This is a genomic window from Lacticaseibacillus kribbianus (assembly GCF_020180945.1).
Taxonomy (GTDB): Bacteria; Bacillota; Bacilli; order Lactobacillales; family Lactobacillaceae; genus Lacticaseibacillus; species Lacticaseibacillus kribbianus.
Genome location: NZ_JAIPUL010000002.1, coordinates 115,344 through 346,029 on the forward strand (window position 1 = coordinate 115,344; position 230,686 = coordinate 346,029).

Below are 230,686 nucleotides of genomic sequence, written 5' to 3' on the forward strand. Positions count from 1 at the left end.
TCGGCCCGATCATTTTCTTCGTGGCTTGGAACGTGATCCGCATCGCCTTCCTGTGGTACACGCAGGAATTCGGCTACCGTGCGGGCTCCAAGATTGCGGATGACCTCTCCGGGACCTTGCTTCAGGACGTGACCAAGGGTGCTTCCATCCTCGGGATGTTCATCCTGGGCGCCTTGGTTAACCGCTGGGTATCCGTCAAGTTCACGCCGAACGTCTCCGACGTCAAGCTGGACAAGGGTGCCTACATCGAATGGGACAAGCTGCCGGCCGGTGCCAAGGGCATCAAGGCTGCCCTCGAGCAGCAGGCGGGCGGTCTGTCCTTGAGCGACCACAAGATCACCACGCTGCAGAACAACTTGGACAGCCTGATTCCGGGCCTTGCCGCGGTTCTTCTGACGTTCCTGTGCATGTGGCTGCTGAAGAAGAAGGTTTCCCCAATCATCGTCATCCTGGGCCTCTTCGTCTTCGGGATTCTGATGCACCTGGCACACCTGATGTAATCTAATCACGCTGTGCGGCGGCCGTCCTTCGTGCGAAGGGCGGCCGCTTTGTATACCGGGGCGAAGCGGGGCGTACTTAGCCGGACGGGTAGCCTAGTCAGGAGGCTTGGGCCGTACTTTGGCCCGAGCTTCCTGACGTAGCTAGCCGCTCCGGCGATGCCCCGCGTAGCCCGACGATACCAGGGCGAAGCCGGGCTCCGGCCCGGCCGGCGTGGCGCTTCCGGCTCCGGGCCAAGGCGGCGGAACGCGTGCGGCTCCCGCAAGCCCAAAGACCGGTCTTGCGACCCGCCGTTGCTGTAAGCCGGCAAAATCGGCCGGCTAACAGCAATTTCACGCTGGCTCGCCTTGGCCCTCCGCCTCCAGTGCCACGCCGGCCGGGCCTCCGCCCTACACGGTGGACGGCAGGACACGAAGCACTGGAGGCAACCGAACGCGGTTTCTTCGTGCGACCCGGTCGTCCGGGGGCACAAGCTGCTTCCAGTCGGGGTCGCTGGTTGAATCCCCCACTCGATCGGAAGTGCGCGTGCCGATTCCGGACATCGCCGCCTGTACTGCGCGGTCCGACAGCTATGAGGTATCAACCGTCAAACTGCGGCCACTCAGTCCGTCGCCGTCCCGGAAATAACCCGGGAAATACGTCGGCGGTCCGTTGCCTTTTGCCTGGCGCTTAGCTAAAGTAAAGGGGAGGACTGGAGGCGGTTGCAGTGGGGCAAGACGACGGGATTCATGTGCCGGAGAACTGGGAGCGCACGCCGCTGCCGCCGGCGCGGCTGGCCAAGCCGGTGCGCTGGCGGCGGGTGTGGCTGATCACCGCCGCGGTCGTTGCGGTGCTGCTTGCGCTGTTGTGGCGCGGGCTGCGCCACGACCCGGCCGAAGAGCTGACCGCCCCGGACACGCACTGGTTCGTGTTCGATCAGGCCGCCCTGATTCAGCCGAGCACCGCCTTTGAAAAAAGCATCACGGATCGCCTGTTCGACCCGGACAACCCGGCCAAGAGCGCCGCGGCGCGGGCGGCGATCCACTTTGCCGGCGACCACACCGGGCGGATGGTGGACGCCAAGGCGACGACTCGCTTCACCTGGCGCAAGGTCAAGACCCACCTGGTGATCACGCTGCTGGATCCCGACGGCGGGCACCACAAGGAGACCTGGTACCTCGCGTGGGTCGACAACAAGCTGGCGGGTCAGAAGTACGCCGGCTACAGCGTGCGGCTGCACCCGGACGGCGCGAACCTGTTTTACCTGCTGCACCAGAAAACCGGATTTTTGAGTAAAGGATGAGCGCAATGGTCGAATCACTGAATACGAAAGTTGAGATCGTCGTGCCCGGCACGTCGTTCATGGGGATGCCGGCGTACGGCAAAGTCATGGTCGGCGACCGCGGGTTCGAGTTCTACGACGACCGCAACCCGAAGAACTACATGCAGTTTCCCTGGAAGGAGATCGACCACCTGGCCGTGTCGGTGATGTTCGGCGGCAAGTGGCTGCCGCGCTACGCCATCGTGACGCGCAAAAGCGGCACCTACACGTTCTCGTCGCACGACCCCAAGGCGGTGCTGCGGGCGGTCCGCGACCACATTCCGGCCGACCGCATCCGCAAGTCGCTGACGTTCTGGCAGGTGCTGAAAAGCGGCGGCAAGAACCTCTTTCACAAGGAATCCTGGATCAACATGTTTAACAGCCTGAAGCCGCGGTCGCGGCGCAGGTGAAGGGTGGGCGCGCGGGTTACACCGCGCGCCTTTTTTGGGCTCTGCGTCAACTGGTGTTGAAGAATAATTTGATATTTTCTGGGAGTTCCTCTTTGGAGGGGCTCTTTTGTTATTTATGCGATAATCTGGTAGATCCGCTCGAAGAAGTGAGCTTGGTCTCTGAATCCATAGCACGATCGCTTGAGCGCTTTGATCTTGCGATTAATCCCTTCAAGTGGACCGTTGGAACGCCAACTGTCCGCTGCCGCCAGAATTCCAGCCTGGTTCGATTTGAGCGTGCGGATTGCGGTGTCCATTTCGGTTCCGGTTGACTCGTAGTGTTCAAGTAACTGCCACAACCGCCGCGGATTGTGGCCCATCAAGGCATCGTGAAGCGCTTGGTAGGTTTCGCATACTGTGGCCAACCGAGGGTTGGCGGTGAACGCCACATCTAGGGCGCCCTGTTCCGTGATATGCTCGTTCAGCCCACGCATGTATTTGGTGTGTATCGCGTCCGGTGCGGCCTTGTGGAAGAGCCGCCACTGATGTTTAAGAATACGGTAGACTCGGCTCGTTTTGTCGTCGAGCTGCTTAAGCGTTGCGACGCGCACAGTGTCCACCGCGTGACCGAGCAACTGAACGATATGGAAGCGATCGATGATGAGCTGGGCATTGGGGAAAACTTGGTGGATAAAAGCTTGGTAGGAGGCGTTCATGTCCATTGTGATGGTCTGAACGGCGGCGCGTTCTGCCGTGGAGTAGTTGGCAAGAAAGAAGTCCTTGATAGTCTTATTCAGACGGTCGCCAAGAAGCTTCACCAATCGATGGGTATCGCCATCAATACAGATGAAGGACATCATATTCTGAGTTGATCGAAACTCGTCAAAACATAGGTTGGTCGGCAACTCCGGGCGACTGCGATGGTGGAGATGGGACTTGAGTTCTCGTCGAACTGTCGCTGCAGAGATACCCGTATTTTTGGCAATCACTGCTTCGGGGAGGGACTGCCTGGCAAGCTGTAGGACTGTTTGCTTGATTGAGTGGGCAATCGTGTCATTGTAGGCCACAAGCGGTGTCTCTGCGGAACAGGTACGATGGCAGGCCGAGCAGAGCCAGCGCTGTTTGGAAAGCTCAAGAAGCGTTGGAAGTTGACTGAGTGATTGAATGCGGATGTGTGTCGCCTTATGACCGTTAGGTCGCAACGCGTCTTCACCACAGTGAGGACAAGTATCGCGGTGGTAAGTGAGATCACACGCAATGACGTGGTACTGAAGGCGCCGCTTGCCCCGGCCTCGGTAGCCGTCGTAAACTGCGGTTACATGAATGTTCTCGTATGGCAATCCCAGGACAGAGAGCGTAGAATCAAGGTTGGACATCACTAATACCTCGCTTTGTTTTAGGTTTGGTCGCTTGGAGCGAAGAACGGGTGCTAGATGGTGCCCTTTTATTTTGCGCTGTTATTGAAAAAAGGTCTACACTCTCGGCGTTGGAATTCTCCAACACCAGAAAGTGTAGACCCCTTTTTTGCGCAATAACTGAGGGCAACAGCACCGCAATCTGGCGCGTGGCGATGGTCACGCGCCTTTTTTCTGCAACCGCTGCCCGCCTTGCGCCGCCTCGGCCCGCGCCCGCCGCGTCCGCTCGGGTGACGAAACTGTTATGACCGTCGGCCGCGGGCCTGTGGTAGGCTGAAAGCAGAATGGGCAAGGACTGGAGAGAGACGATGACACAGACAATCATGCTAGTGGAAGACGAGGAGAGCCTGAGCACGTACCTGTGCTCGGAGCTCAAGTTCGAGGGGTACCGGGTGCTGCTCGCTGAGGACGGGCAGGCGGCCTGGGACGATTTTCAGCAAAAAGGGGCCGGCATCGACCTGATCTTGCTGGACTGGATGCTGCCGAAGCTGGACGGCCTCGAGGTGATGCGGCGCATCCGCAAGACGTCGCAGGTGCCGATCATGATGATGACGGCGCGCGATTACGTCGGCGACAAGGTGGCGGGGCTGGATAATGGCGCCGACGACTACCTGACCAAGCCTTTCGAGATCGAGGAGCTGCTCGCGCGGCTGCGGGTGCTGCTCAGGCGCCACGGCAACACGGTGGCCAACTACCGGGTGGCCGACCTCGAGCTCGACACCAAGGCGCGCCAGGTCCACCGCGGCGGCCAGCTCGCCCAGCTGACGCAGCGCGAGTACGACCTGCTTTTGGTCCTGATGCAGCACGTCGGCACGACGATGAGCCGCGACGAGCTGCTGGACGCGGTCTGGGGCACGGAGTTCGACGGCCAGGTCAACATCGTGGACGTCTACATCCGCTACCTGAGGCAAAAACTCGGCGGTCCGAACCTGATCCACACGGTGCGCGGCGTGGGCTACGCGCTGCAGGCGGCCAATGACTGAGCGGGCGGGACGGCCCGGCGCGGCGGACCCGAATCGCGGCCAGGGTGCCACCGCGCGCGGCGCAACCACCTCGGCTGACACGGCAGCGACCGCGGTCGCCGGCACCGCGGCGAGCCGGCCGACGCTTGCGGCCCGGCTGCGCGCGCGGCAGCCGCGGCGCCCGGCGACCTACGCGCACCGCATCACGCGCACCTACGTGGTTTTGTTGACCATCGTGGTGTTCGTCATCGGCATCGTCAGCGTCGGCGTGGTCGCCGAGTACCTGATCCGCAGCAAGCAGGACGACTCCGCGCAGCTGATGGGCGACCTGCAGGACTCCTTCAAGAACAACCGACCGGACTGGGACGCGTGGTTCTCCTCGAGCTACCGCACGCACCACGCCTTCGTGCGCGTCAACGTGTCCGGGCAGGGGGTCAACGAGACCTACTACGCCAAGAACACCAAGCGGTTTCTCAAGGACACGCTGATGACGTACCCCCTGATCTCCCACGTGCAGTACCAGGAGGACCAGGGCATCTACTACTACCGCGAGGCGGTGGTCAAAAAGGACGGCATGACGGTCGACTACGAGATCTGGATGAGCCTCAACCGCATGGTCAATCTGGTCAAGCTGCTGTTGGCGATCATCGTGGGCATCACCCTGATCGGCCTGCTCGCCGGCGCCTGGGCGACCTCGATTCTGGCGCGGCGGCTGAACCGGCCGCTGGCGGCTTTGACCGAGGCGGCCAAGGGCATCGCGGCCAAGGAGAACGCGACGCACCAGGAGGCGCTGCCGGTGGCGGCCGGGCCCGCCGAGGTCCAGCAGCTGTCCATCGAGTTCAACCGCCTTTTGGCCGTGCTCAACGCGCAGGTGCGCCGGGACAACCAGTTCGTCTCCGACGCCTCGCACGAACTGCGCACGCCGCTGACGGCGATCCGTGGCCACGCGAGCCTGATTCGCCGCCACGGGTCGGCGCACCCCGAGATTGTGCCGGAGTCTTTGGCGGTGATTGAGGACGAGTCGCTGAAGATGCAGCGGCTGATCGAGAGCCTGCTGACGCTGTCGCGCATGGACCACGTCCAGGTCGCACGCCAGCCGCTGGACTTAAGCGTCCTGGTGCAGGACACCGTGGACCGCTACGCCGCCGCCCAGGAGCCCGAAGTGGCGCTTGAGGGCGGCCTGTGGATCCTGGCCGACGCGGATTCGGTCACGCACATCCTGCTGTGCCTGTTGAACAACGCGGCCAAGTACGCGCCGGACGCGCCGGTGACCATCACGGCGCAGCGCGCCGCGGGTCGCATCGTGCTGCGCGTGGCCGACCTTGGTCCCGGCATCCCCGACGCCGCCAAGGACCAGGTCTTCGATCGCTTCTACCGCGTCGACTCGTCGCGCTCGAAGAAAATCGCGGGCACCGGCCTCGGCCTGGCCATCGCGGCGCGGCTGGCGGCCCTGTCCGGCGCGACCATCCAGGTGACCGACAACGTGCCACACGGCAGCGTCTTCGCCGTCTCCTTCGAGGCGGCCGACAGCCGGCGCGACTGAGCACGGGTGGCCGCGCGGCGCGCCTTGACGCCCGCGGGAAACCGCGCGCCCTTGGCGGCCTGCCCGCCACCGCGGCGCGCACCGAGACAGACACACAGATAGGGGAGGCGATGCCAGCCGGCATCGCCTCTTTTTCGTGCGCCCGCACCCGCGTTTCTGAAAGCCCGCCTGGACGCACCGTGTCCAGACGAACGCCGAAAGGCCGCGTGGCGGCAGCGCTTTCTTAGAATCCTTAATCTTGTGCTTAGAAAACCTTGAATGCAGACCGGGCGCCGCGTCGGTACACTGGGTTTATGTTTTCAAAACTTGTGGCAAGGGAGGCGGCACAGTGGCGCGTTTCATCAACTTCTGGCACCGACCGCTGGTGTCATTCATCGCCCGCACGGTTTTGTACACCGCAATCCTGATTGTCCTGGTGTACCTGTACAGCTACCGCGGCGTGGCAGGCGGTCATTTCATCTACAACGAATTCTAAGGGGTGCACGATGCAATCTACGATTATTGAGGCGATCGATGCGGTCGCAATGCAGGAACCGAACCGCCCGGCCATCGACGTGCTGGGTCAGGTCAACACATACGGCGAGCTGAAGGCGGCCTCCGACGCGATCGCGGCGGACCTCGCCGTGCGGCCAATCGCGGCCAAGACGCCGATCCTGGTCTACTGCGACCAGAGCTTCGCAGCCATCGCGGCCTTTCTCGGCTGTGTGAAGGCGGGGCACGCCTACATTCCGGTGGACACCCACTCGCCCAAGGACCGGCTGACGATGATCGAAGACATCGCCAAGCCCGCCCTGGTGATCGCCACGGTGCCGCTGCCGCTCACGCTGCACACGCCGACGGTGACGCCGGAACAGCTCCAAGCGACGATGCAGGACGGCGCGGCCGCCCCGGCCCCGAGCCTGCAGGGCGGCGACAACTTCTACATCATTTTCACCTCCGGCACCACCGGCCAGCCCAAGGGCGTGCAGATCAGCCTGGACAACCTGGCGAGCTTCGTGGCCTGGATGGCCGACTTCAACCTGCCGACCCAGGCCAAAATGCTCGCGCAGGCGCCGTTCTCCTTCGACCTGTCCGTCATGTCGCTGTACCCGGCGCTGACCGCCGGCGGCTGCCTGAAGGTGCTGCCCAAGGAGACGACCGCGGACCTGCGCCAGCTCGTCACCGCACTGCCGGACCTGGACGTCGACGTCTGGGTGTCCACGCCGAGCTTCATCGAGATGTGCCTGCTGGATCCGACCTTTGACGCGGCGCACCACCCGAACCTTCGCCAGCTGTTCTTCTGCGGCGAGGAGCTGACCCACAAAACCGCGGCACGGCTCCTGGATCGCTTCCCCGCTGCCGAGCTGTTCAACACCTACGGGCCGACCGAGGCCACGGTGGCGGTCACGGCGGTGCGCATCACCCAGGACATCCTAGCCCGCTACCCGCGGCTGCCGATCGGGTACGCCAAGCCGGACACGACGCTGCGGCTGATCGCCGAGACGGCCCAGCAGGAGGGCGACCGCGTGATCGGCGAGCTCGCGATCGCCGGCCCGAGCGTCTCCAAGGGCTACCTGAACCGGCCGAACAAGACGGCCGCCGTTTTCACCACCGACCGCGGCGTTCAGGCCTACCGCACCGGCGACCTCGGCTACATCGAAGACGACGGGCTGATCTTCTACTGCGGGCGGACCGATTTTCAGATCAAGCTCAACGGCTACCGCATCGAGCTGGAAGAGGTGAACCACTACCTCAACCTCGCGCCGATGATCCGCCAGGGCGTCGCGGTGCCGCGCTACAACCGCGAGCACAAGGTCGCCGCGCTGCTCGCCTACGTGGTGCCGGCCGACCCGACCGTCGACCCCGCGACCCTGACCACCGCGATCCACGAACACCTGCAGGGCGTGATGATGGCCTACATGATCCCGTCGCGCTTCGAGTTCAAGGACAGCCTGCCCCTGACGCAAAACGGTAAGGTCGCGATCAAGGCGCTGATTCAAGAGGTCAACGCATGAGCCCGCTGTCTCCGTACGCCGACCCCAAGTACTTCCTGATCCTGCTGGTGGCGCTGATTCCCGTGATTGTCGGCCTGTGGCACGGCCACCGGCTGCGCTACTGGGAAAGCGGCGTCGCACTGGTGTTCATCGCCTGGATGTTTGCCGGGCCGCACAAGTGGCACGAAGGCGTCGCCCTGATCGCCTACGTGATTTTCCAGCTCGCCCTGGTCGAGGGCTACGCGCACTATCGCAAGGCCCACAACCAGACGCCGACCTTCGTGCTGGCGGTTCTTGCCAGCATCGCCCCGTTGGCGGTGGTCAAGCTGACGCCGGTGTTTTCGGTTCAGCCGTCGCTGCTCGGGTTTCTCGGCATCTCGTATCTGACCTTCAAGTCGGTGCAGGTAATCATGGAGCTGCGCGACGGCGCGCTCAAGGCCGTGCCGCCGGTCGCGTTCCTGCGCTTCCTGCTTTTCCTGCCGACCATCTCCAGCGGCCCGATCGACCGCTTCCGGCGCTTCCAGAAGGACTACGACGCGGTGCCGACCCAGGACGCCTACCTGGAAATGCTGGGGCGGGCGCTGAAATCGGTGATGCTCGGGTTCGGCTACAAGTTCGTGCTGGGCTACCTGTTCGGCACGGTGATGCTGCCGCAGGTCACGCAGGCCGCCATGGCCGCGCGTGGCACCTGGGCCTTGACCTGGCCTTTGATCGGCTACATGTACACGTACTCGATGTACCTGTTCTTTGATTTTGCCGGCTACAGCCTGTTTGCGGTGGGGATGAGCCTCGTGATGGGCATCGACACGCCGGTCAACTTCAACAAGCCGTTCGCCGCGGGCAACATCAAGGAGTTCTGGAACCGGTGGCACATGACGCTGTCGTTTTGGTTCCGCGACTTCATCTTCATGCGCGTCACGTTCTTCATCATGAAGCACAAGCTGATCAAAAACCGCATCCGCGTCTCGCAGGTCGCCTACCTGATCAACTTCCTGATCATGGGCTTCTGGCACGGCGTCACGTGGTACTACATCGTCTACGGGCTGTTCCACGCCGGCGCCATCATCATCAACGACTACTGGCTCCGCTACAAGAAAAAGCACCGGGCGACGATGCCGCACAACCAGTGGACCCAGGCCCTGGCCGTGGTCATCACGTTCAACGTGGTCTGCTTCAGCTTCCTGATCTTCTCCGGATTCCTGGGGCAGGTGTTCTAAAACCAGGGCGATGCGCGGCGCACTTAGCCGGACGGGTAGCCTAGCCGGGGCACTTGGACCGCACTATGGCGCAAGCGACCAGGCGTAGCTAGCCGCTCCGGCGTTGCCGCGCGTAGCCCGACGAACCAGGGCGAAGCGCGGCGCAGGCCGCGGCCTCCGGGGCCCGGGCGGGTCGGCCTGTGCGGCCGGCTTCCGCCCGAAACGGGCTCCAGCCTAAAATTCCCGCCGAGCCGTTGCCTACGGCCCCGCGCTCCGGCGCGAATTTTGCCGGGATGAGGATTGCGGCTGCCCGCAAAACCCGCGGTCACCCGGAATCCTCATCCTTTCACGGGCCGACCCGCCCGGGCCCCTGCGGCCGCTACATGGTGGTTCTGGCAACCGAAGTCCTGAAGACTTATGGCTTAACAGTTCTGTCCGCAAACGCTCACGCGGGGCTCCTGCCAAGTCGCCTGTCAGCTACTGTGTAGGGCGGAGGCGCGAACGCGCCACTGCCGCAGGCGCAGGGCCGGGGCGAGCCAGCGTGAAATTGCACTTAGCCGGCGTACTTTGCCGGCTTAGTGCAAGGGCGGGTCTTGAGACCGGTCTTTGGGCTCAAGGGAGCCCCACGCGTTCCGCCGCCCCGGCCCGGAGCCGGAGGCAGGGGCCCGTTCCCGCCGGAGCCCGGCCTTCATCACCATAACCAAGCACCAACACAAACTTGTCACTAATGCACGGCGCCTCGCGCCACCAAGGAGTACAACATGGATAACATCAAGCAAACCGTATTCGACTTACTGAAGGATCTGACCGGCACCGACTTCAGCGCCAATCCCGACGAGAACCTTTTTGCGACCGGGACCCTGGACTCGATGGACACCGTGCAGCTGCTGCTGGGGCTGCAGGACGAGCTGGGCATCACCGTGCCGGTGTCCGAGTTCGACCGCAGCGAGTGGGAGACGCCGAACAAGATCGCGGCCAAGGCGGCCAGCCTGCAATGAAGCGGCGCGTCTGGCAGCTCTTCGGCCCCGTGGCGATCGCCGCGGGCCTCACGCTGGCGCTTTTTCTGGCGCCGCTGTCGTTCAAGCGGATGAGCCCGGCCGCGGTGCGCTCCGCGTCCGTTGCGATGTCGCCGACCGTGCTGGCCGGCGCCCGGGCGAAAAACCAGGCGCTGGCGCAGGGCGCCGTGCCGTTCTTCGGCTCAAGCGAGCTGTCGCGGCTGGACCCTTTTCACCCGTCGGCCCTGGCGACCCGCTACCACCGCAACTACCGGCCGTTCCTGATCGGCGCGCCCGGCACGCAGTCGTTGACGCAGTTCATCAACGCGCAGACGATGCTGCCGAAGCTGCGGCACAAGAAGGCCGTGTTCATCGTCTCGATGCAGTGGTTCACGCGCCGCGGCGTGATGCGCCCGGCGTTCGATTACTTCTACTCGCCGCTTGAGACCGTCACCTGGGTGCTCGGCGCCAAGAACACGGTCGCCGACCGCTACGCCGCGCGCCGCCTGCTGTGCATGCAGGCCGTGAAGAAGGATCAGACGGTCAAAAGCGCGCTGCTGCAGGTCGCGGCCGGCCAGAAAATCAGCCGCCCGCTGCGCCTGCTCCTCGAGGCCAGACTCCAGATCCTGCACAACGAGGACGGCCTGTTCTCCCACTTCACCGTCAACCCGCACGAGCGCGAGCTGGCCAAAAGCGTCCGGCAGCTGCCGGCGACGGCGACCAACGACCAGCTCGACGCGCTGGCGGCCAAGGTCGGCGCCGCCCACACCCGCAACAACAGCTTCGGCATCGACGATCACTTCTTCAGCTCCAGGCTCGGCGAGGGCCGGCTGGCGAAGATGCGCGGCAAGCAGCGGGGCTTTGACTACCGCTTCGGGCCGGAGTACAGCGATTTTCAGCTGCTGCTCACCGCCTTTGCCAGGTACGACGTCGACGTCCAGTTTGTGATTCCGCCGATCAACGCGAAGTGGGCCGCCTACACCGGCCTGTCCGAGGCCAAGCTCCACCAGGCCGTGGAAAAGCTGCGCGTGCAGCTGCAGGGTCAGGGCTTCAACCGCGTGCTCGACTTGAGCCGCGACGGCAGCCGCCCGTACTTCATGCAGGACACGATCCACATCGGCTGGCGCGGCTGGGTCCGCGTCGACCGCACCGTGGCGCCGTTCCTCGCCGCCCCTCGCCGCCCGGTCAGCTACCACCTCAATCCGCAGTTCTACACCAAGAGCTGGCGCGACGCGGTGGTCAGCGGCAACTAGGCGCGGCCGCGGGATCCGGGCCCTCCGCCCGCTACATTGTGGTGCGGTGGCGGGCGTGACGGATGATACAAGGCCGTCGCGCTTTGAACGCGAAATGGTTAATCGTGATTTAGGGCATAGGCGTGGCCTGTCCTCACCGGCGCCCGGCCCGATAACTCAGATGCTGTTGCACCCTCTGGAGGTTTATTCCATGCACCGACGTGTTGTTCACTTTTCACCTTGGCACCGCGGGCTGATGCTCGCCGCGATCATTATCGGCGTGTTCGCCTGGGGCTTTTGGCTCGGGCGCGTGTCCACGCCGCAGCAGGCCAGCGTGCGCACCCTGCAGCAGGACGTGACCAAGAAGCAGGCGACGGTCAAAAAGGCCGCGCCGGCCCTGGCCGCGAGCGTGGACGAGGCGGCGCAGGCCGACTTGGACAACACGCTGTCGAAGCTGGACTTCTCCGGCACGGCGCTGATCATCCGGGGCGGGCGCATCATCGCCTCGCGCGCCAGCGGCCTCGCCGACGCCGCGACGAACCGGCCGAACACGCTGGACACCATGTACCAGATCGACTCGATGCAAAAAAACCTGACTGCCGGCCTGGTGATGAACCAGATCGTCGCGGGCAAGCTGAGCTTCGACACGCGGCTGGGGCAGTTTTTCCCGCGCCTTGCCCAGGAGCCGCTGACGGTGGCCGACGCGCTGCACATGGCGTCCGGCCTGGCCATCAAGGGCGTGCTGACCGTGCCGTACACAGGGGACGCGAACCTGGTGGCCGCCAACGTGGATCAGATGGCATACCGCCCGAACCTGCGCGGCACGTTCGTCTACACGCCGGTCAACTACCTGCTTTTGGCCGGCATCACCGAGCAGCTCAGCGGCCAGAGCTACGAGGCACAGTTCAAGGCCCAGTACATCGACCGCCTGCACCTGCAGCACACGGCGATGGCCTACGCGCTGGACGGGGCCAAGACGGCCGCGACGGGTTACCGGGACGGCAAGTACAAGACGCCGCAGTCGCCGACCAAGGACCGGATGCACGCGGAGCTCGGCACCGGGCAGGTCTTCATGTCTGCCGCCGATCTCTACCGCACCGAGCGCGCGCTGGTCACCGGCAAGCTGTTCGGCGGCGACCGCACCCGCCTGTACCAGCAGGGCGTCAGGTACAGCGGTGGCTTCTACATCCATCCGGATTACTACCGCACCAACGGGGTCGGCTACGGCTTCTACAGCACGTTCCGCATCACGCCGGACGGGCAAAATGCGGTGGTGCTGATGAGCAACGTTCAAAACGATTCGATGACGGCCCTGGGCCAGGCCGTCACCGGACTGATGGCGCGCTACGGTCTGGCCGGGACCACCGGCGCGCAGGCGCAGTCCGGGCAGTCGCAGGCGGCGAGCGGCCGGAATCAGCCAACAGGCGGGCGGTCACAGGCGAAGTCGTCGCGGGTGGGGGCATCCGCAACGCCGGTCCAGCGCCAGGCCGCCCGGTAACCAAGTCACGGGTGTGGAAACCCCTGGGTGGTCCGCGCACGGCCGGGTGGTCGCGCGCAGACGTCGACGAGACGGAGGATGGATCATGGTGAAAACGAACTCGGAAGGATCAACCGCGGTGCCTTGGCGGGTGGCCAACGGCATCGTTGCGGTGTTGTGCGGCGTGGTGCTCGCGCTGGCCCTGGTGCTCGGCACCGGGCCCAGCATTGGGCTGCGCCTGGACGACGGTCAGCTGCCGTTTTACCTTGAGGCGCTGGCCCTGGTGATCGGCGGCGCCCTCGCCGTGGTGCTGGCGCGCGGCCGTGCGTGGCTGCTGCAGGCGCTCCTGACGCTTGCGGTGGTCACGCTGCCGGCCTGCCTGTTCATCGGCGACCCCGGCACCAACGAGGCGTTCTTCTACTTCATCGTGCCGCTGAACCTCCTGCTGCCGCTGGCGGCCCTGATCGTCGGCATCGGTCTGCTGAGCAGGCTGAAGAACTGATTGCAGCCCCCGTGCCACCGCCTTGGTGACGCGGGGGTTTTTGCGTGGCGTGAGAATTCGTCTTTGCGGGACTTCAGTGTATAATTGAGGGCAAAGCAGGCGCCGCGGGTGGGCTAGTCGATCCGCTAAGCACGCGCTTTTCCACGCTCTCAAACGCGTTCCCCCGAGCAACGCGGGAGCGGCTAGCTACGCCACGTCACTCGGGGCAAGGACCGCCCCAAGCGCCGTGGCTAGGCTACCCGTCCCGCTAAGTGCGCTCGGGCTCACGCTCTAAACGCGTTCCCCGCGGCAATGCAAACGCGTCTAGCTACGCGTGACCACTCGAGGACAAGTGCAGGCCTCAAGCGGTCACGCTAGGCTAGCCGGTTTGCTAAGCCCGCCGCGGCTCACGCTCTCACATAAGGAGGCACACATGAAGCAGATTCAGGAAGTTCCCGGGCAGGTCACGATTGGCCGCGCCTACGCAGATTTTTTCAAGGGACTCATCGAGTTCCGCGGCCGCTCCACCCGCGCCGGGTACTGGTGGGTGCAGCTGCTCGCCTACATCGTCAACTTCGTGGTGATGATGGTCATGTCGGTCAGCCTGGTGACCCAGGCGCTGACGAAGTACGGCGACAATGTGGACAAGGCCACGCAGGTCGCGACCAGCCAGCTGACGCCGGTGGTCCTGATTCTCTCTTTAATCACGATGGTGGTCGAGCTGTCCCTGGTGACGCGGCGCAACCGCGACGTCGGCATCACCGGGCGCGGTACCGCGGTGCTGCTCGCCATTCAGTACGTGATGGTGCTGCCGAGCTGGATTGCGATGGCCCAGAAGCTGCTCGGCGGCACGCCGCTGGCGGTGACCAGCAACGGCGTGACGGCGTTCCTGACGCTGGCCCTGGCGATTTTTCAGTTCGTGCTGAAGCTTTTGCCGACCGACAGCCTGACCACCCGCAGCAACGCCCCGGTCGCGCGCTTCTTCATGCGCTACAAGGCCGACGCGCCGGACTAGGCGCGCCCGGCGCCCAACGACATAATAAAACGAGTCCCACTCCGCCAGACTGTGGCAGGGTGGGACTCGTTTTTGCGTTACTTGCGGGCGTCCAGGATGGCCTGGGCGCGGGCCGCCTCTTGCTTGACGTTGGCGACGGCGGTGCCGCCGAGGCTGGTGCGGCGGTTGACCGCGGCCTCAGACGACAGCTCGGCGTAGACGTCTTCTTGAATCTCCGGCGCGGCCTTTTGCAGCGTCTCGAGCGGCATGTCCTGCAGGCTGGTGCCGGACTGGATGCCGGCCAGCACCAGCTCGCCGACGATGCCGTGGGCCTTTCGGAACGGCACGCCCTTGGTGGCCAGGTAGTCGGCCAGCTCGGTGGCGTTGCTGAAGTCGGCGACGGTCGCGTCGTGCATCCGCTTCTCGTGGACGGTCAGCGACTCGATCATGCCGGAGAAAATGTGCACCGAACCGAGGATCGTCGTGTAGGCGTCGAACACCGGCTCCTTGTCCTCCTGCATGTCCTTGTTGTAGGCGAGCGGCAGGCCCTTCATGGTGGTCAAAAGCCCCATCAAGGCGCCGTACACGCGGCCCGTTTTGCCCCGGGTCAGCTCGGCGAAGTCCGCGTTTTTCTTTTGCGGCATGATCGACGAGCCGGTCGCAAAGGCGTCGGACATCTCGATGTAGTTGAACTCGTAGGTGCACCAGAGGATCAGCTCCTCGGCCAGGCGCGACAGGTGCTGCATCAGGATCGCGGCGTTGCTCAGGAACTCGAGGGCAAAATCACGGTCGGACACGGCGTCCAGCGAGTTGTGGTAGACGGCATCGAACCCAAGCGTCGCGGCGACCTGTTCGCGGTCGATCGGGAAGGTGGTGCCGGCCAGCGCGGCGGCGCCCAGCGGCAGGATGTCCGTGTGCTTCTGGTTGAATTCGAAGCGCTCGTAGTCGCGCTGGAACATCTCGAAGTAGGCCAGCAGGTAGTGGCCGTACGTGATCGGCTGGGCGTGCTGCAGGTGGGTGTAGCCGGGCATGATGGTGCCGGCGTGCTGCGTGGCCTTTTCGACCAGCACCTCCTGCAGGCCGGACAGGGCGGACAAAAGCTCCGGCAGGCGGTGTTTGAGCCAGAGGTGAAAATCGGTGGCGACCTGATCGTTGCGCGAGCGGGCGGTGTGGAGCTTGCCGGCGACGGGGCCGATCAGGTCGGTCAACAGGCGCTCCATGTTCAGGTGGATGTCCTCGTTGGCCACGGTGAAGGTCAGCTCACCGGCCGCAAGCTTTTGCTGCAGCTGGTGCAGGCCGGCCGTGATTGCATCGGCGTCCGCTTGGGGGATGATGCCCTGCTTGCCCAGCATCGCGACGTGCGCCAAAGACCCCTCGAGGTCCTCGGCGGCCATTTGCTGGTCGAAGCCGATCGACGCGCCGAACTGGTCGACCCACTGCGCCGCCTTTTGGGTGAAGCGGCCGCCCCAGAGCTTGTCGGTCATTACTTTTCCTCCGAGTGGACGTGGTTGACCTGCTCGAAAACGGTGCCGGGCAGGGTCCACAGCTTGATGAAGCCGGCCGCGGCCTCCTGGTCAAAGGAGTCGGCGGAGGTGTAGGTCGCCAGGCTCTCCGAGTACAGCGAGTTGGTGTCCGACTTGCGGGCCACGGCCGTCGCGTTGCCCTTGTAGAGCTTCATCTTGACGACGCCGTTGACCACCTGCTGGGTGTGGTCGACGAAGGCCATCAGCGCATCGAACAGCGGGGTGATCCACTTGGCCTCGTAGATCATGGTGGCGAGCTGCTGCTCGATCAGCGGCTTGTAGTGGGCGACGTCGCGCTCGAGCGTCAGGTTTTCCAGCTCGTGGTGCGCGGCCATGATCACCGCGGCGCCCGGGGCCTCGTAGACCTCGCGGGACTTGATGCCGACCATGCGGTTTTCGATCTTGTCGATGCGGCCGATGCCGTTAGCGCCGGCGATTTCGTTGAGTTTCTTGATCAAGTCGGCCAGGCCGAGCTTCTCGCCGTCGATGGCGACCGGCAGGCCCTTTTCGAACGTCAGGTCCAGGAAGGTCGCCTTGTCCGGTGCTTCCTCGGGGGAGACCGTCATGCCCCAGGCGTCGTCCGGCGCCTGGTTCCACGGGTTCTCGAGGATGCCGGCCTCGTTGGCGCGGCCCCAGAGGTTGGCGTCAATCGAGTAGGGCGACTTCTTGCCGATCGGCACCGGCACGTTGTGGTCCTTGGCGTAGTCGATCTCCTCTTCGCGCGACCAGTGAAAATCGCGGATCGGGTCCTCGATCGCCAGGTCCGGATCCAGCGCGTGGATCGCGGCCTCGAAGCGGACCTGGTCGTTGCCCTTGCCGGTGGAGCCGTGGGCGATGGCGACCGCGCCGTTGTCGTGCGCAATCTTGACCAGGTGCTCAATGATCAGCGGCCGTGACAGGGCGGACACCAGCGGGTAGTCGCCCTCGTACAGCGCGTTGGCCTTGATCACCGGCGCGACGTAGGTGTCGGCGAACTCCTCCTGCGCGTCGATCGCGTAGCTCTCGATGGCGCCGACCTGCAGCGCCTTTTTCTGGATGAAGTCCATGTCGGCGTTGGGTTGGCCGACGTTCAGGCAGACGGCGATGACGTCGTAGCCGCGCTCCTGCAGCCAAGGAATGGCCACGGAGGTGTCGAGGCCGCCGGAGTAAGCGAGTACCAGTTTCTTAGTCATGAGTGAGTTCTCCTTTGAGTTAGACGTATTCTTGCAATATTCAGGTTAATTATACAATTTTTATTTACTCAGCGCCACCCCGGCCCCAGCCGGTGCCACTCGCCCTGAGAAATCACGGACGCGACGCCGTCCTTCACCTGAATGGCGGTCTGCTCGTCGATCACGTATCCCGGCAGCTGGATGTCGTCGGCCCAGGCGCGGGCGTTGGCCATGTTGTTCTCCTCAAACAGGTTGAGGTGGGGAAAAATGGCGAAGTTCAGCCACCCGAGTGCCGCGTCGGTCGGGCCGCTCGGCGGCGCCCACGTGGTGAAGAACTGCCCGATGCGCGGCGCGACCACCATGCTGCCGGCGGAGATGCCGACCCAGACCTTGTGCGCAAGCGTCGGCAGCAGGTCCGCCAGCCCGGCGCGGCGCAGGCAGTAGGCGAGGTACACCGCGTCGCCGCCATCGACCAAAAGCGCGTCGGCCTCATCCAGCCAGCGCCGCCAGCGCGCCGCCGGCAGGTCCGGCAGGGCGGTCAGCTCGAGCACCCCGAGACTGTGCCAGCCAAGCGCTACCAAAGGGGCGCTGCTTTGCCCGGCGACGAAGCGCCAGACGCCCTGCGGCGAGCTCTCCGTGGTCGCGTAAGCCGCGGTGGGGATGCACAGCGCGTTGGCGGCCGCGATCGGTTTGCCGAGCAGGTCGACCAGGGCCGCGCGCTCGGCGTCATTTTGAATGCCGCCGGATGTCAGTAAGTAATCCATGGTGGTTGTCCTCCGAAGGCGCCGAAGCGCGTGTGGGTAAGTGGGTGGTAGGCCGCCGCGGCCTCCGGGCACCGGGCCGGGCGGGCTGTGCGGCCGCTACACGGTGGGTGACATACCGCGTCGTGGCGAAGTAGCCGAGAATGTATCCTCGATGTGGGCTAGTGCTGGGTGTTGCGTCAGCTCGCTCAGACTTGGCTAGCGCATCGAAGTAGCAGGCGGAGGGTCACGGGCGGGTCGGGCCGCGAAAGAATCAGCCAACCGGAAGACTCGCGGGTTGGGCGAGGCTTTCGCTTGGCTGATTCCGGCAAAATTGAAGACCGCTGAGGGAGCCGTAGGCGACGGCGGGCTTCAATTTTAGGTTGGAGCCTCAAGAGGGCGGAGCGGCGCGCACTTAGCGGGTCGGGTAGGCTAGCGCTGGCGTTGAGGCGGTCTTTGCCTCGGCGCTAGTGCGTAGCTAGCCGCACCCGCGTTGCGCCGCGGAGCCCGTTTCGGGCGGAAACCGGCCGCGCAGTCCGACCCGCCCGTGACCCAGAGCTTGCGGCAGTGAAATGAGATGTAAGACTAGTTGAAGCGACGCTCAACAACCCCCAGCAGGCGGGTCAGGGCGAAGGTCATGACGAAGTAGATCAGGGCCACGATCATCATCGGGAAGAACGGCTGGAAGGAGGCACCTTGGACGGTGGACCCTTCGAACATCAGCTCCGTGGCGCCGATAACGGAGAGCACGGAGGATTCCTTGATGTCGGTGACGAACTCGTTACCAAGCGCCGGCCAGATGTTTTTGACCGCTTGCGGCAGGATGACCGACTTCAGCGTCTGGCTGTTGGACAGGCCCAGGCTGCGGGCGGCCTCGGTCTGGCCGATCGGCACGGAGTTCAGGCCGGAACGGATAATCTCGGCGACGTACGCGCCGGAGTTGATGCCCATGGCGATCGCGCCGGCGGCGAAGGCGGAGAGGCTGATGCCGAGCACCTGAGTCCCGAAGAACACGATGAAGGCTTGAACCATCAGCGGCGTGCCGCGGATGAACTCGACGTACACGACGGCGATGGCCTTGAGGATCCAGAGCTTGGAGCGGCGCATCAGCGCCAGGAACGTGCCGAGGATCGTGCCGGCGATGACGGTCAGGAGCGCGAAGATTAACGTGTTAATCGCACCCTTGATGAAAAAGCTCCCGTACTTGGTCCAGAAACTGTCGCTTTGGTTCTGCAGGGTGTAGGCCTCATCGAGCCACTTGGCCCAGAGCTTCTGGGACTTGACCTTCTTGATGGTCTTGTTGACCTGCGCCGTCAGCGCGGTGTCGCCCTTGGGCAGGGCCACGACGGTCGGGGAGGCGGAGGTGGCGAAGTGCGGATCCACCATCATCAGGCTCTTGTTCTTTTGAACGTAGGCGCCGGCGATGATGCTGGACATCACGCCGCCGTCCAGCTTGTTGTAGGAGACCTGGGCGATGACGTCGTTGGCCTTTTGCAGGCTTTGAATCTTGGCGTCCGGCAGCTGCGCCTTGGCGATGGCCTCCTGCGTGCTCTGCTTCTGGGCACCGACCTTGGCTCCGGCGAAGTCCGCGACGTTCTTGTACTTGTCCTTGTCGGCCTTGCGGATCACGACAATCTGCTTTTCGTACATGTACGGCTCGGAAAAATCGACCTGCTTGGCACGCTCCGGCGTCTTGCTCATGCCGGAGATGACCATGTCGACCTTGCCCGTCTTCAGCGCGCCGATCAGCGCGTCGAAGCCCATTTCCTTGATCTGCAGCTTGACGCCGGCGTCTTTGGCGATCTGCTTGGCCAGGGAAATGTCGGCACCGACGATGGTGTCTTCGCCCTTGACCGTGGCGTGGAACTCCAGCGGCGCGTAGTCGGCGGACAGGCCGACTACGATGTAGCCGCGGGACTTGATGGCGGACAGGCGGCTGGTGGCGGCCTGAACTTGGTGCGTATTGGATTGGGTAAAGCCGAGCGCGAACATCGCGATCAGCGGTAACAGCCACTTCAGCAGCTTCTTCATAGCGGGCAACTCCCTAAGATTGAATTTTAATTGAATATAAACCCAATCCAAGGATTATGCAATCTTTTTGGAAAAAATGCAAAAATTATTCAGATGGCCAGCGGCTGAAGAAACGGCTGAAGCAGTCCGTACAGCGCGGCACCGTCCTTGATGTAGCTGCTGTGGGAGGCGCCGGGAACCGTGATGCCGCGGGCCTGCGGGATCTCTTTGACGATGCGCGCCGTGTCGCTCGGCCGCACCACGTCGTGCTGGCCGGCCAGCACCAGCGTCGGCGCCTGAATATTATTCAGCATCGCGCGGGTGATGTGGGGCTGCTCGAGCATCAGCGCCAGAAGCGGGCTCGGCGCCTTCCAGTTCTGCACCCGCGTCGCCCAGTACACCGGCCAGCGCAGCCCGAGCGGCGTCAGGTTGGCCCCGGCGACCACCAGCCGCCGCACCGCCGCCGACTGCGTGCTGGCCGCGATCAGCCCGGTGATGCCGCCGTCGGAGAAGCCGACTAGGATCACCGGCTCCAGCCCGAGCGCGGCGATGAAGCCCAGCACGTCCTGCGCGAACAGCCGGTAGTCGAGCAGGCCGGACGAGCTGGCCCCGTGCCCGCGCGTGTCCAGCGCGTAGACCGTGAAGTGCGTCGCCAGCCGCGGCACCAGCCCGTCAAACAGCGTGTGGTCCTCGCCGTTGCCGTGCAAAAGCAGCAGGGGATGTCCCTGCCCGGCCTTGGTGTAATGAATCGAGATGGTGCCGACTGTGATGTCCATCGCAAATCCTCCGTTCGCCCCCATTGTACGCGTCCGGCCCCCGCGGGGGAAAGGGGAGAAAGGGCCGGGCTCCGGCGCGGATGGGCTAGGACCTACGGCTACGGGCCAAGGCGGCGGAACGCGTGGGGCGGGTCCTGAGCCCAAAGACCGGTCTCAGGACCCGCCCTTGCAGTAAGCGGGCAAAGTTCGCCCGCTAACTGCAACGTCACGCTGGCTCGCCTTGGCCCTCCGCCTTCAGTCCTGGCCCATCCGCGCCTCCGCCCTACATGGCAGCACGTCGGTTATATGACCTAACTGTAATGACTGAACCGCTATGGATTGTCATGAATCTTAGCGGGTGTATCCGTAGCGCGGATTTTAGGCTTTGTGATGGTGTTTCCTTTTAGGCCGGAGCCGTGCGGAGGCCGGCTGTGCAGCTCACCCGGCCCGAGTCCCGGAGTCCGCGGCAGCCAAGCCGCGATCCACCAAGCCCGCCTTGGCTCGCGCTAAACGGGCGCCGCAGAGCATCGCCGGTGCGGCCAGCTAAGGCCAGACACCGAGCCCAAGGGCGGCTAGCCTTACGCTGGCCGACCGCGCTGCTCTGCCCTAAACGCGTTCCCCAAGGCAACGCGGATGCGCCCAGCTAGGCCCGGCACTCGAAGCAAAGTGCGCTTCAAGCACCAAGCCTACGCTGGGCGATCCGCTAAGCCCGCCTTGGCTCGCGCTAAACGGGCGCCGCAGAGCATCGCCGGTGCGGCCAGCTAAGGCCAGACACTGAGCCAAAGTGCGGCTCAATGCCTAACCTTACGCTGGCCGACCGGCTAAGCGCGCTGCTCTGCCCTCTGGCCCACTTTGCCCTGCACCGCCGAAACCGTTATAATAGAGGCAACTATGGATAACGGAGGCCGACAATGGCAAAAAAGATCCTTGTGGTTGACGATGAAAAGCCAATTTCGGACATCGTCAAGTTCAATCTGAATAAAGAAGGCTACGACGTGGTCACCGCGTACGACGGTGAAGAGGCGCTGGCCAAGGTGGAGGAGGAGGAACCCGACCTGATCCTGCTCGACCTGATGCTGCCCAAGATCGACGGGCTCGAGGTCGCGCGCCAGGTGCGCAAGGACCGCGACACGCCGATCATCATGCTGACGGCCAAAGACTCGGAGATCGACAAGGTCCTCGGGCTGGAGCTCGGCGCCGACGATTACGTCACCAAGCCGTTTTCCAACCGCGAGCTGGTCGCGCGCGTGAAGGCCAACCTGCGCCGCAGCGGCGCCGGCACCCAGGCCGCGCCCGAGGCCGACGACGAGACGCGCGAGCTGACCGTCGGCGACCTGACGATTCACCCGGATTCCTACACGGTGACCAAGCGCGGCGACAAAATCGAGCTGACGCACCGTGAGTTCGAGCTGCTCCACTACCTGGCGCGCCACCTGGGCCAGGTGATGACCCGTGAGCACCTGCTCCAGACCGTCTGGGGCTACGACTACTTCGGCGATGTGCGCACTGTGGACGTCACCGTCCGCCGCCTGCGCGAAAAAATCGAGGACAACCCGTCGCACCCCGAGTGGCTGGTCACGCGCCGCGGGGTGGGTTACTACCTGAAGAACCCGGAGCAGGACTAACAACAGAATCGGCGCACAACTAGGCGTGGCCGACCGGCGAACGTCACAGCGGCCGACGATGACCGCGGTAACCGCGCGATTCGCCACCAAGAACGGTGAGTGACGCGCCTCCCCAACATAGCGGGTTGTGACTCGCGCCCCATGATGTAGGGCGGAGGCGCGGACCGGCCACGACTGGAGGCGGAGGGCCAAGGCGAGCCAGCGTGAAATTGCACTTAGCCGGTGGTTTTTACCGGCTTAGTGCAAGGGCGGGTCGCAAGACCGGCCTTTGGGCTTGCGAGAGCCCCACGCGTTCCGCCGCCTTGGCCCGCAGCCGGAAGCCGTGGCCAGTCCGCGCCGGAGCCCGGCCGCACGCGTTCCGCTGCCTCGGCCCGCAGCCGGAAGTACCACCTCGTCCCCGCCGGATCCCGGCCCCGGCAATACCGCTTCGGAGAGCATAATGAATAAGAAGATCCGCTTTTTCCAATCGATTCACTTCAAGATCGCGCTGGTGTTCATCCTGTTACTGCTGGTAACCGTGGAGATCATTGGCGCGTATTTCGTACGGTCCCTGGAGCAGCAGAACGTCGAGACGTTCAAGACTTCGATCAACCTCGACCCGTACCTGCAGGAGAAGCTCGCGACGGACCTGATGAGTGACAACGAGTCGAGCGCCGATGACAACATGAAGATCACCATCAGCCAGGCCGACGTGGCGAACACCGCCACCGTGGTCGTGGTCGACGACAAAGGCACCGTGCGCGCGACGTCGAACCTCAACGACCAGAGCAACGTCGGGCAAAAATCGGCGTCCAGCAACATCAAGTCGGTGATCTACAACGGCCAAAGCTACGAGGACTACGGCTACTCGGACAACACCGGCTCGACCTACACGCGCATCATCCCAATCAAAAACCCCAACGCGACCGGCGACGGGAACGCGATCGTCGGGGCCGTGTCAATCACGGCACCGATGGAGTCGGTGTACGCGAACCTGAACAAGATTGTCAAAATCTTCCTGATCGCCAGCCTCGTCGCCGGCCTGCTCGGCATTTTCATCTCCATCGTGATCTCGCGGGCGATCACCCGGCCGATCGACGAGATGAAGAAGCAGGCGATCCGCATGGCGCGCGGCGACTACTCCGGGCAGGTGCGCATCTACGGGCAAGACGAGCTGGGCCAGCTGGCCGTCGCCGTCAACAACCTGTCCGTGCGCGTCGAGGAGGCCCAGGAGGCCAGCGAGGCCGAGCGGCGGCGCCTGGATTCCGTCCTGGCGCACATGACCGACGGCGTCATCGCCACTGACCGGCGCGGCAATGTGATCATCATCAACGAGACCGCGCTGGACTTCCTCAGTACCAAGAACGAGGACGTGATCGGCGTCTCGATCCTCAAGCTCTTGAACATCGCGCAGGACTACACGCTGCGCGACCTGTTGGAGAACCAAAAGGAGCTTCTGCTCGACTTTTCCCAGCAGCTGGACCACGAGCTGGTGCTGCGCGTCGACTTCAGCCTGATCCAGCGCGAAACCGGGTTCATCTCGGGGCTGGTCGCGGTGCTCCACGACGTCACCGAGCAGCAGAAAAGCGAGCGGGAGCGCCGCGAGTTCGTCTCCAACGTGTCCCACGAGCTGCGCACGCCGCTCACCTCGATGCGCTCTTACATCGAGGCCCTGAGCGACGGCGCCTGGCAGGACCCGGAGATCGCCCCGCAGTTCTTGAAGGTGACCCAGGAGGAAACCGACCGCATGATCCGCATGATCAACGACCTGCTCAGCCTCTCGCGGCTTGACTCGGGTACGTCCAAGATCGAGCTGGAGTACGTCAACCTCAACGAGTTCTTCAACTACATCCTCGACCGCTTCGACATGATGCTCAAAACCGACAACGCGCGCGCCAGTGCCGACAACAACCAGCACGTGCAGCCGGCCGCGGCCAAGAAGCAGTACGTGCTGCGCCGCGAGATCACCAAGCGCGACTTGTGGGTCGAGATCGACCAGGACAAGTTCATGCAGGTGATCGACAACATCATGAACAACGCGATCAAGTACTCCCCGGACGGCGGCGTGATCACCGCGCGCCTTTTGGAGACCCACAACCACGTGATCCTGTCCGTGTCCGACCAGGGCCTGGGCATTCCGCGCTCGGACATCAACAAGGTGTTCGACCGCTTCTACCGCGTCGACAAGGCGCGCTCGCGCAAGCAGGGCGGCACCGGGCTTGGCCTGGCGATCTCCAAGGAGGTCGTCGCTGCGCTCGGCGGGCGCATCTGGGTCGACTCGCAGGAGGGCAAGGGCAGCACGTTCTACATCTCGCTGCCGTACTCGCCGATTAACGACGCAGGAGGTGATTGGGATGAAGCTTAGTGGCTGGATTCTGCGCGTCAGCCTGATCGCCATGGTGGCCCTGAGCCTCGTGTTCTCCTTTTTGATCTGGCAGAACCCGTCGCGGCTGGGCCGCACGGACACCCCGGTGGCCATCAAGGCGACCAAGGACCCGAACGTGGCCAAGCAGGCCCGGCGCGTTTTCGCCCCAACCAGCGCCTACTACGCAAGCAAAACGGGCAAGGTGGCGCTGTTCACCCCCAACGCGGCCGTGGGCGACGACCTGCACAACGCGGTGCGCGCCTGGCGCCTCGGCAAGGTCAAGGCACCGGTGAAGCTCAGCACCGACGACTACCAGGCGGTGCTCGACACGGCCGACTCGCTGCAGCTGCTGTACGCGGGGCCGATGAGCTACCGCCAGTTCGACCGCTACTTCTTCAGTGAGGCGGCCAGCGTCAAGAACCCGAACTTCACCTTCAACCGGCTGGTGATCGACCTGTCCGGCGGCTCCAACAAGCTGCTGTTCGTCAACGACGCCACCAGAAGCGTCGCCACGGGCAAGCTGACCGAAGCCAGCCTGACCCGCGTCGTCGCCGTGGTGAAAAAGGCCGCCAAGACCGGCTTTGCCATCACCGAGGGGCGGCTGGGGACGCGGCAGGTGGCCCAGTACGTTAAGCCCATCAAGGTCACGCCGTACACCTTCCTGCTGGACCAGCAAAGCGCCAACCACTTCGTCTCGCTTCTGATGCCAAGCTCCCAGTCAAGCGCCGTGGACACCCAGGAGATCAGTAACGAGACCGTGTACAAGCTCGGCACCAACCAGCGCCTGACGCTGAACAACGAGACCGAGGCCATGCAGTTCGACGACACCGGCACCCGCACCACGGCCACTGGCCTGACCGGGGCCTTGAGCCGCGGCTACACCGCGCTTGGCAAGCTGTCACTGCAGGGGCTTTCGACCATCAAGTACTTCGGCTACGACAAGAGCAGCCAAGGCGTCACTTTCCGGCCGTACGCCCAGGGCCTGCCGATTTTCAACACCGACGCGTACGGCGTGGTCACCGTCGCCAACACCCGTCAGCAGCTGCAGATGAACTTCTCCATGTACAACCTGATTGTCGCCATTCCCACCAGCCAAAAGGCGGTGACGCTGCCTGCGACCAGCACCGTGTACTCGGAGCTGTCGGGGGCCGGCTACGACGTGAAGGGCATCGAGGACATCTGCTTGGGCTACTACTGGAAGCCCGAGGACACCGCCAGCCAGGTGGTGGAGCTTGAGCCGACCTACTACGTCAAGATCCACGGCGTGTACAAGCGCTACACCCAGTGGGTGGTGCCGACCGACGAAGCCTACACCCAGACGACCCGCAACCCGCTTCTGCCGCAGGCGCAGCAGTAAAGGAGGACGCACATGGATTTTCGCCGCATCGAAATGATTTTCCTCATCGTCTTCATCGGGATCAACATCTTCTTGGGCGTGAGCTTCTTTCAAAGCCAGCAGGTCGACCTCGCGACCTCAAGCTCCGGCACCAGCGAGATCATCGCCGACATCCGCCGCGACCAGATCAAGCTGCCGCACCTGACCACCAGCACCCCAACCGGCGGCTACCTGTCGAGCGAAAACGCCGACACCAAGCCGTGGCCGATCGACAAACTGACCGGTCAGTACGCCCACTTCACCGAAAAGAACGGCTACACCCTGGTCAGCACGCTGGACACGCCGGTCACCGCCAAGGGCGACAAGGCCGCCGTCACCTTGCAAAAATGGGTCCAGGGCACCCGCCACGTCGCGCACGGCGACCAGTACGTCTACGTGCCCGGCCTGTCGACCAAGGACCGCTACGTCTTCGCCCAGCGCATCGACGGCCACACGCTCTACGACGCCCTGGCGCGCCTGACGTTGACCGTCAGCGACGGCAAGCTGACCGGCTACACCCAGACCTACCTGCGCGGCATCACCCAGCTGCGCACGAACATGGCGCTGTGCTCCGCCCAGGACGCGGTGGTCACGCTGTACCGCGAAAACGAGATTCCAAACTCCGCGACGGTGCGCTGGACCAAGCTCGCCTACACCTACCTGCTGGACGTCAAGGGTGCGACCGTCTACGTCCCGGCCTGGTTCGTCGGCGTCGAAAGCTCCGGCTCCAAGAACGTCACGGTCAAGAAGCTCAACGCGATCAACAAGACCGTCCTCAAGGCAGGCTCAGAGGACTAGCTGGGCCGCTTGCGGCCGCGGCCTCCGGGTACCGGGGTGGGGCGGGCTGTGCGGCCGGTTTCCGCCCGAAACGGGCTCCGCAAGGCAACGCCGGTCCGTCCAGCTCAGGCCGTGCGTTGGGCCAAAGTGCGGCCCAACGCCCAGCCTCACGCTGGCCGACCGGCTAAGAGCGCCTTGCTCCGCCCTCTATCGGGCTCCAACCTAAAAGTTGAGCCAAGCGTCGCCTTCGGCTCCTTCGCTTGTCTCAACTTTTGCCGGGAATAGCCGCGCGAATGCCCCGCATAAACCGCGGGTCATCCGAGCGGCTATTCCTTTCACGGCCCGCCCCGCCCCGGAACCCTCCGGCCGCGACACAGTGGTGGGCCAAGTGGATCACGGGGTGAGTCCGCAAAGCGTTCTTGATACCGTTTCTTTCTTGCCCATCAGCTACGGCCGGCACCGTGGCTACACAGTAGGCGGCTAACGCGGCGCAGTCTCGGCGAGTCCGAAGTTATTAGTCGGTGGCTGTTTCCAGTGACTTGGTGGCTAGTGTTTGCCAATGCAGCGCCTGCAGACTATCAATGAGGGTTATCCTAGCTGTTGTGCTTAATTCGCCAACTGGTTGCTTACTCACCGCACGATAAGCGAGCAGGCACAATGTAGGGCGCAGGCGCGGACGCAGTGGTGCTGGAGGCGTAGGCCCGGGGCGAGCCAGCGTGAAATTGCTGTAAGCCGGCGGGTTTTGCCGGCTTACAGCAAGGGCGGGTCGCAAGACCGGGCTTTGGGCTTGCGGGAGCCCCACGCGTTCCGCCGCCCCGGGCCGGAGCCGGAAGGACCGCCGTGTCCGCGCCGGAGCCCGGGCCAACCCCGCCCTGCAAGCTCGCGGTGAGTCTGCTACAATGAGGGGATAGACAGGCGGCGGCCGGGAGTCCGGCGGCCGCCTTTTTGAAAGGAAGCAGGGTTCATGACGGAAGATTTTGGCATGCGGGTGTCGGTGCTCGCCTCGAGCAGCTCGGGCAACGCGACCTACATTGAGACGCCGCGGCACAAGGTGCTGGTGGACGCCGGGCTGTCGGGCAAAAAGCTCCGGGAGCTGATGGCGAGCATCGGGCGCGACCTCAAGGACGTGGACAGCCTGTTCATCACGCACGAGCACACCGACCACTGCCGCGGCGTCGGCGTTTTGGCTAGGCGCTACCCGAACCTCACCGTCTACGCCAACGAAGGCACGTTCTCGGCGCTGCCGACCAGCCTCGGCAAGCTGCCCAAAGACCAGCTGCAGCTGATGACGCCGGGCACGGTGATGTCTTTGGACGACCTGGACGTCGAGAGCTTCGCCGTGTCGCACGACGCCGCGCAGCCGCAGTTCTACCAGTTCCAGCACGACGGCAAGCGCTTCGCCATTTTGACCGACACGGGCTACGTGTCCGACCGCATCGAGGGCACCATTCGCGACGCCGACGCGTACGTGATGGAGTGCAACCACGACCTCGAGATGCTTAGGATGGGCCCGTACCCGTGGGCGCTCAAGCAGCGCATCCTGAGCGACGTCGGGCACCTGAGCAACACGGACGGCGCCAACGCGATCATGGACATTCTCGGCACGCACACCAAGCGCGTCTACCTCGGGCACCTGTCGCCGCACAACAACGTCAAGGCGCTGGCGCACATCACCGTCGCCAACATGCTCAAGGAAGAGGGGCTGGGTGTCGGTCACGACTTTGACATCTTCGACACCGACCCGGAGATCGCCGACCCGCTGTTCACGGTCGGCGCGTGACCGCAGCGGCGGACGGCAAAAAGGGGCCGCAATCCAAAATTCTGGATTGCGGCCCCTTTGGCGTGCGAGGCTAGTGCGGCGTGACCGCCGCCAGCTGGTAGCCCCGGGCGATGTTGTCGGCACCGAGGAACGCGACCTCGGTGTCGGCCACCAGCTTGTCGTAGCCGTGGTCGTTGATGGCCCGAATCAGCTCGGGCTCGGTGTCGCCGAGCGCAAGCGCCTTGATGCCCAGCACGTCGTGAACCGGCAGCTTTTGGGGATGGTCGACCAGGTACTTGCCCGCGCGTCCGCCGGACACGCGGACGTAGAAGTCAAACTTCTCACCGGTCAGGTGCACGAAGGTGAGGTAGATTGGCTCGGTCTGCGAGAAGCTGTACTCCTGCGCCTTGATCTGGGCCAAAAAAACGTCCACCGCAGTCGGCGTCAGGGTCGCCCAGGTCCGGCCGTGGCTGGTCAGCGTCACTTGGTTCCCGGCCACGGTCACCGTGATGCCGGTCGACAGCGCGCCGATCACGCGGGTGAAGCTCCCGCGCGCCGGCAGCGCGGCGTCGCCGTTGATCAGCTGCGTGGCAAACAGTGTCCGCCCGGTCAGCGCGGCCACGCCATCCGGTTGCGCGGTCCGAATGGCCGGGGCCGTCAGTGCTTCCTTCAACTGTTTCATTTTACTTCCTCCTTGGTCTGAGCGGTTGAAACCGCTCACCAACGCCTCCAGTATGTATTCGGCCGCGTCTATCTTCAATGAGACCTATGGCCGATTTTACCCGTTCGGACAGATTCCTTGCGCAATCCCGCGGTGTCTGCCACACTGAAGACGTGGTGGTCACAGCTGATTCAACCCCGAATCACCGTAAAATCCGGAGTTATTCATAGTTTCGTCATAACCTCTCGGTACCATAGATAATGTATTAAGACATCGCTATCAAAAAGGAGCGGTTAAAATGGATAACAATAATCAAAACTTCGAGCAGCCAACGCAGGCACCCCAGACCACACGGCGGGCGCCCAAGGGTGGGCTGATGCGCGTCGCGGTTGTTGCCGCGGTGGCCGCCTTGGTCGGTGGCGGGGTCGGCGGCGGCGTGGCCTACTGGTACGCCAGCAACAACACCTCGTCCGCGAACCTCGGCGTGGTGAACACGACGGCCAAGTCCGGCACGACCCAGGTCTCCAACGTCTCGGTCAACCAGAGCTCGGCCTCGCAGACGGCTTTTGCCAAGGTTGAAAAGGCCGTGGTCTCGGTCATCAACCTGCAAAAGGCGCAGCAGACAAGCTCGGGTCTGGATGCCTTCGGTGGCCTGTTCGGCTACGGCTCGGACTCAAGCGACGGCACGGACGCCAACTCCGGGGCCAGCCAGTCCACGGACGGCTCGGATTCCAGCTCGGACTCAAGCTCCGATTCCGGCAGCCTTGAGGAGTACAGCGAAGGCTCCGGTGTGATCTACCAGAAGAAGGACGGCAAGGCCTACATCGTGACCAACAACCACGTGGTCGCCGACTCCGACGCCCTTGAAGTGCTTTTGAGCGATGGCACCAAGCTGACGGCCAAGCTGGTCGGCACGGATTCCGAGACCGACCTCGCCGTTTTGTCCATCAACGCCGATAAGGTCACCACGGTGGCAAGCTTCGGCGACTCCAGCAAGATCGCCGCGGGGCAGACGGTGCTCGCCATCGGCTCCCCGCTGGGCTCCCAGTACGCGACCAGTGTGACCCAGGGCATCATCTCCGCCACCAGCCGCACGGTCGACGTGACCGATGAGGACACCGGCACGACCACCGGCCAGGCGACGGTCATTCAGACCGATGCCGCCATCAACTCCGGTAACTCCGGCGGCCCGCTGATCAACCTGTCCGGTCAGGTCATCGGCATCAACTCCATGAAGCTGTCCAGCTCGTCCAGCGACTCGTCCACCGCGACGATTGAGGGCATGGGCTTCGCCATTCCAAGCGACGAGGTCGTGTCGATCATCAACCAGCTGGTCGCCAACGGCAAGGTCGTGCGCCCGGCCCTGGGCGTCACGGTCCGCGACCTGTCCAGCGTCTCCTCTGAGCAGCAGTCCTCGATCCTGAAGATTCCAAGCTCTGTCACCGGCGGCGTCGTCGTGGCGGGCTTCACCAACACCTCCATCGCCAAAAAGGCCGGCATCAAACAGTACGACGTGATCACCGGCATCGGCGACACCAAGGTGACCAGCATTGCCGAGCTGCACACGGCCCTGTACAAGTATTCAATCGGTGACACGGTGAAGATCACCTTCTACCACCAGAGCGAAAAGAAGACCGTCAGCCTCAAGCTGTCCCAGACCACCGAGCAGCTGACCGACTCCTCAAGCGCCAGCAGCTCCAACCAGTAACCCGTAACGTCAGCAAGGCCGGCACGCGAATCCGCGTGCCGGCCTTGTTTTTGTCTGGTGTTCTGGGGCCGCGGGCCGCGGCGCGGGCTCCGGGACCGGGCAGTGCGGCGGTGCGGCCGGTTTCCGCCCGTTGGGCTCCAACCTAGATTTGGCGCCGGAGCCGCGTTGCGGCCACCCCGTCGCCAAATCTGCCGGGATCAGCCACGCGAATGCCCCGCCAATCCCGCGGGTCATCCGGGTGGCTAATCCTTTCACTGCCGCACCGCCCGGCCCCTCCGCCCGCACCGCAGCCCGCTACACAGCGGAGGGGCGGCAGGGAAACAATCGCGTTGCATCGGTCGGTGGCAAACTGGCAACTTGGTTGGCTACGACCTGCGGATAGATGTCCATCTGTGGACACGCTGCTGGATTTGCCCCCGTGCCGTACAGTGGTGCATCTTATCTCCCCTCTGGCGTTTGACTGCAGTGTAGCCGGCGGAGACCGGCCGCACAGCTCGCCCCGCTCGCGGCCCGGAGCCTTTTTGCTAAGCTACGCCCGGCTCGCTTGCCACGCGGCGAAGGCCGCCGGGACGGTGGCCATCACGCGGTCGGCCTCGTCGCCGATCCAGCCGCCGGTGGGGTCACTGGGCTCGCCGAAGCGGCGCATTGCGGCGCGCTGGCGCTCGAGGGCGGCCCAGGTCGCGTCCGCCCGGTCCGGGGCGACGTAGAGGGCGACCAGCGTCTCGGCCAGGGTGGTCGTCGCCGCGTAGCTGATCCAGACCGGGTGGTGGAGTAGGTTGCCCGCCGCGTGCTGCAGCTGGCGGATGTGGGCGACGTCCGCCTCGTTCGCCAGGGTGATCACCATGTCGGTGAACAGGTCGGCGATCTGCTGGCTTTGGGTCAGGTCGAAGGTCGCGTGGGCGAAAAGCCACCGCCAGATGTCGAGCATCTCCTCCGGGCTGAAGCGCAGCACGTCGGCCACGGTCAGAATGGAGTTGAGGTCGGAGAACTCGACGCGCTCCAGCTGGTGCAGCCCGGCCAGCGCGCGCTCGCGCACCGCGGCCCGGTTGATGTGCTGATCGATGACGTCATCGGCGATGCCCTCACCCTCCAGCAGCTGAATCGCGCGGACCTCCAGATCGGCGGCCAGAAGCGCGGCCCCCCGCGGCGCGGTGGGCACGGTCGCCAGCGCGTCGGCCAAAGCCGCGGTGACGCCGGCGACGCGGTCGGGGCCGGGGTGGGCGGCCAGCGCGGTGGCCAGCGTGGCACTGGGCATCGGGTACAGGTCGAGGTAGAAAATCACGGGGTTGAGCAAAAGCGCCTCTGCCAGCGTGCGCGCGGCGTTGAAGCCCAGCTGGGTCAGCCCGTTTTCAAAGCGCGATTGCGTCGCGACGCTCCACGTGACCGCGGTCTGCTCCAAGGACAGGTGGTAGTACTGGCGGATAGCTTTGATGGTCGGGCCGTTGAACTGCCAGTCCTCGGGCAAAAGCGCCGGCGCCTTCGCCGCGGCGAGCGTCGGGTCGTGCCAGGGCGTGACGCCGGTCTGTGCGACGGCCCACATGCGGCGCATGTACGCGACCAGCGTTTTGGCGCCGAGCGTCTGCACCTGCGCAATCAGCTGCGCCACGGCGGCATCCGGCGCGGCGCCGGGGTTGCGCAGGGCGTCGGCTTCGAGCTGCGCGAGCTGGATCAGGGGTGCCGCATTGACCTCGTACACGACCACCGGGTTGACCGGCCGGTGGTCGAGGCGCAGCTGGTGGTAGCGCAGGGTGGCCGGCAAAAGCGCGTCGACCAGGGCAAACTCGCGGTGGCTGATCAGGTGGAGCAGCAGGTGGGCGTAGTCGGTGCCGGTGATGACCGAATCGCCGGCGTTGCCTTCATCGAAGCCGTCGGCGTAGGCGATGAACTGCGCCGTCAGGTTGGCCATCAGCTCGTGGCTGGCGAACTGCAGCCCGGCGGCCAGAGCGAGGCTTTGGACCTCGTATCCCCAGCCGGGGAAAGGAATCAGCACCTGCTGCAGCCGCGCCTCCTGGGCGTGGCTCAGCCGGCGGTTGGCGTCCAGCGGCCACTGGCCGACCGTCAGCAGCAGCACCACCAGGTCGTTGAGCGGCCAGGCGTCCTTGTGCGTGCGGCTGTACGCGGCGGCCTTGGCCCGAAGCTTGGCGGTGTCGCCGGCCAAAAAAGCGTAGTAATCGGTGATGTCCAGCAGGTCGGTGCGCGTCGTGTCGAACCACATCAGGTCCTGGACGGCCAGCCGCAGGTTCGTCAAGAGGCGCCCGACGGTGGCGACGTTCAGGTCGTTTTGGCCGCGCTCAAAGCGCGACAGGGCGGCCGGCGAGCAGCCGGTGTTCGCGCTTGCCGCCTCGAGCGACAGGCCGCGCGACTGACGAAACTGGCGGAAGTAGGCACCGATGGTCTGAGTTTGCATGGTTAACATCCTTTCATGACCCCTGTAATATCGCGCACCGCGGCGTCGGACTCAAGCCCCCCTTTTACAGATTCGCAAAACTGGACCAAAAACCGGTCGCGGGCGGCCCGCTGGCGTTGCGGCGAGCCGCGATTGCCGCTAAGATAGCGTTCGTAAAAGGGGGCGACGCCGCACGCGCCGCCGGAGAAGGGGACAATCATGACAGACATTGCGTTACCAGCAAAATTCAATCCGTACGCGCTCACCGGTGTGCCGGTGTTCGAGCAGTGGGACCAGGGCGTGGCGGCCATTAATACTTATAATGACAAGAAGGCCGACATCGAGGCCCGCCGCACGCGCTACAAGTGGCTGCGCATCGGCAGCATCATCCTCTTCGTCGCGACGGTCCTCGAGATCGTCGGCCTGCTGTTCATCATTCCCTGGGTGATTTTCAGCAAGAAGCTCCGGGGGCTGGACGACGAGACCAATGAGGCGGTCCGCGCGTACAACCACGTCTGGTACGCCCACCTCGACATGGTGGGGCGCGCCGTGGCCAACAAGCTGATGCCGTCGGGCTGGACGTCCTACCGCACCGAGCAGCAGACCATCATCTACAACAGCGACCAGTTCACCTACATCGACTTCGCCAACAATGTGGTGGTCGCCTACAACAACTCGGACATCAAGGAGGTCACGCTTGAGCGCGTCCACACCGGCGCCCACACCAGCGGCACGGCCAACACATACGGCGGTGCGACGGCGCTCGGCGACTCCGGCGTCCTGGTCGGCGGCGGGTCGACCCAAAGCTCGTCCAACACCACGGACTTCTACGAGTGGCACCTCGACGTGATGACCGGCTACTACGAGTACCCGAAGGTCTCCCTGGTGGTCGACGACTCGGCCGGCGCCGAGGATTCGCTGCGCAAGGCCTACGCGATCCTGAAGCCCGCCCGCTAACCGCAGCCAAAAGGCCCGCGCTCCCCAACCGGAGCGCGGGCCTTTTTGCGTGGTGGCCAACGCCGGGGCCGCGCACGCGGCGGCAGCACGTGGCCACCGCTGGGCCCGAACATTCTCCTGATGTTGGCCGCAGTTTGGCCATGATTGTTCGGGTCGGCTTGTCAACTGTGGATAGTAAAAGGGGACAAGTCACTGCCAGCCTGTGGATAAGTCTGTGGATTGTGTTTATAACTAGGCTCGCGGGGTGGGGGTAAGTTTATCCCCAAGTTGTGCACAAGCTGGGGATAAGTTTTTTTGAGCGGCCACCGAACGCCTGTACGGGCCGGCGCGACAAGCTTTCAATCGCTTGCAGGCGGGATCCGGGTCCGGCGTCCAGTGTGGATAACTCCCGCGGCAAAATAAAGTCCTTGATTTTCCCCGTCACGAAATCTGGTGTCAAACTGAAAGCTGGTCACAAGTTATTGGGGGTCGCCGCGCCGCCATGTGGATAAATATTGGGGATAGCCTGTGCAGGGATTGTGGAAAGTGCGATCGCCGGCGTCGCTTAGGTTGACATTTCGGCCGCAAAACCATACGATAGAGATGTAAGTTTTGCACAACCTAAATTGGAGGGACCTGCGATGAAGATCACGATTAAACCGGATGCAAAGACGTACCTTGACGATCGGCTGGTCGAAGGCGAGCGGCTGTTCCTAGCGCTTGACGACGGCAGCAGTAAGTTTTCCAAGCTCGGTGGCTCATGCACCATCGGCACCAAGTACCAGCTGGTGATCGCGACCGCGGCGGATCCCGAGTACAACATTGAGGTGGCTAACGACGCGGGCTACGCGCTGTACACCGCCGATCCGGAGCTGATGTACCTCGGCGACGGCCTGACGCTGGACTACCAGCTGGGGACCCTGGCGCTGCGCGACAACAGCGGCATCCTCGACGGCGCCGTGACCATCGGCCGTGCCGCCCCGCTGAGCACGGAGGAGGTCGCCCGCCGCGCCGAGATGGTGACGCTCTCGGGCAAAATCTGCTAGTCAATGAACGCCGCGGTGAGCGCGGCGTTTTTATTTCAGAAATTTTTAGCACTCGCTTGACACGAGTGCTAAATGGAACTACCATTACTTATGTAAACAAAAGGACGGCGGTGATGAGTCCCGCCGGCCCCACTAACGAAAGGATGATTGACGATGGCAAATGACGTATTACTGCAAAATGACTGGTTGGCGGATCCGTTCTTCGATGCGCTCGGGCGGCGCTTCTTCGGTGGGCGTCTGCCATCCGACGCGGACGCGGGGCTGCCGACGGACATCAGCGAGTCGGCAGACGCCTACGTGTTGAAGATCAACGTCCCGGGCCGCGCGAAAAAGGATATCTGGCTGAACTACCAGGATAACGTGCTGACCGTCGGCGCCAAGGCGACCGAAGACAGCAAGGAAGACGTCGTGCTGCGCGAGCGCAAGACCGACCGCGTCAGCCGCGGCTTCCGCATCCCAACGTGGCGGCGCAAGACATCTCCGCGGCGCTTGACGAGGGTGTGCTGACCGTGACGCTGCCGAAGCTGACGGGCAAGGTCGCCGGCGACCACCACATCGAGATTCAGTAATCAATTCAGTGGCGGAGCGCTAGGCATCGCCTAAGCGCGCCCGCTCCGCCCTGGTATCGTCGGGCTGCGCAAGGCAATGCGGGCGCGTCTAGCTTGCACCGGCACTCGAAGCAAAGTACGCTTCAAGCGCCGGCGCTGCGCTAGCCGTCCCGCTAAGCCCGCCTTGCTCCGCCCTGGTACGAGACCGCAAACTTGCAGCCGCTTTGGCCATGTTGTTAGCATGGGTTTGTATCATGGCGATACGGTAAAGCTGCTGTCGGAAGGGTTTTTGGGCGGCCGGTGGCTGTCCATTTTTGAAAGGAAGGAAATCACTATGGCTAATGATCTGATGAACCGCAATGACTGGATGGCGGATCCGTTCTTCGACATGGGGCGCCGCTTCTTTGACAACTTCATGCCGACGGAGACCAGCAAGGTGCTCAAGACCGACATCAAGGAGACCGACAAGTCTTACGTGGCCGAGGTCGACGTGCCTGGCATCGAGAAGGACAACATCAAGCTGAACTACCAGGACAACATTCTCTCGATCAGCGTGAAAAAGGATGACTTCAACGACCACTCGGACAGCAAGGGCAACGTCTTGATGAGCGAGCGCAGCTACGGCGCGATGAGCCGCAGCTACCGTCTGCCGAACGTCGACGAGGCCAACATCGCAGCCAAGTACGCGGACGGTGTGCTGACGATCACGCTGCCGAAGCTGACGGAGACCCCGCAGAACCCGCACACGATTGAGATCAACTAACCCCGTCTGCCAATAATCGTAATGGGGCTTGAGTCGAGTCACGCGTTTATCTAATGATGGGTGCGTGACGCAATCACAACCGCGGGGCGCCCAGCACCCCCGCAGCCGGGCAACCGGCGGTCCCCATTGATATCTCTACCTCCGAGCAAGGCCAGGCGGCCACCACTGCCTGGCCTTTTTGCTGTCTGGGGCGAAGAAAGGCGGGTTTTACCGTTCGGTTGCGTGGTGACGCCTGTGAAAAATTTCGCAAAAGCGGGTGCAGGAAGCCGCCGGACAGTGTACGATAGGGCAAGACCGACACAGCAAAGGAGAACGACATGAGCACACTGGCAACCACCATTGCAGGACGACACTTCAGCACTTGTTTGATGAACGCGGCGGGCATCCGCTGCCAATCCGCGCGCGACCTCGACGCGCTGGTGGCCTCGGCCGCCGGGACGTACGTGACCAAAAGCGCGACGCCGCAAAAGCGCCTGGGCAATCCGGAACCGCGGATGACCACCTTGCCGCACGGCAGCTTCAACTCGATGGGCCTGCCGAACAACGGGCTGGCCTACTACCTGGATTACGTGCTGGCGGACCAGCGCAAGCGCCCGACCGCCTCGCCGTTCCTCTCCATCGCCGGCACCAGCCTCGAGGACAACCTGGCGATGCTGCACGAGATTCAGGCCTCCGAGTACCGCGGCTTCGTCGAGCTGAACCTGTCCTGCCCGAACGTCCCGGGGCACCCGCAGACCGGCTACGACTTCGAGCAGACGCAAAAAACGCTCGAGGCGGTGTTCGCCTTTTACGACAAGCCGCTCGGGGTGAAGCTGCCGCCGTACTTCGACCTGGCGCACTTCGACCAGATTGCGGTGGTGCTCAACCAGTTCCCACTGGCCTTCGTCACCACCATCAACAGCGTCGGCAACGGCCTGGTGATTAACGCCGACACCGAAACCGTCGCAATCAAGCCCAAGGGCGGGTTCGGCGGCATCGGCGGTGCCAGCGTGAAGCCGACGGCGCTGGCCAACGTGCGCGCGCTGTCGCAGCGCTTGAAGCCGGAGATCGCGGTGGTCGGCGTCGGTGGCATCGCGTCCGGTCGCGACGCCTTCGAGCACATTCTGTGCGGCGCCTCGATGCTTCAGATCGGCACCCAGTTCGGCTACGAGGGTACCGCGGTGTTCAAGCGCGTCGCCCAGGAACTCGACTCGATCATGGCGCTGAAGGGCTACACGTCGCTTGACGACTTCCGCGGCAAGCTCAAGACGCTGGACTAACGTATTCGAAAGGGTACCGGCCTGAACGTCGCAGGACCACGCTGACCGGTTACCGGTGTGAACCACTCGGCACCGCCACGTCAGGTTGTGGTCGTGAACCGTTCGCCATCGTCGCGACCAGTTACCACCGTGAACCGTTCGGGGTCGTCGCGTCAGGTGGCCGGCGTGAACCAGTCGCGTCCGCGCTGACCGGTTGCCACCCTGAACCGTTCGGCGGCGCCACCGCGCGGCCACTGGGCACTCAGCCGCATTCGGCCGGGTGCCTTTTTTGCGCGCGGCTGGGTGCGGGTCGGCGGCGAGTTCGTGAATAAGTTATAATGAAGAGAGCAATGGGGGCTGAACCTCGAAAGGGTGACTGGGAGTGAATCAAGAACAAGTCGAGCGGCAGACGGTGCACCTGCCGGCGGTGGTGTGCGAGCAGCTGGGCGTCGCCGCCGACGCGGAGATGCAGCTGGTGGTGGAAGGTGACCGGGTGGTGATCCGGCCGGTCGCCGCGACGCGAATGCGCAGCCGCGGGCTGTTTCTGCTGTGGCCGCTGATCGTGTCGGCCGCGGTGACGCTCGGGGTCTACCTGTACTGGGTGACGCAGGGCTACCACATCCTGTTTCTGACCGGCGGCGACTACTCGATTGCGAGCTTCGCCATCGCCCTGGGGCTGATCTCGGGAACGCTTTTGTTCGCCGGTTTTTTCATTAAAAACCGCAACCAGGCGGAGGACCACCTCGCCCCCAAGCTATACTGGCGCAACCTGCCGGCGGTGCTGGTGGCCTTCGCGGTGATTCTGGCCGCGGCCTTGGTCGGGCTGTTCTGGGTGTTCGGGCAGATGTTTCCCGGCGTGTCCTTCGACCGGCTGACGGCGGCGCTGGTGTTCATGGTGTTCATGACGCTGGCCAACGCGTTCATGGTCGGCGCGGCGCTGACGCTCAACGCGCGGTCGTTGACGATGCTGTTCACGGTCGTCATCATCGCCGGGGTGGTGGTGTCGATGGCGGCCAACGGGCAGCGGCAGTGGTGGCAGTACAATCTGAGCTTCCTGGGGACCACGATGGCCAGCAACGCCTGGCAGTTCAACGCGACGCTTCTGATGTCCGCGCTGCTCATGATCGCGCTGATCGACTACCTGTTCGTGCTGCTGCACGCCAGCTACCCGAAAAATTGGCGGCTGACGGCGCTGCGCACCATCCTGACGCTGATCGCGGTGGACCTGGGGCTGGTCGGGGTGTTTCCGAACGACGCGGCCTGGCACCTGCTGCACGACGAGGTCGCGGGGATGCTGGTGACGATGATCACCATCCTGATCATCGGCCTGCGCTGGCTGTTGCCCGGCGTGACCCGCGAATTTTTGTGGGGGTCGTACGCGGCCGGCGCGATCCTGATGGCGCTGAACCTGGGCTTTCGGATCTTCCGCTGGCCGTCTCTGACCGCCTTTGAGATCCAGGGCTTCGCGATCGGCTTCGGGTGGCTTTTGCTGTTGTTCAACCGCATCCGGGCGCTTGCGGCGGCGGGGACCGTCGCGTGGCCGGTGACAATCAAGGTGGACAAGCTAGATTAGAACGGTTATAATTAAGGAAAAGGAAATTGGGGAGGCATTTTGATGCGGAATTATCGGCGGTTGTGGGCGGTCTTGGCGGTCAGCGTGGTGGCGGTGATCTGCGAGTTTGCGCTGCACGAGGCGCTGTGGGCGCAGGGCATCATCACGATTCTGGGGTCGTTCATCGCGCTGTTGATGTTCATCGACATGGTGAAGACGCTGCGCTCGGGTTCCTTCGGCGTCGACCTGCTGGCGATCACCGCGGTGGTCGCGACGCTGGCCGTCGGGGAGTACTGGGCGTCCATGATCGTGCTTCTGATGCTGACCGGCGGGGATGCGCTGGAGGATTTTGCCGCCACGAAGGCCAACGCCGACCTGAAGTCGCTCTTGGACAACACGCCGACGACGGCGCACCGCCAGCGCGGTGACCAACTGGAGGACATCGATGTCGATGACGTCGTGGTCGGCGACGTGATCGTCGTGCGGCCCGGCGAGCTGGTGCCGGTCGACGGCATCGTGGCCGCCGGCGACTCGATGGTGTCCGAGGCCAGCCTGACCGGTGAGGCCAAGCCCGTCAGCAAAACGGTCGGAGACACACTGCTGTCCGGGACCGTCAACGGCGACGCGGCTTTGACCGTGACCGTGACGCACACCGCCGCGGACAGCCAGTACCAAAGCATCATCAAGCTGGTCAAGGAGTCCGAGGCCCGGCCGGCGCATTTTGTCCGCATGGCCGACCGCTACGCCGTGCCGTTCACGCTGCTGGCCTACGTCATTGCCGGCATCGCCTGGGCGGTCTCCGGTGACCCGGTGCGCCTGGCCGAGGTGCTGGTCGTCGCCTCGCCGTGCCCGCTGATCCTCGCGGCGCCGGTCGCCCTGGTGTCGGGGATGAGCCGCACCAGCCGTGCCGGCATCATCGTGAAGTCCGGTACGGCCATCGAGAAGTTGGCCCAGGCCAAGACCGTCGCCTTCGACAAAACGGGCACGATCACCCAGGGCGTCCTGGCCGTCGACCGGGTGACCCCGGCCAACGGCTACGCTGCCGCAGAGGTGCTGAACCTCGCGGCCTCCGCCGAGCAGCAGTCCGGCCACATCCTGGCGCGCTCCTTGGTGGAGAAGGTTGAGGCCAAAAACCTGCAGCCGGCCACGGACGTCTCCGAGGAGACGGCGGCCGGCGTGCGCGCGACGGTGGCCGGCAAGCTGGTGCTGGCGGGCAAGGCGTCCTTCGCCAACGCTCCGGCGACGGTCGATGACACCGCCGTCTACGTCAATGTCGACGGTCAGTACGCCGGCGTGATCACCTTCACCGACCGCACCCGGCCCGAGGCCCGGCGCACCATCACCGCGCTGCACGACCTCGGCGTCGAGGACACGATGATGATCTCCGGCGACAGCCAGGCCGTCGCCGACGAGGTCGCGGCAGAGGTCGGCATCGACCGCGTCTACGCCGAACAGCTGCCGGCCGGCAAAATCGCCGTGCTGGACGGCCTGGGCAAGACCGAGCGACCGGTGATCATGGTCGGCGACGGCGTCAACGACGCGCCGTCCCTGGCCGTCGCCGACGTCGGCATCGCGATGGGCGCGCACGGCGCCACCGCGGCGTCGGAAAGCGCCGACGCCGTGGTCCTGCGCGACGATCTGACCAAGGTCGCAAGCGCCGTTTTGATCAGCCAAGACACCATGCGCATCGCGCGCGAGGCGGTCTGGATTGGCATCGGCATCTGTACCGGCCTGATGCTGATCGCGTCGTTCGGCGTGATCCCGGCGATCATCGGCGCGATGTTCCAGGAGGTCGTCGACACCGTCACCATCCTCTACGCCCTGCGCGCCCGCACCGGGCGGCGCAGCGAGGCGGTGGCGTAAGTCGGTACGCGTGTCCGGGGGCGCTACCACGTAACGCCGCGAAGGCAAACGTAAAATCGGTCCGCCCGCATGTTCTCTTGCGGGCGGACCGTTTTGTTTGTCAGTGGTGACCGGACTTGTCCGCCGGCGCCGGAACCGGTAAAGTTGAGGGAAAACGGGGGAATTCACGAATGACAACGACCGTATACAGCGCCGACCTCGCGTCGTACAAGCTGTTTCAACCGCGCCGGCTGCGGACGGACGTGCTGATCCTGCACGGCAGCTTCGACCAGGTGGCCGACAGCGCCGAGATTGCGGCGGACCGCCAGTACGCAAGAGTGAAGCGGATCAACGCCGACGACGTGGTCGCCTCGACGCCGGGCGTGCCGGCGAGTGTGCTGACGCTGGACGCGGCGCGAGACATCGACGCGTTCATCCAGCAGGCGATCGCGGACGGCCACGACCTGGTGGTGCACTGCCACGCCGGTCAGTCGCGCACCGGCGCCGTCTTGGAGCTGGCGTTTTTCCACTACGCGCTGCCGTGCGTCCACGTGCGGCGCTGGCAGTCCGGACGCAAAATCCAAGAGGAGCTGGTGCCGGTGACGCGGGAGAACTTCTACACGTTCTACACGCCCAACAGCCTGTGGCGGCAGCTCTTCCGGACATTGTATCCCGGCGACGGCGAGCAGAAATGAAGGTAGCACAAAAAGAAGCATTAGCAGCCGATTTCAAATCGGGGCGCTAATGCTTCTTTCTGTTGTCTAGCCGGGTTCCACGAGGCTACCCGCCTCGCTAAACCCGCCTCGGCTCCACCGTCTAAACGGGTTCCACGAGGCAACGCGGGAGCGGCTAGCTACGCTGCGTCACTTGGGACCAAGTTCGGGTCCCAAGCGCCACAGCTAGGCTATCCGTCCCACTAAACCCGCCTCGGCTCCGCCCTCTAAACGGGTTCCACGAGGCAACGCGGGAGCGGCTACCTACGCTGCGTCACTCGGGACCAAGTTCGGGTCCCAAGTGCCACAGCTAGGCTATCCGTCCCACTAAACCCGCCTCGTTCCACCCGCTAAACGGGTTCCACCGAGCATCGCCGACACGCCTAGCTAGGACTGGCACTCGAAGCAAAGCCCGCTTCAAGCGCCAGCCCTACGCTAGCCGGCCGGCTAAGCGCTCGGCTCCACCCTCTAGCTCAGGTTTGCACCGTTGCTTTCGAAGACCTGCTTGAACCAGCCGAAGGACTTCTTCGGGATGCGGGCGAGGTCGCGGAGGTCGGTGTTGGTGCGGTTGACGTAGACGGCGCCGTAGCGCTTGTCCATGTTGCCGCTGGAGGCAGGGATGTCGATCAGACCCCAGCCGAGGTAGCCGAGGACCTCGACGCCGTCCTCTAAGATGGCGTCCTTCATGGCCTGGATGTGGGCGCGGTGGTAGTCGATGCGGTAGTCGTCCTGGATTTCCTTGCCCGTGTAGGTCTCGCGGATGCCGATCCCGTTTTCAATCGGGAACATCGGCAGGTCGTACTGGTTGTAGACCTTGGTCAGGATGTCGCGGAAGCCGAGCGGATCGATGTTCCAGCCCCACTCGTTGCTGCGGGTGTACGGGTTTTTGACCATGCCGTAGTCCAGGTAGTGCAGCGGGTTGGTGTTGACCGGCACCTTGCTGGAGTCGATCAGGTCGGAGCGGTAGTAGGAAAAGGCGATGAAGTCGGTCTTCAGCTGGGCAAAAGCGGCGCGGTCCTCATCGGTGAAGTCCCAGTCGATGTCATGGTTCTTGATGAAGGTCAGCACCTGCTTGGAGTAGTGGCCCTTGGTGTAGACGTCGAGCAGGTTGCGGTTGAAGAACTCGTCGATCTCGCGGGCGAACTGGGCGTCCTGCGGGTTGGACGTTGCCGCGTAGCACTCCTCGTAGGCCAGCATGCCGCCAATCTGCGCGGTGTCGGACTTTTCGTGGAGGTAGTTGGCAATCTGCGCGTGCGAGGACATCACGTGGTTGGTGATGGTCAGAATCGACTGGTCGTCTTCGCCGCCCTCAAGGCAGCCGGCGTAGACGCGTGCGTAAGGCGTGGTGTAAAGGTTTTGCTCGTTGAAAACAATCCAGTACGGCACGAGGTCGGCGAACTCGTCGATCATGCGCTTGCCGAAGCGGACGAAGGCGTCGACCACGTGGCGGCTCAAGAAGCCGTTGTACTTCTGGGCCAGGGCCAGCGGCATGTCGAAGTGGTAGAGGCAGATCATCGGCGTGATGCCGCGGGCGATCAAGGCCTTGATCTGGCCGCGGTAAAAGTCGATGCCTTCCTGGTTGAACTCACCGTCGCCGGTGGGGCACACGCGGCTCCAGCCGATCTGGAAGCGGTAGCAGTTCATGCCCATCTGCTGCATGAGGTCGTAGTCTTCCTCGTAGCGGTGGTACTCGTCGATGGCGACCTTCCAGTCGCCGTGCTCTTCCGTCTGCTCGCGCGGGTCGTAGACGGAAGGGCCGCGGCCACCTTCGTTGTAGCCGCCTTCCGTCTGCATGCTGGAAGTGGAGTTGCCCCACAAGAAACCTTTAGGTAAAGCCTGACTCATTTGACTGTCTCCTCTCGAATCTGAAATAATGAAAGTACGGCGCAAACCGGCGCCGTGCTCGGGGGTCATTACGGTGGTACATTTGATTGCAGTGCTGGCGGCCGCGGCCGGTGGGCCCCGGGCGGCTGCGGCTGTGCGGCCGGTTTCCGCCCGTTGGGCTCCAACCTAAACTTGAAGCCGGCCGGCGCCTTGCGGCCCCTGCGGCCGTCTCCAAGTTTGCCGGGCGTCGCCGCCGCGAATGCCCGCCAAACCCGCGGTCATCCGAGGCGCGACGCCTTTCACGGCCTCCGCCGCCCGGGGCCCACCGGCCGCTACCGAGTGGTTCGCCACGGCACCGCTTTCAATTTGACGGTTTCGACGCGCCGAAGCAAGCGCCTGTCTCCAGTTTACACGCTTGGACAGGGGAATTGCTCCAGCATTGTGCACGAAACGTGCAAAAATGCCGGGCAAGGCGCCGGCGGGGGATGCCGTGCGAGTGACGCTGCCGAGACTTGAGAATCTCGGCAACGATAATCGTCCGGCGTCAATGAAGTGTCGCCTGTTCGTCGAACGCGGTCGTCGCGGGTACCGCTGGGCAGCCATCGTGCCACTATGTAGGGCGGAGGCCCGAACGCGCGATTGCTGGAGGCGTAGGGCCGGGGCGAGCCAGCGTGAAATTGCAGTTAGCCGGCGGTCTGTTCCGGCTTACTGCAAGGGCGGGTCCTGAGACCGTACTTTGGGCTCAGGAGAGCCCCACGCGTTCCGCCGCCCCGGCCCGGAGCCGGAAGCAGTTGCGCGTTCGGGCCGGAGCCCGCCCCACCCGCTAAACGCGTTCCAAAGCGCAACGCGGGCGCGGCCCGCGCTTTTCCACCCTCTGCTAGTTGCTGCTCAGGTGCGCGGAGTGGAAGTAGAAGTTCATGCCCGGGTAGGCGTAGACGGAGCGCGAGAAGTTGAAGATCACGTTGTTTCGCATGTAGTTGATCTGCGCCAGCGAGATCAGGCTGGTGCCCGGCTTCAGCTCCATCAGGTCGGCCCGGTCCGGCCCCAGCGTCATCACCGACATGAAGTCGTCACTGGAGTAGGGCACGATGTCGTAGGTGTCCTTGAGAAAATCGAAAATGGAAGAATTCAGCGCCTCGGTCGAGACGAACGGCACGACGTCGCGCATGTAGTACGCCTCTTCCAGGGCGTACAGGGTGTCGCCGGTGTAGCGCAGGCGGATGATGCGCCAGAGGTCCTCGGCGCCCGAGATCTTCATGGTTTTGGCCAACGGAATCTCGGCGGCGTTGACCTTGTCGAACGTGACGACCTTGGACGTCAGCGGCCCGTGCTTGACCAGCGACTTACCGGCGCCGATCGACAGGTTGACGGTCATCTTGCCCTCCAGCTGCAGTTCGTTGATGTAGTAGCCGCTGCCCTGGACCCGGCGCAAAAGCCCGTGCTGGTAGACCACGTCGATCGCACGCCGGATGGTGTTGCGACTGACCTGGTACTCGCTCATGAGCTCCTGCTCGGTTGGCAGCTTGGTGGTGTATTTTCCGGCCTGAATCGCCTTGATCAGTTCTTCCGCGATTTCGTGATACATACGCAGCCCTCCAGACAAATCTTAGTTGCAAGCACTTGTTTTATTTGTACCCATGTATTATTATAGCATTGTGATGAAAGCGGTTAAACCTAGCCGCCCAAAAATTTTAATCTCAAGGGAGAGATTTACCATGGCAGAAAAGACGATTATGCTTGTGTGCTCCGCTGGTATGTCCACGAGCCTGTTAGTTTCCAAGATGCAAAAGGCCGCTGCTGCGGACGGCATTGACGCCGACATTTTTGCAACCGCTGCCTCCGACGCCGATCACCTGATCAAGGACAAGAACCCTGACATCTTAATGCTCGGCCCTCAGGTTCGTTACATGCTCGGCCAGTTCCAGAAGAAGGTTACCATTCCCGTCGAAGTCATCAACATGCAGGACTACGGCATGATGAACGGCGAAAAGGTGCTTCGCGAAGCCCTCTCCTCCATCGAAAAGGCTGCTAACTAATTGAAAAGTAAGCGCCGTCAAGTAAGCGCTTGACGGGACGCGAGGCCGGCGCTTGAGCCGCAGTTGACTCAGGAGGCGGCCTTGCGTGGTTACAAGGCCAAGGCCGAGTAGCCCATAATCACAAACCGGCGGCCGGGCCGAGCCCGCGCCGCGAACATAAAGGAGATACGCTAATCATGGCTGAAGAAGAAGAACAGAACATGGAGACCATCATGGGCCTCATCATCAACGGCGGCAACGCCAAGAGCTCCGCTTTCGAAGCGATCGCCGCTGCCAAGGAAGGCGACTTCGACAAGGCCGACGCCAAGTTGAAGGAAGCGGACGGTTTCCTGGTTGAGGCGCACAACGCGCAGACCAAGATGCTGACGGCCGAAGCCAACGGCGACCACGCCAAGGTAACGCTGTTGATGGTTCACTCACAAGACCACCTGATGACCAGCATCACCTTCCGCGACCTCGCCGGCGAGATCGTTGACCTTTACAAGCGTCTGGGCAACAAGTAATCGCGAGCCGAGACAGTGATGTCTCGGCTTTGTCTGTATTCAGGCTTTCGGTCCCAACCAGTTTCGCTCGAGTCGGGGGGCAGAGAGCGAAGCAAGCAACAGGGTGGCGCGTGCTTGGCCGCCTGATCAAACGGGTTCCACGAGGCAACGCCGGTTCGTCCAGCTAGGTCCGGCACTTGAAGCCAAGTGCGCTTCAAGTACCAGCCCTACGCTAGCCGACCGGCTAAGCCCGCCTCGTTCCACCCTCTCAAACGGGTTCCGTGGTGCAACGCGGGTGCGCCCAGCTAGCACCGGCACTCGGGGCAAAGAGCGCCCCAAGCGCCAGTGCTACGCTGGGCGACCCGCTAAGTGCGCACCGCGTCACCCTCTCAAACGGGTTCCAAAGCGCAACGCGGATGCGTCTAGCTACGCACTGGCACTCGGGCCAAAGAGCGGCCCAAGCGCCAGCGCTAGGCTAGCCGATCCGCTAAGCCCGCGCTTTGTCACCCTCTCAAACGGGTTCCACGAGGCAACGCGGGAGCGGACTGCCTAGCACTAGCACTCGAAGCAAAGAGCGCTTCAAGCGCTAGTGCTAGGCAGTCCGTCCCGCTAAGCCCGCCTCGTTCCACCCTCTCTCAAAGGAGTGTTCATACAATGACAAAAGGTTACAAGATGCCCGAAGGCTTTCTCTGGGGCGGCGCGAGCGCCGCGCACCAGATGGAAGGCGGCTGGCAAGAAGGCGGTAAGGGGCTGTCCATCGCCGATGTGATGCGCGCCGGCTCCAAGGACGTGCCGCGGATTGAAGACCCTGAGGTGCTCGACGGCAAGGTCTACCCGAACCACTGGGGCGTTCAGTTCTACTCCCACTACAAGGAAGACATCAAACTGTTCGCCGAGATGGGCTTCAAGTGCTTCCGTCTGTCCATCGCCTGGACCCGCATTTTCCCGAACGGCGACGAGGCCGTGCCGAACGAGGAAGGGCTGGCCTTCTACGATGACGTGTTTGCCACCTGCAAAAAGTACGGCATCGAGCCGATCGTGACCCTGGCCCACTTCGAGATGCCGTTGAAGTTGGTTCAGGAGTACGGCGGCTTCCGCAACCGTCAAGTGGTCGACTTCTTCGTGAAGTTCGCCGAAACCTGCTTCCGCCGCTACCACAACCAGGTCAAGTACTGGATGACCTTCAACGAGATCAACAACCAGACCAGCTGGCACAACGACCACCTGATTCTCCAAAACTCCGGTCTGATTTTCAAGGACGGGGAGAACAAGGAAGAGGCCATGTTCCAGGCCGCCCACCTCGAGTTCGTGGCCTCCGCGCAGGCCGTGCAGATTGCCCACGCCATCGACCCGACCCTCCAAGTCGGCGACATGATTGCGATGAGCCCGATTTACCCGCTGACCGCCAAGCCGAAGGACGTCATGATGGCCGAGCGCGCGATGCGCTACCGCTACTACTTCGGCGACGTCCAGGCCCTGGGTGCGTACCCGCAATGGGTGCTCAACTACTGGGACCAGAAGGGTTACAAGATCGACGTCACGGAAGAGGACAAGGCCATTTTGAAGGCCGGTGCCGTGGATTACGTCGGCTTCTCCTACTACAATTCCGGTGCCGTCGAGTACAGCGACGACAACCCGGACATGGTCTACGACGAGCAGAACGGCCAGGTGCCGAACCCTTACGTGCCGCGCTCCGACTGGGGCTGGCAGATTGACCCGGTCGGCCTGCGCTACGCCATGAACTGGATGCAGGCCCGCTGGAACAAGCCGATGTTCATCGTCGAAAACGGTTTTGGCGCCTACGACAAGCTCGAAGACGACGGCAGCATCCACGACGACTACCGCATCGAGTACCTGAGCAACCACATCGCCGAGATGGAAAAGGCGGTCGTGATCGACGGCTGCAACCTGCTGGGCTACACCCCGTGGAGCGCCATCGACATCGTCTCCGCCTCGACCGGTGAGATGAAGAAGCGCTACGGGTTCATCTTCGTCGACGCCAACGACGAAGGGGAAGGCACCTTCGAGCGTCGCCGCAAGGACTCGTTCTACTGGTACCAAAAGGTGATCAAGAGCAACGGCGAAGAGCTGTAAGCCGGCGCTAGGAGGCCGGCCAGAAGGCGGTCGGTTCGCACCACACAGAAATTGACCTTGCAGCTGCGGGCACTCCGCGTTTTCTGAGTTTGGGAAACGCGCGGTGCCCGTTTTGTGCTCTGGGCTGAGCCGCGACCAGCGGCTCGGCTTTTTTTGCGCAAAAAAAAATTTATTTCTAGTCATATACGAGTTGATCTGGTCACTATTCGTCCAGATCGCCTGTCATACTGGTCGCGTGGGGGAAATACTAACGGAGGAGAGACACATGGTAGATTCAAGAAATACCAGGCTCCTGTACATCTACGATGAGTTGATCAGGGGCAAGACCCTGACCAAGCAGGGGCTGATCGATGCCACCGGGGCGCAAGGGCGGGCCATCCAGCGCGACATCCAGGAGATCCGAGCCTTTTTGGCGGACCGGCGAGCCGACGTGAGCCTGCCGCAGACGGCCACGGGGCGGTACCGCATCGAGGACCGGCAGCCGCAGGGGGACCTCACCGATCCGGAGCGCCTGGCGATCGGCAAGGTGATGCTGGCGTCGCGCAGCCTGGCCAATCAGGAGATGACCGTGCTGCTGGCGCACCTGGTGAGCGGGGCGGACCAGCCCAAGGTCATGGCGCGGCACCTGAACGATGCGGGCTACATCGGGGCGCCGTCGCAACCGCAGCTGGCGTTCATCGCCGCCATTGCCGAGGGCATCAGGCAGCGCAAGCGGCTGGCCTTTGACTTCACGCGCGGCGGCGAGGTCCACCACTACGAGCGGGTGCCGCGGGCACTGTTTTTCAGTGACCTGTACTTCTTCATGCTGACGTCGCACGCAGGCGCACACGACGAGGCGGCCCTGGACGAGGCAATGCAAAAATTCGAGCTCGCGCGCATCACGAACCCGCGCTGGCTGGGCCACGACAATTCCGGCCAGCACATCCCGGACGAATCGGCGGCGGTGATCAAGCAAAGCACCCTGTCGTTTCTCGGCGCGAAGATCGACCTTGAGATCGAGTTTTACGCCGACCCGCGGTACGTCACGGACCGCTTCCCGGGGACGCGGGTGCTGGAGGACGTGCCGATTCCGTACGTGCCGGGTGGGCCGCCGGCGGTGGGCAAGCGGATGATCGTGCCCACCGTGGACAGCTACGGGACGCGGATGTGGCTGCTTCAGCAGGCGCACATGGTCAAGGTGTTGCGCCCACTGGCAATCAGACAATATGTGACCGAGCGCATGAGGATGGCGCTGGCGAATTACGAGGAGAAGTGACAATGACCAAAAAACGTGGGATTCTTGCAGGGCTTGTGGTCCTGATGTTTCTGTTGACCCTGACCGGCTGCGGCAGCAAGCTTAGCGGCACCTTCAACGCATACGGCGAGAGCATTTTGGGGGATGGCTCGAGCCTGTCCGACAGTGCGCTGATGACCTTAACCATCGACGGCAAAACGGCGACGCTTCAGACGACGGCGCACACGCTGGGCGGGTCGGGAATCGATGAAAGCGCGGCGAGCGTGACGGGGACGGTTGATACCGGCGCCAAAACCATCGCCTTCACCAAAAACGGCAAAAGTGGCAAGATCCACTACGCGCTGAAGGATAAGACGCTGACCCTGAGTCTTGGCGATTCGACCATGGCGTTCGCCGCTGAAGGCAGCAGTGCGTTCACCCGCAACAAGCGCGACTTCAAGGCCGAGGCTTCGTCGCTGAAAGACGAGGTCGAATCGCAGCAGAGCCAGGAAGACGACTCGACGGATGATTGGGACGCCGACTCGGACACCGAATACGACGACTCGACCACAGGGGATGAGGCGTCTTCAACCGCCGACACCGACGCGGCGCAAAACACAATGACGATGGCGGAGTCCGAGCGCACCACCTTTGCCGAGACGCTGACGCAGACGATTCTGCCGGAGCTGAAGGACAAGCTGGCCGGCACGTGGAAGTTCAGCGACCACGAAAGCTCCTGGACGACGGATGCCGCCGTCACCCTGACGGTAGACGGCAAGCTGACCAGCACGCTGAAGTCGCCGCTGCCGGATTACCTCAAGACGGTGGTTCAGACCAGTGGCACCTACACGGTTGATGAGGCGAAGCTGACCGCAGACATCGCCAGCTCGGCGGCGCTCAAGGACCTCTCGGCGGTGCAGGACCTGTCAGGCCTGATCGACGCCGACAGCAGTCTGAATTTTGCCCTGAACTTCACCGCCACTGAAACCGGGACCCGGGAAGGCAAAAAGGAGGGGGCAACCCCGCGCGAGGGCGTGTTCGGCTTTAGCCTGAGCGCTAACCAGATGGTCTACACGGACACGTTCGACCTGTTCGCCAGCAACAACGTCGGGTCGATGGCGGCCTTTACCAAGCAGTAGCCCAAGCGCGAAGCATCGGGTGGTAGGTGGCGAACAGACAATAGGCGACCGAGCGCGCAAGGGCGCGCCGGTACTGACAGGAGGAGTCGTTATGAGCCAAGAGTTAAAGCAAGCAATTGAGCAGTTGACCGCGCTGTGGCAGGGGTACATGCCGGACGGCTACGCGGCGTTTTTGACCGCGTTCAAGGCGAAGTGGCAGGACTTTGCGGCCAAGCGCAAGGCCGATCCCGCGCGCTATGCGCTGGCGCCCTTCAAGCTGGGCGCTGAGGGGATCGCGCGCGAACCCGAAGACCCGCGCTGGCTGGGGTTTTGCGGTGAGGATCTGGCGGCGATCGATGATTACTTCGGCACGCAAAAGGCCAACAAGCTGAAGACCCCAAAGGACGTGGCGGAGCTGCTGAAGTGGATCAACTTCGTGCGCCAGGTCAACGGCATCGCGGCGCCGGTGGACGCTGACACCGCGGCGGTCACCACGGAAGCGGCGCTGCGGGCCTGCAACGCGGCGGATTCGGCCGAACCGGAGCCGACCGTGCCGCAGCACTTCCAGGGCAACCTGTTCTCGGCCCCGGTGATCACGGTGAACATCAACCCCGGCCTGGACAGGCAGCTGGCCGCCTACCCGGAGGCGCTGCGGGCCGGGGCGCGCGCGACCCGCGAAGGCGTCCTCGCCGGCCTGCGCACCGCGAGCGGGCCCTTCGCGTCGATTGTTGAGGAGAAGAAGCTCACCGGGCCGCTGGCGACGGCGAAGAACCGGGATTACCTCTCGAACGCCAAGCAAGCCCAAGGGCTGCTTGGCCGAACGGACACGCCGGTCGAAGACCTCGTCGCGGACTGCGAGCTGGTGGCGTATCAGACCAAGAAGGCCGGGGCGCTGCCGCGCGGCATTGAGGACTGGCCCTCAAGCCGAGCCGGCCTGGCGGTGATCGCGGCCCTGATCAAGGAAGGCGACCGCCTGCTGGTGCTTCGCCAGTACGAACCAGTGGTCGCGAAACTTGGCCTGGCGGCGGACGAGACGTTCCTTCGGCGCAGTTTCGAAGGCATCAACGGCGGCCGCAGCCTGAGTGCCGAGAACCTGGTCTCGGGTCGCGAAAAGCGCGAGATCAACGCGCTTCGCCGCACAGGCGACAAGGCCACAATCGCCAGTAACAGGGCCGAGCAAACGGCGCTGAAGGGCGACCTCGGTGCCGCGCTGGACAGCCTGAACCAGAACCGCGGCCGTTAGTCGCGCCGTCGCGGCCATCACGGGGCCCAACGCGTAGCCGCCACAGATTGTGCCGGCACGCCAAAAAACCGCCAAGCACCCGCAACTCGGGTCTTGGCGGTTTTTTTTGGCGTGCCGCGGTCACCCGCGCGCGTGGTGCTTGAACGCCATGGTGGCGGCGACGGCCTGCTGCCAGCCGGCGTAAAGGTCCTCGCGGCGCGCCGCGGGCATGCTTGGCGTGAAGCGACGGCCGACGCGCGCAACCTGGCGCAGGTCTTCCGGGCTCTGCCAGAAGCCGACGCCCAGGCCGGCGAGGAAGGCGGCGCCCATCGCGGTGGTCTCGAGGTTGGCGGCGCGCTCGATCGGCGTGTTGAGCAGGTCGGCCTGGAACTGCATCAGGTAGTTGTTGTTGGCCGCGCCGCCGTCCACGCGCAGCGCCGGGATTGCGATGCCGGTGTCCTGCACCATGGTGTCGACCACGTCGCGGGTCTGATAGGCCAGGGCCTGAAGGGTCGCCTTGATGAAGTCGTCGCGGGTGGTGCCGCGCGTCAGCCCAAACACCGCGCCGCGCGCGTCCTGGGCCCAGTACGGCGCGCCGAGGCCGGTGAAGGCCGGCACGACGTAGACCTCGTCAAGCGACTGGGAGCGTTCCGCGCACTCCTCGGAGTCGCCGGCGTGGGTCAAAAGCTGCATGGCGTCGCGCAGCCACTGCATCGCCGAGCCCGAGACGAACACGGAGCCCTCGAGCGCGTAGGTGATCTCGCCGTTCAGGCCGTAGCCGATGGTCGTCAGCAGGTTGTTGGCCGACATGGTCGGGGTGTGGCCAGTGTTCATCACGATGAACGAGCCGGTGCCGTACGTGTTTTTGACCATGCCGGCCTCGAGCGCGAGCTGGCCGAACAGCGCCGCCTGCTGGTCCCCGGCCATGCCGGCGATCGGGGTCTGGCTGCCGTAGAAGACCGGCGCCGCGGTCGTGCCGTAAACTTCCGCGTTGCCTTTGACCGAAGGCAAAATGGCGCGGGGGATGTTCAGGGCGGCGAGGATGTCGTCGTCCCACTGCAGCGTGTGGATGTTGAACAGCATGGTGCGGCTCGCATTGGTGTAGTCGGTGACGTGGATCGCGCCGCCGGACAGCTTCCAGGCCAGCCAGGTGTCGATGGTGCCGAACAGCAGCTCGCCGGCCTCGGCGCGCGCCTGGGCGCCGGGCACCGCGTCCAGCAACCAGCGGATCTTGGTGGCGGAGAAGTAGGGGTCGATCAGCAGGCCCGTTTTGGCGTGAATCATCTCGCCGAGCCCCGCGGCGCGGAGCTTGGCGGCGATGGCGCTGGTCTGGCGCGACTGCCACACCACGGCGCGGTGGATCGGCAGGCCGGTGGTGCGGTCCCAGATCACCGTGGTCTCGCGCTGGTTGGTGATGCCGATGCCGGCGACCTGCTTGGGCTGGATGCCGCTTTGGGTGAAGGCCTCGGAGATGGTGGCGACAACGGCGTGCCAGATCTCGTTGGGGTCGTGCTCGACCCAGCCGGGTTGGTCGAAGTACTGGGTGAACTCGCGCTGGGCGTCGGCGACCGTGCGGCCGGTGTGGTCGAGCAAAAGCGCGCGGGTGGAGGTGGTGCCCTCGTCGATGGCGAGGATGTAGTGATCGGTCATGGTAAAACTCCTTGTGAGCCGTGCCCGGCCCCGCTGCGGCGCGGTTGGGTACGGATTGATGGCGCCGAATGCGGCGCAGCCTTTCCTATGTTACAGCAGGCCTGCGCGGCAGACAACCGCCGCCGCGTTTTCGCGGCGGGTGAGCGGGGGAATGGACCGACTCGGCTGCGCCGGCGTCTCGGGGTGACGGGCATTGCTTGGGCGGCGGGCCGCAAGTCCGAACCAAAGTCGGCCCCAGGACCCATGCCCGGTCGCCGTCGGCTTGGTACACTGACAGACGTGGAGGTGGGAGACATGAGGCGGTGGGTGATCAACAGTGTCGGGCTGTTCGTGATTCTGGGCGCGCTGTGCTGCGCGGCGCCCCTGGTGACGCGCGACCGGACGACGGCGGGGGCGGCGGTGCTCGACAGCATCAACCCGCTGGTCACCACGCGCGACTACTACACCAGTACCGCCGCGACGCCGACCCGTTCGGCCAACGCCCACGGCGGCCACGACTACCACTACCGGCTGACCGCGTACGACCAGGCCGGCCGGCCGCGGCGCCTCTTGATCACGGTGTCCGATCACCCGCTGCAATCCCACACCTACCTGCGCGTGCAGGCCAAGGGCCAGACGGTCCAGGGCTGGCACGCGGTGGCCCGTCCTGCACTTCCCAAAAGCGTGCAGGCCAAACTCAGATAACCTCCCGTGAACGGGGGCCAAGTCGCAGGGCGGCTTGGCCTTTTTTGATCCAGGCGCATATTTTCTAGGTAGTGTCTGAAAATCCGGGCTCCGGCCCGGACGGACCACTGCTTCCGGCTCCGGGCCGGGGCGGCGGAACGCGTGGGGCTCCCCCGAGCCCAAAGTGCGGTCTCGGGACCCGCCCTTGCACTAAGCCAGCCCAAACCGCTGGCTAAGTGCAATTTCACGCTGGCTCGCCCCGGCCCTCCGCCGTTGCAGTGGTCCGTCCGAGCCTACGCCCTACCAAGTGGTTAATTCACCAGGTTGTGGCTTTCAAACCTAAGTACAGACAGGTCTTTTTCAGCTGCAATCTAGCCGGCGGCGTGGGGGGTGCAGCTGATTCCGCGCGGCGGCGTGGGCACATGCACTCGCGTGATATGGCACAGCCCGACGAAAACCAGGGCGGCGCCGAGCGCACTTTGGTCTGTCGTCAGACGCAAAAGGCGTCCCCTTTTCGGCTGCTCAAGCGAGCGGTCGGGAAGGGGACGCCTTTTGAAATTCGGTTAGTTGGTGTCGTCGGTGCTGGACAGGTAGACGTCCAGCGCGCTCTTGAGGTCGGCGTCCGTCACCTTGACGTTGGCCTTCTTCAGCGCCTTGGAGAAGACGTTGCGCATCACCGTGGTACTCTTGAGCCAGGAGTTGTAGATGGTGTCCTCAAGCTCCTTTTGGTGGTCGGCCAGCTTGCCCTTGCCCGGGTTCTTCACCAGCTTGATCACCTCGTAGCCGTCCGTGGTCTTGACCGGCGTCTTGGTGTAGGCGTTGGCCTTGAGCGCGTAGGCCGCGTCCTTGAAGGTCGAGTCGAGCGTCTTGTCGGTGCTCGTGACCGTCAGCGTGCCACCCTTGTCCTTGGTCGCGGTGTCGACGGAGTACTGGCTGGCCAGCTGGGCGAAGTCCTTGCCGGCGTCGAGTTCCGAGATTACCTTTTCGGCCGTGGCCTTGTCGGTGACCTGGATGCGCCGGACGGTCAAGGTCGGCTTGTAGGCGGCCCACTGCTTGTTCAGCTTGGCCTTCGTGATCGGGCGGGTCGCTTTCAGCGCGGCGGCCCCCAGCAGGTTCAGGCGCAGCGTGCGGCGGAACAGCTTGGGCGTCATGTTGTTTTGGCTCAAAAAGGCGGCGAACTGCGAGCCGTACTGCGACTTGTATGAGTTGTACTCCGAAGTCACGGTTGCCTTGGAGACCTTCTTTCCATAGTTCTGGTCGAGCGCCCGGTACAGCAGGAGGTTGGCCAGCGCCGTCTTGGTGTTCGGCATGGTCTTCAGCTCCGCGTAAAACGTGGACTCCTTGACCTTGTGGCCCTGGTAGGTCGCAATCACGGGGTCGGCCGCCTTCTGCTGGCTGCACCCCGCAGCCGTGGCCAGCCCCAGGGTCAGGCCGACCAGGAGCAGTGTTTTGGTGAACCCTTTTCTCATCATCCAAGCCTCCATCTTCGTGCGATTAAAATACTGGTTCAATTCTAATTTATTCGTAATGATATTTCAACGCCATTTGTAAATTTTGCGTGGAAGCGCGTCGTGACGCCGCCGAACGGGCACCTTTGCATTTTTTATGAATACTTCGTTAAAATTTGGTGACAAAGCATGGGTCGTTGATTATAATAGCGATATTGCTACCGAGGCAATTTCAAATTTAGTGAAAAGCATGGAGGGGTCATTGTGAAGCTTAAGAATCGCAAATTAACGATTTTTCTGGCGAGCACCGCGGCTTTAGGGGCATTAGCGGTCTCACCATTCCTTGAAACGCAAGTCAAAGCTGACATCAACGCACAACTGGCAAGCATTGCGCAGACGGGCACGAGCGCCAAGGCTGCGGCCAACGTCACCACTGAGGTGAGCCCGATTCGGCAGGCCATCATCGATCAGCTGGCGGCCAAGGGCGTTCAGTACCAAGAGCTGAGCTCCCAGTAGCAGCAAAACGCCTACATCGACGTCATCGTGCAGCTGGACGCCAAGCCGGCGGCCGAGAACGGCTCGATCACGGTGAACTACTCCAGCACCGCCGAAATTCAGGCGGCGTCTAAGAAGGTCATCGCCGCTCAGACCGGCGTCAAGGCTGCCGTCAAGGCAATCACCGGCCAAAGCGCGACCAAGAGCTACGGCTACGTGGTCAACGGCTTTGCCACCAAGATCAAGGTTGAGGACCTCGCCGCCGTGCAGAAGCTGTCCGGCGTCAAGTCCGTCACGGTCAACCGTCAGTTCTACTCCGTTGAGCAAAGCTCCACGTCCAACGACATGGCCAACGTCTCGACCGTCTGGAACAACTACAAGTACAAGGGCGAAGGCACCGTCGTTTCCGTCATCGACACCGGGATTGACGCGTCCCACAAGGACATGCGCCTGACCGACCCGACGAAGGCCAAGATTTCCCGCGAAGATGCCGACGCGTTTGCCGACTCCGTGGGCCACGGGCGTTTTCTGACCGATAAGGTGCCGTACGGCTACAACTACGCCGACGACTCCAACACCTACATCGCCGATGACACCGTCGAGGAACAGCACGGCATGCACGTTGCCGGCATCATTGGCGCCAACGGCACCAGCGGCGACCCGACGACCTCTGTTGTCGGCGTTGCCCCTGAGGCTCAGCTGCTGGGCATGAAGGTCTTCTCGAACTCCGATGCCGAGGCGACGACCGGTTCCGACACCGTCATCGCCGCAATCGAAGACTCCGCCAAGATCGGTGCCGATGTCCTGAACATGTCCCTGGGTTCCGGCAGCGGCAAGCAGGGCCTGGACGATCCCGAGCAGGCCGCGGTTCAAAACGCGATCGATGCCGGGACCGCCGCGGTCATTTCCGCCGGTAACGACGGCTCCAGCGGTTCTGCAACGGACGGCTCCAACGCCAACTACTTCGACGACGAAGACACCGAAATGGTCGGCGCACCGGGCGTTGCCCGCAACGCGACGACTGTCGCTTCCGCCGAAAACACCAAGGCGATCGGCTACGCGGTCACCATCAAAGACGGCGACACCGAAGTCGTTGCGCCTGAGCTCACCCAGCTGTCGGTTGGTGCGACCCAAGACAACTTCGACAAGAAGCAGTTCTTCGTTGCCCGCGACGCCGACGGCAAGCTCGGCATCGGCTCGCCTGATCAGCTGACGGCGGACGCGGCCGGCAAGGTCGTCATCGTCGCCCGCGGTGAACTCGACTTCACTCAAAAGCAGATCAACGCGGCCGCGGCCGGCGCCACCGGCCTGATCATCGTCAACAACACCGATGGCAGCATGCAATTGACCACCATGTCCATCGGCCAGGCGATCCCGACCATCTCGCTGTCCCAGACCACCGGTAACGAGCTGGCGGAATTCGTGGCCAACGGTCACGACACCGACACCTTCAGCGTTTCCCTGGGCATCCAGCAGACCGACAACGCGTCCTACGCCAAGGACAAGATGTCCTACTTCACCTCCTACGGCCCGGCCACCGACCTGTCCTTCAAGCCGGACATCACGGCCCCTGGTGGTAACATCTGGTCGACCCAAAACAACAACACCTACACGAACATGTCCGGGACCTCGATGGCCTCACCGTTCATCGCCGGGACCCAGGCCCTGCTCAAGCAGGCGACCAACAACCAGGCCAACCCGTTCTACGCCCAGTACCAGGCGATGAGCAACGCCGACCTGATCGCGCTGTTCAAGACCATCGAGATGAACACCGCCAACCCGGAGCTTGACACCAACTACGACAACGCCATTCAGTCGCCGCGTCGCCAGGGTGCCGGTATGGTTGACGCCGAGGCCGCCATCGAGCGCCTCGAGGTCAACCCGTCCACCGTCACTGCCGAAAACGGCTACCCGGCCGTCGAGCTGAAGAGCATCAGCGGCGACACCCGCACCTTCAACGTCACCTTCACCAACCGCACGGCCAGCGATCTGACCTACACGCTGGACGACTCGACCGGGCTCCACGCCGTTTACACCGACGCGATCGATCCGGCCAACGGCACGATGTACGACGTGCCGGTTGATGGCGCGACCGTCACGGCCGACGGCGACATCACAGTGCCGGCCAACGGCACCAAGACCGTCACCCTGACCCTGAGCCTGCCTTCCGACCTGCGTCAAAACAGCTTCGTCGAGGGCTACATCGGCTTCACCGCCTCCGACGGCACCGACTTGAACCTGCCTTACATGGGCTTCCGCGGCAACTGGGATGCGCAACCGATCTTCGACCCGATCAACGGCCAGGCCACCCAGATGCTCGGCATTGGCTCCGGCACGCTGCTGTACGCCAAGACGGCCACCAGCACGCCAATCCTCGGGGTTCAAGACAGCACCACCATCGATCCGGACGCCATGGCGTTCTCCGGCACCGGCAACGGGACTTACCAGAACGTTCAGGGCCAGATCTACCTGCTCCGCAACGCGTCTGACATCAACTTCGAAATCCTCGACGCCGACGGCAACGTGGTCACCACGCTTGAGAAGTCGACCGGCAACCGCAAGTCCTACTACTACCAAACCGGCGGGTACTACACCTCGCTGAGCCTGCCGCAGTGGGACGGCACCATCTACAACAAGGCCACCGGCAAGTACGACCAGGCACCGGATGGTCAGTACACCTACCGCGTGACGGCTAAGAGCGACGGCGCATCCGAAGCCGATCGCCAGACCTACGACATGAACTTCAAGATCGACTCCGTGGCGCCAGAAATCCGCAACATCGGGCTGCGCACCGCCATCAAGAACGGCCAGACGACCTACTACGCGTACGCCGAAGTCAAGGATGACTTCTCCGGCCTGGACGTTTCCAAGTCCGCCGGCGTCGGCATCAACGGCACGATTGACTACGGGACCTTCGAGGACCTGGGTGCGACCGCCGATGGCTACACCCGCATCCGGGTTGCGCTTTCCGACGACCAGGTCAAGGCGCTGGGCAACGGCACCAACAACGTCGAGGTCTACGTGACCGATAACGCGTCCAACTATGTCGACGAGGCTGCGGACGCGGAGCTGCCAGGGATCGTGGACAGCGAGCTGGTTTTGACCTCCGGCGCGCCGACGGTCATCAACTACGATTCGCTCCGTAAGCTGAACGGGATTCCGGTTTACGTCCTGCAGGGGACCTACGACGGCGACGTCTACGGCACCTTCGTCGATCAAAACGGGAACACCCAAGATCTGATTATCCAGCGGGATGGTGACGACTTTGCCGCCATCATGCCGGTCACCGCCGCGGCCGACTACGACACCTCGTTCAAGTTCTACGCGGATGCGGCACACACGCAGCTGATCGGCTCGTACGACGCCAAGGTGGACCTGGCACAAGCCGAGCTCAACAACGATGTGACCATCAACGGCGGGTCCAGTCAGACCTCCGAAGACCACGTTTCGATCTCCGGCACCGTGACGGCCGACACCGTGGCGGCGACGGCCACCGTCAACGGCGGGGACCCAATCGACCTGACGCTTGATGAGAACCACAACATCAGCGGCGACCTGCCTGTAAGCTTCGGGGATAACAAGATTGTGATCACCCTGACGGATGCCGGTGGCAACTCGACCGAGTACCAGCCGGTTGTGATTAACTCCTCATACGATGCTGAGCCTCTGACCAACGCGGTTACCTTCGACAACGGCATCAAGTTCGGCACCAACTACATGGAAACCAACGACTCGGCCTACGACGCCGCCACCGGGATTTACCACCTGACCGGCCACGTCAAGCACCCGACGACCAGCCTGATGATTGAGGGCCAGCCGGTTGACGTCAAGTCCGACCTGTCCTTCAGCGTTGACCTTCAAGTTGGCGCGCTGGGCAAGCACGACTTCAGCATCGTCTTCGGCAACACCCTGACCGGCCAAAGCGTTCAGGAGCGTGTCTCCATCGTGCTGGACGCCATCGCCCCTGAGCTGAACCTGGATCAGGACACGACCGCAGCCATCCACACCGACAAGGACACCTTCACCATCAGCGGGAGCGCGACGGAAAACTCCGATTACCTGAGCATCTACATCAACGGTAACCAGATTGCCCAGACCTACGAGGACCCGAACTTCAACGCCACCAACCCTGGTGTGACCGTTCCGTTCTCCGAAGAGCAGAAGCTTGAGGAAGGCCAAAACATCTTCACCATCGAAGCGGCCGACGAGTTCGGCAACGTGACGACGAAGACCGTCACCGTCTTCTACGACAAGCCAGCGGCAACCGATCCTGACGAAGGCACCGGCACCGGGACGGAAACCGGGACCGGCACCGAAACCGGGACCGAGACCGGCACCGAAACCGGCACGGACACGACCACCCAAGCGGACGTCGTGGCAGCCATTGCGGCAGCCAAGTCCAAGTACTCGAGCATCGGCTCTAAGACCAACCCGGACACCGGCCGCACGTTCTACGGCGACTTTGACTACCTGTCCGCACAGGCCAAGTCCGGTGCACTGACGCCTGACCAGGCGGCGGCTAAGTTGGCCGAAGTGATTGCCTCCGCCGAGGCCTTCATCAAGGCGCAAGACGACGCAGCCACCACGGACCCGGCAACGGATCCGAGCGAAGGCGACACCACGGACCCGGCAACGGATCCGACCGAGGGTGACACCACCGATCCCGACACCGACACGACCGACGCGGCGACCCAGGAAGTCCTGGACGCCATCGCTAAGGCGAAGGCGGCTTTGGGCACCACGGTTGGCGAAACCAAGGACCCGGCAACCGGCAAGACGTTCTACGGTGACCTGGATGCGCTGGCAGCAGACCTCAAGGCCGGCAAGATCAGTGCGGATGACGCACAGACCGAGCTGAGCCAGATCATCAGCGCCGCTTACGCAAACCCGGACATTGCCGCGGTCAAGGCGACCTTCACCAAGGCTAACCTGATCAACGCTAAGGACGTGATGACCGACCAGACCTTCGGGGCCGACCTCGAAGATCTTGCGAAGCAGGCGGCCGATGGCACGCTGACGACGGCCGCAATCGAGGCCAAGCTGACCGAAACGGTTAACCACGCGCTCAGTGCCTACGCGCTGATCATCAGCCGCGCAATGCCGATTTCGGTAGGGGCTCAGACCAACCCGGCGACGGGCAACACCTTCGCCAAGGACATCTCGTCCGCACGTGACGCCGGCCGCAAGGCTTCCGCGCTTGCCGACAAGCTTGCCCAGGTTGAGGCGCTGACCGACATCCAAGCCGCAATCACCGCGTTCCAAAACGGCACGACGGCACCAGCAGCAGCTGCAACGACAACGACCAAGACCACGGTAGCGGCCAAGGTTGGGGCAAAGTTCGCCGCCTTCAACAAGGCAGTGGGCCTGACCTTCCAGAAGCTGTTCAAGTAGCACAGAACCGTGAGTTACAGGCGCTTCGCTGAGAGGCGCCAAACAGGAGCATCCGGATCACACACGTGGTCTGGGTGCTCTTTTGTGTTCGTCCCCGAAAGCGCGCCTGGTCCATAGTGTCAAACCTTACCAGCGTTTTTTAATTACGGGTAAAACCGCGCTACAACGGTGATAACGAAACTTTTTTTGCCGGCCAAGGCCTAATATTTGACGGGAAAAGTTACCGGCGTTATGATGCCTTCAGATGATCATCTTAGCGCGGGACGACAGCTCAGAGCCACGGCTGTTGCAGTAGTCACCACGCAGGGGAACGGTCAACGGGTCGCCCCGTTAGTACCCCACCCTTACCAAGCCGGACGTGTATCGCCACCCGGCTTTCAAGTGAAATCGCTTTAGTGTAACTCCCGGTATCAGTTGAGGGAGACACCAGGGACAAAGACTGCCACCCCATGGCCGCACCGCCGACTCGCCAACCCGCACCGCGGGGCAGCCGCGACGAGCCGGAGACCGTGGGCTTGTTCCACCGTGTCATCGCAAGACCTAGCGCGATGGCTCACCTCAGGATTCACCAACACAGCAGCAAAGGGCCAGAGCCACCGCGAATCACACGCGCGGTGGCTTCGGCGCGGCCACCAGACACACGACTGGCCCGCCTTGTCGGATTGATGACGAGGCGGGCCAGTTTGCGTGTTCGGGGTCATGCGGTGCGCGGGAGGCGGCGTAACGTTGGGCGGCCTTACGCTAGTCGACCGGCTAAGTGCGCCGCGCGTCGTCCTAGATCGTCGGGCTCCGCGCGGCAACGCCGGTTCGTCTAGCTAAGGCTGGCACTTGAGGCAAAGTGCGCCTCAAGCGCCAAGCCGCCCGGCTCAATGCGCCGCGCTTCGCCCTGGATCGTCGGGCTCCGCGGCGCGACGCGGATGTGACCAGCTACGCACTGGCGCTCGGGCCAAAGCCCAGCCCAAGCACCAGCGCTAGGCTGGTCAATCCGCTAAGTGCGCGCTGCTCCGCCCTGGTCAAAAAAGCCCCCGCTGTGGCTTAGCGGGGGCAGGAGTTTGGATATGAGAAAGTGGGTTGGGGTAGAGGTAAGGGGCAAGCTTACTTCTATGGTTACAGAATAACCGGCGAGCGTGAAGAATCTGTGCCCGAAGCGCGAAGTTACCGTGTCACAGGGCCAGCAGCTTGAGGAAGGTCAGGGCGGCGACCGTCTGCAAGGCACCGACGCCCAGGCCGTACGCGAGGAAGCGGCGACCCTGGCGCATGAAGGCGCGGAAGTTCAGGCGCAGGCCGATGGCGGCCAGCGCGGTGGTCTCAAACCAGGTGGAGACGAAGTGGGCGCCGTCGGCCAGCACCGTCGGCAGTGGCAGTGCGGAGTTGAGCATGCAGAGGATCAGGAAACCGAGCACGTACCACGGCACGGGCAGGCGGCGGTGGGTCTTGGTCGGGAGAGCGGCGCCGGGTGCGGCCGCCGCATCGGAATCCGTTACGCCGGCTGGAGCAGTCTCAGCCGCGGCGACCGGCGGCACGTCCGCCGCCACGGCCCGGGAGCGCCGCACCTTTTGGGTGAAAAGCGTCACGACCACCACCAGCATGATGATGCGCGTGATCTTGAACAGCATGGCGTACGCGACCACTTGCGGGCTTAGCAGGCTGGCGCCGGCCACGACCTGGCCGACCGACTGCAGGGTGCCGCCGAGCAGGGCGCTGGTCGCCAGCAGGCTTTTCCCGAAAATCGCCTGGCCGAGAAACGGCAGCGACAGCATCATCACGGTGCCGAGCAGGTTGACCAGGGTGATCGCCTCGCCTTTTTCGCGGTCGTCGGCGCCGATGGCCGGGGCAATCGCGCCGATCGCGCTGGAGCCGCACACGGCGTTGCCGCCGGCGAACATCAGGCTCATCTGCTCGCCGAAGCCCAGGCGTCGGCCGAGCAGGTAGGCGCCGCAGATCACGGTGGTCATCATCAGGAGGACGTAGACCAGGCCGCGCCAGCCCATGTGCGCGATGGTCTGGAAGGTGACGGTCAGCCCCAGCAAGACGACGGAGTACTCGAGCAGCCGGCTTTCGGCGAGCTTGGTGCCGGCGCCCAGGCGCGGGTCGCGGCAGAGCGTGTTGCCGAGTACGATGCCCAGCAGGATGGCGATGGTCGCGCCGCCGAGCTGCGGCAGCCAGTGGGCGAGGCCGACCGCGACGAGGGCGACGGCGAAGGAGAGGGCGAAGCCGGGGAGGAACTTGGTGAGGCGTGACATGAATGGGAGATCCTTTCGGGTGCGTTTTGCCTCATTATACAAAAGACTTAATATCGGCGTTTTTAATTGTTATAATATCAGCAATCACAAAAACCGATAGCAAGGAGCCCCAATGAAAAACCTCGCAACCTTCAAGGCGGTGTACGAGACCCGCAGCTTCAGCCGCGCCGCCGCGCTGCTGTTCATCTCCCAGCCCACAGTGTCGGCGCAGATCAAGCAGCTGGAAACCGAGTTCGGTTGCCGGCTGTTCGAGCGCAACGGCCGCGGCCGGCTCGGCGTGACGCCGGCGGCCACCCAGCTCTACCAGGCAGCCAGCGACCTGCTGGCCAGCTGGGACCAGCTGCACACCGCGCTTGCCGCCGGGCCCGCCGAGCAGCGCGTGCGCCTGGCCGCCTCCCACACCTTCGCCACCGCGCTGTTACCGCAGCTTTTGCCGCGGCTGTACGCCCAGTTTCCGCGGGTACGCTTTGAGGTGACCATGGCCAACTCCTACGCGGTGCAGACCGCCGTGGCCCAGCACGATGCGGACCTCGGCTTCATCGAAAAACCGCTGGTGGCAAGCGGCCTGGACAGGACGACGCTGATGGCCGATTCGCTGGTGCTCGCGGGAGCGGGCGAGCCGTTCCTAGTGCGGGAGTCGGACTCCGGGGTCGGCTACTACACGGCGCGCTACCTGGCCGAGCACAACGCCAAGGGGCCGCGGCTGACCGTCGCCAGCAACGCGGTCATCGTCGCGCTCCTGCACCAGGGCTTCGGGCGCTCGCTGCTGTCGGCGCGCGCGGCGCAGGGGCTGGCCACCCAGCCGCTGGGCCCCGACTTTGTGCGCCATTTCTACCTGCTGACCCGAAGCGGCGACCAGGCGGTGGCGGCGCAGGTTGCGGCCGTCGCCGCCTGGGCCGCCGCGTACAGGGACTGACGACCGACTGCCAGGGCGGGCGCCGAGCTGACCGGAACGCGGCCGGTGCGGGCCGCTGAGCAAGCCGGAACACGGGCGGCTCGGCGTCCGCGGCGGCCCGAACCGCACGCGACGGACTGGCCCCAACCGGCGGCCCAGTCCGCAGGCGGCAGCCCGGATCCAACCGAGGGCCCAATCCGCAGGCTGCGACCAGCCCCCCCAGCGGCCCAATCCGCACCCGGCAGCCCGGCCCGAACCAGATAGCCCGACGCGCACTCGGCAGTCTGGTCCGCACGCGGCAGACATGTCCGCACACCAAAACACGGCCCCTCGCATCTGCGCGAAGGGCCGTGTTTTAAGGATTTTGTTTAGTATACGAAGTCCAGAATCAGCCAGCCCAGCCCGGTCAGGATGATCAGGCCGATGACGTTGAGGCCGAAGAAGTCTAGGAAGAACTTGCCATTCTTGTGGTTGCCGAAGTTCATGTACTCCTTGTAGACCAGCAGGTTGTTCATCGAGCCGATCACGGTGCCGAGGCCGCCGATGTTGGAGCCGAGGAACAGCGCCGGCGCCATCGTCGTGAACTTGCCGATCAGGACGGTCGACGGCACGTTGCTGATGAACTGGCTGGAGATGATCGAAGTCAGGAACACCGAGTGCTCGGAGGTCATCAGGCCGGAGACGAGGTTGACGACCCACGGAATCTGCTGGAGCACCGACACGATGACGAAGAAGCCGGCGAAGGTCAGGACAATCGCGTAATCGACGTCACCCATGATTTTCGGTGCCAGGGCGAAGGCCAAGATGATGGCGGCAATCGCGCCGACCCAGGACGGCAGGACGTGGAACACGCCGGCAAAAATGATCAGCGCCACGATGCAGGTGACGATGGTCGGCCGCGCCTGGATGCGGATGTCGCGGAACGGCACGGCGGGAATCGGCTGCTTTTTGACGAACAGGCTGAAGCCGAACAGCAACAGCAGGCTGGCCAGCAGCAGCGGAATCGACCAGCTGAAGAAGCGCAGGCCGGCGATCTGGTAGTGGTTCATGAGGAAAATGTTGTGCGTGTTGCCGAACGGCGTGAACGCGCTGCCGAAGTTGGCGGCCATGCCAATCAACGTGACCGGCAGGACCTCGGGCAGCTCGTACTTCTTGGCGATGCGCAGGTACAACGGCACCAGCGTGATCACCGTCACGTCGTTGGTCAGAAACATCCCGGCCACAACGGCGAGACCGAGGAACAGCCAGGTCAGCTGGCGGGTGTTCTCGGCCTTGGTGGTCAGGCGGTAGGCGAAGTAGTCGAGGATATGTAGGTGCTCGAAGATCTGGATGATCGTCATCATGGCCAGAATCGACCACAACGTTGAAAAGTTTATGTCTGCGAGTTTCGGTTTGGCAAAGAACAGGCTGATCACGGCAAGCGCCGCGGTGATCTGCAGCACCCGGTCTCTTGCGATGTTTCTGATTACGGTCATATTCACACTCTCCAAAATGACTCAACAGTACCATTTTGCGCTTATTCTGTTCCGCTGACAACGGGTTTCGTGTAAAACCTATGTAAATCTCATGCCGCCTAACAATCGCAAAAACGTTAAAAAACGGGGTAAGAAACGGCGAATAAACCGCGTAAAACCGGCATTCGTTCCTAAAAACAAAATTATGAAATCGCATTCTCAAAGATCACGTGGTGTGTAAAAAACACGTAATAACCTGTTACAATGTCGTTTATTCGTAAACAGCAACAGGCGCGCAGCCGGTTACAGACCGCTGCGCCAGCCGATCAGTCTCGGCCCTGCGGATGGACACGGAACGTCCAGGTGATGGTCAGCATAATCTGGGGCCAATCGCGAGACGTGTCGGCAAGTTGAATTCGAAGCGCAATTTAGAAGCGGCCGGCCACTACTGTCGTGACACCGGCGGTTGATCCACGCGCCGCTCACCTGAGAAATGCGGCGGGAGCACGCATGGTGTCGCTTGCAGGCCGGCCGCGGAGCTGTCACAAAAACTCAATATTTTTCAGTATTTATCTTGTATATTGAGCAAAATCGTTTAGACTAGTGGTGTAAAGTTCATTAACTGGGGGAACAGTTAGTCGGGAGTGTGACCAAGAGGAGTGGGTCACATGCAACGAAATGGACAACGCGTCAAGCTGGCTCAGGCAGCCTACCAGGAGAAGCGTCACTACAAGATGTTCAAATCCGGTAAAACCTGGGCCATCATGGGGATTTCCCTGTTCTTTGCGGGGAGTCTGAGCTTCGTGCGGCCGGCCAGCCCGGTCCACGCGGCCGAGACGGTTGAGGTGCAAAAGGCAGCACCTCAGGCGATCATCAAGAACCAGACAGACACCAGTGCAACCGGACACGTCTTTGACGTCACCCTGAGCACTGGCTTGACGGCCCCAGACTGGACAGCCGAAGATTTTCAGACCACAGCGGTTGCAGGCCTTGAGGGCCAGTACACCGCCACTTTGAGTCCCCAGGGTCTCGCCGCGCTGCAGGCGGCCAACCCGGGCCAGGCGATTGCGGCCAGCGACATCAAGACCGGGACGCTGACGGTGACCGCGGCTGCCGACAAGCAGACGTCGGCTGAAGACGGCGTGAAGGCTGCGGCCGCCAGTGCAACCGCGGGCTCTGATGCCACGCAAACCGGTGCGACGGCGACCGAAGCACCTGCCGCGGCCGAGGGCGAGATCGCCGGCACAAGTGAAGAAACAGGGTCAACCGAGGTGACGGCCAACGTCGCGTCGGGCGTTTCGCGTGAAGCGGCAAATACGCCGGATGCGAGCGGTGAAGCGGCCACGGGCACGACCACCAGTGACGCGAGCGCTGCGGATGCGAGCGCGGAGGTGTCGGATGCAACCGAACTGGTGGCGGTCCCAAGTGCGACCGAGACAGCCACCAAGCAGTCAGCGCAAAGTGTCGCTTCGGAGCCGGCACAGCCGGCGGCCACCCCAACGGAGACGACGCCAGTGAGCGCCTCGACGGCCACGCTGACGACTTCCGCCACTGAAGTGGGCTACCAGTCCGGGCAGACGGAGCTCCTGCTCACGGTTTCTATGAGCGTCAAGAAGGGCGACGTGGTCACCGTGACGCTGCCGGCCAACTCGGGCGTCTTCAAGTTCAGCCGATTCGACGATTTCCAGTCGCCCGATGTCGGCAGCGCGACGGTTGATTCGAACACAGATGGCAGAACCATCACCATGACGTTCAATCAGGTCGGACATTTCCAGCAGACCATTCATTACGAACTAAGGGATAACTACGACGAACAGTCGAAGCCGGCTGATTTCGTCGGGGTGCGTCACTACACCGCTACCGTCGCCGTCAACGGGGTGCAGACCGGATCAGCCAGCTGGACGGCAACGGCTAAGCCGACGGCCAACGTGAAATCGCCGACCCGCACTCATCCAGATACTAAGATTGGCGCAATCCTTCCGAATGTGGACTATGTCTGGGAGCTTGCGATTAACGAGGCCGATGGGGTTCGTGACGACTCGAGGACTACGAGCCGAGTTCACTCAGCGGTTAACCATGGGACTGTCATCACGGTTCCAACTCCCGCTGGGTTTGTCTTGAATGCCGAGTTAACGGCGGCGGTCAATGCCTTTCGTGACGCGACGACCATCACTCAGCTGGGCGGCGCCGGTAGCGATGTGATCATCACGGTGCCCAAAGGGTCTGGCTCGGAGAACGCCGCTGGCATGGCGCCTTACCGTATTGCCGGGCATTTTGACCTGACGCAGACGACCGAAGATCAGACGCTGACGGCGGCCGGCCCTGCGGTGATGGTGCAGCAGGTTGATTCGACGGGCACCGAGATGACCTTCACCGGCGCTACATGGACAGACACTCTGCTGGGCACCGCCAATGCGCCTCAAGTTGATGCACCTGAGTACACGACAAAAGGCAATTCCAGCAGCAACGAGGCGCAGCTGGTTTTGGACACCGACCCCGCCAACGACCCGGCATTCTTGTTCAGGCTCGGCGCGAGCTTCGACGCCGCGGCCCCGATGACAGACGCCAGCATCACCATCACCGTTCCAGACGGCCTGAATGTCAACCAAATCCAAACCCCGGCAGCCACTGCCGACTACGACTGGTACATGCCGGGGACCAAGAGCTACGGGTACGTCCTGACGTTGGCCGATGGCACGACCGAAACCGGCACGGTGGCGGCGGGCGAGACAATCACCAGCATCGGTGCGATTCGCACCGCGGTGCTGACCCCCGACTCCTTGGTCCCAGGGGTCAAGACCGACTTTTTCACGGCCTTTGGGCACCTCTCGGCCACCTACGATAACGGTGACGCGGTGAAGGTTGGCGACCAGCTGACCGCGACGATTGAACTGACTTCTCCCGAGCTGACCGAGGTTAATAACAAGCCCGGTACAGTCACCCAGACGGTGGTTGAGCCGGTGGGAACAATCAAGGTGATTGGGTATGGTTCAAGCGGCGTCAATACACCGGGCTCGACCAAAATGAGGCGTATGGCGGTCAGTTTAGCGGGTCATGCAGACCAGACGACGGATTTGATTTACGAGCCAATCTTTTACTTCGTCGTGCCGAGCGCCTTCGTTGTGGATCAGGTGGAAAGCGCCCAAGATGCCAAAATCACAACAACCGTGATTGAGGGAGGGAGCACCGTTGTGAAGGTCGACTACACCGGGACGGGTGAATCGGTTGACACCAAGGTCCAAACGGAACACAATCTGCGGGTTAACTTCCACAACGCGCCAGATGCCATGGCTGGCAGCTACCAAATGCGGGCCTACGTCACATCGCCAAACACAGCAATCCTGCAGCACACCAAGGTGACCAACTTGGCCGAAACTTTGGGCGATGCGGATGCAATCAAGGTGACCGCCGACAACTTTACCTTTCAGATTGAAACCATCGAAGGCACCTACGCGTCTAGCCTGGCGCAGGGGGATGATCTGTCGCCAACCGAGGCCGCGACCATCGATAAGAACAGCGCCAATCCGATGACCTTTTACACCGCCGTGTTGAACACGGCCGGCCAGGGGGTCACGGATGCTGCGGTCGCCGTCAACCTGCCAGAGGTCGGCGACGACCAGGGCTCGACCTACACGTTCGAGCTCACCGCGCCTGTTCAGCTGCCGGATGCCCTGACGCAGCAGGACGGCACCGTCGTTCCGCTCGAGGGGGCCAAGGTGCTCTACTCGACCAGTCGCGCTACGCTGAGCGGCACGACGCCGGACCTGACCGGCTACGTCGAGGCGGCGGCGGTCACCGACTGGTCTGCGATTCGCTCGCTGGTCATCGTGCTCGGCAACCTGCCACAAGCTTCGACCACCGGCCGCATCGCAATCGTCGGCACGGCTAAGGACATGAAGAACCAGGCGCTCAAGACCGGCTACATCGCGACGGCGCTTTACACGGCGGGCAACACGGTTTCCGTTTTCGATAAGGCCGCAAGCCTCGCCATCACCGGCACCTCGACCATCTACGCCCGGGCGCACTACGTCGACGCCGAGGGCAAGGACCAGTACATCGCGCTGCCGGATTTGGATAAAACGCTCCAGGATAACGACAAAACGCTGGAGAATGACTACCCGACCACGCTGCCGGATGACGACCTCGCGCTTTTGCCAGAGGGTTTTTCGGTGCGGCCAGACTCGCTTCACCTGGTCGACGGTGAAGGGGACGGCGTCGCCGAATTCGGCAAGGTCGTCACGGACAGCTTCGACGGCGACTTCGCCCAGTACGAGCTGGATCAGCCGGCTTCTTTGAATGTGCGCTACGTGGATGACATCACCGGGGAAGAGGTTGCAAGCACACCCGATGCCGTCCTTGGCATCACCGGTGACACCGGCACCTACACGGCTGCTGCGCCGACCGGCTACATTTTGGCGGCGGGGCAGGCCAGCACGGTCGCCTACACGCTCACCGCGGATGACTCGGACGACCTGACGATTCGTGTGATTCCCGCCACCACGACCACGACGCTGACGACCACCCGCACCATCCAGTTCAAGGGCGTCAAGACTTGGGACACCCCACCTGCGGATGTGGTCCAGGAGGCGACCTGGAACGTGGTGACCAACCTCGCCACGAACACCGCCACCTACACGCTGAAGATCCCGTACGCCGCGATCACCGTACCGGAGGTGGAAGGGTACCTGCTGGCCGCCGACAATCCGGATCTGACCCCAGACGCGGCCGGCACCGTCACGACGACCGCCCCGACCGACTCGACGCTGACCATCAATTACGTGGTGAACTACCAGGTGGTCGGCGTGACCTTCTGGGACGACGTGCAGGATTTGGCAGTCGACAATCGCCAATCAATTAAGGGCACCATCGGGACTCCCTTCGAATGGCGCGCCGACGGTAAGGGGATGCCGGGATCCTGGATGCCTTGGGCAACGCTCGACTACGTGTTGTCACCGGGCCAGCCCGCAACCGGCACCTACACCTTCACGGACGTCAACGCTCACGACACGATCGTGATTCACCTGACGCACAAAATCACGTACGGGACGGCGACCACGAAGCGGACCATCAATTTCGTTGGCGCGGGCGCTAAGACGCCGGCGGCCGTGACTCAGGCCATTGACTGGGCAACCACCAAGGACATCTATAACAGCAAGTGGGAGCCGCTCGACGTCACCTATGCGACGCCTCACGGGGCCTATGCGCCGGTGACGGTGCCCACAATCGCCGGTTACACGGCCAACTTTGTGACCGTCGACATGCTGGCGCCGGGCGCAACCACCCTCGAGCAGCTGACGAACCCGATCGTGACCGTGACCTACACCGCAGATTCGCAGACCGTCAACCTCAAGTACGTTGACGATGCGGATGGCGGCAAGCAGGTCGGCGAGCTGACGCCGCTGACCGGGGTCACCGATCAGACGGTCAGCTGGACGGCGGCAGTGCCCGACGGATACGCCTTGGCTGACGGCCAGGCCGCAAACGGCAGCGTGACGCTGGCCCCGGACGGCGCGGAGGTAGTGGTCCACTTAGTGCACACCACCACGACCACGACGGTTGAGACCACGCGGACCATCACCTTCACCGGCACCGGCGACACGACGCTGGCTCCGGTGGTTCAGCGCGAGACCTGGACCGCGGAGACGAATCAGGCGACCGACGTGACCACCTACACGCTGACGGAACCGTACGCGGCTTACACCGCGCCAGAGGTGCCGGGCTACCGGGTCGTCGGCGATTCGACGCTTGCGGCCGGCGAGCCGGTTGTGGCCACGACCACCGCGCCGGGCAACACCGGGTTTGAGTTCACCTACGAGCCGATTGAACAACATGTCGCCATTCACTTCATCGACGACATCACCGGCGAGGCCGTCAAGCTGGCAGGTTCCACCCTGCCGATGCTCGATCCACTGCTTTTTGGCAAAACGGGTGAGACCATCACCTGGACGGCATACGGCATCGGGCACGAGGACCAGTGGCCGGACCTCAAGGCGATGGGCTATGAGCTGGCGGACGGCCAGAAGCCCGACGGCAGCTACACCTTCACGGCCGACGACTTCCAGCAGATTGACGTGCACCTGACCCACTACGCCAAATACGAGGAGCTGACGGCCACGCGCACCATTCAGTACCGCGGCGCCGGCGCGCAGACGCCGAAGACCGTGGTGCAAAACGTCACCTGGAAGATGACCGGTGACGCGGTCACCGGCTACTGGGTGGGGACGCCGCAGGGCAACTACGCCCGCGTCGAGAGCCCGACCATCGCCGGTTACGACGTCAGTCAGGACGCCATCGAGGCGACCAACTTCGGCCCTGTGACCGTCCGGCTTGCGCTGCTGAGCGCCAAGGCCGACGCCATGCCGGGGGACATCACCCTTTACCTGGCCGCCGTGAACCCGGGGATGCTGAATCTGACGGAAATGGTGACCTACACGCCGCAGCCGCAAAGCGTCGCCGTCAACTTCATCGACGACGTGACCGGACAGACCATCGCCACCGACGTTCCGGTGACACTCAACCGTGTCACCGACGGTAGTGTGGACTGGACCGCCGACGGTACGGGGATGGCGGACAAGGCGACCGGCTGGCTCGACTGGCAGCTTCTGGGCTACCAGCTGGCGGAAGGCCAGGCGGCCAGCGACACTTACACCTTCGCCGATTCCGGCAACCAGCCGCTTGAAATCCACCTGACCCACGCCACGACCGTCGTGCCGGCCGCCGTGACGACGACCTACACCGTCAACTTCGCGGCGGACAACGGCCAGGACCTCGGTCTCGCGCCGAAGACCCAGACCGTGACCTGGACCGCCACCACCGACAACGTGACCAAGGTCGTCACCTACACGCCGGAGCGCCCGGCGCTTGACCTGGTGACCAGCCCAACCGTCACCGGCTACACGCCGAGGGTCGCCACGAGCTTCGGCACGCCGCTGGCGGCGACGACCACCAAGCCGACGGACGTCACCACGACGGTGACGTACTCCGGCACCCAGCAGAGCGTGCAGTTCTACTACATCGATGACACGGACACCGTGGACGGGCGCCTGGCGCTGGTCGGCACCGATTCGCGCAGCGACACCACCGCGGCGACCGGCACCTACCACGTGACCGTCCCGACCGGCTACGTTTTGGCCACCGGTCAGGCCGACACCGTGGCCTACACCATTCCGGCCGACGGCGTCACCATCTACCAGATTCACCTCGTGCACAAGCTGACGCAGAGCACAACGACGACGACGCGCACTATCACCTACACGGGCGCGGGCACCGCGACTCCGGCGCCGGTGGTTCAGACCATCGACTGGGACGTGACCACGGATGAGGCGACGCACACCACCACGCAGACCGCGAAAAACGGCTACGCGGCGGCAACGACGCCGGCCATCACCGGCTACACCCCGGATCAGGCGACGGTGGCCGCAGTTGCGGCCGACGCTGCCGAGTTCAGGGACGTGACCACGACCGTGACCTACGCGGCGGACAATCAGACCGTGGCGCTGCGCTACGTCGACGACGCCGAGGGCGAAAAGCAGGTTGGCGAGACCAAGACCCTGACCGGCGTGACCGACGCCACGGCGGACTGGACGGCAGAAGTGCCGGAAGGCTACGTTTTGACGGGCGGCCAGGCCGCGAACGGCACCGTGACCTTCGCACCGGGTGAACACGAGGTTGTCATTCACCTGACCCACGGGGTGACCCACGGAACGGCGACGACGACTCGCACCATCACGTACGCGGGCGCCGGCACCAAGACGCCGGCACCGGTGGTTCAGACCATCGACTGGCTGACCACCACCGACCTGGTGACGGGCGCGACGATGGCGACGGCGCATGGCGCCTACGCTGCGGCGGACAGCCCGGTTGTGGCCGGCTACGGTGCCGACCGGGCGACGGTTGCCCAGCTGGCACCTGCACCGACGGCAACGCCGGCGAACTCGGCGGAGTTTGTGACGTACACCGCGGGCAATCAGTCCGTGGCGCTGCGCTACGTCGACGACGCCGAAAACGGCGCGCAAGTCGGCGACACCAAGACCCTGACCGGCGTCACCGACGCCACGGCGGACTGGACGGCAGAGGTGCCGGAAGGCTACGTTTTGGCGGACCGCCAGGCCGCGAGTGGCACCGTGACCTTCGCGCCGGGTGAACACGAGGTCGTGATTCACCTGACCCACGGGACGGCGACGACGACTCGCACCATCACCTACACGGGCGCCGGCACCAAGACGCCGGCACCGGTGGTTCAGACCATCGACTGGAGCACCTCGACCGATAACGTGACGGGCCAAACCGTTGCGACGGCCCAGGACGGCTACGCGGCGGTCGGCACTTCGACCATCGCCGGCTACACGGCGGACTTGGCCAACGTTGACGCGGCCACGCTTGCGCCGACGACGCTTGATGGCCTGACCGACACCGCGGTGACGGTGACCTACAAGGCCGACGCCCAGACGGTCACCATCAAGTACGTCGACGACGCCAAAAACGGCGCCCAGGTCGGGGACACCACGTCGCTGACCGGTGTCACCGACGCCACGGCGGACTGGACGGCAGAAGTGCCAACCGGCTACGTTTTAGCTGACGGCCAGGCCGAGAGTGGCACCGTGACCTTCGCGCCGGGTGAACACGAGGTTGTGATTCACCTGACCCACGCGGTGACCCACGGGACGGCGACGACGACCCGGACCATCACCTACGTGGTGAATGGCGCGGCGACCGCCCCGGCACCGGTGACTCAGACGGTTGACTGGCTGACCACGACCGATGTTGTGACGGGCCAAACCGTTGCGACGGCGCAAGGCGCCTACACCGGTGTCACCAGCCCGACGATTGAGGGTTACACCCCGGATCAGACGGTTGTGGCCCAGCTGGCCCCGGCGCCGACCGCAACGCCGGGCGACACCGCGGTCACGGTGACCTACACCGGTGATCAGCAGACGGCCAAAATCATTTTCACCACGCCAAGCGTTGTGATGCTCGCGGAGACCACGGCGACGGGGGCTTCCGACACCGCGGTGCCGGCGTCCAGCTACGAAACGCTGCTTGCGGCGTTCATCGCCGATGGCTACCAGGTTCAAAAGAACGAGGCGGCCGGCGCGGTCTTCGACCACGACGACGCGGTCGAGCAGCGCTTCGAGATCGTCCTAATCCGGCCGGACATCACCAACCCGGGCGGTGGCGAAACGAACCCAGGTGGCGAGACGAACCCAGGCGGCGAAACGAAGCCAGGCGGTGAGACGAACCCAGGCGGCGAAACGAACCCAGGTGGTGAGACGAACCCAGGCGGCGAAACGAACCCAGGTGGTGAGACGAACCCAGGCGGCGAAACGAACCCAGGCGGTGAGACGAACCCAGGTGGCGAGACGAACCCAGGCGGTGAAACGAACCCAGGCGGCGAGACGAACCCAGGCGGCGAAACGAACCCAGGCGGTGAGACGAACCCAGGTGGCGAGACGAACCCAGGCGGTGAGACGAACCCAGGCGGTGAGACGAACCCAGGCGGTGAGACGAACCCAGGTGGCGAGACGAACCCAGGTGGTGAGACGAACCCAGGCGGTGAGACGAACCCAGGCGGCGAGACGAACCCAGGTGGCGAGACGAACCTAGGCGGTGAGACGAACCCAGGCGGCGAGACGAACCCAGATGGTGAGACGAACCCAGGCGGTGAGACGAACCCAGGCGGTGGCGATACGACGAACCCGAATGAAGGAACGCCGACAACGCCAACAACCGATGTCACGGCGCCGCACCTGCCGATCACTGGCGGAAGCGGCGACGACACGCCGACCGCGCCGCTGACCACCGCGGCGACGAGCAAGACCGACACGGCGACTGCAACACCGGCGACTGCGACGGGCAAAAACCTGCCGCAAACCGGCGAGCAGCGTAACACCGGGCTGGTCGCACTCGGCCTGACCATGATCGGCGCCCTGATGGCACTGGCCGGCAAGCGTCGCAAGGAGGACTAGCCCACCCGAAGCAGGGCTGGCCCACGCCTTAGCAACCCGACGCTTCGTCCTTCCGCCGCCAAGGGTGGGGGATGAAGCGAGCACGCAGCACAAAGAACCGGTTGCAGATTATCTGCAATCGGTTTTTTTGGTGTGCGCGGCAATTGAGGGCAAACAAAAAGCCGGTCGCAATTGCGATCGGCTTTTTGAGGCAGAGGTCTGATTAGATCTCGGCCGGAACCAGCTTAACGGACTTGGTGCCCATCCAGCCGCAGATTTCCTCGAAGGTATCCGTGATGGCCTGGGTGCCAGGTGCCAGCAGCTTGCGAGGGTCGTAGCCCTTGCCCTGCTTGTCCTTGCCGGCTTCGATGTATTCGCGGGTAGCCTTGGCGAAGGCAAGCTGGCATTCGGTGTTGATGTTCAGCTTAGCGATCCCCATGGAGATGGCCTTTTCAACCTGGTCCTGAGGAATGCCGGAGCCACCGTGCAGAACCAGAGGCTGCTTAACGGCGTCCGCAATTTCCTGCAGACGGTCGAAGTGCAGACCCTTCCAGTTGTCAGGGTATGGGCCGTGGATGTTGCCGATGCCGGCAGCCAGGAAGTCGATGCCGGTTGCGGCAAGCTGCTTAGCTTCTTCAACGGAAGCCAGTTCGCCTTCACCGACAACGCCGTCTTCTTCACCACCGATGGAGCCAACTTCGGCTTCGACGGAGATGCCCTTGCTGTGAGCCAAGGCAACGATTTCCTTGGTCTTTTCAAGGTTTTCATCGAAAGGCAGGTCGTGGCCGTCGAACATTACGGAGTTGTAGCCAGCCGCGATGGCTTCCTTAGCAGCTTCGTAGTTACCGTGGTCCAGGTGGATAACAACGGGAACGGTGATGTCCATGGACTTGACCGTTGCTTCGATCAGGCCCTTGCACAGTTCGTAGCCGCCCATGTACTTGGCAGCGCCCATGGAAGTCTGGATCAGAACTGGAACGTTCAGTTCTTGCGCACCCTTAAGGATGGCGCGGGTCCATTCCAGGTTGTTGGTGTTGAACGCACCAATGGCGTAGTGACCTGCACGAGCAGCTTTGAACAATTCGGTGCCGTTAACTAAAGGCATAAGTGTTTTTCCTCCTAAAAGATGAAAACAAATTTTTTTACTCCTTCATTCTAGCATACATTTTCAGAATTTGCCGCCTAAATTTACCGGCGCCAAACGCCGCCGCGCTGGGCCTTGATGCGCCGGCGTTGGTAGCGGTTACGCCGGAATGCCAGCCGCGTTTGCACAAAAATCCACGGCCGCGCCGCACGGTTTGCGCGCGACACTTCGGCGCCGGTGCGACGCGGCTGGCCGGCCCGAAAATTATAACCTTGATTACCAATCATGCTTAGATTTGTGGCGGCAAAACGTGTCTTGATACGATGAAATCATGGAGGTGAGTTCGCAATGACACCGAACCACAAGAGGCGATGGGGAATCGTCGCACTGCTTTTGCTGCTGCTGGTGCCGGTCGGAATCTGGCTGGCGCGTGAACCCCCGGCCCAAAAAGAGGAGGCCAAGGTGGAGGACGTCGACGTCGGCGCCGACCCGGTGATGAAGCAGGAGCCGGGCATGATGCGCCTGGAGCAGTCCCGGCGGCTGATCATCGACACGACCACGAAGAAGGCGACTGCGCTGCGCAACCTGGCCAGCAACAAGTACCACCTGCGCTATGAGCTGTGGCGCAACGAGAAGCGGCTCTACCACAGCAAGGCGGTGCGCCCGGGGGGTGCGATCACCGACTACAAGGTGGCGCTGAAGAAGGGCAGCCACGAGGTGGACGTGCGCGCCGTGGTGGTCAACCCCGAGACCAAAGAAGACATGAACACGATGACGATTCCCGTGACGCTGATCATTCAGTAAAAGGAGCACACCATGAAAAGCAAGTTACTCGCGACAGTTTTGGCGACCGCCGGCCTAGCGCTGGCCGCGGCCCCGGCTGGCGGCGCGCTGGCCGGCAGAAAGGAAGTGCAGGGTACCCTGCAGGCCGAACAGGCCGAAATGCTGACCGTTGTTTTTGCGGCCGGTGATACGGTTGAGGCGGAGTTGACGACCCGACAATCGTCAACGGACCCGAATCGGTACGAGGCGACCTTTCGCGCCGACCAGACGCTTCGGGTGCTGTCCAATTTCGTCACTCCGCTGTTTCACGTAACCGCCACGCCCAGCGAGCTTGCCACGCCATGGGGCTTGGGGGTGATGATGCGGACGGGCGAGAAGAACGGCGGCACGCTGTATCCCAATGGGTTGACGCTGATGAAGCTCGGGGTCAGCAACCAGTTTTCGGACTTTGGCTTCACGTTCGAAAGCGCTTCGATGACGTACACCGGCAAGGATGCGACGGCCCCGATTGCCGGGAAGTACCGGGCGACGGTTGACTACCAGGTGATCTCACAGCCAAGAGATCCTGCCTGATTGGTGAGTAACGGCGCCAATCCCGCATGCTAACGATGCGCCGGTCACACGCGTTGGCTGGCGAGAAGGAGACTTATGCGACTCACGACACGACTCACCACCATTCTGGCCGCCGCAACGCTTGCGACGGCAGCCGCCCCGGTTGCGGGCGCGCTTGCGGGCGAGCAGGCCGCCACCGGGCATCTGAAGGCCACTGTGCCTGAGACCCTGACGATTCTGCTGCCGGTTAATCCGGGCGAGCTGTTTGCGGATCCCTACTTTGACGGCAACATTGATGCAACGCTTTTTAGCGGGAGTCAAAGCCTTAAGGTGGCGACGAACGCAGCGGGGCAAAAGATGACCCTGACGGCGACCACTACCACCCTGAACCGACCTGAAGGCGCCGGTGGGCCGGTGCCGATGTACGTCTACAACCCCGCCACCGGGATCAAGTGGAACGACCAGGAGGCGGAGGCCACATGGGAACCGGCGCCTGGGGAGCTTCTCGATGCGACCTTCAGGTTCTTGAGTCAACACATTCCGTGGCCCGGCAGTGGCCCCGGCACCATCGCCGGTGACTACAGCACCACCATCGACTACAAGCTGACCACCAAGCCACTGTGACTGACTGCGCCGCCGCCCACGCGGCGGCGCGAAAGGAGACCATGATGAAAACCAAACTTTTCACCGCACTACTGGCCGCGAGTACCCTGGGGCTGGCCCCGCTGAACGCGGTTGCCGCCGGTGAAACTAGTGCGCAAGGCACGCTGAAGACCACCGTTGGCGAAAAGCTTGACATTAATTTTCCTGCGGGTAATACGAGCGGTGGGGTACTGGTCACAGGCCGTGACAACGCCGGCACGTTCGCAAAATTTTATGCCATCCAGCGGTTGCAGGCCAAGTCCAACTACGCCGCCTCGCGCCTTGAGGTGACAGCCTCAACCAATCCATTGATGACGCCTGACAAGCAAAGTTATAAACTCTTCGTGAGGAATTTGGATGAGGACACCACCTTGTCCATGACGACGTGGACGATGCATCACAATGGCACACCCAACAACTGGTCAACCTTCGCCTTCTACTTCCTGAGCGACAGAATACCTCTGCCGAATGGTGACCAAGATAGTCCAATCGCCGGCGAGTACAGCGCCACCGTCGACTACAAAATCACCTCCACCAACCGAAGCTGACCGCCCGAGACCTCGCCGCCCGCGGGGTCTTTTTGTGTTGACGCTGAATATTGGGAAAATTAAAATAAGGGCATGCTAATGAGCGTTGGAGGAAGAGAACGTGGCGATTTCAAGTGAGCATAACGTCAAGGTGCTGCCGGTGCTGCAGGCGGTGGCCGAGCTGGGCAGCCTGACCGCCGCGGCCAAGCGCCTGCTGGTGTCGCAGCCGTACGTCAGCCACCTGATCGGCGACACCGAGAGGCAGCTTGGGGTACAGCTGGTCGAGCGCAGCAAGAAGCCCGCGACGCTGACCGCCGCCGGCCGCTACTACTGCGACGGCCTGGCCCGACTGGCGCAGGATGCCGACAAGCTGTCGTGGCAGATGGCCGCCCTGGCCGCGCACCGCGCCGGCAGCCTGACCGTGGGGTTTGGGGAGACCTCGACCGTGCGCGCGATGGTCGCCCTGATCACCGCGTTCAGTCAGCGCTGCGCGGGCTACCACCTCGACGTGCACGAGCAGGCCTCCTGGACCGTTTTCCACGAGATGCTGGCGGGCAACGCCGACGCATACCTGGGCGTGGAGCCGGCGCTGCACTTGCCGGTGTACAGGCACTGCTTCAGCCGCAAAAAGGTGGCGCTGGTCGGCCCTCGCACGGCGGACCTGCCGCCGCGCATCAGCGAGCTGTCGCAGCTGCGCTTTTTGACCGATCAGCCGGTGATCACCTACGACCCGTCGTCCGTGCTCGACCAGTACATGCGCCGGCTGTTCGAGCAGGCCGAGGTCCCGGTGCGCGCCCAGGTGCAGCTGTTGAACGTGAACACCGTCCAGCAGCTGGCGGCGCGCGGCGCGGCCTGGGCGCTGGTGCCGGTCGACCGGCCGCTGGCGCTATCGCCGCAGGCTGCCATCATTCCGGTGGCGCCCGAGCTGCTGAGCCTGCCGGTGGTGATTGCCTGCAAAAAGGGCCAGGAGACGCGCCCGGAGCTCGACTGCCTGATCTCGACGGTCGAGGATGTCCACGTCGGCCTGGCGGATCAGTCGGAGGTGCCGAGCTACTAGCGGCCGACCGCAACGCGACAAGGAGGTGGCGCCATGACGCTGACACTGAAGGCCATGAACCGTGCGGATCGTCGCGCGGAGTACGATTTTTTCCAGCAGATGCCGGAACAAAACGGCTTCGAGGTCCCGTACCGCGGCCTGCCCTACGCCGAATTCGTGGCCACCGCGCTGCCTGCGCGGCTGGCCGCCGCGGCCGGGCGTGACCTTTTGGCCGGGCACGTGCCCGACACCTACTTCTTCCTGTGGGATGACGCGCAGCTGGTCGGCCTGTTCAAGGTGCGCCACCACCTCAACGCCCACCTGCGCGCGGGCGGCGGCCACATCGGCTACGGCATTTTGCCGCAGTACCGCGGCCACGGCTACGCGACGCGCGGCCTCGCGCTAGCGCTGACCGAGTGCCGCCGCCTGATGCCGGCAGACGAGTCGGAGATCTACCTGTCCTGCCTGCGGACCAACGCCGCGTCGCTTGCGGCGATGCTGGCCAACGGCGGGCGCGTGGTGGCCACGGACGACCAAGAGCATTATGTGCGCATCGCGCGGTGAGCGTGTAGCTCAGACTCGACAAACGAGGCCCGGCACCCGAAGCAGTGAGCTGCTTTCGGGGCCGGGCCTTTGCCTTGCACCTGCCGACCGGCTAAGTGCGCCTTGCTCCGCTCTGGATCGTCGGGCTACGCAGCGCGACGCGGGAGCGGCTAGCTACGCGCGGCAACTCGAAGCAAAGTGCGCTTCAAGCTGCCGCGCTAGGCTACCCGTCCCGCTAAGTGCGCCTTGCTCCGCCCTGGTCATCGTCGGGCTCCGCAAGGCAACGCCGGTTCGTCTAGCTAAGGCCAGCACACGAAGCAAAGTGCGCTTCATGCGCCAGCCTTACGCTAGCCGACCGGCTAAGTGCGCCTTGCTCCGCCCTGGTCATCGTCGGGCTCCGCAAGGCAACGCCGGTTCGTCTAGCTAAGGCCAGCACACGAAGCAAAGTGCGCCTTGCTCCGCCCTGGTCATCGTCGGGCTCCGCAAGGCAACGCCGGTTCGTCTAGCTAAGGCCAGCACACGAAGCAAAGTGCGCTTCATGCGCCAGCCTTATGCTAGCCGACCGGCTAAGTGCGCCTTGCTCCGCCCTAGTCATCGTCGGGCTCCGCAGCGCGACGCGGGAGCGGCTAGCTACGCTCGGCAGCTCGAAGCAAAGTGCGCTTCAAGCTGTCGAGCTAGGCTACCCGTCCCGCTAAGTGCGCGCTGCTCCGCCCTGGTCATCGTCGGGCTCCGCAAGGCAACGCCGGTTCGTCTAGCTAAGGCCGGTCACTGGGCCAAAGTGCGGCCCAATGCCCAGCCTTACGCTACCCGACCGGCTAAGTGCGCCTTGCTCCGCCCTGGTCAAAAAAACCCAGTCCGGTGGGGCGACCGGGCGGGGTTCAAGGGGGTTGTTTGGATAAGGTTTGGTTCGGGGGTTTTCACTCAGATGGATACTTGGAACGGGTTAGGCCTTGGCCTGTTCAGCGTTCATGGCGTCTTCGGCTTCCTTGGTCACGATCGCGTTGGTCGTTTCCTTGTCGAAGAAGTGCGCCTTGTTGATGTCAAAGCCCATGTCGATCTTGTCGCCAGGGTTGTGGAAGTCACGGGCATCAACGGTTGCGACGAATTCGGTGCCGTCCACGCGGGCGTACAGCTGGGAGGTCGCACCCATCAGCTCGGAAACAACAACTTCGCAGTGAACCGTGGCACCAGGCCAGGTTTCGATGAAGGCTTCCTCGGCGTGGATGTCTTCAGGACGAATCCCGAAGGTAATCTCCTTGCCGTTGTAGCCGCGTTCGTTCAGAACCTTGGCACGGCCTTCAGGAATGGCGAGCTCGAGGCCTTGGCCATCGGAAATCTTGCCGTCCTTGTAGGTGACGTTGAAGAAGTTCATCGCAGGGGAGCCCATGAACCCGGCAACGAACATGTTGCGAGGGTTGTCGTAAACTTCGGCAGGGGTCCCGATCTGCTGAACCTTGCCGACGGACATAACGACAACACGGTCCGCCATGGTCATCGCTTCGGTCTGGTCGTGGGTAACGTAGATCGTGGTGGTGTTCAGACGCTGGTGCAGCTTGGCGATTTCGGCACGCATGGAAACACGCAGCTTGGCATCCAAGTTGGACAGCGGTTCGTCCATCAGGAAGATTGGGGCATCACGCACGATGGCACGGCCCAGCGCAACACGCTGACGCTGACCACCGGACAGGTCGGCAGGCTTTCTTTCAAGGAATTCCTTCAGACCCAGGATGTCGGCGGCTTCGTCGACACGCTTCTTGATGTCAGCCTTGGCGTACTTGCGCAGCTTCAACCCGAAGGCCATGTTATCAAAAACGGTCATGTGTGGGTACAGCGCGTAGTTCTGGAAAACCATCGCGATGTCGCGGTCCTTCGGGGCAACGTCGTTCATGACCTTGCCGTCAATCTTCAGGTCGCCTTGGGTAATGTCTTCAAGGCCGGCGATCATGCGCAGCGTCGTGGACTTACCACAGCCGGAAGGACCAACGAACACGATGAATTCCTTGTCGCGGACGTGAAGGTTGAAGTCCATAACGGCGTCCTTCTCGCCTTCCTTAGCATCAGGGTAACGCTTGTAAATGTGGTCCAGTGCGATTTCTACCATATTGACACACTCCTATCTTGATTACTTCTTTAGTATAAATGTAAGCGGTTCACGCGCCTTGGCCAAAGTGACCAAAGTTGCCGGGTGATTTTTGGCGGATTGACCAAAGTCGTCAATCTGGTAAGCTGAACGTGAGGTGAGGACAATGGTTCAAAAGTTGACGGTCGTGCTGGTGGCAACGCCCACCGGCATCGTGATGATCAATCGGCTGCGCCCGCCGTACCGCGGCCTGTGGAACGGCCTCGGCGGCAAGGTCGAGCCCGGCGAGACGCCGCTCGACGGCGCGCTGCGCGAGGTGCAAGAGGAAAGTGGCATTGCCCTAGACCCGGCCGAAGCGGTGCCGGCCGGGCTGGTGCACTGGCACGTCGACGGTGAGCTGCGCGGTGATCTCTACCTATATTATGCGCTCACGGCGACGACCATCGCCGCCCGCGACACGCGCGAGGGCCTGCTGGCGCCGCGGCCGCTGGCCTGGCTGCAGGCCCCGGACAACCTGGGTCTGGTCGCCGACCTCAAGGCCCTTTTGCCCCACATCCTGGCCGGCGAGGACCTGGCCTACAACGCCTGGTTCGAGGGCAACGACTTCAAGTGGCTGGAGCTCCTGGGGCCGCGCGCATGAGCGGGGCGGACACGCCGCGGCGTGATTCAAACGGGGTCACGGCGCCGCAGCCGGCCATTCCCGCCGCCGCGTCGGATCGCGGCGACACCGCGGCACAGCCGCCACGCCCCGAGATTCTTGTCGGCCTGACCGCCGTCGCCGACCACCCGAGCCTGGCCAGCGGCCGCGCGTCCACGCTGGCGGACCTGGCCGGCCACTTTCCCGTCGTTGAGATTGACTCGGGGTTTTACGCCGTGCCAAGCGAGGCGGTGGTGCGCGGCTGGCAGGCGCAGGTGCCGGCGGGTTTTTCCTTCATCGTCAAGGCGACGCAGTACATGACGCGGCACAGAGACGACCCGGCCCACGAGCTGGTCGCCGAGTTCACCGCGCTGCGCCGGGCGCTCGCGCCGCTGGTTGAAAAGGGCCAGCTGACCGCCGTGCTGTTTCAGCTGCCGCCGTACTTCGGGGTGACGCTGGAAAACGTGCGCTACCTGCGCCGCATCCGCCAGCTGTACCCGGACCTGCCGGTGGCGCTGGAGTTTCGCAACAACGGCTGGTACGCCGCCGACTACCGCGCCCAGACCCTGGACCTGATGCGCGAGCTTGGCTTCGTTCACGTGGTGGTGGACGAGCCGCAGACGGCAACGGGCAGCGTGCCGCTGGTGCCGGTCGCCACCAGCGACGACCTGACCATCATGCGCCTGCACGGGCGCAACACCGCCGGCTGGCTGGAGCGGCGGCCCGAGTGGCGCCACCTGCGCACCGACTACGACTATTCGGCAGAGGAGCTGGCGGCGCTCGGCCGCGTCGCTTGGGGGCTTTGCTCCCGGCGCGTGGTGGTGATCTTCAACAACAACGGCGGCCACGCCGCGGCCGGCAACGCGCAGGCCTTTTGCACGCAGCTGGGCTGGACTTCACCGGCCTGGCGCCCAGCCAGCTGAGCCTTTTTGACTGACGGAGGACACAACGATGAGCAAGGACTTTCACGAGCTGGACGCCGCGCACCACGGGGCCAAGCTGCACCTGGACGAAGATTCGGCGCCGGCCATCCGCGAGACGGTGGCGGCGCTGGTCGCCGACCGCGATGAGCGCGGCTGGACCCACCACCTGAAGAACCTGGCGACGGCCCTGAACGTCGAGGCCGCCGAGGTGCTGGAGATTTTCACCTGGAAGGACGTCGGCGAGCCGCTGAGCGAGGCCGAGACCGCCCACGTCGCCGAGGAGCTGGCCGACGTGCTGATCTACGTTTTCGACATGTGCGCGAAGCTCGACTTGGACCCGCTGAAGTTGATTGCGGCCAAGCAGGTGATCAACGCGCCGCGCCACCGCGGCCAGCGAAGCTGAGGCAGGAGGCACGAAAACGGTCGCCGCAAGCGCAACGCGGGCGCGGCTAGCTACGCCCAACCGCTCGGGCCAAAGTGCGGCCCAAGTGGTTGCGCTAGGCTATCCGGACCGAGGGGTTGTATCTGATACGCTCAGATTTCCAATGCGGACGCCGCCAACGACATTAACAGCGTGTCAGTGAGTACCCGCTGTGTAGGGCGGAGGCGCGGACGCGCCACTGCCGGAGGTGGAGGGCCGGGGCGAGCCAGCGTGAAATTGCTGTTAGCAGGCGCTTTTTGCCTGCTTACAGCAAGGGCGGGTCGCAAGACCGGGCTTTGGGCTTGCGAGAGCCCCACGCGTTCCGCCGCCCCGGCCCGGAACCGGAGGTAGTCGCGCGTCCGCGCCGGAGCCCGGCTCTTCAACATCAATTCGCCGCGCTCCGCCCTCTGTATGGTATACTGATACCAGTTTAGGCACTTTTTTCGCTCGCGCAGGGCTGCGGGCGTCTTAAAATAAGCAAAGTCGCTGCAGGAGGCACATTAACCATGTCAAAACCAACGTTCTACGTGACGACGCCGATCTATTACCCGAGTGGTAAGCTTCACATCGGCAACGCGTACTCCACCATTGCCGCAGACGTCATCGCGCGCTACAAGCGCCTGATGGGCTACGACGTTTTCTTTCTGACCGGGACCGACGAGCACGGGCTGAAGATCGAGCAGAAGGCCGACAAGCTCGGCATCACCCCGCAGGCCTACGTCGACGGCATGGTGGCGCAGATCAAGTCGCTGTGGAAAATGCTTGAGATTACCAACGACAAGTTCATCCGCACCACCGACGCGGAGCACGTGAAGGCCGTCCAGAAGATCGTGGAGCGCCTGATCAAGCAGGGCGATGTGTACCTGGGTGAATACACCGGCTGGTACTCGGTCGAAGACGAGGAGTACTTCACCGAGCCGCAGCTGGCCGAGGTTTACCGCGACCAAGACGGCAAGGTGATTGGCGGCAAGGCGCCGTCCGGCCACGAGGTGCAGCTGGTCAAGGAGGAGTCCTACTTCTTCCGCATGAGCAAGTACACCGATCGGCTCGTGCAGTTTTACGCCGACCACCCCGACTTCATCCAGCCGGCCTCGCGCAAAAACGAGATGCTGAACAACTTCATCAAGCCGGGCCTGGAAGACCTCGCGATGAGCCGCACCAGCTTCAACTGGGGCGTGCCGGTGCCGGAGAACCCGAAGCACGTGGTCTACGTGTGGGTCGACGCGCTGCTCAACTACATCACGGCGCTGGGCTACGGCTCCGACAACCACGACCTGTTCGACAAGTACTGGCCGGCGGACCTGCAGCTGATCGGTAAGGAAATCGTGCGCTTCCACACCATCTACTGGCCGATCATCCTGATGGCGCTCGGCCTGCCGATCCCGAAGAAAATCTACGGCCACGGCTGGCTGGTGATGAAGGACGGCAAGATGAGCAAGTCCAAGGGCAACGCGATCTACCCGGAGATGCTGGTCGAGCGCTACGGCCTGGACGCGCTGCGCTACTACCTGATGCGCGCCATTCCGTTCGGCAACGACGGCATTTTCACCCCTGAGGACTTCATCGACAAGATCAACTTCGATCTGGCCAACGACCTGGGAAACCTGCTGAACCGGACCATCGCGATGATCAACAAGTACGTCGGCGGCGTGCTGCCGGACCTCACGCAGGTGACCGCCACGCCGTTTGACGCCGACCTCGAGGCCACGGCAACCGCAAGCATCGCCGCGTACCACGAGAAGATGGCGGCGCTTCAGTTCTCCGACGCGATGGACGCGACTTGGAAGCTGATCGCCCGCGCCAACAAGTACATCGACGAGACCGAGCCGTGGAACCTGGCCAAGGACCCGGCCAAGGCGGGCGAGCTGGCCAGCGTCATGGGCCACCTGGCCGAGAGCCTGCGCCTGATCGCGCTGTTGATTCAGCCGGTCATGACCCACGCGCCGAAGCAGATCTTCGGCCAGCTCGGCCTGGATTCCGCCATCGCCGCGCAGGAAACCCTCGAGTGGGGCCACCTGCCGGCCGGCACCAAGATTGTCGAGAAGGGCACGCCGATTTTCCCACGCCTGGATGCGGCGGAGGAAGTCGCCTACATCAAGTCCCAGATGCAGCCGCCGAAGAAGCAGGCCACCGTTGACCCGAAGACCCGCAAGGACGAGATCGACTTTGCCGCCTTCGACAAGTCGGAGATCCGCGTCGCCGAGATCCTGGACGTGGAAAAAGTGAAGGGTGCGGACAAGCTCCTGAAGTTCACGCTGGACGCCGGCGACGAGGGCACGCGCCAGATTCTCTCCGGCATCGCCAAGTACTACCCGCACTTCGAAGAGCTGAAGGGCAAGAAGGTCATGGCCGTCGTCAACCTCACCCCGCGCAAGCTGCGCGGCGAGATGAGCGAGGGGATGCTCCTGTCGGCCGAGGACAGCAAGGGCAACATCACCCTGCTGACCGTCTCGGCAGACCTGGAGAACGGCAGCCTCATCGGTTAGACTAAAACAGCCACCGCAGATTGCGGTGGCTTTTTTTGCATTGTAGTGTCAATATATTGACCGGAATGAATCAAAAATACCGCGAATAAACAGAGCATCGAATAAATTAGATCAGATACCGAAACTAAACTTTACGAAATACGACTCTTGACGGTGGCGGCCGCGTGCTAAACTCTTTCCCGTATAGGTCATGACATTAATCGTTCAGACGGGCAACGATGACGACTTGGGAGGAAGACGAATGGCAAAATACGAGCAGGACAGGGCACGGATGATGGCGGCGACGGCGCAGCGGCGGCTGCGCTTCAAGCTGTACAAGGCGGGCGGCCAGTGGGTGATCGCCGGCATCGCGGCGGTCACGCTGGGGCTTGCAGTCGGCGGCCAGCCGGTCTCGGCCGCGACCACGGCCGATACCGCCGGAACCGTGGCTGCACCGGCGGCGGCCGGTGGCACGACTGCGCCAGCCAAGACGACCGCAGCCACCGCGGTCAGCATGGTGACGACCACCGACGAGGGCAACAGTGGGGAGGCACAGGACGCTGAGGCCGCGACCGGCGCTGCAGCGACCGAAACCGCAGATGTGGTCGCACCGAGTGCAGTCGGCGCCGCGACCGGCGCTGCAGCTACCGCGACCGGCACGACCCCGACCAGTGAGGCGGCCGAGACGCCGACCACCGATACCGATTCCTACCACGTCGAGTACGTGAACGTGACCGAGTATACCGGCAACAACCGCGTCGAGGCGACCGTCGAGGGCAATGCAGCGGACGGCCCCTACCAGGTCGACCTCGCGGCGGCCGGGCTGGACCCGGCGAAGTACGAGCTGGCCGATCCGCAGCAGACCAGCCTGCAAGTCGAGGCCGATGGCACGTACCAGATTGAGGTGAAGGACAAGACCAAGGTGCTCGACGAACCCCTGGTGGTCAAAACCACGATTCACTACGTTGCGGCCGAGGCGGACGATCCCGATTGGACGACTTATCCGGCAGGGGACAAGACCAATCGCCTGGCCGACAACCAGGTTTTGGCCGCTCCGGTGACCGTGGAACAGCGCTTCACGGTCACCTGGGATCTGGCGCGCGACGAAGGGGTGTGGTACGAGCCGACGGCGCTCTTTTCGGCCGTCACCTCGCCGACGGTTGACGGCATGGTGCCGACGATGGCAACCTTCCCGAACGGCGATCTGCGAATGGGCGGAACCAACATCGCGTCCAACGACACGGACGTCTACGTCACCTATCACCCGGCCGGGGTGGAACCGGCGGCGACCTATGCCGCACCGACCTTCGATGAGGACGACGCGGCGGCCGGTGTCGTGACGTACCGCTTCGTTGACCTGGACAACGGTGGCAATATGGTTGCCACCTACACGACCCATGCGACGGCCTTTAACAGTCGGCCGGAAATGTTGACCTTTGGCGCCGATGGGGTTGGGACGCACGGTGTAGTTGCGGAGCTGGCGGCGCTTTACGACTACGATCCGGCCGGCTTTGCGGCGGAAGGCGGCCGGGCCGACGGGCGAAGCGACGAGACGAGCGCGCAGGGGGAGGTGATCGATTCGGTGGCCGCCGGCAGCCATATCACCATCGAGCTGCGGCACCGGCACAAAATCGTCCCGGTCTTATTTACGCAGTTGGTCCATTTTCAAAATGCGGACGGGGAAACAGTCGCGGACGACCAGAAATGGAACCTGGGCTGGGAAGTGGACACCGACTTGGTGCGTGACTTCGGGTTCCAGCGCCACGGCGGGGATTACGCGCCGACCTACACGCCGATTGACGGGACGGGTCAGCCGGAACGCCCCATCCAACAGATCGACGGCACAATCTCGACCATCGACGGCGTTGCGACGACCAAGCTGGCGGCCGTTTCGTACCTCGGAGCGGACGGCACCCCGCACGATGCGCCGGAGGTCACGGTGGTGTACGACAACCACCCCTACACGATTGAATTCTTCACCACCACCGACCGCGGCCACCAGGTGACCGTGGGCAAGCCGTATTTGGGTCAGGCCAAGGACGGCAGCTACCAGATCGACCTGGCGGATGCCGGCCTGGACCCGGCGAAGTACGAGCTGAGCGACCCGACCACCACCAGCCTCACGGTGGCGCCGGACCAGACCTACCGGATCGAGGTCAAGCACCGGACGCAGATTCTGACGGATGAGCCGGTGGTGATCCACCGACCGGTTCGCTATGTCTGGGCCGACGACGAAACCGTTGAGGTCGCGGCCGGCATCGTAATCGACCAGACCTACCTCAAGGAGGTCGACCTGGTGACCGGCAACCCGGTGATGTACCACCTGCAAAACCTCATCCCGGACCTGCCGAATCCGGAGGTCGCCGGCATGGTGGCGGAGCGGCCGACGCTTTTGGCAAGTCCCATTCAGGAGACGGACTCGAGCTGGGAGTATTCCGTGAATCAAACGCCGATTGTCATCCGCTACGACGCGCAGCCCTACACCGTCAACTTTTTCTACACGGATGCGGCGGGGCAGACCACCACGGTGGGGACGCACCTCGGCTCCGCCACCTTCGACCAGGGGACCTACAAGATTGACCTGGCCGCCGCCGGCCTGGACACCAGCGTCTACCAGCTGGCCGACCCGGAGACCACCAGCATTGCCGTTGCCCCGGGTCAGACCTATCAGATCGAGGTCAAGCACCCCACCGCGCTTCAGCCGGGCAAGGCGATCATCACGCACCGGGTGATTCACTACCAGCGCGCAAGCGACCACGCGACGCTTCACGACGACTGGGTGATGACCCTCGCCTACACCCCGGAAGTCGATCTGATCACCGGGCGGATTCTGCGGTGGCACCGGCAGTCTGAAATGCCGGACGTGACCTCGCCGACGATTCCGGGCTATGTGCCGGATCAGCCGGTGCTCAACCTGACGGAGCTGCACATCGACCACTCCAACGGAACGCCCGTGGATCAGCTCCCGCTGACGGTTTACTACACCCCCGACGTGCAAAAAGCGTCCGTCTACTTCGTCGGCGAGGGCGGGTTGCCGCTGGTGCCGGCCATGCAGATTGAGGGGCCAAGCGGCAGTGCAATTGCGCACACCAGGTTCGTCGATACCATTCAAAAGCTGATCAGTGGCGGCTACAACTTGGTCGCCGACGGCACGGTCGGCGCGACCTTCGATCAGGACGCCGGCGTCGACCAGTACTTCGTCATCAAGTTCGAGGCCGTGGCGCCGATGGCCGGCATTCCGGGCGGTGGCGTTCACGTCTACCAGAAGGCGCAGGTGCCAGACGTTGCCCCGAGCGTGACGGATGAAGGCTACTACAACAACCTGACACCGGGTACGCCGGGTGAGGGCATCCACGTCTACCAGAAGACCCAAGTGCCGGACACAGCCCCGAGCGTGACTGAGACAGACTACTACAACAACCTGACGCCGGGCACGCCGGGTGAGGGCATCCACGTCTACCAGAAGACCCAGGTGCCAGACGTTGCCCCGAGCGTGACGGATGAAGGCTACTACAACAACCTGACACCGGGCACGCCGGGTGATGGCATTCACGTCTACCAGAAGACGCAGGTGCCAGACGTTGCCCCGAGCGTGACGGATGAAGGCTACTACAACAACCTGATTCCGGGCGAGCTGGACGACGGCGTGCGGGTTCGCAGCCAGGTGCCGGACGACGCGCCGACGGTGACCGAGGACGATTACTACAACAACCTGATTCCGGGCGAACTCGATGCCGGCGTGCGGGTTCGCAGCCAGGTGCCGGATGTCGCACCGAGCGTGACGGATGAAGGCTACTACAACAACCTGATTCCGGGTGAGCTGGACGACGGCGTGCGGGTTCGCAGCCAGGTGCCGGATGTGGCGCCGACGGTGACCGAGGACGTTTACTATAACAACCAGCTCCCGGGTGAGCTGGACGACGGCGTGCGGGTTCGCAGCCAGGTGCCAGACGTTGCGCCGAGCGTGACGAAGGCCGCCTACTACGATCACCGCACCGCTACGCCGACGGTGACCCCGCTGGCCGACACCAAGCGGCCGACCACGGGCACCCCGAAGAGCCTGCCGGTAACCGGGCCGCAGCGGCCGGCGGCCACCGCAACCGCGGCCACCGCAACCGCGCCGGCCACCAAGGCGGGGACGCTGCCGCAAACCGGCGAAGCCACCCGCGGCGCGCTGGCGCTGGCCGGCGTCGGGCTTTTGAGCCTGCTTGGCCTGGCCGCACTGGCCGAACGCAAGCGGCTGGCCGGCAAGCGGTAGACGCGCCTGACCACCGCAGTTTTGGGCGCCCGGCGTGCGCATCGCCGCACCGTGGCAACCCGACCCTGCAATGAAAAAAGCGATGCGCAGCGTGCGCATCGCTTTTTTGTATCGGGTCAGGCAATAAGCCGCTGCTGGCCGCTATTGCGCGTGGCTCAGGGCATGTCGCCGGGTGCCGCCTCGAACATCGGGTAGGTGGCAAGCGTCGTCAGGTCGGTGTTCAGCGGCACGGTGTAGGCCGCGTAGTGAATGCGCGGCGCGGCCTCGGCCCGAAGCGCCTGGAGCTTGGTCTGCGCCTGCGCGTGGTCGGCGGTCGCGTAGATCACCTCGATGACGCTGCGCCGGTCGAGATCGGTGTACGCCCGGACAATCAGATCAACAGTTGGCATCAATATTCCTCAGCATCGATATCTTCAGGCCCATTATAGCAGACGGTGCAAGAGGCGGCGAAAAAAATGTGCGGTGGCCGCGCGGCCCGTTGCCGCGTATACTGGATAGGAACAATCAGAAAGCGGGGCCGCATGAGATGGAGATTTTTGATTCGCACACGCACTTGAATGACACGCCTTACGCCGGCGAAGAGGCCGCGTATGTGGCCAACGCCGCGGCGCTGGGCGTCACCGAGATGGCGATCGTCGGCTCGGACACCGAGCTGAACGCCGGCGCGATGGCGCTGGCCGCGCGGTTCTCGAACCTCTACGCCATCGTCGGCTGGCACCCAGAGTCGAGCAAGGACTACACTAAGGCGGCCGAGGACCTGCTGATCACGCAGCTGGCGGACGCCAAAACGGTCGCGCTGGGCGAGATCGGTCTGGACTACCACTGGGACACCAGCCCGCGCGAGATTCAGCGTCGCGTGTTTCGCCGGCAGCTCGCGATCGCCCGCGACCTGCACATTCCGGTGTCGATCCACTCGCGCGACGCCTTCGAGGACACCTACGACATCCTGAAGGCCGCGCACCTGGAGGACTTCGGCGGCATCATGCACAGCTTCACCGGCGACGGCGAGTGGGCGCAAAAGTTCCTGGACCTGGGGATGTACGTGTCGTTCTCCGGCATCGTCAGCTTCAAGAACGCGCCGGAGGAACACGAAAGCGTGCGGCTGATCCCCGAAGACCGGCTGCTGGTCGAAACCGATGCGCCGTACCTGACGCCGGTGCCGTACCGCGGCAAGCCCAACCAGCCGGCCTACACCCGCTACGTGGTTGAGGCGGTCGCCAAGTGGCGCGAGGACACGCCCGAGCACATCGCGGCCATCACGCGGGCCAACGCGCACCGGATTTTCAACCTGTTGTGACACGCGCGGCTGACCGCGCCGGAAAGGACAAGCAGTGACAGCATTCAAGCAAGTAATCGTGGTCGAGGGCCGCGACGACACCAAGCGCCTGTTCGAGGCGTTCGGCCCGATCGACACCATCGAGACCCGCGGCAGCGCGATCTCTGAGGAGACCCTGGCCCTGATCGCCAAGGCGCAGGCCACCCGCGGGGTGATCGTGCTGACCGACCCCGATTTTCCCGGGGAGAAAATTCGCAAGACCATCAGCCGCGCGGTGCCGGGCGTGACGCACGCCTTCCTGCCGCGCGGCGAGGCCGTGCCGGACGGCCAGGGCTCCCTGGGCGTCGAGCACGCGACGCCGGCTTCCCTGAAAAAGGCGCTGGCCCACCTGGTCACCGAGCAGACCGACGCGCCGGAGCTGATTCCCCAGGCCGACCTGATAACGGCCGGCCTGATCGGCGGCGCCGGCTCCCGTCACCGCCGCGAGCGGCTCGGCGAGCTCTTGCACATCGGCTACACCAACGGCAAGCAGCTGCAAAAGCGCCTGGCGCAGTTTCAAATCACACCGGCCGCGTTCGCCGCGGCCCTGACCCAGCTTCACGCGGAGGATAATCATGCCTGAACACATTGCCACACCAGCCCGCACCAACGAGATTCTGCGCCGCCACGGCTTTCGCCTCAAGAAGAGCCTCGGCCAGAACTTCCTGACCAACCCGAAGATCCTCGCCAACATCGTGGCCGCCGGTGAGGTCAGCCAAGACGACGATGTGATCGAGATCGGCCCCGGCATCGGCGCCTTGACCGAGTTTTTGGCCGAGTCCGCCCACCAGGTGCTGGCGCTTGAGATCGACGCGCGCCTGCTGCCGGTCCTGGCCGAGACCCTCGCGCCGTACGACAACGTCGCCGTGGTCGAGGCCGACGTCCTGAAGGCGGACCTGGCGACCTTGATCGCCGACCATTTTGACGGCCAGCACCGCATCAAGGTGGTCGCCAACCTGCCGTACTACATCACGACACCGATCCTGATGCACCTGATCGACACGCCGATCGACTTCGCCAGCATCACCGTCATGATGCAAAAGGAGGTCGCCGCGCGCCTCACCGCGCAGCTGAACAGCAAGGACTACGGCAGCCTGTCGATCGGCGTCCAGCAGAACATGGACGTCGCCGTCGCCTTCACGGTCAGCCGCACCGCCTTCGTGCCGGCGCCGAACGTCGACTCCGCCATCGTGACCCTGCGCCGGCGTGAAAAGCCGCTCGTGACCGTGTCCGACCAGGCCGCGTTCGACCGCCTGGTGCGCGGCAGCTTCGTCGCGCGGCGCAAGACGCTGTGGAACAACCTGACCAACCTGTTCGGCAAGGACGAGGCGACCAAGGCCAAGCTGACCGCGGCACTTGCCGCCGTTTCGGTGCTGCCGAGCGCCCGTGCGGAGCAGCTGAGCATCGCCCAGTTCGCCGCCTTAACCGACGCGCTGGCGGAAGCTGGGTTTTAGTTCGGATTTTGATGAGAAATCGGTTAAAAGTGCATAACGGCGCGCTTTTAAGAGTTGCGATGAAGAAGTTGTAATGGTATAATTGCAAATTTCTTGCCCGTGTGCTATAATCTTTTGTAAGAGGTGAAGTGCATGCCCATTACATTAGCGAGCATCAAGCAGCAACTCGATTCCAAAATCGGGGAGAATTTGACCGTCGTTGCCCAGGCAGGCCGCAAGAAAGTGACCCGCCGCAAGGGAACCCTCAAAGAAACTTACCCAGCTATTTTCGTGGTCGACCTTGATCAAGACGAGAATGCTTTCGAGCGGGTATCCTACAGTTATGCAGACCTCCTCACCAAATCGATTCAGATCAAGTTTGATGACGAAGAAAAGGCTTCTTAGAAAGACGAACTGGGTGTCGTCTTTTTTTGTGCCCAGGGCGAAGAAGCGCGCACTTAGCGGGACGGGTTGCCTAGCTAGGGTGCTTGGGCCGCTCTTTGGCCCGAACAGTCTAGCGTAGCAAGCCGCTCCCGCGCTGCGCTTCGTAGCCCGACGATAATCCAGGGCGAAGCAAGGCGCACTTAGGCCGCCTGCCAACCCGGCGGCCATTGCCCAAGCCCGCACCAGCACGCGCAGTCGCGACGACTGCGCGTCTTTTTTTACCCAGCCCCTTGCACAATCGAGTGTACTAGGTATAATAGTACACGTAGTACAAAACAAGTCAGGGAGGGACCGCTCATGGACGATGCGCGCTTCACCCACCTCGCGTATTATCAGCGCCTGGTGTTGCAGATCAAGCAGCAGGTCACCGCGGGTATTCTGGCGCCCGGCGAGAAGCTGCCGTCGGTGCGGGACATGGCCAAGCGCAGCCAGCTCAACCCGAATACGGTGGCCAAGGCCTACAAGCAGCTGGAGGCCGACCGCGTGATCGAGGTGCGGCCGGGGCTCGGCTCGTTCATCGCGACGAGCCAGCCGGCGCCGCAGCAGGCGGAGCTGGCTGCGCTGCGCCAGCGCTTTGCGGCCTTGACCGTCGCCATCAAGGCGGCGGGGGTCGACCCCGCCACGGTGCGGCAATGGCTGGATGAGGAAATGGGGGACGGACAATGAAACTAACGGTATCGGGTTTGGACAAACGCATCGCGGGGCGCGCGGTGCTGCAGGACGTTGCGCTTGACTGGCAGCCGGGCGAGATTATCGGTCTGGTGGGCGAGAACGGCGCGGGCAAAACCACGCTGATGCGCACCCTGGTCAACCAGTACCTGCCGGACGGCGGCCACGTCGCCGTTGACGGCCACGACTTGGCCACGGCACCGGACTGGCGGGTCAACCTCTGCTACGTCGATCCCAGCCAGGTGTTTTTCACCGGCAACACGCTGCGCGCGATTGTCGATGACTACGCGGTGGCTTACCCGGGCTTTGACCGGCAGCGCTTCTTCGCCGCGGCGGCGGATTACGACCTGGCGCCGAACCGCCGCTTCCGCGAGCTGTCCAAGGGCTACCAGGCGGTGGTCGTGGTGCTGTTGAGCCTGTGCAGCAACGCGCCGTTCGTCATGCTGGACGAGCCGTTCGACGGGCTGGACCTCTTCATCCGCGAGGCCATCGTTTCCCTGACGGTCGACGCCGTGGCGGATGGTAAGCGCGGCCTGTTGATCGCGTCGCACAACCTGCTGGAGCTCGACGGCATCGCCGACCGCATCCTTTTTCTCAAGCGCCACACCATCAGCCACGACTATCGGCTGGAGGACCTGCGGGAAAAGGCGGTCAAGCTGCAGCTGGTGTTCAAAACGGCCAAGCTGCCGGACCTGGTCCGCGAGGCCGGCCGCATCCTGAACGTTCAGGGCCGCGTGGTGACGGTGCTGTTCAAGGACTACACCGACGAGCTGGATGCAAAGCTGCGGGCGCTGGAGCCGGTGCTGATCGAGCAACTGCCGCTTGACCTGACCGACCTGTTCCGAAGCGAGTACGACCACACCGAAGGAGGCGTGCATCATGCGTGACATCTTGAAGCTTTACTGGCGCCGCTACCGGGTGGCGATTCTGGCGCTTTTGGCCGTTGTGGCGCTGAACGCCGGGTACGTCGCCACGCAGCAGGTGGCCGAGTTCCACGGGGCACAGGCCGGCGCGATTTCGCGCAAGGCCTACGACAAGGAAGCCGCCAAGGCCAAGGCCAAGGCCAAGCACGACAAGTACGTCTCGTACGACCGGTTCATGACCGACACCCTGAGCGTGTACCAAGACGAGCTGGCGCCGAGCGCGCACACGCCGATGCTGCCGTCGGTTGGCGACGGTAGTCTCGGGGTCAACGTGATATACGCCATGACCGCCTTTGTGTTCGGGCTGATCATCGCCGGCTGGGATCACTTCGGCCGTTTTGACCGCTTCGTGCTCGGCACCCGCTTCGCGCGTCGGCGCGTGTACTGGACCCGGCTTGGGCTCGGTGGCGCCGCGGTGGTCGCAAGCATTTTGCTGAGCCAGGTGGTCTTGGTCGGCGGCCTGTACCTCGGCATTCCGGCCAAGTACATCAACGTCAGCGGCCTGCAAACCTTCGGCATTATTCTGTACACCTCGGCGCTGGCGCTGGCCGCCTTCGTCATCGCCTTCACCCTGGCGATGTTCGCCGGGCGGCTCTGGCAGGTCGGCCTGGTGAGCGTCGCGCTGCTGTGGACCTTCGACGGCGTGATCTGCAACTACCAGGGGCTGTACGCCCAGGTGATGCACCACGTCAGCTACAACAGCTTTGCCGGGGCGCTCGCCACGCCGGGGCCGACGTACTGGCCGACGCTGGTCGTGATGCTGGGGCTTGCGGCGCTGATCGCCTGCGCCGGGGCCTGGGGCTTCGCCCGCCTGTCGCTTGAGTACGACGCGGCGGTGCTGGTGCGGCCGCTTCAGGCGGTGTTCATCGCCCTGGTGCTGCTGTACGCGTTCGGGATAGACATCTCCTGGTCGCACTACGGGTACTTCGAGTTCGCCAACAGCCTGCACCTGTCGCTGATTACGGCGGTCCTGTGTCTGCTGTGGTGGTTCTGGCCGCGGCTCGTGGCGCACTTCCGCCGGCTGCGGTTGGCCCGCGGCTAGCGCGAAAAACTAAAAGCCAAATTTACAAATCTTGAATCCTTTTATTAAGATATTCAAGTTACAATGTAAACATATTAAGGCAATGGTAATCGGCCTTATGCTTACACATTAACTTACACTCCCAAAAAAGTTCCCCCAAACTTTTCCGCCAGAGATGGCGGTTTTTTTTTTGCCCAGGGCGAAGCAAGGCGTACTTAGCCGGACGGGCAGCGTAGGTTGGGCATTGGGCCGGGCTTGGGCCCAGTGACCGACCTACGCTGCACGCTCCGGCGTTGCCTTGCGTAGCCCGACGATAGGACCAGGGCGGAGAAGCGCGCACTTAGGCGACCGGCCAGCGTAAGCACGGCGCTTGGGCTGCACTTTGGCCCGAGTGCTGTGCTTAACTGGACGAGTTGCCGTTGCGCTTCGTAGCCCGACGATTAAAGCCAGGGGCGAAGCGCGGCGCACTTAGCCGGACGCCCCTCCAAGCCTGTCCGCTTGCGTCGCCACCCCGGGGCCAGTAGACTGAGGGGGAGGGGGCGTGCCGTGCCCCGCGAAAGGAGTTCATCCACTATGTCTAAGCTGCTGAAGGGCCTTTACATCCTGAACGTCGTCGGGGCGCTTGGGTACCTCGCCGTCTGCGTGCCGGCGTACCTGGCCGGCCACCCGATCTACCCCGGCCAGGCGATGCTGTTCGGCCAGGTGGTCGCCGGCATCGTGCTTGCGCTTTTGCCGCTGGGGCTTGAGCGCCTGTTTCACTTCGGCTTCCCCAGCCTGCTCAAGGTGATCTACGAGTGCTTCATCCTCGCGTCCGTGCTGCTGGGCACCGGCATGCAGTTTTACAGCATCCCGTACTGGGACAAGTTCCTGCACCTGTTCTCCGCGGCGCTGCTCGGTGGCCTGGGCCTGGCCATCTTCATGGCGCTGACCCCTAAGGACCAGCGGACAAAAATAGACCCGCGCCTGCTGGCCATTTTTGCGGTCAGCTTCGGGGTCCTGCTCGGGGTCTTCTGGGAGTTCTACGAGTTCACCGGCGACGGGCTGTTCGGCCTGAACATGCAGCGCTACGCAAGCGGCCACACGCTGCTCGCCGGCCGTGCGGCGCTGATGGACACGATGGGCGACCTGTTCGCCGACGTGTTCGGCGCGGCGCTGCTCGGGCTCGCCACGTACTTCGGTGTGCGGCGCGACCCGAAGTGGCTTGAGACGTTCATGTTCACCAAGCGCTGAGGCGGATGCGCTGCGCCGGCGTCAGCGGCAGGAAGTCCAGCGCAAAGGCCGCCTCGGTCCGCGCGGCGGGGCCGCCGAGCACCGGCAGCCAGTCGAGGTAGGGCAGGTCGTGCTCGCGGGCAAAATCGCACAGCGCAGGCAGGGTCTCATCGGTCGCCGTCATCAGCGCGTGGGCGAAGGCCTGATTCGAGATCGGGGTGACCGGCGCGTTTTTTTCCCCCGTCAGGCCGGCGACGAAGGCCTCAAAGCTCGGCGCGACGGTCAGCCACTGGTCGACGTCGGTATCGACGAAGCGGATGCCGCCGGCGGCGAAGTCGAAGCAAAACGACTGCGTGCCGTCCTGTGCAAACGGGACGAGGTCGGCGGTCAGCGGTGCCAGCGGCCGCGACCCCGGCGCCAGGAAGGCGTGGACGGACACGCCGGTCAGGCTTTCCGACGTCGGCTCGGCGGTGGGCACGAAGTAGCGCGCTGGCCACTGACCCTGCGCAATCAAGTCGAAGTAGGCCTGCGGAATGCGCGGGTCGGCCGGCAGGTTCGGCAGCGGTAGTGCTGGAATTGTGGTGGGCCAAGTGAGCATGGGATTCCTCCAGTGAATGAGCTTCAGCGCCATGATAGCGAAGTGGCGGCGGGGATGCAAGCTGGGCAATGGCTGTGTTGGCAAGGCTGGGATCATGCGCGAGCGTGCCACTGCTTCGGGGCCTCTGCCCTACGTTGTGGTTGAGGCGAGTGGCGCCATGCGCATAGCTCGGGCCAGAGTGCACATGATTGCGGGTAATTCCGGGGCTACCCGTCCCGCTAGACCCGCGCGGCGCCGCCCTCTAAACGGGCTCCCCAAGGCAACGCCGGTTCGTCCAGCTAGGGTCGGCGCTTGAAGCCAAGTGCGCTTCAAGCACCAACCCTACGCTGGCCGACCGGCTAAGCCCGCCTTGGGTCGCCCTCTAATTCTCAGCACGCCCCTTCTTTTTGCGATATAATCACGATAGAACGGATAAGGAGTCTAAGCGTTGCGCAATACAGTGATCTACGTGCACTACGAACCTTTGGCGCACCTTTTTTTAACCGCGGGAATCTCCGCCAGCGATATTCTGGAGGCGACGCCGACGCCTTTTCGCCATCTGCTGCTGCTGCCGCCGGTCGACCCCGACGAGTTCATCGACCCGCACACCGGGTTCAACGAGGTCAGCGGGGCCGAGGCCGTGACGGCATTTTTGCGCAGTAAAAAGGCGCGGGATCGCTGCTGGTTGGATTACAAGCACGGCAGCTACCTGCGCGAGCTGTTGCCGACCGAGATTGCGGAGCTCCTGTACCTGGGCCACGCGAAGACGCACATCCAGCCGCCGTACTACTACAAGCTGCAAAATCAGCTGGTGTACCTGCCGCTGAACAACGAGATGGTCACCATGTACTTCCGCCGGCGCGACCAGTTCTCGGCGACGCTGTCGGCCGCCCTGGTGCGGCACCTGCGCCTGGCCGCCAATGACCAGCCGTTCTGGCTGCGGCTGGGGGCCCAGCACTTCGCGGCGGCGCCCAAGGCGGTCATCGACCTGCTTTACGGCGCCTTCGAGGAGGGCGTTTTGATGGACTTTTCGCGGGGCATTTTCTCGCGCGACCAGGTCATCATTCCGCTGGCGCGCCCCAAAACGCGCTTCCTGCCGGATCAGGCGATGACGCCCGACCAGGTGGTGCGGCTGGGCGACCTGATCCTGGCCCGCTCCACGGACCAGTGGCACGTCGAGTGGCGAAGGTGACAGAGCGCGGAGAAGCGCGTACTTAGCGGGACGGATAGCCTAGCTCGGACACTTGGGCCGGGCTTTGGCCCGAGTGACCGGGCGTAGCTAGCCGCGCCCGCGGTGCGCTTCGGAGCGCGTTTAGACAGAGCGCGACGCCACGCGTACTTAGCGGGACGGCTAGCGTAGCGCTGGTGCTCTGGCCGCACTTCGGCCAGGGCGCCGGTGCAAGCTGGACGCTCCCGCGTTGCGTGGCGGAGCGCATTTAGACAGAGCGCGGAGAAGCGCGGGGTTAGCGGGACGGGTAGCGTAGCTCGGACACTTGGGCCGGGCTTTGGCCCGAGTGACCGAGCGTAGCTAGCCGCGCCCGCGGTGCGCTTCGGAGCGCGTTTAGACAGAGCGCGGAGAAGCGCGTACTTAGCGGGACGGATAGCGTAGCGCATGCGTTGAGATGTTTTGAACAACCGGGGCAAGCGGGGCACGCCGGGCGACCGGCGATGGATAGATAAACGAGGGGTGTTAGAGCAATGAAGATGAAGCTAGACGAGATCGCGCGGGTGGTGGGGGCCACCTGTCCACTGCCTGCAGTGAGCTGCCCGACCATCACGGGGGTGGCGTTCGACACGCGCGACCTGGTGCCGGGGGATATGTTCGTCCCGCTGGTGGACGTCCGCGACGGGCATGATTTCATCGCCGACGCGGTGAAAAAAGGCGCGGCCGCGACCTTCGTGGCGGCGGACCACGCGCCGCTTGCGACCGGGGTGCCGCAGCTGGTGGTTCAAGACCCGCTGACCGCGCTTCAGGACCTGGCGCGCTACTACCTGATGATGAAGGTCAACCCGAAGGTGGTCGCGATCACCGGCAGCAACGGCAAGACCACGACCAAGGACATGACCGCCGCCGTTTTGGCCACCCAGTACCACGTCTGGAAGACCAAGGACAACTTCAACAACGAGATCGGCGTGCCGATGACCATCCTTGCGATGGACACGAACACCGAGGTCCTCGTGGTCGAGATGGGCATGGACCGGCCCGGCCAGCTGCATGACAAAAGCGTGCTGGTCGAGCCCGACGTGTCCGTGATCACGATGATCGGCGAGGCGCACATCGAGTTCTTCAAGACCCGCGACAAGATCGCCGACGCGAAGATGGAGGTGGTCGACGGCCTCAAGGAGGACGGCCTTTTCATCTACAACGGCGACGAGCCGCTGCTGCGCGAGCGCGCAACCAGCGTGCCGCAGGAGCAAAAGACGTTCGGCCTCGACCCCGACAACCAGCTGTTCGCCCGCGACATCGAAACCTTCGAGACGCACACCGATTTTTCCCTGTCGCGCTGGCCTGACCTGCGCTTCACGATTCCGGTGATGGGCGAGTACAACGTGACCAACGCGCTGGCCGCGATCCTGGTCGGCCGCCGCTTCCACGTCAAGCCCGAGGCGATCCAGCAGGCGCTCGCCAGCTTCAAGATCACCAAGAACCGCACGCAATGGGTGACCGGCGACGACGGCGAGCAGATTCTGAGCGACGTCTACAACGCCAACCCGACGGCGATGAAGGCCGTGCTGCGCGACTTCGGCGAGTTCCCAGTCACCGGCCGGCGCATCGCCGTGCTCGGCGACATGCTGGAGCTCGGCGCCGCCAGCCCCGAGCTGCACGCCAGCGTCGCCGAGGCGCTGGACCCGGCCAAGATTCAGGACGTGTACCTCTACGGCGACGAGATTCGCCCGCTGGCCGACGCGCTGGCGGCCAAGTACCCGGCGGGCCAGCTGCACTACTACCCCAAGGACCAGCAGCCCCGCCTGATCACCGGCTTGATGGACGACGTCGGCCACGACGACATGGTGCTCCTCAAGGCCAGCCACGGCCTGCACCTGGAGAAGGTGCTCGACGCGCTGATCGAAGGGGACCGCGGGTAACAACTAGACAACTAGCAGGCATTGCACGCGGTGCGATGCCTGTTTTGGTGTGGGCGGGACCAGGCCGAATAAGGTGGACTTGGCGGCTCGACCCGCTAAAACCGCCGGCTTCTGCCCTGGTAAACGAGTTCCAAAGCGCAACGCGGGTGCGGCCTGCTACGGCCAGCCACTCGGGCCAAAGAGCGGCCCAAGCGGCTGACCTAGGCAGTCCGACCCGCTAAGCCCGCGCTTTTCCACCCTCTGTCGTCGGGCGCCAGCCGGCAACGCGGGTGCGCACAGCTACGGCCGGACACCGGGCAAAGAGCGCCCGATGCCCAACCGTACGCTGTGCGACCCGCTAAAACCGCCGGCTTCTGCCCTGGTAAACGGGTTCCAAAGCGCAACGCGGGTGCGGCCTGCTACGGCCAGCCACTCGGGCCAAAGAGCGGCCCAAGCGGCTGACCTAGGCAGTCCGACCCGCTAAGCCCGCGCTTTTCCACCCTCTAAACGAGTTCCGCAAGGCAACGCGGGTGCGAGCTGCTACGCACTAGCGCTCGAAGCAAGGACCGCTTCAAGCGCTAGCGCTAGGCATCTCGACCCGCTAAGTTCGCCTTGCTCCACCCTCTGTTTGTGTTCCCCTGCAAACAATGGTAAGATAATCAGGACACTTTTTCTGAAAATTGCCGTCATTGACCCGGGGAGGCCTTGGTTGAACGCGGCTTTTCGCACAATCAAGGAGGAACCTATTTGAAGTTTAATGAACTCGGTTTAGCACCGGAACTGCTGTCGACGATCGAACGCGCGGGCTTCGAGGAAGCCACGCCGATCCAGGCAGAGACCATCCCGTTGATGCTGCAAGGCAAGGACGTTATCGGCCAAGCGCAGACCGGTACCGGTAAAACCGCCGCGTTCGGGCTGCCGATCCTGCAAGCGATCGACACCACGGACCGCAGTGTTCAGGCGCTGGTCATTTCGCCGACGCGTGAGCTCGCCGTCCAGACGCAAGAAGAGCTGTACAAGCTCGGTGTCGATAAGCACGTCAAGGTTCAGGCCGTTTACGGCGGCGCGGACATCCGCCGCCAGATTCGCGGCCTGGCCGATCACCCGCAGATCGTTGTCGGCACGCCCGGCCGTCTGCTCGACCACCTGAACCGCCACACCCTGAAGCTCGGCAACCTGCGCACCCTCGTCCTGGACGAGGCCGACGAGATGCTCGACATGGGCTTCATCGAAGACATCGAAAGCATCGTCAAAACGGCACCGGAGACGCGCCAGACGCTGCTTTTCTCCGCCACCATGCCGGCGCCGATCATGCGCCTGACCGACACCTTCATGCACGAGCCGGTCACCGTCAAGATCAAGTCCAAGGAGCTGACGGCCGACACCGTCGACCAGTACTATGTCCGCGCCAAGGATTTTGAAAAGTTCGACATCATGACCCGCCTGTTCGACGTTCAGTCGCCGGAGCTGACCCTGATTTTCGGCCGCACCAAGCGCCGCGTCGACGAGCTGACCCGCGGCTTGAAGGCCCGCGGCTACCGCGCCGAGGGCATTCACGGCGACCTCACGCAGCAAAAGCGCATGAGCGTCCTGAAGCAGTTCAAGGGCGGCGAGCTTGACTTCCTGGTCGCCACCGACGTTGCGGCCCGCGGCCTCGACATCACCGGCGTCACCCACGTCTACAACTACGACGTGCCGCAGGATCCGGATTCCTACGTTCACCGCATCGGCCGGACCGGCCGTGCCGGCAAGTCCGGGATGTCCGTGACCTTCGTGACCCCCAACGAGGTCGGCTACCTGCGCACCATCGAGGACCTGACCAAGAAGCGGATGATGCCGCTTCAGCCGCCGACAGCCAAGGAAGCCTTCCTCGGCCAAGTCTCCACCGGGATTGAGACCATCAAGGCCCAGGTGGCAGCCGACGACTACGACAAGTACGAGCCGATGGCCGAGGGCCTGCTCGAGGAGTACACGCCGCTTCAGCTGGCGGCGGCCTACCTCAAGGCGGTCAGCCCGGACGACGCCTCGAGCGTGCCGGTCAAAATCACGCCGGAGCGCCCGCTGCCTCACCGCGGCGGCTACTCCCGCAGCAACGGCAACTACAAGGGTCGCGGCAACGGTAACTCCCGCGGCGGTAACGGCTACAAGGGCCGCAGCAACGGCGATCACCGCGAGGGTGACCACCGCGGCGGCCACAGCAACCGCGACAGCCAGCGCCCGTACGACAAGAGTCGGCGCTACTCCGAGAAGCGCTCCGAGCGCCAAAGCGCCAAGGGCGGCTTCAAGAAGCACTAAGATCATTGCAAACCTCGTTCGCCATTCGGCGGACGAGGTTTTTTTGTGCAATGGCGCGTGGCGCCGTGCGCCGGTGAAAATTAAGGGTGACGCAAAGGCCTCGGCCGTCAATTGACGACCGAGGCCTTTTGGGGATTTACTGAATCTTGCCCCCGCGCGCCGCGATGATGTGGCGGCCGAACGGGCTGTCGTAGACGTTGGCCAGCGCTTCCTTGAAGGCGGGCACCGGCTCGGCGAGGCCGAACAGCGGGCTGCCCGGCTCCAGCAGCAGGCCGAAGCGCAGCGGGCCGAGGTCCAGCGGGGCGAAGCCGAGCGCCGTGATCAGTTCGGTGACGGCGGGGCGAATCGCGTCGTGGTCGGTGGCGAAGGCCATCGCGCTGCGGGCGCTGGGGTGGCGCGTGACCTCGATCTCCAGGTCGTGGTAGCCCATGTGGTTGAAGGCCTTGGCGACCAGGCTCTGGCTTAACAGCCGCTGGGTGACTTCGGACGACCCCTCGGTGAGGCTGGAGAAGGTGTTGGTGCTGCCGTCGACGTCGGCCCAGTAGTTGGCGGCGTCCAGGACGATTTTGCCGGCAAAATCAGTCGGGTCGAGCGCCGGGATCTGGCTGAGGGGAATGGCGAGGATGACGATGTCGGCGCGGTCGGTTAGCTCCGCGGCGGTCACGGTCTCGGCGCCCGGCGCCAGCACGTCGACGACCCACTTGAGGTCGGCCACCGGCTTGCGGCTGCCGATCAGGGTGGGGTAACCGGCGTGCACCGAAAGCCGCGCCAGCGTGGTCCCGAGCTTGCCGGCGCCCAGGATGCCGATCACCGGCCTAGTCATTGGCGTCACCCGCCGGGGCCTGGTCGTCGGTCGCCGCTGCGCCGGTGGCCGGGGTGCCGGCGTCGGTTACGGCGTGGGCGCGCGGCGCCACGTCCTGCGGCTCCGCGCCGGCGAGAATCTCGCGGACGCGCGGGATCACCTTGGTGCCGTAGTTGTCGATGGTGGCCATGCGGTCGGACACCAGCTGGCCGCCGGTGCCGTAGACCAGGTCGAAGCGCTGCATGTCCAGCGCCTGCATGTTGCGCGCGATTTTGGCCGCGACGTCCGCCGGCGTGCCGACGTAGTACGCGCCCTGGTCGATCTCGAACTCGAAGCGCTCGCGGGTCATCGGAGCCCAGCCGCGGTCGATGCCGATGCGGTCCATCTCGGCCTTGATGTACTTCCAGCCGACCTCCGTGGCGCGCGCGGCGTCCTCCAGCACGATGCCGTGGGCGTGCATGCCCAGCGGCAGGCGCGGCCGCTTGAACTCGGTGGTCGCCTTGTTGTACAGGTCGACGTACGGCCGGAAGCGCTTCGGGTCGCCGCCGATGATGGCGATGACGACCGGGTAGTTGTAGGTGACGGCGCGCAGGATGGAGTCCGGCGACCCGCCGACGGCCAACGTCGTCGGGATGCTTTCGCCCTTGGGCAGCATCGGGTAGACCTGGACGTTGTCGAGCGCGGTGGTGAAGTCGCCCTTGTTGGTGACCTTCGCGCCGTGGCGCAGCTTGTCCCACAGCTTGTTTTTCTCCACAAAAAGCGCATCGTAGTCGGCCAGGTCGTAGCCGAACAGCGGGAAGGACTCGGTGAACGAGCCGCGGCCCAGCATGATCTCCTCGCGCCCGTTGGCCAGGGCGTGGAGAGTGGCGAAGCGCTCGTACACGCGCACCGGGTCGTCGGAGCTCAGCACGGTGACGGCGGTGCCGAGGCGGATGCGGCTGGTGGCCTGCGCGATGGCACCCAGCACGATCTCCGGACTTGAGATGGCGAACTCGCTTCGGTGGTGCTCGCCCAGCGCGAACATGTCAATCTTCAGCATGTCGGCGACCTTGGCCTCCTTGACCACCTGCCGCAGCGTCTCCGCGCCGTTCAGCGGCGTGCCGTCGTCCTGGAAGGCCAAATCCCCGAACGTGTTCAACCCGAATGCGTACTCTGTCATGATTAACTCCTCCTTTTTACTTACCAAAAGTAAGTATACGAAGCCCACCAGGAAAATGCAACCCCAAAAGTCGCCTTTCTTGCGTTGCGGCGGGTCGCTGTGGCATCTTGGGGGGTGACGGGAGGGATGACGATGAGCAAAAAGTTGGCAGGAGTGGGGTTGGGCCGCGAGCTGACCCGCGGCCGGGCGCTGTGCCTGGGCTTTGCGGACGGCACGCGGCAGCGGGCGGTGGCGGCGCTGGGCGGCGGCGCCTGGGTCGGGCAGCAGGCCCCCGGCGGCTACGGGCGGGTGCGGCTGCGCCTGGCCGCGACGCCGGCGCTGCGAACGCGGCTGGCGCGTGGCGACCTGGTCGGCTTCGGCTGCGGCGGGAGCTGGTACCCGCTGGCCTGGTCGCCGCTCGATCCGGCGGTCAACGCGGCGCAGACCCTGCAGATGGCGGCCGGCACGCTGACGGTCGCGTTCAGCCTGCCCGCGGCCTACCCGGTGGCCACGGTGGCCGCGGCCGCCCCCAAGTGGCGGGCCAGGCAGGTGGCGGCGCTGGCCGCCGCGTTTCCCGACTGGCCGCAGGGGCTGATTGCGGCGCTGGTGTTGGACACCGCGGCGCAGGTGGTGGCGGCAGGCGGGGCGGAAAACGCAGACGAGCCGCTGATCGCCGCCGACCGGCCCGACCGCGAGCCCGCGGTGCGCACCGCCTCAGGAGCCGCCGTTGCGGCGCGCGGCACCCTGCTGGTGCGGCCGGCGCGGCCGTGGTGGGAGGTGGCGACGCCCAACCAGTTGGCGCTGGCCTGGCTGCCGTACGCGGCCCTGGCCCGGCTGACCGTGACGGTGGCCGCCGCGGATTTTTGGGCCGGCATCGCCTGGCTGTGGTGGCGGGCGACGCTTTTCGGCGTGGCACCGGAGCAGCGGCGGCGGCCGCGCTGATTGGCGCCGAGCGAGGGGTCGTACGAGGGGCCGCGAGAGAGGCCGAGCACCGCCCGGGCCGCTCGGGCGCCGACCCGCATCCGGGCACCGAATCGAACCGCCGCGCGTTCACCCGCGGCGGTTTTGGCGCGCCTGCGTTGTAAAGTGGCGCAACAACCGGTAGAGTTAGTGGCAGTAACTCCGGGAGGTGCGACATGACGATTACGAAGACGCGGGCCAATGCGATGCTGGGGGTGGCCGCCATCATCTGGGGGTCCGGCTACCTGTTCACGAAGCTTGCGACCAACGCGGGGATGCCGGCGGGGCTGATCAACGGCATCCGCGAGCTGATTTTTGCGGCGCTGGCCGGGCTGTTTTTCCACAGGGCGGTGGCGCGCATGACGCGCCAGGACTTCCTGGTCGGGCTGATCGCCGGGGCGATCAACTTCCTGGGCTTTCAGCTGCAGACCATCGGCCTGGCGTACACGACGCCGGCCAACAACGCCTTTTTGACCGCCATCTACGTGATCTTCGTGCCGTTCATCTGCTGGCTGCTGTTCCGCGAGCGGCCCGATCGCAAAAGCTACGTCGCCATCGCCATCTGCGTGCTCGGCATGGCGATTCTGACCGACGTCTTCGGCCACGGGCTGAGCCTGCACCTGGGCGACCTGCTGACGCTGGCGTCCGCGGTGTTCTACGCGCTGCAGATTGTCTACTTCGGCACGGCCCCGGCGGAGTCGAGCCCCTGGGCGCTCGCGTTCATGCTCGGCGTCACCCAGGCGGTTTTCGGTCTGGTGTGGTCGGGGTTGTTCGAGCGCGGCGCCTACTTGGCCATCGACTGGCGGGCCGGGCTGTGGCCGGTGGTGGTGCTGGGCATCCTGTCGTCGTTCGGCGCCCAGACGCTCCAGGTGGTCGGCCAGCGCTTCACCGACCCGACACCGGCGGGGCTGATCCTGATGACCGAGTCGCTGTTCGGCAGCCTGTTCTCCGTGGCGCTGGGCTTTGAGCCCTTCACCCTCAACCTGCTGGTCGGCGGCGCCCTAATCCTGCTGGCGCTCCTGGTGATGCAGCTGGGCTTCAGGCGGCCGCTGCGCCTTTATAATAGAAGCAAGTGAAGCGCTAACAAAATCGCAAAGCTCACGCCGAGCCAGCTGAGCAGCGGCAGCGTGGCCGGGTGGGCGAGCCGGTGGTGCAGCCCGGTCGCGGTGCAGGCGAGTAGCACCCACCACAGGCCCCACTCGGGCGGGTGCAGCGCGGCGATCGCCGCAATCGCCAGCACGTCGGCGGATCCAAGCCCGCGCGTGGCCAGCGCAAGGGCGGCCAGGCCCGCCAGCCACGCCGCACCGAGCCTCCAGCAAGGCGGCCGACCGGTCAAGGCGGCGAGCACCCAGAGGCCGACCAGCCACAGGTCGAAGGGCCAAGCGGGGACGCTGCGGCGGCGCCAGTCGCTGACCCCGAAGGCTGCGAGGCCGAGCAGGATCCAGGCGGTTGTCGGGGTCATCACATCACCTCCAGTCTTCTGGCGCGCCATCTGTAAGAGATTACGCCAGATGGTGCCGCCTTGTCCTCCCGGGCGCAGCGGGGAGGCCGGCAACGTTCGCCGCGAATTTCTCCGCGCTTTTTGCAACCGGTCCTTGACACCCTGCGCCGAAAGATAGTACACTATCAAAGGTGCTTTTTTCCAGTGTGTTCGGGTTTGCCCCGGGTGCGGTCTGGTGAATTGCCACTCCGCGCCCGGGTCGGCCATTTTTTTATGAAGAAAAATGAACCGCCTGGATGTGTGGACTTGAAAAGATACCTATAATCAGGAAGGAGGAACTTTGAATGCCTACCATTAACCAATTGGTGCGTCAAGGTCGTAAATCTCAGGTAACGAAGTCGGACTCTCCAGCCCTGAACTTCGGTTACAACAGCAAAAAGAAGTCTCTTACCAATAACCCTGCTCCTCAAAAGCGTGGGGTCGCTACTCGTGTGGGGACGATGACGCCGAAGAAGCCTAACTCCGCTCTGCGGAAGTACGCGCGTGTTCGTCTGTCCAACTTGATCGAAGTCACCGCCTACATCCCAGGTGTTGGCCACAACCTGCAGGAACACAGTGTTGTCTTGATCCGTGGCGGCCGTGTTAAGGACTTGCCAGGGGTTCGTTACCACATCATCCGTGGTGCGCTCGATACCGCTGGTGTTGACGGCCGGATGCAGAGCCGTTCCAAGTACGGTGCTAAGCGCCCTAAGGCTGCTAAGAAGTAAACGATCAGCCGCTTTGGCGGTTAAACTACCCATAAGGAGGCTATCAGCATGCCACGTAAAGGCAATGTTTCAAAACGCGACGTTTTACCCGATCCAGTGTACAATTCCAAGCTGGTCACTCGTCTGATCAACCACTTGATGATCGACGGCAAGCGCGGTAAGGCGCAAACCATTCTGTACGACGCATTCGATATCATCAAGAAGGAAACCGGCAACGAACCTTTGGATGTCTTCGAACAGGCCATGAAGAACGTTATGCCTGTCCTTGAAGTCAAGGCTCGTCGTATCGGGGGTTCCAACTACCAGGTCCCGATCGAAGTTCGGCCGGACCGGCGCACGACCCTGGGTCTGCGCTGGATCGTACAATACTCACGTGCCCGCGGCGAGCACACCATGGACGACCGTCTTGCACGGGAAATCATGGACGCCGCGAACAACACCGGTGCCGCAGTCAAGAAGCGTGAAGACACGCACAAGATGGCTGACGCTAACCGCGCGTTCGCACACTATCGTTGGTAAGACTGACTTGGCTATTATATCCGAATGCTGGCATATAATAGCCAATTCTTTTAACCGAAAATACAACAAAATTGAGAGGAGCAACACATTCACATGGCCAACAAGCGTGAATTTCCGTTAGACCGGACCCGTAACATCGGGATCATGGCCCACATCGATGCTGGTAAGACCACGACGACTGAACGGATTCTGTACTACACCGGTAAGATCCACAAGATCGGCGAAACCCACGAAGGGGCTTCCCAGATGGACTGGATGGCTCAGGAACAAGAGCGTGGGATCACGATCACGTCCGCTGCCACCACCGCGTTCTGGAAGAACAACCGAATCAACATCATCGACACCCCAGGGCACGTGGACTTCACCATCGAAGTTGAGCGTTCCCTGCGTGTCCTTGACGGTGCGGTAACGGTTCTGGACGCCCAGGCCGGCGTTGAGCCGCAGACCGAAAACGTGTGGCGTCAGGCCACCACGTACTCCGTTCCTCGCCTGGTTTTCGTCAACAAGATGGACAAGATCGGCGCGGACTTCCAGTTCTCCGTGAACAGCCTGCACGACCGTCTGGGCGCTAACGCTCACGCCGTTCAGCTGCCAATCGGTGCCGAGGACAACTTCGAAGGCGTCATCGACCTGCTCGAGATGAAGGCCGACCTGTACGACGAAGACGAACTGGGTTCCGAATGGGACGTTGTCGACATCCCGGACGACTACAAGGACGCCGCTGAAAAGGCGCACAACGAGCTGATCGAAGCCGTTGCCGACGTCGATGACGGCATCATGGACAAGTACCTCGAAGGGGAAGAAATCTCCATCGACGAATTGAAGGCTGCCATCCGTAAGGCCACCCTGGCCCTTGAATTCTACCCGGTTTTCGCCGGCTCTGCCTTCAAGAACAAGGGTGTTCAGATGATGCTCGACGGCGTGGTGGACTACCTGCCATCCCCGCTGGACGTCAAGCCTTACAACGCGACGGATCCGGAAACCGGTGAGTCCGTTGAACTGACCGCCGGCGACGACAAGCCGTTCGCCGCCTTGGCCTTCAAGATCGCCACCGACCCGTTCGTTGGCCGTCTGACCTTCATCCGTGTCTACAGCGGCACGCTGCAGGCCGGGTCTTACGTGCTGAACGCAACCAAGGACAACCGCGAACGTGTCGGTCGTCTGCTGCAGATGCACAGTAACACCCGGATGGAAATCCCAGAAGTCTTCTCCGGTGACATCGCTGCGGCGATCGGCCTGAAGAACACGACGACCGGGGACTCCCTGACCGACGTTGACCACCCGCTGATCCTCGAATCACTTGAAGTGCCGGAACCGGTTATCCAGGTTTCCATCGAGCCTAACTCCAAGGAAGACCGTGACAAGCTGGACGTTGCGCTTCAAAAGCTTTCCGAAGAGGACCCGACCTTCCGCGCCGAGACCAACCCGGAAACCGGTGAAACGCTGATCGCCGGCATGGGCGAGCTGCACCTGGACATCATGGTTGACCGCATGAAGCGCGAATTCAAGGTTGAAGCCAAGGTCGGCGAGCCTCAGGTTGCCTACCGTGAAACCTTCACCAAGACCGCGAGCGCCCAAGGTAAGTTCGTTCGTCAGTCCGGTGGTAAGGGTCAATACGGTGATGTTTGGGTTGAATTCACCCCGAACGAAGAAGGCAAGGGCTTCGAATTCGAAGACGCCATTGTCGGTGGTGTGGTTCCGCGTGAATACATCCCAGCCGTTGAAGCAGGGCTGAAGGACGCGATGGCCAACGGTGTGCTTGCCGGCTACCCGCTGATCGACGTCAAGGCCAAGCTTTACGATGGTTCCTACCACGAAGTCGATTCTAACGAAACGGCGTTCAAGGTTGCGGCCTCCATGTCCCTGAAGGCTGCCGCCGCCAAGGCCGGTGCCGTCATCCTCGAGCCGATCATGCACGTCGAAGTTGTTGCCCCAGAGGCCTACCTCGGCGACATCATGGGTCAGGTGACCGCTCGTCGCGGCCGCGTTGAAGCCATGGAAGCCCGCGGTAACGCCCAAGTTGTCAACGCGATGGTACCGCTGGCCGAGATGTTCGGTTACGCGACCACCCTGCGTTCCGCGACCCAGGGCCGTGGGACCTTCACGATGACCTTCGACCACTACGAAGCAACGCCGAAGTCCATCCAAGAAGAAATCATCAAGAAGAACGGCGGCCAGTAAGCCACCGCTCCTCACAAGCTCAGCCCCCGCGAGTTTCGGCTCGCGGGGGCTGTTTTGTGGGTCTACACTTTCTGGTGTTGGAGAATTCCAACGCCGAGAGTGTAGACCTTTTTTCAATAACAGCGCAAAATAAAAGGGCACCATCTAGCACCCGTTCTTCGCTCCAAGCGACCAAACCTAAAACAAAGCGAGGTATTAGTGATGTCCAACCTTGATTCTACGCTCTCTGTCCTGGGATTGCCATACGAGAACATTCATGTAACCGCAGTTTACGACGGCTACCGAGGCCGGGGCAAGCGGCGCCTTCAGTACCACGTCATTGCGTGTGATCTCACTTACCACCGCGATACTTGTCCTCACTGTGGTGAAGACGCGTTGCGACCTAACGGTCATAAGGCGACACACATCCGCATTCAATCACTCAGTCAACTTCCAACGCTTCTTGAGCTTTCCAAACAGCGCTGGCTCTGCTCGGCCTGCCATCGTACCTGTTCCGCAGAGACACCGCTTGTGGCCTACAATGACACGATTGCCCACTCAATCAAGCAAACAGTCCTACAGCTTGCCAGGCAGTCCCTCCCCGAAGCAGTGATTGCCAAAAATACGGGTATCTCTGCAGCGACAGTTCGACGAGAACTCAAGTCCCATCTCCACCATCGCAGTCGCCCGGAGTTGCCGACCAACCTATGTTTTGACGAGTTTCGATCAACTCAGAATATGATGTCCTTCATCTGTATTGATGGCGATACCCATCGATTGGTGAAGCTTCTTGGCGACCGTCTGAATAAGACTATCAAGGACTTCTTTCTTGCCAACTACTCCACGGCAGAACGCGCCGCCGTTCAGACCATCACAATGGACATGAACGCCTCCTACCAAGCTTTTATCCACCAAGTTTTCCCCAATGCCCAGCTCATCATCGATCGCTTCCATATCGTTCAGTTGCTCGGTCACGCGGTGGACACTGTGCGCGTCGCAACGCTTAAGCAGCTCGACGACAAAACGAGCCGAGTCTACCGTATTCTTAAACATCAGTGGCGGCTCTTCCACAAGGCCGCACCGGACGCGATACACACCAAATACATGCGTGGGCTGAACGAGCATATCACGGAACAGGGCGCCCTAGATGTGGCGTTCACCGCCAACCCTCGGTTGGCCACAGTATGCGAAACCTACCAAGCGCTTCACGATGCCTTGATGGGCCACAATCCGCGGCGGTTGTGGCAGTTACTTGAACACTACGAGTCAACCGGAACCGAAATGGACACCGCAATCCGCACGCTCAAATCGAACCAGGCTGGAATTCTGGCGGCAGCGGACAGTTGGCGTTCCAACGGTCCACTTGAAGGGATTAATCGCAAGATCAAAGCGCTCAAGCGATCGTGCTATGGATTCAGAGACCAAGCTCACTTCTTCGAGCGGATCTACCAGATTATCGCATAAATAACAAAAGAGCCCCTCCAAAGAGGAACTCCCAGAAAATATCAAATTATTCTTCAACACCAGTTGACGCAGAGCCTGTTTTGTGTGGTCGGCTTCAGACCGCGGTGGCATTGGGGCGCCGGGCTATTCGACCGGTGGCGGACAAGTGCCGCGGCAGGCGCACCCGAATTTTGCTACAATAGGGGCAACAGGCGCCGCTAGTGTGGCGCCGGAGGGATGGGACAATGGGCTGGATCTGGGTGATGCTCGGGGCGGGGACGCTGGCCGGGCTGGTGCAGGGGGTCACGGGGTTTGGCGCCGGCATCATGATGATGATTTTCCTGCCGGCGCTGCTGCCGATCGGGGAAAGCGCCGGGGTGTCGGCGCTGACCATGGCGGTCGCCAACCTGATGATGGTGTGGCGCTACCGCCACGCGCTGGACTGGCGCCGGCTGCCGGTGCCGTTTCTCGTCTACGCGGCGGTGGCGACGTGGTCGGTGCACCTCGGCACCAGGCTGCCGGTGCCGACGCTACGGCGATGCTCGGGGCGCTGCTGATCGCGATTGCGATTTACTTCACGCTGCGCCAGGACGTCGGCAGCCACCGCTTCGCGACCTGGGTGACCGTCGTGTTCATGGTGGTGTCCGGTTTTTTCAACGGGCTGTTCGGCATCGGCGGGCCGCTGATGGCGCTGTACTTCCTGACCCTGGCGGACACCAAGGAGGGCTACCTCGCGTCGATTCAGACCTTCTTCATGCTCGACACGCTCTACGTGACGTCGCTGCGCGTCGCAACCGGCGTGCTGCACCTGGGCGACCTGCGCCTCGTCTTGTTGGGGCTGGTCTACGTGTTCATCGGCCTGAGCGGGGCCTACTACCTGATCTCGTCACTGCTGCAACTCGTGTAACCGCAAGGAGGACGCTATGCACTCACCACAGCTGCTCGACCTCGAGCAGGCCTTTTCGAGCTGGATCCTGTACTTTTTCGCCTACGCCTTCGTCGGCTGGGTCTGGGAAAGCGGGTTCGTCAGCGTGCAAAAACGCCGCTGGGTGAACTCGGGCTTCCTGAACGGCCCGTGGATTCCGGTGTATGGCTTCGCGATGACCGCGGTGCTGGCCGCCATCGCGCCGTTCCAAAACAACATCGTCGCGCTGTACCTGCTGTCGGCCGTCGTAATCACCGTCATCGAGTACGTGACCAGCTGGCTGATGGAGGCCCTGTTTCACGCGCGGTGGTGGGATTACAGCAACATCCCGCTGAACCTCAACGGCCGCGTCGCCTTGCCAATCTCGGCCTTCTGGGGGCTTGGGATGGTCGTGATCGTGAAGTACGTCCACCCGCTGGTCTCGCGGGTGGTCGGGCGCGTCGACACGACGTACGGCATGTTCGCCAGCTTTCTTTTGATCGCGCTGTTCATGTTCGACCTCGGCTTCACGCTGGCCAACATGCTCGCGTTCGGCGCGGCGACCAAGCGCATCGGCGACGCCATCGAGACGCAGAAAAAGGCCCTGGCTACGGCCGCGGCGGCGGCCGGCGACCGGCTGGAGCAGGAGTACCCGTGGCTTGAGCAGTACCGAAAGGACGCGGCGGCGCGCGCCAAGCTGCCGCGCCTGAGCTACGTTCAGCGCCGCGTCCTCAAGAGCTTCCCGAACCTGCGCCTGAACGACACGGCCACCTCGGCCAAGGAAATCTCGGCTTTGGCGGAGCTGCTGAAGAAACGAATTAAGAAGTAGCCAAGCGGGCCGCGGCCTCCGGGACCCGGGGCAAGGCGGGCTGTGCGGCCGGTTTCCGCCCGAAACGGGCTCCAACCTAAAAGATGAGCCAACCGTCGCCTTCGGCTCCATTGGTTGTCTCATCTTTTGCCGGAAGCAGTGGCGCGAATGCCCCGCAAGGACCGCGGGTCATCCGGGCCACTGCTTCTTTCACGGCCCGCCTTGCCCCGGGACCCTCCGGCCGCTACACAGTGGGTGGTGGCAGCGATAATAACGCTGCCCTTGCCAAGCCAGCGCTTGCTTGTTGGTCGGCGGAATTCGTTTACACGCGGCATTAAGCGTCAGCAATCAGGGGTTGGCGCAAGCACCGGTCACGCAAGGGGGAACATCATGACAACAATAGATGACAGCATCGACGCCGCGTCGCGGTTCACCCTGGTCGGCGACCCGGCCAAGGCGCCGCAGATGGCGGCCTACATGAAAAACCAGTTTCCGTTCCTCGGGGTGCAAAGCGTGCCGCGGCGGGCGCAGAGCCGGCCGTGGCTGGCGGCGGCCAAGACACGGCCGGTGCCGACCGTTTTGACCCGGGTGCGGAGCTGTACGCCCGGCCGGCGCGCGAGTACCAGTACGTCGCCATCGACCTCGCGCTGGCCGTCGCGCCGCGGCTGAGCCTAGACGACCTGCTGGCGCTGCGGCCGCTGGTCACCGAGAAGCCGTGGTGGGACACGGTCGACGCGTGGCGCGGGGTCTACGGCGCGGCGCTGGCCCACCATCAGGACTGGCGCGGCGCGCTGTACGGGATGTTCGCTGAGCGCCCGGCGATGTGGGAGCGGCGCATCGCCATCACGCTGCAGCTGATGGAGAAGGCCAACACCGACCGCGGCCTGCTGACGGCGGCGATTCGGTACGATCGGTTGACCGACGAGTTCTTCATCCAAAAGGCGATTGGTTGGGCCCTGCGGCAGTACAGCAAGACCGACCCGCAGTGGGTGCGCGACTTCCTCGCTGAACAGCCGCTGAGCCGCCTGGCGACGCGAGAGGCTAGCAAATTTCTGTGATGAAAGTGGGGCCCAGATTCGGTCGCAAAAAACGCGAGTCAGTTGCTTGACGTAAAATTGGTCTAGTGTTAAGATGCCATCAGATGATTATCTTAGCACGGGAAGACAGCCACGGCCACGGCTGCGCACCCTTCACCGCGCGGGCCTGAGGTTGCGGTTAGCACCGCGCCGTCAAGCTGCCCTTGCCAAGCCGCAGTGTTGTGCCACACGGCTTTTAAGCGCAAACGCTTTAGTTGCAACCCCGGAAACTTGCGAGGGGACACCAGGGAGACCCGCTCCACCCCACCGGCTGCAGGCCGGCAACCGCCACTCCTAAGCGAGCCAGCAGCGCGGTTGCCGGGACCGGTGGGTGCTCCACAGGTACCACCACGGTAAGACGAAGACAGAAGCCTAGCCGAATCAGACCAGAGCCACCGCACAGTGTGAGCGCGGTGGCTTCGGCGCGCCCGGCACAACCAATCGTGGTTGCGCCGGGCTTTTTTACTGTCCCGCCTTGCGCCTGGGGGCTTTGGGGTGTTGAATGGATAGGTACGTCAAATTTCACGCAGAGAGAAGCGAGCATCTTGTCCAGACGCAACATCCTGATTGTCACCATCGCGCTTTTGCTGTCCAACGCCATGAGCGGGCTGGACGGCACCATCGTCACCACCGCGCTGCCGGCCATCATCGCCGACCTGCACGGGCTCAAGTGGATGGCGTGGATCGTCGCCATCTTCCTGCTCGGCACCGCGGTGTCCACGCTCGTGTGGAGCAAGCTGGGCGAGCGCGTCGGCAACAAAAAGGCCTACCAGCTGGCGGCCGCGTTCTTCGTGGTCGGCAGCTTCCTGCAGGGGCTGGCGCCGAACATGCTCTTTTTGATCCTCGCCCGCGCAATCGCCGGCATCGGCAACGGCGGCATGATCAGCCTGCCTTACATCATCTACGCCAAACTCTACGAGAACCCGCGCAAGCGCATGCAGGTGCTGGGGCTGGTCAGCGCGTTCTACTCGACGGCCACCATCATCGGCCCGCTGGTCGGCGGCGCCATCGTCGACCTGTTCACCTGGCACTGGGTGTTTTACATCAACGTGCCGATTGGGCTGCTGTCGGCGGTGCTGGTCCAGGTCTTCTACACTCACGAAACCGTGACGCCGAGCCGGGCCAAAACGGACTACCTGGGCGCCGGCCTGATGGTGATCGGCCTGGTCAGCCTGCTGGGCGCGCTCGAGCTGGTCGGGCTGACCAGCCCGTGGCTGATCCTGCTGCCGCTGGCCGTGGCGGCCATCAGCTTCGCCGCCCTGGTGCGCGTCGAGCGCGCGGCGGCCGACCCGATCGTGCCGGGGCGCCTGTTCAAAAACGGCCCGCTGGTGATCGACTTCGTGCTGTTCACCATCATCTGGGGCGCGTTCATGGGTTTTCTGACCTACAGTCCGATGTGGGCGCAGGTGCTGCTCGGCACCACGGCGCTGATCGGGGGCGCGACGCAGATCCCCAGCTCGATCACCGACATCATCGGCTCCGAGGCCGTGCCGGCGCTGCGCCGGCGCTTCACGCCGCACCAGGTGCTGACGCTGAACATCGTGCCGCTGACATTGGCCTTTGTGGTGCTGGTCGCGGCCGGCGTCAAGGCGCCGTACTGGCTGCTGTTGGTCGCCGGGGCGCTTGAGGGTTTTGGCAACGGCGGCTGCTTCAACGAGCTGCAGGTCAAGGTGCAGCAGGACGTTGCCCCGGCCGACATGCCGGTGGCCACCTCGTTTTCATTTTTGATCCGCATGCTCAGCCAGACCTTCACCACCGCGATCTTCGGCCTGCTGATGAACCAGGCGCTGTTTGCCGGCGTGCGGCGGTCGCACGGCACCATCACGATGGCGATGCTCAACAAGCTGTCCGACGCCGCAAGCGTCAAGAGCCTGCCGGCGCGGCTTTTGCCGCAGATGCGCACAATTCTGCACAGCGGCCTGCACCGCATCATGTGGCTGGCGCTGGCCCTGATGCTGGTCGCCCTGGTGATCAACCTCTGGGCACAGCGGCGCGAGGCGCGCGTGGCGGCCTGACTAGGCGACGAAAAAATCGGCTCCTCCCAAAAAGTGGGGGAGCCGATTTTTTTTTGTGTGGTTGCGCGCTGGTCGCGGCGGGTGGCTGCGACCGCTGGTGCCAGGTTCGGCGGCGGGGGTGCGCCGTGCCAGGCGGCCAGACGCGAACCTGGCGGCCGGGGCCGTGCGGGTCACGCCAGCGTTGGGCTCAGCGTCGCGACGTTGACCAGCACCTCCGCGAGCTTGGCAATCGCCTCGAGCGACACGCACTCGTAGGGGCCGTGGAAGTTCAGGCCGCCGTTGAACAGGTTGGGCGTCGGCAGGCCGCGCGCCGTGAGCTTGCTGCCGTCGGTGCCGCCGCGGAACGGTTCGTAGGTCGGGGTCAGCCCGGCCCGGCGGATCGCCGCCTCGGCCAGGCGCAGCGGCGTGGGGTCGTGGTCCAGCACCGGCTTGGGGTTGTGGTACTGGTCGTGCATGGTCAGGGTCAGCCGCGGCTCGTCCAGCTGCGCGTTGAGCGCCGCGACCGCCGTTGCCAGCTGTTTTTTCCTGCCGGCGAACCCGGCGGTGGCAAAGTCGCGGATCAGGTAGGTCAGCGTGGCGGAGGCGGCGCTGCCGGTGAAACCGTCGAGCATGAAAAAGCCGGAGTGGCCGCGGCTGTGCTCCGGTCGGTCATCGGCCGGCAGCGCGGCGTCCAGCCGCTCGCCCAGCGTGATTGCGTTGACCAAAAGCCCGTACGCCTCGCCCGGGTGCACGGCGCGGCCGCGGATGGTGACCACAGCCTCCGCGGCGTTGAAGGTCTCGTCCTCAATCTGGCCCAGCGCCCCGTTGTCCAGGGTGTAGGCGAAATCGGCGCCAATGCCCGCGACGTCGAAGCGGTCGGCGCCGACGCCGATCTCCTCGTCGGGACCAAAGGCCAGGCGAATCGGGCCGCGCGGCAGGTCTGGGTTGGCCAAAAGCACCCGCACGGCGGCCATCGCCCCGGCGATGCCGGCCTTGTCGTCGGCCCCGAGCAGCGTGGTGCCGTCGGTGGTGACCAGCGTCTGGCCGAAGAAGCGCGAGAGCGCCGGGAACTCGGCGGTGGTCAGGCTCAGCCCGTTGGCCCAGCGAATCGGCGCGCCCCGGTAGTCGGGGTGAAACTGCGGGTGAACGTCGGCCGCGGCGAAGTCGGCGGTGTCCAGGTGCGCGATCCAGCCGATGACGGGGCCCAGCGCGGTGCCGGGCAGCGTGGCGGTGACGAACCCGTCGGCTGGGTTCAACCGCGCGTCGGCGAGGCCCATTTCGTGCAGCTGGTCGACCAGCAGCTCGGCCAGCGCCGTCTGGCCCGGGGTGCTCGGCACCTGCGCCGTTTTGCTGGCGTCCGAGCGGGTGTTGACTGCGACGTAGCGGGTGAAGTCGCGCTGAATGGCGGACAGGTCGTAGGTCATGTCACGCCTCCCCCTGCTGGATCAGCGACAGCCGCGTCAGGCCGGCCGCGATGTCGGCGCGTGCGTAGTCGGCGGCCGCAAGCGTGGCGTCGTCCAGCGCGTTGAGTCGGGAGAAAAACCAGGTGCCCAGCGCGACGAACTGCGCCTCGGGCACGGCGTAGCGGCGGGCGAACAGGTCGCGGGTGGCGCCGTGCAGGTCGCCGGCGGCAATCGCAGCCTCAAGCTCGGCCTGGTAGGGCAGCCGCCGCGCGTCCTCCTGGGGAAAAATCACCTCGTGGCCGGGCTCGCCGCCGCTGGCCCCGAGCAGCGCGCCGAGGCCGCGGGCCAGCGCCTTGATCTGGCGCAGAATCGGATCGGTTTCTTCTTGCATGGTCAACATCTCCTGAGGGTGACGCCGCGCGGGACGCACAGCGCGGCACCGGGGATCGCCGTGCGGCCACCCATTTCCTTTTGGCTCACAGCGTAAGCCTTTTCACCGCGAATTTCAACCGTGAGACGCCAACGCGGCCGGCCGCCGCTCCCGTAATGGGAGGACAGCCGGCCGCGTTGCGGTCGTGGGCTCAGCGCGCCGCGGCCCGCGCCGGGCGCTCGGCCTGCGCCAGGGCGGCGCAAAGGCGCGCGCAGCCGCGGTCGATCTCGTCGAGGCTGGCACCGGTGAAGCTCAGGCGCGCCGCGTTGTGGAAGTGGCCGAAGGGGCTCAGGCCGCTGCCAGGAATCACGGTGACATTGGCCGCGCGCAGCGGGCCCTGGGCGAAGGCCATCGCGTCAAAGTCCGCGGGCCCCGTCAGCCAGAGGAAGAAGCCACCGTCCGGCCGGGTGACGGCAAACCCTTCCGGCAGCGCCCGGGTCAGCGCGGTGTGCATGCGTGCGAGCTTGGCGCTGTAAACGGCGCGCAGCCGCGCGATGTGGCGGTCCAGGTCGTGGTTTTGGAGGTAGGCGGCGACCGCGGCGGTGGTCAGGCCGCTGGTCTCCAGGTCGCAGCCGCCCTTGAGCGCCCGTAGCGGGGCCATCAGGCGGGGACCGGCGACCAGCCAGCCCAGGCGCAGGCTCGGCGCCAGGATTTTGGAGAAGCTCGAGACGAACACCACGCGGTCCTGGGTGTCGAAGGCCTTGATCGGCGGCAGCTGGACGCCCTGGTAGCGCAGCTCGCGGTAGGGGGCGTCCTCGACGATCACGACGTCGTAGCGGTTGGCCAGGGCCACGAGGGCGCGGCGCTTGGCCAGAGACATCACGGTGCCGGTCGGGTTCTGGAAGTCGGGCACGGTGTAGATCAGCTTGACCTTGTGGCTGGCCAGCACCTGCTGCAGCGCGGTCAGGTCCAGGCCGTCAGCCTGCACGGGCACCTCGTAGTAGGTCGGCTGGTAGGCGTCAAAGGCCGACAGCGCGCCGATGTAGGTCGGACCCTCGACCACCAGGCCGTCGCCGGGATCCAGCAGCAGCTTGGCGGTGAGGTCCAGCGCCTGCTGGGCCCCCTGGGTGAGCATCACGTCGGCCGGCGTGCAGGGGATGCTGTCTTGGCTCATGCGCTGCGCCAGCTGGGCGCGCAGGGGCCGGTCGCCGCTTGGCCCGGCGTACTGCAGCGTTGTGGCGCTGGCACTTTGGCTCCACGCGCGGGCCAGGTCGGCCTGGGGGAAAAGCGCGGGGTCGGGGTACCCGCCGGCAAAAGCGATGGTCTGCGCATCCCGGGCGGCCAAAACGCCGTCCAAGCTGTTGGTCTGGTACGCTGCAAGTCGTGATGCCAATTTCATGCCGCTCACTCCGTTTCTATTGGTTGACTTTATCGTAACGCGCTCCTAAGATGAAGTAAAACTCAACTTATTCAGCGGCAGGTGAATGTGATTCACCCCAAATGGTGGCCGGGCCACCGCCGCGAAAGGAGCAGCATGAGCAATTTCAGTTACGAGGTCTTTCGCGCCGTGGTCGAGCAGGGGACCTTCATCCAGGCGGCCAACAAGCTCAACGTCACGCCGAGCGCCGTCAGCCACAGCGTCAGCCAGCTCGAGGCCGCGCTGGGCTTCCCGCTGTTCATCAGAAACCGCACCGGCGTCGAGCTGACGCCGGACGGGGCGCAGATCCTGCCGACGGTGCAGTCGATCCTGAACCTGGAGGACCAGCTGACCCAGATCGCCGACAACATCAACGGGCTCAACACCGGCCGGGTGCGGCTCGGCGCCTTTTCCTCCGTGTCCACCAACTGGCTGGCGCCGATCATCCTGGACTTCAAGCGCCGCTACCCGGACGTCGACGTCTCGGTGATGCAGGGCAGCTTCAACGACATCGTCGCGCAGGTGCGCACCGGCGCCATCGACATCGGCTTTTCCCTGCTGCCGGCCGATTCGACGCTGGTGGTGACGCCCCTGATCAAGGACCCGATCTACTGCCTGACGCCGACGACGTTCACGCCGGCCAACGGGCACGACATGACCGGCGCGGACATGGACGGGCACACGTTTATCCTGCAGCGCGGCGATTACGACCGCGACACGAAGGCGGCGCTGGACCGCTACCACGTCGACACCAACTCGCTGAACTACTCCATCGACGACCAGTCGATCCTGTCGATGGTCGAGTCCGGCCTGGGCTGGGGCATTCTGCCGCGGCTGGCCCTGACCAAGCTGACCGGTTCGGTCAACGTCTACCCGCTGGCGGAGCCCTTCGCGCGGACGCTGTGCCTGGTGATGAACCCGACCACGCAAAAATCGCCGTCCGTGGCGCACATGCTGACGGTGATCAAGGACTTCCTGCGCCGCGAGTACGGGGATGCGTGCCTGTTTGACGCCAAGTAGGGCGCAAGCGCCGGTGCGGCCGCCGTGCCGAAGACGGCGTGGCCCGGCGCACCCGGGTCAGCGCCGAGACACGGGTCGGCGCACCGGGTCATCGGTGAGACGCGGGTCTGCGCACCGGGTCAGCGGCCGAGACACGGATCGACACCACCGCAGCCGGTGGCGGCGGGCTGCACACCCGGGTTTGGGCAAAACCGTTTTTTCTGCTAGAATTGATTTCAGCAGCCACTAATGAAGGGAAGTCTCGCCATGACGCGCAAACTGATTGCCTTGGACCTCGACGGCACCACGCTCGACAACGCCGGTCGCCTGGCCCCATCGACCATCAACACCCTGCAGGCCGCGACCACCGCCGGCCACCTGGTGGTGATTGCCACCGGCCGCCCCGACTCGATCTCGGAGGACCTTTACGACGAGCTCGGCCTGACCGGGCCGATGATCAACTTCAACGGCGCGCTGATTCACGTGCCGCACCAAGCGTGGCCGGCCGAGCGGGCGGTGACGATGCCGATCGCCACGGCGCTGGCTTTGCGCGAGCTCAAGGCGGATTTTCACATCCGCGTGATGGTCGCCGAGGGCAAGCGGCTGCTGCGGGCGGATCACGGCTACGTCAACGTGCCGTTTTTGCCCGACATGCCGCACCCGACGGCCCTTCTCGACGAGGCGGGGCTGACTCAGCCGCCGATCTCGGTGACGATGTTCATCGACGAAGGCGCGCTGGCACCCCTGACCGCCGCCATCGCCGCGCGCTTCCCGGAGCTGACGGGCAAAACGTGGGGCGTGTGGAGCGGCGACCACACCGCGCTTGAGGTGACGGCGGGCAACGCGTCCAAGTCCCGCGCTCTGGCCTACGTCGCCGGCGCGTACGGCATCGATCAAAAGGACATCATCGCGTTCGGCGACGACCTCAACGACTTGGACATGATCGAGTACGCGGGCCTGGGCGTGGCGATGCAAAACGCCCGCCCGCAGATCCTGGCGGCGGCCGACTCGGTGACGCCGACGGACAACGAGCACCTCGGCGTCGCCAACTTCCTGGTGAAGTATTTGCACCTGTAGCCCGCGCGGCTCCACCCTATAAACGGGTTCCACCACGCAACGCCGGGACGTCCAGCTAGGACTGCCGCTCGAAGCAGAGTACGCTTCAAGCGTCAGCCCTACGCTAGCCGATCCGCTAAGCCCGCGCGGCGCCACCCTATACACGGGTTCCACCGCGCAACGCGGATGCGTCTAGCTACGCCAAGGCACCCGGGCCAAAGACCGGCCCACGCGCCTTGGCTAGGCTAGCCGATCCGCTAAGCCCGCGCGGCTCCACCCTATGAACTGGAGGCAACACATGACAGAAATCTGGCTGGTCAGGCATGGCCAAACTGAGTACAACGTGCAGGACCGCGTGCAGGGGATGGCCAACTCGGCCCTGACCGCCCGCGGGGTGGCCGACGCCGGGGCGCTCGGGCGCGGGCTTTCGAAGGCTGCGGTTCACTTCGACGCCGCCTTTGCCAGCGACCTGACGCGCGCCGCCGACACCGCGCGCCACGCGCTGGACGCGGCGGGGCAGGCGGGGCTTGCCCTGACGCTCGACGCCGGGCTGCGCGAGGAGAACTACGGCAAGTTCGAGGGTCAGCTGACCGACGATTTTGCCCAGGCCGTGTTCGGCCTGCCGGACTTCACGCAGGCGCTCTTGGACCACCGGCTGAGCCTGGCGCAGATCGCCGACGGCACGTACGCCGCCAACCACGGCGGTCACGGCGCGGAGGACAACACGATGGTGCAGCAACGCTTCGATAACGCGATGCGCGGCATCGTCGCAGCTGCGCCGGAGCAAAACGTGCTGGTGGTCGCCCACGGCACGGTGGTCCTGATGTGGCTGGCGCTGCTGGGCTTTGACACCCACGGCCAGGAAATGCTGCACAACTGCAGCGTGACGCGCGTGTCCTGGGACGGCGCGCGCTTTGCCGTCGGCGCCTTCGACGACCTCGGCTACGTGGTTGCCGGGCGGGCGAGCGCAGACGCGCGCGACGCAGGAGCGACCCAGTCGCGCGGTGGTGCGGCGGTGTCGAGCGGCGAATCCGCTGCGGCCCACACCGCCGCGGCCCACACCGCCAAGCCGGCCGCCGCGGCGGCGCACCCCGCGCATGGGTGAGGCGCGACCGACCCGGCGGCAGCTGTGGGTGATCGGGGCGATGCTGTTCGGGCTGTTCTTTGGCGCGGGCAACCTGATTTTCCCCGTGTTCGTCGGTCAGGAGGCGGGCCAAAGCCTGCCGTGGGCGATGGGCGGCTTCCTGCTGTCTGGGGTCGGGCTGCCGCTGCTCGGCGTGGCGGCGATCGGCCTGACGGGCAGCGCGGGCGTGTTCGACCTCGCGCGGCGCGTGGGGCGGCCTTACGCGTACTTTTTCACCATCGCGCTGTACCTGTGCATCGGCCCGGCGTTTGCGCTCCCGCGGCTTGCGACCATCTCCTATGAGGTCGGGCTCGCGCGGTTCGTGGCGCCGGTCCAGTCGCCCTGGGCGCTTGCGGGCTACTCGGTGCTGTTCTTCGGCGCGGCGTGGTGGGCTGCGCGCCGGCCGACGCGCATCATGGATTATGTCGGGCGCATTCTGACGCCGGCCTTCCTGATCCTGCTCGGGGTGCTGCTGGCGGCCGCGGTGCTGCGCCCGCTGGGGCCGGCCGCGGCGGCCAGCGGGGCCTACCGCGCCCAGCCGGTGCTTGCGGGCTTCACCGACGGCTACGCGACCATGGACGCGCTGGCGGCCCTGGCCTTTGGCATCATCGTGGTCGACGCGATTCGCGGCCTGGGCGTCACGGCGCCGCGGGCCGTGGCGGGCGCCACGATGCGTGCCGGGGTGCTGGCGGCGGCCTTGATGGGCGTCGTGTACGTGCTGCTGGCCATCACCGGGCAGACCGCGGTCGGAGCGTTCGGCCGCGCAGCCACCGGCGGGCCGATTCTGGCCAACGTCGCCCACGCGTACTTCGGCGACTTCGGCAACGCGCTTTTGGCGGTGATCGTGGTGCTGGCCTGCCTCAAGACGGCGATCGGACTGATCACGGCGTTCGGCGACACGTTCAAAACGCTTTTCCCCAGGCTCCCATATCCGCTGCTGATCGGGGTGGCGACCGTCGTGCCGCTGGTGGCCGCCAACGTCGGGCTCGGCCGGCTTCTGGCGGTGTCGACGCCGGCGCTGATGACGCTGTACCCGCTGGCCATCGTGCTAATCGGCCTGGCGCTGGCCACGCCTTGGCTTGGCGAGTCGCGCTGGCTGTTCGGGACGGTCACGCTGGCCACGGCGGTGCCCGCACTTTTGGACGGGCTCAACGCGCTGCCCGCCGCCCTGCACACCGGCGTCGTGGCCGACCTGCTGGCGCTTGGTGCCTGGCTGCCCGGGTTCGCCTACGGGCTGGGCTGGTGCGTGCCGGCGGCGGTGGGGCTGGTCGTCGGCCTCGTGCTCTCGCAGGTGACGCAGCGAAAAGCGCGGTGATCGGCCGCTGCGGCAGTCTGCGGCCCACGGTGGCAGACGGGCGCGGTGATGAGAAGCGCCAAGAAGACACGAACGGCCCGAGGGTGCACGCCCCCGGGCCGTTTTTTGTCTAGTCTTCCTTGGTTTCGTCTGTCTCTTCCGGCTCCGGGTTCGGCTTGCCACCGCCGAGGTTCTTCACGATCGCCTTGAAGTTGATCACAATCTTGAAGTTCAGCTCCGCGGCGTTTTGACGGTCGGCGGATTCGTAATTGGTGATCGCAAGCAGCGCCGAGTTCTCGTAGACCTTCTGCACGGTGCCGGTGAATGGTTGCTCCATGTCCTCTTTCACCTTCACGGTTAAGGTGTCGCCGAGGTGGATATCTTCCTTCTTCAACAGAATCATTTCCTTTCACGACTCTATGGGTCATCGATTGATAGGGAGCATAGTATAACAAGCGATAGGATAAATCAAGTATTTCGTCAACTTTCTTAACGTTTCGTTATGATTTGCCATCGGGCCGCCACTGGCCTATGCTTAAGGTGAACTTAATGACGAAAGGGTGGCTGTCGACAATGGCAGATGGAACGTTGACCATCAGCGAATTGACCCCCGACGCACAGCACGCTGCGGTGGAGTCGTTCGCTAAGTTTTACTTGGACAAGTACGAGCACAAGGGCCTCGATGTCTTCGCACAGATTGACACAACCGGGCACATCGCGGACATCAACCAGTGGCTGGTTGATAACGTGAACTTCCTGCACGAGGAAAAATTGCAGGGGCTGGTTCAGGCACGCAGCGATAATTTTATCGCGCTGCTGCGGGTGTTGAAGTCAACCTTCAACGCCAACGGAATCCCAGACATTCCTTGGCAGACCTGGTTCGACCGCGAGATTGCCGCGGTTGCGCAGGGCCGCTAATCCCAAGCACCTCGCCGACGCGGGGTGCTTTTTTTTGATACCAGAGCGGAGATGCCCGGGTTCCGGCGCGAGCGGGTCGCGACTTCCGGCTCCGGGCCAGGGCGGCGGAACGCGTGGGGCTCTCCTGAGCCCAAAGTGCGGTCTCAGGACCCGCCCTTGCTGTAAGCCAGCAAAAATCGCTGGCTAACAGCAATTTCACGCTGGCTCGCCCTAGCCCTCCGCCTCCAGTCGCGACCCGCTCGAGCCTCCGCCCTACATCTCAGCATTGCTGGTACCGCGGGTGCTTACGATACTTTCTACACATGAGGCGTAATTAGCAGCGCGCTGAGTTTTGAAGGTTTTATCCATGCAATGATCTCGCTCAGGCATGTCGTTGTGGTCACTGCTGCCGTTTTGCGGAGAGCCTAGCGCAAGGCGCACTTGGTTGGACGGATCGCTTGATTGTCACGCTTATGTCTACAGATGGCGTAAGGATTGCCAAGGGCGTACCCGCAAACACATCAATATTGTGCTCAAACGTGATTAGGTGGTGGACGTCAACCACTTTGTAGGGTGGAGGTTCGGACCGATCACTGCTGGAGCTGGAAGCAGTGGTCGGTCCGGTCTGGAGCCCGAGCTCCCAGACGCCACTCAGTCGTTTTCGTCGCCCAGGCGGGTTACGCAAGGCGGGGCGCAAGTGGTAGGCTAGAGGGAGCACACGAAGGAGGCGCACCATGGATCGATACCTAATTGTCAGCGACGTCGACGGCACCCTGGCCTACGACGCCGCCACCATCTCCGCGGGCACCAGCCAGGCGGTCAACCGACTGCTGGCGGCCGGCCACCTGTTCTACCTGGCGACGGGCCGGATGTACAACCTCGCCAACCTGATGGCGACGCAGATCGGGCCCGGCGCCGAGATTATCGCGGCCAACGGCGCCGTGTACGACTTCGGCGCGTCCAAGGTGCGGCACCTGCTCGGTCAAAAAGGCATCGCGGCCATCGAAAACGCCAGCGCCGCCGCCGGGCTTGCGGCGCTGTACTTCACCGACGACACGGTTTACTACACCACGCCGCCGGCCCAGGCGATTCAGGACATGCTGACGCACTTTGCGCCGGACGCCGCCGAGGTGCGCGTGCAGCAGCTGACCGCGTCGGCGCTTGCGGCGCAGGCCGGTACCATCGCCAACGGCATCGTGTTTTCCCTCGACGATCCGGCCGCGCTGCGGCGGGTGGCCAAGGCGCTTGCGCCGGTCGACGCGCTTGCGGTGTCCGCCAGCGACCCGACCAACCTGGAGCTGATTCCAAGCGGGGTGGACAAGGCCAACGCAATCGCGGAGCTGCAGGCCAAAACGGGCATCCCGGCGGCGCGCACGATCGCGTTCGGCGACGGGCTCAACGACCTGGGGATGCTTCAGGCGGCCGGCATCAGCGTCGCGATGGGCAACGCGGTGCCGGAGGTCAAGGCGGCGGCCAAGTACGTCACCAAGACGAACAAGGAGGACGGCGTCGCCCAGTTCCTCAATCATTTTTTCGCGTGATGGGTTAAAAGTTGCGCGGGCGGCCGGATGGTGCGACGCTTAGAGGGGACCTCGAGTCTCGGAAAGGATGAGTTCAATGTACAAAGCGAATGACACGCGTTACCAAGGGGCGACGCCGCGGCCGGTCGGCGCTAGCGGCCTGGTGCTGCCGCCGATCGCGCTGGGGCTGTGGCAGCACTTCGGGTCGGCGGACCCGTACGCGGACCGGCGCCAGGTGATTCTCGATGCGTTCGACCGCGGGGTGTTTCACTTCGATGTCGCCAACCACTACGGCGACGGGGACTTCGGCTCAAGCGAAAGCCTGCTCGGGCGAGTTTTGGCGACCGACCTGCGCCCGTACCGCGACGAGCTGGTGATCGCAACCAAAATCGGCTACGAGATTCACCCGGGCCCGTTTGGCACCGGCACCAGTCGCAAGGCCGTTTTGCAGGGCATCGACGACTCACTGACGCGGCTGAACCTCGATTACGTCGACCTGTTTTACGCTCACCGCTTCGATGAGACGGTGCCGGTGGCCGAAACGGTGCGGGCGCTGGACGACGTGGTGCGCGCCGGCAAGGCCCTGTACATCGGCGTGTCCAACTTCGACACCCCGCAGGCGAGCGAGGCGATCGCGCTGTTCGCCAAGCTCGGCACGCCGTTCGTGGTCGACCAGATGAGCTACAACATGTTCAACCGCGACGTTGAAGCGACCGGGCTTTTGGACTGCCTGCGCCGCCACGGCGCCGGGCTGGTCGCGTACGGGCCGCTGTCCGAGGGGCTGTTGTCCGACCGCTACCTGAACGGCATCCCGGACACGTTCAAGATTCACCCGACCAACGAGACGACCTTCGCGAAGGGCAAGGACCTCGTGGTGGCGCGGCTCAACCAGCTCAACGAGATGGCGGTCGGCCGCGGCCAGACGCTGGCGCAGATGGCGCTCGCGTGGCTGTTGCGCGACCCGGTCGTCGCCTCGGTCCTGATCGGCACCACCAGCACCGCCCACCTGCAGGACAACCTGAAGGCGCTGGACAACCTGAGCTTCACTCAAGACGAGCTGGCGGAGATCGACAAGCTGACGACAATCTAACCAGGGCGGAGCAAGGCGCACTTAGCCGGTCGGCTAGCGTAAGGTTGGCGCTTGGGGCGCACTTGGCCCCAAGTGACGGCCTTAGCTGGACGAACCGGCGTTGCCTTGAGGAGCTCGACGAAAACCAGGGCGGCGCAAGGCGCACTTAGCCGGTCGGCTAGCGTAAGGTTGGCGCTTGGGGCGTACTTGGCCCCAAGTGACGGCCTTAGCTGGGCGAACCGGCGTTGCCTTGAGGAGCCCGACGATAACCAGGGCGGAGCAAGGCGCACTTAGCGGGACACATAGCGTAGCGCTGGCACTTGGACCCGCACTTAGGTCCAAGTGCCGGTGCAAGCTATGGGCTCCCGCGTTGCCTTGAGGAGCCCGACGATAACCAGGGCGGAGCAAGGCGTACTTGGCGTGACACATAAATTAGGTGCCCCGGCCCGCTTTCCAACAAAAGATGACAAAAACGTGCCCCCTTCGGTCGAAGGGGGCACGTTTTGCGTCTGCAAGGAAAATTTATTTTCAGTCAAATGAGGCACGGTGCAGGCGCGCAATCTATTGCCCGCGGCGGACGAAAGGATAGGGGGCGCCGGCGCCGTAACATTATTTAACTTCTTTGCCGCCGGTTGGACCGACGAAGTGGGCGAGGTGCGCGCGCAAAAACTGGCCGGTGTGGCCGCTGGACTGCGCGACCTGTTCCGGGGTGCCGGCAGCGACGACGCGGCCGCCGCGGCTGCCGCCTTCCGGGCCGAGGTCCAGGATGTAGTCGGCGTTGGCGATGACGTCCAGGTCGTGCTCGATGGCCAGGACCGTGCCGCCCTGGTCGATCAGGCGCTGGAAGACGCCGAGCAGCGTCTGGATGTCCAGCGGGTGCAGGCCGACGCTGGGCTCGTCGAAGACGAACAGCGTGCCTTTTTGCGTCCGGCCCATGTGCGCGGAGAGCTTCAGGCGCTGGGCCTCGCCGCCGGACAGGCTCGGCGTGCTTTCGCCCAGGTGCAGGTAGCCCAGCCCCATGTCGTGCAGGGTGGCCAGCGCCTGCGCGATGGCGGGCTCATCGGCGAGCACCGCCTGGGCCGCGTCGACGTCGAGGTCCAGCAGGTCGGCAATCGAGTAGCCGTGCCACTTGATCGCCAGGACCGCCGGGTTGTAGCGCTTGCCGCCGCACGTCGGGCAGGTCTGCTGCATGTCCGGCAGGTACTGGATGTCCAAGTTGATGGTGCCGGTGCCGCCACAGGTGGGGCAGGCGCCGGCGGCAACGTTGTAGGAAAAATTGCTGGCGGTGTAGCCGGCGGCCTGGCTTTCGGGCAGCGCGGCGAACAGCGTGCGCAGGTGGTCGAGAATCGGGGTGTACGTCGCCACGGTGCTCCGCACGTTTTTGCCCACCGGCGCCGCGTCGATCGCCACCACGCGCCGCAGCCCGCCGCGGTGCAGGTCGCGCACGAAGGCGGGCGCCGGCTGGCTGCGGGTCGCAGACAAGGCGGGCACCAGCGCATCGAAGACCAGCGTCGACTTGCCGGCGCCGGAGAAGCCGGACACCACCGACAGCCGGTTGAGCGGAAAGGCCGCGGTGAGGTCGTGCAGGTTGAAGCGGTCGGTCACCGTCAGCCCGAACGTCTTGGTCGCGGGCGTCGGCTGCGGCCGCACGCGCAGCGTGGCCGCCCCGGTCAGGAAGGGCCCGATCAGAGAGGTCTTGGCCGCGGCAATCTCGGCCGGGGTGCCCTGGTTGATCAGGCGGCCGCCGCCGGCCCCGGCGACGGGCCCGATCTCCAGCACGTGGTCGGCGGCGTCGATGATGGCGGTGTCGTGGTCGACCACCACCACCGAGTTGCCCTGCGCGACCAGGCCGCGCATCACGCCGATCAGCCCGGCGACGTTAGCCGGGTGCAGGCCGATCGACGGCTCGTCGAGGACGTACAGCACGCCGGTGGTCTGGGTGCGCAGCGTGCGCGCCAGCTGGATGCGCTGCAGCTCGCCGGTGGACAGGCTCGCGCCGGCGCGGTCGAGGCTCAGGTAGTTCAGCCCCAGGTCAATCAGGGGCTTCAGGATGCCGGTCAGCTCGCGCAGGATGTCGTGGGCCAGGGGCTGCATGTCCACCGGCAGCGCGGCGTAGACCTCGGGCACGAAGGCGGCAAGCTCCTGGAGCGTCATCGCCGAGACCTCGGCGATGGTTTTACCGGCCAAAAGCTGGCCCAAAAGCGTCGGGTTGAAGCGCGTGCCGTGGCAGGTCGGGCACAGGCCGAACACGTAGAAGCGGTTGAGCCGCGCAATCGCGCGCTCGTTGGTCGTGGTGGCCATCGAATCCAGCACCGCGTTGTACGCGTTCTCGTACACGGCGTTGTCCATGTGGAAAATTTTCCCCGTCTTGGAGGGGATGTTGATCGCGTAGTGGTTGCGCGGGCCGTGGCGCACGAAGTCCTGCTGCGCGGCCGGCAGGTCCTGGAATGGCGTGTCGATGTCGATGCCGGCGTACTGGGCGACGATCTGCATGAAGTTGCGCCCCGGCAGCCGCCAGGAGGCGACGGCGCCGTCGCGAATCGTTTTGGTCGGGTCCGGAATCAGCCTTTCTTCGGCCAGCCGCTTGGCCTGGCCGGTGCCGTCGCAGGTGGGGCAGGCGCCCACGGAGTTGAAGGCGAAGGATTCGGCGCCGAGCAGGGGAAAAACGGCGCCGCACACCGGGCAGGTCGCCGTCGCGTCCTTGCCAGCGACGTCCATGGCGTGGGCGATCTCAAGCGTCGCGGGCAGCTGGTGACCGTTGGGGCAGCGCGGCGACCCCAGCCTGGAAAACGCCAGGCGGATCACGTTCAGCGCCTCGGTGGTCGTGCCGACCGTCGAGCGGATGCCCGGCACCACTGGTCGCTGCCGCAGGGCGATGGCGCTTGGAATGTGGTGGATCGCGTCGACCTGGGCGTGGCCGACCTGGCCCAGCCGGCGCCTGGTGTAGGTGGACAAAGCGGAGACGTAGCGGCGCATGCCCTCGGCGTACAGGACGCCCATGGCCAGCGACGACTTGCCGGCGCCGCTTGGGCCGGTGATGGCGACCAGCTGGTGCAGGGGGATGGTGACGTCCAGGTGCTTGAGGTTGTTGACGTGCGCGCCTTGGACGATGATTGCGGATGGTTCCATGTGTTGACCTTCTTCGTGGTGGGGCCGCTGGGGCAGCCCGGGATTACCTTTATCCTACCACAACGCAAACAGGACACGCGGTGGCGTGTCCTGGAGGTGAGGCAGCGGGTGGCAAGCGGCGGCCCGCATGTTGGCTCGGGGCCGGCCGGGTTGTGGGCGGTCGCGGCGCTCAGTCCATGAAGAACCCGCGGGTGCGATCGGCGAACTTGGGCAGGAACTCGTGGCCGTACTCCGGTAGCGTGATCAGCTTTTTCTCGCCGGTCAGCTGGTTGTAGCCGGCGAACTGGGTGGCCAGGGGCACCACCTGGTCGGCAAGCCCCATGCCCCAGATCAAAGGCGTCTGGATGCGCCGCGCGAAGTGGCTGACGTCGATGTACTCGAGCGCGTCGAAGAACTCGGCTTCGTGCTCGTGCAGCGGGTCGCGGTAGCGGAACCAGTAAGCCAGCTGGTCGTAGCCGTTGGTCTCGGCGCCCAGCGCGTAGGCCTTGCGGTAGTCGCTCAAAAACGGGTAGTAGACAACGGCGCGGTGGATGGTCGGCACCAGGCCCAGGAGCGCCAGCGTCAGGCCGCCGCCCTGGGAGCCGCCCATCGCGTACAGCCTTTTTGCATCGACCCCCGGCAGCTCACCCAGCAGCCGTGCGGCCAGCGCGACGTCGAGGAAAACGCGCCGGTAGTAGAGGTTCTCGGGCCCCTCTTCGATGCCGCGCACGATCAGCCCCTTCAGCGTCCCGCCGCGCGTGGCCGTGACGTCCTCGCTCAGGCCGCCCTGACCGGGGCAGTCCAGCGCCAGCACGACGAAGCCCTCCGCCGCCCAGCCGAACTTGTCGGTGAAGTCGCCGGCGTCGCAGTGGTAGCCGTGAAACAAAAGCAGTCCCTTGTGCGGAACGGCAGGATCGAAGTGCTTGGGCCGAATCAGCTGCGCGTGCAGCCGGGCGCCGTCGATGCCCGTGAACCAAAGGTCGTAGGGCGCCGCGACGTTGCTGGGAATCGCCACCGGCGTTTCCTTGGGTGCCGGGTCCAGCGCGGCCACCTGCTGCAGCCCGCGGGCCCAGAAGTCATCGAAGTCGGCCGGACGCACGCCCGAGCCGCGGTAATCCGCAAACTGGCTCAGGTCGCTCATGCCGACGCCTTCTCAATCAGGGCGAGGGCGGCGGTCAGCACTTTTTCTCCGTTCATCGTGCCGTAGTCGCGCATCTCGATCATCGCGACGGGCACGGCGACCTTCTTGCTCAGCGGCGCGAACATGTAGCGAATCTGCGGGCCGAGCATCACGACGTCGGGGTGGAATTTCTCGACGTCGGCCGGCACCGCCGACGCGCCGACGGCAAAAATCTCCGCGTCAAGGCCGCGGTCCTTGGCCGCCGCCTGCATCTTCGTCACCAGTAAGCTGCTGGACATGCCCCCGGCGCACGCCAGCATAATCGTCAATTTTGTCATCGCAAAGCCTCCAGAAGAAATTGGCCCGCCCGGCGGCGAACCTGACTTCAATTATGACTCTTTGGCGCGAAATGTAAACGGTTACCCGAAAGCGTGTCATCGACAGGGTTTGATCCGCTAGAATGGTCTCTGCCGTCCAGTCGGCGCTTTTCCGCCCTCTAAACGGGTTCCAAAGCACAACGCGGCGTCGGTTGGCTACGCACTGACGCCGAGGCAAAGACCGCCTCAACGTCAGCGCTAGGCCAGCCGCACCGCTAAGCCCGCGCTTTTCCACCCTCCAAACGGGCTCCAAAGCGCAACGCGGATACGGCTAGCTACGCTGGGGCGCTCGGGCCAAAGACCGGCCCAAGCACCCCAGCTAGGCTACCCGATCCGCTAAGTGCGCGCTTTTCCGCCCTCTCCAAACAAAAATCCCGTCGCTCGCGGCGACGGGATTCACGTGCATATTATGACTTCTGCCGTCTACTGGATTCGAACCAGCGACCTCATCCTTACCATGGATGCGCTCTACCTACTGAGCTAAGACGGCATGTTGTTGGTAAAACAACTGCCTGATTAATATACAATATTTCCGGGTGTGGTGCAAGCCTTTCGGGTAAAAAGTTTGTCCCTGCTTAACTTTCCCCGTTCCACTCCGAATGGAACTCATCGAGGAAGGCGAGCATCACGGCCTGCCGGTGAACGGCTAGGCGGCGGGGCCGCCGGGGTGTTCATCAGGTCGGCCAGCTTCAGGAGCTTTTCGTCGAAGTGCTTCAGAATCGTGCTTTCGGTACTCCGATAACCGGCCGCGTCGAGCTGGGTGCGCGGGCGAATCGCCGGGTCGTACAGCTTGCTGCCGTGAGCGCCGCCGTACATCATGGTGCGGGCGATGCCGATGGCGCCGATCGCGTCCAGCCGGTCGGCGTCCTGCACCAGCTGGCCCTCGAGGCTCAGCGCCTGCTTGCCGCCCAGGCTGGCCTTGAAGCTCATGTGGTCGATGATGGCGATCACTGCCTCAGTTTCGGCGGGCGTGGCGCCGGCTTCGGTCAAAACGGTCAGGGTCGCGGCCTTGGCTTCGGCGACGTCCGCCACCAGCTTGTCGTCGTAGGTGTCGTGCAAAAGCGCCGCCGCCACGGCGATGTCGGCGTCGGCCGCCGGCGTCTGCGCGAGCAGGGTGCTGGTCGTGGCGACCACCCGCGTGATGTGATCCATGGCGTGGCCGCTGGCGTCTTGGGCCAGGACGGCACGGGCGTGGGCCCAAAGTGGTTTTTCCTTCATGGGAGCCTCCTAATTCGTTGAGTTCCGTTACTTCACCCCGTTACAATTGAGTTAAGGAGGGTGCCGATATGAAACTTAAATACTTGCAGATGAACCAGACGCTCAACCAGTTCAATCGCCTCAGCCCCGCCATCGATGACACGATGCGGCCACTGTCCCAGCAGAACCTGCTGTTTTGGGTCGCGGCCGAGGATGCGCCGCCGACCCCGACGGCCCTGGCCGAGGCGATGGGCCTGACCAAGGCCGCCATCACCAAAATGCTTAACCCGCTGATCGACGATGGTCTGTTGACCAAGACGACCGACGTGCGGGACAACCGCAGCTTCACCCTGTCTCTGACCGACGCCGGCCACCGCGAGGTCGCGGCGCTGAGCCCGACGTACTTCGAGCCGATGAACCGCCTGCGCGAGGGCATGGGCAAGCGCCAGTTCGACCAGCTGATCGAGCTGTTGGAAGTGGCGAACGAAGTGCTGATTGACTAGAGGGCGGAGCGAGGCGAACTTAGCGGATCGGGTAGCCTAGCTGGGGTGTTTGGGCCGGTCTTTGGCCCGAGCGCCCCAGCGTAGCTAGCCGTATCCGCGTTGCCTCGCGGAGCCCGTTTAAAGAGAGGGCGGAGCGAGGCGAACTTAGCCGGTCGATTAGCGTAAGCCCGGCGCTTGGGTCGCACTTTGGCCCGAGTGCCGGGCTTAGCTAAGCGAACCGGCGTTGCCTCGCGGAGCCCGTTTAGAGAGAGGGCCGAAAAGTGCGCACTTAGCGGGTCGGATTGCCTAGCCAAGGCACTTGGGCCGGTCTTTGGCCCGAGTGACTTGGCGTAGCAAGCCGCACCCGCGTTGCGCTTTGGAGCCCGTATAGAGAGAGGGCGGAAAAGCGCGCACTTAGCGGGTCGGGTAGCCTAGCACTAGCGTTGAGGCGTTCTTTGCCTCGGCGATAGTGCGTAGCTAGCCGCACCCGCGTTGCCTCACCAAGCCAGTTTCGCCGCCTGCCCCGTGCAGGCGGCTTTTTGCTGCGCCCAGCGCTTCGACCATCGTATCACAGATTGCCCGCGTTGGCCGGGTTTGGTGTATAGTTACTGGTAACCAGAAGGGAGTGAGGCGCATGCGCCGCCAGGTAGGCCTTACCATCGGCCGGCTGTTCATCGTGGCCGGTCTGTTCATCCTGTACCAGCTGGTGTCCGCGTTCGTGCTGGCGCCCAACCTGATCCGCCCGCAGACCGTGACGGCCAGCGCGCTGTGGTTCACGGTGCTCTATGGCGGGCTGCTGCTTGCGCTGTGGCGCGTGTACCAGTTTTTCTTGAGGGATGATAAACCACAGCTTTACGGCCTGCGCCGGTTCGACGCGCCGGTCGCGCGGTTCATGGCGCTGATGGTGGCGGCGCTGGTGCTTGTTCAGGTCGCGTCCAGCCTGCTGATCAGCTGGCAGGTGACGCCGGAAGCGCAGAACCAGGCCGACCTGATTGAGATGATGCAGCAGGCGCCACTGCCGATGGTGCTGATCACCGTGGTCGGGGCGCCGCCGGTCGAGGAGCTGCTGTTTCGTGGGCTGTTGATGCACAGTTTTCCCCACCAGGACCGTGTCGGCTGGCGCGTCGCCAGCGGCGTGACCTCGTCCGTGCTGTTCGGCCTGGCGCACACCGGCTTCACCGATCCGCTCAACCTCGTCATCTACGTGGCCATGGGCGGGGTGTTCGCCGCGACCTACGCCTACACCCGCGACCTGCGCTACGACATCGGGCTGCATTTTCTGAATAACTTCGCCGCCCTGTTCCTGTGACCAAAGGAGGAATCGCCGTGCTGTACGCGCCGCTGTTTGAAAACGATGTGCCGACCGCAACCGTTGCCTGACCCTCAGTCAACCGTTGAAAGGATGCATCATGCAAGTTAATCTCAGTTCCGAAGTTGCTGCCGCGGGCCTCGCCCCGCTGGCGTTCACGTTCACCGGCACCAACGCCGAAGACAGCACCGCGCTTTGGCAGTCGGCCATCGCGCCGCTGATCGCCGCCTGCCCGTACCAGGCCCCGGCGGACGTGGCCAAGGACCCGGCCATCGCCGCGATGCGCGCGGTGTACAAAAGCCTGGGCAAGGACCCGAGCCGCTACCGGCCGTCGCAGGAGGCGCTGTGGCGCCGCATCGCGCAGGGCAAGGGCCTGTACCAGGTCAACCGCGCCGTCGACCTCAACAACTACCTGTCTTTGGCCTTTCGCGTCAGCTGCGGCCTGTACGACCGCGCCGCGCTGGTTGGCCCCGTCACCCTGACCGTCGGGGCGCCGGGTGAAAGCTACCAGGGCATCGGCAAGGGTGCACTCGCCCTCGACCACCTGATTGTGGCGGCGGATGACGCCGGCCCGTTCGGTAGCCCGACCAGCGACTCACGCCGCAGCCTGGTGACGCCCGCGACCACCGATTTTCTGCTGATCGCGTACGCGCCGCGGGGACAGGTTGACCCGTCAGCCTTCACCGCCGCGCTGACGCGGCTCGCCGGGCAGGCGCTCGGCAGCCGCGACGTGGCGGCCCTCGCCGTCGAGCGGTAGCCGCCCGCCGTCTGCGTGATTTTAATGTTTCGAACCGAACCGCTGTCGGCGTCATGTGTGCCTGCAGCGGTTTTTGGTTGGCGCCAAGATTCTTAGCCCGTATTTCCCGGGCAATACGCTGGTCTTCTCGCACCGCCGGTTGCATACTGAAGGCAGTGGAGGTGGGCGAGATGTTTGGAGAGCGATTGGCGGCGGCGCGGCGCGCGAAGGGGTGGACGCAGGCACAGCTGGCGGAAAAATGCTGCGTGTCGCGGCAGACCATTAGCAGCTGGGAGAACGGGCGCAGCTACCCCGATCTGGCGTCGTTAGTCACGCTTGGCGACACCCTCGCGGTCAGCCTCGATGCGCTGCTGAAAGGGGATGCCCCGATTCGCGCGGCCCTGGCGAAGCGCCAGCGGCTGGCGGCCAGCGCGCGGCGGGTGCTTTGGGCCTGCTACGGCGTGGCAATCGCGTTGATGCCGCTGCTGATCTGGGAGCTGCCGGCGCCCTTTGCCATGGGCTGGGCGGCCAAGTGCGTGGCTTGGGTGGCGCTGTTTGCCAGCATGTTTGCCCTGGAACGCACGCAGACCCTTCTGACCGCGCTGACGGGCCGACCGCGGTTTACGAGGCGGCCGGGCCAGGCCGTCAGCTACGCGCGCCCGCGCTGGCGTCGGCCACCGCAATAGACACAATGAGGCCACCCTGCGGCTGCGGGGTGGCCTCTTCATGATTAGTCAGATGGTGGCGACGCCGGCGATGGTCGGCACCCGGTCGTACAGCGCATCCGGCAGCGCGGCAATCAGCGGGCTGACCGCGTCCAGCGCGACCAGCACCAGCGTGCGCAGCGCGCGGGTGGCGAGGGTGTAGAGCACGTCGCGGTCGCTTGCCTCGTGGTAGGTGGCGGCGGAGACGTCAAACCCCACCACCGCGTCGAACTCCAGCCCCTTGGCCAGGTACACCGGCAGGATCACGCAGCCGGTGTGCATCTGGTGGTCGGCGGGGGTCAACAGCGTGACGGGCACGTCCAGCTGCAGGCTGGCGTACAGCTTCGCGGCGGTGTCGGCGTCGCGGGTCAACACGGCGACGGTGTGGTTGACCGCCAACAGCTGCGTCAGCGTGGCGATCAGCGCGTCGCGGTAGCCGGTGCGCGGCAGCACCGCCACCTGGGGTCGAGCGCCGTCGCGGTTGAACGCCTGGATGCGCGAGCCGTCGACCAGCAGCGCCTTGGCGAACTCGGTGATCGGCCGCGTCGAGCGGTAGCTGCGCATCAGGTTGACCTGGTGCACGCGCAGGCCGGAGAAAACGTCGCGGATGCTGTCCAGGCTCGCCGGCTGGTAGCCGCTTGAGAACACGTCCTGCAGCGCATCGCCGAGCAGCGTCATTTTGGCCTTGGGGAAGGCGTGGTGCAGGTAGCGCAGCTGGGCCTGGCTGTAATCCTGCATCTCGTCGATGAACACGTTTTGCATCCGGTGGTTGACCCCGCCGCCGGTGATGGCGTCGCGCAGCCACAGAACCGGCGCCGCGTCCGCCAGGCGCAACGTGTGGGCCTCCAGGTCGGCGCGGTAGGCCGAAGTCGCCGCGGCCCAGACCGGGGCGGGCACCGGTGCGGCGACGGCTTCAAGGAAGCGGCCGTACTCCTGGTAGACGTCGAGGAAGTAGTCGTTGTAGATTGCGTCGTACACCGGCGCGTAGGCCTCCTCAACCAGCTCGCGGGCCAAAAAGCGCGCCTCGTCGTCGCTTGCAAAGCTTCGCCCGTCCAGGCGGGCGCGGGCCTCGCGGGAGGACATGCTGCCCAGTTTCTCTTGCACCCAGTCGTCGTCTTGCGCCATGCCGACGCGCAGGCGCAGGCGGCTAATCAGGGTGTTCTTGGTGTCCAGGAACTTGTTGGCGGCCGTCGCGCCCGCCGGCTGGCTCGCATAGATTTTCGCGATGGTTTTGGCGGCGAAGAACACCTCGCCGTTCAGCGTGATGTCGACGAAAAACGGCACGCGCGCGGGTTCGGCCAGGTAGGCGTCGATGGCGTCCAGGTAGGCCGCGCGCTCCTTGAAGCGGCGGATGCGCTGCGCCGCCTCGGGCAGGCCGGCCAGGTCGCGCTCGTAGCGCTCGAACAGCGTCTCGACGTGCAGGCCGGAGAAGCGCTTGGCGAAGAACTCGTAAAGCGTCGCCTGGCGCGTGTTTTTCTCCCCGAGGCTCGGCAGCACCGCCGAGACGTAGTTGGCGAACAGCTGGTTGGGCGAAAACAGCACCATCTGGTCGGCGTCCAGCGTCTTGCGACTGTGGTACAGCAGGTAGGCGACGCGCTGCAGCGCCGCCGACGTCTTGCCCGAGCCCGCGACGCCCTGCACGACCAGCACGTCGGCGTCGGTGTCTCGGATGATGTCGTTTTGCTCCTTTTGGATGGTCGCGACGATGTTTTGCATCAAGGCATCGCTCTGCGACCCGAGCACCGCCTGCAGCACGGCGTCGCCGACGGTTTCGTCCGTGTCGAACAGGTTGGTGATGCGCCCGTCCTCGATCATGAACTGGCGCTTGTTGTTAAGCGTTACGGTGACCGGCCCGACCGGCGCCTGGTAGGTGACCGGTCCGAGCGTCCCGTTGTAGTAGACGCTGGCGACCGGCGCGCGCCAGTCGTAGACGAGAAAACGGTCCGCCTCATCGATGAACGTGCCGGTGCCGATGTACAAGGTGTCTTGCTCGCCGTCCTGTTCGATGTCGATGCGGCCAAAGTAGGGCTGCGGCAGCAGGCGGCGGAGGCGGTCCTCCTCGTGGCCCAGGATGGTCTCCGTTTCCACGGCGCGGGCGACCATCATCTTCTGCTGCTGCACGGCCGCGTTGGTCTCCATGCGGTCGTCGATCTCGGTGATGTTGACACGGGTGGCCTCGCCGTACGCCTGCTCGACGCGGGTGGTCTCACGGTGTGCCGCCTCCTGCTGTGCGGTGACCGCGGCCAGCCGCGCCGTCATCTTCTCGCGCACCGCGTCCACGCGCGCCTGCTCCTGCTGCCTGATCGATTCCTGCATGTGCCCCTCCTGACCGGCGGCCGCGGCCGCCTAATTGAGTCCATCCAGTCTAGGCGTTTTGGCCGGATTTGTAAAGCCCTGCGCCGGTGCGGGGCCGCCGACTTGCCCGGCGCGTGGCCCCGCGCCGCCACCGACCGCCGCCACCGACCGCCGCCACCGACCGCCGTCGCGCGACCACCGCGACCGACCGCCACCGACTGTTGCGCGGCCGCGGCAATCCAGCCCCGCGCCGCCGCGCACGGCAAAAAACCGCCTGCGGTTGGCAGGCGGCTGGGCTCAGCGCTCGATGTGCTCCCAGGCCGAGGTCTGATTGGTGTTCAGCACGATTTCGCGCGACTTGCCGATGCACTTGATCAGGGACACGAAGTCGGCAACGTTCACCACGTACATCAGGCCAAAGGCGAGCGGTGCCCGCACCAGCAGCTGCCACCGCTCGCGGCGCGGCAGGTGGGCGTCGCCAATCACGGTGGACACCGAGACGAAGGCGTAGACGATGGCGGTGCCGACCAGGGTGGTGAAGTCGGTGTAGCGGTAGAGCAGAAAGCCCATCAGGCAGAGGAAGAACGGCTCGAGCAGCATCATCAGCTCCTCGAAGAAGATAATTTTCGGCAGCTTCCACCACGTCAACGTCGGGCTGTACTTGGCGAGGTCGCGGGAGAAAAACAGGTCGCGGTTCTTGATCAGCGCCTTGAAGCGCCCGTACTTCCAGCGCAGCCGCTGGGTCTTGAGGTCACCGAAGTTGTGCGCGGCCGGCGTGTAGCAGGGGACGTCGTCGGTGTAGTCGATGTGGTAGCGCCGGTTGCCGAAGTGGTGGATCAGCTTCATCGACAGGTCGATGTCCTCGGTGATGGAGTCGGTGCTGTAGCCGCCCACCGCCAGCAGCGCCGTTTTGCGAAAGGTCGACCCGACGCCGCCGACGATGTACTCGAGGTTCAGCGTCGGCTCGGCCTCCTTGTACTTGTTGCCGATCAGGTACTCGAGCTTCTGCGCGTACTCAACCGCGCTGTGGGCGGATTCGATGACGACGTGGGTGGCGGCCGCAATCAGCTTCGGGTCGGCCTCGAAGTGCGCGACCATCGCGGCCAGCGCGGTGGGTCCCAGGGCGGAGTCGCCGTCGAGCGCCATGACGATCTCGTGGACCGCGTGATTGGCAATCGCGTTGTTCAGCGCGTGGGCCTTGCCGGCGTTGGCCTGGTGAACGACGGTCAGGCCGGGCAAGTCGGCCGCGAGCCCATCCAGAATCGCGGCGGTGTTGTCGGTTGAGCCGTCGTCGACCACGATGACCTGCTTGTTGGGGTAGGCGTTGGCGAAAACCGAGCGCACGCACTTGGCGATGTCCTTCTCCTCGTTGTACGCGGGGATGATGACGGTGATGCCGGCCGTGGGCGCCGCCCACTCACGCGCGGCGCGCACCTTGCGCACCTTGGTGAAGTTGGCGATGGTCAGCGAGATGAAAATGCGGGCGTAGTTGAATATCGCGAGTAGCACGATCAGACGGATACAGAAGTAAAACATGGCACATCTCCTTAGTGAGCGGGGTGAATAATCCACGAGGTATGAGGGACGAGTGCACGCGGCTGGTCGGACTGTATTGGCGGCGACTTGTGACTGATAAAGTTGAATTAATTGATTGTCTCTATAAGACATTATATAGTATCGGCAAGACATGATGGAAGCGATAAGGCGCGGCGCGCGCCGTGCCGGCTAAGTGCGGCCCAAGCGCCAGTGCTAGGCTACCCGATCCGCTAAGTGCGCTTTGCTCCGCCCTCTAAACGGGCTCCGCCGCGCAACGCCGGTTCGTCTAGCTAAGGCCGGTCATTGGGCCAAAGTGCGGCCCCAACGTCCAGCCTTACGCTAGCCGACCGGCTGAGTGCGCGCGGCTCCGCCCTCTATTTAAACGGGCTCCGCCGCGCAACGCCGGTTCGTCTAGCTAAGGCCGGTCATTGGGCCAAAGTGCGGCCCCAACGTCCAGCCTTACGCTAGCCGACCGGCTGAGTGCGCGCGGCTCCGCCCTCTATTTAAACGGGCTCCGCCGCGCAACGCCGGTTCGTCCAGCTAAGGCCGGTCATTGGGCCAAAGTGCGGCCCCAACGTCCAGCCTTACGCTAGCCGACCGGCTGAGTGCGCGCGGCTCCGCCCTCTACTTAAACGGGCTCCCCAAGGCGACGCCGGCGCGGCTAGCTACGCCGAGTCACTTGGGCCTAAGCGCGGGCCCAAGCGCCTCGGCTAGGCTACCCGGCCGGCTAAGCTCGCCTTGCTCCGCCCTCTATTGACACCGCCTCCATTCCCCCTTATGATTAAGCCAGACGTCAATGCACGCGATGAGTAGCGCAAGTGGTTGGTCAGGAAGCCGCCGGGAACTGGGAAGGCGACGCAACGCTTGCGTGAATTGGCTCGCGTGGGACTACGGTGGGTGCGCCTTAAGCCTCGAGTGGCCGCAATGCGGCAAGATAGGTGGTACCGCGCACAGCCGCCCTATCCAGTGGGATAGGGCGGCCTTTTTTTGGAATTAGGAGGAAAAAACATGACCAAGCACACCATTTTGACCGGCGATCGTCCGACCGGTCGCCTGCACATCGGACACTACATTGGCAGCCTGCAAAACCGCGTGGCGCTGCAGAACTCCGGCGAGTACAACAACTTCATCATGATCGCCGACACCCAGGCGCTGACCGACAATGCCCGCAACCCGGAGAAGATTCGCAACTCTCTGATGGAAGTCGCGCTGGACTACCTCGCCGTCGGCATCGATCCGGCCAAGTCCACGATCCTGGTCCAAAGCGGCGTGCCGGCTTTGACCGAGCTGACCATGTACTACCTGGACCTCGTCTCCGTGTCGCGCCTGAACCGCAACCCGACGGTCAAGACCGAGATCAAGCAAAAAGCGTTCGGCGAGTCCGTGCCGGCCGGTTTTCTCATCTACCCGGTCTCCCAGGCCGCGGACATCACCGCGTTCAAGGCCGACACCGTGCCGGTCGGCGACGACCAGGAGCCGATGCTCGAGCAGACGCGCGAAATCGTGCGCACCTTCAACCGCACCTACAACAAGGAGGTGCTGGTCGAGCCCGAGGGTTACTTCCCGCCTAAGGGCCAGGGCCGCCTGCCGGGCATCGACGGCAACGCCAAGATGAGCAAGTCGCTGAACAACGGCATCTACCTGGCCGACACCGCCGACGTGGTGCGCAAGAAAATCATGTCGATGTACACCGACCCCAACCATATCTACGTCGAGGACCCGGGCCAGATCGAGGGCAACATGGTCTTCACCTACCTCGACATTTTCGACCAGGACAAGGCCAAGGTGGCCGAGCTCAAGGCCCAGTACCAGCACGGCGGCCTCGGCGACGTCAAGATCAAGCGCTACCTCAACGAGGTGATGGACGGCATCCTGACGCCGATCCGCGAGCGCCGCGAAACCTACGCCAAGGACATGGACCAGGTCGCCCAGATCCTGATCGACGGCACGGCCAAGGCCAACGAGATCGCCAACCAGACCCTGGAAGAGGTAAGAGACGCCATCGGGTTCAACTACTTTAAGTAGAGGGCGGAGCCGAGCGCACTTAGCCGGTCGGCCAGCGTATGACTGGACGTTGGGCCGCTCTTTGGCCCAATGACCGGTCATAGCTGGACGAACCGGCGTTGCTCGGCGTAGCCCGTTTAAGTAGAGGGCGGAGCCGAGCGAGCTTAGCGACAACGACAACAAAGCAAGGCCGGTCCCCGGCGCTGATTCACTCAGCACCGAGGACCGGCCTTGCTGTAGCCTTGATTCAACTCGCGCCCGTCACGCCACCCGCGTGATGAGGTGCTCGACCACCCACAGCCCGCCGTAGACGAGCACCGGGAACCAGAAGTTGACCAGGCCCAGGCGCCACGCACGCTGCTCTTCCGGCCGCGGGCGCCTGAGGTACGTCACCAGCCGCCAGATGGCCGCGACGAACACCACCCAGTACGCCCAGTTGCCCAGGCGAAACGCCGTCAGCGGCACGAACTGCTCGCGGGCCACCACGTAGCCCACGAGGATGAACGCGGCCAGGTACGCATCGAACGTGAACGACCGCCACCACCCCACCTTTTTCATTCGAATCCCCCCAATTCTAGTATTCGTGCAAGCGATTACACACTGACTATACCGCGCGCTGCCGGGGAATCAAGGGGGGGTGATGAGAATACGGTGAGCGTTCAAAAAGACCGCGGCTTCGCAAATCATGCTAGAGACTGATGGCGAGATCATGCGGCATGTTACAATATGGGTATCTAAGACCATGAAGGAGAAACTTATGCAATCGAGAAAACTTAGCCCGGTCGCCGTGACCGGGATCGTGATCGGGGTCATCGCGCTGTTCGTCGCGATTTTCGGCGTCAGCACCTACAACGGCCTGGCCAAGCAGAATCAGGCCGTCGAGGCGCAGTGGAGCCAGGTCGAAAACGTGATGCAGCGCCGCGCCGACCTAGTGCCGAACCTCGTGTCCGCGGTCAAGGGCCAGATGAAGCACGAGACCCAAATTTTTGACGACATCGCCAAGGCCCGCAGCGCGTACGGTAGCGCCACCTCCACCAAGGATAAGGCCGACGCGGACGCCAAGCTGAACCAGTCCGTTGGCACGCTGTTGAACGTGATTCAGGAGAGCTACCCGGACCTCAAGAGCTCCGGCAACGTCTCGACCTTGATGACGCAGCTTGAGGGCAGCGAGAACCGCATCGCCGTGGAGCGCAAGCGCTACATCGACGCGGTGCGCGACTACAACTCAAGCGTCGTCACCTTCCCGAAGAACCTGTTCGCCAACATGATGGGGCTGGGGCAAAAGGCGACGTTCAAGGCCGACCCGAGCGCCTACAAGGTGCCGACCGTCGACCTGGATGACTGAGGCCCGCGATGACAAAACGCGCGTGGTGGCTCGGCCTTTTGCTGCTGCCGCTGGCGCTTGGCCTCGCCAAGCCTGAGGCCACCCAGGCGGCGACTTTGCCGGAGCGGCCGGCGGCGCACTACTACTACGACGGGCTCGACCTTCTGACGGGCACGACGCAGGAGCTGATCGATCAGAAGAACCAGTACTACCAGACCACAAGCCTTCAGCCGCAGATCGGCGTGGCGGTGGTGAAGTCGACCGGCGGCGACGCCATCGGCCAGTACGCCCCCGACCTGTTCGCCAAGTGGGGCATCGGCAAAAAGGGCGAAGACAACGGCGTCCTGATCGTTTTTGCCGATAACGACGGGGCGCACAACATGCGCATCGAGGTCGGCTACGGCCTGGAGGGGGAGCTGACCGACGCTTTGGCCGGCCGCATCCTGAATCAAAACCTCAAGGACATCAAGGCCAAGTCCGACGCCCGCGTGAACAAGGCGATCACCAACGTCTTCAACGCCGTGGCGACGGTGGTCGACAAGAAGTACAAGTTCCCCAAGGACGACAACACGGTGTCGGACGCGCGCATGGCGAGCTACCGGCAGGCGTCCGGTCAAGGCGGCGACCGCGGGTCCAACCTGCTGGTGCGCATCGTCGGCCTGTTCTTCGTCGTGGTGATCGTCGTGATCATCCTCGGCATGGGCGGCGGCGGGCGCGGTGGCCGAGGCGGCCGCGGAGGCGGCGGCTGGTGGCTCTGGTGGCTGCTCGACATCCTGCTGTCCGGCTCGCGCCGCGGCGGTGGCCCGTTCGGCGGCGGCGGCTTTGGCGGTGGCGGCTTCGGCGGCGGCGGCGGCTCCAGCTGGGGCGGCGGCAGCTCCGGCGGCGGTGGCGCCGACGTCTAGGCAACTCACACATCAGGAGGGTAGGGACTCCGCTTCGGCGGGGTCCCTTTCCTGTGCCCGAGGCGGTGCGGCACACGTGGCCTTGTCTGGCCGCTCGGCAGCTGCGGGGCCGGCGCTCACCGCAGCCCGGCCGGCGGGTAGACCACCGAGCGAGGGTGTGGCCTGCCGAATCGCCGGCCGGGTGCCTTCGGCCGGTTCCTGTCAGCGCCGCCAATTCCGGTGCGGCGGCGACGACGCGAAACTTTTTGGCGGTGGGGGGTCCCGTGGTTCGGCCAAGTGTGATAAGGTGTACCGAGATTGGTAATCATGCGGGGCGACCCGCCACGTCACACACAGGAGGCAAGCGTTGCGCACTTTGACCAAGGGCAATCCCCTTAAGCTGGTATTCTTCTTCACGATTCCGCTGTTGATCGGGAACGTCTTTCAGCAGCTCTACAGTTTCATGGACGCCCTGATCGTCGGCCGCACCATCGGCAAGGCCGCGCTTGCCGCGGTCGGCGCGACCGGCAGCGTCAACTTCCTGATCATCGGCTTCGCCCAGGGCACCACGGCCGGGCTGTCGGTGCTGACGGCGCAGGCCTACGGGGCCCGCGACGCCAAGGGGGTGCGCAAGAGCTTCGGCACCAGCGTCTGGATCACGCTCGGCATCTCGCTGATCCTGACCGTGCTGGCCGCCGGGCTGACCCGGCCGATCCTGACCTTGATGCAGACGCCGCCGGAAATCCTGAACGACTCGGTGTCCTTCATCCGGGTGATTTTTTACGGCATCATCGCGGCCATGGCGTTCAACCTGCTGTCCAACATGATGCGGGCGCTCGGCGACTCGCGGACGCCACTGTTTTTCCTGATCATCGCGACCATCATCAACATCGCGCTGGAGTTCCTGTTCATCCTCGGCTTCCACTGGGGCGTGGCCGGCGCCGGCTGGGCGACGGTGACGGCGCAGGTGGTTTCGGCCATCCTGTGCTGGGTCTACATTAAAAAGAAGATCCCGATGCTGAACCTGCGGCGCGAGGACCTCGCCATCGACTGGCACGAGATCAAGCACCACCTGGTGGTCGGGCTGCCGATGGGCTTTTCCATGTCGATCATCGCGATCGGCTCCGTCATCCTGCAGGTGATGCTGAACACCTTGGGCACCAACGCCGTGGCGGCCTACACCGCGGCGGGGCGGATCGACCAGCTCGCGACGCTGCCGGCGTCCTCCTTCGGCGTGGCGATGGCGACCTACGCGGCCCAAAACCTCGGGGCGCGCGAGTACGGCCGCATCCGCCAGGGCGTCCACCAGACGCTGGCGCTCAACGTCGGCATCTCCGCCGCGCTCGGCGCCTTGATCATCGTGTTCGGCAAGCCGCTGGTCAACCTGTTCCTCGGCCCGAACCAGCCGGCGGTCACCGCGCTTGCGCAGACCTACTTCCACTACAACGCCAGCATGTACTGGCTGCTCGCGATCCTGTTCACGATGCGAAACCTGCTGCAGGGGCTGGGCCACACGCTGGTGCCGACCGTCGCCGGGTTCTTCGAGCTTGCGATGCGCGCTTTCGCCGGCATCGTGCTGGTCAGCCAGTTCGGCTTCGCCGGCGCCTCGATGGCCAACCCACTGGCCTGGGTCGGCTCCGTCTGCGTGCTGATCACGATGTACTTCCGCACGATGCGCAAGATTAGGCAAAAAGAGGACGCACAGCGCGGCGCCTTGGCGGATGGCCTGGACGACCACCCCGAGGCCAGACCGTGACGGACAAGAAGGCCTGGCGGCAGCTGCTCGCCCTCCTGCGCCTGATGAGCGCGCTGATCCTGGTCACTCTGGTGATCCTCGGCGGCCAGGCGCTGCTGGGCCATTTTCTCACCAACAACGTGATCGAGGGCACCTCGATGGAGCCGACGCTGCGCCCGGGCGACCGCGTGGTGGCGGTGCGCAAGGTCACGGTCAAGCAGAACGACATCGTGATCCTGCACGGCCCGGATAACCCGGCGCGCACCTACATCAAGCGGGTGATCGGCATGCCCGGCGACTTCGTCTGGGTCAAAAACGAGCGGCTGTACATCAACGGCCAGCAGGTCGCCCAGCCGTACCTCGAGGCCAAGTTCATGGCGGCCTCCGTCAGGCTGTGGGCCAAGCAGCAGCACGTGACCACCAGCGGCCACTTCACCGACGACTTCACACTGGCCACGCTGAAGGCGACCCACCGCGCCACCGTGCCGGCGGGATCCTACTTCGTGATGGGCGACAACCGCCGCGTGTCCTACGACAGCCGCAACTTCGGCTTCGTGAAGCGGGCCGGCATCATCGGCGTGGTCAAGTGGCGCTACTGGCCGCTGAGCAAGGCGCAGACGTGGTAGCGCGACACAAAAAAGCCTCAGCTGATGCTGAGGCTTTTTTGATGCACGGAATCACGGCAGGTCGTTGCCGGCCGCGAAGTACAGGTCGTACCACTCCTGCGCCTTGAGCCGGATGTTGCCGGCCTCGGCGATTTCCTGGATGCGGTGCGCGTTGGTGGTGCCCGCGATCACCTGGGTGCCCGGGACCCGGATCAGCCAGGCGGAGGCAATCGCGTTCTTGTTGGTGTGGTAGGCGTCGGCGAGCTCCTGCAGCTTGGCGTTGAGCTTCGGGAACTTCGGGGAGTCGATGAAGACGCCCTCGAAGAACCCGTACTGGTAAGGGCTCCAGGCCTGAATCGTCATGTGGTGCAGGCGGCTGTACTCGAGGATGCCGCCGTCGTGGTCGACGGAGCGGTCGTCGGTCATGTTGACGTGGATGCCCGAGTCGATCATGCCGGTGTGCATCAGGGAGAACTGGAGCTGGTTGGCCACCAGAGGCTGGCTGACGGCCGACTTCAGCAGCTCGATCTGCGTCGGGTTGCAGTTGGACACGCCGAAACTGCGGACCTTGCCGCTGTTGTGCAGCTCGTCGAAGGCGGACGCAACCTCTTCGGGTTCGAACAGGGCGTCTGGCCGGTGCAGCAGCAGCACGTCGAGGTAGTCGACGCCCAGGCGCTTCAGGCTGCCGTCGACCGCCTCGATGATGTGGTCGTGGGACCAGTCGTAACGCTTTCCGGACACGATGCCGGCCTTGCTTTGGACGATGATGTCCTCGCGGCTGAAGTTGGCGTTCTTCAGCGCCTGGCCGAACAGGGTCTCGGCCTTGCCGCCGTCGTAGATGTCGGCGTTGTCAAAAAAGTTGACGCCGGCATCGTGCGCCGCTTCCAGCAGGTTGGTGGCGCCGGCCAAGTCGAGGCCGGTGATGCGCATCACGCCAAGGGCGATGGCGGATGCCTTCAGGCCGCTTTGGCCCAGGTCGATCATTTTCATAAGTTATCACCTCGCGGCTAGTGTAGCACATCGTGAAAGCGGGTGCAAGCCCGCCGGCACCCGGGTTGCGTGGGGTCGGCCAGGCGGTTTTTTTCACTCACACTTGCGGGGGCGGTTGTGATACAGTGAGCGTCAGAAAGGGGGCGACCGACATGCCAGAACCGACCATTATGGAGATGTTTCGCTTCGTGTTCGGCACGGTCTTGAAGCAAAAGGGGCTCTTGGTCTTGAACGTGGCGGCCCTGAGCCTGACCACGGTGCTGGGGTTCGTCGTGCCTCAGATCACCCAGTACATCATCGACACGGTGATCCCGCAGCGAAGCGACACGCTGTTAATCGCCGCGATTGCCGCGCTGCTGGCGACGGCGGCGGTGCTTGCGGTGCTGAACTTCCTGTCGACCTACTACATGAGCGTGATGAGCCAAGACGCCATCACCGGGCTGCGCAACGACTTGTACGCGCGGATTTTGCGCCAGGACACCGCTTTTTTCGAGGCCAGCAAAACCGGGGATCTGATGACGCGCCTGACGTCCGACGTCAATAACCTGCAGAGCCTGATCTCCGCGAACATGCTCAACGTGGTGGGCTCGGTGTTCACCTTCTGCGGGGTGCTGGCGCTGCTGTTTTGGATCAACTGGCAGATGGCCCTGGCCGTTTCCCTGACGTTTCCCCTGATCTACGCGATCCAGCGGGTGTTTCGCCGCCGCATCCACCGCGCGTTCCGCCGCGCCCGGGCGAGTCAGGCACAGATGTCCAACCGCATGCAGCAGACGCTGACCCAGATCGATCTGATCAAAAGCTACACCGCGGAGCCTTGGGAGACCGCGCGCTTCAACGCAATCGCCGCGACCAACCGGGACAACATGGTCGACGCCGGGCGCAACCAGGCGCTGTTCAACCCGCTTGTCGACACGGTCAACTACCTCGGCACGGCGATCGTGCTGTTCTTGGGCGCCCACTTCATCATCCAAGGCACGCTTTCTGTCGGCCAGCTGGTCGCCTACCTGTCGTACGTCGGCATGGTCCAAAATCCGATTCGCACCCTGGCGCGCCTGCTCAACCAGCTGCAACAGGCGCTGGTGTCTTACGGGCGCATCAGGGCGGTGTCGGCACTCGCCCCAAGCGTCGTCGATCAGCCCGGCGCCGGGGCGTTCCCCAAGCTGCAAGAGGGGATCCACCTCGACCAGGCCAGCTTCAAATACGGCCACGCCCAGATCCTGCGCGGGGTGAGCTTCGACATCCCCGCCGGCAAGACCACGGCGCTGGTCGGGCGCTCCGGGGCGGGCAAAACCACCATTACGCGGGTCCTGACGCGCCTGTACGACCTGAACGGCGGCAGCATCCGCTTCGACGCCACCGACCAGCGCGCGATTCGCCTGCGCGACTTGCGCCAGCACATCGCCGTGGTCAGCCAAGACATTGCCATCCTGGACGGGACCGTGCGCGACAACATCGTGTACGGGCGCCCCGGCGCGACCGATGAAGACGTCTGGCGGGTGCTTGAGCTCGCGGATCTGGCCGCGTATATCCGCACGCTTTCGGCGCAGCTCGACACGCCGGTCGGCGAGCGCGGGGTGCGCCTGTCGGGCGGGCAAAAACAGCGGCTGGCGATCGCCCGCGCCCTTTTGAAGGACGCCCCGATCATCATCCTGGACGAGGCGACGGCCAACCTGGACAACGAATCGGAAAAGGCCATCCAGCAGGCCCTGGCCCACCTTTTGGCGGACCGCACGGCGCTGGTGATCGCCCATCGCCTCTCCACGGTGCACAACGCCGATCAGATCGTGGTGCTAGACGCCGGCGCGGTGGTGGAGGTCGGCACCCACGCCGCGCTTTTGGCCCGCGGTGGGGCGTACGCTGCCCTGTACCAGGCGCAATTCGCCTGATCGGGCCGGCTGGTGAAACACGTGGTAAAATGGGGGTAACAGACAGGAGGGGCATTATGGCAGCGACTGAGCAGGGCTTTGTGGTGATTGGCGCCCAAAGCGTACTTTTTAGCATCACCAACCTTCGCACGATGGCCACCATCGAGCGCGGGCAGTACCCGGTGGCGATCGGGGAGGACATCTTCGCGACGCACCAGATCGAACCGGACACGGTCGACGCCCTGGTGGCGGCGCTGGCGGCCATCGCGCGGGTGTTTGCCGACTACGGCATCACCAAGCTTTCCGTGGTGGGCTCACACAGCTTCTACGAGGCGCACAACGCGCAGTTCGTGCGCGACCAGATCCTGAGCCGCACCGGCTGGCAGCTGCAGCCGTTGACGCTGTCGCAGGAGTCCTTCTACCGCACCCAGGCGGTGCTCGCGAAGTTCCCGAACTTCGAGGCGGTGACGGAGCAGGGGACCCTGCTCATCGACATCTCCAGCGGCTCGGTTGAGCTGACCGCCTTCAACCACGGCGAGTTCGGCTTCTCGCGCAACCTGTCGATCGGACCGCTGCGCGTGTTCGAGGTGATGAGCGACCTGCAGCGCAGCGTGCCCAATTACGTGGCGGTGATGCGCGACTACATCGATTCTCGCCTGGTCGACTTCATGCGCCTGTTGCCCAAGGACATCCACTACCCGAACCTGGTGCTGATGGGCAGCTCGCTGTCGTTGTTCGAGACCCTGATTCCCACCGGCGACATGACGGTGGAGACGGACTCAGACGGGCTGGCCTTGATCTACCACGAGGTCACGCATGCCTCCGACCAGTACTTGAGCGACCAGTACGACCTGACGCCGACGCAGACGGCGCAGGTGCTGCCGACGGTGCTTTTGGTCTACCGGCTGGTGCAGGTGCTCAAGTCGTCTCGGCTTTGGATCTCCAACCTCAAGCTGATCGACGGGCTGGAGATCAACACCGCCGTGGCCGTGAACAGCCCGGCGGTGACCATCGACCCGACCAAGGAGATCCTGATCTCGGCCCAAAACCTCGCGGACCGCTACCAGGTCGACGCCAAGCACCGCGACGCGACCGTGACCTTTGCGCTGCAGCTGTTCGACCGCCTGCGCCGGCTGCACGGGCTGGGGCGGCGCGAGCGGCTGCTGCTTGAGATCGCCGCGACGGTCAACGACATCGGCAGCTACGTCGACACCCACAAGCACTACGAGCACTCCGATTACATCATTCAGGCCTCCGAGCTGATGGGGCTGACCGCCGCCGAGCAGCGGATGGTCGCGACCATCGCCCGCTACCACTCCAGCGACACGCCGCAGACCGACCTGTCGGACCTGCGCGAGCTCAACTCCAGGCGCCGGCTGGTGATCGCCAAGCTCTCGGCGCTGTTGCGGGTGGCGGATTCTTTGGACGCCTCGCGCCAGCAGAAAATCGAGAAGATCCGTGTCTCGGTGCAGCCAACGCGCGTGCTGCTGTCCGCGACGGCCAAGGACGACGTGGCGCTTGAGAAGTGGACGCTGCGGCGCAAGGGCCAGTTTTTCGCCGCGGTGTTCGGGCTGCCGATTGAACTCAAAGGAAGGACGCGTGTCTGATGGCAAAACAAGACAATTACACCGACCCTAAGTACTACACCAACCGGGAACTGTCCTGGCTGGCCTTCAACGACCGGGTGCTCGAGGAGGCGCGCGACCACAACAACCCGCTGCTCGAGCGCGTCCGCTTCCTCGGCATCACCCAAAGCAATCTGGACGAGTTCTTCAACGTCCGCGTCGCCTCGCTGCGCAAGATGGTCGCCGTCGCCTACAACACGCCGGACGCCGCGGGGATGACCCCGGCGACGCAGCTGCAGCACATCGCCAAGGCCGCCCACGCGATGGTGGAAAAGCAGTACACCACCTGGTCGCGCTCGCTGGTGCCAAAGCTTGCGGAGCTGGACATCCGGCTCAAGGACTTCTCCGACCTCAGCGCCAAGCAGCACGAGTTCGTCTCCGAGTACTTCCACCAGGAGCTCTACCCGGTGCTGACCCCGATGGGCGTGGACCCGACGCGGCCGTTTCCCTTCCTGGCCAACAACTCGCTGAACCTGGCGATTCGCCTGCAGCGCCCGGACGCCGAGGCCGACAAGGCGCGCGGCTTTGCCACCGTGCAGGTCCCGGACGTCTTCCCACGGGTGCTGCGCCTGCCGGACGCGCCCAACGACTTCATTTTGCTTGAAAACGTGGTGCAGGCGTACGTCGGCGAGCTGTTCGTCGGCGCGACCGTGCAGGAAACCGCGGTCTTTCGCGTCACCCGCGACATGGACCTCGACGTCGCCGAGGAGGACGCGTCGGACCTGATGAAGGAGATCCAGTCGCAGCTCAAGAAGCGCCAGCGCGGCAAGGTGATGCGTCTGGAAATCGACGCGGGGATGAGCAAGTACCTGCGCAAGCACCTGGAAAAGGGCCTGGACGTCCGCAACGCCGCCGACGTCTACGAGATCAAGGGCCCGATCGACCTGAACGTGATGAGCAAGCTGGTCAAGGGCGTCCACGGCCACGCCGACCTGCTGTACGCGCCGTTCACGCCCTACGTGGACTCGCGGCTGATCGAGGGCAACATTTTCGAGGCGATCGCCCAGCACGACATCTTGGTCCAGCACCCGTACGACGCCTTCACGCCGGTGGTCGAGTTCATCCACCAGGCGGCGACGGACGCGCAGGTGCTGGCGGTCAAGATGACGCTCTACCGCGTGTCGTCCAAGTCGCCGATCATCCGCTACCTCAAGCAGGCGGCGGAAAACGGCAAGCAGGTCACCGTCCTGGTCGAGCTCAAGGCGCGCTTCGATGAGGAGAACAACGTGCACTGGGCCCAGGAGCTCGAGCGCGCCGGCTGCCACGTGATCTACGGGCTGGTCGGCCTCAAGACCCACAGCAAGCTGGCGCTGGTGGTGCGCCGCGAGGAAACCGGCATCCGCCGCTACATGCACATGGCGACCGGCAACTACAACGACGTGACGGCCAACGTCTACACCGACCTCGGCCTGTTCACGGCCAACGCCGAGATGGGCGCCGACGCCTCGAACATTTTCAACATGCTGTCGGGCTTCTCCGAGCCCGCCTACTTCAACAAGCTGGTGATCGCGCCGCTGGGCATCCGCGACTTCCTCTACGAGCGCATCGAAGAGGAGATCCAAAACGCCAAGGCCGGCCGCCGCGCGCTGATCCGCATGAAGATGAACTCGCTGTCGGACGCCGGCATGATCGCGGCCCTGTACCGCGCCGCGGCCGCCGGGGTCAAGATCGAGCTGATCGTGCGCGGCATCACCAACCTCAAAGTCGGCATTCCCGGGGTGTCTGAGAACATCGAGGTCCACTCGATCGTCGGGCGCTACCTCGAGCACTCGCGCATCTACTACTTCTACGCGGGCGGCGAGGAGCACCTCTACCTGAGCTCCGCCGACCTGATGAAGCGCAACCTGTCGCGGCGCGTCGAGCTGCTGTTCCCGATCCTGCAGCCGGACATCCACGCGCGCGTCTGCGGCATTTTCGACACGCTGTGGGGCGACAACGTCAAGACCCGCGTGCTGATGCCGGACGACTCGTGGGAGCGCATCGACCTGCGCGGCCAGACCAAGCAGAACGCCCAGGCGACCTTCATGGCGGAAGCGGCGGCCAAGACCGTGCGCGACGCCAAGCAGGAAGACGCTGTGGTCGCGGAGGGCGACGTGCAAAACACGCGGCGCTTCACCCCGATGCAGGCGCCGGAATCTGAGGAGGAAGACGAATGAGCCATTACGGTGTGATCGACCTGGGGTCCAACTCGGCGCGGCTGAGCGTCTGGGCCCTGGACGCGGACGGCGCCCCGCGCCAGGTCCTGAAGCTTAAGGAGATGGTGCGCCTCTCCGAGGACATGGGGTCGACCAAGACGCTGCAGCCGGCGGCGATTGCCCGCACGCTGGTCGCCCTCAAGAAGTTCGTCGCGGCCGCCGCGGCGTATTCCGACCTGACGCTTGAGGCCTTTGCCACCGCGGCGACGCGCCAGGCGGTGAACCAAAAGGACTTTCTGCGCCAGGTCAAGCAGGCGTGCGGCCTGACCATCACGGTGATCCCCGGCACCCGCGAGGCGGAGCTGGACTACCTCGGCGTGATCAACACGCTGCCGATCCAAAACGCGCTGATCATGGACACCGGCGGCGCCTCCACGGAGCTGATTCTGGTCCAAAACCGCAAGCTGCAGCACCGCATCTCGCTGCCGGTCGGCTCCGTGAACCTGACGGAGCGCTACCTGAACCACAACCTGATCTCGGCCGCCGAGCTGTTCGCGTTGATCTCCGAGTTCAACCGCGTGCTCAACTCGATCTGGTGGCTGCGAAAGGCCCTGAACCTGCCGATCGTCGCGCTGGGCGGCTCCAACCGCACCCTGGCCAAGATCCAGCGGCGCAAGGAGCAGGCGGTGAACTTCGAGGACATCCACGGCTACCGCATGGCGACCACCGCCGCCAACACCATTTTCGAGGACGTCTTGACCAAGGACCTCGAGGGGCGCAAGGCGATTCCGGGCCTGGCCAAGGAGCGCGCCGACATCATCGTCGGCGGCCTGATCCCGGTGATCACCATGATCCGCTACCTGGACTCCGACCGCCTGACCTTTTCCCAAAACGGGCTGCGCGAAGGCGCCTTGTACGCCTACCTCAACGCCCACGAGCAGGGCTAGAATCGAGAAGTTTTGGTTAAGTCAGGCTGTAACGGCGGCCGGACGGCGCGCGGTCTGCTACACTGGGCTAAACACCTACGAATGGAGCGTTCAGCATGAAAAAATGGCTTATGACCCTGACGGCGGCAGCCGCCCTCGCCACCGCGGCGGTGGCAGTTGCCAAGCCGGTCCGCGCGGCCGAGACCTTTGAGCCGGTGGCCACCCTCGGCACCAGCCTGACAACCGACCAGAAGAACGGGACGCTCAGCACCTTGAAGGGCGCCGCCGGCCTCGACACGGTCGGTGAGCTGACCGTGACCGGCGACACCCTGGTCAAGTACCTGAACCCGTCCGGCGCAAGCTTCACCAGCGCAAGCGGCGTCTGGTCCAGTGCGCTGGTCCAAAAGACCAGCGACGGCGGCATCAACGTGAAAATCGTGCCGTACAACAACGTCAACAACATCACGACGATCACCGCCGACCAGTACCGCAACGCCGCCTTGACCGCTGGCGTGACCAACGCGAACCTGTACATCACAAGCGCCGTCAAGATCGACGGCTCCGGCGCCCTGGCCGGTGTGTACGCGGCCTTCGCGCAAAACGGCCAGAGCCTGTCTGCCAGCCAGATCGACGCGGCCCAAAGCGAGGTCAACACGCTGTCCGGCATCACCGCCGAGAACAAGGACAAGTCGGGCTACTCCGACAAGCAGCTCAACAACGCCGTCGCCGGCATGAAGAAGACCATGGCGACCCAAAGCAACAGCGGCGAGCAGACCCTGTCCCAAAACCAGATCGGCAACATCGTGGACTCGCAGCTCAAGCAGAACAACCTGACCACCATCATCAACAACAACCAGCGCACCCAGATCATCAACCTGCTGGTGAAGATTCAGGACTCCGGCGCCCTGAAGTCCAGCGACTTCAAGGCCCAGGCCCAAAAGCTCGCGACCAGCATCCAAGACAGCGCCAAGAGCCTGTTCTCCAAGCTCTCCAGCCTGAACACCGAGGAGAACCGCAACTTCCTCCAGAAGGTCTGGGACTCCATCGTCTCGTTCTTCAAGGCCATCGTCGACTGGGTCGGCGGGCTGTTCAACTAAACCAGTAAACCAGAATCGCCCCGGTACCGCAGATGCGGTACCGGGGCGATTCTTTTTTTGGTTGACTTGTTGCGCCGCCGCGCAGCGCCGGGACAGCCAGCTAAGGCCGAGAATCGGGGCAAAGTGCGCCCCAATCCTCGGCCTTACGCTAGCCGCCCGGCTAAGTTCGCGCGGCTCTGCCCTCTAGTCTAACTTGTACGTCAGGGTCACGAACTGGTCGTGCTGCACGGCGTTGGTCAGGCGCAGCGGAACGTCCGCCAGGTTCGTGGAGACCAGGCTGATGCCGGAGCCCAAAAGCACCGGCGCGATGGTGATGATCAATTCATCGATCAGCTTCTCCTTCAGCAGGTCGGTGAAGATGTCGGCCCCGCCGACCAGCCAGATGTCCTTGCCCTTCTTGGCCTTGAGCTGCCGCACGAACTGCGGGATGTTGCCCGCAACCACAGAGGTCGGATCGTCGGTGTCGTGCAGCGTGGTGGAGAAGACGTAACTTTCCTTGTCTTGGTACGGGTAGACCCCGGCCAGGCGAAGCGCGCGCTGGTAGGTTTTGCGCCCCATCAGAACGGTGTCGATCGTCTGGTAGAAGTCTTGGTAGGCTTGGTCGGCCGCGCTGGAGTTCAGCTTGCTCAGGAAGCTGGTGGAGCCGTCCTCCTCGGCGATGAAGCCGTCTAAGCTTTCAGATAAATACAGGATCACTTTGCGTTCTGTCATTCTGCCACCCTCTTTTCGTTGATACGTTCATTATATCACAAAAACGGGTGGAGAAAGCGCTTCATTTCGGCGCGGATGCGGTGGTGGACTGCGACCTAGTCACAGGTTGTCATCTTCAGGCAGGTGACTGTGGTCAATCAGCAGCCGACCGATCAGCATGCAAGCGGTGACGATAACAAAGGAGCCCAAGGCGTATTTGCCTTCGGTAATCCCGGTCTTGTACATCACCCTGAGGTAGATTGGCGGGCTGAGGCTGATAAAGCCACCTAGCCAGACGACAAATGCCATGATTTTGCGTGCCTTCTTCTTCGTCATGCTTATCCCTCCCTAGTTGATTATTCGCTAACTCTGAGGACGCACTGACCAGAAGTAATAGGTGTAAGCAGATCCGTAGACGGTTTTCCCGTACACTTTCACGAAGGGCTTACGCTGCTCCTTCACCGCACCGTAGACGGTCTTGTGGTAGGCCTGGTACTGCTTATAGTAGGCGGTCGTCGTGAAGGACTGCTTGACACTCTCGATCAAGCCACCTGCAACGGCTGCTTTCAGGGCGTTTTTGATTAATACTTTCGCGACGCCGACCCCACCACCAAGGAAGACACCAACCGCGCCTTCCGCCGCGGAGGAAAGAATCATCTTCATATCGTATTTTTTGTGAGTTTTGATGTAGATGAGGCTGCTATAGCCTGTGGTTGGCAGGGCCGTTCGCCGACTTAATGTCAGATTTGTGACCTGCTGATTCTGATTGATCATCGGCGTGAGGTGTTTAAGCGAATCTGTGAGGGTTCCGTCGCTCTTTGCTAAAACGTCGTAGTACTGTCCAAGCTGATAGTACGTGCCATTCACTGAAACCGTGTCATAGGCCGGGTAAAACTCCTGGTCGTAAGTTTTTCCATCTTCGGTGATTTCAAAATGATTGAAGCCCAACTCTTTCAGAGAACTGTGATCGACAGTTTCCTCTGGTGTTACTGCGTATTGAGTGGCGGGTTGGTTTATGTCTGTTGATATGGTGTCACTGCTTGCACGAACGGTCTGGGTATGAAGACTTAATGCCATTGCACCAGTGCTCATGGCAATTAATATGAGAAACAGGGCTCTTTTTTTCATCGCAGTATCCCCCCCTTGATGTTTGCTTGAAAATCCTGAGACACGCTGCAGATAATGTGTTCTACCGGTTGAACGACTCAATTATACTTCTAAAACCGCTTTTATCAAGACGTGTAAGTGCTTTATTTTTATTATCGAAAGTCGAGAATTCTATTTCCAAATAATGTGATACCCGCAATGAAGGTTGATACAAAGGGGTTAATCTAATCCGGGTGTCTGCTGACAATTCATTGCGCAGGGACCCTCGCGGCCGCTAGAATAGAGGCAAAGGGAGGCGAGGTCAGGATGGACATGACCGCATTGGATGAGGCGATTGGCCACCAGCTACCAATCTTTGAGCGGGAGCTGGCGGCGTTGATTGCCGTGCCGAGCGTCGCGGGGGAGCCCGTGCCCGGGGCACCGTTCGGGCGTGAGCCACGGCGGGTGCTCGACGTGGCCTGCGCGCTTGCGACGGCTGCGGTGTTTTCCGCCCGCGTGGTCGCGGCCGCGGCGGCGGAGGTGACGTGGGGGCCCGCCGACGCGGCCGAGCCGTACATCGGCGTGTTCGGCCACCTGGACGTCGTGGCGGCGGGGCCGGACTGGCACAGCGATCCGTTCTCGCTGACCCGACGCGGCGACCACTACTACGGCCGCGGCGTGCTGGACAACAAGGGGCCGGCCTGGGCCTGCGTGTTTGCGGCGCGGCTTTTGCGGGACGCCGGCTTCACACCGCGTCGCCCGCTGCGCATCGTGCTGGGATCGGACGAGGAAACCGGCAGCCGCGACATGCCGCGCTACCTGGCGGCGGCCGGGGCCCCGTCGTTCGGCTGGACGCCGGACTGCAAGTTCCCGGTGGTGTACGGCGAGCGCGGCATCGTCAACTACCGCATCGCCACGCCAATCACCGACGGCAGCCTGGCCGCCCTGACCGCGCTCGCCGGTGACGAGGACCGCGGCCACGTGCCGGCGCGGATGCAGGCCAAAGTGGCCGGGCAGTCGCTTAAGGTCACCGGCACGCGCGCCCCGAGCAACGCGCCGACGCTGGGCGACAACGCGCTGACCAAGCTTGCGGCGCTTGCGGCGCCGCTGGCCGGCGGGCAGCTGGCCGCCTACCTGAGCTGGCTGGGCAGCCTGCACGGCAAGCACCACGGCGAGGGGCTCGGCATCGTCTTTGAAGACGCCGCAAGCGGCAGTCTGATCCAGACGCCGTACCGCCTGGCGAAAACGGCCGCCGGGCTTGTGCTTGAACTGGCGGTGCGCTACCCGGTCAGCGTCAGCGAGGCCCAGGTGACCGCGGGCTTGACCGCCGCGGTGCCGGCGGGCAGCCAGGTCACCGTGACCCGCGCCTTGCCCGGCACCCGCCACGACCCGCACGACCCGCGCATCAGGGCGCTGTCCGACGCCTACGCGGCCGTGACCGGGCTGGACGCGACGCCGGTCACCACGACCGGCGCCACATAAGCCCGCGCGGTGCCCAACCTCGTGGCGTTCGGCCCGTCCTTCCCGGGGCAAAAAGGTATCGCGCACAAGGAGGACGAGTGGCTGGCCGTGTCCGACCTCGTGGCCTGCGTGCGCATCTACGCCCGGGCCCTGGCCGCAGTGTGCGGGTAGCGGGCGCCGCTGCCCGCATACCAGGCCGCCCGTGCCGCGACCGACTGGTTCACGCACTAATCCGGTCGCTTGGTCTACGCACTGAATTCGCTGACTGGTTCACGCGCCGAGTCTGTTGACTGGTTCAGGGGCCGACCTGCCTGCGCGGCGCACGACCGGTTCACGCCGTGCCGCTTTCGCTCGGTCAGCGCAAAGGGCACACGGCAAGCTTCTGTCGTCGGGGTTCCGGCGCCGAATGGGACACCCTGTGAGCGATTCGCCGCACCGGCGGTTGGCTCACGGGGTGTCCTTTTTGCGCGGCGCCCGGTTGCGGCTTGGCGCGCGGCGCGGCGACGGTGCATAATAGAGGGAAGAGGTAAACAGAAAGGATGACGCACATGACTTGGGGAACGATTGCAACGTGGCGGATGGCGCACGAGGGCGTGGTCAAGGCAAGCGACTTGCTGGCGCAGGGCGCAAGCGCCGGCGACGCGGTGGAGGCGCTGATCAACCTGGTGGAGGCCTACCCGTACTACAAGAGCGTCGGCTTCGGCGGGCTGCCCAACGAGGAGGGCGTCGTCGAGATGGACGCGGCCTTCATGGACGGCGACACGCTGGCCCAGGGCGCGGTTGCGGGCATCCACAACGTGATGCACGCGGTGTCCGTGGCCCGGGCGCTGAGTGCCGAGCACTACAACAGCTTCCGCGTCGGCGACGGGGCGACCAAGTTCGCGCAGCTGCACGGCTTTGAGATGACCAACATGCTGACGCCACGCGCCAAGCAGGTGTGGCTCAACCGGCTGGCCGAGATGACCGACCACGACCTGAACCCCTACGACGGCCACGACACGGTCGGCGCCATTGCGCTGAACCGTCAGGGTGGAATGGCCGCGGCCACCTCCACCTCCGGCCTTTTCATGAAAAAGGCCGGCCGGGTGGGCGACTCGCCGCTGTCGGGTTCGGGGTACTACGTGGACTCCACCATCGGCGGCGTGGCGGCCACGGGCTTGGGCGAGGACATCATGAAGGGCTGCCTGTCCTACGAGATCGTCCGGCGCATGGGCGAGGGCCAGACCCCGCAGCAGGCCTGCGACGGCGCGGTGTACCCGTTCATTGAGAAGCTGCGGGCGCGCTACGGCAAGGCCGGCGAGTTCTCGCTGATTGCGATGAACAACCAGGGCGAGTGGGGCGTGGCGACCAACGTCGAGTTCACGTTCAGCGTCGCCACGGAAGGAAACCCGGCGCGCGTCCTGATCGCCAACCCGGGTCCGGACGGCACCACGACGATTGCGCCGATCACGCAGGCGTGGCTTGACGCCTACGAGGCGCGCATCAAGGCGCCGGTGCCGCACCAAAACTGAGGCAGCACGGGGGAGAAGCGGATGATGGACAAACTTGAGAAGCGGCTGGCCCCGCTCGGCGGGCTCGCCGAGTGCCTGGTCCTGCGCAGCTTGCGCGATGGGCTGGCGCTGGTCGTGCCCTGGGTCGCGGCCCTGTCGCTGGTGGTGCTGGTCGTGAACTTCCCGCTGCCAGGGTGGGGGGCTTTTTGGCAGGGGCTGCTCGGGGCGGGCTGGCACGACTGGGCCGCCGTGGCGACGCACGGCGCGCTGGCGGTGATGGGGCTGGCGACGGCCGCGGCGATTGGCGCGAGCCACGGGCAAAACCGCGGGCTGCGGCCGGCGGTCGGGGCGATTGCCGGGGCGCTGGCCCTGGCCCTTTTGACCGTGCCGCGCCAGGTGCCGCAGTGGGATGCCGCCGCGCGGGTGCAGGGGCTGGGCGCGTCCGGCCTGTTCTTCGGCATCCTGGTCGGGTTCGCCGCCAGCGAGCTGGTCGCCTGGCTCACGCGGCACCCGTGGCCGCGCCGGCTGCCGGCCGGGGTGCCGCCGGCCGTCGCGCGGTCCTTGGCCGAGCTGGTGCCCGGCACGGTGCTGGTGGCGGGGTTTGGCCTGGTGCGGCTGGCCGCCGACGCCTGGCTGCCGGCGCTGGCCCGGCTGGTGTACACCTGGCTTCAGGCGCCGCTTTTGGCCATCGCCGACACGATGCCGGCGCAGCTGGTGTACAGCGGGATGTCCAGCCTGCTGTGGAGCCTGGGCATCAACGGCCCGGCGGTGGTCAACGCCGTGTGGTCGCCGCTGGGGCTGGGGCTGAACCTCGACAACCTGCAGGCCTTTGCGACCGGCGCGGCGCTGCCGCACATCTACACCCAGTCGTTCATCGACTTCTTCACCACGTACGGGGGCGGCGGCTCCACGCTGTCGCTTGCGCTGGTGCTGTTGGCGGTGCCCCACGCCGGGCTGCGCCGCACCGGCCGGCTGGCGCTTGCGCCCGGGATCTTTGGCATCAACGAGCCGCTGTTGTTCGGGCTGCCGATCGTGATGACGCCGCTGCTGGCGGTGCCGTTCGTGCTGGCGCCCCTGGTCAACGTCGTCGTGTCCGGTCTGGCCTTTTCCAATGGCTGGGTGCCGCGGCCCAACGGCGTGATGTTGCCGTGGACCACACCGCCGCTGGTGTCCGGCTGGCTGGCCACCGGCGCCTGGCAGGGCGCGGCGCTGCAGCTGGTGGAGATCCTGATCGGGGTCATCATCTACTACCCGTTCGTGCGCCGGCTGGCCCGGCGGCGGGCCGCGACGGAAGGGTGACGCGGCAATCGGCCGCCTCGAACCGGGTCGTTCCCGCGGCCGCACGCCGGGGTGAGGACTAGGCGCGCCTGCGCGCCGCAACTCTGGCATTTTCGCCCCCTTCCATGGGGGATTGTGGTACACTAGCAATGCATTGTTAAAACAAATGGAGGCGTCATGCATTGACAGATCGACCAATTCGGGTGCGGTATGCACCAAGTCCAACCGGGCACTTACACATCGGCAACGCGCGCACTGCGCTGTTCAACTACCTGTTCGCGCGTCACAACAACGGGACCATGGTGCTGCGCATCGAAGACACCGACACCAAGCGCAACATCGCGGATGGTGAAAAGAGTCAGATCGAAAACCTGCACTGGCTGGGCATCGATTGGGATGAAGGTCCCGACAAGGGCGGCGACTTCGGCCCTTACCGCCAGTCCGAGCGCAAGGACATCTACCTCAAGTACATCGACCAGCTGGTTAAGGAAGGCAAGGCCTACGAGTCCTACAAGACCGAAGAGGAGCTGCAGGCCGACCGCGAGGCCCAGCAGGCCAACCACGAGATGCCGCACTACGTCTACGAGTACGAGGGGCTGACCGAAGAAGAGAAGCAGGCCAAGATTGAAGAGGCCAAGGCCAAGGGCTTGACCCCGGTCATTCGCTTCCACATTCCGGCCGACAAGACCTACGAGTGGCAAGACATCGTCAAGGGTGACATCTCCATCGACGGCAACACCATCGGCGGCGACTTCGTCATCCTCAAGCGCGACGGCATGCCGACGTACAACTTCGCCGTGGTCATCGACGACCACCTGATGGAGATCACCCACGTGCTGCGCGGCGACGACCACATCGCCAACACCCCCAAGCAGATGGCGGTTTACGACGCCTTTGGCTGGGAGGCCCCGGTCTTCGGCCACATGACGCTGATCATCAACGGCGCGACGGGCAAAAAGCTGTCCAAGCGCGACGAGAACGTGCTGCAGTTCATCGAGCAGTACCGCGAGCTCGGCTACCTGCCGAACGCGATGTTCAACTTCATCACGCTGCTCGGCTGGTCGCCGAAGGGTGAAGACGAGATTTTCACCAAGAAGGAATTCATCAAGCTCTTCGACGAGCACCGCCTGAGCAAGTCGCCGGCGCGCTTCGACCAAAAGAAGCTCGAGTGGGTCAACAACCAGTACGTGAAGAAGACGGATCCGTCCGAGCTCTCCGCGCTGGCTTTGGCCAACCTGATCGACGACGGCCGCATTCAAAAGGACCCGGCGCCGCAGACCATCGAGTGGGCCCGCCAGATGACCAGCCTGTACATCCCGCAGATGAGCTACACGGCTCAGATCACCGAGATGTCGAGCATCTTCTTCGACGACCGCGAGAGCCTGACCGAAGACGAGCTCAAGGAGCTGGCCGACGACAACGCGCTGCCGGTGATTAAGGCCGTGGCCGACAAGCTGCACCACCTGGACACCTTCGCCGCGTACTTCGTCAACCAGCTGGTTAACGAGGTGCGGCTTGAAAGTGGCGTGAAGGGCCGCAAGCTCTACATGCCGATCCGCATCGCCACCACCCGTCACATGCACGGGCCGCAACTCGCCGAGACCATCGAGCTGATGGGCCGCGACAAGGTCCTGGCCAACATCGACAAGACCATCGCCGAGATGACCAAGTAATCCGTGAACCGCCGCCTTTCCGCTGGGAAGGCGGCGGTTTTGGCGTTCGGGCGGGCCAGCGTGCTTGGCACGAGTGTCCAACCGCTTGACAGCTATTGATGGCGGCGTGTTATCCTGGCTTCGAGTCAAATGATGATACGCTCGATACCGAGGCCGCTATTGATTGTGGGATAGCGGTCTTTTTGTACGAAAAAACCTTTGCAGATTGTGGACTGCAAAGGCCGGTTCAGCCGAACTCGTGTCGCGACGAGTGATCATCGTGGTGGTTCAGCCAGTGCTCAAACACTGCGACGAGTACACCCACGATGAGGGGTGCAGTGACTGCGGTATCAAAAACAGACAACCTCGATACCCCCTTTCCGACGCAGCATCACGCGGTGCCGGGCGTAGCGACTTTCACAGTGTAACAGATGCGGAATTTCTCGGCACTTTTGCGCCGGAAATGGCCGGCAAACGCCGCCACTATCGATTTTGCGGCCGTGGAAAAGTGGCCGGGGGTCACCGTGACTTTACACGCCGGCGCGGGGCATGGTATACTCGTGGCGAATCGAAATTCGACAAGAGATGCCCGAGCCGCTACCTGTTGTGGGGATAGCGGTTTTTTGTTGCACTCAAAAACCACCGCGGGTTGTGGGACCGCAGTGGCCGGTGTGGAGCCGGGTGGCTGAGCGCGTCGCTACAAGCGCTAGTCGTGGTGCTGCAGCCAGTGCTCAAAAAGTGCAATGAGCACACCCACGATCAGCGGTGCGGTAACCGCGACATCGAAATCCGACAAGTGATGTCACCCTTTCCGGCGCGGTATCACGCGGCAGGGCGTAGCGACAGACCCAGTATACCAAGGCCGCGCCTTCCCGTCATTTTTCCCCGGAGCGGCGGCCGCAAACCCGCGCGGTGGCGGCATTCCTGCACCGAATTTTGGGTTGGCCGCGGCGGCACGGGGTTTTGGCGTAATTTACTTAGACCGGCCGAACGCGTAGAATGGATGGATACGAAACGGGGGAGACGCGAGATGGACACGCAGCACGCTTTATTGAAGGAAAAATTCGGCTACGACGAGTTTCGGCCGGGGCAGGACCAGGCGATCAGCCGCGTTTTGGCCGGCGACAACACGCTGGTCATCATGCCGACCGGCGGCGGGAAGTCGCTGTGCTACCAGATTCCGGCCCTGATGCTGGACGGGCTGACGGTCGTGGTGTCGCCCTTAATCGCCCTGATGAAGGACCAGGTCGACGCGCTGAACGAGAACGGCATTCCCGCCACCTTCATCAACAGCACCATCGCCCGCGGCGAGGCCGACCACCGGCTCGACATGGCGGCGCAGGGTGCGGTCAAGTTGCTGTACGTCGCGCCGGAGCGGCTGGAGATGCCCGACTTTCAGGCCGAGCTCGGCCAGCTTCGCATCGACCTGTTGGCCGTCGACGAGGCGCACTGCATCTCGCAGTGGGGGCACGATTTTCGCCCCAGCTACCTGGCCATCGCCGACGTCGCCGCCAGCCTGCCGTCGCACCCGACCGTCATCGCGCTGACCGCCACGGCCACCACCCGCGTCGCAACGGACATCAGCGCGCGGCTGGCGATTCCCGCGGCCGGGCGCATCAACACCGGCTTCGCGCGGCCCAACCTCAGCTTCAAGGTGATCAAGGACCAGGCCAAGGACGCCTACCTGCTGGACTACCTGCGCCTGAACCCGGATTCCGCCGGCATCGTCTACTGCGCCACGCGCAAGGAGGTCGAGCGCCTGCACGACCTGCTGGCCAAAAACGGCATCCAGGTGGCCAAGTACCACGCGGGGATGCCCGAGGCCGAGCGCTCGGCGGCCCAGGAGGATTTTCTCTACGACCGCAAGCCGGTGATGGTCGCGACCAACGCCTTTGGCATGGGCATTGACAAGAGCAACGTGCGCTTTGTCATCCACGCGCAGGTGCCCGGCGACCTCGAGTCCTACTACCAGGAGGCGGGGCGTGCCGGCCGTGACGGGCTGGACTCCGAGGCCATCCTGCTGTTCGCTCCGGCCGACCTGCAGATCCGCCGCTTTTTCATCGACCAAAGCGAGGGCGACGACGCGTACCGCGCCAGCGAGTACCAGAAGCTTCAGGTGATGAACCAGTACGCGAACACCGGCGACTGCCTCCAGCAGTTCATCCTGCGCTACTTCGGCCAGGCGTCGGAACCCTGCGGCCGCTGCTCCAACTGCCTGGACGACCGCGAGAGCTTCGACGTCACCGTCGACGCGCAGAAGGTGCTGTCCTGCGTCTACCGCATGCACGAGCGCTTCGGCAAGGCACTGATCGCAGACGTCCTGGCCGGCGCCAAGACCCAGCGCGTCTTGGACCTGCACCTCGACCAGCTCTCGACGTACGGCCTGATGAGCAGTCAGCGGAAAAAGGACATCAGCGGCTTCATCGACTTTCTGACCGCCGGCGGCTACCTGGCCGCAATCGGCGGCCAGTACCCGACGCTGCACGTGACCGAGGCCGGCGCCGCGGTCCTGCGCGGCCAGCAGACCGTCGCGCGCAAGCAGGCGGTTCGCGCCACCCGCACCCGGCCGGTCGACGACGCGCTGTTCCAGAAGCTGCGCGACCTGCGCCGCGAGCTCGCGGAAAAGGGCGGCGTCCCGCCCTACGTCATTTTCTCCGACCAGACCCTGCGTGACCTCTGCGCGGCCAAGCCGCAAAGCGAAGTCGAGATGCTGGCGGTCAAGGGCATCGGCCAGGCGAAGTTCGCCAAGTACGGCGAGGTGTTCCTTGAAGCGTTAGCAGAAGACCAGGGCGAAGGCGCGCGGGCTTAGCGGGTCGCATAGCGCGTGTCCGAGTCGCAAACCGGCCGCGGGTTCCGGTCCGGCAGGCGGCTGCGGCTGTGCGGCCGGTTTCCGCCCGAGACGGGCTCCGCAAGGCAACGCCGGTGCGCTCAGCTAGGGCCAGCACTCGAAGCAAAAGGCGCTTCAAGCGCTGGCCCTACGCTGACCGACCGGCTAAGTGCGCCTTGCTCCGCCCTCTATTCGGGCTCCAACCTAAAAGATGAGCCAACCGTCGCCTGCGGCTCCTTTGGTTGTCTCATCTTTTGCCGGGAGCAGCCACGCGAAAGCCTCGCCAAGTGCGCGAGTCTTCCGGGTGGCTGCTCCTTTCACGGCCTCCGCCGCCTGCCGGACCTCCACCCGCGGCCGGTTTGCTACGGAGTGGGGGGGACCGACAAACATTGAAGCGACACCGTCTTTGGTCGCTCAAAAATTGAAACTGCCGTTAATTCTGAGAATCGCGGTGGTTGCGCTTCTTGTCGGTTGACCACCGAGCTGTCGGCGATTTTTTCTGCCGTGCGACCTACCAATTTTGTGTCACCGTTGCGCGATGTAGCGGCCGGAGGGACCGGGGCTGGTCGGGCCGCGAAAGAAGCGGTGGCCCGGTTTTGGGGCGGAGGCCGGCCGCGCAGTCCGACCAGCCGCGGTCCCGCAGACCTCGGCCCCGTACCGCGGCAAGCCGGAAACATTGCGGCCGCCCGCTTTCACCCGGGGCGCTTTTCGAGTACACTGGTAGGGAGACACTTGCGAAAGGATAACGCTTATGCTAGAAATTTATAACACCCTCACGCGCAAGAAAGAGGTGTTCCACCCGATCACGCCGGGGAAGGTCACCATGTACGTCTGCGGTCCGACCGTGTACAACTACATCCACATCGGCAACGCCCGAAGCGCCATCGCGTTCGACACCATTCGCCGCTACATCGAGTACGTCGGCTACCAGGTCGATTACGTGTCCAACTTCACCGACGTGGACGACAAGATCATCAACCGCGCCAACGAGGAAGGCGTCGCGCCGCTTGACCTGGCGCAGCGCTACATCGACGCGTTCATGGCCGACACCGCGGCGGTGAACATCGAGCCGGCCACGGCACACCCGCGCGCAAGCGAGATGATCCCGGAGATCATCGCCTTTGTGAAGCGGCTGATCGACAACGGCTACGCGTACGCGGTGGCCGGCGACGTCTACTTCCGTGCGCGCAAGTTCGCCCACTACGGCGAGCTGGCCAACAAGAACCTCGACGAGCTCGAGCAGGGCGCCAGCCAGCACACGGCCGACGCCGAGACGGCCCGCAAGGAGGACCCGATCGATTTTGCCCTGTGGAAAGGGGCAAAGCCGGGCGAGATCAGCTGGGACTCGCCGTGGGGTGCCGGTCGCCCGGGCTGGCACATCGAGTGCTCGGTGATGTCGACCACGATGCTGGGCGACACCATCGACATCCACGGCGGCGGCCAGGACCTCGAGTTCCCGCACCACGAAAACGAGATCGCACAAAGCGAGGCCGCGACGGGCAACCCGTTCGTCCACTACTGGATGCACAACGGCTTCGTGACCGTCGGCGACAAGGACGAGAAGATGAGCAAGTCGCTGGGCAACTTCGTGACGGTGCACGACATCGTCAAGACCGTCGACCCGCAGGTGCTGCGCTTTTTGATGGCGTCCACTCAGTACCGCAAGCCGATCCGCTACTCGCAGGCCGGCCTGGACGAGGCCGCGCGCAACCTGGAGAAGCTGCGCATCGCCAAAGACGCCGTGGCCTACCGCCAGGCGAACGCGTTGGCCGGTGCGGACGCGGCGATCACGGCCCAGGTCGCGACGCTGCGTGAGGCCTTCACCGCGGCGATGGACGACGACTTCAACGTGCAAAACGGCCTGGCCGCTTTGTACGAGCTGACCAAGCTGATGAACAGCTACGCGGCCGCCGAGACGGTGCAGGCGGACAGCCTGAGCCTGTTGCTTGAGACGCAGGCGGCGTGGCTGGCGATTTTTGGCGTCGAGTTCAAGGCGCAGCTGCTGGACGCGGACGTCGAGGACCTGATCGCCAAGCGCAACGCGGCGCGGGCGGCACGGGATTTTGCCACCAGCGACGCGATCCGCGACCAACTGACGGAAGCCGGGATTGTCCTGGAAGACACCCCGCAAGGCACAAGATGGAGAAAAATTTGACTGACGCAAAACAACTGAACGGGGTGACGCTGGCCTACCTCGGCGACGCGGTGTACGAGGTGTACGTCCGCGAGCACCTCTTGAACCGCGGCATCGTGCGGCCGAACATGCTGCAGAAAACGGCGAAGTCCTTCGTCTCGGCCAAGGCCCAGGCGGCCCTGATCGCCGGCATGGAGGCCCAAAGCCTGCTGTCCGATGACGAGTGGGAGATGTTCAAGCGCGGGCGCAACGCGAAGTCGTACACCCACGCCAAGAACACGGACGTGGTGACCTACCGCACGTCGACGGGCTTTGAGGCGCTGTTCGGCTACCTGAAGCTCGACGGCCAGCTGGCGCGCGTCGACGAGCTGGCGCAGTGGTGCATTGATTACGTGGAGAACGGAGGAACCGGTCATGGCAAAGCCTAGTGAGCATTCAGATTCCCGCGCGGGGCGCGGCCAGGGCGGCCGCCCGAGCACTAACCGCGCAGGGCGGCGGCCCGGCAACAGCGGCCCGCGTGCCGAGCGCAAGCCGCGCGCGGCCGCGCCGGTGCCGGAGAAGTACCGCGACCGGCCGCGCGATGAGGCGCACGAAGACGAGTTCGTCTTCGGTCGCCACGCGGTCGAGGAGGCGCTCAAGGTCGGCAGCAACAAGACCATCAACAAGCTGTTCGTCCAAAGCGGCCTGAACGCCGATCAGATCCACACCATCGTTCAAAAGGCGACCAAGGCCAAGATCCTGGTCTCAAGCGTTCCAAAGGCCAAGCTCGACCTGCTGTCCGACGGCGGCAACCACCAGGGTGTCCTGGTCGCGATGACGCCGTACGCTTACGCGACGTTGGACGAGCTGTTCGAGCACGCCCAAAACGCCGGGCACGCGCCGTTTTTCCTGGTGCTCGACAACCTCGAGGACCCGCACAACCTGGGCTCCATCATGCGCACCGCCGACGCGGTTGGGGTGGACGGCATCATCATTCCCAAGCACCGCGCAGTCGGCCTGACCAGCACGGTGGCCAAGATTTCGACGGGCGCCATTGAGCACGTGCCGGTGGCCAAGGTGACCAACCTCGCCGCGACCATCAAGACGCTCAAGGACCGCGGCATGTGGGTCTTTGGCACCGCGATGGACGGCCAGGACTTCCGCGAGTGGGACGCGCAGGGCGCAGTCGCCCTGGTGATCGGCAACGAGGGCAAGGGCATCTCGCCGGGCGTCGCCAAGCTGATGGACGCGACGTTGACCATTCCGATGGTCGGCCACGTCCAGAGCCTGAACGCTAGCGTCGCGGCCGGCATCCTGATGTATCAGGCGTTCACCGCCCGCACGAAGGCCTGACATGCGCAAGCACATTTTGATCGTGGATGGCTACAACGTGATCGGCAACTGGCCCGAGCTGTCCAAGCTCAAGGCCGACGGTCACTTCGACGCCGCACGGGACCGCCTGCTCGATCAGCTGGCCGAGTACCGCAGCCACGAGAACGCCAATATGATCGTGGTTTTCGACGCGATGTACGTGCCGGGAATCGGGGAGCGCTACGACAAGTGGGACCTGCAGGTGGTGTTCACCCAGCAGGACCTGACCGCCGACTCCTACATCGAAAAACTCGCCAACGACCTGAACACGCCCTTGGTGCAGCTGACCGTGGTCACCTCCGACCAGGCCGAGCAGTGGACCGTGTTCTCGCGCGGCGCCTTGCGCATCTCCTCGCGCGACTTCCTGCGCGAGGTCAAGCGCTCGCACAACGAGTTCACCAAGTCCACGGATCCGTTCATCATGCGGGAGAACCCGCGCAACGTGCCGTGGCGCACCGACCAGCTCCTGAAGCTGGACCAGGCGCGGCGCAAGCTGGAGCAAAAACCGAAACCAAAGCCCAAGCGCTGACGCGCTGGGCCGGCAGAAACGCGAATAAGACCCATCGGCGCACCGAGCCTCGCTCGGTGCGTTTTTTTGGCGCCAGGCGCCTTGTGCGGCCGTTTTTTTCGGCAATTGGTCACACTTTCTTCACACGCGCGGTGGCAGGGGGCAATCGTTCGGGACTGCGGGGACCGCCACGCCGGGGCCAGGCGGGACCGCGAGCACGTGTTCACAATTTGTTCACAACATCCCAACAGTTTTACCGAATTCCGTGCGCAGTTTGTGGATATTCACAGACTACACTAACGGTAATCAAATGTTCGGAGGACAAAGACATGACAAAATTCCACGGCTGGCGCTGGTTACTGCTTCCCCTCATCGCGGCGATGATGCTGATCGTCACCGCGTGCGGCAAGTCGACGAGCGGCACCGCAAGCCTCACCACCATCAAGATCGGCTACATGGAAAACGCCAACTCGGTCGGCCTCGCCGCCATCGCCGATCAGGCCGGCTACTTCAAGAAGCAGGGCTTCAAGGTCAAGCTGGTCGCCTTCGCCGACGGCCCGTCGATCCTCGCGGCGATGAAGGCCGGCAGCATCGACGTCGGCAACATCGGCTCCGGCGCCCACACCGCCCTGGCGCAGGGCGCCGCCCAGGTCATCCTGACCGACGGCGTCAGCACCGCTGACGAGCTGATCGGCAACAAGGCCAAGGGCGTCTCCAGCATGGCGGACCTGAAGGGCAAAAAGGTCGCGGTGGTCGCCGGCACCACGTCCGAGATGATTTTTGAGGCGGCGCTGAAGAAGGCCGGCATGAGCAAGTCCGACGTCACCGTGGTCAACATGTCGGCCAACAACATCGCCGGCGCGATGGCGGCGGGCAAGGTCGACGCGGCCGCGACCTGGTCGCCGAGCACCACCACCATCAAGGACAAGCTCGGCGATGACGCCGTGACCCTGGCGTCCGACAGCGATTTTGCCAGCACGATGCCGTTCATCAGCTCCTGGGTCGTGACCGCCAAGTACGAGAAGGCCCACCCGGCGCAGGTGGTCAAGATCACCAAGGCGCTGATGGCGGCCAACGACGCGCGCAAGGCCAGCCTGAGCAAGGTCGCGCCGTACATCGCCAAGCAGCTGGCGATCACGACCAAGCAGGCGCTCGCGCAGATGAAGGGCATGGAGACGCTCTACTCGTCCAAGCAGCTGAGCCAGATGGCGTCAAGCGGCGCCCTGGCCAAGCTCTACAACGCCCAGCAGACCAACTTCATCAACGTCGGCACGCTCAAGGACACCGGCGACCTGGAAACAGCCGCCGACTACCTGCTGACCGACGTGATTGAAAAAGCCGCGGCTTAGGAGGCCCACATGCAGGACTACTATCGCTACAGTGTTTCCGAACTGACGCAGCACGCGCGGCTGCCGCTGACGGTGGTGCCCGCCGCCCAGGACGTGTACGACCGCTTGGCCGACGAAATGGTGGCGGTGATTGCGGCCAACAACGCCGCCGGTGCAATCAGCGTGATCATCATCCCGGTCGGGCCGATGGGGCAGTACCCGGCGTTCGTCCAGGCGGTCAATGCAAAGCACCTCGACCTGCGCCGCACCTGGTTTGTGAACATGGACGAGTACGTCACCGACGGCCGGTGGATTGATCCGGCCTCCGACTGGAGCTTCCACCGCTTCGTTCAGGCCAACCTGTACGACCGCCTGGACCCGGCGCTGGCGCCGCCGACCGACCAGCGCGTGTTCCCGGATCCCCAGGATCCGGCCGCCATCGACCGGTTGCTCGCCCAGCTCGGCAAGGTGGACCTGGTGATCGGCGGCATCGGCCTGAGCGGCCACATCGCCTTCAACGAGCCGCAGCCGGCGCTCAGCGTTGACGAATTCGCCGCCCTGCCGACCCGCGTGGTGACGCTGACGGCGGCCACGCGCATCGCCAGCGCGATCGGCGACACCCACGGGGCGCTGGAGCTGGTGCCGACGCAGGCCGTGACCATCGGCATGGCGGAGCTTCTGTCCGCCCGGCGCATCGTCCTCGGGTGCTTTCGCGACTGGCACCGCGGCGTCGTGCGCCAGGCGGTCGGGCAAAAGCCCTCGGCGGCTTTTCCGGTGACGCTGCTGCAGCGCCACCCCAACGCCGAGCTGGTGGTGCCAACGGCCGTGGCCGCTTTCGAGGCACCGGCATGACGGCGCGGGTGTTCACCCACGCGCACCTGGTGACCGGTTGCGCCGAGTGGCCGGACGGCTTCATCCGCTTCACCGACACGGTGCAGGCGGTGGGGCCGATGACGGCCTTTGTCCAGCAGCCGGGCGACGCGGTGCAGGACGTCGGCGGCGACCTGATCGTGCCCGGCTTCATCGACGTGCATGTTCACGGCGGCTACGGCGTGGACGCGATGGACGGCGATCCAACGGCAATTGCCGCCATGGCCACGCGCATCGCCGCGGCGGAAGGGGTCACGACCATTTTTCCCACCACCATGACCCAGGCGCCTGAAGCCATCGACCGCGCGGTGGCCGGCATCGCGGCGGCCGCCGAGCGGACCCCGCTGATTGCGGGCATCCACCTGGAGGGGCCGTTCATCGCGCCGGCCTACAAGGGGGCCCAGCCGGCCGCCTTCATCCAGCCCGCCACGGCCGCCGCCGTCGCCCGCTGGCAAAGCCTGGCGCGGGGGATGATCCGCCTGATCACCTACGCGCCGGAGGTCGGCGACCCCGCCGACTTCGAGGCGTACTGCCAAGCGCACGGCATCGCGCTGGCCATCGGGCACAGCGACGCCACGCGCGCAAGGCTTGTGACCTGCCCCGCCCGGCACGTCACCCACCTGTACAACGCGCAGCGCCTCGCGGTTCACCGCGAGCCCGGCGTGATGGGTCACGCGCTGTTGGAGGACGGCATCACCGCCGAGATCATCGCCGACGGCTTCCACAACGCCCCGGACATGGTCAAGCTGGCCTACCGGGTGAAGGGCGCCGCGCGCCTGGAGCTGGTCACCGACGCGATGCGCGCCAAGGGCCTCGGCGACGGCGTCAGCGAGCTGGGCGGCCAGACCGTCACGGTGCAAGGCGTCGAGGCGCGGCTGGCCGACGGCACAATCGCCGGCTCGGTGCTGCCGTTCATCACCGCGTTCGTGAACATTCAGCGCTTCACCGGCGCCGGGGTGGCGCAGGCCGTGCAGATGGCCAGCGTCAACCAGGCCCAGGAGTTCGGGCTGAGCCAAAAGGGCGTGCTTGAACCCGGCCGCGACGCCGACTTGAACCGCCTGACCCCAGACCAAAAGTTGGTTGCGACCTTCAGCCGCGGCCGCCTGATTGAAAGGATGGACTGACAATGCTTCTCACCGTGACCCTCAACCCCGCCGTCGACGTGCACTACCGGCTGGCGGCCCTGCAGCTCGACAACGTCAACCGCGTCGCCAACGGCATTGTGTCCGCCGGCGGCAACGGCATCAACTCGGCGCGGGTGCTCACCCAGCTCGGGGTGCCGACCCAGGCGCTCGGCCTGGCCGGCGGGCCGCGCGGCGCGCAGCTGCGCCGGCTGATGCAGGCGGACGGGGTGCCCAGCGCCTTCACGCCCATCGCGGCCGACACGCGGCAGTGCCTCGCGCTGTTGCACGGCACGGCGCAGACGGAGGTGCTGGAGGCGGGGCCGGCGGTGACCCCAGCGGCGCTTGCCGCCCAGCTTCAGGCGCCGGTGCTCGCGGCCGTGCCGTGGGTGCTGGTGTCCCTGGGGGCGGACGGCGCCATCGCCCGCCACGGCGAGCGCCTGTACCGCGCCACGGTGCCGCGGGTCGCCGCCGTCAACGCGGTGGGGTCCGGCGACGCCACCACCGCCGGCATCGCGGTCGCTTTGACTCGCGGGCTGGACGACCGCGCGGCGCTGGCCTGGGCTTTGGCCTGCGGCACCGCCAACGCCGCGCAGGACGCCACCGGCAGCGTCGACCTGGCACAGGTGGCGGCACTTGCCGCCCGCATCACCGTCACGGCACTCAGAAAGGAAGATCGCAATGACGCCTAATCACTCCGCAACCATCGCAAACAACCGCCCGCGGCGCGGGCTTCTCGGCCGCACCGTGACCGCCGCCCGCGCGCCACAGACCGCGGCAGACGCGACCGCCCAAAAGCTCGCCCCTGCGGCGACCGCAAAGCCGGCCGCGCGAACCCCGCGCCGCGCCCTGCCGCGCGCCGTGTGGTGGGTGGCCTCGCTACTTTTGGCCATCGGGGCCTGGAGCCTGCTGTCGGTCAACCCGACGACGGCGGACACGTTCCCCAGCCTGGTCAAGGTGATCACGGCCATCGGCGACATGTACAACAAGGGCGTGCTGCTGCAGGACATCGGCTCAAGCCTTCTGTCCGTGCTCGGCGGCTTCGTGCTCGGCTTCGCGCTGGCCCTGCCGATGGCGATTCTGATGGCGTGGTACCGGCCGATCGAGAACCTGATCGGGCCGTGGATCCAGTTCATCCGCAGCATTCCGCCTCTGGCCTACGTGCCGCTGGTCGTGATGTCTGCGGGCATCGGCACCAAGGCGCAGATCATCGTGATCATGCTCGCGACCTTCCTGGTGATGACCGTCACGATCTACCAGGGTGTGATCAACGTCGACCCGCTTTTGATCAAGGCGGCCCGGGTGCTCGGGGCGCGCGACCGCGACCTGTTCGTGCACGTGCTGGTGCCGGCCGTGATTCCCTACATCATCACGGCGGTGCGGCTGGGCGCAACCACGGCGCTGACCACGCTGATCGCCGCGGAGTCCACCGGCGCCGTGGCGGGGCTGGGGATGCGCATCCAGTCCTTGAGCCAGAACTTCGACACCGCGCCGATGATGCTGTACATCATCATCGTCGGCATCATCGGCGTGGCCCTGGACCAGGGCATCCGCGCGCTTGAAAGGAGACTGACGACATGGCAGGAGAACTGAGCAAGCTGAGCATTACCCATCTGGCCAAAACGTTCCCGCGGGGTGACGGCGAGCTGAAGGTGCTCGCCGACATCAACCTGGAAATCGGCGCCAACGAGTTCGTCACCGTCATCGGCCCCAGCGGCTGCGGCAAGTCGACGCTGCTGAACATCATCGCCGGGCTGGATCAGCCGACCGCCGGGGCGGTGCAGTGCGACGGCCGGCCGGTGACCGGCACCGGCACGGACCGCGGCGTCGTGTTCCAGCAGTACGCACTTTTTCCCTGGCTCACCGTGCGCCAAAACATCGGCTTCGGCCTGAAGATGCAGGGCAAGGACGCGGCGGCGATTCGGCCGGTGGTCGACCACTACCTGGACGTCGTCGGGTTGACCGCCTTTGCGGACAGCTACCCCAAGGACCTGTCCGGGGGGATGCGCCAGCGCGTCGCCATCGCCCGGGCCTACGCCGCCGACCCGGCCGTGCTTTTGATGGACGAGCCGTTCGGCGCCCTGGACGCCCAGACCCGCGCGCAGCTTCAAGACAGCCTCCGCGCGTTTTGGGCGGCGGAGAAAAAGACCTGCTTTTTCATCACCCACGACGTCGACGAGGCGATCTTCCTCGGCCAGCGCATCGTGATCATGGGCGCCAACCCCGGCACCATCAAGGAGATCGTGCCGGTCGCGCTGCCGGAGCCGCGCACCCAGGCCGTCCGCCTGTCGCCGGAGTTCCTGGCCATCAAGCAGCACGTGTGGGCGCAGGTGTACCAGGAGGCCGCAGTCCAGGCGTAGGCAGTTGAGCGGGCTCCGGCACGCACGGGCCACTGCTTCCGGCTTCGGCCGTTCCCACCACCCAACAGGAGGAATTGTGATGATAACAATCGAGACTGAGGTCACCGCCGACTTTCCGGCGGACGAACTCGCCGCGTACCGGCGCGCGCACCTGGACGCCCTGCACACCCTGCAGGCGGCCCGGCCCGGGACGGGGGCACACCGCGACAACCTCGGATGGCTGACGGCCGACCGGTGGGCGACCCCGACACAGCTGGCCAAGCTGACGACGCTGGCCGCGCAAGTGCGGGCGACGGCCGACGTGCTGGTGGTGGTCGGCGTCGGCGGCTCCAACCAGGCGGCCCGCGCGGCCATCACGGCGCTGGCCACCGACACGAGTTGTGAGGTGGTCTACGCCGGCACCAACCTGTCGGCGGCATACTACCAGCGCCTGCTCGCGTCGCTTCAGGGCCGCGAGGTGACCATCGATGTGATCGCCAAAAACTTCCAGACCCTGGAGCCGGGCATCGGCTTTCGCGTGTTCAAGCCGTTTTTGGTCGCCAAGTACGGCGCCGATTACGCCAGCCACCTGATCGTCACCGGCACGCCGGGCAGCCCGCTTGAGGCGCTGGCCACGGCCGAGGGCTACCCGTTTTTGACCTTTCCGACGGACATCGGCGGCCGCTTCTCGGCGCTGTCGGACGTCGGCCTGTTCCCGATGGCGGTCGCCGGGCTCGACGTGGCCGAGCTGGTCGCAGGGGCGATGGCCGAGCGGACGGCGCTGCTCGCCAACCCCGGCCCGACCAACCCGGCGTACGCCTACGCCAGCCTGCGCCAGTTCTGGCTTGCCCACGGCGGCAAGCTCGAGGTGCTGGGCCATTTTGAGCCGCAGCTGGACTTCTTTGGCCGCTGGTGGACGCAGCTGTTCGCCGAAAGCGAGGGCAAGGCGGACTCTGGGCTCTACCCGGTCGCCTTGACCTACTCGGAGGACCTCCACTCGGTCGGCCAGTACATCCAGCAGGGGCAAAAAGACCTGCTGGAGACCTTCCTGGTGGTGGCCAAGCCGAGCGGCAGCCTAGCGATTCAACCCAGCGGCGTGGCGGACGGCTTCGCCTACCTGGACGGGCGCGACCTGACGGCGATCAACCGCACGGCGGAAAATGCGGTGATCGCCGCGCACCGCAACATCGGGGTTCCGGTGACCAAGCTCACGGTCCCGCGGCTGGATGCGGCGGCGTTCGGCGCGCTGTTTTACTTTTTTGAGGTCGCGGTATTCCTGTCCGCGACGCTGCAGGGCGTCGACCCGTTCGACCAGCCCGGCGTCGAGGCGTACAAGGCGCTGATGTTTGCGGGCCTCGGCCGCGATTGATCAACATAGAAAGAAGCATAGAGATGGCATACACAGTGATTAACCCTTACACGCAGGAGGTGCTGGCGACGTACCCGGTCGCCTCCGACGAGCAGATCGAGGCCGCGCTGCAGCAGGCGGACGCGGCAATCGGCGCAACCGACGCGCGGCCGCTTCGGGCCAAGCAGCTGGCGGCCCTCGCGCAGGCCTTTGCCGCCCACGCGGAGGAGCTCGCCGCCCTGGCCACGGCCAACATGGGCAAGCTGCACCGCGAGGCCTTGGGCGAGGTGCAAGGCGCCATCGGGGTGATCAACTACTACGCCAACTACGGCGCGGCGTACCTTCAGCCGCGGCTGCGCCAGTACCAGGGCGTGCGCCAGGCGACCATCAGCTACGAGCCAAGCGGCGTGGTGATGGCGATCGAGCCCTGGAATTTCCCCTACACGCAGGTGATGCGGGTCTTCGCGCCGAACTTCATGGTCGGCAACCCGGTGATCCTGAAGCACGCGCCGGGCGTGGCCCAGTGCGCGGTCAAAATGATCGAGCTGGCGAGGTCGGCCGGGATCCCCGCGGGCGCGTTTCAGAACCTGTTTTTGACCAACGAGCAGGCCGCGGCCGTGATCGCCGATCCGCGCGTGCAGGGCGTGGCCCTGACCGGCTCCGTGCGCGCCGGGCGGCAGGTCGCCGCGGAGGCCGGCGCGGCCCTGACCAAGGTGACGCTGGAGCTCGGCGGCAACGACGCCTTCGTGGTGCTGGATGACGCCGATGTGGCGGCCGCCGCGGCCGCCGCGGTCGGCTCCCGGCTGCGCAACGCCGGGCAGGTCTGCGTCTCCGCCAAGCGCTTCATCGTCACCCAGGGCGTGGCCGCCGCCTTCACCGCCGCGGTGGTGGAACAGTTCGAAAACCAGGTGCTGGGCGATCCCGACGACTTCGAGACGACGCTTGCGCCACTCGCGTCCAAGGCCGCCTGCACCCGGCTGCAGACGCAGGTCGACGCGGCGCTGAGCCACGGCGCCCGCGCGCTGGTCGCGGGGGGCACGGTGCCCGGCACCGCCAACTTCTTTTCGCCGGTGCTTCTGACCGACATCACGCCGGAAAACCCGATTTTTGACTCCGAGCTCTTCGGGCCGGTCGGGCAGCTGCACGTCGTCGCAGACGACGACGCGGCGGTCGCCCTAGCCAACCGCTCGCAGTACGGCCTGGCCGGCACCGTGTTCGGCGCGCCCGCCCACGCGGCCGCGGTGGCGGCCCGGCTGAGCACGGGGCAGGTGTTTTTGAACCAGCAGGCCGTCGCCCAGCCGGAGCTGCCCTTCGGCGGGGTGCGCAACTCGGGCTTTGGCCGCGAGATGAGCGAGCAGGCGCTGTACGAGTTCGCCGCGCTCAAGGTGATTGCGGCGGGCTGAGGCACTCAGGCGACACGCCGCACGGCACTGGCCTGACAGCCTTACGTTGAGACGCCGCGCCGCTCCCCGGCCGGTGATGTTACTTCGTCGACGCGCTGCGCCGGCGTTTTTGAAAGGATCTGTAGAGATATGACTGAACTGACCGCAGTACTGGACCGCCAGCTGGCCGACAACCCCGACCGGCGCATCATCAAGGACGAGGGGATGGGCCGCTGGTTCACCGGCCGCGACCTGGCCGAAGACGTCGCGACGCTTGAAGACATTTTCGCTGGACTTGACCTTGGTCACGGGGCGCAGGTGCTGGTGTGCCTGGAAAACGCCGCCGTGTTCCCCGTCATCAACCAGGCCGCCTGGCACCGCGGCATCATCGTCCACCCGATCTCACCGAGCACGCCGATCGCCGAGCTGGCCGCCGACTGGGCCGCGCACCGCTACCCGGCGATGCTGGTGACGCCGGCGCTCGCCGCGGCGTGGGGGGATGACCGCTTCACGCAGCAGCCGCTTGCGCTGAACACCTTCCCCGAGCTGGTCGTGATCGCCGACCCCGACCGGGCGCCAGGCCAGCTCAAGCCGGTGCAGGACTCGGACCTCGGGCTGATCCTGAACACCTCGGGCACCACCGGCAAGCCCAAGCGCGTCGGCCTGACCCACGCGATGCTGCTGAACGCCGCGCGGTACGACGCGGCGAGCAACGAGATGACCGACCAAGACGTCGCGATGATCACCATGCCGATGTTTCACATCAACGCGCAGGTGATGTCGACGCTGTCCAGCCGCATCGCCAACGCCCGCATCGTCGTGACGCCGCGCTTTTCCGCCTCGCGCTTCTGGGATCAGGTCGCCGACAACGGCGTCACCTGGGTCTCGGTGGTGCCGACCATCGTCTCGTTCTTGCTGCTGAACGACAACGCCAACGCGGCGTACGCCCGGCTGAAAAACCGCATCCACCTGCGCTACGTGCGCTCCAGCTCCTTTGCGCTGCCCGAGGAGCGGCTGCGCGAGTTCCAGGACCGCTTCGACACGCTGATCCTGGAGGGCTACGGCATGACCGAGGCCGCCAGCCAATGCACCATCAACCCCTTCGACGCGCCGAAAATCGGCTCGGCGGGCAAGCCGTACGGCACGGAGGTCCGCATCGTCGGGCCCGACGGCAAGCGCACGGCGGCTCCCGGCGTGATGGGGGAGATCACCATCCGCGGCAACCACGTGATCACCCGCTACATGGACCCCAACCCCGACTCGTTTGCCGACGGCTGGTTTTTGACCGGCGACCTCGGCTACTTCGATGCCGACGGCTACCTCTACGTGAAGGGCCGCAAGAAGGAGATCATCTCGCGCGGCGGGGAGAAGGTCGCGCCGGCCGCGGTGGAAAACGTGCTGAACGAGCTGGACTTCATCGAGCAGCTCGCCGTCGTCGGCCTGCCCGACGACCTGTACGGCGAGGCGGTCTGCGCCGTCGTCGTCAGCACCACCCCGGGCGTCGACGAGGACGCCCAGCGCGCCGCCATCTTCGCCTACGCCAAGACCCACCTGGCGAAGTTCGAGTCACCGACGGAGGTGCGCTTCGTGCGCGAATTCCCGCGCAACATCACGGGCAAGGTGCTGCGGCCCAAGCTGGTCGAACAGCTGATGGCCACCGTGTAACCCCAAATGCCTGATCAGGCCACCGCGGCGTCGCGGTGGCCTTTTTGGTGTTGAGGGCCGCAAGAAGTCCGGAGACACGCGTTGCTGGCCCCGTCAGACGGGGCCCGGAACCGACCCCGTCGCGACCCGGCGGCCCTGTCACGCGGGGCGCAGGTCATCGCGTCGGCTTCTCAACGGCGGCCGGACCCGCCCCGCACCGCCCAATTGGACCCAAAAAGGCGGCCGGCCGCGACTCCCGAGTGGGGGAGCTGCGACCGGCCGCCTTGGCGGTGCGGTTACTTGAGCATGGCGTCTGAGACCTTGATCTTCTTTTCGATCAGCCCCTGCTCGTAGAACACGTCGGCAATCTTTTGCTGCTCGGCGAGGATGCTTGGGGTGACCTTGCCCATCGAGAAGTGGCGCCGGTCGATCATGCGCTTGACGATGGTTTTGGACAGGTGCAGGGTCTTGGCCAGCATGGTGATCAGCTTGTCGTGGTTGGCGTTGGCCCAGTCCATGTCGCTGGACAGGTAGCTGACCAACAGGGCGGAGACGTCCGTGTTCTTCTTGGCGTACTTGCGCGTGGAGACGAAGAAGTCGCGGTCCTTGGCCAGGCCGGTGGCGTCGAGCAGGATCTTTGCGCCCTGCTCGACCTCGGCGGTTTCCGTGTACGGCGGCCAGGTGACCCAGGCGTCGACGTTGCCCTTGGCGAAGGCCACGGAGGCCGCGCTTTGGTCCATGTCGACCAGGGTGGCGTCGTTGACGGTCAGGTTGGCCGTGCCCAGCGCCTGCACCATCATGAACTGCGCCGTGGTGCCCTTGGCGTAGGCGATGCGCTTGCCGCGCAGGTCGGCCATCGACTTGATGTTCGAGTTCTTCTTGACCAGCACCGCGGTGCCCTTGACCTTGGAGCCACCGGCGGCGACGTAGACGAGGTCGAGCCCGGCGGCCTGGTTGACCACCGGCGGGGTGTCGCCCAGGCGCGCGTAGTTGATGTTGCCGGCCTTCAGCGCGGTCAAAAGCGCCACGCCGTTTTGGAACTCCTTGAACACGACCTTGTAGCCCTTGGCCTTCATCTTCTTGGCCAGCTCGCCGTGCTGGCGGGCGATGTCGACCGGGTCGGCCTTTTGGTAGCCGATGACGACGCGGGTCAGGTTGGTCTTGGCGGCGTCGGTCTGGGTGTAGCCGTAAGCGGCGACGCCCAGCCAGGCGACCAGTGCAATCAGCAGGGTAACGACTTTGGTTTTATGACTCATGCGTGGACTCCTAGGATCTGGTCGCGCAGCTGCGGCCGAAGGACCTTGCCCGTCGCGTTGCGCGGGAAGTCAGAGACGAAAACAACTTGGGTCGGGGCCTCGAACTTGGCGAGGTGGCTGCGGCCGTAAGCCAAAAGCTCCGCGCGCTGCGCGTCCTCGTCGACGCCCGGGGTGCGGCTGACGACGACGGCGCAGACGGCCTCGCCGTACAGCTCGTCCGGCACGCCGATCACGGCCAGCTGGGCGATGAACGGCAGCACGTCCAGCACGTTTTCGACGGCGGCCGGCGCGACCTTTTCCCCGCCGCGGGAGATGATGTCCTTGGTGCGCCCGCGGACGAACAGGTAGCCGTCCTCATCGAGCTCGCCGAGATCGCCGGTCAAAAACCAGCCGTCGACGAACGAGTCGGGGTGCGGCTCGAGGTAATCGCTGATGATGTGGTCGCCCTTGACCACGATTTCGCCGAGTTGGCCGGGTTCCGTGGTCACGGTGCCGTCGGCCAGGCGAATCGCCAGCGTCGTGCCGACGGGCTTGCCCGCCGAGCCGATCTTGGCCGCGCCGTACGGGTTGATGGTGCACTGGCTGGCCGACTCGGTCATGCCGTAGCCCTCCATCACGTGGGTGTGGTAGCGGTCCTCAAAGCCCCGAAGCTTGTCCTCCGGCAAAGAGAAGCTGGAGCAACGGACGTAATCGAGGTGAATCTCGGCCTGGCGCGCCTCATAGGCCGCGTTGGCCTTCTCGTTGAGCATCAGGATCATGATCATGGTCGGCACCACCGTGGTCCAGGTGACGCCGTTGTCGGCGACCTGGCTCCAGAACTGGCTGGCCGAGAACTTCTTGGCGATCACCAGCTTGCAATCGGCGACGCGCGCCGCGAGCATCGCCATCACCTGCCCGTTGATGTGAAAAAGCGGCATGGAGATCATGGCGACGGTGTCTTGACTCATGCGGTTGCTGGCGGCGTTGTGCCGCGCGGCGTTGAAGATGATGCGCTGCGACAGCCCGACGCGCTTGGGCTTGCCGGTGGTGCCGCTGGTGTGCATGATCAGCGCGATGTCGTCTTGGTCCGGGGCGCTTTGGTCGGCCTGTGTGCGGCCGGCCAGAAGCTGCGGGTCAAAGGCCAGGTGCAGCGTGCCGGTGGCCAGGTCAACCGTGGTCTGGGCGAAGGTGGCCGGCAGCTGGGCGGCCAGCTCTGGGGTGACAATCATGGTGTGGTAGTGGTGCGCGGCGTGGTCGGCCAAAAGCTCCGTGATTGGGGTGCTGGGCGACAACGGGTGCATCGCCATGCCCAGCGACCAAGCCGCCTGGTTGAGCGGCCAGTACGCCGCCGTGTTCTCCAGGCACACCAGCAGCCGGTCGTGGCAGCCGATCAGGTGGTCGACCCAGGCGGCGGCCAAGCGGTCGGCGTCTGCCTGCAGCTCACGGGCGGTGAACCACCGGTCTTGCGTCAGGTCCTTGACCAGCTGGCGGTCCGGGTCCGCCGCCAGCTGGTTGCGCAGGTAATCATTAAGCGCGGTCATGCGAGTTTTGCTCCCTTTCGATTTTTCTTCAAAATGTGCCACTGCGGCCGGCCGATCAAGAGCCCGAACGGCGGGATCTTGTAGCAGAACCACGCGATGCCAAAGGAGATGCCGAGCGCCAGCGCGTAGCCGACCGGAATCAGGGCGAACAGCGCCCAGTCCGAGACGTGGACGTAGGTCAAAAGCTTTTCGAGGATGATCAGGCCGATGGTCTGGTCGAGGTAGATACCGAACGACACCTTCGCGCCGTTGCTGATGAAGGCCTCAAGCAGGTGCGGCATGCCGCGCTTGCGCCAGGCGGCGTAGCCCTTGCCGATCGCGAACACGGTGACGATCATCAGCGCGTCGTAGACCAGCATGTACGGCTGGTGCGGCGACACGGCCGCGGTGTGGGTGAAGTCAAGCGAGTTGAGGTTCCAGAAGTAGTAGGGCACCGTGCCGACGCCCAGCACCAGGGTCGCGGCGACGATGGCGCGCAGGTGCTTTTTGACGAAGTCGTAGAACTGCTGGTAGTGAAGCGACACGTAGGTCCCGAAGATGAAGTAGAACTGGTACGTGAAGACGTTCACACCGTAAGCGCGGAACCACCACAGCCAGTTGCTGCGGTCGACGTGCGGCAGGCCGTACTTGATGCCAAACATCAACAGCATCTGCAGTGCGAAGCTGGTGACGAGGATCGCCAGGTGGTGCTTGTGCAGCTTCTTGAACAGCAGCACCATGAACGGGAAGGCCAGGTACAGCTGCAGGGTGACCAGGATGTAGTACAGGTAGAACTGGTCGCCGTGCAGGATGGCGCTCCAGTAGGTCGACCCGAAGTCGGCCCACGCGAAGCCCTTCAGCCCCAGCGCGCAGGACAGGACCAGCAGGCCGAAGTTCCACAGCAGGTACGGCCAGCCGGACCCGGCGAAGCGCTTCTTGAAAAAGGTCGGCCAGTCGTTGCGGTTGTAGTAGTTCAGGGTCAGCACCAGGCCGGTCATGAACATGAAGCCCATCCGCGTGAAGTGGATGAACAGGTGCAGCGAGTGCAGGGTGATGAACGGCGTCCCCTGCGAGTCGGCCATCGCGCCGGCGAAGGCGGTGGTGGTGTGGTTAAGCAGCACCCCGAAGATGAAGAAGACCCGCATCAGGTCGACTTCGTGGAGGTACTTGCGTTTCTTCTTCTTAGGCAGGGCGGTTGTCGGTGCGGTTACGATAATGAGGACCTCCAAAACTGGTGTGACGGGTGTGATGCGATATGTACGCGCGGTGCGCGCTTCTGTGGATTGGTGGGGTGGTGGCTTGGGGCCGCGGGGCGCTTGCGCGGGGGCCGCGGCCTCCGGGCTCCGGGGCGAGGCGGGCTGTGCGGCCGGTCTCCGCCCGCGGGCTCCGACCTAAAAGTTGAGCCAACCCTCGCCTGCGGCTCGTTGGTTGTCTCACCTTTTGCCGAGATTCGCCGCGCGAATGCCCCGCCAAACCCGCGGCTCATCCGAGCGGCTAATCCTTTCACGGCCCGCCTCGCCCCGGAGCCCTCCGGCCGCTACATCGTGGATCCGACGGCGGGGATGGTGTGCAAGGCGACGCTGACAATGGCGAGGCCAACGAGACGTATTTCCAATGCCGCTGACTGCGTTGCCTATCTGGAACAAGGTGGCCAGCGCGCAAAGCGCCAGCGGCGTGGCAACCCATCGCGGTGTGACTGATCGGCCACTAGGTAGGGCGGAGGCGCGGACCGACCACTGCTGCAGGCGGAGGGCCGGGGCGAGCCAGCGTGAGATTGCTGTTAGCCGGGTGGTTTTCCCGGCTTACAGCAAGGGCGGGTCGCAAGACCGCACTTTGGGCTTGCGGGAGCCCCACGCGTTCCGCCGCCCCGGTCCGGAGCCGAAAGCAGTGGTCCGTCCGGGCCGGAGCCCGGGCCTTATGCCCGCGCGCCGTCGCCCTCTGGTGCCAAGATCACCTTGAGCACCTCGTCCGCCACCTTGGCGACGGTTTCGGCGTCCTTGCCCTTCGCGCCGGCCGCGGAGTAGACGTTCGTGCCGGACTTCACGACGATTACGCGGTCGGCCATGCGGGCCGCCTCGTCGACGTCGTGGGTGATCAAAAGGGTGGTGAGGTGGGACTCATCGCAGATCTTGGTGATGAACTGCTGCATGTTGCGGCGGGTCAGCGCGTCCAGTGCACCGAGCGGCTCGTCCAACAGCAAAAGCTGCGGGTCGGCCATCAGCGCGCGGGCCAGGGCCAGGCGCTGCTTTTGGCCGCCGGAGAGCTGGCTTGGGTAGGCGTCGGCGTACTCTGCGAGGTCGACGCTGGCCAGCGCGGACTTGGCCTTCTCCTGCTGGACCTTGTCGTGGCTGGCAAACGAGATGTTTTCGAGCACGGTCATCCACGGCAGAAGCCGGTCGTTTTGAAACATCACGCGCGTCACGAGGTTGGGGTCGGCGTAGGTGATGGTGCCGGCGGTCGGCTGCTCGAGCTGCGCGATCAGGCGCAGGATGGTGCTCTTGCCGCCGCCGCTCATGCCGACTAGGGCGACGAATTCGCCGGGCTGAAGGTCAAAGGAGACATCGTGCAAGGCGGCCGTTTCGCCGTACTGCTTGCCGATACCGGTGAGGGTCACAAGGGGTGAAGTCATTGCGTGCGTCCTTTCTTCTGCCATTCGAGGCACAGGCTCTCAAGCGCCTTGGCAATCACGTCGGACAGCTTGCCCAAAAGCGCGTAGATCACGATGCACAGGAGCACCGTGTCCATGTTCATGAATTCCTGGGCGTTGGTCGCCATGTAGCCGATGCCGGAGTTCGAGGAGATGGTTTCCGCGACGATCAGCGTTGTCCACATCACCCCGAGGGCGTAGCGGACGCCGACCAGGATGGTCGGCAGGGCACCCGGAAAAATGATTTTGGTCAACAGCGCCCGGCGGGAGAGGCCGTAAGCCTTGCCCATCTCGAGCAGCTCGGGGTCGACGCTGGTGATGCCGTGGTAGGTGTTGATGTAGATCGGGAACATCACGCCGACGGACACCAGGGAGATCTTGGCGGTTTCACCGATGCCCAGCAGGATGATCACCAGGGGAATCAGGGATAAGTGCGGGATGTTGCGAAGCATCTGAATCGTGGTGTCAAAGAGGCCGCGCATCACGCGGGACAGCCCGTTGGCCAGCCCCAGCACGAAGCCGAGGCTGCCGCCGATGGCGAACCCGGTGGTGGCGCGGAAAAGTGAAATGCTGATGTTACGGGGTAACTCGCCGGACTTGGTCAGGTTGATGCCGTCCTGAACCACGGACCACGGCGAGGGAAGCAGGTTGCTGTTGAGCCAGCCTGCGTTAACGGCGACTTGCCAAAAGCCGATCAGAAGCACTGGAATCAGCCAGGGAAGGAGGCGGTGCCAGCCGAAGCTGTGCGGCCTGGGTTCACTTGCGGCAAGTTCAGTCGCGTTGTCCATATCTCTCATCTCCAATACGCATGATACCCAATTCTACTCCTAATTTTTGATTAAAATGTGAACAAATTCAGGCTAAGGACTGATTACAAGCAAAAAAGAAGCGCTGGTGGGCCGGGTTTTTGCGGCAGCGCTTCCACCACTAACAGTGTTAGCGGTTTCACATTTTTGAGGGCAACAGACGTTCCCTAGGCAGGAAGCGCGGCGCCTGCTATCCTGACCACACGCTGCTTGCCCCGGCCCGTTCACCGGCAGGCCGCAGCGAAAACGTTCGGCGGCGCCGTGCTGGCGGCTGGCCTTACAGTCGGCCGCTGGTCAGCGCCCGGGTTCTAGCAGTCATCAGAGGAAATCACCGCGTGGGAGGTGATCGGCGTGCGCACACGTTGTCCGACCCGCACCCGAATGGGGAGGTGAACGACGATGAACGAAGCCGAGCTGGCCCGCATCGACCGGGCCCAGACCGACTCCGAGGCCTTTGAAACCCTTTTTAACCAGTACCGTCCGATGGTGCTGCGGCAGATCAGCCGCTTTTACCTGCGCGACTTCGACCGCGATGACTGGCTGCAGGAGGCGCGCATCGCGATGCTCAAGGCCCTGCAGAAGTTCGACGGCGGCCAGGGCTCGCAGTTCGGCCCGTACTTCCGGCTGGTGCTGCAGTCGCACTACAACTCGCTGTTGCGCCTCCACCTGGCGCTGAAGCGGCGGGCGGAGGAGCAGGCGATCAACGTCTTTGAGGTTCGCGAGGACGTCTCGCCGTACCACCTGAGTGCCCAGGAGGTCGAGACCGACTTCCTAGTTTGGCTAGAAAGCGACCGGTTCTGGGACAGCCTGTCTCCAAGCGAGCGCCACGCGCTGCAGGCCAACCTGGCCGGCCGCCCGGACGCGACCGACCATCACGTGGCCCGCGCGCTGGAGCGGGCGCACCGCAAGCTAGAGCGCTACCTGGCGGACCAGCACGAAGGCTAGGTGACGCAGACGACAATCAGGCCCCCAGCCAAAACGGCTGGGGGCCTGGTCGTGCGATGCGGTGAAGGATTGGACTGGTTATCCGGCGTGCTAGGAACAGTCAAGCATTCGAGGTCAAGTGAGCTGCAACTGCTAGCACTAGGACGCGTCTTAAAGCGTGATTGACCGTCTTTAGCACCGAATGCCGTTATTTGATGAGATTAGCCACTCGGTAGAGCGGAGGCTCGGACGCACCACTGCTGGAGGTGGAGTGCCGGAGCGAGCCAGCGTGAAATTGCTGTTGGCCGGCCGAACCTGCCGGCTTACAGCAAGGGCGGGTCTTGAGCCCGGAACGGGCTCAGGAGAGCCCCACGCGTTCCGCCGCTCCGGCCCGGAACCGGAAGTAGTGGTGTGGCCGGGCCGGAGCCAGGTGCCGCAAACGGGCTTCGCCGGGTAACGCGGGTGCGAGCCGCTAAGCCCGCCCGGCTTTGCCCTCTCGCTAGCTCTTGCGGGTCAGCAGCTGCTCGGTCAGCTTGATCAGCGTCGCGCGGGCCGGCTGGTCCGGCAGCTTGGCCAGGCCGGCCAAAGCGCGGGCGGTGTAGTCGGCGGCCAGGGTGCGGGCCGCGCCGACGCCGTCGTAGCGGTCGACCAGGTCAACCACCGCGGCGAGGTCGGCGTCGGTCGCCGCTTCGCGCTTGTCGAGGTACGGGGCGAAGGCGGCCGGCGCCTGTTGCTTGGCGAGAATCAGCGGGGCGGAGTAGACGCCCTGGCGGATGTCCTCGTGCACCGGCTTGCCCATGGTCTGGACGTCTGAGGTGTAGTCGAGGATGTCGTCGAGCAGCTGGAAGGCGATGCCGATGTTCATGCCGATCTTCTCGCAGGTCTTGGCGAACATCAGCGAGTTGTCGCTTTCGTAGGCGCCGATGAAGGCGGCGAGGGCGAACAGCTGGCCGGTTTTGCCCGAGACCTGGCTGAGGTAGTCGTCGATGGTGATGCCCTGGTTGTAGCGCCGCGCCATCTGTGAAAGCTCGCCGTTGAGCAGTCGCTCCATGGACGCGCCGTCCTGCTGCACGGAGCGCAGGTCGGAGGCCCAGTGGGCGATCAGCTTGAAGCAGACCACGAAGAGGTAGTCGCCGGCGTACACCGCGACGTCGGGGCCGAACTGGGCGGCGATGGTCGGCAGGCCGCGGCGGGTCGCCGACTTATCGATGATGTCGTCGTGCACCAGAGTGGCAGTGTGCAGCGACTCGACGGCGGCGGCCAGCGCGATCATTTTCTTGCGGTCGACTTGCTTGAACTGGGAAAAAAGCAGGCAGTAGGCCGGCCGCAGCAGCTTGCCACCGGCGTTGATCATGCTCAACAGGGCCTCTGCCACCGGCTGGTTCTGCGGTTTGATCTGGCCCTCGATCAGGTCGAGCGTGGCCGTCAGTTCGGGCGCGAGCGTGGGGTAGTCTGCCCACATGGGATGGATCTTCATTGTGATCTCCTCTGTCTGTGCCGCGTCTTGTCGAAGCGCAGGCGGCGCAGTGTGTCGATGTGTTCGAATAAAAAGTTGGCGGCGATGCCGACGGCGATGCCGGCCAGGATGCCCATGACCGACAGAATCGGCAGGTAGAGCATGACGGTCCAGCTCTGGGCGATCCAGCTGGCGACGACCAGCTGCCCGACGTTGTGCAGGATGCCGCCCGCGGCGCTGATGCCGATCATCGAGACGCGCTTGTCGCCCAGCAGGCTGATGGCAAGCATCCCCACCCAGGAGAGCAGGGCGCCGGCCCCGCTGTACATGAAGGTCGACAGCGTCCCGCCGAGCAGCGTGGTCAACAGCAGGCGCAGGATCAAAAGCAGGAAGCTGTCGGAGACGGACATGGTGAACAACGAGACGATGGTGATCAGGTTCGCCAGCCCGAGCTTGGCGCCGGGGGCGAAGGCGAAGGGGAACGGGATCATGCGCTCCAGCAGGCCGATGACGACGCCCTGGGCGCACAGCAGCGCGATGAAGATCATCTGCCGCGTGCGGTCGGGCCGGTAGACTTTGGTCATTGGGTCACCATGCCTCCCGTCTGCTCACCGGTGTTGGACTTGATCTCGATCAACAGCTTGTGCGGCAGGCACACAATGGTCTCGCCGGGCTTGGCGATTGCGCCCTTGCGCACACAGACCTGATCGGAGCAGTTCGCCTCGGTGATCGCGATCTTGGCGCCGGTGGTCACGATCTCGTTGTAGTGGGTGCCGTCCGTGTACCGGAACTTGCTGGTGCCGGTGTGCCCGGTCAGCCTGATGCGGTACACCTCCTGGCCGTCGTGCGAGACCACGGCCGTCAGCACCCGCGCCGAATCACCGCGCTGCGCAGACAGGCTCGCCTCGTGCCGCGCGAACAGCACGTAAGGCAGAAAGGAGAGGAGCATCAGCGCCACGACGATGATCACATCGAACGGCTTGATCATATGCAGATACTTGCGCAACGCTTTTCCCCCCAATCGGTGTCTGGCCTGGCGGGTCGGCCGCCAAACAAAAAGGTTCTGGGGCCAGTTTACCCCAGAACCCAAAGTCGGACAACGACGCTATTTGACCACGTCGGTGCCGTACAACGCTTTTGGTGTCTTGTACCACCACTTGCCGAAGGTCTTTTGCAGGTAAGGCACGACCCACTTGTCGAGGCCGAACGCGCGGCCGGAGCCGTTCATCACGGCGATGGACATCGGAATCATCCAGATGTTGACCCAGTAGAACATCCCGCTGAGGCAGAAGATGACCGTGAACATCGCGGACATCCCGCCGGCGGCCCAGGTGAAGAGGCCGGCGAGCAGGGCCAGGCCGATCAGGATTTCGACGATCGTCATGGTCTTTTGCATGAAGAAGGCGACGTCCTGGTTCGGAATCATGGCCTTGGTGATGTTGTACATCCACTTCGGCATCTTGTCGAAGACCATCATCGGGTCGTTGCCGTACTCGTAGGACAGGGAGAACACAGCCTTGGTGGCCGCGGTGGCGGTGTCGGCCGCGCCGCTGGCGGCGCTTGTCGCATCAGCACCGGCGGCACTCGCGCCGCTAGTGGCGGCCGGCTGCAGCCAGTCGAACGGCAGGCGCAGCTTGTCGAGGAACCAAGAGCCCTTGCCGGACACCTTGCCGGCACAGTCGACCAGCCACATTGCGCCGAGGAAAAGGCGGGCGGGAACGGCCCACAGCACATTGCCCTGACGGGAGATGTGGCCGTGCATGATGTTCCGATCGGTGCGGGTGCGGAAGAACTCGTGCATCAGGTACTGGAAGAAGTAGTAGCCCGAGAAGTTCTGCAGGAAGTACAGCATGTTGACCAGGTGCTTCATCAACATCGCGAAGAAGCCAGACAGGTGCAGCCAGCCCATGATGTTGGCCACGCCGTACTGGGAGCCCAGGCTGACCATGAAGCCGGAGTAGGATGCCTTGTAAGGAATCGTGGCCGGCTTGCCCTCAATCTTGGCCTCGATGTTCTTCAGCGCGGTTCCCGCACTGGCCTCGGCGCCCTGAACGATCTGGGGTTCGCCGCGGTCGGAGTGACCATCGAAGAAGGACACGTCGCCGACGACGTAGATGTCTGCGTCGTCCTTGGACGCCATGGTCTCGTCGACCACGATGCGGCCGCCGCGAGCCTGGGTCAGGCCGAACTGCGCGGCCTGGTCCGTCGCCTTGACGCCGGCGGTCCAGATCAGGGTGCTGGTCGGGTAGGTCGAGCCGTCCTTGAGGTCCACGTGGTCCTCGTGAACGCCGACGACGCCGGTGCTCTTCATCACCTTGACGCCGCGCTTGGCCAGGTAGCGCTCCGCCTTATCGGCATCCGAGCGATCCAGCATGTTCATGATGGTCGGCGCCATTTCCATTAAGGTGAAGGTGAGCTCTTCCGGGTTCAGCTTGTTCTTTTTGGCCAGCGCATCGCGCCAGTCGCGCAGCTCGCCGATGGTCTCGGTGCCGGTGAAGCCGGAGCCGACCACCACCAGGGACAACAGCGCGCGGCGCTTCTCGGGATCGTGCTCGACGGCCCCGCGGCGCACAACGTCTTCGATGTGTTCCTTGAGGGCCAGCGCCTGTTCCCAAGAGCCCAGCGTGAAGCCGTGTTCCTTGACGCCCGGGGTGCCAAAATCATTCGGTTCCGCGCCGATGCCCAGCATCACGTAGTCGTAAGGGTATGCCCCGTGCTTGGTCTTGACCTGCTTCTTCTCGCGATCGATCGTGGTCACAGTGTCCGTAACCAGCTTCACGTTCTTCTGGCGGAAGAACAGCCGCTGCAGGTCGTACTGAATGGCCTCAGGGTCGACGCGGTCGGCGGCGACTTCGTGGAGCTCAGTCATATAGGTAAAGTACGAGTGCTTGTCGATCAGGGTGATGGAGACATCCTTATTGCGTTTGAAATGTTTGGCTAACCGTTTCGTTGCGTAGACGCCCGCGAAACCGGCGCCGACGATAACGATGTTTTTTTGCGCCATGGTAACACTCCTTAGTGTGAATAATGCCAGTAGGCTGGCTGATTGCAACACCGATTATACCGTTAGAGCACAGCACTTGTCCATCTCTTCACGAATTCTCTGGGCGATTTCTTGAATCCGCACGCAATGCCGCCGCGCCGGGCCTGGGGTCGAAACAGTAAGCGCCGCCAAAAAAATGAGAAAGCGCTGATAAAGGCCCGGTTCTTGTTGATTTTTGCACAAGTTCTGATTACACTTGTTTTGTGTGAAATGTAACACAAAGTTTTCCAAATAGATAGCTAAAGGGGTTTTTGGATATGAAACTGGCAAAGGCTTTAACCAGCGTCTCTCTGGTCGCAGTGGCGGCTTTGACGCTTGCGGCGTGCGGCAACGCCAACGATTCGAAGGATTCTAGCAGCAGCAAGTCCTCCAGCTCCAAGGTCGAGAAGAAGTCCTCGTCCTCCGAGAAGAAGGAAGAAACGACCGAAGCTAAGCAGACCGCCGGTGGCGCCCTGAAGGACGGCACTTACAAGCTGGAAGAACTGGCTTACAGCCACGGCTACAAGGTTGAGATGTCCATGACCGTCACCGACGGCAAGGTCTCCGACACCACCTACGATTACGTCGACAAGGACGGCAAGTCCAAGCAAGACGACAAGGACTACGAGTCCAGCATGAAGGCCAAGAGCGGTACCGGCCCGAAGGAATACATCCCAGAGCTGAACGACTCCTTCAAGAAGAACGGTAGCAACGTCGGCGCCATCGACGTGGTTTCCGGCGCGACGGAATCCAGCCAGAGCTTCAAGAACTACGCCGCTCAGCTGGTTCAGGCTGCCCAGGCCGGCAACACCGACACCATCCAGATCCACAACGGCGACAAGATGAAGGACGGCACCTACACCCTGGAAGAAAAGAACTACTCCCACAACTACCGCGCCACCTTCTCCATCACCGTTGCCGGCGGTAAGATCACCGAAAGCAAGTACGACAACATCGACAAGGACGGCAAGTCCAAGACCAAGGATGCGGCTTACGAGAAGAGCATGAAGAAGGTCAACGGCGTCGGCCCTGCTGAGTACATGAAGAAGTTGAACGAAGAGCTGGTCAAGGTTCAAAACCCGGCCGAAGTTGACGCCGTTTCCGGTGCCACGAGCTCATCCAACAGCTTCGTGCTGTACGCACAGCAGCTGATCAACGCGGCCCAGGCCGGCAACACGAACAAGATCGAAATCGACAACATCGTTTTCGCTGAATAAGTCGTGCCGGTTAGCAGTACAGGAGTCGAGACTCGCTCTCGGCTCTTTTTTTAATCCGCCCGAGCCGCTATACTGAAAGCATTGCGCGAAGGGGACTCGGCGCGCACCACGGGTGCAAGGGCTGGCGATCCCGCTAAGCCCGCGCTTTTCCACCTGCTAAACGGGTTCCAAAGCGCAACGCGGGCGCGTCTAGCTACGCACCAGCGCCGGGGCACAACCCGCCCCAACGCTTGTGCTAGGCTATTCGATCCGCTAAGCCCGCGCTTTTCCACCCTCTCAAAGGAGATTTTTATATGAAGAAATGGCTTTTTGCGGCGGTTGCCGCACTGGCTTTGGCCGCCCCGCTTGCCGGGTGCAAGCCGGCGGGCGACGCCGACACCGCAAGCTCCAGCAGCAAGGCGGCCACCGCCGAGCTTTTGACCACCCCGTACGAGGACACCAAGTTCCTGATGGGGACCGTGGTCACGCTGCGCATCTACGATCAGGGCAAGGAGCGCGTGCTGGACAAGGCCTTCGCCCGCATTGAGGAGCTGGCCGACGCCATCACCGTCAACCAGAAGGGCTCGCAGGTCGACGCGATCAACGCGGCGGCCGGCGAGAAGGCGGTGAAGGTGGACGCGGACGTGTTCAACCTGGTCGAATACGCCAAGAACTGGTCGGAAAAATCCGACGGTTCCTTTGACCTCGCCATCGGCCCGATCACGTCGATGTGGCACATCGGCTTCAACGACGCGCGCAAGCCGGCGCAGTCCGAGATCGACGCCGCGCTGCCGCTCGTGCACTACCAGGACGTCGAGCTCAACGCCGCCAAGCGGACCGTTTTTTTGAAGAAAAAGGGGATGCAGATCGACCTCGGCGGCATCGCCAAGGGCTACATCACGGATCTGGCGACGCAGACCATGAAGGACAACGGCGTCACCACCGCGATCCTCGACCTCGGCGGCAACATCTACGTGCTGGGGCACAGCCCCAAGGCACCGGGCAAGGACTGGACGATCGGCATTCAGGACCCGAAGAAGACCCGCGGCACGTCGATCGGCACGATGCCGGCCAGCAACAAGACCATCGTCACCAGCGGCATCTACGAGCGCTACCTGAAGGTCGACGGCAAGCTCTACATGCACCTGATGAACCCGAAGACCGGCTACCCGTTCGACAACAACCTGATGGGCGTTTCGATCATCACGAAAAAAAGCGTGAACGGCGACGCGCTGTCCACCGCCACCTTCGACAAGGGGCTGAAGGATGGCCTGGCGTTCATCGAAAAGCAAAAGGACGCCGAGGCGATCTTCATCACCAAGGACAAGAAGGTCTACATCTCAAGCGGCCTGAAGGGCAAGTTCAAGCTCCTGAAGGACTCGGGCTACACGATGGCGACGCTGAAGTAGGCGCTGGCCGCGGGGGCGTCCGGGACACGCGTCTCGGCGACACCCAGACCGCTGCCGGGTCGCGGGCCGCATATGGGCGCATTAGTATAGAAGAAAGACGGGGGAAGGATGTCACTTTCGGTATTCTTGGAATTAGTGGAGCTGCGCACCAAGCTCGCCTCGGTGCTGCCGTTTCTCGTGGGGACGCTGTTTGCGTACGCCTACTTCGGCGAATTCAGCCCGGTGAACACCGCGCTGTTTTTCGCCGCGATGCTGCTGTTTGACATGACCACCACGGCGATCGACAACCTGGTGCACTACAAAAAGGCCAAGGACGCGCAGTACGCCGCGACGGTCAACGTGATCGGGCGCGCCAAGCTGGACCCGCGGCGGGTGCTGCACCTGATTCTGGGGATGCTCGGCGCCGCCGTGGTGCTGGGGCTGATCTTGGCGTGGCGGACGGACTGGCTGCTGCTGTTGATCGGGGCGGCGTGCTTTGCCGTCGGGATTTTCTACACCTTCGGGCCGCTGCCGCTCGCGCAGCTGCCGTTGGGCGAGGTGTTCTCCGGCGTGACGATGGGGCTGGGCATTCCGTTCATCGCCGTCTTCGTCAACGTGGACTCGGCGCGCCTGCTGCACCTTGCGCTGGCCTGGCCGAACCTGACGCTTGAGGGCGACTACATCGCGCTGATCGCGCTGGCGTTGATCTGCGTGACGCCGATGGCCACCATCGCCAACATCATGCTGGCCAACAACCTGGCGGACCTCCGGGAGGACCGCGCCAACCACCGCACGACGCTGCCGATGTACCTCGGGGAGGACCGGGCCAAGGCGCTGTGGCGCGGGCTGACCTACGCCGGCTACTTCGCGCTGGTGGCCGCGGTGCTGTTCGGCGCCGTGTCCTGGCCGGCGCTGGTCGCGGTGCTGACGGTGCCGATTGCCGCGAAAAACGCCAAGCGCTTCGCCGCCAAGCCGGACAAGCGCAAGACCTTCCCGCTGGCGATCGCCAACCTGGTGATCGAAAACGGCGGCCTGGCGATCGGCCTGGCGCTGAGCCTGCTCGTGAAGGTGGGGTGACGGGGTGACAACCACATACCGCAAGCTGACCTGGCCGCTTTTTCTCGAGCTGATCCGGCTGCCGGCCAAGGCCGCAAGCCTGCTGCCGTTCCTGTTCGGCGTCAGCTACGCGTGGCTGGCGTACGGGCAGCTGGACTGGCTCAACACGGCCGTGTACTTCGTCGGCCAGATGAGCATCGCGCTGTTCGTCACCGGCTTCAACAACGTGCAGGACTTCTATAAGGCCCAAGACGACCACTACCGCGCGACCCAGAACATCCTGGGCCGCGAGCACCTGAACCCGCGGCGCATCATGGCGCTGATGCTGACGTTTCTGGCAATCGCCTGCCTGGCCGGGGTCGTGCTGGTGTGGCGGACCGACCTGGCGCTATTGCTGATTGGTGGTGCCGGCATCTTCGTGGCGGTGTTTTACACCTTCGGGCCGGTGCCGCTGTCGCGCCTGCCCAGCGGCGAGGTGCTGGCGGGGCTGTGCGAGGGCTTCGGCACTATCCTGATCGCCGTGTTCGTCAACGTGACGCCGCGGCCGGTCACGCTGGTGATGACTTCGCGGACGTTTGCGCTTGCGCTCGATGCCGCGCAGCTGCTGCGGCTTTTGCTGGTTGCCCTGCCGATCGTGCTGCTGGACGCGGCGACGATGTTCGCCGACAACATCTGCGACCTCGACCAGGACATCCGCAACCAGCGCTTCACGCTGCCGTACTACCTCGGGCGCGCCCGGGCGCTTGCCGTGTACCCGTGGCTGCCGGCCGCGGCCTTTGCCGCCATCGGCGTCGGCGTGGCCGCGCGCGTTTTGCCCTGGCCGACCATCCTGGTCTGGGCGCTGTGGCCGCTGGCGCACCGCAACACGCACCGCTTCCTGACGCACCCGAGCAAGCAGGCCACCTTCATCACCGCGATTCACACGATGCTGACGACGTTCGGCGCCGAGGTCCTGGTCCTGATTGTGCTGGGTGTACTTGCGCGCTGGGTCAAAGTTTGGTAGGCTAAGATGATTGACTGGAGGCGCGAGATGTCTGTTAAAAAAGTGGCGCTTGCCTGCTCCGTGTGCGGCCGCCGGAACTACTTCGTTCCCGAAAACCCGCGCCGGACTGAGCGCTTGACGCTGAATAAATTTTGTAAGTACTGCAAGCGGGTCACCGAGCACCGCGAGACCAAGTGAGGAGGGAGTAAGCTATGAAGTTCATCAAGAGTGTGTTCCACGAAATGACGCTGGTCACCTGGCCGAACGCCAAGGAGACTCGCCGCGACACGACCACGGTGATCATCACCTCCTTGCTGTTCGCGGTGTACTTCGCCCTGGCAGACTGGATTATCCTGCTGCTTTTGAACGCCTTCATTTTCTAGTTGGTATTCGGCGGCGATACTGCTATACTGGAACCAGACAAACAACCGCGTCCCGTTTTCGGGGCGGGTTTTTTATTTACTCAAAAAAAGGAGAATTATGATGGTCGAATCAGCAGAAAAGCTCTGGTACGTGCTGCACACTTACTCGGGCTACGAAAACAAGGTCAAGGCGAACCTCGAGTCCCGTGCCACCTCGATGGGCATGGACGATTACATCTTCCGGGTGATCGTGCCCGAGGAAGAGGAGCAAGAGGTCAAGAACGGCAAGGCGAAGACCAAGATGGAGAAGACCTTCCCGGGCTACGTCTTAGTCGAGATGGTCATGACCGATGAGTCCTGGTTCGTCGTGCGGAACACCCCTGGGGTCACCGGCTTCGTCGGTTCCCACGGTGCCGGCTCCAAGCCTTCCCCGCTGCTGCCCGAAGAAGTCGCGACCATCCTCCACAGCCTGGGCATGAGCACGCGCCAGACCAACCTGGACTTCGAAGTTGGCGAGCCGGTCACCATCGTCGACGGCGCCTTCGCCGGCACCGACGGCAAGGTCACCGCGGTCGACAAGGAGAAGAGCAAGCTGAAGGTCGCCATGGTGATGTTCGAACGCGAAGTCGAGGCCGAGCTGGACTTCGACCAGGTGGACAAGCACTAAGACCAGGGCGGAGAAGCGCGGTCTTAGCGGAACGGGTAGCCTAGCCAAGGGGCTTGGGCCGCACTTTGGCCCGAGCCCCTTGGCGTAGCTAGCCGCTTCCGCGTTGCGCTTCGGAGCCCGACGATGACCAGAGCGGAAGGCCGCGCACTTAGCGGGATGGGGTAGCTTAGCCGTGGCGCTTGGGACGCGCATTTGGTCCCAAGCGCCACGGCGTAGCAAGCCACTCCCGCGTTGCGGCCTGGAGCTCGACGAACCAGGGCGGAGAAGCGCGGGCTCCGGCCCGGCCGGCGTGGCACTTCCGGCTTCGGGCCGGGGCAATGGTCCGCGTGGGGCTCTCTTGAGCCCAAAGTGCGGTCTCAAGACCCGCCCTTGCTGTAAGCAGGCAAAGACCGCCTGCTAACAGCAATTTCACGCTGGCTCGCCCCGGCCCTACGCCTCCAGTGCCACGCCGGCCGCGCCTCCGCCCTACTGAGGTGGAGCTGGCGGCGAAACGGCGTTCCCGCTGACGGCGTACTCGGTTATGCCCGCATCCTGCTGGCGGCGCAGTGGCCGTGGCAAGGTAGACTTGAGCAGGCTGTCCAACGTCGGATGCGCTGCGTTTATCTCCGCATGGCTTTGCCAGACTGCAGCGCGGCAGTTCGAGCTTGGTCACATCTGTGCCGGGCGATTGGCTTGCCGCCTGTGCTTGCTTTTACCCGTCATTCATGGTAATTTATTCAGGTATGTTTAGGCATACGCGTGGGAGGCCAAAATTGTCTTGGCCATCATCACCACATCACGGACTTAAGGAGGTTATGTTTCGTGGCTAAAAAAGTAGCAAACATCGTTAAACTCCAGATCCCTGCGGGGAAGGCAACTCCAGCTCCTCCGGTAGGTCCTGCTTTAGGGCAGGCCGGGATCAACATCATGGGCTTCACCAAGGACTTCAATGCACGGACTGCAGACCAGGCCGGCATGATCATCCCTGTTGTGATCACCGTGTACGAAGATCGTTCCTTCGACTTCGTTACCAAGACCCCACCGGCTGCTGTCCTTCTGAAGAAGGCCGCTGGTGTTGAACACGGCTCAGGCGAACCGAACACGAAGAAGGTTGCAACGGTAACGTTGGACCAAGTTCGTCAGATCGCTGAGACGAAGATGCAAGACCTTAACGCTGCAGACGTTGAAGCTGCTATGCGCATGGTTGAAGGGACCGCTCGTTCGATGGGCTTCACCGTCGAGGGCTTATAATCCGGATCATCAGCGAAAGCTGAATGAATCAAGTGGAAGGGCTTCGGCCCGCTGACCACATTTGCAAGGAGGAAAATTCCAGAATGGCTAAGAAAGCAAAGAAGTATATCGAAGCAGCAAAGCAAGTTGATGCCACCAAGACCTACACGCCCGCTGAAGCGGTAGCACTGGTTAAGAAGATCGACTTCGCGAAGTTCGACGCAACCGTCGAAGTTGCTTACAACCTGAACATCGACGTTAAGCAGGCTGACCAGCAGATCCGTGGCGCCGTTGTGCTGCCTAACGGGACTGGTAAGACCAGCCGCGTGATCGTTTTCGCTGAAGGCCCTCAGGCCAAGGCCGCTGAAGAAGCCGGCGCCGACGTTGTCGGCGGCGACGACCTGGTTCAAAAGATCCAGGACGGCTGGCTCGACTTCGACGTTGCGGTCGCAACGCCACCGATGATGGCCAAGGTCGGCCGTCTCGGCCGTGTCCTCGGTCCTAAGGGCTTGATGCCTAACCCGAAGACCGGCACCGTGACGATGGACGTCGCTAAGGCGATCAACGACATCAAGGCTGGTCAAGTGGCTTACCGTGCCGACAAGGCGGGTATCGTTCACGCACCAATCGGCAAGGTGTCCTTCGACGACGAAAAGCTGGTTGAGAACTTCAAGACCCTGAACGACGTGATCCTGAAGGCTCGCCCGGCTTCCGCCAAGGGCCAGTACATCAAGAGCTTGACCGTTACGACCACCTTTGGTCCTGGCGTCAAGACCGATGCCCTGAGCTTCTAATAGAACCAATTGCAGTCTCCCGCGGGAGGCTGCTTTTTTTGTACCAGGGCGAAGCAAGGCGCACTTAGCCGGTCGGCTAGCGTAAGACCGGCGCTTTGGCCGTACTTTGGCCAGAGCGCGGGGCTTAGCTAGACGAACCGGCGTTGCCTTGCGTAGCTCGACGATGACCAGGGCGAGGAAGCGCGAACTCAGCCAACCGCCCAGCGGGGGACAGAGGCTTGAGGTCACCACAGACTCGTACCAACGCAAAAGGCAGCCCACGGCCACCATCGCATCAGTACGATGGTGGCCGTGGGCTGCCTTTTTGGTCATCAGTTCAGCTTCAGGAAGTACGTGCGCTCGCGGTACCGTTCCTCGATGTCGAAGTCGGCGAGCGCGGATTCGGTGAACACGGCGAACCACTGCGGCTGCTCGGCGCGGTACAGTACGCGCTGGCCGTCGGCGGCCGTGAGCTCCAACTCCTGGCTATCGCGGTTGAGGCGCCAGCGGTAGCGCGGTGTTTCGGCGTCCTTCAGGCTGCCCAGCACGCGCCAGTTGTGCGCGATCTCGGTGGCGCCCACGCTTTGGTAGAGGCGGTTGGCCGGTTCGTCGCCGCGGGTGAAAATCTCCACGAAGTCGGCGCCCGCTGCGCGCAGCTGGGTCAGGCAGGCGGTCAAAAGCGCGCGGCCGACGCCATGGCCCTGCGCGGTCGGGGCGACGGCGACCACCTCGATGTAGCTGCCGGTGCCCTGGTTTTGGACGTACAGGTCGCCCTGGCTGCGCTCGGTGTTGAACACGCCGGCGTCGATCAGGCCGACGAGTCGGCCGTCATTTTCAGCGACCAGCTCGATCACGCTTGCGTAGCCGAAGTCGTCCTCGGGGTACTGCTCGCGTTCGAGTTCGATCTGGTCGTTGAACTGCGAGCGGCTGTACGCCTGGGCGCGGACCGCCAGCCACGCGGCGGCGTCCGCCGGGCGGTAGGGGCGAATGGTGATGGTCATGGGTTGTCCTCCTTGTGTCTTGTCTGTGATGTAGTGTACCACTGGCCAGCCGGCAGTCAATGTGGCATAATGGGCGCAAACCCGCGTGGGGGCGCGTGAGGAGGATGTAAAAATGACGGCAAAACAGGAACTGGCACGACTGGATGAGGAGCTGGCACAGCTGGACAAGGCGCTGGCGGCGACGCACGGTGAGATCGCCGCGGGGATGACCGCGTACCTCAAGGCCAAGCCGGCGGGGGACACGCTGGGGCTGCGCCACCTGTTGGCGAGTCTGGAGCTCTCCGCCAACCGCATCGACGAGCTGAACCGCAGCAAGGCGCTCAAGACCCGGGCGCGGCAGCTGCTGCGGCTGGAGCTGCGCTAGCGCAGACGCTTTATTTCCGGAAAGTGGCGGGAGTGCTTGACGGCCGCGGCCGGGAATGGTATGCTTCTTTTCGTGATTATTTCACTCTACCTAAGACTCAGGGGGCGCAAGCCTTAATCATCCTGCCGAGGTGGTATCCGAACGTTTAGATACCTCTATGTCTTGGTGGACATGGAGTTTTTTTATGCGAAAAACTTCAACAAACTAACAGGAGGTGAACCAAATGAGTGAAGCTATTATCGCACAGAAGGCTGAGATCGTTAAAGGCATTTCTGACCAGTTCAAGGCTGCCAAGAGCGCCGTTGTTGTGAACTACCGTGGCTTGACCGTCGCACAAGTGACCGAACTTCGTAAGGAGCTCCGTGACGCCGGCGTCAAGATGGAAGTTATCAAGAACACGTACCTCCGCCGTGCTGCCGATCTGAACGGTTACGAAGCGCTGGACGAAGTGTTCACGGGCCCGACCGCCATCGCCTTTTCTAACGACGATGTTGTCGCACCTGCGCGCATCATGGCCAAGTACGCCGACAAGATCGACGCCCTTGAAATTAAGGGTGGCATCATCGAAGGCAAGGTCGCAAGTCTTGAAGAAGTGCTTGCCCTTTCCAAGCTGCCAGACCGCGACGGCATGCTGTCCATGCTGCTGTCCGTTCTGCAGGCACCAGTTCGCAACGTTGCTTACGCTGTCAAGGCCATTGCCGACAGCAAGAGCGAGGAACCAGCTGCCTAAAGCAGCCTGAGTTCAACCTAACTTTCAAATACAATATAAATTGGAGGAAACAAACATGGCTTTAGACACACAAGCAATCGTCGACCAGCTCAAAGAAGCTTCCATTCTTGAACTGAACGACCTCGTTAAGGCAATCGAAGAAGAATTTGGCGTATCCGCAGCAGCTCCAGTAGCAGCTGCCGGCGCAGCTGCTGGTGCAGCTGAAGAAGCTAAGGACTCCTTCAACGTTGAACTGACCGAAGTTGGCCAGGAAAAGGTTAAGGTTATCAAGGAAGTTCGTGCCATCACCGGCCTTGGCCTGAAGGACGCGAAGGGCCTTGTTGACGGCGCTCCGGCCAACGTCAAGGAAGACGTTACCGAAGACGAAGCCAAGAAGCTCAAGGAACAGCTTGAAGCCGTTGGCGCAACCGTAACCCTGAAGTAATTCAGTTCACGGTTCGTTGAAAATGCCGCCGCACGATTCCCGATTGGGAGCCGCGCGGCGGCATTTTTGCGTTCAATCGTTTTGATTCAGGCGGTAGTGCAGCAATCCTTGGCCAGTCTCACGCCGCCCACGGCGCGCGTACGTGCGCGCGCAGCCACTGGGCGATTGCGCCGATCAGCCACGCGGCGAGCGTCCAGCGGGCGAACAGCGCGAGCACCTGGGCCAGCGTCTTGCCGGCGAAGTAGTCGAGGTGGTTGAGCAGCGCCGCCGGGTTGGTGTAGTAGGCGGGGAAGAGCTGGCGAACGGCCACGTCGAGGCCGTCCAGCACGTGCAGCGGCATCAGGAGGATCAGGGCGGCCGAGAACATCATCGCCACCAGTGCGTTGCCGGAGACCTGGCTGATGGTGAAAACAATTCCGGCGATCAGCGCCGCCCAGGCCATCATCAAAGCCAGCGCGCGCGCCAGGTACAGCCAGATCGGCACGATGGTGGTGTGCGACTGGAAGGTGTCGGCAAGCGGCAGGCCGAGGCTGCCGAAGGTCTGGCCGGGCACGGCGGCGTTCATGACCAGTGCCAGGCCGATCAGGGCCAGCATCACGCCGAAGATCACGACCAGCGTCAAAAGCCCGCGGGTGACGGCCAGGCGCAGGTCGGCGGCCGGGGTCATGCGCATGAACGGCTCGGTGTGGTTGCGCGCGTCGAAGTTGAAGACCAGGGCCAAGGCGACGGTGACGTAGGCGAGAAAGGCCCACATCAGGGGCGTTCCGAGGTCGGTGGCGGCCCCGGTCGTCACCTGGCTGGCGTCGTCGGCGCTGACGGTTTCGCTGGTGTGGCTGCCCGCGTCGGCCCAGACGTTGTACACGATGGCCGTCGCCGTGGTGGTCTGGTCAATCGCCAGTAGCCGGTTTTGGTTGCGGCGCACCAGATCCTTCAGGGGGTAGGCGACGCGCTCCCACTTGTTGACCTGGTTCTCCCCGCCGCTTTGGAGGAAGTCCTTGGCGTAGTCGTTGTAGACGATGGTCGGGTCCTTGGTGATGGCGGCAAGCGTCACGCGATTGACCGTGCGGTAGTCGCCGCGGGCCAGCGGCGACTGCACGGCACGCAGCATCTTGATGGCCGCGGGGCGGTCGTGGTCGGGGTAGTCCCGCTGGTTTTTGAGGTTCTCCTTAAGCTCGCGCTTGACGGTCGCGACCGCGGCCGCCTGCTGGTTGGCCCTGGTCTTGCGGACGCTCAAGTAGTGCTTGACCCCGTCGATGATGTAGTACTGGTTGGGCAAAACGCCGAGGTAGTGGCCGAGGGGCGCCGCGAACAGCAGCAGCATCCCCAAAAGCGCGACCAGGTGGATCACCCACGGCTGCTTTTTCAGTTCTAGGCGAATCAGTGCGCGCATGGTGTGTCCTCCTTCCTAAATCCGGCCGCGGCGGTGCAGCACGACGGCGGCGACGGCGCTCAAGGCGCCGGCCCAGACCAAAAGCACCAGCGCGCCGAGGCCGACGCTCAGGATCGGCGCGGCGGTCTGGTGCAGCACCACCTGGGAGACCTGCAGGTAGCTGCCGGGCAGAAACGGCGCGACGCCGTGCAACACCGAGGCCCCGGCGACCTGCGGCAGCGCGGTGGCCAAAACGGCCCCGAGCACGGCGAGGTTGACGCCGAGGCGCCCGGAGAACAGGCTGGTCAGCGCGGACACGGCCATGAGGAAAACGGCGCCGGCGAGGATCAGTCCGGTGTACAATAGGAGGAACTGCGCGGGCATCATCGTCGCCACGCTGCGCCCGTCCGGCGAGAAGACGATCGGGTACTGCCAGCTGCCGACGCCGTTGTAGTGGGCGACTAGCCCGTAAGTCAGGACGCACGCGATCAAAAACAGCGGCAGCGCCAGGCAGACGAACGACGCCATCCGCGCCACCAGGATGGCGAACTTGCCGGTTGGCAGGTTGTTCATGAAGTTGATGGTGCCGCTGCGCTTTTCTCCGGTGAACAAAAGCGCCGCCTGAACGGCGAACACCGCAAGCAACAGCAGCGGTGACAGCCGGTAGAGGAACACGTTGCTCAGGTAGTTGTTGGCCGGCGCGTTCTTTCGGGTGACCGGAATCTCGACCAGCTTGTGGTCGACCAGGTACTGGTAGAAGGCGACGTCCAGCTTGCGGCCCAGCAGGCTCGCGTCCGGCTGCTTGCCCGGCACCGCGATGATCGCCAGGTCGGTCCGGCCGGCCTTGGTCTCCTGGAGCGTGTAGCGCTCGTAGGCCAAGAGCGCCTTTTGGGACGCCAGCTTGACGGTCGTCTGGTCGTGGATGATGGGCGAGAAGACGTCGGAGTACGCGAGCAGGATCGTCTTGAAGTACTCGTGCTGGGCCATCTTGCGGTCCAGCCGCCGCTGCTCGGCGGCGGTCAGCTTGACCTTGTCCGACTTCTTCTGCAGGGTCCAGGCCTGGTTTTGGATGATCGAGTCGGCGCTGGCGTAGGCCTGGTAGGTCTGGCGGTTCGACAGGTCGGAGCCGCCCTGCGCGGTGAAAAAAGTGATCAAAAGCAGGGCGGCAAAGACGATCAGCATCACGACGTTGGTGGCCGAGCGCCAGTTCTTCTTGAGGTCGAAGCTGACCTGGGTGGCCAGACCACGGATTGTGCGCATCTTCTCACGTTCCTCTCATTGGTATTTAGCAAAAATTATAGACCTTACGCAATATTAAAGCTAGGTGAGCCGAACTCAATCGCGCGCCATTATTGATTTTATGGCGACTCAAGCACTGCTTGATAGCCACCGGCCGCCGGACGCGGTAGGCTGAAGCCAGCATCAACGAAGGCAAGCCGCCAACGCGGCGAGGAGGAAACAACATGACAGAAACCTACATTTTTGACGCCCAGCGCATCGGCCAGCAGATTGCCGCGGCGCGCAAGGCCAAGAACCTGACCCAAAGCGCCCTGGCCGATCAGCTCGGCGTGTCCTACCAGGCGGTGTCCAACTGGGAGCGCAGCCAGTCGCTGCCGGACATCGACAAGTACGCGCAGCTCGCGGCGGTGCTCGACCTGCCGCTGACCGAGCTGCTGGGCTCGGCCAAGGCCGAGGCGACGGTCAAAATCGTGGCGGCGGACGCCCCGCTCGAACCCGCCACCCTGGTCGCCGCGGCGCCGGTGATGCCGCCGGCCAAGGTGGAGCAGGAGGCCGCGGCCGTGCAGCTCGACCTCGAACACCTCGCGTCGCTCGCGCCGTTTTTGAGCAGCGAGACGCTGGCCAAGCAGCTGGCGGGCTTCTCCGACACCCCGGACTACCCGGACGCGGTGGTGCGGCTCGCGCCGTTCCTGGACGACGCGACGCTCAACGCCGCGGTCGACGCGCGGCTTGCGGCCGGGCAGCCGGCGGACCTCGCGTACATCGGCCGCCTCGCGCCTTTCCTGCGCCAGGCCAAGGTCGACGCGGTGGTCGCACAGCTCGCTGCCAGCCCCGACGCGCTGGCGGGCATCCGGCCGCTGCTGCCGTTCGTGTCAGAGTCGGCGCTGACCAAGCTGCTGGATCAGGCGCCGGATGACGATGCTCTGTTCAAGGCGGCACTGCCGTTTCTGGGCTACGACGCGGCGGGGGCGCGCTTTGACGCCATCGCGGCCGCGGACCCGAGTGCGGAGCGGCTGGTCGCGATGGCGCCGTTCGTCCGCGCGGAAGTCCTGGCCGCCCACATCAAGCACCTCGGCGCGGCCGGCGGGGAGGCCGCCGCCCAGATTCGCCGCTTCATCCCGTTTCTGCCGGAGGCCACGCTGCTGACCCTGTTCGGCAAGTAAGGGAGAACAACGCACGACGGCCGCCGCGAGCAATGGCCCGCGGCGGCCGTCGTGCGTTTTGTCGTCCGTCAGAACGGTCGATTCATGCCGTAGCCGATCAGCGCGTAGGTGGCGGTGGCGAGCACCGCCAGCCCGGCCAGAAGCGCGGCCAGGCCTGCCAGCACCGCAAGGCCGCCGTGCCAGCGTCCGCGCCGCGCCGATGCGGCCAGCCACCAGAGGGCGCACGCCGGCAGCAGCCCGCCGCCGACCAGCCACCACGCCAGGTATGGCACGGGGCCGTAGTGGCCGGTGAAAAGAATCGCCAGGTACAGGCTGGCGCAGCCGGCGATGCCGGCCGCGCTGGTGGTTCGCAGGGATTGTCGCATCGTACACCTCCGCAGTTGGTTGTGGTCACCGCCAGTCTAACAGGGCGACCGGCCGAATGGAAGCGCTGCCGCGGTGACGCGGCCTAACAGTTTTGTTACCTGCCTGCACAGCTGCCTCAATTTCCCATATAATAAGGGCCTGAATGGAGGGCACACTGTGAAAAATATTGGGAAAAAGGTCGTCAACTGGGTGAAGACGCACCTCACACTGCTGAAGGTCCTGTTCGTTCTGTCTGTGCTGGTGTTCGCCATCGTCATGCTCGGGCGCATCGGGCGCGAGCTGAACGGGGATGCGGTGCGGGCGAGCCTTTCGACGCAAAGCCCCTGGACGCTTTTGGCCATGGCGGCGCTCGGCATGATTGCGGTGCTGCCGATGCTGAACTACGACTTCGTGATCACACAGATGCTGCCGGGCGACTACAAGCCCTTGTACGTGGCCAAGTCCGGGTGGATCGTCAATTCGTTCACCAACATCGCGGGCTTCGGCGGTTTCCTCGGCGCCAGCCTCCGCGCCAACTTCTACCACAAGCACGCGAGCAACAAGGAAGTGCTCCTCGCCATCTCCAAGATCGCGCTGTTCCTTTTGGCCGGGCTGTCGTTGTGGTCGCTGATTGCGCTCGCGCTGATCTTTGGCCTGGGCATCGGGCGGATGTACACCGACTACTGGGTGTGGCTGATCGGCGGCGGGCTGTACTTCCCGGTGCTGATGCTGGTGACGCACCTGAACGGCCACGGCGTGTTCAAGGACATGCCGCTTCGCCGCCAGCTGCGGCTGACGCTCGGCTCGTTTTGCGAGTGGGGCGCAGCGGCCGGCTTCTTCCTGGTGATCGGCCACTTCATCGGCGCGCCGGTTGACCTGTCGCACGTGCTGCCGCTGTTTTTGGTGGCCAACGTGCTGGGCGTGATCTCGATGGTGCCCGGGGGCCTTGGGTCCTTCGACGTCTTCATGCTGATGGGGCTGGCGCAGGTCGGCGTCAACAGCAACATCGGCGTGGTCTGGCTGCTGTTTTACCGCCTGTTCTACTACATCGTGCCGTTCGTGATCGGGGTGGCGCTGTTCATCCAGGACGCGGGCCGCGAGCTCAACGCGCGGCTCGAGGGGCTGCCGGTGCAGGTGCTGACGCGCATCGGCCACGTGACCCTGGTCGTGTTCCTGTACTTCTCGGCGATCATGCTGCTGCTGCGCGGGGTGGTGCCGGACGTCGCGCTGCGCAACGCCGTGTACCTTAGGCTTTACCCGTGGACTTTCCTGTTTCTCAGCCGCGTGACCAACATCATGATGGCCTTCATCATCTTCGGCCTGGCGCGCGGCATCGCCAACCGCGTCCGCCGCGCGTACTGGCCGACGCTGGTGATCCTGGGGCTGGCGCTGATCGCGTCGCTTCGCCGCGAGGCCAGCGTGAAGTTCATCGTTTTCTTGGCGATCATCCTGGTCGCGGCCGTGCTGGCCAAAAGGGAGCTGACGCGCGAGCGGATGGACTTCCCCTGGGGCAACCGGATCGTCGACGGCGGCATCTTCGCCCTGACGGCGCTGTTCTACGCGGTCGCGCTGTTCTACAACGTACCGCAGATCCACCACCGCCACCCGGTGCCGACGGTGTTCTTCTTCCCGTCCGAGCGGATGTGGGTGACCACACTGGCCGGCGTGCTGGTCGCGGCGATCACGCTGAGCCTGATCTACGCCTTTTTGGCCAACCCGCAAAAGGCGCTGGGCGGCGTGGTCGACGACGCGCGGGTCGCGGCCTTCATCGCCCGCGTCGGCGGCAACTCGGTGTCGCACCTCGCGTTCACCGGCGACAAGCTGATGCGCTTCTACCAGATCGATGGGGTCGACCGCGTGATGTTCCTGTTCCGCAAGAAAAGCGACAAGCTGGTGGTCCTCGGCGAGCCGATCGGCGACCCGGCCGACTGGGCGCCGGCGATCGCGGACTTCATCAAGGAGGCCGACACGCAGGACCTGTCCCTGGTCTTTTACGAGGTGTCCGAGCGGCTGACGGTGATGCTGCACGAGTACGGTTTTGACTTCATGAAGTTCGGCGAGGAGGGCTACGTCGACGTCACCGACTTCACCCTGGCCGGCACCAAGCGCAAGGGCGAGCGGGCGCTGATGCACAAGTTCGAGCGCCAAGGCTTTCAGTTCAAGTGGCTGACGCCGCCCTTTGACGCCGGCACCATGGTCCAGCTGCGCCAGGTGTCCGACAGCTGGCTGGACGGCAAGGCCGAGATCGGGTTTTCCCTCGGCTACTTCAACCCGCGTTACCTCAACCAGGCGCCGGTGGCGGTGATTGAGGACAAAGACGGGCGCATCGTCTCCTTTGCCAGCGTCATGCCGATGGGGGAGGGCGTGATGTCGATCGACCTGATGCGCTCAAGCGAGGACGCCCCGAGCGGCATCATGGACGCGCTGTTCGTCAACCTGTTCCAGCGCGCCAAGGACGAGGGCTACACCCGCTTCAACATGGGCATGGCGCCCCTGAGCAACGTCGGGACGTCGGACTTCGCCTTCCTCGAGGAGAAAATGGCGCACCTGGTTTACGAATATGGGTATCGCTTTTACGGCTTCCAAGGGTTACGCTCTTATAAAGAGAAGTACGTGACCACTTGGGTGCCCAAGTACGTCGCGTACCGCAAGCGGCAGTCGCTTTTGTTCACGCTGCTGCAAATCCTGATGCTCGTCAACACCCCGGTCATGGCCGTCAAGCACGGCCTGTGGCACCGGTACCTGAACTGGGTCAGCCAGATCAGCACGGTGTTGACTCCCAAGAAGTGAGGTACGCATGAACCACTATTACACCAACGACCCGACCCTGGCGCATGATGAGCACCAGTTTTCCTTCGAGCTGGCCGGGCACAACCTGACCTTCACCGCCGACAACGGCGTTTTCTCCAAGCACACCATCGACTTCGGCTCCCGCGTCCTGATCGACGTGGTCGCGGCGGACCCGGCCCTGGCCGCCGGACCGGTGCTCGACGTCGGCTGCGGCTACGGCCCCATCGGCCTGGCCCTGGCCGCGCACTTCAAAGACCGCCACGTCACCATGAGCGACGTCAACGAGCGCGCACTGGGCCTGGCGACCCGCAACGCGCAGGCCAACGGCATCGAGAACGTCACCATCCTCGAGTCCTCGGTGTACGACGCGATCGACGGCCAGTTCGGCGTCATCGTCACCAACCCGCCGGTGCGCGCGGGCAAGGCCGTCGTCACCGCCATTCTGAACGGCGCCTTCGACCACCTCGTACCTGGCGGCCAGCTCTTCGTGGTGCTCCAAAAGAAGCAGGGCGCGCCGTCCGCCCTGAAGACCATGAAGGAACGCTTCGGCGATGCCGCGGTGGTCAAAAAAGAGCACGGCTACTACATCCTCAAGGCAACGCGGGCGTAAGGCGCGCGGCAAGCGGGCGGTCCGCGGCAAGTGGGCCGCCTGCTTGCGTTCGGGGGCCAATCAAAAATCGCCGCTGCGGTGAGGCCGCAGCGGCGATTGGCGTAATCTATTGGGTGGGTTTGGTCAGCTCTGAATCAGCAGCGCGCACAGCACGAGGTCGTCCATCTGGCGGAGGTTGAAGCCGGTCTGGTGCTCGAACTTCTCCAGCCGGTACTGTAGGGTGTTGCGGTGCAAAAACAGCGCCTTGGCCGCCGCGGTCAGGTTGCCCTGCTCGCGGTACAGCGCGGTGATCACGTCGGTCATCCCCGGGTCCTGCGCGATGACGCCGGCCAGCGCCTGCAGCAGCGGGCTTTGACGGCGCGCGGTGCGGGTGAGAAAGCTCAGGGCGCACTGCTGCGTGGTTGCCAGGCGCTGGGTGGTGCCGGCGGCCAGCCGCCGCTCCTCGGCGACCAGGCCCGGCAGGCTGTCGTCCACCGGCCAGGCGTGGCCGATGAACAGGCGCGTTTTGGTGTCGAAGTCCGAGTCGAGGGTGTCGAGGATGCCGGCGAGGTCGTCGGCACTGGCCGTGAAGCTCTCCGTCGGCTCGACCACCACGCCGCTGGACGCGGTGTCGAAAAAGCCGGTGACGGGGCTTGCAAACAGGCTGCACAGCGCCTCGAGCCACGCGCCGGGCGTCGCTTGGCTATTGTTGAGATCCACGTTAAAATAAAGCATGCGCACCGGGTGCGTGCTCGGCGCCAGCCCCTCGCCGCGCAAAAAGCGGGCCCATGGGTGCTGGCTTTGCGCCTGGGGCAACAGGGCCTTGACCAAAGCGACCTCGCGCGGCGTCAGCGCCTCGGCGTCGATGGCGACGATCTGCGCGTCGACGGTCACGACCAGCGCGTTTTCCGGAAAGGGCGGCGCCGTGATCACGGGCACCACCCGCTTGAGTAATGGTAGAATTGCGGCCATTGTCTCACCAACTTTCACGTTCATTGTAACAAAGAACGCGCCGCGCGACACGGCGGTTCGGCAGGAAAAACCTGGGAGGTCAGCTTGGAGCAGACAGAAATTGAGCACTACATGGGCCTGGCCCTCGAGGAGGCGCGGTGGGCCGGCTTGGTCGGCGAGGTGCCGATCGGCGCGGTTATCGTGCACGACGGGGTCGTGGTCGGGCGCGGGCACAACCTGCGCGAGCACAGCCAAGACAGCACGCTGCACGCCGAGGTGCTGGCGATTCAGGAGGCCTGCGCGACCCTCGGCTCCTGGCGCCTTGAGGACTGCGACCTGTTCGTCACCCTCGAGCCGTGCCCGATGTGCGCCGGCGCGATGATCAACGCGCGGGTGCGGCGCTGCTACTACGGCGCGGCGGACCCCAAGGCCGGCGTGGCCGGGACGCTTTTGAACCTGCTGGCGGACCCGCGGTTCAACCACCAGGTGGCCGTGGTGCCCGGCGTCCGCGAGGCGGAGGCCGCAGCGCTGCTGCAGGAGTTCTTCCGCGCGATTCGCGCTAAGCGCAAGGCGGCCAAGAAGGCGAAGCGCGGCGAGTAGGCCGCGGGGAGACGGCGAGTCGTCGTGTGTGAGCGGCCGGCGGTGCGCCCGGGCGCTAGGTGCTGCCTCAGCGGTCGGCCGCCTGCTGGCGCAGCTTGGCCATCACCACTGTGGTGATCGGCACGCCTTTTTCGAGGTGCTCGGCCTCAAGCCGGCCCTCCTCGTGCATGCCCAGGCGCAGCATCACGCGCCCGGAGCGCGGGTTTGTCGCGTCGTGCATCGCCTCGACGCGCAGGACGCCGAGCAGGTCGAAGCACAGGGCCATCACGGCCGCGGCGGCCTCGGTCGCGTAGCCGTGGCCCCAGTAAGCCGGATCCAGCAGGTAGCCGATCTCCGCCTTGCGGTTTTTCTCGTCGGCGTGCAGTTCGGCCGCGCCGATCAGCTCGTTGTTCAGCGTGACGGCGAACTTGCCAAGCGGCTGGCCCATCCAGTAGTCGGCGAGCCCGGCGTACGCCGCGTCCAGGGTCGGGTAGTTGATTGAAAATTCGGCGACCTTTTCCTGGCTGCCGATTTCGTACAGGCGCTTGGCGTCTTCGAGTTGGAACGGGCGCAGGACTAGGTGCTGGGTGCGCAGGGTCTGGTGTTTGAGTAGGGTGACGCTGTAAGACATGGAACCACTCCCTTCGAGTTATGGCCATTATCGAACCCGGGCTGGTCAAAAGCAACCGAAACGGGTATACTTATTCTTGCCGAAAGGCCTTGAGGCAATGACCGCCTTTCGAATTGTGTCAGGTCCGGAAGGAAGCAGCACTAAGAATCGTCGGTCATGTGCCTTAAGTTTTATAGTCAATGAGCCCGGCCACCGAATGGATGGCCGGTTTTTTTGACCCCAGAGCGGAGAAGCGCGGGCTTAGGCCACCGGGCAGCGTAAGGCGGGGCATTGGGCCGCACTTTGGCCCAGTGGCCCGCCTTAGCTGGACGAGTGGCCGTTGCGCTTCGCAGCTCGACGTCAATCCAGAGCGGAGCGGGGCGCACTTAGCGGGCCGCATAGCGTAGCGCCGGCGCTTGGGGCGTGCTTTGCCCCGAGTGCCGGTGGTAGCTAGGCGAGCCCGCGTTGCCCCGCGGAGCTCGACGCCAATTCAGAGCGGAGCAAGGCGGGTGCGCCGGTCGGGCAGCGTAAGCCTGGTGCTTGGGCCGTACTTTGGCCCGAGTGCCAGGCTTAGCTGGACGAACCGGCGTTGCCCCGCGGAGCTCGACGTCAATCCAGAGCGGAGCGGGGCGCACTTAGCCGGGTGGCCAGCGAAGCCCGGCGCCAATTTCCAAGCAGCGCCGGCCGCGCTCGGCGGCCGCTTTTCCCTCACGTCAGCCCCCGCATTTTCACTTCCCCCGCTGCGTGTTTGCGCCCCCGAATCGGGCGGCCGTGTGGTACACTTGAACGAGTACAGAAAGGATGAGTCAGGTGAGTTACCAAGCCTTATACCGCGTCTGGCGGCCCCAGACCTTCGCGGATGTGATCGGCCAGACCGCCATCACAACCACGCTCAAGAACGCCTTGGTGACAGGGCAGACCAGCCACGCCTACCTGTTTTGCGGCCCGCGCGGCACCGGGAAAACCTCGGTGGCCAAAATCCTGGCCAAGGCGCTCAACTGCGAGCACCTGCAGGACGGCGAGCCCGACAACACCTGCGAGATGTGCCTGGCGATCAACAACGGCAGCCTGACGGACGTGATCGAGATCGATGCGGCGTCCAACAACGGCGTCGACGAGATCCGCGACATCCGCGACAAGGCCAAGTACGCGCCGACACTAGGCCGCGTCAAGGTCTACATCATCGACGAAGTCCACATGCTGTCGACCGGCGCGTTCAACGCGTTGCTCAAAACGCTGGAGGAGCCGCCGGCGCACGTGGTGTTCATCCTGGCCACCACGGAGCCGCAGAAGATTCCGGCGACCATCATCTCCCGGACTCAGCGGTTCGATTTTCGCCGCATCACGGCCGACGACATCGTCGGCCGCATGGCCTACATCCTGGACGACAAGGGCATCACCTACGACCAGGCGGCGCTTGGCATCATCGCCAAGGCCGCGGAGGGCGGGATGCGCGACGCCCTGTCAATCCTCGATCAGGTGCTGTCGTTCGGCCAGAACCACGTGACGGTGGAAAACGCGCTGGATGTCACCGGCGGCGTGGCGGTCACGCAGCTTGGCGCCTACCTGACCGCCGTGGCCAAGGGCGAGTCCGCCCAGGCGCTCGAGGCCATCGAGCAGCTTCTGGCCTCGGGCAAGGACGCCGGGCGGCTGCTCGACGACCTGATCGGTTACCTGCGTGACCTGCTGGTGTTCCAGCAGGCGCCAAGCCTGGTCGGCGAGACCAGCGCGCTTCAGGACAGCCACTTCAAGGACCTGGCGCAGGCGCTCGCGCCGGCCAAGCTGTACCACATGATTAATGTGCTGAACGAGACGCAGGGCCAGCTTCGGCTGACCAACCACCCGACGCTGTACCTAGAGGTCGCCACCGTGCGGCTGGGCGAGGCCCCGGCGCAAGCCACGGCCGCTACGCCGCAGCCCGCGGCCCCGAGCGCGGACGTCGCCGCGCTTGAGGCGCAGGTCAAGCACCTGCAAGACACCGTGGCCACGCTGCAGGCAAGCGGCGCGACGGCGACCGCGGCGCCGCGGCAGAAGCCGGCGCCCAAAAAGCACGTCCAGGTCAACAAGGCCCAGATTTACCCAGTTTTGGGTGCGGCGACCAAGGCCGACCTGCTCAAGGTCAAGGACATCTGGCCGGACCTGCTCAACATGCTGTCGGTGACCAAGCGGGCGATGATGCGCATCTCCGAGCCCGTCGCGGCCAGCCCGACCGGCGTGATCGTCAGCTTCGCCTACGACATTCTGGTCGAGCGGGCGATGAACGACGCGGCCCTGATGACCGAGCTGGAAAGCGCCTTGAACCGCCTGATGGGCGACCCGCTCAAGGTGGTTTTGGTTCAAAAAGACGAGTGGCCGCGCGTGCGCAAGGCCTACTTGCAGGAGATGGGCGCGCCGAAGGCCAAGGCGGCCAAGCCGGCGGCCGACCCGGTGGTGAAGACGATCACCGACATGTTCGGCGACGCAGACAACGTGGCAATCAAAAATGACTAGAAGAGGATGATATTATGCGTGGAATGGGCAATATGCAGGGCATGATGAAGCAGATGAAGAAGCTCCAAAAGGAAATGACCGAGGCGCAAGACGAGCTGAACCAGACCGAGTTCACCGCAAGCTCCGCCAGCGACATGGTCACGACCACCTTCACCGGCGACAAGAAGCTCAAGGACATCCAGATCAAGCCGGAGGCCATCGACCCAGACGACCCGGACATGCTCCAGGATCTGATCATCGAGGCGGTCAACGCGACGCTGACCCAGGTCGACACCGCCACCCAGGCCAAGATGGGCAAGTACACCCGCGGCCTGGGGATGTAGCCAGACGCCAGCGCAAGCGCGTCTTCGGGCGGTCGTGCGCGACCGGCGAGTGAACGCCAAGGACACCAGATGATTCGAGTCCGTCGACCGGCGTCGCCGGCACGCGTGTGTGAGGGCCCAACCGGCCATCGCGGCGCTGCGGTGGCATCGTGGCTCGGATTACGCATGCCCCTTGATGCCGCATCACACAGATGCCTGGCGGAGGCGCGAGCCGGCCCGCCCCGGAGCCGGAAGTTCCGGCCGGTCCGCGCCGGAGCCCGTCCCCAGAGCCGCCGCGTCAGTAAGGAGGAACCAGATGCAGTACCCAGAACCGATCGCCAAGCTGATCGACAGTTACATGAAGCTGCCGGGAATCGGCAGCAAAACCGCAACGCGCCTGGCGTTTTACACCATCGACATGAACCGAGACGACGTCGAGGGATTCGCCAAGAGCCTGACCGCCGCCAAGAACGACCTGCACTACTGCACGGTCTGCGGCAACATCACGGACACCGAGCCCTGCGAGATCTGCCGCGACCAAAGCCGCGACCAGACCACAATCCTGGTGGTCGAGCAGCCCAAGGACGTGATGAGCATCGACCGCACCAACGAGTACCACGGCCTCTACCACGTGCTGCACGGGGTGCTCAGCCCAATCGAGGGCCGCGGCCCGGAGGATCTCAACATCGAGAGCCTGATCAAGCGGCTGCAGGCCCACCCGGAGGTCAAGGAACTGATCGTCGCGACCAACGCGACGCCGGAGGGCGAGGCGACCGCGCAGTACCTAGCGCGGCTGATCAAGCCGGCCAAAATCAAGGTCACCCGGCTGGCGCACGGGCTGGCCGTCGGGTCGGACATCGAGTACGCCGACGAGATGACGCTGCTCAAGGCCGTCGAGGGCCGCACCGAACTCTAAGAAAGCAGGCGAGGGCCATGTTTTTCCACAAACGTCCAGACATTAAGCTGGAGGCGGACCGCGAGCTGATGACCACGGTCTACCGCGTCCGCGACCGGATGACGGCGCAGCGCAAGCTGGTCGCCACCTTCCGCGAGGTCGACGCGGCCACACGCGCGCAGGTCAACCTGCAGGAGGGGCTGTTCGACTTCCTGCACCGCCAGGCCCGCGTGCGCGAGGTCTCCGGCGCCTTGGTCGCCGAGATGGCGGCCCAGCAGCTCCAGGAGGACAACCAGAGCTGGCAGGGCGGCAAGAACTGATGACGCAACGGCGCGGCCGGGGTGCCTCTTCCAAAAAAGGGGACCTCGGCCGCGCCGCGCGTCGCCACGCTTTTTGTGCGGCGACCGGCGCTTATCTGGGTGCAATCGGCGCCTAATTCAAGTACACTAAAGATATTGACGAGAAAGAGGGCAATGTTTTGGCAGGCACATTCATCACGTTCGAGGGCCCCGATGGCGCGGGCAAAACCAGTGTCTTGAAGGCGCTGATTCCCAAGCTTCAGGCGCACTTGAGCCGACCGGTGCGCCTGACGCGCGAGCCCGGCGGCGCCAAGATCTCCGAGGCGATTCGGGAGCTGATCCTGGATCCGGCCAACACCGAGATGGATGCGCGCACCGAGGCCCTGCTGTACGCGGCGTCGCGGCGCCAGCACCTGCGCGAGGTGATCCGCCCTGCGCTTGCGGCCGGCGAAATCGTGATCTGCGACCGCTTCGTCGACAGCTCAGTGGCCTACCAGGGCGCCGGGCGCCAGATCGGCGAGGCGGCGGTGCTCGAGATGAACCAGTTCGCCACGGAGGGCCTGGCACCGGTGCGCACGCTGTACCTGGACGTGCCGAGCTCGACGGGCCTGGCCCGCATCGAGGCGCACCGCGGCGACCGCCAGTACGACCGGCTGGACCGGGAGTCCATCGCCTTTCACGAGCGGGTGCGCGGCGCGTACCTGCGGCTGGCGGCGCAGGAGCCCGGCCGCATCGTCACGATTGACGCCACCAAGCCGCTTGCCCAAGTCGTTGAGGATTGTCTGAACACGTTGCACTCGGTTTTGGCCGCGAGCTGGCTGGCTTAGCGGTCTGGAAAGGAAGTAAGCCCATGAAGTTGATTCTAGCCATCGTCCAAGATAAGGACGCTAACCTGCTGTCGAGCGAGTTCATCGATGCCAATGTTCGGGCCACCAAGCTTTCGACCACCGGCGGCTTCCTGAAGTCGGGCAACACCACGTTCATCATCGGGATCGACGACGACCGCGTGCCCGAGGTGCTCCAGATCATCAAGGAGTCCGCGCAGACCCGCGAGCAGTTCATGACCCCGCCGGTCAACCTGGACGCGACGTCCGATTCGACCATGGCCTACCCGATCGAGGTCCAGGTCGGCGGCGCCACCGTGTTCGTGCTGCCGGTTGACGCGTTCCACCACTTCTGATGCCGAACGTGGAGACGCTGCAGCCGGGGCTCACCCGCCAGTTCGACCGGGTCATTGAAGCGGGTCAGCTGAGCCAGGCCTACATTTTCAGCGGGCCCTCGGGGACAGGCAAGGCGCAGTTCGCCCAGTGGTTGGCGATGCGCCTATTTTGTCAGGACCTGCAGGACGGGCAGCCCTGCGGCAAGTGCCCGGAGTGCTCGCGCATCCTGTCGGAGAACCACCCGGACGTCGTGTGGCTGAGAAGCGACGCCAAGAGCATCAAGGTCGACGACGTGCGGACGCTCAAGCAGGAGATGAGCAAAAGCGGCGTGGAGGGCTCTCGGCGCGTGTTCGTCATCACGGACGCCGAGCGCCTGACCCCGGGCGCGGCCAACAGCCTGCTGAAGTTCTACGAGGAGCCGGTGCCGGGGATGCTGATTATCCTGACCACGGCGGCCAAAAACCAGCTGCTGCCGACCATCCTGTCGCGCGCCCAGATCATCAACTTTCCGGCCCCGGCGCGCGATCAGGTGATCGCGACGCTGGTGTCCGGCGGCGTCAACCAGGCGCTGGCGCAGGTGGCCGCCCACCTGACGGTCGCCCCGGCGGCCGGGCAGGCACTGGCTGAGGACCCATCCTTTGCCGCCCGCATCGACAAGGTGCTGGGGCTGGTCGAAAGCCTCGCCGCGGGCGACCCCGCGGCCTTCGTGCAGGTGCAGACCGACCTGGTGCCGCTGGCCAAAACCCCGCCGGAGCAGGAGCAGACGCTCGCGCTGTTGGCCCTGGCCTACGCCGATGCGCTGAACCTGCACTACGAGGTCAACACGACCCCGGCGTTCGGCCACGACGCCCGCGTCGCCCGCCTGGCGGGCCGAAGCGCGCGCACCCTGAGCGCGGGCCTGGCCGCCGTCCTGGCCGCCCAGATTCGCCTGCGCCAAAACGTCACCTTCCAGTCGGCCACCGAGGCGCTGGTGGTGACGCTGGGCCGTGGGTGAGGCGGCGCGCCGGAACCATGGAAGCGGCCGGTTGCCTGCAGTCGCGCCGGTGATCGGTCATGATGGTCGCGATAGTCGCGAAGTTAGCAGAGCCAGATCGGGCCGCCAACTTTGCAGGGCGGAGGCACGGCCGGCCGCCGAATCCCGTAGCTGGAGGCAGTGACCGGCCGTGCCGGCGCCCGGGCCGTTAGGTTTTGCTGGCGGTTGGCGGCCGCAAGTCACAGGTCACATCGAGTCACAAGTAGTGGAGGTGAGCCCATGGAGAAGAAAGACCTCTATGACGGCTTTTTGCAGTTAGAACACGAGACGTCGGCCATCCTGGCCCAGCTGTCCGCGCTGAAGGCGGACATGGCCGGGGTGCTGGAGAAGAACGCGGAGCTTGAGATCGAGAACCGCCACCTGCGCGAGCACTTGGAGGAGCTGCAGAAGAACGGCGACCACAAGTCAACGGGCGCCGTCGAGCTGTCCAAGTCCAAGCTGAACCTGGAGAACCTGTACGAGGAGGGCTTCCACGTCTGCCCGTACATGTACGGCCAGCGCCGCGTCAACGATGAGCCGTGCGCCTTTTGCGTCGACATCATCTACGGTGAGCACTGATGGGCGTGACGCAGCAGAAAAGCTTCGCGGCACACGACGTCGGCACGCTGTACCTGGTGCCGACGCCGATCGGCAACCTCGAGGACATGACGGTCCGCGCCGTCCACGTCCTGCAGCAGGTCGACCTGATCGCCGCCGAGGACACGCGCAACACCCAGAAGCTCCTGAACCACTTCGAAATCGCGACCAAGCAGATCAGCTTCCACGAGCACAACACCCAGGCCCGCATTCCCGAGCTTTTGGCCAAGCTTGCGGCCGGGCACAGCATCGCGCAGGTCTCCGACGCCGGCATGCCGTCGATCTCCGACCCCGGCAAGGAGCTGGTGGCCGCGGCAATCGAGGCCGGGATTCCGGTGGTGCCGCTGCCCGGCGCCAACGCCGCGACCACCGCGCTGATCGCCTCGGGCCTGCCGCCGCAGCCGTTCATGTTCTACGGCTTCCTGCCGCGCAAGGCCAGCGAGCAAAAGGCCGCGCTGACTGCACTGGCCACGCAGCCGCAGACCGTGATCTTCTACGAGTCGCCGTACCGCCTGGCCAAAACGCTGACCAGCATGGCGGCCGTGTTCGGCGACCGCCCGGCGGTTTTGGCGCGCGAGCTGACCAAGAAGTTCGAGGAGTTCGCCCGCGGCACCCTGCTGGAGCTGGCCGACTGGGCCCAAGACAACGCCCGCGGCGAGTTCGTCGTGATGGTCGGCCCCGCCCCGGCGGTAGAAAAGGCGCCGAGCACGGTGCCGCTGCCCGAGCAGGTGCAGGCGCGAATCGACGCCGGCGCGCGCCCCAACGACGCGATCAAGGCGGTCGCCAAGGACAACGGGCTGAAGAAGCAGGACGTCTACAACGCGTACCACGAGCTGGAGGGGTAGCCATGATCTACGAGGAACCTGTCACCGTGCCGTTTTTCCTCGGCACGCGCACCGGCCGGCTGAGCCTGGCGACGCTGACCAACGTGATGCTGTTGGTGTCCGAGCACCAGCTCGACCAGGTCGACGCCGGCATCGCGGCGCTGGCCACGCACGGCGCCGGCTGGGTGATCACGCAGTACCACATCGAGATCACCCGGATGCCGAAGGTCGAGGAGCCCCTGATCATCGGCACCGAGGCCTCGGGCTACAACAAGCTGATGACCTACCGCGAGTACTGGGTCAAGGATGCGGCCGGCCAGACACTGGCGACGATGAGCGGCGCGTGGGTGATGATGGACCTGACAACGCGCAAGCTGATTCCGATCATCCCCGAGTTCGCGGCCAAGGTCGAGGCCCCCAAAACCACGAAGGTTCGGCGCTACCCGCGCCTGCCGCGGCTTGAGAACCTGGCGAACCACCGGCCCTACACCGTGCGGTACTTTGACATCGATGGCAACGGCCACGTCAACAACACGCACTACATGGAGTGGATGGAGGACGCGCTGGGCGCCGATTTCCTGACCACGCACGCGCTTCGCACGGTGGACATCAAGTTCGCCCGCGAGGTGACGTACGGCAGCACGGTCGACTCCGCCTACACCGTGGACGGCGACGTCACCCACCACCAGATCGAGGTGGCGGGGGAGGCCAACGCGACGGCGACCATGACTTGGACCACGGCATGACAGACGGCCGGTCCGCACACCTCTAGGGTGACGCGGGCCGGCCGCTTTTTCTCACCTTTAGCCCAATCTTTTCTCATGGTTTTCACGTAATGAAAATTTCATCGTCTTGTTTCATTACTTGCGGAGCCGGACGCCGGGGCAAGCGGGACGGGCGATAAAAATTTGCAACCGAATTCAATCGCGGGTTCCCTTACCCGGATTTTTGACGTAGAATGAAATGAGAGAAGGGTGGGCTGAGCATGAAACGACGACTATGGTTGATAATTCCCCTGGCGTTGCTGGTGGCGGGCGGCGGCGCCTACTTCGCGTACCGCGCCGGCGCCGAACCGCAGGCCGAGGCCCAGACGCACACGGTAGTGGCCAAGCACGTCGGCAAGACCGTGCAGGCGCAGCTGGCCACGCGCCAGTCCACCAGCGACCTGACCGCGCTGCGCTCCGCGCTTGAGGCGCAGCTGCCGGGCGTCAAGGTGCCCAAGGTCAACCCGTTCGGCGACGGCGTGACGGTGCACTCCCGCGCCGTGGGCAGCGTCGCCAACTACACGCTTTACCTTGATCGCCACGCCGCCCACGCCGGCACCCGGGCCGAGCTGGCGCTGAAGAAGCAGACGCCGACCAGCACGGCGGCGGCCCAGACCGCCGCACGCACGCTGGCCTACCGCGGCGTTGACGCGACCAAGACCAAGGTGGCACTGGGCAACAACCTGACCGGCGTGACCGACACCGAGGCCGGCCACGCGACCGTGGTCTGGCACCAGGGACTGTTCTCCATCACCGTCCAGGCGCCTAAGGCCGATCCGACGCCGGCCACTGAGCTGGCCCGCAACGTGGTCAGCGTGCTGGCCGCCAACCCGCTGCCGCGCCCGGCGACCCACGGCGCCATCGTGCTGCACGTGACCGACGGCGCCAAGCGCCAGAACACGGTCCGCTGGCGCGAGACCAGCGCGTACTACACCATCAGCGGCACCAACCCGATGGCGACCCTGCGCCTGGCCTTCGGCGTCCGCTAAAGCTGTTTAACAGGCAAACAGCGCCTCAGCTTCGCAGCGATTTGCGAGGGTGAGGCGCTGTTTTGGGTTGGCGCAAGGGGGCGCTGGCTTTTGTGCCGAGGGCGCGGGGAGGCTTCCGGCCATGTCGGCACGCGTGTGGCGCAGGGGCCAGCGTTGCGGCGAGTAGCTCGGCTAGACGCGCTTGCGACGGTCACCGATCAGCCCGAACAGTCCGGCCAGGGCAACCAAAAGGCCGGCGCCGCTCATCAGGCGGTTCTGTGTTGCACCGGTTTGCGGCAGCTTGGCTTGGCCGCTGCGGGTGGCGGTGGGGGTGCCGGGAAGCTTGGCCCCGGTGGCTGTTGGCTTGACACTTGGGGCCGGCTTGGCCTTGGCCGGGGTCGGCTTGGTGATGGACGCGGCCGGGATGGTTGTGGTCGCCGGAATCACCTCGCCGGTGGCTGGCGCCGGCTCCGGTTCTGGTTCCGGTTCTGGTGTCGGTTTTGGCTGCGGCGCCGGTTCCGGTGTCGGCTTAGGCTGTGGCTTCGGCTGCGGGGTTGGGGTCGGCTTCTCCTCAACTTCGGGGGCGGGAACGATCAGCTCGGGCTTGGGCCCAACGTGGTTGGCCCAGACCAGCTGGCCGGCGGCGAAGCCCTGGCGCAGGGCGTCCTTTTCCTGGGCGGTGCGGCCCTCCAGCACGCTGTCTGGAAGGGAGGCGGCGCCGGCTTGGCCGATTTTCAGGCCCAAGGCGTAGGCGTCGACTGCGGCCTGGCTGGCACCGGTCTGGTTGGTGCTGCCCTGAGCGGCCGCATCGGTGTTGGGTCCGGCGTGGTTGAAGTCGGGACGACCAGCACCGGTCTGATCGCCGCTGCCCTGAGCGGACGCGTCGGTGTTAGGACCGGCCTGGTTGAGGTCTGGGCGGCCTGCGCCGGTCTGGTTGGTGCTGCCCTGAGCGGCCGCATCGGTGTTGGGTCCGGCGTGGTTGAAGTCGGGACGACCGGCACCGGTCTGGTCCGTGCTGCCCTGAGCGGACGCGTCGGTGTTAGGACCGGCCTGGTTGAGGTCTGGACGACCAGCACCGGTCTGATCGCCGCTACCCTGAGCGGCCGCGTCGGTGTTAGGACCGGCCTGGTTGAGGTCTGGACGACCAGCACCGGTCTGATCGCCGCTACCCTGTGCGGACGCATCGGTGTTAGGGCCGGCGTGGTTGAGGTCTGGACGACCAGCACCGGTCTGATCGCCGCTACCCTGTGCGGCCGCGTCGGTGTTAGGGCCGGCTGGGGTGTTCTCGGGGCGCTCAACGCCTGGCTGGTCGGTGGCGCCGCTGACCTTGGTGCCGTTCGTCGGGGCGGTTGCCGTGACGCCGGCCTGGCTGACCATCACGCTGGCGGCGCCGACGGTCTTGCCGTTGAGCGCTTGGAAGCTGAGCAGGGTCGTGGCGGCGAGGGCGGTGGTCACCCAAATGCGGTGGCGAATCTTCCGGTTCGTGCTGCTGCGAAGCTCTGTCATAAGTTTCCTCCTTGTGGTGCGGGTTTGATGAGCTGCCTCATCCGCCTCAGTATACCTAGTGTCAAGACACGGGGTCAATTGGGTTGTGCACCATCTAACACGGTCTTCAATCAGAATCGGAATATGGCGCACTTGTGGCGACTGGTGCCGGCGCGCTGGTCACGCGGGCGGTCGCCGCTGGCGTCTTCAGGCGGGTGCATGCGATTGCCACCAAAGTTTTAGGTCATGGCAGTCTCGTGGCGGCGCAGTGGCAGCGGCCACACCAAAAACACCGCCGCAAGAATTGCGGCGGTGCAGGCGATTTTCGGTGTGCGGCTCAGGGCAAGGGCGCCAGGTGCCCGGCGGCTAGGAGACTGGCGGCGAAGTCCGCCGGCGTCTTGACCGTTTTGCCGAAGTTGTCAATCAGGCCGTGGAACTCCTGGGCGTCTTGCAGCGACCAGCCGGCGACCTCACCGGTGGTGGCGTAAAGCGCCTGGTAGGTCGGATAAGGCCGGCCCAGCCAGGTGAACAGGCGGCGGGCGTAGGCGTCGGCCACGAAGGTCGGCTGATCGAAGACGAACAGCCGGCTGGCATCCGCCGTCTCCGGCCCGATGCCGGGCAGCGCCAGCAGCTGGGCGCGCAGCGTGGCCGGCGCGGTCTTGCCGATGCGCGCGAGGTCGAAGTCCCAGTGCGCCAGCCACGCGAAAAGGCCGACCAGGGTGCGGCCCTTGTTTTGGTAGAAACCGCTGGGCCGAATCAGCGGCACCAGCTCCGCTTGGGTCAGCGCGGCGAGGCGGACGGGGTCAAAGCCGGTGGCCGCGCGCAGGTTGGTCAGGCTGCGGTCGACGTTGGCCCAGTTCGTGTTTTGGACCAGGACGGCGCCGACCAGGATCTCGTACTTGGAGTCGGCCGGCCACCAGCCGCTGGGGCCAAGCGCCGCGGCCAAGCGGTCGTACACGTCGCGCAGCGTCCACTCAGCTGACGGCATTGTTCACGTACGCGGCCAGTGCCGCCCCCGTCTTGCCGCCGCTCAGGCCGACGATCAGCTTGATGCGCGCCTTTTGGCCGTTCAGGCCCTGGCAGAAAATCACGCCGGCCTTGGCCAGGTTGACGCCGCCGCCTTCGTAGTCGTAGACCGCCTCGGCCACGCCGTTGAAGCAGCGCGACACCAGCACCACCGGCACGCCGCGGTCCAGCAGGCGCGCAAGGCCCGGCAGCGTCGCCGGCGGCAGGTTGCCGGCACCCAGCGCCTCGATCACCAGCCCCGCGGTGTCCTGCGGCAGCGCGTCGAGCAGCGTCGCGTCCATGCCGGCGTATGCCTTGAGCAGGAAAACGCGATCGACGACGTGGTCGATGGGGCAGGCGGCCTGGTTGATCAGCTCCTGGAAGAACACGGCGCCGGTCTTGGTCACCAGGCCGATTGGGCCGAACGTCGGGGTGCGGAAGGTCGCCACGTTGGTCGTGTGGGTCTTGGTCACGAACCGCGCGGTGTGGATCTCGTCGTTCATCACCACCAGGCAGCCCTTGTGCCGCGCGCCGGCGCTGGCCGCGGTGCGGATGGCGCTGAGGTAGTTGTAGCGGCCGTCGGAGCCGACCTCGTTGGCCGAGCGCATGGCGCCGGTCACCACCACCGGCACCGTCGCGTCCAGCGTGAGGTCCAGGAAGTAGGCCGTCTCCTCTAGGGTGTCGGTGCCGTGCGTGACCACGACACCGTCGATGCCGGCGGCCTCGGCGGTACGGATGCGCCGGCTCAGCTCGAGCATCCGTTCCGGCGTGACGTGCGGCGACGGCAGGTTGAAGATCTCCTCCGAGGTCACCTCGATGCCGTCGAGCACCGCGTCCTGCGCCAAAAGGGCGTTGTGGGCGCCGGGTGCGACGTTGCCGGCCGAATCGGCGGTCATGGCGATGGTGCCGCCGGTGTGCAATGCCAAAATGTGTTTCATTCAATTCGCCTCCAGGCCTCGAGTCGCGGTCGCCCGCGCCGCTTCTTAGCGTAACACGCGCGAGGCACTTTGCAACCCCATTCTGTTCAGACCCTAAAGTTCGTGCAAAACCTATCCCCGAAACTGTTATAATTAGCGAACGAAAAACTGATAGAGGCGGTTAAAGTTGCGGATTTTCAGAAAAGGGCGTAGACTGAAGGCGTACCGAAAATCTATGGAGTAGGATCCATCGCGTTAAGTGCCGCCGGAACGGAATGTGAACGGCGGACGAAGGCTCGGGGGAGGGTCACCAGTGCTGGCGCTGCGCGCCGGCATGGTGATGCCACCCAAGCCGCGGTGGTGGGTCCGCATTCGCCACTTTTGGCGTCTCCTCAAAGGGGATCATCATTATGCAAGCACTCTCTCTGACCGGCCCGAAGCTCACCACCCGCAACCTCGTCTACATGGCGATGTTCATGGCGATGCAGATCGTGCTGGGTCGCCTGTCGTTCGGCACGAGCTTCCTGAAGTTCAGCCCGGCCTTCTTCGCCACGATTCTCATGGCCTACTACCTGGGCCCGTGGCTGTCGGGGCTGACCGCCGCCTTCACGGACCAGCTCTCCACAATCGTCTTCAACCCCGGCGCGAACTTCCCACCGTTCACGCTCAGCGCCGTTTTGGCCGCCATCATCTACGGCGTCTTCTTCTACAACAAGAAGGTCACCGTGTGGCGCGTCGTCACCGCGGTCGGGCTGGTGATCGTGGTCGTCAACATCTTCATGAACACCCTGTGGATCGACATGCTCGGGACGCCCTGGCAGGGCATCATCGGCATCCGCACGGTCAAGAACCTCGCGATGTGGCCGATTCAGGCCTTCCTGTCGTACGCGACCCTGCGCGCCGTCGAGCGCATCAAGCCGCACCTCAACTGAACACAACGTCTGGGGATCGCCGGTGGCGGTCCCTTTTGTGGTACACTAAGGGGCATAATAACGCGCTGCAGCCCTGGCGGCCGCACGCGAGACACCCGATAGGAGCAGACCCGAACATGAAAATCTTAGCGCTCGACACGTCCAACCAGGCCATGAGCGTGGCCGTCGTGGACGGGGACACCGTGCTTTCCGAGATGACCATCAACCGCAAGAAAACGCACAGCGAGCAGCTGCTGCCGACCATCCACCGCCTGCTGGACGTGTCGGGGCTTTCCGCCTCGGACCTCGACCGCGTCGTGGTCGCGGATGGCCCGGGCTCCTACACCGGCCTGCGCATCGCGGTTACCACGGCCAAGACGCTGGCCTACACGCTGGACCTCGAGCTGGTCGGTGTGTCCAGCCTGGCGGCGCTGGCCGCCGGCGTCACGGCGACTCCGGCGGTGATCGTGCCGCTGATGGACGCGCGCCGGCAAAACGTGTTCGCCGGCGGGTACCAGTGGGCCGACGGGGCGCTTCAAAACGTGATTGCGGACCGGCACCTGCCGCTCGCGCAGCTGCTGGCGGAGCTCACCGTCCTGAACCAGCCGGCGGTGTTCACCGGCGCGGACGCGGCCAAGTTCCGCGAGCCGATCGTCGCCGCCCTGGGCCACCTCGCGCACTTCACCGACGCGGTGACCGCGCTGCCGCGGGCGTCGCGGCTGGCCGGACTCGGCGCACCGCTTGCGCCGGTGTCCGCCATCACCTTCGTGCCGCGCTACCTGCGCCTGACGGAGGCGGAGACCACCTGGCTGAAGACCCACGACGATAGAGGACACGCCCCTTATGTTGAGAAAGTTTAAGTCCTGGTTCGACCACGAGCCACCGGCCGCCCTGCGGTTTGCGGAGCAGACGCTGACCTTCAACGACACCACCTACACGCTGCGCCGGATGACCAACGCGGACATCGACGCGGCGATGGGCATCGAGCGCGCGGTTTACTCGGGCGACACGCCCTGGGACCGCATGGCGTTTCTCTCCGAGCTGCGCAAGGTGCAGCACGGGCTGTATTTGGTTTTGGCCGGCGACTACGGCATCGACGCCTTCATCGGCTGCAGCTTCATCGGCACGGAGGCGCACATCACCAACCTCGCCGTCGGCCCGTCTGTGCGGCGGCTGGGCATCGGCGAGGCGCTGATGCGGGTGATGATCGCCAAGGCCTACGACTTCGGCGCGCGCCAGCTGACGCTTGAGGTGGCGACCGACAACGCGGCCGCCCAGGCGCTTTACCACAAGTTGGGCTTTTACGACGGCGCCATCAAGCAAGGGTACTACGCGGGCACGCACAAGGACGCCATGGACATGTGGCGGCCGCTGGATTGAAAGGACGAGGACTTTTGAGTGAACTGATTCTAGCCTTCGAAAGCAGCTGCGACGAGACCTCCGTTGCGGTGATCGAGGACGGCACCACCATCCGCAGCAACATCATCGCCACGCAGATCAACTCGCACAAGCGCTTCGGCGGCGTCGTGCCCGAGGTCGCCTCGCGCCACCACGTCGAGCAGATCACTGAGGTCATCGACCTGGCGCTCAAGGAGGCGAAGGTGACCTACGCCGATCTGACCGCCGTGGCCGTGACTTACGGACCCGGCCTGGTCGGCAGCCTGATGATCGGCGTGACGGCGGCCAAAACGGTCGCGTTCGCGCACCACCTGCCGCTGATTCCGGTCAACCACATGGCCGGCCACATCTACGCCGCCCGCTTCGTGCAGCCGCTGGTTTACCCGCTTTTGGCGCTGGTGGTCTCCGGCGGCCACACCGAGCTGGTCACCGTCAATCACCCCGGCGAGTTCGCCATCATCGGCGACACCCGCGACGACGCGGCGGGCGAGGCCTACGACAAGATCGGCCGCGTGCTGGGCATTCCCTACCCGGCCGGCAAGGAGGTCGACCGGCTCGCGCACCTGGGGCAGGACACGTTCCATTTTCCCCGCGCGATGGTCGACTCAGACGACCTGGACTTCAGCTTCAGCGGCCTGAAGTCGGCGTTCATCAACACCGTGCACCACGCCGACCAGATCGGTGAGACCCTGAGCCGCGAGGACCTCGCGGCCAGCTTCCAGGCCGCGGTGGTCGACGTGCTGGTGGCCAAAACCATGGCGGCGCTCGACTTGCACCCGGTTGGCCAGCTGGTGCTGGCCGGCGGCGTCGCGGCCAACCAGGGCCTGCGCACCGCGCTGGCTCAGGCCCTGGCCGCTAAGCACCCGGACGTCACGCTGATTGTGCCGCCGGTGCGCCTGACCGGCGACAACGCGGCGATGATCGGCGCGGCCGCCCACATCGAGCTGGCCCATGGGCACCTGGCCGACGAGTCGCTGACCGCCACGCCGGGCCTGAACTTCTCGCGCGCCGCGCAGCCGGTGGCCGCAACTGAAGACGTGGCGGCGAAAGCCCCGCTGACTACCGCCGCGCCGCACCATCCGGAGCCAACCGCACCGCAATTCCGCGACCCACGCGACCCGCTCCCGGGCCTGCGCGACGGGCAGGGCGTTGTGCTGCCCAAGCCGGGTCCGGTGCGCCAACGCAAGTAGCCTCACGACATGACAAAGAGCGGCCCTGCCGCGCATCCATTCAGGGATGCGCGGCGGGGCCGCTGCTTTGGTGTGGTCGAACGCGTGTGAGGCCGAAAGACGGCGCCAATCCGGGCCGGAACCCGGCGGTCGCCGCTAGTCGCCCTGCAGGTCCTCCAGCTTCAGGCTGGCGTCCTCCCAGGCGTCCTCGGTCTCGGCCACCTTGGCGTTGACGGCGTCGAGCTGCTCTTGAAGCGCCTGCATCTTGACGTAGTCGGTCAGGACCTCAGGCGCGGTCATCTGCTGCTGCAGCGCGTCGGCCTGGTCGGACAGCGTCCCGAGCTGCTCTTCAAGCGCCGCCACCTCGCGCTCGAGCTTGCGCTGGGCCTTTT

At 64.3% G+C, this 230,686-nt stretch carries 192 protein-coding genes, 1 tRNA gene, 1 other RNA gene, 7 pseudogenes, 1 riboswitch and 1 other annotated feature (2 of these 203 only partly in view); of the genes and pseudogenes, 142 read left to right on the forward strand and 59 right to left on the reverse strand.

What is annotated here, in order from left to right; genetic code table 11:
- From LE416_RS07860 to LE416_RS07870, 3 genes are all read left to right on the forward strand, one after another.
- Positions 1-500, forward strand: the 3' portion of a protein-coding gene (locus LE416_RS07860) for a PTS system mannose/fructose/sorbose family transporter subunit IID (protein ID WP_225047952.1). 412 nt of this gene lie to the left of the window's left edge; 500 of the gene's 912 nt are visible here — the last part of the coding sequence; its start codon lies off the left edge, out of view; the stop codon is at positions 498-500.
- A gap of 704 nt (positions 501-1,204) precedes the next feature.
- Entirely contained in the window at positions 1,205-1,780 is a 576-nt protein-coding gene (locus LE416_RS07865; protein ID WP_225047953.1) for a hypothetical protein, read from the forward strand.
- 5 nt (positions 1,781-1,785) lie between these two features.
- Positions 1,786-2,208 (forward strand): DUF956 family protein, encoded by a 423-nt coding sequence (locus LE416_RS07870; RefSeq protein ID WP_225047954.1) that lies wholly within the window; start codon positions 1,786-1,788, stop codon positions 2,206-2,208.
- Between the two features lie 113 nt (positions 2,209-2,321).
- Here the strand turns inward: LE416_RS07870 and LE416_RS07875 are convergent, their stop codons facing one another.
- A complete protein-coding gene (locus tag LE416_RS07875) occupies positions 2,322-3,563 on the reverse strand; it encodes an ISL3 family transposase (RefSeq protein ID WP_225046665.1) in 1,242 nt (413 codons plus the stop codon).
- 347 nt (positions 3,564-3,910) lie between these two features.
- Here LE416_RS07875 and LE416_RS07880 point away from each other — a divergent pair, with 347 nt between their 5' ends.
- The 10 genes from LE416_RS07880 (at position 3,911) to LE416_RS07925 (ending at position 14,476) form a co-directional block, all read left to right on the forward strand.
- Positions 3,911-4,585: a response regulator transcription factor gene (locus tag LE416_RS07880; protein ID WP_225047955.1), complete on the forward strand. Its 675-nt coding sequence runs from the start codon at positions 3,911-3,913 to the stop codon at positions 4,583-4,585.
- Entirely contained in the window at positions 4,578-6,107 is a 1,530-nt protein-coding gene (locus LE416_RS07885; protein WP_225047956.1) for a sensor histidine kinase, read from the forward strand. The genes LE416_RS07880 and LE416_RS07885 overlap by 8 nt, the downstream gene beginning before the upstream one ends.
- Before the next feature lie 328 nt (positions 6,108-6,435).
- Positions 6,436-6,582 (forward strand): teichoic acid D-Ala incorporation-associated protein DltX, encoded by a 147-nt coding sequence (locus LE416_RS07890; RefSeq protein ID WP_225047957.1) that lies wholly within the window; start codon positions 6,436-6,438, stop codon positions 6,580-6,582.
- A gap of 10 nt (positions 6,583-6,592) precedes the next feature.
- Positions 6,593-8,101, forward strand: a complete 1,509-nt coding sequence (gene dltA, locus LE416_RS07895) for a D-alanine--poly(phosphoribitol) ligase subunit DltA (RefSeq protein WP_225047958.1) — start codon at positions 6,593-6,595, stop codon at positions 8,099-8,101.
- Positions 8,098-9,297 carry a D-alanyl-lipoteichoic acid biosynthesis protein DltB gene (dltB, locus tag LE416_RS07900; protein WP_225047959.1) on the forward strand — a complete coding sequence of 400 codons (1,200 nt, stop codon included), beginning with the start codon at positions 8,098-8,100 and terminating at the stop codon, positions 9,295-9,297. The genes dltA and dltB overlap by 4 nt, the downstream gene beginning before the upstream one ends.
- Before the next feature lie 740 nt (positions 9,298-10,037).
- Positions 10,038-10,274: a D-alanine--poly(phosphoribitol) ligase subunit DltC gene (dltC, locus tag LE416_RS07905; protein WP_225047960.1), complete on the forward strand. Its 237-nt coding sequence runs from the start codon at positions 10,038-10,040 to the stop codon at positions 10,272-10,274.
- On the forward strand, positions 10,271-11,524 hold the full coding sequence (gene dltD / locus LE416_RS07910; protein WP_225047961.1) for a D-alanyl-lipoteichoic acid biosynthesis protein DltD: 1,254 nt from the start codon (positions 10,271-10,273) through the stop codon (positions 11,522-11,524). Before dltC ends, dltD begins: the two co-directional genes overlap by 4 nt.
- A gap of 190 nt (positions 11,525-11,714) precedes the next feature.
- Complete coding sequence (locus tag LE416_RS07915) at positions 11,715-13,001, forward strand: serine hydrolase domain-containing protein (protein WP_225047962.1); 1,287 nt, start codon at positions 11,715-11,717, stop codon at positions 12,999-13,001.
- Positions 13,002-13,086: 85 nt separating this feature from the next.
- The gene (locus LE416_RS07920; RefSeq protein WP_225047963.1) at positions 13,087-13,482 is read left to right on the forward strand and encodes a hypothetical protein; all 396 of its coding nucleotides are present in this window, start codon (positions 13,087-13,089) and stop codon (positions 13,480-13,482) included.
- A 412-nt stretch (positions 13,483-13,894) separates the two neighbouring features.
- Positions 13,895-14,476, forward strand: coding sequence for a DUF805 domain-containing protein (locus tag LE416_RS07925; protein WP_225047964.1), 582 nt, complete (start codon positions 13,895-13,897; stop codon positions 14,474-14,476).
- A 77-nt stretch (positions 14,477-14,553) separates the two neighbouring features.
- On the opposite strand, the gene argH is transcribed toward LE416_RS07925, so the two are convergent.
- The 5 genes from argH to LE416_RS07950 form a co-directional block, all read right to left on the reverse strand.
- On the reverse strand, positions 14,554-15,939 hold the full coding sequence (argH, locus tag LE416_RS07930) for an argininosuccinate lyase (RefSeq protein WP_225047965.1): 1,386 nt from the start codon (positions 15,937-15,939) through the stop codon (positions 14,554-14,556).
- On the reverse strand, positions 15,939-17,150 hold the full coding sequence (locus LE416_RS07935) for an argininosuccinate synthase (protein WP_225047966.1): 1,212 nt from the start codon (positions 17,148-17,150) through the stop codon (positions 15,939-15,941). The genes argH and LE416_RS07935 overlap by 1 nt, the downstream gene beginning before the upstream one ends.
- A 68-nt stretch (positions 17,151-17,218) precedes the next feature.
- Positions 17,219-17,893, reverse strand: coding sequence for a Type 1 glutamine amidotransferase-like domain-containing protein (locus LE416_RS07940; RefSeq protein ID WP_225047967.1), 675 nt, complete (start codon positions 17,891-17,893; stop codon positions 17,219-17,221).
- A gap of 561 nt (positions 17,894-18,454) precedes the next feature.
- Positions 18,455-19,900 (reverse strand): ABC transporter substrate-binding protein/permease, encoded by a 1,446-nt coding sequence (locus tag LE416_RS07945; protein ID WP_225047968.1) that lies wholly within the window; start codon positions 19,898-19,900, stop codon positions 18,455-18,457.
- A gap of 89 nt (positions 19,901-19,989) precedes the next feature.
- A complete protein-coding gene (locus LE416_RS07950) occupies positions 19,990-20,655 on the reverse strand; it encodes an alpha/beta fold hydrolase (RefSeq protein WP_225047969.1) in 666 nt (221 codons plus the stop codon).
- A gap of 890 nt (positions 20,656-21,545) precedes the next feature.
- Between LE416_RS07950 and yycF the strand changes: the two genes are divergently transcribed.
- The 5 genes from yycF (at position 21,546) to LE416_RS07975 (ending at position 28,535) form a co-directional block, all read left to right on the forward strand.
- Positions 21,546-22,259 carry a response regulator YycF gene (gene yycF / locus LE416_RS07955; RefSeq protein WP_225047970.1) on the forward strand — a complete coding sequence of 238 codons (714 nt, stop codon included), beginning with the start codon at positions 21,546-21,548 and terminating at the stop codon, positions 22,257-22,259.
- Positions 22,260-22,698: 439 nt separating this feature from the next.
- On the forward strand, positions 22,699-24,603 hold the full coding sequence (gene walK, locus LE416_RS07960) for a cell wall metabolism sensor histidine kinase WalK (protein ID WP_225047971.1): 1,905 nt from the start codon (positions 22,699-22,701) through the stop codon (positions 24,601-24,603).
- Positions 24,593-25,960 (forward strand): YycH family regulatory protein, encoded by a 1,368-nt coding sequence (locus LE416_RS07965; RefSeq protein WP_225047972.1) that lies wholly within the window; start codon positions 24,593-24,595, stop codon positions 25,958-25,960. The genes walK and LE416_RS07965 overlap by 11 nt, the downstream gene beginning before the upstream one ends.
- A 12-nt stretch (positions 25,961-25,972) precedes the next feature.
- Positions 25,973-26,776, forward strand: a complete 804-nt coding sequence (locus LE416_RS07970; RefSeq protein WP_225047973.1) for a two-component system regulatory protein YycI — start codon at positions 25,973-25,975, stop codon at positions 26,774-26,776.
- Positions 26,777-27,719: 943 nt separating this feature from the next.
- Positions 27,720-28,535, forward strand: coding sequence for an MBL fold metallo-hydrolase (locus LE416_RS07975; protein WP_225047974.1), 816 nt, complete (start codon positions 27,720-27,722; stop codon positions 28,533-28,535).
- Positions 28,536-28,605: 70 nt separating this feature from the next.
- Here the strand turns inward: LE416_RS07975 and LE416_RS07980 are convergent, their stop codons facing one another.
- Positions 28,606-29,196, reverse strand: a complete 591-nt coding sequence (locus LE416_RS07980; protein WP_225047975.1) for a hypothetical protein — start codon at positions 29,194-29,196, stop codon at positions 28,606-28,608.
- A 277-nt stretch (positions 29,197-29,473) separates the two neighbouring features.
- On the opposite strand from LE416_RS07980, the gene LE416_RS07985 reads away from it, so the two are divergent.
- Entirely contained in the window at positions 29,474-30,883 is a 1,410-nt protein-coding gene (locus tag LE416_RS07985) for a S1C family serine protease (protein ID WP_225047976.1), read from the forward strand.
- Positions 30,884-31,412: 529 nt separating this feature from the next.
- Here LE416_RS07985 and LE416_RS07990 read toward each other — a convergent pair.
- Positions 31,413-33,290, reverse strand: a complete 1,878-nt coding sequence (locus LE416_RS07990; RefSeq protein ID WP_225047977.1) for a helix-turn-helix domain-containing protein — start codon at positions 33,288-33,290, stop codon at positions 31,413-31,415.
- 2 nt (positions 33,291-33,292) lie between these two features.
- Complete coding sequence (locus LE416_RS07995; protein ID WP_225047978.1) at positions 33,293-33,499, reverse strand: hypothetical protein; 207 nt, start codon at positions 33,497-33,499, stop codon at positions 33,293-33,295.
- Here LE416_RS07995 and LE416_RS08000 point away from each other — a divergent pair.
- The 8 genes and pseudogenes from LE416_RS08000 (at position 33,489) to LE416_RS08035 (ending at position 41,889) form a co-directional block, all read left to right on the forward strand.
- Positions 33,489-34,226, forward strand: coding sequence for a hypothetical protein (locus tag LE416_RS08000; RefSeq protein WP_225047979.1), 738 nt, complete (start codon positions 33,489-33,491; stop codon positions 34,224-34,226). The genes LE416_RS07995 and LE416_RS08000 overlap by 11 nt on opposite strands.
- A 620-nt stretch (positions 34,227-34,846) precedes the next feature.
- The gene (locus LE416_RS08005) at positions 34,847-35,251 is read left to right on the forward strand and encodes an iron-sulfur cluster biosynthesis family protein (RefSeq protein WP_225047980.1); all 405 of its coding nucleotides are present in this window, start codon (positions 34,847-34,849) and stop codon (positions 35,249-35,251) included.
- A gap of 153 nt (positions 35,252-35,404) precedes the next feature.
- Positions 35,405-35,820, forward strand: a pseudogene (locus LE416_RS08010) (Hsp20 family protein).
- A 313-nt stretch (positions 35,821-36,133) separates the two neighbouring features.
- Positions 36,134-36,562, forward strand: a complete 429-nt coding sequence (locus LE416_RS08015; protein WP_225047981.1) for an Hsp20/alpha crystallin family protein — start codon at positions 36,134-36,136, stop codon at positions 36,560-36,562.
- A 317-nt stretch (positions 36,563-36,879) separates the two neighbouring features.
- Positions 36,880-37,821: a dihydroorotate oxidase gene (locus LE416_RS08020; protein ID WP_225047982.1), complete on the forward strand. Its 942-nt coding sequence runs from the start codon at positions 36,880-36,882 to the stop codon at positions 37,819-37,821.
- 361 nt (positions 37,822-38,182) lie between these two features.
- A complete protein-coding gene (locus LE416_RS08025) occupies positions 38,183-39,373 on the forward strand; it encodes an AbrB/MazE/SpoVT family DNA-binding domain-containing protein (protein WP_225047983.1) in 1,191 nt (396 codons plus the stop codon).
- 42 nt (positions 39,374-39,415) lie between these two features.
- Positions 39,416-41,215, forward strand: a complete 1,800-nt coding sequence (locus LE416_RS08030; RefSeq protein WP_225047984.1) for a heavy metal translocating P-type ATPase — start codon at positions 39,416-39,418, stop codon at positions 41,213-41,215.
- Positions 41,216-41,385: 170 nt separating this feature from the next.
- Positions 41,386-41,889, forward strand: a complete 504-nt coding sequence (locus LE416_RS08035) for a dual specificity protein phosphatase family protein (RefSeq protein ID WP_225047985.1) — start codon at positions 41,386-41,388, stop codon at positions 41,887-41,889.
- A 486-nt stretch (positions 41,890-42,375) separates the two neighbouring features.
- Here the strand turns inward: LE416_RS08035 and LE416_RS08040 are convergent, their stop codons facing one another.
- Together LE416_RS08040 and LE416_RS08045 are read right to left on the reverse strand one after the other, a co-directional pair.
- Positions 42,376-43,752 (reverse strand): glycoside hydrolase family 1 protein, encoded by a 1,377-nt coding sequence (locus tag LE416_RS08040; protein ID WP_225047986.1) that lies wholly within the window; start codon positions 43,750-43,752, stop codon positions 42,376-42,378.
- 856 nt (positions 43,753-44,608) lie between these two features.
- Positions 44,609-45,316 carry a GntR family transcriptional regulator gene (locus LE416_RS08045; RefSeq protein WP_225047987.1) on the reverse strand — a complete coding sequence of 236 codons (708 nt, stop codon included), beginning with the start codon at positions 45,314-45,316 and terminating at the stop codon, positions 44,609-44,611.
- A 130-nt stretch (positions 45,317-45,446) separates the two neighbouring features.
- Between LE416_RS08045 and LE416_RS08050 the strand changes: the two genes are divergently transcribed.
- The 6 genes from LE416_RS08050 (at position 45,447) to LE416_RS08075 (ending at position 51,917) form a co-directional block, all read left to right on the forward strand.
- The gene (locus LE416_RS08050; protein ID WP_225047988.1) at positions 45,447-45,767 is read left to right on the forward strand and encodes a PTS sugar transporter subunit IIB; all 321 of its coding nucleotides are present in this window, start codon (positions 45,447-45,449) and stop codon (positions 45,765-45,767) included.
- 176 nt (positions 45,768-45,943) lie between these two features.
- Positions 45,944-46,270 carry a PTS lactose/cellobiose transporter subunit IIA gene (locus LE416_RS08055; RefSeq protein WP_225047989.1) on the forward strand — a complete coding sequence of 109 codons (327 nt, stop codon included), beginning with the start codon at positions 45,944-45,946 and terminating at the stop codon, positions 46,268-46,270.
- A gap of 633 nt (positions 46,271-46,903) precedes the next feature.
- Complete coding sequence (locus tag LE416_RS08060) at positions 46,904-48,343, forward strand: 6-phospho-beta-glucosidase (RefSeq protein WP_225047990.1); 1,440 nt, start codon at positions 46,904-46,906, stop codon at positions 48,341-48,343.
- Positions 48,344-48,608: 265 nt separating this feature from the next.
- Complete coding sequence (locus LE416_RS08065) at positions 48,609-49,598, forward strand: helix-turn-helix transcriptional regulator (protein WP_225047991.1); 990 nt, start codon at positions 48,609-48,611, stop codon at positions 49,596-49,598.
- Positions 49,599-49,600: 2 nt separating this feature from the next.
- Positions 49,601-50,695 (forward strand): hypothetical protein, encoded by a 1,095-nt coding sequence (locus LE416_RS08070; RefSeq protein WP_225047992.1) that lies wholly within the window; start codon positions 49,601-49,603, stop codon positions 50,693-50,695.
- Positions 50,696-50,786: 91 nt separating this feature from the next.
- Positions 50,787-51,917: a hypothetical protein gene (locus LE416_RS08075; protein WP_225047993.1), complete on the forward strand. Its 1,131-nt coding sequence runs from the start codon at positions 50,787-50,789 to the stop codon at positions 51,915-51,917.
- A 120-nt stretch (positions 51,918-52,037) separates the two neighbouring features.
- Here LE416_RS08075 and glpK read toward each other — a convergent pair whose 3' ends face one another.
- Positions 52,038-53,546 (reverse strand): glycerol kinase GlpK, encoded by a 1,509-nt coding sequence (glpK, locus tag LE416_RS08080; RefSeq protein ID WP_225047994.1) that lies wholly within the window; start codon positions 53,544-53,546, stop codon positions 52,038-52,040.
- Positions 53,547-53,840: 294 nt separating this feature from the next.
- On the opposite strand from glpK, the gene LE416_RS08085 reads away from it, so the two are divergent.
- Positions 53,841-54,230: a YxeA family protein gene (locus LE416_RS08085; RefSeq protein WP_225047995.1), complete on the forward strand. Its 390-nt coding sequence runs from the start codon at positions 53,841-53,843 to the stop codon at positions 54,228-54,230.
- 542 nt (positions 54,231-54,772) lie between these two features.
- On the opposite strand, the gene LE416_RS08090 is transcribed toward LE416_RS08085, so the two are convergent.
- Positions 54,773-55,681, reverse strand: a complete 909-nt coding sequence (locus tag LE416_RS08090; protein ID WP_225047996.1) for a peptidylprolyl isomerase — start codon at positions 55,679-55,681, stop codon at positions 54,773-54,775.
- Positions 55,682-55,921: 240 nt separating this feature from the next.
- Here LE416_RS08090 and LE416_RS08100 point away from each other — a divergent pair.
- A pseudogene (locus LE416_RS08100) lies at positions 55,922-61,543 on the forward strand (S8 family serine peptidase).
- 1,163 nt (positions 61,544-62,706) lie between these two features.
- Here the strand turns inward: LE416_RS08100 and LE416_RS08105 are convergent.
- Complete coding sequence (locus LE416_RS08105; RefSeq protein ID WP_225047999.1) at positions 62,707-63,786, reverse strand: YeiH family protein; 1,080 nt, start codon at positions 63,784-63,786, stop codon at positions 62,707-62,709.
- Positions 63,787-63,898: 112 nt separating this feature from the next.
- Between LE416_RS08105 and LE416_RS08110 the strand changes: the two genes are divergently transcribed.
- On the forward strand, positions 63,899-64,702 hold the full coding sequence (locus LE416_RS08110; RefSeq protein WP_225048000.1) for a LysR family transcriptional regulator: 804 nt from the start codon (positions 63,899-63,901) through the stop codon (positions 64,700-64,702).
- Between the two features lie 347 nt (positions 64,703-65,049).
- On the opposite strand, the gene LE416_RS08115 is transcribed toward LE416_RS08110, so the two are convergent.
- Entirely contained in the window at positions 65,050-66,156 is a 1,107-nt protein-coding gene (locus tag LE416_RS08115; protein ID WP_225048001.1) for an SLC13 family permease, read from the reverse strand.
- A 647-nt stretch (positions 66,157-66,803) separates the two neighbouring features.
- Here LE416_RS08115 and LE416_RS08120 point away from each other — a divergent pair.
- The gene (locus tag LE416_RS08120) at positions 66,804-76,100 is read left to right on the forward strand and encodes a mucin-binding protein (protein ID WP_225048002.1); all 9,297 of its coding nucleotides are present in this window, start codon (positions 66,804-66,806) and stop codon (positions 76,098-76,100) included.
- Between the two features lie 202 nt (positions 76,101-76,302).
- On the opposite strand, the gene fba is transcribed toward LE416_RS08120, so the two are convergent.
- Entirely contained in the window at positions 76,303-77,184 is an 882-nt protein-coding gene (fba, locus tag LE416_RS08125; protein ID WP_225048003.1) for a class II fructose-1,6-bisphosphate aldolase, read from the reverse strand.
- A gap of 327 nt (positions 77,185-77,511) precedes the next feature.
- Between fba and LE416_RS08130 the strand changes: the two genes are divergently transcribed.
- The 6 genes from LE416_RS08130 (at position 77,512) to LE416_RS08155 (ending at position 81,267) form a co-directional block, all read left to right on the forward strand.
- Positions 77,512-77,967 carry a hypothetical protein gene (locus LE416_RS08130; protein ID WP_225048004.1) on the forward strand — a complete coding sequence of 152 codons (456 nt, stop codon included), beginning with the start codon at positions 77,512-77,514 and terminating at the stop codon, positions 77,965-77,967.
- 12 nt (positions 77,968-77,979) lie between these two features.
- The gene (locus LE416_RS08135) at positions 77,980-78,519 is read left to right on the forward strand and encodes a hypothetical protein (protein ID WP_225048005.1); all 540 of its coding nucleotides are present in this window, start codon (positions 77,980-77,982) and stop codon (positions 78,517-78,519) included.
- A gap of 75 nt (positions 78,520-78,594) precedes the next feature.
- Positions 78,595-79,122, forward strand: coding sequence for a hypothetical protein (locus LE416_RS08140; RefSeq protein ID WP_225048006.1), 528 nt, complete (start codon positions 78,595-78,597; stop codon positions 79,120-79,122).
- 44 nt (positions 79,123-79,166) lie between these two features.
- A complete protein-coding gene (locus tag LE416_RS08145; protein WP_225048007.1) occupies positions 79,167-79,688 on the forward strand; it encodes a hypothetical protein in 522 nt (173 codons plus the stop codon).
- A 100-nt stretch (positions 79,689-79,788) separates the two neighbouring features.
- Positions 79,789-80,724, forward strand: coding sequence for a LysR family transcriptional regulator (locus LE416_RS08150; RefSeq protein ID WP_225048008.1), 936 nt, complete (start codon positions 79,789-79,791; stop codon positions 80,722-80,724).
- Positions 80,725-80,757: 33 nt separating this feature from the next.
- Complete coding sequence (locus LE416_RS08155) at positions 80,758-81,267, forward strand: GNAT family N-acetyltransferase (RefSeq protein WP_225048009.1); 510 nt, start codon at positions 80,758-80,760, stop codon at positions 81,265-81,267.
- Positions 81,268-82,189: 922 nt separating this feature from the next.
- On the opposite strand, the gene LE416_RS08160 is transcribed toward LE416_RS08155, so the two are convergent.
- A complete protein-coding gene (locus tag LE416_RS08160; protein WP_225048010.1) occupies positions 82,190-83,347 on the reverse strand; it encodes an ABC transporter ATP-binding protein in 1,158 nt (385 codons plus the stop codon).
- Between the two features lie 145 nt (positions 83,348-83,492).
- Between LE416_RS08160 and LE416_RS08165 the strand changes: the two genes are divergently transcribed.
- The 5 genes and pseudogenes from LE416_RS08165 (at position 83,493) to LE416_RS08185 (ending at position 92,030) form a co-directional block, all read left to right on the forward strand.
- Complete coding sequence (locus LE416_RS08165) at positions 83,493-83,966, forward strand: NUDIX domain-containing protein (RefSeq protein WP_225048011.1); 474 nt, start codon at positions 83,493-83,495, stop codon at positions 83,964-83,966.
- A gap of 113 nt (positions 83,967-84,079) precedes the next feature.
- Positions 84,080-84,900, forward strand: a pseudogene (locus tag LE416_RS08170) (DUF72 domain-containing protein).
- A gap of 14 nt (positions 84,901-84,914) precedes the next feature.
- Positions 84,915-85,289, forward strand: a complete 375-nt coding sequence (locus LE416_RS08175) for a nucleotide pyrophosphohydrolase (RefSeq protein ID WP_225048013.1) — start codon at positions 84,915-84,917, stop codon at positions 85,287-85,289.
- A gap of 524 nt (positions 85,290-85,813) precedes the next feature.
- On the forward strand, positions 85,814-87,793 hold the full coding sequence (metG, locus tag LE416_RS08180; RefSeq protein ID WP_225048014.1) for a methionine--tRNA ligase: 1,980 nt from the start codon (positions 85,814-85,816) through the stop codon (positions 87,791-87,793).
- Between the two features lie 241 nt (positions 87,794-88,034).
- On the forward strand, positions 88,035-92,030 hold the full coding sequence (locus LE416_RS08185; RefSeq protein ID WP_225048015.1) for a mucin-binding protein: 3,996 nt from the start codon (positions 88,035-88,037) through the stop codon (positions 92,028-92,030).
- 155 nt (positions 92,031-92,185) lie between these two features.
- Here LE416_RS08185 and LE416_RS08190 read toward each other — a convergent pair whose 3' ends face one another.
- Positions 92,186-92,419 carry a phosphoribosylaminoimidazole carboxylase gene (locus tag LE416_RS08190; protein ID WP_225048016.1) on the reverse strand — a complete coding sequence of 78 codons (234 nt, stop codon included), beginning with the start codon at positions 92,417-92,419 and terminating at the stop codon, positions 92,186-92,188.
- Positions 92,420-92,556: 137 nt separating this feature from the next.
- Between LE416_RS08190 and LE416_RS08195 the strand changes: the two genes are divergently transcribed.
- From LE416_RS08195 to LE416_RS08230, 8 genes are all read left to right on the forward strand, one after another.
- Positions 92,557-93,327 (forward strand): TatD family hydrolase, encoded by a 771-nt coding sequence (locus LE416_RS08195; RefSeq protein WP_225048017.1) that lies wholly within the window; start codon positions 92,557-92,559, stop codon positions 93,325-93,327.
- 34 nt (positions 93,328-93,361) lie between these two features.
- Positions 93,362-93,928 carry a ribonuclease M5 gene (rnmV, locus tag LE416_RS08200; protein WP_225048018.1) on the forward strand — a complete coding sequence of 189 codons (567 nt, stop codon included), beginning with the start codon at positions 93,362-93,364 and terminating at the stop codon, positions 93,926-93,928.
- A complete protein-coding gene (gene rsmA, locus LE416_RS08205) occupies positions 93,915-94,799 on the forward strand; it encodes a 16S rRNA (adenine(1518)-N(6)/adenine(1519)-N(6))-dimethyltransferase RsmA (RefSeq protein ID WP_338034772.1) in 885 nt (294 codons plus the stop codon). The genes rnmV and rsmA overlap by 14 nt, the downstream gene beginning before the upstream one ends.
- A gap of 132 nt (positions 94,800-94,931) precedes the next feature.
- Positions 94,932-95,183: a Veg family protein gene (locus tag LE416_RS08210; RefSeq protein ID WP_225048020.1), complete on the forward strand. Its 252-nt coding sequence runs from the start codon at positions 94,932-94,934 to the stop codon at positions 95,181-95,183.
- Positions 95,184-95,519: 336 nt separating this feature from the next.
- On the forward strand, positions 95,520-95,888 hold the full coding sequence (locus tag LE416_RS08215) for a GntR family transcriptional regulator (RefSeq protein ID WP_225048021.1): 369 nt from the start codon (positions 95,520-95,522) through the stop codon (positions 95,886-95,888).
- Positions 95,885-96,778, forward strand: a complete 894-nt coding sequence (locus tag LE416_RS08220) for an ATP-binding cassette domain-containing protein (RefSeq protein WP_225048022.1) — start codon at positions 95,885-95,887, stop codon at positions 96,776-96,778. The genes LE416_RS08215 and LE416_RS08220 overlap by 4 nt, the downstream gene beginning before the upstream one ends.
- Positions 96,771-97,856, forward strand: a complete 1,086-nt coding sequence (locus LE416_RS08225) for a hypothetical protein (protein ID WP_225048023.1) — start codon at positions 96,771-96,773, stop codon at positions 97,854-97,856. The genes LE416_RS08220 and LE416_RS08225 overlap by 8 nt, the downstream gene beginning before the upstream one ends.
- A gap of 552 nt (positions 97,857-98,408) precedes the next feature.
- Positions 98,409-99,065 carry a DUF2238 domain-containing protein gene (locus LE416_RS08230; protein ID WP_225048024.1) on the forward strand — a complete coding sequence of 219 codons (657 nt, stop codon included), beginning with the start codon at positions 98,409-98,411 and terminating at the stop codon, positions 99,063-99,065.
- Here LE416_RS08230 and LE416_RS08235 read toward each other — a convergent pair.
- Positions 99,052-99,642 (reverse strand): SMI1/KNR4 family protein, encoded by a 591-nt coding sequence (locus LE416_RS08235; RefSeq protein ID WP_225048025.1) that lies wholly within the window; start codon positions 99,640-99,642, stop codon positions 99,052-99,054. The two genes, LE416_RS08230 and LE416_RS08235, sit on opposite strands and share 14 nt — an antisense overlap.
- Positions 99,643-100,069: 427 nt before the next feature.
- Here LE416_RS08235 and LE416_RS08240 point away from each other — a divergent pair, with 427 nt between their 5' ends.
- The 3 genes from LE416_RS08240 to cshA all read left to right on the forward strand — a co-directional run bounded on the left by LE416_RS08240 (position 100,070) and on the right by cshA (position 104,982).
- On the forward strand, positions 100,070-100,813 hold the full coding sequence (locus LE416_RS08240) for a hypothetical protein (RefSeq protein WP_225048026.1): 744 nt from the start codon (positions 100,070-100,072) through the stop codon (positions 100,811-100,813).
- A 506-nt stretch (positions 100,814-101,319) separates the two neighbouring features.
- Positions 101,320-102,708, forward strand: a complete 1,389-nt coding sequence (locus LE416_RS08245; RefSeq protein ID WP_225048027.1) for a UDP-N-acetylmuramoyl-tripeptide--D-alanyl-D-alanine ligase — start codon at positions 101,320-101,322, stop codon at positions 102,706-102,708.
- Positions 102,709-103,434: 726 nt separating this feature from the next.
- Positions 103,435-104,982: a degradosome RNA helicase CshA gene (gene cshA / locus LE416_RS08250; RefSeq protein ID WP_225048028.1), complete on the forward strand. Its 1,548-nt coding sequence runs from the start codon at positions 103,435-103,437 to the stop codon at positions 104,980-104,982.
- Positions 104,983-105,118: 136 nt separating this feature from the next.
- On the opposite strand, the gene LE416_RS08255 is transcribed toward cshA, so the two are convergent.
- Both LE416_RS08255 and LE416_RS08260 read right to left on the reverse strand, forming a co-directional pair.
- Positions 105,119-105,805: an NADPH-dependent F420 reductase gene (locus LE416_RS08255; RefSeq protein WP_225048029.1), complete on the reverse strand. Its 687-nt coding sequence runs from the start codon at positions 105,803-105,805 to the stop codon at positions 105,119-105,121.
- Positions 105,798-106,943: an LLM class flavin-dependent oxidoreductase gene (locus tag LE416_RS08260; RefSeq protein WP_225048030.1), complete on the reverse strand. Its 1,146-nt coding sequence runs from the start codon at positions 106,941-106,943 to the stop codon at positions 105,798-105,800. Before LE416_RS08260 ends, LE416_RS08255 begins: the two co-directional genes overlap by 8 nt.
- Positions 106,944-107,075: 132 nt before the next feature.
- Between LE416_RS08260 and LE416_RS08265 the strand changes: the two genes are divergently transcribed.
- Positions 107,076-107,864, forward strand: a complete 789-nt coding sequence (locus LE416_RS08265; RefSeq protein ID WP_225048031.1) for a hypothetical protein — start codon at positions 107,076-107,078, stop codon at positions 107,862-107,864.
- Between the two features lie 194 nt (positions 107,865-108,058).
- On the forward strand, positions 108,059-108,958 hold the full coding sequence (locus tag LE416_RS08270) for a DMT family transporter (protein ID WP_225048032.1): 900 nt from the start codon (positions 108,059-108,061) through the stop codon (positions 108,956-108,958).
- On the opposite strand, the gene LE416_RS08275 is transcribed toward LE416_RS08270, so the two are convergent.
- The gene (locus LE416_RS08275; protein WP_225048033.1) at positions 108,940-109,344 is read right to left on the reverse strand and encodes a prepilin peptidase; all 405 of its coding nucleotides are present in this window, start codon (positions 109,342-109,344) and stop codon (positions 108,940-108,942) included. The two genes, LE416_RS08270 and LE416_RS08275, sit on opposite strands and share 19 nt — an antisense overlap.
- Positions 109,345-109,667: 323 nt before the next feature.
- On the opposite strand from LE416_RS08275, the gene rpsL reads away from it, so the two are divergent.
- The 9 genes and pseudogenes from rpsL (at position 109,668) to LE416_RS08315 (ending at position 119,015) form a co-directional block, all read left to right on the forward strand.
- Positions 109,668-110,090, forward strand: a complete 423-nt coding sequence (rpsL, locus tag LE416_RS08280) for a 30S ribosomal protein S12 (RefSeq protein ID WP_225048034.1) — start codon at positions 109,668-109,670, stop codon at positions 110,088-110,090.
- Positions 110,091-110,138: 48 nt separating this feature from the next.
- Positions 110,139-110,609: a 30S ribosomal protein S7 gene (gene rpsG, locus LE416_RS08285; RefSeq protein ID WP_225048035.1), complete on the forward strand. Its 471-nt coding sequence runs from the start codon at positions 110,139-110,141 to the stop codon at positions 110,607-110,609.
- Between the two features lie 93 nt (positions 110,610-110,702).
- Positions 110,703-112,790, forward strand: coding sequence for an elongation factor G (gene fusA / locus LE416_RS08290; RefSeq protein WP_225048036.1), 2,088 nt, complete (start codon positions 110,703-110,705; stop codon positions 112,788-112,790).
- A 201-nt stretch (positions 112,791-112,991) separates the two neighbouring features.
- A complete protein-coding gene (locus tag LE416_RS08295) occupies positions 112,992-114,233 on the forward strand; it encodes an ISL3 family transposase (protein WP_225046665.1) in 1,242 nt (413 codons plus the stop codon).
- A gap of 224 nt (positions 114,234-114,457) precedes the next feature.
- Positions 114,458-114,769, forward strand: a complete 312-nt coding sequence (locus LE416_RS13180; protein ID WP_338034770.1) for a sulfite exporter TauE/SafE family protein — start codon at positions 114,458-114,460, stop codon at positions 114,767-114,769.
- Positions 114,703-115,119 (forward strand): hypothetical protein, encoded by a 417-nt coding sequence (locus tag LE416_RS13185; RefSeq protein WP_338034771.1) that lies wholly within the window; start codon positions 114,703-114,705, stop codon positions 115,117-115,119. Before LE416_RS13180 ends, LE416_RS13185 begins: the two co-directional genes overlap by 67 nt.
- Positions 115,120-115,135: 16 nt before the next feature.
- Positions 115,136-115,945 carry a putative ABC transporter permease gene (locus tag LE416_RS08305; protein WP_225048037.1) on the forward strand — a complete coding sequence of 270 codons (810 nt, stop codon included), beginning with the start codon at positions 115,136-115,138 and terminating at the stop codon, positions 115,943-115,945.
- A gap of 369 nt (positions 115,946-116,314) precedes the next feature.
- Positions 116,315-116,982: pseudogene (locus LE416_RS08310) on the forward strand (DNA alkylation repair protein).
- Between the two features lie 563 nt (positions 116,983-117,545).
- Complete coding sequence (locus tag LE416_RS08315; protein WP_225048038.1) at positions 117,546-119,015, forward strand: MFS transporter; 1,470 nt, start codon at positions 117,546-117,548, stop codon at positions 119,013-119,015.
- Positions 119,016-119,185: 170 nt separating this feature from the next.
- Here LE416_RS08315 and pepT read toward each other — a convergent pair whose 3' ends face one another.
- From pepT to LE416_RS08330, 3 genes are all read right to left on the reverse strand, one after another.
- Positions 119,186-120,418 carry a peptidase T gene (pepT, locus tag LE416_RS08320; RefSeq protein WP_225048039.1) on the reverse strand — a complete coding sequence of 411 codons (1,233 nt, stop codon included), beginning with the start codon at positions 120,416-120,418 and terminating at the stop codon, positions 119,186-119,188.
- A 1-nt stretch (position 120,419) separates the two neighbouring features.
- Positions 120,420-120,788, reverse strand: coding sequence for a DUF6483 family protein (locus LE416_RS08325; protein ID WP_225048040.1), 369 nt, complete (start codon positions 120,786-120,788; stop codon positions 120,420-120,422).
- A gap of 190 nt (positions 120,789-120,978) precedes the next feature.
- Complete coding sequence (locus tag LE416_RS08330) at positions 120,979-122,166, reverse strand: aminotransferase-like domain-containing protein (protein WP_225048041.1); 1,188 nt, start codon at positions 122,164-122,166, stop codon at positions 120,979-120,981.
- A 135-nt stretch (positions 122,167-122,301) separates the two neighbouring features.
- Here LE416_RS08330 and LE416_RS08335 point away from each other — a divergent pair, with 135 nt between their 5' ends.
- The 4 genes from LE416_RS08335 to brnQ all read left to right on the forward strand — a co-directional run bounded on the left by LE416_RS08335 (position 122,302) and on the right by brnQ (position 126,677).
- Positions 122,302-123,204 carry a LysR family transcriptional regulator gene (locus tag LE416_RS08335; protein WP_225048042.1) on the forward strand — a complete coding sequence of 301 codons (903 nt, stop codon included), beginning with the start codon at positions 122,302-122,304 and terminating at the stop codon, positions 123,202-123,204.
- A gap of 246 nt (positions 123,205-123,450) precedes the next feature.
- Positions 123,451-124,260: a Cof-type HAD-IIB family hydrolase gene (locus tag LE416_RS08340; RefSeq protein ID WP_225048043.1), complete on the forward strand. Its 810-nt coding sequence runs from the start codon at positions 123,451-123,453 to the stop codon at positions 124,258-124,260.
- A gap of 277 nt (positions 124,261-124,537) precedes the next feature.
- Positions 124,538-125,344 (forward strand): histidine phosphatase family protein, encoded by an 807-nt coding sequence (locus tag LE416_RS08345; protein WP_225048044.1) that lies wholly within the window; start codon positions 124,538-124,540, stop codon positions 125,342-125,344.
- On the forward strand, positions 125,337-126,677 hold the full coding sequence (brnQ, locus tag LE416_RS08350; RefSeq protein WP_225048045.1) for a branched-chain amino acid transport system II carrier protein: 1,341 nt from the start codon (positions 125,337-125,339) through the stop codon (positions 126,675-126,677). The genes LE416_RS08345 and brnQ overlap by 8 nt, the downstream gene beginning before the upstream one ends.
- 109 nt (positions 126,678-126,786) lie before the next feature.
- On the opposite strand, the gene LE416_RS08355 is transcribed toward brnQ, so the two are convergent.
- Positions 126,787-127,050 (reverse strand): DUF2187 domain-containing protein, encoded by a 264-nt coding sequence (locus LE416_RS08355; RefSeq protein WP_225048046.1) that lies wholly within the window; start codon positions 127,048-127,050, stop codon positions 126,787-126,789.
- Positions 127,051-127,229: 179 nt separating this feature from the next.
- Here LE416_RS08355 and LE416_RS08360 point away from each other — a divergent pair, with 179 nt between their 5' ends.
- The 3 genes from LE416_RS08360 (at position 127,230) to LE416_RS08370 (ending at position 130,163) form a co-directional block, all read left to right on the forward strand.
- Complete coding sequence (locus LE416_RS08360) at positions 127,230-127,574, forward strand: hypothetical protein (RefSeq protein ID WP_225048047.1); 345 nt, start codon at positions 127,230-127,232, stop codon at positions 127,572-127,574.
- Positions 127,575-128,287: 713 nt separating this feature from the next.
- Positions 128,288-129,094 (forward strand): Cof-type HAD-IIB family hydrolase, encoded by an 807-nt coding sequence (locus LE416_RS08365; RefSeq protein WP_225048048.1) that lies wholly within the window; start codon positions 128,288-128,290, stop codon positions 129,092-129,094.
- Positions 129,095-129,170: 76 nt separating this feature from the next.
- Complete coding sequence (locus tag LE416_RS08370; RefSeq protein ID WP_225048049.1) at positions 129,171-130,163, forward strand: aldo/keto reductase; 993 nt, start codon at positions 129,171-129,173, stop codon at positions 130,161-130,163.
- A 588-nt stretch (positions 130,164-130,751) separates the two neighbouring features.
- Here the strand turns inward: LE416_RS08370 and LE416_RS08375 are convergent.
- The 5 genes and pseudogenes from LE416_RS08375 to LE416_RS08395 form a co-directional block, all read right to left on the reverse strand.
- The gene (locus LE416_RS08375; protein WP_225048050.1) at positions 130,752-133,271 is read right to left on the reverse strand and encodes an excinuclease ABC subunit UvrA; all 2,520 of its coding nucleotides are present in this window, start codon (positions 133,269-133,271) and stop codon (positions 130,752-130,754) included.
- Positions 133,272-133,440: 169 nt separating this feature from the next.
- The gene (locus LE416_RS08380) at positions 133,441-134,391 is read right to left on the reverse strand and encodes an acetylxylan esterase (protein WP_225048051.1); all 951 of its coding nucleotides are present in this window, start codon (positions 134,389-134,391) and stop codon (positions 133,441-133,443) included.
- Positions 134,388-134,708, reverse strand: a complete 321-nt coding sequence (locus tag LE416_RS08385) for a PTS sugar transporter subunit IIB (RefSeq protein WP_225048052.1) — start codon at positions 134,706-134,708, stop codon at positions 134,388-134,390. Before LE416_RS08385 ends, LE416_RS08380 begins: the two co-directional genes overlap by 4 nt.
- A gap of 456 nt (positions 134,709-135,164) precedes the next feature.
- Positions 135,165-135,237, reverse strand: a tRNA-Thr gene (locus LE416_RS08390).
- 85 nt (positions 135,238-135,322) lie between these two features.
- Positions 135,323-135,965, reverse strand: a pseudogene (locus LE416_RS08395) (HD domain-containing protein).
- A 68-nt stretch (positions 135,966-136,033) separates the two neighbouring features.
- On the opposite strand from LE416_RS08395, the gene LE416_RS08400 reads away from it, so the two are divergent.
- The 4 genes from LE416_RS08400 to LE416_RS08415 all read left to right on the forward strand — a co-directional run bounded on the left by LE416_RS08400 (position 136,034) and on the right by LE416_RS08415 (position 139,157).
- Positions 136,034-136,447, forward strand: a complete 414-nt coding sequence (locus LE416_RS08400) for a MarR family winged helix-turn-helix transcriptional regulator (protein WP_225048053.1) — start codon at positions 136,034-136,036, stop codon at positions 136,445-136,447.
- Between the two features lie 613 nt (positions 136,448-137,060).
- A complete protein-coding gene (locus LE416_RS08405; RefSeq protein WP_225048054.1) occupies positions 137,061-137,735 on the forward strand; it encodes a CPBP family intramembrane glutamic endopeptidase in 675 nt (224 codons plus the stop codon).
- A 100-nt stretch (positions 137,736-137,835) separates the two neighbouring features.
- Positions 137,836-138,492 (forward strand): B3/B4 domain-containing protein, encoded by a 657-nt coding sequence (locus LE416_RS08410; RefSeq protein WP_225048055.1) that lies wholly within the window; start codon positions 137,836-137,838, stop codon positions 138,490-138,492.
- Positions 138,493-138,662: 170 nt separating this feature from the next.
- Positions 138,663-139,157 carry a helix-turn-helix domain-containing protein gene (locus tag LE416_RS08415; RefSeq protein ID WP_225048056.1) on the forward strand — a complete coding sequence of 165 codons (495 nt, stop codon included), beginning with the start codon at positions 138,663-138,665 and terminating at the stop codon, positions 139,155-139,157.
- A 48-nt stretch (positions 139,158-139,205) separates the two neighbouring features.
- Here LE416_RS08415 and helD read toward each other — a convergent pair whose 3' ends face one another.
- Positions 139,206-141,491, reverse strand: a complete 2,286-nt coding sequence (gene helD / locus LE416_RS08420) for an RNA polymerase recycling motor HelD (RefSeq protein WP_225048057.1) — start codon at positions 141,489-141,491, stop codon at positions 139,206-139,208.
- A 276-nt stretch (positions 141,492-141,767) separates the two neighbouring features.
- The gene (locus LE416_RS08425) at positions 141,768-143,006 is read right to left on the reverse strand and encodes a glycosyltransferase family 2 protein (RefSeq protein ID WP_225048058.1); all 1,239 of its coding nucleotides are present in this window, start codon (positions 143,004-143,006) and stop codon (positions 141,768-141,770) included.
- A 1,008-nt stretch (positions 143,007-144,014) separates the two neighbouring features.
- On the opposite strand from LE416_RS08425, the gene trpS reads away from it, so the two are divergent.
- Positions 144,015-145,031, forward strand: a complete 1,017-nt coding sequence (trpS, locus tag LE416_RS08430) for a tryptophan--tRNA ligase (RefSeq protein WP_225048059.1) — start codon at positions 144,015-144,017, stop codon at positions 145,029-145,031.
- A 240-nt stretch (positions 145,032-145,271) separates the two neighbouring features.
- On the opposite strand, the gene LE416_RS08435 is transcribed toward trpS, so the two are convergent.
- Positions 145,272-145,568 carry a hypothetical protein gene (locus LE416_RS08435; RefSeq protein WP_225048060.1) on the reverse strand — a complete coding sequence of 99 codons (297 nt, stop codon included), beginning with the start codon at positions 145,566-145,568 and terminating at the stop codon, positions 145,272-145,274.
- A 199-nt stretch (positions 145,569-145,767) separates the two neighbouring features.
- On the opposite strand from LE416_RS08435, the gene LE416_RS08440 reads away from it, so the two are divergent.
- The 4 genes from LE416_RS08440 to lepB all read left to right on the forward strand — a co-directional run bounded on the left by LE416_RS08440 (position 145,768) and on the right by lepB (position 149,576).
- Positions 145,768-146,355 carry a LemA family protein gene (locus tag LE416_RS08440; RefSeq protein WP_225048061.1) on the forward strand — a complete coding sequence of 196 codons (588 nt, stop codon included), beginning with the start codon at positions 145,768-145,770 and terminating at the stop codon, positions 146,353-146,355.
- 8 nt (positions 146,356-146,363) lie between these two features.
- Positions 146,364-147,236 carry a TPM domain-containing protein gene (locus LE416_RS08445; RefSeq protein WP_225048062.1) on the forward strand — a complete coding sequence of 291 codons (873 nt, stop codon included), beginning with the start codon at positions 146,364-146,366 and terminating at the stop codon, positions 147,234-147,236.
- A gap of 346 nt (positions 147,237-147,582) precedes the next feature.
- Positions 147,583-148,971, forward strand: coding sequence for an MATE family efflux transporter (locus LE416_RS08450; protein WP_225048063.1), 1,389 nt, complete (start codon positions 147,583-147,585; stop codon positions 148,969-148,971).
- On the forward strand, positions 148,968-149,576 hold the full coding sequence (gene lepB / locus LE416_RS08455; protein ID WP_225048064.1) for a signal peptidase I: 609 nt from the start codon (positions 148,968-148,970) through the stop codon (positions 149,574-149,576). Before LE416_RS08450 ends, lepB begins: the two co-directional genes overlap by 4 nt.
- A 51-nt stretch (positions 149,577-149,627) precedes the next feature.
- Here the strand turns inward: lepB and LE416_RS08460 are convergent, their stop codons facing one another.
- On the reverse strand, positions 149,628-150,545 hold the full coding sequence (locus LE416_RS08460) for an aldo/keto reductase (protein WP_225048065.1): 918 nt from the start codon (positions 150,543-150,545) through the stop codon (positions 149,628-149,630).
- A 152-nt stretch (positions 150,546-150,697) separates the two neighbouring features.
- On the opposite strand from LE416_RS08460, the gene LE416_RS08465 reads away from it, so the two are divergent.
- The 5 genes from LE416_RS08465 to LE416_RS08485 all read left to right on the forward strand — a co-directional run bounded on the left by LE416_RS08465 (position 150,698) and on the right by LE416_RS08485 (position 158,193).
- Positions 150,698-152,431, forward strand: coding sequence for an ABC transporter ATP-binding protein (locus LE416_RS08465; protein WP_225048066.1), 1,734 nt, complete (start codon positions 150,698-150,700; stop codon positions 152,429-152,431).
- Between the two features lie 56 nt (positions 152,432-152,487).
- Positions 152,488-154,017 (forward strand): Ppx/GppA phosphatase family protein, encoded by a 1,530-nt coding sequence (locus LE416_RS08470; protein WP_225048067.1) that lies wholly within the window; start codon positions 152,488-152,490, stop codon positions 154,015-154,017.
- Positions 154,017-156,191: an RNA degradosome polyphosphate kinase gene (locus tag LE416_RS08475; RefSeq protein ID WP_225048068.1), complete on the forward strand. Its 2,175-nt coding sequence runs from the start codon at positions 154,017-154,019 to the stop codon at positions 156,189-156,191. Before LE416_RS08470 ends, LE416_RS08475 begins: the two co-directional genes overlap by 1 nt.
- Entirely contained in the window at positions 156,188-157,117 is a 930-nt protein-coding gene (locus LE416_RS08480) for a Ppx/GppA family phosphatase (protein ID WP_225048069.1), read from the forward strand. Before LE416_RS08475 ends, LE416_RS08480 begins: the two co-directional genes overlap by 4 nt.
- Before the next feature lie 95 nt (positions 157,118-157,212).
- The gene (locus LE416_RS08485; protein WP_225048070.1) at positions 157,213-158,193 is read left to right on the forward strand and encodes a DUF1002 domain-containing protein; all 981 of its coding nucleotides are present in this window, start codon (positions 157,213-157,215) and stop codon (positions 158,191-158,193) included.
- A 183-nt stretch (positions 158,194-158,376) separates the two neighbouring features.
- Here the strand turns inward: LE416_RS08485 and LE416_RS08490 are convergent, their stop codons facing one another.
- The 3 genes from LE416_RS08490 to LE416_RS08500 all read right to left on the reverse strand — a co-directional run bounded on the left by LE416_RS08490 (position 158,377) and on the right by LE416_RS08500 (position 160,011).
- Entirely contained in the window at positions 158,377-158,904 is a 528-nt protein-coding gene (locus LE416_RS08490) for a dihydrofolate reductase family protein (protein ID WP_225048071.1), read from the reverse strand.
- Positions 158,905-159,003: 99 nt separating this feature from the next.
- The gene (locus LE416_RS08495) at positions 159,004-159,219 is read right to left on the reverse strand and encodes a hypothetical protein (protein WP_225048072.1); all 216 of its coding nucleotides are present in this window, start codon (positions 159,217-159,219) and stop codon (positions 159,004-159,006) included.
- A gap of 27 nt (positions 159,220-159,246) precedes the next feature.
- Complete coding sequence (locus LE416_RS08500) at positions 159,247-160,011, reverse strand: hypothetical protein (RefSeq protein WP_225048073.1); 765 nt, start codon at positions 160,009-160,011, stop codon at positions 159,247-159,249.
- 291 nt (positions 160,012-160,302) lie between these two features.
- Between LE416_RS08500 and LE416_RS08505 the strand changes: the two are divergent.
- From LE416_RS08505 to gltX, 4 genes and pseudogenes are all read left to right on the forward strand, one after another.
- Positions 160,303-161,601 (forward strand): annotated as a pseudogene (locus tag LE416_RS08505) (M20/M25/M40 family metallo-hydrolase).
- Between the two features lie 368 nt (positions 161,602-161,969).
- Entirely contained in the window at positions 161,970-162,941 is a 972-nt protein-coding gene (locus tag LE416_RS08515) for a glycosylasparaginase (RefSeq protein ID WP_225048076.1), read from the forward strand.
- A 21-nt stretch (positions 162,942-162,962) separates the two neighbouring features.
- Positions 162,963-164,219, forward strand: a complete 1,257-nt coding sequence (locus LE416_RS08520) for a PTS sugar transporter subunit IIC (protein ID WP_225048077.1) — start codon at positions 162,963-162,965, stop codon at positions 164,217-164,219.
- 161 nt (positions 164,220-164,380) lie between these two features.
- A complete protein-coding gene (gltX, locus tag LE416_RS08525) occupies positions 164,381-165,871 on the forward strand; it encodes a glutamate--tRNA ligase (RefSeq protein ID WP_225048078.1) in 1,491 nt (496 codons plus the stop codon).
- A 226-nt stretch (positions 165,872-166,097) separates the two neighbouring features.
- On the opposite strand, the gene LE416_RS08530 is transcribed toward gltX, so the two are convergent.
- Both LE416_RS08530 and LE416_RS08535 read right to left on the reverse strand, forming a co-directional pair.
- Positions 166,098-166,214 carry a type I toxin-antitoxin system Fst family toxin gene (locus tag LE416_RS08530; RefSeq protein ID WP_225048079.1) on the reverse strand — a complete coding sequence of 39 codons (117 nt, stop codon included), beginning with the start codon at positions 166,212-166,214 and terminating at the stop codon, positions 166,098-166,100.
- A 342-nt stretch (positions 166,215-166,556) separates the two neighbouring features.
- Entirely contained in the window at positions 166,557-166,646 is a 90-nt protein-coding gene (locus LE416_RS08535; protein WP_225048080.1) for a type I toxin-antitoxin system Fst family toxin, read from the reverse strand.
- 234 nt (positions 166,647-166,880) lie between these two features.
- Between LE416_RS08535 and recQ the strand changes: the two genes are divergently transcribed.
- The 14 genes from recQ to LE416_RS08605 all read left to right on the forward strand — a co-directional run bounded on the left by recQ (position 166,881) and on the right by LE416_RS08605 (position 182,722).
- Positions 166,881-168,659: a DNA helicase RecQ gene (gene recQ / locus LE416_RS08540; RefSeq protein WP_225048081.1), complete on the forward strand. Its 1,779-nt coding sequence runs from the start codon at positions 166,881-166,883 to the stop codon at positions 168,657-168,659.
- 769 nt (positions 168,660-169,428) lie between these two features.
- Positions 169,429-170,832, forward strand: coding sequence for a cysteine--tRNA ligase (cysS, locus tag LE416_RS08545; RefSeq protein ID WP_225048082.1), 1,404 nt, complete (start codon positions 169,429-169,431; stop codon positions 170,830-170,832).
- Positions 170,817-171,239 carry a Mini-ribonuclease 3 gene (locus LE416_RS08550; protein ID WP_420844381.1) on the forward strand — a complete coding sequence of 141 codons (423 nt, stop codon included), beginning with the start codon at positions 170,817-170,819 and terminating at the stop codon, positions 171,237-171,239. The genes cysS and LE416_RS08550 overlap by 16 nt, the downstream gene beginning before the upstream one ends.
- Entirely contained in the window at positions 171,226-172,143 is a 918-nt protein-coding gene (gene rlmB / locus LE416_RS08555; protein WP_225048084.1) for a 23S rRNA (guanosine(2251)-2'-O)-methyltransferase RlmB, read from the forward strand. The genes LE416_RS08550 and rlmB overlap by 14 nt, the downstream gene beginning before the upstream one ends.
- Position 172,144: 1 nt before the next feature.
- The gene (locus tag LE416_RS08560) at positions 172,145-172,690 is read left to right on the forward strand and encodes an NYN domain-containing protein (protein ID WP_225048085.1); all 546 of its coding nucleotides are present in this window, start codon (positions 172,145-172,147) and stop codon (positions 172,688-172,690) included.
- A gap of 308 nt (positions 172,691-172,998) precedes the next feature.
- Positions 172,999-174,018 carry an ABC transporter substrate-binding protein gene (locus LE416_RS08565; RefSeq protein WP_225048086.1) on the forward strand — a complete coding sequence of 340 codons (1,020 nt, stop codon included), beginning with the start codon at positions 172,999-173,001 and terminating at the stop codon, positions 174,016-174,018.
- Between the two features lie 9 nt (positions 174,019-174,027).
- A complete protein-coding gene (locus tag LE416_RS08570; protein WP_225048087.1) occupies positions 174,028-174,849 on the forward strand; it encodes a sugar phosphate isomerase family in 822 nt (273 codons plus the stop codon).
- Complete coding sequence (gene nagA / locus LE416_RS08575; RefSeq protein WP_225048088.1) at positions 174,846-175,991, forward strand: N-acetylglucosamine-6-phosphate deacetylase; 1,146 nt, start codon at positions 174,846-174,848, stop codon at positions 175,989-175,991. The genes LE416_RS08570 and nagA overlap by 4 nt, the downstream gene beginning before the upstream one ends.
- A gap of 2 nt (positions 175,992-175,993) precedes the next feature.
- The gene (locus tag LE416_RS08580; protein ID WP_225048089.1) at positions 175,994-176,680 is read left to right on the forward strand and encodes a 1-phosphofructokinase family hexose kinase; all 687 of its coding nucleotides are present in this window, start codon (positions 175,994-175,996) and stop codon (positions 176,678-176,680) included.
- The gene (locus tag LE416_RS08585; protein ID WP_225048090.1) at positions 176,670-177,581 is read left to right on the forward strand and encodes an ABC transporter permease; all 912 of its coding nucleotides are present in this window, start codon (positions 176,670-176,672) and stop codon (positions 177,579-177,581) included. Before LE416_RS08580 ends, LE416_RS08585 begins: the two co-directional genes overlap by 11 nt.
- Positions 177,566-178,348, forward strand: a complete 783-nt coding sequence (locus LE416_RS08590) for an ABC transporter ATP-binding protein (RefSeq protein WP_225048091.1) — start codon at positions 177,566-177,568, stop codon at positions 178,346-178,348. The genes LE416_RS08585 and LE416_RS08590 overlap by 16 nt, the downstream gene beginning before the upstream one ends.
- A gap of 79 nt (positions 178,349-178,427) precedes the next feature.
- Positions 178,428-179,696, forward strand: a complete 1,269-nt coding sequence (locus LE416_RS08595) for a glucose-6-phosphate isomerase (RefSeq protein ID WP_225048092.1) — start codon at positions 178,428-178,430, stop codon at positions 179,694-179,696.
- A 23-nt stretch (positions 179,697-179,719) separates the two neighbouring features.
- A complete protein-coding gene (locus LE416_RS08600) occupies positions 179,720-181,078 on the forward strand; it encodes an aldehyde dehydrogenase family protein (protein WP_225048093.1) in 1,359 nt (452 codons plus the stop codon).
- A 129-nt stretch (positions 181,079-181,207) separates the two neighbouring features.
- On the forward strand, positions 181,208-182,722 hold the full coding sequence (locus LE416_RS08605) for an AMP-binding protein (protein ID WP_225048094.1): 1,515 nt from the start codon (positions 181,208-181,210) through the stop codon (positions 182,720-182,722).
- Positions 182,723-182,997: 275 nt separating this feature from the next.
- On the opposite strand, the gene LE416_RS08610 is transcribed toward LE416_RS08605, so the two are convergent.
- The 5 genes from LE416_RS08610 to LE416_RS08630 form a co-directional block, all read right to left on the reverse strand.
- Positions 182,998-183,957: an aliphatic sulfonate ABC transporter substrate-binding protein gene (locus LE416_RS08610; RefSeq protein ID WP_225048095.1), complete on the reverse strand. Its 960-nt coding sequence runs from the start codon at positions 183,955-183,957 to the stop codon at positions 182,998-183,000.
- A complete protein-coding gene (locus tag LE416_RS08615; protein WP_225048096.1) occupies positions 183,954-185,477 on the reverse strand; it encodes an AMP-binding protein in 1,524 nt (507 codons plus the stop codon). The genes LE416_RS08610 and LE416_RS08615 overlap by 4 nt, the downstream gene beginning before the upstream one ends.
- Positions 185,474-186,685, reverse strand: coding sequence for an acyltransferase (locus LE416_RS08620; RefSeq protein WP_225048097.1), 1,212 nt, complete (start codon positions 186,683-186,685; stop codon positions 185,474-185,476). Before LE416_RS08620 ends, LE416_RS08615 begins: the two co-directional genes overlap by 4 nt.
- Before the next feature lie 686 nt (positions 186,686-187,371).
- A complete protein-coding gene (locus LE416_RS08625; protein ID WP_225048098.1) occupies positions 187,372-188,085 on the reverse strand; it encodes an ABC transporter ATP-binding protein in 714 nt (237 codons plus the stop codon).
- Positions 188,082-188,891, reverse strand: a complete 810-nt coding sequence (locus LE416_RS08630; RefSeq protein ID WP_225048099.1) for an ABC transporter permease subunit — start codon at positions 188,889-188,891, stop codon at positions 188,082-188,084. Before LE416_RS08630 ends, LE416_RS08625 begins: the two co-directional genes overlap by 4 nt.
- A gap of 417 nt (positions 188,892-189,308) precedes the next feature.
- Between LE416_RS08630 and LE416_RS08635 the strand changes: the two genes are divergently transcribed.
- Complete coding sequence (locus LE416_RS08635; protein WP_225048100.1) at positions 189,309-189,854, forward strand: sigma-70 family RNA polymerase sigma factor; 546 nt, start codon at positions 189,309-189,311, stop codon at positions 189,852-189,854.
- A 478-nt stretch (positions 189,855-190,332) separates the two neighbouring features.
- Here LE416_RS08635 and LE416_RS08640 read toward each other — a convergent pair whose 3' ends face one another.
- The 4 genes from LE416_RS08640 to LE416_RS08655 form a co-directional block, all read right to left on the reverse strand.
- A complete protein-coding gene (locus LE416_RS08640; RefSeq protein ID WP_225048101.1) occupies positions 190,333-191,310 on the reverse strand; it encodes a polyprenyl synthetase family protein in 978 nt (325 codons plus the stop codon).
- Positions 191,307-191,873 carry a Gx transporter family protein gene (locus tag LE416_RS08645; protein WP_225048102.1) on the reverse strand — a complete coding sequence of 189 codons (567 nt, stop codon included), beginning with the start codon at positions 191,871-191,873 and terminating at the stop codon, positions 191,307-191,309. The genes LE416_RS08640 and LE416_RS08645 overlap by 4 nt, the downstream gene beginning before the upstream one ends.
- Entirely contained in the window at positions 191,870-192,277 is a 408-nt protein-coding gene (locus LE416_RS08650; RefSeq protein ID WP_225048194.1) for a NusG domain II-containing protein, read from the reverse strand. Before LE416_RS08650 ends, LE416_RS08645 begins: the two co-directional genes overlap by 4 nt.
- A gap of 117 nt (positions 192,278-192,394) precedes the next feature.
- The gene (locus tag LE416_RS08655) at positions 192,395-194,293 is read right to left on the reverse strand and encodes an NAD(P)/FAD-dependent oxidoreductase (RefSeq protein WP_225048103.1); all 1,899 of its coding nucleotides are present in this window, start codon (positions 194,291-194,293) and stop codon (positions 192,395-192,397) included.
- 296 nt (positions 194,294-194,589) lie between these two features.
- Here LE416_RS08655 and pplA point away from each other — a divergent pair, with 296 nt between their 5' ends.
- The 9 genes from pplA (at position 194,590) to rplA (ending at position 201,965) form a co-directional block, all read left to right on the forward strand.
- Positions 194,590-195,528, forward strand: coding sequence for an extracellular electron transfer flavoprotein PplA (gene pplA, locus LE416_RS08660; RefSeq protein ID WP_225048104.1), 939 nt, complete (start codon positions 194,590-194,592; stop codon positions 195,526-195,528).
- Between the two features lie 293 nt (positions 195,529-195,821).
- Positions 195,822-196,916 carry an FAD:protein FMN transferase gene (locus LE416_RS08665; RefSeq protein ID WP_225048105.1) on the forward strand — a complete coding sequence of 365 codons (1,095 nt, stop codon included), beginning with the start codon at positions 195,822-195,824 and terminating at the stop codon, positions 196,914-196,916.
- Between the two features lie 108 nt (positions 196,917-197,024).
- Positions 197,025-197,972 (forward strand): 1,4-dihydroxy-2-naphthoate polyprenyltransferase, encoded by a 948-nt coding sequence (gene menA, locus LE416_RS08670; RefSeq protein WP_225048106.1) that lies wholly within the window; start codon positions 197,025-197,027, stop codon positions 197,970-197,972.
- 4 nt (positions 197,973-197,976) lie between these two features.
- A complete protein-coding gene (locus LE416_RS08675; RefSeq protein ID WP_225048107.1) occupies positions 197,977-198,954 on the forward strand; it encodes a UbiA family prenyltransferase in 978 nt (325 codons plus the stop codon).
- A 27-nt stretch (positions 198,955-198,981) separates the two neighbouring features.
- Entirely contained in the window at positions 198,982-199,131 is a 150-nt protein-coding gene (gene rpmG / locus LE416_RS08680; protein WP_125705175.1) for a 50S ribosomal protein L33, read from the forward strand.
- A 14-nt stretch (positions 199,132-199,145) separates the two neighbouring features.
- The gene (secE, locus tag LE416_RS08685) at positions 199,146-199,316 is read left to right on the forward strand and encodes a preprotein translocase subunit SecE (protein WP_225048108.1); all 171 of its coding nucleotides are present in this window, start codon (positions 199,146-199,148) and stop codon (positions 199,314-199,316) included.
- Between the two features lie 100 nt (positions 199,317-199,416).
- Entirely contained in the window at positions 199,417-199,962 is a 546-nt protein-coding gene (gene nusG, locus LE416_RS08690) for a transcription termination/antitermination protein NusG (protein WP_225048109.1), read from the forward strand.
- Between the two features lie 801 nt (positions 199,963-200,763).
- Positions 200,764-201,192: a 50S ribosomal protein L11 gene (gene rplK / locus LE416_RS08695; protein WP_225048110.1), complete on the forward strand. Its 429-nt coding sequence runs from the start codon at positions 200,764-200,766 to the stop codon at positions 201,190-201,192.
- 83 nt (positions 201,193-201,275) lie between these two features.
- On the forward strand, positions 201,276-201,965 hold the full coding sequence (gene rplA, locus LE416_RS08700) for a 50S ribosomal protein L1 (protein ID WP_225048111.1): 690 nt from the start codon (positions 201,276-201,278) through the stop codon (positions 201,963-201,965).
- Positions 201,966-202,276: 311 nt separating this feature from the next.
- Here rplA and LE416_RS08705 read toward each other — a convergent pair whose 3' ends face one another.
- Positions 202,277-202,945 carry a GNAT family N-acetyltransferase gene (locus LE416_RS08705; protein WP_225048112.1) on the reverse strand — a complete coding sequence of 223 codons (669 nt, stop codon included), beginning with the start codon at positions 202,943-202,945 and terminating at the stop codon, positions 202,277-202,279.
- 112 nt (positions 202,946-203,057) lie between these two features.
- Between LE416_RS08705 and LE416_RS08710 the strand changes: the two genes are divergently transcribed.
- The 3 genes from LE416_RS08710 to rplL all read left to right on the forward strand — a co-directional run bounded on the left by LE416_RS08710 (position 203,058) and on the right by rplL (position 204,463).
- Positions 203,058-203,309, forward strand: coding sequence for a hypothetical protein (locus tag LE416_RS08710; protein ID WP_225048113.1), 252 nt, complete (start codon positions 203,058-203,060; stop codon positions 203,307-203,309).
- A gap of 71 nt (positions 203,310-203,380) precedes the next feature.
- Positions 203,381-203,501: a sequence feature (ribosomal protein L10 leader region), on the forward strand.
- A gap of 31 nt (positions 203,502-203,532) precedes the next feature.
- The gene (gene rplJ, locus LE416_RS08715) at positions 203,533-204,039 is read left to right on the forward strand and encodes a 50S ribosomal protein L10 (protein ID WP_225048114.1); all 507 of its coding nucleotides are present in this window, start codon (positions 203,533-203,535) and stop codon (positions 204,037-204,039) included.
- A 55-nt stretch (positions 204,040-204,094) separates the two neighbouring features.
- Complete coding sequence (gene rplL / locus LE416_RS08720; RefSeq protein ID WP_225048115.1) at positions 204,095-204,463, forward strand: 50S ribosomal protein L7/L12; 369 nt, start codon at positions 204,095-204,097, stop codon at positions 204,461-204,463.
- A gap of 118 nt (positions 204,464-204,581) precedes the next feature.
- Here rplL and LE416_RS08725 read toward each other — a convergent pair whose 3' ends face one another.
- Together LE416_RS08725 and LE416_RS08730 are read right to left on the reverse strand one after the other, a co-directional pair.
- Positions 204,582-205,853, reverse strand: coding sequence for a hypothetical protein (locus LE416_RS08725; RefSeq protein ID WP_225048116.1), 1,272 nt, complete (start codon positions 205,851-205,853; stop codon positions 204,582-204,584).
- 15 nt (positions 205,854-205,868) lie between these two features.
- The gene (locus LE416_RS08730) at positions 205,869-207,092 is read right to left on the reverse strand and encodes an ABC transporter permease subunit (protein ID WP_225048117.1); all 1,224 of its coding nucleotides are present in this window, start codon (positions 207,090-207,092) and stop codon (positions 205,869-205,871) included.
- Positions 207,093-207,295: 203 nt separating this feature from the next.
- Here LE416_RS08730 and LE416_RS08735 point away from each other — a divergent pair, with 203 nt between their 5' ends.
- On the forward strand, positions 207,296-208,234 hold the full coding sequence (locus LE416_RS08735; RefSeq protein WP_225048118.1) for a helix-turn-helix domain-containing protein: 939 nt from the start codon (positions 207,296-207,298) through the stop codon (positions 208,232-208,234).
- A gap of 68 nt (positions 208,235-208,302) precedes the next feature.
- Here LE416_RS08735 and LE416_RS08740 read toward each other — a convergent pair whose 3' ends face one another.
- Positions 208,303-208,599 (reverse strand): hypothetical protein, encoded by a 297-nt coding sequence (locus LE416_RS08740; protein WP_225048119.1) that lies wholly within the window; start codon positions 208,597-208,599, stop codon positions 208,303-208,305.
- A gap of 157 nt (positions 208,600-208,756) precedes the next feature.
- Here LE416_RS08740 and mprF point away from each other — a divergent pair, with 157 nt between their 5' ends.
- Together mprF and LE416_RS08750 are read left to right on the forward strand one after the other, a co-directional pair.
- The gene (mprF, locus tag LE416_RS08745) at positions 208,757-211,369 is read left to right on the forward strand and encodes a bifunctional lysylphosphatidylglycerol flippase/synthetase MprF (protein WP_225048120.1); all 2,613 of its coding nucleotides are present in this window, start codon (positions 208,757-208,759) and stop codon (positions 211,367-211,369) included.
- A 7-nt stretch (positions 211,370-211,376) separates the two neighbouring features.
- Complete coding sequence (locus LE416_RS08750; protein ID WP_225048121.1) at positions 211,377-211,979, forward strand: class I SAM-dependent methyltransferase; 603 nt, start codon at positions 211,377-211,379, stop codon at positions 211,977-211,979.
- A 123-nt stretch (positions 211,980-212,102) separates the two neighbouring features.
- On the opposite strand, the gene LE416_RS08755 is transcribed toward LE416_RS08750, so the two are convergent.
- Positions 212,103-212,930 (reverse strand): helix-turn-helix domain-containing protein, encoded by an 828-nt coding sequence (locus tag LE416_RS08755; RefSeq protein WP_225048122.1) that lies wholly within the window; start codon positions 212,928-212,930, stop codon positions 212,103-212,105.
- 84 nt (positions 212,931-213,014) lie between these two features.
- On the opposite strand from LE416_RS08755, the gene tadA reads away from it, so the two are divergent.
- Positions 213,015-213,509 carry a tRNA adenosine(34) deaminase TadA gene (tadA, locus tag LE416_RS08760; protein WP_225048123.1) on the forward strand — a complete coding sequence of 165 codons (495 nt, stop codon included), beginning with the start codon at positions 213,015-213,017 and terminating at the stop codon, positions 213,507-213,509.
- A 67-nt stretch (positions 213,510-213,576) separates the two neighbouring features.
- Here the strand turns inward: tadA and LE416_RS08765 are convergent, their stop codons facing one another.
- Positions 213,577-214,119 carry a GNAT family N-acetyltransferase gene (locus tag LE416_RS08765; protein WP_225048124.1) on the reverse strand — a complete coding sequence of 181 codons (543 nt, stop codon included), beginning with the start codon at positions 214,117-214,119 and terminating at the stop codon, positions 213,577-213,579.
- 81 nt (positions 214,120-214,200) lie between these two features.
- On the opposite strand from LE416_RS08765, the gene ffs reads away from it, so the two are divergent.
- The 12 genes from ffs (at position 214,201) to LE416_RS08825 (ending at position 223,430) form a co-directional block, all read left to right on the forward strand.
- Positions 214,201-214,297: signal recognition particle sRNA small type (gene ffs, locus LE416_RS08770), an RNA gene on the forward strand.
- 611 nt (positions 214,298-214,908) lie between these two features.
- On the forward strand, positions 214,909-216,588 hold the full coding sequence (dnaX, locus tag LE416_RS08775) for a DNA polymerase III subunit gamma/tau (protein WP_225048125.1): 1,680 nt from the start codon (positions 214,909-214,911) through the stop codon (positions 216,586-216,588).
- Between the two features lie 14 nt (positions 216,589-216,602).
- On the forward strand, positions 216,603-216,911 hold the full coding sequence (locus tag LE416_RS08780; RefSeq protein ID WP_225048126.1) for a YbaB/EbfC family nucleoid-associated protein: 309 nt from the start codon (positions 216,603-216,605) through the stop codon (positions 216,909-216,911).
- A 295-nt stretch (positions 216,912-217,206) separates the two neighbouring features.
- Entirely contained in the window at positions 217,207-217,806 is a 600-nt protein-coding gene (gene recR / locus LE416_RS08785) for a recombination mediator RecR (protein WP_225048127.1), read from the forward strand.
- Positions 217,807-217,823: 17 nt separating this feature from the next.
- Positions 217,824-218,105 (forward strand): DUF2508 family protein, encoded by a 282-nt coding sequence (locus LE416_RS08790; protein WP_225048128.1) that lies wholly within the window; start codon positions 217,824-217,826, stop codon positions 218,103-218,105.
- A 158-nt stretch (positions 218,106-218,263) separates the two neighbouring features.
- Positions 218,264-218,911: a dTMP kinase gene (gene tmk / locus LE416_RS08795; protein ID WP_225048129.1), complete on the forward strand. Its 648-nt coding sequence runs from the start codon at positions 218,264-218,266 to the stop codon at positions 218,909-218,911.
- A 23-nt stretch (positions 218,912-218,934) separates the two neighbouring features.
- Positions 218,935-219,264: a cyclic-di-AMP receptor gene (locus LE416_RS08800; RefSeq protein ID WP_225048130.1), complete on the forward strand. Its 330-nt coding sequence runs from the start codon at positions 218,935-218,937 to the stop codon at positions 219,262-219,264.
- Complete coding sequence (holB, locus tag LE416_RS08805; protein WP_225048131.1) at positions 219,264-220,238, forward strand: DNA polymerase III subunit delta'; 975 nt, start codon at positions 219,264-219,266, stop codon at positions 220,236-220,238. The genes LE416_RS08800 and holB overlap by 1 nt, the downstream gene beginning before the upstream one ends.
- Before the next feature lie 258 nt (positions 220,239-220,496).
- A complete protein-coding gene (locus tag LE416_RS08810) occupies positions 220,497-220,835 on the forward strand; it encodes a DNA replication initiation control protein YabA (protein ID WP_225048132.1) in 339 nt (112 codons plus the stop codon).
- A gap of 5 nt (positions 220,836-220,840) precedes the next feature.
- The gene (gene rsmI, locus LE416_RS08815; RefSeq protein ID WP_225048133.1) at positions 220,841-221,698 is read left to right on the forward strand and encodes a 16S rRNA (cytidine(1402)-2'-O)-methyltransferase; all 858 of its coding nucleotides are present in this window, start codon (positions 220,841-220,843) and stop codon (positions 221,696-221,698) included.
- A gap of 2 nt (positions 221,699-221,700) precedes the next feature.
- Positions 221,701-222,423, forward strand: coding sequence for an acyl-[acyl-carrier-protein] thioesterase (locus LE416_RS08820; RefSeq protein ID WP_225048134.1), 723 nt, complete (start codon positions 221,701-221,703; stop codon positions 222,421-222,423).
- Between the two features lie 239 nt (positions 222,424-222,662).
- Positions 222,663-223,430 (forward strand): hypothetical protein, encoded by a 768-nt coding sequence (locus LE416_RS08825; RefSeq protein WP_225048135.1) that lies wholly within the window; start codon positions 222,663-222,665, stop codon positions 223,428-223,430.
- A 171-nt stretch (positions 223,431-223,601) separates the two neighbouring features.
- Here the strand turns inward: LE416_RS08825 and LE416_RS08830 are convergent, their stop codons facing one another.
- The 3 genes from LE416_RS08830 to LE416_RS08840 form a co-directional block, all read right to left on the reverse strand.
- Positions 223,602-224,915, reverse strand: a complete 1,314-nt coding sequence (locus LE416_RS08830; protein ID WP_225048136.1) for an LPXTG cell wall anchor domain-containing protein — start codon at positions 224,913-224,915, stop codon at positions 223,602-223,604.
- Between the two features lie 316 nt (positions 224,916-225,231).
- Positions 225,232-225,882, reverse strand: a complete 651-nt coding sequence (locus LE416_RS08835; RefSeq protein ID WP_225048137.1) for an endonuclease III domain-containing protein — start codon at positions 225,880-225,882, stop codon at positions 225,232-225,234.
- Positions 225,869-226,837, reverse strand: coding sequence for an asparaginase (locus tag LE416_RS08840; RefSeq protein ID WP_225048138.1), 969 nt, complete (start codon positions 226,835-226,837; stop codon positions 225,869-225,871). The genes LE416_RS08835 and LE416_RS08840 overlap by 14 nt, the downstream gene beginning before the upstream one ends.
- A gap of 213 nt (positions 226,838-227,050) precedes the next feature.
- A riboswitch (THF riboswitch) is annotated at positions 227,051-227,196 on the forward strand.
- A 30-nt stretch (positions 227,197-227,226) separates the two neighbouring features.
- Here LE416_RS08840 and LE416_RS08845 point away from each other — a divergent pair.
- The 4 genes and pseudogenes from LE416_RS08845 to tsaD all read left to right on the forward strand — a co-directional run.
- Entirely contained in the window at positions 227,227-227,748 is a 522-nt protein-coding gene (locus LE416_RS08845; protein ID WP_225048139.1) for a folate family ECF transporter S component, read from the forward strand.
- Positions 227,749-227,864: 116 nt separating this feature from the next.
- Entirely contained in the window at positions 227,865-228,587 is a 723-nt protein-coding gene (gene tsaB, locus LE416_RS08850) for a tRNA (adenosine(37)-N6)-threonylcarbamoyltransferase complex dimerization subunit type 1 TsaB (RefSeq protein ID WP_225048140.1), read from the forward strand.
- Positions 228,571-229,107 (forward strand): ribosomal protein S18-alanine N-acetyltransferase, encoded by a 537-nt coding sequence (gene rimI / locus LE416_RS08855; RefSeq protein WP_225048141.1) that lies wholly within the window; start codon positions 228,571-228,573, stop codon positions 229,105-229,107. The genes tsaB and rimI overlap by 17 nt, the downstream gene beginning before the upstream one ends.
- Positions 229,108-229,121: 14 nt before the next feature.
- Positions 229,122-230,138 (forward strand): annotated as a pseudogene (tsaD, locus tag LE416_RS08860) (tRNA (adenosine(37)-N6)-threonylcarbamoyltransferase complex transferase subunit TsaD); the annotation flags it as partial.
- Between the two features lie 312 nt (positions 230,139-230,450).
- Here tsaD and LE416_RS08865 read toward each other — a convergent pair.
- Positions 230,451-230,686 carry the end of an ABC-F family ATP-binding cassette domain-containing protein gene (locus tag LE416_RS08865; RefSeq protein WP_225048142.1) on the reverse strand. The gene runs 1,708 nt beyond the window's last position, so only the last 236 of its 1,944 coding nucleotides appear in the window; its start codon lies off the right edge, out of view; it ends in the stop codon at positions 230,451-230,453.

Coding starts and splice junctions, on each gene's coding strand:
- LE416_RS07870 (WP_225047954.1), top strand. CDS start 1,786: ATGGTCGAATCACTGAATACGAAAGTTGAGATCGTCGTGCCCGGCACG.
- LE416_RS07875 (WP_225046665.1), bottom strand. CDS start 3,563: ATGTCCAACCTTGATTCTACGCTCTCTGTCCTGGGATTGCCATACGAG.
- LE416_RS07880 (WP_225047955.1), top strand. CDS start 3,911: ATGACACAGACAATCATGCTAGTGGAAGACGAGGAGAGCCTGAGCACG.
- LE416_RS07885 (WP_225047956.1), top strand. CDS start 4,578: ATGACTGAGCGGGCGGGACGGCCCGGCGCGGCGGACCCGAATCGCGGC.
- dltA (WP_225047958.1), top strand. CDS start 6,593: ATGCAATCTACGATTATTGAGGCGATCGATGCGGTCGCAATGCAGGAA.
- dltB (WP_225047959.1), top strand. CDS start 8,098: ATGAGCCCGCTGTCTCCGTACGCCGACCCCAAGTACTTCCTGATCCTG.
- dltC (WP_225047960.1), top strand. CDS start 10,038: ATGGATAACATCAAGCAAACCGTATTCGACTTACTGAAGGATCTGACC.
- dltD (WP_225047961.1), top strand. CDS start 10,271: ATGAAGCGGCGCGTCTGGCAGCTCTTCGGCCCCGTGGCGATCGCCGCG.
- LE416_RS07915 (WP_225047962.1), top strand. CDS start 11,715: ATGCACCGACGTGTTGTTCACTTTTCACCTTGGCACCGCGGGCTGATG.
- LE416_RS07920 (WP_225047963.1), top strand. CDS start 13,087: ATGGTGAAAACGAACTCGGAAGGATCAACCGCGGTGCCTTGGCGGGTG.
- LE416_RS07925 (WP_225047964.1), top strand. CDS start 13,895: ATGAAGCAGATTCAGGAAGTTCCCGGGCAGGTCACGATTGGCCGCGCC.
- argH (WP_225047965.1), bottom strand. CDS start 15,939: ATGACCGACAAGCTCTGGGGCGGCCGCTTCACCCAAAAGGCGGCGCAG.
- LE416_RS07935 (WP_225047966.1), bottom strand. CDS start 17,150: ATGACTAAGAAACTGGTACTCGCTTACTCCGGCGGCCTCGACACCTCC.
- LE416_RS07940 (WP_225047967.1), bottom strand. CDS start 17,893: ATGGATTACTTACTGACATCCGGCGGCATTCAAAATGACGCCGAGCGC.
- LE416_RS07945 (WP_225047968.1), bottom strand. CDS start 19,900: ATGAAGAAGCTGCTGAAGTGGCTGTTACCGCTGATCGCGATGTTCGCG.
- LE416_RS07950 (WP_225047969.1), bottom strand. CDS start 20,655: ATGGACATCACAGTCGGCACCATCTCGATTCATTACACCAAGGCCGGG.
- yycF (WP_225047970.1), top strand. CDS start 21,546: ATGGCAAAAAAGATCCTTGTGGTTGACGATGAAAAGCCAATTTCGGAC.
- walK (WP_225047971.1), top strand. CDS start 22,699: ATGAATAAGAAGATCCGCTTTTTCCAATCGATTCACTTCAAGATCGCG.
- LE416_RS07965 (WP_225047972.1), top strand. CDS start 24,593: ATGAAGCTTAGTGGCTGGATTCTGCGCGTCAGCCTGATCGCCATGGTG.
- LE416_RS07970 (WP_225047973.1), top strand. CDS start 25,973: ATGGATTTTCGCCGCATCGAAATGATTTTCCTCATCGTCTTCATCGGG.
- LE416_RS07975 (WP_225047974.1), top strand. CDS start 27,720: ATGACGGAAGATTTTGGCATGCGGGTGTCGGTGCTCGCCTCGAGCAGC.
- LE416_RS07980 (WP_225047975.1), bottom strand. CDS start 29,196: ATGAAACAGTTGAAGGAAGCACTGACGGCCCCGGCCATTCGGACCGCG.
- LE416_RS07985 (WP_225047976.1), top strand. CDS start 29,474: ATGGATAACAATAATCAAAACTTCGAGCAGCCAACGCAGGCACCCCAG.
- LE416_RS07990 (WP_225047977.1), bottom strand. CDS start 33,290: ATGCAAACTCAGACCATCGGTGCCTACTTCCGCCAGTTTCGTCAGTCG.
- LE416_RS08000 (WP_225047979.1), top strand. CDS start 33,489: ATGACAGACATTGCGTTACCAGCAAAATTCAATCCGTACGCGCTCACC.
- LE416_RS07995 (WP_225047978.1), bottom strand. CDS start 33,499: ATGTCTGTCATGATTGTCCCCTTCTCCGGCGGCGCGTGCGGCGTCGCC.
- LE416_RS08005 (WP_225047980.1), top strand. CDS start 34,847: ATGAAGATCACGATTAAACCGGATGCAAAGACGTACCTTGACGATCGG.
- LE416_RS08015 (WP_225047981.1), top strand. CDS start 36,134: ATGGCTAATGATCTGATGAACCGCAATGACTGGATGGCGGATCCGTTC.
- LE416_RS08020 (WP_225047982.1), top strand. CDS start 36,880: ATGAGCACACTGGCAACCACCATTGCAGGACGACACTTCAGCACTTGT.
- LE416_RS08030 (WP_225047984.1), top strand. CDS start 39,416: ATGCGGAATTATCGGCGGTTGTGGGCGGTCTTGGCGGTCAGCGTGGTG.
- LE416_RS08035 (WP_225047985.1), top strand. CDS start 41,386: ATGACAACGACCGTATACAGCGCCGACCTCGCGTCGTACAAGCTGTTT.
- LE416_RS08040 (WP_225047986.1), bottom strand. CDS start 43,752: ATGAGTCAGGCTTTACCTAAAGGTTTCTTGTGGGGCAACTCCACTTCC.
- LE416_RS08045 (WP_225047987.1), bottom strand. CDS start 45,316: ATGTATCACGAAATCGCGGAAGAACTGATCAAGGCGATTCAGGCCGGA.
- LE416_RS08050 (WP_225047988.1), top strand. CDS start 45,447: ATGGCAGAAAAGACGATTATGCTTGTGTGCTCCGCTGGTATGTCCACG.
- LE416_RS08055 (WP_225047989.1), top strand. CDS start 45,944: ATGGCTGAAGAAGAAGAACAGAACATGGAGACCATCATGGGCCTCATC.
- LE416_RS08060 (WP_225047990.1), top strand. CDS start 46,904: ATGACAAAAGGTTACAAGATGCCCGAAGGCTTTCTCTGGGGCGGCGCG.
- LE416_RS08065 (WP_225047991.1), top strand. CDS start 48,609: ATGGTAGATTCAAGAAATACCAGGCTCCTGTACATCTACGATGAGTTG.
- LE416_RS08070 (WP_225047992.1), top strand. CDS start 49,601: ATGACCAAAAAACGTGGGATTCTTGCAGGGCTTGTGGTCCTGATGTTT.
- LE416_RS08075 (WP_225047993.1), top strand. CDS start 50,787: ATGAGCCAAGAGTTAAAGCAAGCAATTGAGCAGTTGACCGCGCTGTGG.
- glpK (WP_225047994.1), bottom strand. CDS start 53,546: ATGACCGATCACTACATCCTCGCCATCGACGAGGGCACCACCTCCACC.
- LE416_RS08085 (WP_225047995.1), top strand. CDS start 53,841: ATGAGGCGGTGGGTGATCAACAGTGTCGGGCTGTTCGTGATTCTGGGC.
- LE416_RS08090 (WP_225047996.1), bottom strand. CDS start 55,681: ATGATGAGAAAAGGGTTCACCAAAACACTGCTCCTGGTCGGCCTGACC.
- LE416_RS08105 (WP_225047999.1), bottom strand. CDS start 63,786: ATGTCACGCCTCACCAAGTTCCTCCCCGGCTTCGCCCTCTCCTTCGCC.
- LE416_RS08110 (WP_225048000.1), top strand. CDS start 63,899: ATGAAAAACCTCGCAACCTTCAAGGCGGTGTACGAGACCCGCAGCTTC.
- LE416_RS08115 (WP_225048001.1), bottom strand. CDS start 66,156: ATGACCGTAATCAGAAACATCGCAAGAGACCGGGTGCTGCAGATCACC.
- LE416_RS08120 (WP_225048002.1), top strand. CDS start 66,804: ATGCAACGAAATGGACAACGCGTCAAGCTGGCTCAGGCAGCCTACCAG.
- fba (WP_225048003.1), bottom strand. CDS start 77,184: ATGCCTTTAGTTAACGGCACCGAATTGTTCAAAGCTGCTCGTGCAGGT.
- LE416_RS08130 (WP_225048004.1), top strand. CDS start 77,512: ATGACACCGAACCACAAGAGGCGATGGGGAATCGTCGCACTGCTTTTG.
- LE416_RS08135 (WP_225048005.1), top strand. CDS start 77,980: ATGAAAAGCAAGTTACTCGCGACAGTTTTGGCGACCGCCGGCCTAGCG.
- LE416_RS08140 (WP_225048006.1), top strand. CDS start 78,595: ATGCGACTCACGACACGACTCACCACCATTCTGGCCGCCGCAACGCTT.
- LE416_RS08145 (WP_225048007.1), top strand. CDS start 79,167: ATGAAAACCAAACTTTTCACCGCACTACTGGCCGCGAGTACCCTGGGG.
- LE416_RS08155 (WP_225048009.1), top strand. CDS start 80,758: ATGACGCTGACACTGAAGGCCATGAACCGTGCGGATCGTCGCGCGGAG.
- LE416_RS08160 (WP_225048010.1), bottom strand. CDS start 83,347: ATGGTAGAAATCGCACTGGACCACATTTACAAGCGTTACCCTGATGCT.
- LE416_RS08165 (WP_225048011.1), top strand. CDS start 83,493: ATGGTTCAAAAGTTGACGGTCGTGCTGGTGGCAACGCCCACCGGCATC.
- LE416_RS08175 (WP_225048013.1), top strand. CDS start 84,915: ATGAGCAAGGACTTTCACGAGCTGGACGCCGCGCACCACGGGGCCAAG.
- metG (WP_225048014.1), top strand. CDS start 85,814: ATGTCAAAACCAACGTTCTACGTGACGACGCCGATCTATTACCCGAGT.
- LE416_RS08185 (WP_225048015.1), top strand. CDS start 88,035: ATGGCAAAATACGAGCAGGACAGGGCACGGATGATGGCGGCGACGGCG.
- LE416_RS08190 (WP_225048016.1), bottom strand. CDS start 92,419: ATGCCAACTGTTGATCTGATTGTCCGGGCGTACACCGATCTCGACCGG.
- LE416_RS08195 (WP_225048017.1), top strand. CDS start 92,557: ATGGAGATTTTTGATTCGCACACGCACTTGAATGACACGCCTTACGCC.
- LE416_RS08210 (WP_225048020.1), top strand. CDS start 94,932: ATGCCCATTACATTAGCGAGCATCAAGCAGCAACTCGATTCCAAAATC.
- LE416_RS08215 (WP_225048021.1), top strand. CDS start 95,520: ATGGACGATGCGCGCTTCACCCACCTCGCGTATTATCAGCGCCTGGTG.
- LE416_RS08220 (WP_225048022.1), top strand. CDS start 95,885: ATGAAACTAACGGTATCGGGTTTGGACAAACGCATCGCGGGGCGCGCG.
- LE416_RS08225 (WP_225048023.1), top strand. CDS start 96,771: ATGCGTGACATCTTGAAGCTTTACTGGCGCCGCTACCGGGTGGCGATT.
- LE416_RS08230 (WP_225048024.1), top strand. CDS start 98,409: ATGTCTAAGCTGCTGAAGGGCCTTTACATCCTGAACGTCGTCGGGGCG.
- LE416_RS08235 (WP_225048025.1), bottom strand. CDS start 99,642: ATGCTCACTTGGCCCACCACAATTCCAGCACTACCGCTGCCGAACCTG.
- LE416_RS08245 (WP_225048027.1), top strand. CDS start 101,320: ATGAAGATGAAGCTAGACGAGATCGCGCGGGTGGTGGGGGCCACCTGT.
- LE416_RS08255 (WP_225048029.1), bottom strand. CDS start 105,805: ATGACTAGGCCGGTGATCGGCATCCTGGGCGCCGGCAAGCTCGGGACC.
- LE416_RS08260 (WP_225048030.1), bottom strand. CDS start 106,943: ATGACAGAGTACGCATTCGGGTTGAACACGTTCGGGGATTTGGCCTTC.
- LE416_RS08265 (WP_225048031.1), top strand. CDS start 107,076: ATGAGCAAAAAGTTGGCAGGAGTGGGGTTGGGCCGCGAGCTGACCCGC.
- LE416_RS08270 (WP_225048032.1), top strand. CDS start 108,059: ATGACGATTACGAAGACGCGGGCCAATGCGATGCTGGGGGTGGCCGCC.
- LE416_RS08275 (WP_225048033.1), bottom strand. CDS start 109,344: ATGACCCCGACAACCGCCTGGATCCTGCTCGGCCTCGCAGCCTTCGGG.
- rpsL (WP_225048034.1), top strand. CDS start 109,668: ATGCCTACCATTAACCAATTGGTGCGTCAAGGTCGTAAATCTCAGGTA.
- rpsG (WP_225048035.1), top strand. CDS start 110,139: ATGCCACGTAAAGGCAATGTTTCAAAACGCGACGTTTTACCCGATCCA.
- fusA (WP_225048036.1), top strand. CDS start 110,703: ATGGCCAACAAGCGTGAATTTCCGTTAGACCGGACCCGTAACATCGGG.
- LE416_RS08295 (WP_225046665.1), top strand. CDS start 112,992: ATGTCCAACCTTGATTCTACGCTCTCTGTCCTGGGATTGCCATACGAG.
- LE416_RS13180 (WP_338034770.1), top strand. CDS start 114,458: ATGGGCTGGATCTGGGTGATGCTCGGGGCGGGGACGCTGGCCGGGCTG.
- LE416_RS08305 (WP_225048037.1), top strand. CDS start 115,136: ATGCACTCACCACAGCTGCTCGACCTCGAGCAGGCCTTTTCGAGCTGG.
- pepT (WP_225048039.1), bottom strand. CDS start 120,418: ATGACCTACGACCTGTCCGCCATTCAGCGCGACTTCACCCGCTACGTC.
- LE416_RS08325 (WP_225048040.1), bottom strand. CDS start 120,788: ATGCAAGAAGAAACCGATCCGATTCTGCGCCAGATCAAGGCGCTGGCC.
- LE416_RS08330 (WP_225048041.1), bottom strand. CDS start 122,166: ATGAAATTGGCATCACGACTTGCAGCGTACCAGACCAACAGCTTGGAC.
- LE416_RS08335 (WP_225048042.1), top strand. CDS start 122,302: ATGAGCAATTTCAGTTACGAGGTCTTTCGCGCCGTGGTCGAGCAGGGG.
- LE416_RS08340 (WP_225048043.1), top strand. CDS start 123,451: ATGACGCGCAAACTGATTGCCTTGGACCTCGACGGCACCACGCTCGAC.
- LE416_RS08345 (WP_225048044.1), top strand. CDS start 124,538: ATGACAGAAATCTGGCTGGTCAGGCATGGCCAAACTGAGTACAACGTG.
- brnQ (WP_225048045.1), top strand. CDS start 125,337: ATGGGTGAGGCGCGACCGACCCGGCGGCAGCTGTGGGTGATCGGGGCG.
- LE416_RS08360 (WP_225048047.1), top strand. CDS start 127,230: ATGGCAGATGGAACGTTGACCATCAGCGAATTGACCCCCGACGCACAG.
- LE416_RS08365 (WP_225048048.1), top strand. CDS start 128,288: ATGGATCGATACCTAATTGTCAGCGACGTCGACGGCACCCTGGCCTAC.
- LE416_RS08370 (WP_225048049.1), top strand. CDS start 129,171: ATGTACAAAGCGAATGACACGCGTTACCAAGGGGCGACGCCGCGGCCG.
- LE416_RS08375 (WP_225048050.1), bottom strand. CDS start 133,271: ATGGAACCATCCGCAATCATCGTCCAAGGCGCGCACGTCAACAACCTC.
- LE416_RS08380 (WP_225048051.1), bottom strand. CDS start 134,391: ATGAGCGACCTGAGCCAGTTTGCGGATTACCGCGGCTCGGGCGTGCGT.
- LE416_RS08385 (WP_225048052.1), bottom strand. CDS start 134,708: ATGACAAAATTGACGATTATGCTGGCGTGCGCCGGGGGCATGTCCAGC.
- LE416_RS08400 (WP_225048053.1), top strand. CDS start 136,034: ATGAAACTTAAATACTTGCAGATGAACCAGACGCTCAACCAGTTCAAT.
- LE416_RS08405 (WP_225048054.1), top strand. CDS start 137,061: ATGCGCCGCCAGGTAGGCCTTACCATCGGCCGGCTGTTCATCGTGGCC.
- LE416_RS08410 (WP_225048055.1), top strand. CDS start 137,836: ATGCAAGTTAATCTCAGTTCCGAAGTTGCTGCCGCGGGCCTCGCCCCG.
- LE416_RS08415 (WP_225048056.1), top strand. CDS start 138,663: ATGTTTGGAGAGCGATTGGCGGCGGCGCGGCGCGCGAAGGGGTGGACG.
- helD (WP_225048057.1), bottom strand. CDS start 141,491: ATGCAGGAATCGATCAGGCAGCAGGAGCAGGCGCGCGTGGACGCGGTG.
- LE416_RS08425 (WP_225048058.1), bottom strand. CDS start 143,006: ATGTTTTACTTCTGTATCCGTCTGATCGTGCTACTCGCGATATTCAAC.
- trpS (WP_225048059.1), top strand. CDS start 144,015: ATGACCAAGCACACCATTTTGACCGGCGATCGTCCGACCGGTCGCCTG.
- LE416_RS08435 (WP_225048060.1), bottom strand. CDS start 145,568: ATGAAAAAGGTGGGGTGGTGGCGGTCGTTCACGTTCGATGCGTACCTG.
- LE416_RS08440 (WP_225048061.1), top strand. CDS start 145,768: ATGCAATCGAGAAAACTTAGCCCGGTCGCCGTGACCGGGATCGTGATC.
- LE416_RS08445 (WP_225048062.1), top strand. CDS start 146,364: ATGACAAAACGCGCGTGGTGGCTCGGCCTTTTGCTGCTGCCGCTGGCG.
- LE416_RS08460 (WP_225048065.1), bottom strand. CDS start 150,545: ATGAAAATGATCGACCTGGGCCAAAGCGGCCTGAAGGCATCCGCCATC.
- LE416_RS08465 (WP_225048066.1), top strand. CDS start 150,698: ATGCCAGAACCGACCATTATGGAGATGTTTCGCTTCGTGTTCGGCACG.
- LE416_RS08470 (WP_225048067.1), top strand. CDS start 152,488: ATGGCAGCGACTGAGCAGGGCTTTGTGGTGATTGGCGCCCAAAGCGTA.
- LE416_RS08475 (WP_225048068.1), top strand. CDS start 154,017: ATGGCAAAACAAGACAATTACACCGACCCTAAGTACTACACCAACCGG.
- LE416_RS08480 (WP_225048069.1), top strand. CDS start 156,188: ATGAGCCATTACGGTGTGATCGACCTGGGGTCCAACTCGGCGCGGCTG.
- LE416_RS08485 (WP_225048070.1), top strand. CDS start 157,213: ATGAAAAAATGGCTTATGACCCTGACGGCGGCAGCCGCCCTCGCCACC.
- LE416_RS08490 (WP_225048071.1), bottom strand. CDS start 158,904: ATGACAGAACGCAAAGTGATCCTGTATTTATCTGAAAGCTTAGACGGC.
- LE416_RS08495 (WP_225048072.1), bottom strand. CDS start 159,219: ATGACGAAGAAGAAGGCACGCAAAATCATGGCATTTGTCGTCTGGCTA.
- LE416_RS08500 (WP_225048073.1), bottom strand. CDS start 160,011: ATGAAAAAAAGAGCCCTGTTTCTCATATTAATTGCCATGAGCACTGGT.
- LE416_RS08515 (WP_225048076.1), top strand. CDS start 161,970: ATGACGCACATGACTTGGGGAACGATTGCAACGTGGCGGATGGCGCAC.
- LE416_RS08520 (WP_225048077.1), top strand. CDS start 162,963: ATGATGGACAAACTTGAGAAGCGGCTGGCCCCGCTCGGCGGGCTCGCC.
- recQ (WP_225048081.1), top strand. CDS start 166,881: ATGGACACGCAGCACGCTTTATTGAAGGAAAAATTCGGCTACGACGAG.
- cysS (WP_225048082.1), top strand. CDS start 169,429: ATGCTAGAAATTTATAACACCCTCACGCGCAAGAAAGAGGTGTTCCAC.
- LE416_RS08550 (WP_420844381.1), top strand. CDS start 170,817: ATGGAGAAAAATTTGACTGACGCAAAACAACTGAACGGGGTGACGCTG.
- rlmB (WP_225048084.1), top strand. CDS start 171,226: ATGGCAAAGCCTAGTGAGCATTCAGATTCCCGCGCGGGGCGCGGCCAG.
- LE416_RS08560 (WP_225048085.1), top strand. CDS start 172,145: ATGCGCAAGCACATTTTGATCGTGGATGGCTACAACGTGATCGGCAAC.
- LE416_RS08565 (WP_225048086.1), top strand. CDS start 172,999: ATGACAAAATTCCACGGCTGGCGCTGGTTACTGCTTCCCCTCATCGCG.
- LE416_RS08570 (WP_225048087.1), top strand. CDS start 174,028: ATGCAGGACTACTATCGCTACAGTGTTTCCGAACTGACGCAGCACGCG.
- nagA (WP_225048088.1), top strand. CDS start 174,846: ATGACGGCGCGGGTGTTCACCCACGCGCACCTGGTGACCGGTTGCGCC.
- LE416_RS08580 (WP_225048089.1), top strand. CDS start 175,994: ATGCTTCTCACCGTGACCCTCAACCCCGCCGTCGACGTGCACTACCGG.
- LE416_RS08585 (WP_225048090.1), top strand. CDS start 176,670: ATGACGCCTAATCACTCCGCAACCATCGCAAACAACCGCCCGCGGCGC.
- LE416_RS08590 (WP_225048091.1), top strand. CDS start 177,566: ATGGCAGGAGAACTGAGCAAGCTGAGCATTACCCATCTGGCCAAAACG.
- LE416_RS08595 (WP_225048092.1), top strand. CDS start 178,428: ATGATAACAATCGAGACTGAGGTCACCGCCGACTTTCCGGCGGACGAA.
- LE416_RS08600 (WP_225048093.1), top strand. CDS start 179,720: ATGGCATACACAGTGATTAACCCTTACACGCAGGAGGTGCTGGCGACG.
- LE416_RS08605 (WP_225048094.1), top strand. CDS start 181,208: ATGACTGAACTGACCGCAGTACTGGACCGCCAGCTGGCCGACAACCCC.
- LE416_RS08610 (WP_225048095.1), bottom strand. CDS start 183,957: ATGAGTCATAAAACCAAAGTCGTTACCCTGCTGATTGCACTGGTCGCC.
- LE416_RS08615 (WP_225048096.1), bottom strand. CDS start 185,477: ATGACCGCGCTTAATGATTACCTGCGCAACCAGCTGGCGGCGGACCCG.
- LE416_RS08625 (WP_225048098.1), bottom strand. CDS start 188,085: ATGACTTCACCCCTTGTGACCCTCACCGGTATCGGCAAGCAGTACGGC.
- LE416_RS08630 (WP_225048099.1), bottom strand. CDS start 188,891: ATGGACAACGCGACTGAACTTGCCGCAAGTGAACCCAGGCCGCACAGC.
- LE416_RS08635 (WP_225048100.1), top strand. CDS start 189,309: ATGAACGAAGCCGAGCTGGCCCGCATCGACCGGGCCCAGACCGACTCC.
- LE416_RS08640 (WP_225048101.1), bottom strand. CDS start 191,310: ATGAAGATCCATCCCATGTGGGCAGACTACCCCACGCTCGCGCCCGAA.
- LE416_RS08645 (WP_225048102.1), bottom strand. CDS start 191,873: ATGACCAAAGTCTACCGGCCCGACCGCACGCGGCAGATGATCTTCATC.
- LE416_RS08650 (WP_225048194.1), bottom strand. CDS start 192,277: ATGATCAAGCCGTTCGATGTGATCATCGTCGTGGCGCTGATGCTCCTC.
- LE416_RS08655 (WP_225048103.1), bottom strand. CDS start 194,293: ATGGCGCAAAAAAACATCGTTATCGTCGGCGCCGGTTTCGCGGGCGTC.
- pplA (WP_225048104.1), top strand. CDS start 194,590: ATGAAACTGGCAAAGGCTTTAACCAGCGTCTCTCTGGTCGCAGTGGCG.
- LE416_RS08665 (WP_225048105.1), top strand. CDS start 195,822: ATGAAGAAATGGCTTTTTGCGGCGGTTGCCGCACTGGCTTTGGCCGCC.
- menA (WP_225048106.1), top strand. CDS start 197,025: ATGTCACTTTCGGTATTCTTGGAATTAGTGGAGCTGCGCACCAAGCTC.
- rpmG (WP_125705175.1), top strand. CDS start 198,982: ATGTCTGTTAAAAAAGTGGCGCTTGCCTGCTCCGTGTGCGGCCGCCGG.
- secE (WP_225048108.1), top strand. CDS start 199,146: ATGAAGTTCATCAAGAGTGTGTTCCACGAAATGACGCTGGTCACCTGG.
- nusG (WP_225048109.1), top strand. CDS start 199,417: ATGGTCGAATCAGCAGAAAAGCTCTGGTACGTGCTGCACACTTACTCG.
- rplA (WP_225048111.1), top strand. CDS start 201,276: ATGGCTAAGAAAGCAAAGAAGTATATCGAAGCAGCAAAGCAAGTTGAT.
- LE416_RS08705 (WP_225048112.1), bottom strand. CDS start 202,945: ATGACCATCACCATTCGCCCCTACCGCCCGGCGGACGCCGCCGCGTGG.
- LE416_RS08710 (WP_225048113.1), top strand. CDS start 203,058: ATGACGGCAAAACAGGAACTGGCACGACTGGATGAGGAGCTGGCACAG.
- rplJ (WP_225048114.1), top strand. CDS start 203,533: ATGAGTGAAGCTATTATCGCACAGAAGGCTGAGATCGTTAAAGGCATT.
- rplL (WP_225048115.1), top strand. CDS start 204,095: ATGGCTTTAGACACACAAGCAATCGTCGACCAGCTCAAAGAAGCTTCC.
- LE416_RS08725 (WP_225048116.1), bottom strand. CDS start 205,853: ATGCGCGCACTGATTCGCCTAGAACTGAAAAAGCAGCCGTGGGTGATC.
- LE416_RS08730 (WP_225048117.1), bottom strand. CDS start 207,092: ATGCGCACAATCCGTGGTCTGGCCACCCAGGTCAGCTTCGACCTCAAG.
- LE416_RS08735 (WP_225048118.1), top strand. CDS start 207,296: ATGACAGAAACCTACATTTTTGACGCCCAGCGCATCGGCCAGCAGATT.
- LE416_RS08740 (WP_225048119.1), bottom strand. CDS start 208,599: ATGCGACAATCCCTGCGAACCACCAGCGCGGCCGGCATCGCCGGCTGC.
- LE416_RS08750 (WP_225048121.1), top strand. CDS start 211,377: ATGAACCACTATTACACCAACGACCCGACCCTGGCGCATGATGAGCAC.
- LE416_RS08755 (WP_225048122.1), bottom strand. CDS start 212,930: ATGGCCGCAATTCTACCATTACTCAAGCGGGTGGTGCCCGTGATCACG.
- LE416_RS08765 (WP_225048124.1), bottom strand. CDS start 214,119: ATGTCTTACAGCGTCACCCTACTCAAACACCAGACCCTGCGCACCCAG.
- LE416_RS08780 (WP_225048126.1), top strand. CDS start 216,603: ATGCGTGGAATGGGCAATATGCAGGGCATGATGAAGCAGATGAAGAAG.
- recR (WP_225048127.1), top strand. CDS start 217,207: ATGCAGTACCCAGAACCGATCGCCAAGCTGATCGACAGTTACATGAAG.
- LE416_RS08790 (WP_225048128.1), top strand. CDS start 217,824: ATGTTTTTCCACAAACGTCCAGACATTAAGCTGGAGGCGGACCGCGAG.
- LE416_RS08800 (WP_225048130.1), top strand. CDS start 218,935: ATGAAGTTGATTCTAGCCATCGTCCAAGATAAGGACGCTAACCTGCTG.
- holB (WP_225048131.1), top strand. CDS start 219,264: ATGCCGAACGTGGAGACGCTGCAGCCGGGGCTCACCCGCCAGTTCGAC.
- LE416_RS08810 (WP_225048132.1), top strand. CDS start 220,497: ATGGAGAAGAAAGACCTCTATGACGGCTTTTTGCAGTTAGAACACGAG.
- LE416_RS08820 (WP_225048134.1), top strand. CDS start 221,701: ATGATCTACGAGGAACCTGTCACCGTGCCGTTTTTCCTCGGCACGCGC.
- LE416_RS08825 (WP_225048135.1), top strand. CDS start 222,663: ATGAAACGACGACTATGGTTGATAATTCCCCTGGCGTTGCTGGTGGCG.
- LE416_RS08830 (WP_225048136.1), bottom strand. CDS start 224,915: ATGACAGAGCTTCGCAGCAGCACGAACCGGAAGATTCGCCACCGCATT.
- LE416_RS08835 (WP_225048137.1), bottom strand. CDS start 225,882: ATGCCGTCAGCTGAGTGGACGCTGCGCGACGTGTACGACCGCTTGGCC.
- LE416_RS08840 (WP_225048138.1), bottom strand. CDS start 226,837: ATGAAACACATTTTGGCATTGCACACCGGCGGCACCATCGCCATGACC.
- LE416_RS08845 (WP_225048139.1), top strand. CDS start 227,227: ATGCAAGCACTCTCTCTGACCGGCCCGAAGCTCACCACCCGCAACCTC.
- tsaB (WP_225048140.1), top strand. CDS start 227,865: ATGAAAATCTTAGCGCTCGACACGTCCAACCAGGCCATGAGCGTGGCC.
- rimI (WP_225048141.1), top strand. CDS start 228,571: ATGTTGAGAAAGTTTAAGTCCTGGTTCGACCACGAGCCACCGGCCGCC.